Annotated in this window: 217 protein-coding genes, 16 pseudogenes, 1 riboswitch and 4 other annotated features (2 of these 238 running past the window's edge); of the genes and pseudogenes, 170 read left to right on the top strand and 63 right to left on the bottom strand. The window is 34.6% G+C overall.

The features are described from left to right. From EUC40_RS11310 to EUC40_RS27120, 3 genes and pseudogenes are all read left to right on the top strand, one after another. Positions 1 to 1,149 carry the 3' portion of a catalase gene (locus tag EUC40_RS11310; protein ID WP_156575136.1) on the top strand. Its footprint begins 492 nt before the window's first position, so 1,149 of the gene's 1,641 nt are visible here — the last part of the coding sequence; the start codon falls outside the window, past its left edge; its stop codon occupies positions 1,147 to 1,149. A gap of 687 nt (positions 1,150 to 1,836) precedes the next feature. Beyond that, the gene (locus EUC40_RS11315; RefSeq protein WP_156575138.1) at positions 1,837 to 3,426 is read left to right on the top strand and encodes a bifunctional metallophosphatase/5'-nucleotidase; all 1,590 of its coding nucleotides are present in this window, start codon (positions 1,837 to 1,839) and stop codon (positions 3,424 to 3,426) included. Between the two features lie 182 nt (positions 3,427 to 3,608). After that, positions 3,609 to 3,880, top strand: a pseudogene (locus tag EUC40_RS27120) (M15 family metallopeptidase); the annotation flags it as partial. A gap of 198 nt (positions 3,881 to 4,078) precedes the next feature. On the opposite strand, the gene EUC40_RS11325 reads toward EUC40_RS27120, so the two are convergent. Further along, positions 4,079 to 4,498: a DUF1259 domain-containing protein gene (locus EUC40_RS11325; protein ID WP_156575142.1), complete on the bottom strand. Its 420-nt coding sequence runs from the start codon at positions 4,496 to 4,498 to the stop codon at positions 4,079 to 4,081. 618 nt (positions 4,499 to 5,116) lie between these two features. On the opposite strand from EUC40_RS11325, the pseudogene EUC40_RS11330 reads away from it, so the two are divergent. Together EUC40_RS11330 and EUC40_RS11335 are read left to right on the top strand one after the other, a co-directional pair. Next, positions 5,117 to 6,381 (top strand): annotated as a pseudogene (locus EUC40_RS11330) (Y-family DNA polymerase). Further along, the gene (locus EUC40_RS11335; protein WP_156575144.1) at positions 6,378 to 6,719 is read left to right on the top strand and encodes a YolD-like family protein; all 342 of its coding nucleotides are present in this window, start codon (positions 6,378 to 6,380) and stop codon (positions 6,717 to 6,719) included. The pseudogene EUC40_RS11330 and the gene EUC40_RS11335 overlap by 4 nt, the downstream one beginning before the upstream one ends. A gap of 78 nt (positions 6,720 to 6,797) precedes the next feature. Here EUC40_RS11335 and EUC40_RS11340 read toward each other — a convergent pair whose 3' ends face one another. Beyond that, positions 6,798 to 7,931 carry a zinc-dependent alcohol dehydrogenase gene (locus EUC40_RS11340; RefSeq protein WP_000649092.1) on the bottom strand — a complete coding sequence of 378 codons (1,134 nt, stop codon included), beginning with the start codon at positions 7,929 to 7,931 and terminating at the stop codon, positions 6,798 to 6,800. A gap of 259 nt (positions 7,932 to 8,190) precedes the next feature. On the opposite strand from EUC40_RS11340, the gene sasP reads away from it, so the two are divergent. From sasP to EUC40_RS11360, 4 genes are all read left to right on the top strand, one after another. Beyond that, positions 8,191 to 8,403, top strand: a complete 213-nt coding sequence (sasP, locus tag EUC40_RS11345; protein WP_156575146.1) for a small acid-soluble spore protein, SasP family — start codon at positions 8,191 to 8,193, stop codon at positions 8,401 to 8,403. Between the two features lie 313 nt (positions 8,404 to 8,716). Further along, entirely contained in the window at positions 8,717 to 9,169 is a 453-nt protein-coding gene (locus tag EUC40_RS11350; RefSeq protein WP_156575148.1) for a hypothetical protein, read from the top strand. An 851-nt stretch (positions 9,170 to 10,020) separates the two neighbouring features. After that, complete coding sequence (gene ppsA / locus EUC40_RS11355) at positions 10,021 to 12,633, top strand: phosphoenolpyruvate synthase (RefSeq protein ID WP_156575150.1); 2,613 nt, start codon at positions 10,021 to 10,023, stop codon at positions 12,631 to 12,633. 291 nt (positions 12,634 to 12,924) lie between these two features. After that, positions 12,925 to 15,312, top strand: a complete 2,388-nt coding sequence (locus EUC40_RS11360) for an immune inhibitor A domain-containing protein (RefSeq protein ID WP_156575152.1) — start codon at positions 12,925 to 12,927, stop codon at positions 15,310 to 15,312. Between the two features lie 104 nt (positions 15,313 to 15,416). On the opposite strand, the gene EUC40_RS11365 is transcribed toward EUC40_RS11360, so the two are convergent. Further along, a complete protein-coding gene (locus tag EUC40_RS11365) occupies positions 15,417 to 16,034 on the bottom strand; it encodes a TetR/AcrR family transcriptional regulator (protein WP_071711725.1) in 618 nt (205 codons plus the stop codon). A gap of 172 nt (positions 16,035 to 16,206) precedes the next feature. Between EUC40_RS11365 and EUC40_RS11370 the strand changes: the two genes are divergently transcribed. Beyond that, on the top strand, positions 16,207 to 17,388 hold the full coding sequence (locus EUC40_RS11370; protein WP_156575155.1) for a YhgE/Pip domain-containing protein: 1,182 nt from the start codon (positions 16,207 to 16,209) through the stop codon (positions 17,386 to 17,388). 105 nt (positions 17,389 to 17,493) lie between these two features. On the opposite strand, the gene EUC40_RS11375 is transcribed toward EUC40_RS11370, so the two are convergent. Then, entirely contained in the window at positions 17,494 to 18,000 is a 507-nt protein-coding gene (locus tag EUC40_RS11375; protein WP_156575157.1) for a GNAT family N-acetyltransferase, read from the bottom strand. A gap of 301 nt (positions 18,001 to 18,301) precedes the next feature. Between EUC40_RS11375 and EUC40_RS11380 the strand changes: the two genes are divergently transcribed. The 20 genes and pseudogenes from EUC40_RS11380 (at position 18,302) to EUC40_RS11475 (ending at position 36,425) form a co-directional block, all read left to right on the top strand. Further along, positions 18,302 to 18,736 carry a ferritin-like domain-containing protein gene (locus EUC40_RS11380; protein ID WP_071711728.1) on the top strand — a complete coding sequence of 145 codons (435 nt, stop codon included), beginning with the start codon at positions 18,302 to 18,304 and terminating at the stop codon, positions 18,734 to 18,736. Between the two features lie 153 nt (positions 18,737 to 18,889). Further along, a pseudogene (locus EUC40_RS11385) lies at positions 18,890 to 19,359 on the top strand (DUF2691 family protein). Positions 19,360 to 19,526: 167 nt separating this feature from the next. Beyond that, complete coding sequence (locus tag EUC40_RS11390; RefSeq protein WP_156575159.1) at positions 19,527 to 20,042, top strand: GNAT family N-acetyltransferase; 516 nt, start codon at positions 19,527 to 19,529, stop codon at positions 20,040 to 20,042. After that, complete coding sequence (locus tag EUC40_RS11395) at positions 20,043 to 20,924, top strand: aminoglycoside phosphotransferase family protein (RefSeq protein WP_156575161.1); 882 nt, start codon at positions 20,043 to 20,045, stop codon at positions 20,922 to 20,924. 104 nt (positions 20,925 to 21,028) lie between these two features. Beyond that, positions 21,029 to 22,357 carry a YjiH family protein gene (locus EUC40_RS11400; RefSeq protein WP_156575163.1) on the top strand — a complete coding sequence of 443 codons (1,329 nt, stop codon included), beginning with the start codon at positions 21,029 to 21,031 and terminating at the stop codon, positions 22,355 to 22,357. 958 nt (positions 22,358 to 23,315) lie between these two features. Beyond that, a complete protein-coding gene (locus EUC40_RS11405) occupies positions 23,316 to 24,116 on the top strand; it encodes a hypothetical protein (RefSeq protein WP_156575165.1) in 801 nt (266 codons plus the stop codon). Positions 24,117 to 24,343: 227 nt separating this feature from the next. Beyond that, entirely contained in the window at positions 24,344 to 25,123 is a 780-nt protein-coding gene (locus tag EUC40_RS11410; protein ID WP_156575167.1) for a hypothetical protein, read from the top strand. Positions 25,124 to 25,135: 12 nt separating this feature from the next. Then, positions 25,136 to 26,302 carry an AAA family ATPase gene (locus EUC40_RS11415; RefSeq protein ID WP_156575169.1) on the top strand — a complete coding sequence of 389 codons (1,167 nt, stop codon included), beginning with the start codon at positions 25,136 to 25,138 and terminating at the stop codon, positions 26,300 to 26,302. 32 nt (positions 26,303 to 26,334) lie between these two features. Next, positions 26,335 to 27,978: a hypothetical protein gene (locus EUC40_RS11420; protein WP_156575171.1), complete on the top strand. Its 1,644-nt coding sequence runs from the start codon at positions 26,335 to 26,337 to the stop codon at positions 27,976 to 27,978. Positions 27,979 to 28,074: 96 nt separating this feature from the next. Continuing rightward, the gene (locus EUC40_RS11425) at positions 28,075 to 29,034 is read left to right on the top strand and encodes a bacteriophage abortive infection AbiH family protein (RefSeq protein ID WP_156575173.1); all 960 of its coding nucleotides are present in this window, start codon (positions 28,075 to 28,077) and stop codon (positions 29,032 to 29,034) included. Between the two features lie 148 nt (positions 29,035 to 29,182). Beyond that, positions 29,183 to 29,515, top strand: coding sequence for a TetR/AcrR family transcriptional regulator (locus tag EUC40_RS11430; RefSeq protein ID WP_156575175.1), 333 nt, complete (start codon positions 29,183 to 29,185; stop codon positions 29,513 to 29,515). A gap of 155 nt (positions 29,516 to 29,670) precedes the next feature. Then, the gene (locus EUC40_RS11435) at positions 29,671 to 30,015 is read left to right on the top strand and encodes an ArsR/SmtB family transcription factor (RefSeq protein WP_156575178.1); all 345 of its coding nucleotides are present in this window, start codon (positions 29,671 to 29,673) and stop codon (positions 30,013 to 30,015) included. Between the two features lie 12 nt (positions 30,016 to 30,027). Continuing rightward, positions 30,028 to 30,543 (top strand): SRPBCC domain-containing protein, encoded by a 516-nt coding sequence (locus EUC40_RS11440; protein ID WP_156575180.1) that lies wholly within the window; start codon positions 30,028 to 30,030, stop codon positions 30,541 to 30,543. 91 nt (positions 30,544 to 30,634) lie between these two features. Next, positions 30,635 to 31,015, top strand: a complete 381-nt coding sequence (locus EUC40_RS11445; RefSeq protein ID WP_156575182.1) for a VOC family protein — start codon at positions 30,635 to 30,637, stop codon at positions 31,013 to 31,015. A gap of 137 nt (positions 31,016 to 31,152) precedes the next feature. Continuing rightward, entirely contained in the window at positions 31,153 to 31,740 is a 588-nt protein-coding gene (locus EUC40_RS11450; RefSeq protein WP_156575184.1) for a GNAT family N-acetyltransferase, read from the top strand. Positions 31,741 to 32,070: 330 nt separating this feature from the next. Continuing rightward, positions 32,071 to 32,703 carry a YdcF family protein gene (locus tag EUC40_RS11455; protein WP_071711735.1) on the top strand — a complete coding sequence of 211 codons (633 nt, stop codon included), beginning with the start codon at positions 32,071 to 32,073 and terminating at the stop codon, positions 32,701 to 32,703. 154 nt (positions 32,704 to 32,857) lie between these two features. Continuing rightward, a complete protein-coding gene (locus EUC40_RS11460) occupies positions 32,858 to 34,006 on the top strand; it encodes an acyl-CoA dehydrogenase family protein (RefSeq protein WP_156575186.1) in 1,149 nt (382 codons plus the stop codon). Positions 34,007 to 34,170: 164 nt separating this feature from the next. Beyond that, positions 34,171 to 34,848 (top strand): copper homeostasis protein CutC, encoded by a 678-nt coding sequence (locus EUC40_RS11465; RefSeq protein ID WP_156575188.1) that lies wholly within the window; start codon positions 34,171 to 34,173, stop codon positions 34,846 to 34,848. Positions 34,849 to 34,871: 23 nt separating this feature from the next. Then, entirely contained in the window at positions 34,872 to 35,423 is a 552-nt protein-coding gene (gene lepB / locus EUC40_RS11470) for a signal peptidase I (protein ID WP_156575190.1), read from the top strand. 168 nt (positions 35,424 to 35,591) lie between these two features. Then, entirely contained in the window at positions 35,592 to 36,425 is an 834-nt protein-coding gene (locus EUC40_RS11475; protein ID WP_156575192.1) for a DNA alkylation repair protein, read from the top strand. Between the two features lie 603 nt (positions 36,426 to 37,028). Here the strand turns inward: EUC40_RS11475 and EUC40_RS11480 are convergent. Further along, a pseudogene (locus tag EUC40_RS11480) lies at positions 37,029 to 37,337 on the bottom strand (hypothetical protein); the annotation flags it as partial. A gap of 256 nt (positions 37,338 to 37,593) precedes the next feature. On the opposite strand from EUC40_RS11480, the gene EUC40_RS11485 reads away from it, so the two are divergent. From EUC40_RS11485 to pcp, 7 genes and pseudogenes are all read left to right on the top strand, one after another. Next, positions 37,594 to 38,346 (top strand): IclR family transcriptional regulator, encoded by a 753-nt coding sequence (locus EUC40_RS11485; RefSeq protein WP_071711739.1) that lies wholly within the window; start codon positions 37,594 to 37,596, stop codon positions 38,344 to 38,346. Between the two features lie 14 nt (positions 38,347 to 38,360). Beyond that, positions 38,361 to 39,074 carry a 5-oxoprolinase subunit PxpB gene (gene pxpB / locus EUC40_RS11490; RefSeq protein ID WP_156575194.1) on the top strand — a complete coding sequence of 238 codons (714 nt, stop codon included), beginning with the start codon at positions 38,361 to 38,363 and terminating at the stop codon, positions 39,072 to 39,074. Continuing rightward, the gene (locus EUC40_RS11495) at positions 39,065 to 40,054 is read left to right on the top strand and encodes a 5-oxoprolinase subunit C family protein (protein WP_156575196.1); all 990 of its coding nucleotides are present in this window, start codon (positions 39,065 to 39,067) and stop codon (positions 40,052 to 40,054) included. Before pxpB ends, EUC40_RS11495 begins: the two co-directional genes overlap by 10 nt. 18 nt (positions 40,055 to 40,072) lie before the next feature. Beyond that, positions 40,073 to 40,834, top strand: coding sequence for a 5-oxoprolinase subunit PxpA (gene pxpA, locus EUC40_RS11500; protein WP_156575198.1), 762 nt, complete (start codon positions 40,073 to 40,075; stop codon positions 40,832 to 40,834). A 22-nt stretch (positions 40,835 to 40,856) separates the two neighbouring features. Beyond that, positions 40,857 to 41,550, top strand: a pseudogene (locus EUC40_RS11505) (DUF969 domain-containing protein). A gap of 1 nt (position 41,551) precedes the next feature. After that, complete coding sequence (locus EUC40_RS11510) at positions 41,552 to 42,514, top strand: DUF979 domain-containing protein (protein WP_001021656.1); 963 nt, start codon at positions 41,552 to 41,554, stop codon at positions 42,512 to 42,514. 16 nt (positions 42,515 to 42,530) lie between these two features. Continuing rightward, on the top strand, positions 42,531 to 43,178 hold the full coding sequence (pcp, locus tag EUC40_RS11515) for a pyroglutamyl-peptidase I (RefSeq protein WP_156575200.1): 648 nt from the start codon (positions 42,531 to 42,533) through the stop codon (positions 43,176 to 43,178). A 291-nt stretch (positions 43,179 to 43,469) separates the two neighbouring features. On the opposite strand, the gene EUC40_RS11520 is transcribed toward pcp, so the two are convergent. Next, positions 43,470 to 44,957, bottom strand: a complete 1,488-nt coding sequence (locus tag EUC40_RS11520; protein ID WP_156575202.1) for a peptide MFS transporter — start codon at positions 44,955 to 44,957, stop codon at positions 43,470 to 43,472. Between the two features lie 394 nt (positions 44,958 to 45,351). Between EUC40_RS11520 and EUC40_RS11525 the strand changes: the two genes are divergently transcribed. Further along, positions 45,352 to 46,080, top strand: a complete 729-nt coding sequence (locus tag EUC40_RS11525) for an NAD-dependent protein deacylase (RefSeq protein ID WP_156575204.1) — start codon at positions 45,352 to 45,354, stop codon at positions 46,078 to 46,080. A gap of 55 nt (positions 46,081 to 46,135) precedes the next feature. Here EUC40_RS11525 and EUC40_RS11530 read toward each other — a convergent pair whose 3' ends face one another. Next, on the bottom strand, positions 46,136 to 46,717 hold the full coding sequence (locus EUC40_RS11530; RefSeq protein WP_156575206.1) for a hypothetical protein: 582 nt from the start codon (positions 46,715 to 46,717) through the stop codon (positions 46,136 to 46,138). A 289-nt stretch (positions 46,718 to 47,006) separates the two neighbouring features. Between EUC40_RS11530 and EUC40_RS11535 the strand changes: the two genes are divergently transcribed. The 6 genes from EUC40_RS11535 to EUC40_RS11555 all read left to right on the top strand — a co-directional run bounded on the left by EUC40_RS11535 (position 47,007) and on the right by EUC40_RS11555 (position 53,043). Then, entirely contained in the window at positions 47,007 to 49,160 is a 2,154-nt protein-coding gene (locus tag EUC40_RS11535; protein ID WP_156575208.1) for a peptidoglycan D,D-transpeptidase FtsI family protein, read from the top strand. An 82-nt stretch (positions 49,161 to 49,242) separates the two neighbouring features. After that, a complete protein-coding gene (gene lepB / locus EUC40_RS11540; RefSeq protein WP_071711749.1) occupies positions 49,243 to 49,779 on the top strand; it encodes a signal peptidase I in 537 nt (178 codons plus the stop codon). A 101-nt stretch (positions 49,780 to 49,880) separates the two neighbouring features. Further along, positions 49,881 to 50,411 (top strand): NUDIX hydrolase, encoded by a 531-nt coding sequence (locus tag EUC40_RS11545; protein ID WP_156575210.1) that lies wholly within the window; start codon positions 49,881 to 49,883, stop codon positions 50,409 to 50,411. 68 nt (positions 50,412 to 50,479) lie between these two features. Continuing rightward, entirely contained in the window at positions 50,480 to 51,607 is a 1,128-nt protein-coding gene (locus tag EUC40_RS11550) for a hypothetical protein (protein ID WP_156575212.1), read from the top strand. Positions 51,608 to 51,638: 31 nt separating this feature from the next. Continuing rightward, positions 51,639 to 51,794, top strand: a complete 156-nt coding sequence (locus tag EUC40_RS27245; RefSeq protein WP_167520147.1) for an antitoxin VbhA family protein — start codon at positions 51,639 to 51,641, stop codon at positions 51,792 to 51,794. A 391-nt stretch (positions 51,795 to 52,185) separates the two neighbouring features. Then, on the top strand, positions 52,186 to 53,043 hold the full coding sequence (locus tag EUC40_RS11555) for a PhzF family phenazine biosynthesis protein (RefSeq protein WP_156575214.1): 858 nt from the start codon (positions 52,186 to 52,188) through the stop codon (positions 53,041 to 53,043). Between the two features lie 55 nt (positions 53,044 to 53,098). Here the strand turns inward: EUC40_RS11555 and EUC40_RS11560 are convergent, their stop codons facing one another. Then, positions 53,099 to 53,860: a class I SAM-dependent methyltransferase gene (locus EUC40_RS11560; RefSeq protein WP_156575216.1), complete on the bottom strand. Its 762-nt coding sequence runs from the start codon at positions 53,858 to 53,860 to the stop codon at positions 53,099 to 53,101. Between the two features lie 463 nt (positions 53,861 to 54,323). On the opposite strand from EUC40_RS11560, the gene EUC40_RS11565 reads away from it, so the two are divergent. After that, on the top strand, positions 54,324 to 55,304 hold the full coding sequence (locus EUC40_RS11565; RefSeq protein WP_156575219.1) for a hypothetical protein: 981 nt from the start codon (positions 54,324 to 54,326) through the stop codon (positions 55,302 to 55,304). 110 nt (positions 55,305 to 55,414) lie between these two features. On the opposite strand, the gene EUC40_RS11570 is transcribed toward EUC40_RS11565, so the two are convergent. The 3 genes from EUC40_RS11570 to EUC40_RS11580 all read right to left on the bottom strand — a co-directional run bounded on the left by EUC40_RS11570 (position 55,415) and on the right by EUC40_RS11580 (position 58,105). After that, positions 55,415 to 56,185, bottom strand: a complete 771-nt coding sequence (locus EUC40_RS11570; RefSeq protein WP_156575221.1) for a DNA alkylation repair protein — start codon at positions 56,183 to 56,185, stop codon at positions 55,415 to 55,417. Between the two features lie 33 nt (positions 56,186 to 56,218). After that, a complete protein-coding gene (locus EUC40_RS11575; protein ID WP_071711757.1) occupies positions 56,219 to 56,524 on the bottom strand; it encodes an iron-sulfur cluster biosynthesis family protein in 306 nt (101 codons plus the stop codon). Positions 56,525 to 56,638: 114 nt separating this feature from the next. Continuing rightward, positions 56,639 to 58,105, bottom strand: coding sequence for an amino acid permease (locus EUC40_RS11580; protein ID WP_071711758.1), 1,467 nt, complete (start codon positions 58,103 to 58,105; stop codon positions 56,639 to 56,641). A gap of 112 nt (positions 58,106 to 58,217) precedes the next feature. Next, positions 58,218 to 58,410: riboswitch (Lysine riboswitch) on the bottom strand. 353 nt (positions 58,411 to 58,763) lie between these two features. On the opposite strand from EUC40_RS11580, the gene EUC40_RS11585 reads away from it, so the two are divergent. Next, the gene (locus EUC40_RS11585) at positions 58,764 to 59,225 is read left to right on the top strand and encodes a GNAT family N-acetyltransferase (RefSeq protein ID WP_156575224.1); all 462 of its coding nucleotides are present in this window, start codon (positions 58,764 to 58,766) and stop codon (positions 59,223 to 59,225) included. Positions 59,226 to 59,245: 20 nt separating this feature from the next. Here EUC40_RS11585 and EUC40_RS11590 read toward each other — a convergent pair whose 3' ends face one another. Continuing rightward, on the bottom strand, positions 59,246 to 60,139 hold the full coding sequence (locus EUC40_RS11590; protein ID WP_156575226.1) for a sulfite exporter TauE/SafE family protein: 894 nt from the start codon (positions 60,137 to 60,139) through the stop codon (positions 59,246 to 59,248). 207 nt (positions 60,140 to 60,346) lie between these two features. On the opposite strand from EUC40_RS11590, the gene EUC40_RS11595 reads away from it, so the two are divergent. From EUC40_RS11595 to EUC40_RS11620, 6 genes and pseudogenes are all read left to right on the top strand, one after another. Next, positions 60,347 to 61,144, top strand: a complete 798-nt coding sequence (locus EUC40_RS11595; RefSeq protein ID WP_156575228.1) for a VOC family protein — start codon at positions 60,347 to 60,349, stop codon at positions 61,142 to 61,144. Beyond that, positions 61,132 to 61,245: pseudogene (locus EUC40_RS11600) on the top strand (aminoglycoside phosphotransferase family protein); the annotation flags it as partial. The gene EUC40_RS11595 and the pseudogene EUC40_RS11600, both read left to right, overlap by 13 nt. 13 nt (positions 61,246 to 61,258) lie before the next feature. Further along, on the top strand, positions 61,259 to 62,002 hold the full coding sequence (locus EUC40_RS11605; RefSeq protein WP_156575230.1) for a metallophosphoesterase family protein: 744 nt from the start codon (positions 61,259 to 61,261) through the stop codon (positions 62,000 to 62,002). 105 nt (positions 62,003 to 62,107) lie between these two features. Beyond that, on the top strand, positions 62,108 to 62,776 hold the full coding sequence (locus EUC40_RS11610) for a nucleoside/nucleotide kinase family protein (protein ID WP_156575232.1): 669 nt from the start codon (positions 62,108 to 62,110) through the stop codon (positions 62,774 to 62,776). 44 nt (positions 62,777 to 62,820) lie between these two features. Continuing rightward, positions 62,821 to 63,363, top strand: a pseudogene (locus tag EUC40_RS11615) (GrpB family protein). 277 nt (positions 63,364 to 63,640) lie between these two features. Next, positions 63,641 to 64,465, top strand: coding sequence for a DUF2785 domain-containing protein (locus EUC40_RS11620; RefSeq protein ID WP_088081003.1), 825 nt, complete (start codon positions 63,641 to 63,643; stop codon positions 64,463 to 64,465). Positions 64,466 to 64,637: 172 nt separating this feature from the next. Here the strand turns inward: EUC40_RS11620 and EUC40_RS11625 are convergent, their stop codons facing one another. After that, positions 64,638 to 65,513 carry a hypothetical protein gene (locus tag EUC40_RS11625; RefSeq protein WP_156575234.1) on the bottom strand — a complete coding sequence of 292 codons (876 nt, stop codon included), beginning with the start codon at positions 65,511 to 65,513 and terminating at the stop codon, positions 64,638 to 64,640. 218 nt (positions 65,514 to 65,731) lie between these two features. On the opposite strand from EUC40_RS11625, the gene EUC40_RS11630 reads away from it, so the two are divergent. Then, positions 65,732 to 66,046 carry a DUF3892 domain-containing protein gene (locus EUC40_RS11630; protein WP_156575237.1) on the top strand — a complete coding sequence of 105 codons (315 nt, stop codon included), beginning with the start codon at positions 65,732 to 65,734 and terminating at the stop codon, positions 66,044 to 66,046. A 76-nt stretch (positions 66,047 to 66,122) separates the two neighbouring features. Here the strand turns inward: EUC40_RS11630 and EUC40_RS11635 are convergent, their stop codons facing one another. Next, a complete protein-coding gene (locus tag EUC40_RS11635; RefSeq protein ID WP_156575239.1) occupies positions 66,123 to 66,563 on the bottom strand; it encodes a YaiI/YqxD family protein in 441 nt (146 codons plus the stop codon). A gap of 375 nt (positions 66,564 to 66,938) precedes the next feature. Between EUC40_RS11635 and EUC40_RS11640 the strand changes: the two genes are divergently transcribed. Then, complete coding sequence (locus EUC40_RS11640; protein WP_156575241.1) at positions 66,939 to 67,532, top strand: cupin domain-containing protein; 594 nt, start codon at positions 66,939 to 66,941, stop codon at positions 67,530 to 67,532. 303 nt (positions 67,533 to 67,835) lie between these two features. Here the strand turns inward: EUC40_RS11640 and pdxR are convergent, their stop codons facing one another. Then, the gene (pdxR, locus tag EUC40_RS11645) at positions 67,836 to 69,278 is read right to left on the bottom strand and encodes a MocR-like pyridoxine biosynthesis transcription factor PdxR (protein ID WP_156575243.1); all 1,443 of its coding nucleotides are present in this window, start codon (positions 69,276 to 69,278) and stop codon (positions 67,836 to 67,838) included. A gap of 125 nt (positions 69,279 to 69,403) precedes the next feature. Between pdxR and EUC40_RS11650 the strand changes: the two genes are divergently transcribed. Beyond that, positions 69,404 to 70,315, top strand: coding sequence for a DMT family transporter (locus tag EUC40_RS11650; protein ID WP_156575245.1), 912 nt, complete (start codon positions 69,404 to 69,406; stop codon positions 70,313 to 70,315). Positions 70,316 to 70,333: 18 nt separating this feature from the next. Here the strand turns inward: EUC40_RS11650 and EUC40_RS11655 are convergent, their stop codons facing one another. Beyond that, complete coding sequence (locus EUC40_RS11655) at positions 70,334 to 70,801, bottom strand: NUDIX hydrolase (protein ID WP_156575247.1); 468 nt, start codon at positions 70,799 to 70,801, stop codon at positions 70,334 to 70,336. Between the two features lie 96 nt (positions 70,802 to 70,897). Between EUC40_RS11655 and EUC40_RS11660 the strand changes: the two genes are divergently transcribed. From EUC40_RS11660 to EUC40_RS11680, 5 genes are all read left to right on the top strand, one after another. Beyond that, complete coding sequence (locus EUC40_RS11660) at positions 70,898 to 71,305, top strand: DUF3980 domain-containing protein (RefSeq protein WP_156575249.1); 408 nt, start codon at positions 70,898 to 70,900, stop codon at positions 71,303 to 71,305. A gap of 17 nt (positions 71,306 to 71,322) precedes the next feature. Further along, positions 71,323 to 71,793 carry a GNAT family N-acetyltransferase gene (locus EUC40_RS11665; RefSeq protein ID WP_156575252.1) on the top strand — a complete coding sequence of 157 codons (471 nt, stop codon included), beginning with the start codon at positions 71,323 to 71,325 and terminating at the stop codon, positions 71,791 to 71,793. Between the two features lie 154 nt (positions 71,794 to 71,947). After that, positions 71,948 to 72,457, top strand: a complete 510-nt coding sequence (locus EUC40_RS11670) for a nucleoside deaminase (RefSeq protein WP_156575254.1) — start codon at positions 71,948 to 71,950, stop codon at positions 72,455 to 72,457. Between the two features lie 165 nt (positions 72,458 to 72,622). Then, a complete protein-coding gene (locus EUC40_RS11675) occupies positions 72,623 to 73,513 on the top strand; it encodes an AraC family transcriptional regulator (protein ID WP_156575257.1) in 891 nt (296 codons plus the stop codon). A gap of 24 nt (positions 73,514 to 73,537) precedes the next feature. After that, positions 73,538 to 74,479: a serine hydrolase domain-containing protein gene (locus EUC40_RS11680; RefSeq protein ID WP_156575259.1), complete on the top strand. Its 942-nt coding sequence runs from the start codon at positions 73,538 to 73,540 to the stop codon at positions 74,477 to 74,479. A gap of 220 nt (positions 74,480 to 74,699) precedes the next feature. On the opposite strand, the gene EUC40_RS11685 is transcribed toward EUC40_RS11680, so the two are convergent. After that, complete coding sequence (locus EUC40_RS11685) at positions 74,700 to 75,335, bottom strand: CPBP family intramembrane glutamic endopeptidase (protein WP_156575261.1); 636 nt, start codon at positions 75,333 to 75,335, stop codon at positions 74,700 to 74,702. A 345-nt stretch (positions 75,336 to 75,680) separates the two neighbouring features. Here EUC40_RS11685 and EUC40_RS11690 point away from each other — a divergent pair, with 345 nt between their 5' ends. Next, positions 75,681 to 76,718 carry an SDR family oxidoreductase gene (locus tag EUC40_RS11690; RefSeq protein ID WP_156575263.1) on the top strand — a complete coding sequence of 346 codons (1,038 nt, stop codon included), beginning with the start codon at positions 75,681 to 75,683 and terminating at the stop codon, positions 76,716 to 76,718. Between the two features lie 59 nt (positions 76,719 to 76,777). On the opposite strand, the gene EUC40_RS11695 is transcribed toward EUC40_RS11690, so the two are convergent. Further along, entirely contained in the window at positions 76,778 to 77,569 is a 792-nt protein-coding gene (locus tag EUC40_RS11695) for a DUF4240 domain-containing protein (RefSeq protein ID WP_156575265.1), read from the bottom strand. A gap of 191 nt (positions 77,570 to 77,760) precedes the next feature. On the opposite strand from EUC40_RS11695, the gene EUC40_RS11700 reads away from it, so the two are divergent. Further along, entirely contained in the window at positions 77,761 to 78,228 is a 468-nt protein-coding gene (locus EUC40_RS11700) for an NUDIX hydrolase (RefSeq protein WP_156575267.1), read from the top strand. Continuing rightward, positions 78,229 to 78,894 (top strand): alpha/beta hydrolase, encoded by a 666-nt coding sequence (locus tag EUC40_RS11705; protein WP_156575269.1) that lies wholly within the window; start codon positions 78,229 to 78,231, stop codon positions 78,892 to 78,894. A gap of 45 nt (positions 78,895 to 78,939) precedes the next feature. Here the strand turns inward: EUC40_RS11705 and EUC40_RS11710 are convergent, their stop codons facing one another. After that, positions 78,940 to 80,883: an elongation factor G gene (locus tag EUC40_RS11710; protein WP_156575271.1), complete on the bottom strand. Its 1,944-nt coding sequence runs from the start codon at positions 80,881 to 80,883 to the stop codon at positions 78,940 to 78,942. Between the two features lie 264 nt (positions 80,884 to 81,147). On the opposite strand from EUC40_RS11710, the gene EUC40_RS11715 reads away from it, so the two are divergent. The 19 genes and pseudogenes from EUC40_RS11715 to EUC40_RS11800 form a co-directional block, all read left to right on the top strand. Further along, the gene (locus EUC40_RS11715) at positions 81,148 to 81,576 is read left to right on the top strand and encodes a MarR family winged helix-turn-helix transcriptional regulator (RefSeq protein ID WP_000204180.1); all 429 of its coding nucleotides are present in this window, start codon (positions 81,148 to 81,150) and stop codon (positions 81,574 to 81,576) included. 18 nt (positions 81,577 to 81,594) lie between these two features. Then, entirely contained in the window at positions 81,595 to 82,233 is a 639-nt protein-coding gene (locus EUC40_RS11720) for a nitroreductase family protein (RefSeq protein WP_071714177.1), read from the top strand. Positions 82,234 to 82,272: 39 nt separating this feature from the next. Beyond that, a complete protein-coding gene (locus EUC40_RS11725) occupies positions 82,273 to 82,566 on the top strand; it encodes a putative quinol monooxygenase (RefSeq protein WP_071711785.1) in 294 nt (97 codons plus the stop codon). A 211-nt stretch (positions 82,567 to 82,777) separates the two neighbouring features. Beyond that, positions 82,778 to 83,053, top strand: coding sequence for a TIGR04197 family type VII secretion effector (locus tag EUC40_RS11730; RefSeq protein ID WP_071711786.1), 276 nt, complete (start codon positions 82,778 to 82,780; stop codon positions 83,051 to 83,053). 40 nt (positions 83,054 to 83,093) lie between these two features. Next, complete coding sequence (locus tag EUC40_RS11735) at positions 83,094 to 83,456, top strand: DUF3958 family protein (RefSeq protein ID WP_156575273.1); 363 nt, start codon at positions 83,094 to 83,096, stop codon at positions 83,454 to 83,456. Next, a complete protein-coding gene (locus EUC40_RS11740) occupies positions 83,453 to 85,219 on the top strand; it encodes a T7SS effector LXG polymorphic toxin (protein ID WP_156575277.1) in 1,767 nt (588 codons plus the stop codon). The genes EUC40_RS11735 and EUC40_RS11740 overlap by 4 nt, the downstream gene beginning before the upstream one ends. Before the next feature lie 27 nt (positions 85,220 to 85,246). Next, entirely contained in the window at positions 85,247 to 86,494 is a 1,248-nt protein-coding gene (locus EUC40_RS11745) for a PoNi-like cognate immunity protein (RefSeq protein WP_156575279.1), read from the top strand. Positions 86,495 to 86,689: 195 nt separating this feature from the next. Further along, positions 86,690 to 87,457: pseudogene (locus EUC40_RS11750) on the top strand (cytoplasmic protein); the annotation flags it as partial. Positions 87,458 to 87,467: 10 nt separating this feature from the next. Beyond that, the gene (locus tag EUC40_RS11755) at positions 87,468 to 88,184 is read left to right on the top strand and encodes a PoNe immunity protein domain-containing protein (RefSeq protein ID WP_098711495.1); all 717 of its coding nucleotides are present in this window, start codon (positions 87,468 to 87,470) and stop codon (positions 88,182 to 88,184) included. A gap of 166 nt (positions 88,185 to 88,350) precedes the next feature. After that, a pseudogene (locus tag EUC40_RS27605) lies at positions 88,351 to 88,422 on the top strand (CdiA family toxin C-terminal domain-containing protein); the annotation flags it as partial. A 34-nt stretch (positions 88,423 to 88,456) separates the two neighbouring features. Further along, positions 88,457 to 88,847: pseudogene (locus EUC40_RS11760) on the top strand (hypothetical protein). A gap of 319 nt (positions 88,848 to 89,166) precedes the next feature. After that, positions 89,167 to 89,928: pseudogene (locus tag EUC40_RS11765) on the top strand (hypothetical protein); the annotation flags it as partial. 27 nt (positions 89,929 to 89,955) lie between these two features. Further along, positions 89,956 to 91,203, top strand: a complete 1,248-nt coding sequence (locus EUC40_RS11770; protein WP_156575286.1) for a PoNi-like cognate immunity protein — start codon at positions 89,956 to 89,958, stop codon at positions 91,201 to 91,203. A 301-nt stretch (positions 91,204 to 91,504) separates the two neighbouring features. Next, on the top strand, positions 91,505 to 92,437 hold the full coding sequence (locus tag EUC40_RS11775) for an AAA family ATPase (RefSeq protein ID WP_156575287.1): 933 nt from the start codon (positions 91,505 to 91,507) through the stop codon (positions 92,435 to 92,437). After that, a complete protein-coding gene (locus EUC40_RS11780) occupies positions 92,434 to 93,543 on the top strand; it encodes a DUF58 domain-containing protein (RefSeq protein WP_156575290.1) in 1,110 nt (369 codons plus the stop codon). The genes EUC40_RS11775 and EUC40_RS11780 overlap by 4 nt, the downstream gene beginning before the upstream one ends. Before the next feature lie 15 nt (positions 93,544 to 93,558). Beyond that, positions 93,559 to 94,290 carry a signal peptidase II gene (locus EUC40_RS11785; protein ID WP_156575292.1) on the top strand — a complete coding sequence of 244 codons (732 nt, stop codon included), beginning with the start codon at positions 93,559 to 93,561 and terminating at the stop codon, positions 94,288 to 94,290. A gap of 183 nt (positions 94,291 to 94,473) precedes the next feature. Then, on the top strand, positions 94,474 to 94,980 hold the full coding sequence (locus EUC40_RS11790) for a DUF3902 family protein (protein ID WP_156575294.1): 507 nt from the start codon (positions 94,474 to 94,476) through the stop codon (positions 94,978 to 94,980). 258 nt (positions 94,981 to 95,238) lie between these two features. Next, a complete protein-coding gene (locus tag EUC40_RS11795; protein WP_151626952.1) occupies positions 95,239 to 96,405 on the top strand; it encodes a serine hydrolase domain-containing protein in 1,167 nt (388 codons plus the stop codon). A 22-nt stretch (positions 96,406 to 96,427) separates the two neighbouring features. Then, a pseudogene (locus EUC40_RS11800) lies at positions 96,428 to 96,634 on the top strand (DUF3902 family protein); the annotation flags it as partial. Between the two features lie 126 nt (positions 96,635 to 96,760). Here the strand turns inward: EUC40_RS11800 and EUC40_RS11805 are convergent. Continuing rightward, positions 96,761 to 97,336, bottom strand: coding sequence for a DapH/DapD/GlmU-related protein (locus EUC40_RS11805; protein WP_156575296.1), 576 nt, complete (start codon positions 97,334 to 97,336; stop codon positions 96,761 to 96,763). A gap of 123 nt (positions 97,337 to 97,459) precedes the next feature. Here EUC40_RS11805 and EUC40_RS11810 point away from each other — a divergent pair, with 123 nt between their 5' ends. Beyond that, on the top strand, positions 97,460 to 98,344 hold the full coding sequence (locus EUC40_RS11810; RefSeq protein ID WP_156575298.1) for a LysR family transcriptional regulator: 885 nt from the start codon (positions 97,460 to 97,462) through the stop codon (positions 98,342 to 98,344). Positions 98,345 to 98,414: 70 nt separating this feature from the next. Here the strand turns inward: EUC40_RS11810 and EUC40_RS11815 are convergent, their stop codons facing one another. Continuing rightward, the gene (locus EUC40_RS11815) at positions 98,415 to 99,053 is read right to left on the bottom strand and encodes an HD domain-containing protein (RefSeq protein ID WP_156575300.1); all 639 of its coding nucleotides are present in this window, start codon (positions 99,051 to 99,053) and stop codon (positions 98,415 to 98,417) included. Between the two features lie 448 nt (positions 99,054 to 99,501). On the opposite strand from EUC40_RS11815, the gene EUC40_RS11820 reads away from it, so the two are divergent. The 4 genes from EUC40_RS11820 (at position 99,502) to EUC40_RS11835 (ending at position 105,111) form a co-directional block, all read left to right on the top strand. Further along, on the top strand, positions 99,502 to 100,449 hold the full coding sequence (locus EUC40_RS11820) for a LysR family transcriptional regulator (protein ID WP_156575302.1): 948 nt from the start codon (positions 99,502 to 99,504) through the stop codon (positions 100,447 to 100,449). 165 nt (positions 100,450 to 100,614) lie between these two features. After that, positions 100,615 to 102,513, top strand: coding sequence for an asparagine synthase (glutamine-hydrolyzing) (asnB, locus tag EUC40_RS11825; protein WP_156576935.1), 1,899 nt, complete (start codon positions 100,615 to 100,617; stop codon positions 102,511 to 102,513). A 203-nt stretch (positions 102,514 to 102,716) separates the two neighbouring features. Then, positions 102,717 to 104,471, top strand: coding sequence for an adenine deaminase (locus EUC40_RS11830; protein ID WP_156575304.1), 1,755 nt, complete (start codon positions 102,717 to 102,719; stop codon positions 104,469 to 104,471). A 112-nt stretch (positions 104,472 to 104,583) separates the two neighbouring features. Next, positions 104,584 to 105,111 (top strand): hypothetical protein, encoded by a 528-nt coding sequence (locus EUC40_RS11835; protein WP_156575306.1) that lies wholly within the window; start codon positions 104,584 to 104,586, stop codon positions 105,109 to 105,111. 125 nt (positions 105,112 to 105,236) lie between these two features. On the opposite strand, the gene EUC40_RS11840 is transcribed toward EUC40_RS11835, so the two are convergent. After that, complete coding sequence (locus EUC40_RS11840) at positions 105,237 to 106,616, bottom strand: catalase (RefSeq protein WP_156575308.1); 1,380 nt, start codon at positions 106,614 to 106,616, stop codon at positions 105,237 to 105,239. A 270-nt stretch (positions 106,617 to 106,886) separates the two neighbouring features. Here EUC40_RS11840 and EUC40_RS11845 point away from each other — a divergent pair, with 270 nt between their 5' ends. Together EUC40_RS11845 and EUC40_RS11850 are read left to right on the top strand one after the other, a co-directional pair. Beyond that, positions 106,887 to 108,104: an aspartate aminotransferase family protein gene (locus EUC40_RS11845; protein ID WP_156575310.1), complete on the top strand. Its 1,218-nt coding sequence runs from the start codon at positions 106,887 to 106,889 to the stop codon at positions 108,102 to 108,104. Between the two features lie 312 nt (positions 108,105 to 108,416). After that, on the top strand, positions 108,417 to 109,868 hold the full coding sequence (locus tag EUC40_RS11850) for an MFS transporter (RefSeq protein ID WP_156575312.1): 1,452 nt from the start codon (positions 108,417 to 108,419) through the stop codon (positions 109,866 to 109,868). Positions 109,869 to 109,934: 66 nt separating this feature from the next. Here EUC40_RS11850 and EUC40_RS11855 read toward each other — a convergent pair whose 3' ends face one another. From EUC40_RS11855 to EUC40_RS11865, 3 genes are read right to left on the bottom strand one after another with little or no spacing between them, the layout of a single operon-like run. Then, on the bottom strand, positions 109,935 to 111,044 hold the full coding sequence (locus EUC40_RS11855; RefSeq protein ID WP_156575314.1) for a DUF4018 domain-containing protein: 1,110 nt from the start codon (positions 111,042 to 111,044) through the stop codon (positions 109,935 to 109,937). Beyond that, positions 111,019 to 112,182 (bottom strand): DUF58 domain-containing protein, encoded by a 1,164-nt coding sequence (locus EUC40_RS11860; protein ID WP_156575316.1) that lies wholly within the window; start codon positions 112,180 to 112,182, stop codon positions 111,019 to 111,021. The genes EUC40_RS11855 and EUC40_RS11860 overlap by 26 nt, the downstream gene beginning before the upstream one ends. Then, positions 112,179 to 113,108 (bottom strand): AAA family ATPase, encoded by a 930-nt coding sequence (locus tag EUC40_RS11865; RefSeq protein ID WP_156575319.1) that lies wholly within the window; start codon positions 113,106 to 113,108, stop codon positions 112,179 to 112,181. The genes EUC40_RS11860 and EUC40_RS11865 overlap by 4 nt, the downstream gene beginning before the upstream one ends. Positions 113,109 to 113,314: 206 nt before the next feature. Between EUC40_RS11865 and EUC40_RS11870 the strand changes: the two genes are divergently transcribed. Together EUC40_RS11870 and EUC40_RS11875 are read left to right on the top strand one after the other, a co-directional pair. Next, the gene (locus EUC40_RS11870; protein WP_098876284.1) at positions 113,315 to 113,632 is read left to right on the top strand and encodes a PadR family transcriptional regulator; all 318 of its coding nucleotides are present in this window, start codon (positions 113,315 to 113,317) and stop codon (positions 113,630 to 113,632) included. 7 nt (positions 113,633 to 113,639) lie between these two features. After that, positions 113,640 to 114,176: a DUF2812 domain-containing protein gene (locus EUC40_RS11875; protein WP_071711860.1), complete on the top strand. Its 537-nt coding sequence runs from the start codon at positions 113,640 to 113,642 to the stop codon at positions 114,174 to 114,176. A 116-nt stretch (positions 114,177 to 114,292) separates the two neighbouring features. On the opposite strand, the gene EUC40_RS11880 is transcribed toward EUC40_RS11875, so the two are convergent. After that, the gene (locus tag EUC40_RS11880) at positions 114,293 to 114,586 is read right to left on the bottom strand and encodes a hypothetical protein (protein ID WP_156575321.1); all 294 of its coding nucleotides are present in this window, start codon (positions 114,584 to 114,586) and stop codon (positions 114,293 to 114,295) included. Between the two features lie 142 nt (positions 114,587 to 114,728). Then, a complete protein-coding gene (locus EUC40_RS11885) occupies positions 114,729 to 114,977 on the bottom strand; it encodes a hypothetical protein (protein ID WP_000433610.1) in 249 nt (82 codons plus the stop codon). 273 nt (positions 114,978 to 115,250) lie between these two features. Here EUC40_RS11885 and EUC40_RS11890 point away from each other — a divergent pair, with 273 nt between their 5' ends. From EUC40_RS11890 to EUC40_RS11900, 3 genes are read left to right on the top strand one after another with little or no spacing between them, the layout of a single operon-like run. Further along, positions 115,251 to 115,634 carry a VOC family protein gene (locus EUC40_RS11890; protein WP_156575323.1) on the top strand — a complete coding sequence of 128 codons (384 nt, stop codon included), beginning with the start codon at positions 115,251 to 115,253 and terminating at the stop codon, positions 115,632 to 115,634. Between the two features lie 14 nt (positions 115,635 to 115,648). After that, positions 115,649 to 116,191, top strand: a complete 543-nt coding sequence (locus tag EUC40_RS11895) for a GNAT family N-acetyltransferase (RefSeq protein ID WP_156575325.1) — start codon at positions 115,649 to 115,651, stop codon at positions 116,189 to 116,191. After that, the gene (locus tag EUC40_RS11900; protein WP_156575327.1) at positions 116,191 to 116,772 is read left to right on the top strand and encodes a kinase; all 582 of its coding nucleotides are present in this window, start codon (positions 116,191 to 116,193) and stop codon (positions 116,770 to 116,772) included. The genes EUC40_RS11895 and EUC40_RS11900 overlap by 1 nt, the downstream gene beginning before the upstream one ends. A 147-nt stretch (positions 116,773 to 116,919) precedes the next feature. On the opposite strand, the gene EUC40_RS11905 is transcribed toward EUC40_RS11900, so the two are convergent. Next, entirely contained in the window at positions 116,920 to 117,873 is a 954-nt protein-coding gene (locus tag EUC40_RS11905) for a hypothetical protein (RefSeq protein ID WP_156575329.1), read from the bottom strand. A gap of 260 nt (positions 117,874 to 118,133) precedes the next feature. Here EUC40_RS11905 and EUC40_RS11910 point away from each other — a divergent pair, with 260 nt between their 5' ends. Beyond that, positions 118,134 to 118,445, top strand: coding sequence for a hypothetical protein (locus EUC40_RS11910; protein ID WP_156575330.1), 312 nt, complete (start codon positions 118,134 to 118,136; stop codon positions 118,443 to 118,445). A 37-nt stretch (positions 118,446 to 118,482) separates the two neighbouring features. On the opposite strand, the gene EUC40_RS11915 is transcribed toward EUC40_RS11910, so the two are convergent. Together EUC40_RS11915 and EUC40_RS11920 are read right to left on the bottom strand one after the other, a co-directional pair. Next, a complete protein-coding gene (locus EUC40_RS11915) occupies positions 118,483 to 118,698 on the bottom strand; it encodes a helix-turn-helix domain-containing protein (RefSeq protein ID WP_000974633.1) in 216 nt (71 codons plus the stop codon). 10 nt (positions 118,699 to 118,708) lie between these two features. Beyond that, complete coding sequence (locus EUC40_RS11920) at positions 118,709 to 119,191, bottom strand: DUF2975 domain-containing protein (protein ID WP_071711816.1); 483 nt, start codon at positions 119,189 to 119,191, stop codon at positions 118,709 to 118,711. Positions 119,192 to 119,429: 238 nt separating this feature from the next. Between EUC40_RS11920 and EUC40_RS11925 the strand changes: the two genes are divergently transcribed. The 10 genes from EUC40_RS11925 (at position 119,430) to desA (ending at position 132,746) form a co-directional block, all read left to right on the top strand. Next, positions 119,430 to 120,218 (top strand): DeoR/GlpR family DNA-binding transcription regulator, encoded by a 789-nt coding sequence (locus tag EUC40_RS11925; RefSeq protein ID WP_000844587.1) that lies wholly within the window; start codon positions 119,430 to 119,432, stop codon positions 120,216 to 120,218. A gap of 162 nt (positions 120,219 to 120,380) precedes the next feature. Beyond that, a complete protein-coding gene (locus EUC40_RS11930) occupies positions 120,381 to 121,247 on the top strand; it encodes a carbohydrate ABC transporter permease (RefSeq protein ID WP_098541635.1) in 867 nt (288 codons plus the stop codon). A 10-nt stretch (positions 121,248 to 121,257) separates the two neighbouring features. Beyond that, positions 121,258 to 122,076, top strand: coding sequence for a carbohydrate ABC transporter permease (locus tag EUC40_RS11935; protein ID WP_156575332.1), 819 nt, complete (start codon positions 121,258 to 121,260; stop codon positions 122,074 to 122,076). 25 nt (positions 122,077 to 122,101) lie between these two features. After that, the gene (locus EUC40_RS11940) at positions 122,102 to 123,463 is read left to right on the top strand and encodes an extracellular solute-binding protein (RefSeq protein WP_156575334.1); all 1,362 of its coding nucleotides are present in this window, start codon (positions 122,102 to 122,104) and stop codon (positions 123,461 to 123,463) included. A 76-nt stretch (positions 123,464 to 123,539) separates the two neighbouring features. Beyond that, positions 123,540 to 124,967 (top strand): CehA/McbA family metallohydrolase, encoded by a 1,428-nt coding sequence (locus EUC40_RS11945; protein WP_156575336.1) that lies wholly within the window; start codon positions 123,540 to 123,542, stop codon positions 124,965 to 124,967. Next, a complete protein-coding gene (locus EUC40_RS11950; protein WP_156575338.1) occupies positions 124,960 to 125,667 on the top strand; it encodes an HAD family hydrolase in 708 nt (235 codons plus the stop codon). The genes EUC40_RS11945 and EUC40_RS11950 overlap by 8 nt, the downstream gene beginning before the upstream one ends. A 68-nt stretch (positions 125,668 to 125,735) precedes the next feature. Then, positions 125,736 to 126,836, top strand: a complete 1,101-nt coding sequence (locus EUC40_RS11955) for an ABC transporter ATP-binding protein (protein WP_156575340.1) — start codon at positions 125,736 to 125,738, stop codon at positions 126,834 to 126,836. A 224-nt stretch (positions 126,837 to 127,060) separates the two neighbouring features. Beyond that, on the top strand, positions 127,061 to 128,722 hold the full coding sequence (locus tag EUC40_RS11960; protein ID WP_156575342.1) for an alkaline phosphatase: 1,662 nt from the start codon (positions 127,061 to 127,063) through the stop codon (positions 128,720 to 128,722). A 238-nt stretch (positions 128,723 to 128,960) separates the two neighbouring features. After that, a complete protein-coding gene (locus EUC40_RS11965; protein WP_071711818.1) occupies positions 128,961 to 131,348 on the top strand; it encodes an immune inhibitor A domain-containing protein in 2,388 nt (795 codons plus the stop codon). 366 nt (positions 131,349 to 131,714) lie between these two features. Next, entirely contained in the window at positions 131,715 to 132,746 is a 1,032-nt protein-coding gene (gene desA, locus EUC40_RS11970; RefSeq protein WP_156575344.1) for a Delta(5) desaturase DesA, read from the top strand. Between the two features lie 302 nt (positions 132,747 to 133,048). On the opposite strand, the gene EUC40_RS11975 is transcribed toward desA, so the two are convergent. Together EUC40_RS11975 and EUC40_RS11980 are read right to left on the bottom strand one after the other, a co-directional pair. After that, positions 133,049 to 133,396 carry a VOC family protein gene (locus EUC40_RS11975; protein ID WP_156575346.1) on the bottom strand — a complete coding sequence of 116 codons (348 nt, stop codon included), beginning with the start codon at positions 133,394 to 133,396 and terminating at the stop codon, positions 133,049 to 133,051. Positions 133,397 to 133,646: 250 nt separating this feature from the next. Continuing rightward, the gene (locus tag EUC40_RS11980) at positions 133,647 to 135,071 is read right to left on the bottom strand and encodes an amino acid permease (RefSeq protein ID WP_071711820.1); all 1,425 of its coding nucleotides are present in this window, start codon (positions 135,069 to 135,071) and stop codon (positions 133,647 to 133,649) included. A gap of 267 nt (positions 135,072 to 135,338) precedes the next feature. Between EUC40_RS11980 and EUC40_RS11985 the strand changes: the two genes are divergently transcribed. Both EUC40_RS11985 and EUC40_RS11990 read left to right on the top strand, forming a co-directional pair. Beyond that, positions 135,339 to 136,088, top strand: coding sequence for an IclR family transcriptional regulator (locus EUC40_RS11985; RefSeq protein ID WP_156575348.1), 750 nt, complete (start codon positions 135,339 to 135,341; stop codon positions 136,086 to 136,088). Positions 136,089 to 136,139: 51 nt separating this feature from the next. Beyond that, positions 136,140 to 137,804: a M20/M25/M40 family metallo-hydrolase gene (locus EUC40_RS11990; RefSeq protein ID WP_116758525.1), complete on the top strand. Its 1,665-nt coding sequence runs from the start codon at positions 136,140 to 136,142 to the stop codon at positions 137,802 to 137,804. Between the two features lie 273 nt (positions 137,805 to 138,077). On the opposite strand, the gene proC is transcribed toward EUC40_RS11990, so the two are convergent. After that, a complete protein-coding gene (gene proC / locus EUC40_RS11995) occupies positions 138,078 to 138,896 on the bottom strand; it encodes a pyrroline-5-carboxylate reductase (RefSeq protein ID WP_156575350.1) in 819 nt (272 codons plus the stop codon). Positions 138,897 to 139,234: 338 nt separating this feature from the next. Next, positions 139,235 to 139,445 (top strand) — a binding site (T-box leader). Positions 139,446 to 139,590: 145 nt separating this feature from the next. On the opposite strand from proC, the gene proB reads away from it, so the two are divergent. Both proB and EUC40_RS12005 read left to right on the top strand, forming a co-directional pair. Further along, the gene (gene proB / locus EUC40_RS12000) at positions 139,591 to 140,694 is read left to right on the top strand and encodes a glutamate 5-kinase (RefSeq protein WP_156575353.1); all 1,104 of its coding nucleotides are present in this window, start codon (positions 139,591 to 139,593) and stop codon (positions 140,692 to 140,694) included. A gap of 40 nt (positions 140,695 to 140,734) precedes the next feature. Further along, the gene (locus EUC40_RS12005; RefSeq protein WP_001006644.1) at positions 140,735 to 141,982 is read left to right on the top strand and encodes a glutamate-5-semialdehyde dehydrogenase; all 1,248 of its coding nucleotides are present in this window, start codon (positions 140,735 to 140,737) and stop codon (positions 141,980 to 141,982) included. Between the two features lie 49 nt (positions 141,983 to 142,031). On the opposite strand, the gene EUC40_RS12010 is transcribed toward EUC40_RS12005, so the two are convergent. The 3 genes and pseudogenes from EUC40_RS12010 to EUC40_RS12030 all read right to left on the bottom strand — a co-directional run bounded on the left by EUC40_RS12010 (position 142,032) and on the right by EUC40_RS12030 (position 145,511). Continuing rightward, entirely contained in the window at positions 142,032 to 143,225 is a 1,194-nt protein-coding gene (locus EUC40_RS12010; RefSeq protein WP_156576936.1) for a nucleoside transporter C-terminal domain-containing protein, read from the bottom strand. Positions 143,226 to 143,382: 157 nt separating this feature from the next. After that, positions 143,383 to 144,521 (bottom strand): annotated as a pseudogene (locus EUC40_RS12020) (RNA-guided endonuclease InsQ/TnpB family protein). 498 nt (positions 144,522 to 145,019) lie between these two features. After that, on the bottom strand, positions 145,020 to 145,511 hold the full coding sequence (locus EUC40_RS12030; protein ID WP_156575357.1) for a DinB family protein: 492 nt from the start codon (positions 145,509 to 145,511) through the stop codon (positions 145,020 to 145,022). Between the two features lie 299 nt (positions 145,512 to 145,810). Here EUC40_RS12030 and EUC40_RS12035 point away from each other — a divergent pair, with 299 nt between their 5' ends. From EUC40_RS12035 to EUC40_RS12060, 6 genes are all read left to right on the top strand, one after another. Further along, entirely contained in the window at positions 145,811 to 146,854 is a 1,044-nt protein-coding gene (locus EUC40_RS12035) for an ArsR/SmtB family transcription factor (RefSeq protein WP_071711827.1), read from the top strand. 57 nt (positions 146,855 to 146,911) lie between these two features. Next, the gene (locus EUC40_RS12040) at positions 146,912 to 148,126 is read left to right on the top strand and encodes an MFS transporter (RefSeq protein ID WP_156575359.1); all 1,215 of its coding nucleotides are present in this window, start codon (positions 146,912 to 146,914) and stop codon (positions 148,124 to 148,126) included. Between the two features lie 97 nt (positions 148,127 to 148,223). Next, complete coding sequence (gene hmoA, locus EUC40_RS12045; RefSeq protein WP_156575361.1) at positions 148,224 to 148,550, top strand: heme-degrading monooxygenase HmoA; 327 nt, start codon at positions 148,224 to 148,226, stop codon at positions 148,548 to 148,550. Positions 148,551 to 148,608: 58 nt separating this feature from the next. Further along, on the top strand, positions 148,609 to 149,313 hold the full coding sequence (locus EUC40_RS12050; RefSeq protein ID WP_156575363.1) for a nucleotidyltransferase family protein: 705 nt from the start codon (positions 148,609 to 148,611) through the stop codon (positions 149,311 to 149,313). 234 nt (positions 149,314 to 149,547) lie between these two features. Beyond that, positions 149,548 to 149,967, top strand: a complete 420-nt coding sequence (locus EUC40_RS12055) for a VOC family protein (protein ID WP_071711831.1) — start codon at positions 149,548 to 149,550, stop codon at positions 149,965 to 149,967. Positions 149,968 to 150,300: 333 nt separating this feature from the next. Next, positions 150,301 to 151,083, top strand: a complete 783-nt coding sequence (locus EUC40_RS12060) for a class I SAM-dependent methyltransferase (RefSeq protein WP_156575365.1) — start codon at positions 150,301 to 150,303, stop codon at positions 151,081 to 151,083. A gap of 160 nt (positions 151,084 to 151,243) precedes the next feature. Here EUC40_RS12060 and lsrF read toward each other — a convergent pair whose 3' ends face one another. The 4 genes from lsrF to EUC40_RS12080 are packed head-to-tail and all read right to left on the bottom strand — an operon-like array spanning position 151,244 to position 154,933. Further along, positions 151,244 to 152,026, bottom strand: a complete 783-nt coding sequence (lsrF, locus tag EUC40_RS12065) for a 3-hydroxy-5-phosphonooxypentane-2,4-dione thiolase (RefSeq protein WP_000219781.1) — start codon at positions 152,024 to 152,026, stop codon at positions 151,244 to 151,246. A 6-nt stretch (positions 152,027 to 152,032) separates the two neighbouring features. Further along, entirely contained in the window at positions 152,033 to 152,395 is a 363-nt protein-coding gene (locus EUC40_RS12070; RefSeq protein WP_071711834.1) for a cupin domain-containing protein, read from the bottom strand. 25 nt (positions 152,396 to 152,420) lie between these two features. Further along, on the bottom strand, positions 152,421 to 153,983 hold the full coding sequence (gene lsrK, locus EUC40_RS12075; protein WP_156575367.1) for an autoinducer-2 kinase: 1,563 nt from the start codon (positions 153,981 to 153,983) through the stop codon (positions 152,421 to 152,423). Continuing rightward, positions 153,983 to 154,933, bottom strand: a complete 951-nt coding sequence (locus EUC40_RS12080) for a sugar-binding transcriptional regulator (RefSeq protein WP_116758526.1) — start codon at positions 154,931 to 154,933, stop codon at positions 153,983 to 153,985. The genes lsrK and EUC40_RS12080 overlap by 1 nt, the downstream gene beginning before the upstream one ends. A 179-nt stretch (positions 154,934 to 155,112) precedes the next feature. Here EUC40_RS12080 and EUC40_RS12085 point away from each other — a divergent pair, with 179 nt between their 5' ends. Genes EUC40_RS12085 through lsrB form a run of 4 tightly spaced genes read left to right on the top strand, consistent with a single transcriptional unit; the run spans position 155,113 to position 159,570 of the window. Continuing rightward, positions 155,113 to 156,594, top strand: a complete 1,482-nt coding sequence (locus tag EUC40_RS12085) for a sugar ABC transporter ATP-binding protein (RefSeq protein WP_156575370.1) — start codon at positions 155,113 to 155,115, stop codon at positions 156,592 to 156,594. Continuing rightward, entirely contained in the window at positions 156,591 to 157,544 is a 954-nt protein-coding gene (locus tag EUC40_RS12090) for an ABC transporter permease subunit (RefSeq protein WP_156575372.1), read from the top strand. Before EUC40_RS12085 ends, EUC40_RS12090 begins: the two co-directional genes overlap by 4 nt. After that, positions 157,541 to 158,530 (top strand): ABC transporter permease, encoded by a 990-nt coding sequence (locus EUC40_RS12095; protein ID WP_156575374.1) that lies wholly within the window; start codon positions 157,541 to 157,543, stop codon positions 158,528 to 158,530. The genes EUC40_RS12090 and EUC40_RS12095 overlap by 4 nt, the downstream gene beginning before the upstream one ends. Then, positions 158,527 to 159,570 (top strand): autoinducer 2 ABC transporter substrate-binding protein LsrB, encoded by a 1,044-nt coding sequence (lsrB, locus tag EUC40_RS12100; protein WP_156575376.1) that lies wholly within the window; start codon positions 158,527 to 158,529, stop codon positions 159,568 to 159,570. The genes EUC40_RS12095 and lsrB overlap by 4 nt, the downstream gene beginning before the upstream one ends. 44 nt (positions 159,571 to 159,614) lie before the next feature. Here the strand turns inward: lsrB and EUC40_RS12105 are convergent, their stop codons facing one another. After that, positions 159,615 to 161,117, bottom strand: coding sequence for a malate:quinone oxidoreductase (locus EUC40_RS12105; RefSeq protein ID WP_156575378.1), 1,503 nt, complete (start codon positions 161,115 to 161,117; stop codon positions 159,615 to 159,617). Between the two features lie 379 nt (positions 161,118 to 161,496). Between EUC40_RS12105 and EUC40_RS12110 the strand changes: the two genes are divergently transcribed. The 5 genes from EUC40_RS12110 (at position 161,497) to EUC40_RS12130 (ending at position 168,778) form a co-directional block, all read left to right on the top strand. Beyond that, positions 161,497 to 162,543, top strand: coding sequence for a DUF2332 domain-containing protein (locus tag EUC40_RS12110; protein WP_156575380.1), 1,047 nt, complete (start codon positions 161,497 to 161,499; stop codon positions 162,541 to 162,543). 251 nt (positions 162,544 to 162,794) lie between these two features. Continuing rightward, positions 162,795 to 164,534 carry a sigma 54-interacting transcriptional regulator gene (locus tag EUC40_RS12115; RefSeq protein ID WP_156575382.1) on the top strand — a complete coding sequence of 580 codons (1,740 nt, stop codon included), beginning with the start codon at positions 162,795 to 162,797 and terminating at the stop codon, positions 164,532 to 164,534. A 244-nt stretch (positions 164,535 to 164,778) separates the two neighbouring features. Beyond that, positions 164,779 to 166,383: an ATP-dependent acyl-CoA ligase gene (locus EUC40_RS12120; RefSeq protein ID WP_156575384.1), complete on the top strand. Its 1,605-nt coding sequence runs from the start codon at positions 164,779 to 164,781 to the stop codon at positions 166,381 to 166,383. A 44-nt stretch (positions 166,384 to 166,427) separates the two neighbouring features. Beyond that, positions 166,428 to 167,219, top strand: coding sequence for an enoyl-CoA hydratase (locus EUC40_RS12125; RefSeq protein WP_156575387.1), 792 nt, complete (start codon positions 166,428 to 166,430; stop codon positions 167,217 to 167,219). A 122-nt stretch (positions 167,220 to 167,341) separates the two neighbouring features. Continuing rightward, a complete protein-coding gene (locus tag EUC40_RS12130; protein WP_149175685.1) occupies positions 167,342 to 168,778 on the top strand; it encodes a GntP family permease in 1,437 nt (478 codons plus the stop codon). 537 nt (positions 168,779 to 169,315) lie between these two features. Here EUC40_RS12130 and EUC40_RS12135 read toward each other — a convergent pair. Further along, a pseudogene (locus tag EUC40_RS12135) lies at positions 169,316 to 169,462 on the bottom strand (FAD-binding protein); the annotation flags it as partial. Between the two features lie 172 nt (positions 169,463 to 169,634). Further along, a pseudogene (locus tag EUC40_RS12140) lies at positions 169,635 to 170,009 on the bottom strand (GNAT family N-acetyltransferase). Positions 170,010 to 170,178: 169 nt separating this feature from the next. Here EUC40_RS12140 and EUC40_RS12145 point away from each other — a divergent pair. Continuing rightward, positions 170,179 to 170,670, top strand: a complete 492-nt coding sequence (locus EUC40_RS12145) for a nitroreductase (protein WP_156575389.1) — start codon at positions 170,179 to 170,181, stop codon at positions 170,668 to 170,670. Between the two features lie 215 nt (positions 170,671 to 170,885). Next, complete coding sequence (gene entB / locus EUC40_RS12150; protein WP_156575391.1) at positions 170,886 to 172,295, top strand: cell wall-binding protein EntB; 1,410 nt, start codon at positions 170,886 to 170,888, stop codon at positions 172,293 to 172,295. Between the two features lie 51 nt (positions 172,296 to 172,346). On the opposite strand, the gene EUC40_RS12155 is transcribed toward entB, so the two are convergent. Next, the gene (locus EUC40_RS12155; RefSeq protein ID WP_156575393.1) at positions 172,347 to 172,865 is read right to left on the bottom strand and encodes a kinase; all 519 of its coding nucleotides are present in this window, start codon (positions 172,863 to 172,865) and stop codon (positions 172,347 to 172,349) included. 112 nt (positions 172,866 to 172,977) lie between these two features. Between EUC40_RS12155 and EUC40_RS12160 the strand changes: the two genes are divergently transcribed. The 3 genes from EUC40_RS12160 to EUC40_RS12170 are packed head-to-tail and all read left to right on the top strand — an operon-like array spanning position 172,978 to position 174,391. Next, positions 172,978 to 173,286, top strand: coding sequence for a YfzA family protein (locus EUC40_RS12160; protein WP_156575395.1), 309 nt, complete (start codon positions 172,978 to 172,980; stop codon positions 173,284 to 173,286). 9 nt (positions 173,287 to 173,295) lie between these two features. Further along, complete coding sequence (locus tag EUC40_RS12165) at positions 173,296 to 173,832, top strand: GNAT family N-acetyltransferase (protein ID WP_156575397.1); 537 nt, start codon at positions 173,296 to 173,298, stop codon at positions 173,830 to 173,832. 34 nt (positions 173,833 to 173,866) lie between these two features. Next, positions 173,867 to 174,391, top strand: a complete 525-nt coding sequence (locus tag EUC40_RS12170; RefSeq protein ID WP_156575399.1) for a cysteine hydrolase family protein — start codon at positions 173,867 to 173,869, stop codon at positions 174,389 to 174,391. Positions 174,392 to 174,610: 219 nt separating this feature from the next. Here the strand turns inward: EUC40_RS12170 and EUC40_RS12175 are convergent, their stop codons facing one another. Together EUC40_RS12175 and EUC40_RS12180 are read right to left on the bottom strand one after the other, a co-directional pair. After that, on the bottom strand, positions 174,611 to 174,760 hold the full coding sequence (locus tag EUC40_RS12175) for a hypothetical protein (protein ID WP_156575401.1): 150 nt from the start codon (positions 174,758 to 174,760) through the stop codon (positions 174,611 to 174,613). Positions 174,761 to 174,901: 141 nt separating this feature from the next. Further along, positions 174,902 to 176,122 (bottom strand): ATP-grasp domain-containing protein, encoded by a 1,221-nt coding sequence (locus tag EUC40_RS12180; protein WP_156575403.1) that lies wholly within the window; start codon positions 176,120 to 176,122, stop codon positions 174,902 to 174,904. A gap of 130 nt (positions 176,123 to 176,252) precedes the next feature. On the opposite strand from EUC40_RS12180, the gene EUC40_RS12185 reads away from it, so the two are divergent. Then, positions 176,253 to 177,350 (top strand): YheC/YheD family endospore coat-associated protein, encoded by a 1,098-nt coding sequence (locus EUC40_RS12185; RefSeq protein ID WP_156575405.1) that lies wholly within the window; start codon positions 176,253 to 176,255, stop codon positions 177,348 to 177,350. A gap of 272 nt (positions 177,351 to 177,622) precedes the next feature. Beyond that, positions 177,623 to 178,153 (top strand): hypothetical protein, encoded by a 531-nt coding sequence (locus EUC40_RS12190; RefSeq protein ID WP_156575408.1) that lies wholly within the window; start codon positions 177,623 to 177,625, stop codon positions 178,151 to 178,153. Positions 178,154 to 178,403: 250 nt separating this feature from the next. Here the strand turns inward: EUC40_RS12190 and EUC40_RS12195 are convergent, their stop codons facing one another. Beyond that, positions 178,404 to 178,841 carry a YndM family protein gene (locus tag EUC40_RS12195; protein WP_001013092.1) on the bottom strand — a complete coding sequence of 146 codons (438 nt, stop codon included), beginning with the start codon at positions 178,839 to 178,841 and terminating at the stop codon, positions 178,404 to 178,406. A gap of 181 nt (positions 178,842 to 179,022) precedes the next feature. Between EUC40_RS12195 and EUC40_RS12200 the strand changes: the two genes are divergently transcribed. From EUC40_RS12200 to EUC40_RS12240, 9 genes are all read left to right on the top strand, one after another. After that, positions 179,023 to 182,505, top strand: a complete 3,483-nt coding sequence (locus tag EUC40_RS12200) for a DUF4020 domain-containing protein (protein WP_156575410.1) — start codon at positions 179,023 to 179,025, stop codon at positions 182,503 to 182,505. Between the two features lie 107 nt (positions 182,506 to 182,612). Beyond that, positions 182,613 to 182,849: a binding site (T-box leader), on the top strand. A gap of 54 nt (positions 182,850 to 182,903) precedes the next feature. Continuing rightward, positions 182,904 to 183,140: a binding site (T-box leader), on the top strand. A 194-nt stretch (positions 183,141 to 183,334) separates the two neighbouring features. Next, positions 183,335 to 184,411 carry a bifunctional 3-deoxy-7-phosphoheptulonate synthase/chorismate mutase gene (locus EUC40_RS12205; protein WP_001273579.1) on the top strand — a complete coding sequence of 359 codons (1,077 nt, stop codon included), beginning with the start codon at positions 183,335 to 183,337 and terminating at the stop codon, positions 184,409 to 184,411. A 9-nt stretch (positions 184,412 to 184,420) separates the two neighbouring features. Beyond that, positions 184,421 to 184,640, top strand: a binding site (T-box leader). A 53-nt stretch (positions 184,641 to 184,693) separates the two neighbouring features. Further along, positions 184,694 to 185,866 (top strand): chorismate synthase, encoded by a 1,173-nt coding sequence (aroC, locus tag EUC40_RS12210; RefSeq protein WP_156575412.1) that lies wholly within the window; start codon positions 184,694 to 184,696, stop codon positions 185,864 to 185,866. Between the two features lie 18 nt (positions 185,867 to 185,884). After that, the gene (gene hisC / locus EUC40_RS12215; protein ID WP_156575414.1) at positions 185,885 to 186,985 is read left to right on the top strand and encodes a histidinol-phosphate transaminase; all 1,101 of its coding nucleotides are present in this window, start codon (positions 185,885 to 185,887) and stop codon (positions 186,983 to 186,985) included. Beyond that, entirely contained in the window at positions 186,978 to 188,078 is a 1,101-nt protein-coding gene (gene tyrA / locus EUC40_RS12220; protein ID WP_071711867.1) for a prephenate dehydrogenase, read from the top strand. Before hisC ends, tyrA begins: the two co-directional genes overlap by 8 nt. Positions 188,079 to 188,094: 16 nt before the next feature. Beyond that, complete coding sequence (gene aroA / locus EUC40_RS12225; protein WP_156575416.1) at positions 188,095 to 189,384, top strand: 3-phosphoshikimate 1-carboxyvinyltransferase; 1,290 nt, start codon at positions 188,095 to 188,097, stop codon at positions 189,382 to 189,384. A 149-nt stretch (positions 189,385 to 189,533) separates the two neighbouring features. Beyond that, positions 189,534 to 190,691, top strand: coding sequence for a GNAT family N-acetyltransferase (locus EUC40_RS12230; protein WP_156575418.1), 1,158 nt, complete (start codon positions 189,534 to 189,536; stop codon positions 190,689 to 190,691). 230 nt (positions 190,692 to 190,921) lie between these two features. Further along, positions 190,922 to 191,488, top strand: coding sequence for a TetR/AcrR family transcriptional regulator (locus tag EUC40_RS12235; RefSeq protein WP_071711870.1), 567 nt, complete (start codon positions 190,922 to 190,924; stop codon positions 191,486 to 191,488). A gap of 256 nt (positions 191,489 to 191,744) precedes the next feature. Beyond that, positions 191,745 to 194,861: an MMPL family transporter gene (locus EUC40_RS12240; protein ID WP_156575420.1), complete on the top strand. Its 3,117-nt coding sequence runs from the start codon at positions 191,745 to 191,747 to the stop codon at positions 194,859 to 194,861. Between the two features lie 31 nt (positions 194,862 to 194,892). On the opposite strand, the gene EUC40_RS12245 is transcribed toward EUC40_RS12240, so the two are convergent. Then, positions 194,893 to 195,348, bottom strand: a complete 456-nt coding sequence (locus tag EUC40_RS12245) for a stress protein (RefSeq protein ID WP_156575423.1) — start codon at positions 195,346 to 195,348, stop codon at positions 194,893 to 194,895. A gap of 228 nt (positions 195,349 to 195,576) precedes the next feature. On the opposite strand from EUC40_RS12245, the gene EUC40_RS12250 reads away from it, so the two are divergent. Together EUC40_RS12250 and ltaS are read left to right on the top strand one after the other, a co-directional pair. After that, positions 195,577 to 197,202 (top strand): ABC-F family ATP-binding cassette domain-containing protein, encoded by a 1,626-nt coding sequence (locus EUC40_RS12250; protein WP_098266388.1) that lies wholly within the window; start codon positions 195,577 to 195,579, stop codon positions 197,200 to 197,202. Between the two features lie 514 nt (positions 197,203 to 197,716). Beyond that, entirely contained in the window at positions 197,717 to 199,690 is a 1,974-nt protein-coding gene (gene ltaS / locus EUC40_RS12255) for a lipoteichoic acid synthase (RefSeq protein ID WP_156575425.1), read from the top strand. 220 nt (positions 199,691 to 199,910) lie between these two features. Here ltaS and EUC40_RS12260 read toward each other — a convergent pair whose 3' ends face one another. The 3 genes from EUC40_RS12260 to EUC40_RS12270 form a co-directional block, all read right to left on the bottom strand. Then, positions 199,911 to 200,582 carry a TerC family protein gene (locus EUC40_RS12260; RefSeq protein WP_071711875.1) on the bottom strand — a complete coding sequence of 224 codons (672 nt, stop codon included), beginning with the start codon at positions 200,580 to 200,582 and terminating at the stop codon, positions 199,911 to 199,913. Between the two features lie 117 nt (positions 200,583 to 200,699). Next, entirely contained in the window at positions 200,700 to 201,362 is a 663-nt protein-coding gene (locus tag EUC40_RS12265) for a DUF3841 domain-containing protein (protein WP_156575427.1), read from the bottom strand. A 191-nt stretch (positions 201,363 to 201,553) separates the two neighbouring features. Next, positions 201,554 to 202,381 carry a peptidoglycan-N-acetylglucosamine deacetylase gene (locus EUC40_RS12270; protein ID WP_071711880.1) on the bottom strand — a complete coding sequence of 276 codons (828 nt, stop codon included), beginning with the start codon at positions 202,379 to 202,381 and terminating at the stop codon, positions 201,554 to 201,556. Positions 202,382 to 202,597: 216 nt separating this feature from the next. Here EUC40_RS12270 and EUC40_RS12275 point away from each other — a divergent pair, with 216 nt between their 5' ends. The 10 genes and pseudogenes from EUC40_RS12275 to EUC40_RS12320 all read left to right on the top strand — a co-directional run bounded on the left by EUC40_RS12275 (position 202,598) and on the right by EUC40_RS12320 (position 210,589). Further along, complete coding sequence (locus EUC40_RS12275) at positions 202,598 to 202,858, top strand: hypothetical protein (RefSeq protein ID WP_071711881.1); 261 nt, start codon at positions 202,598 to 202,600, stop codon at positions 202,856 to 202,858. A 367-nt stretch (positions 202,859 to 203,225) separates the two neighbouring features. After that, positions 203,226 to 203,909 carry a DNA alkylation repair protein gene (locus tag EUC40_RS12280; protein WP_156575429.1) on the top strand — a complete coding sequence of 228 codons (684 nt, stop codon included), beginning with the start codon at positions 203,226 to 203,228 and terminating at the stop codon, positions 203,907 to 203,909. Positions 203,910 to 203,925: 16 nt separating this feature from the next. After that, positions 203,926 to 204,627 carry a nucleotidyltransferase domain-containing protein gene (locus tag EUC40_RS12285; protein WP_156575431.1) on the top strand — a complete coding sequence of 234 codons (702 nt, stop codon included), beginning with the start codon at positions 203,926 to 203,928 and terminating at the stop codon, positions 204,625 to 204,627. Positions 204,628 to 204,642: 15 nt separating this feature from the next. Further along, positions 204,643 to 205,188 carry a GNAT family N-acetyltransferase gene (locus EUC40_RS12290; RefSeq protein WP_156575434.1) on the top strand — a complete coding sequence of 182 codons (546 nt, stop codon included), beginning with the start codon at positions 204,643 to 204,645 and terminating at the stop codon, positions 205,186 to 205,188. Between the two features lie 33 nt (positions 205,189 to 205,221). Beyond that, positions 205,222 to 205,722, top strand: a complete 501-nt coding sequence (locus EUC40_RS12295; RefSeq protein WP_156575436.1) for a GNAT family N-acetyltransferase — start codon at positions 205,222 to 205,224, stop codon at positions 205,720 to 205,722. A 103-nt stretch (positions 205,723 to 205,825) separates the two neighbouring features. Beyond that, complete coding sequence (locus EUC40_RS12300; protein ID WP_071711886.1) at positions 205,826 to 206,764, top strand: DMT family transporter; 939 nt, start codon at positions 205,826 to 205,828, stop codon at positions 206,762 to 206,764. Between the two features lie 56 nt (positions 206,765 to 206,820). Continuing rightward, entirely contained in the window at positions 206,821 to 207,231 is a 411-nt protein-coding gene (locus EUC40_RS12305) for a GNAT family N-acetyltransferase (protein WP_156575438.1), read from the top strand. A 155-nt stretch (positions 207,232 to 207,386) separates the two neighbouring features. After that, complete coding sequence (locus EUC40_RS12310) at positions 207,387 to 208,523, top strand: DUF418 domain-containing protein (protein ID WP_156575440.1); 1,137 nt, start codon at positions 207,387 to 207,389, stop codon at positions 208,521 to 208,523. A gap of 191 nt (positions 208,524 to 208,714) precedes the next feature. Next, a complete protein-coding gene (locus EUC40_RS12315) occupies positions 208,715 to 209,323 on the top strand; it encodes a hypothetical protein (RefSeq protein ID WP_071711889.1) in 609 nt (202 codons plus the stop codon). 20 nt (positions 209,324 to 209,343) lie between these two features. Then, positions 209,344 to 210,589 (top strand): annotated as a pseudogene (locus tag EUC40_RS12320) (glutathionylspermidine synthase family protein). 59 nt (positions 210,590 to 210,648) lie between these two features. On the opposite strand, the gene EUC40_RS12325 reads toward EUC40_RS12320, so the two are convergent. Next, on the bottom strand, positions 210,649 to 211,098 hold the full coding sequence (locus EUC40_RS12325) for a hypothetical protein (protein ID WP_156575442.1): 450 nt from the start codon (positions 211,096 to 211,098) through the stop codon (positions 210,649 to 210,651). Between the two features lie 173 nt (positions 211,099 to 211,271). On the opposite strand from EUC40_RS12325, the gene EUC40_RS12330 reads away from it, so the two are divergent. From EUC40_RS12330 to EUC40_RS27250, 12 genes are all read left to right on the top strand, one after another. Continuing rightward, complete coding sequence (locus EUC40_RS12330) at positions 211,272 to 212,072, top strand: AAC(3) family N-acetyltransferase (RefSeq protein WP_131800851.1); 801 nt, start codon at positions 211,272 to 211,274, stop codon at positions 212,070 to 212,072. 12 nt (positions 212,073 to 212,084) lie between these two features. Then, complete coding sequence (locus EUC40_RS12335) at positions 212,085 to 212,774, top strand: phosphopantothenoylcysteine decarboxylase domain-containing protein (protein WP_156575444.1); 690 nt, start codon at positions 212,085 to 212,087, stop codon at positions 212,772 to 212,774. Between the two features lie 120 nt (positions 212,775 to 212,894). Next, positions 212,895 to 213,368, top strand: a complete 474-nt coding sequence (locus EUC40_RS12340; protein WP_071711894.1) for a tetratricopeptide repeat protein — start codon at positions 212,895 to 212,897, stop codon at positions 213,366 to 213,368. Positions 213,369 to 213,380: 12 nt separating this feature from the next. Next, positions 213,381 to 214,442, top strand: a complete 1,062-nt coding sequence (locus EUC40_RS12345) for a hypothetical protein (RefSeq protein ID WP_156575446.1) — start codon at positions 213,381 to 213,383, stop codon at positions 214,440 to 214,442. Between the two features lie 131 nt (positions 214,443 to 214,573). Further along, positions 214,574 to 215,083, top strand: coding sequence for a ribonuclease FAU-1 family protein (locus tag EUC40_RS12350; RefSeq protein WP_156575448.1), 510 nt, complete (start codon positions 214,574 to 214,576; stop codon positions 215,081 to 215,083). A gap of 285 nt (positions 215,084 to 215,368) precedes the next feature. Further along, complete coding sequence (locus tag EUC40_RS12355) at positions 215,369 to 215,959, top strand: TetR/AcrR family transcriptional regulator (protein WP_156575450.1); 591 nt, start codon at positions 215,369 to 215,371, stop codon at positions 215,957 to 215,959. Then, the gene (locus EUC40_RS12360) at positions 215,956 to 216,684 is read left to right on the top strand and encodes a hypothetical protein (RefSeq protein WP_156576937.1); all 729 of its coding nucleotides are present in this window, start codon (positions 215,956 to 215,958) and stop codon (positions 216,682 to 216,684) included. Before EUC40_RS12355 ends, EUC40_RS12360 begins: the two co-directional genes overlap by 4 nt. Positions 216,685 to 216,911: 227 nt before the next feature. After that, the gene (locus tag EUC40_RS12365) at positions 216,912 to 217,667 is read left to right on the top strand and encodes an ABC transporter ATP-binding protein (protein ID WP_156575453.1); all 756 of its coding nucleotides are present in this window, start codon (positions 216,912 to 216,914) and stop codon (positions 217,665 to 217,667) included. A gap of 17 nt (positions 217,668 to 217,684) precedes the next feature. Beyond that, complete coding sequence (locus EUC40_RS12370) at positions 217,685 to 218,671, top strand: aliphatic sulfonate ABC transporter substrate-binding protein (RefSeq protein ID WP_156575456.1); 987 nt, start codon at positions 217,685 to 217,687, stop codon at positions 218,669 to 218,671. Between the two features lie 16 nt (positions 218,672 to 218,687). Further along, positions 218,688 to 219,536 (top strand): ABC transporter permease, encoded by an 849-nt coding sequence (locus EUC40_RS12375; RefSeq protein ID WP_156575458.1) that lies wholly within the window; start codon positions 218,688 to 218,690, stop codon positions 219,534 to 219,536. Positions 219,537 to 219,612: 76 nt separating this feature from the next. Beyond that, the gene (gene ssuD, locus EUC40_RS12380) at positions 219,613 to 220,725 is read left to right on the top strand and encodes an FMNH2-dependent alkanesulfonate monooxygenase (RefSeq protein ID WP_156575460.1); all 1,113 of its coding nucleotides are present in this window, start codon (positions 219,613 to 219,615) and stop codon (positions 220,723 to 220,725) included. 144 nt (positions 220,726 to 220,869) lie between these two features. Then, positions 220,870 to 220,962 (top strand): putative holin-like toxin, encoded by a 93-nt coding sequence (locus EUC40_RS27250; protein WP_001290205.1) that lies wholly within the window; start codon positions 220,870 to 220,872, stop codon positions 220,960 to 220,962. Positions 220,963 to 221,190: 228 nt separating this feature from the next. On the opposite strand, the gene EUC40_RS12385 is transcribed toward EUC40_RS27250, so the two are convergent. Then, the gene (locus tag EUC40_RS12385) at positions 221,191 to 222,012 is read right to left on the bottom strand and encodes an HNH endonuclease (RefSeq protein WP_156575462.1); all 822 of its coding nucleotides are present in this window, start codon (positions 222,010 to 222,012) and stop codon (positions 221,191 to 221,193) included. A 149-nt stretch (positions 222,013 to 222,161) separates the two neighbouring features. Here EUC40_RS12385 and EUC40_RS12390 point away from each other — a divergent pair, with 149 nt between their 5' ends. Further along, the gene (locus EUC40_RS12390; RefSeq protein ID WP_156575484.1) at positions 222,162 to 223,247 is read left to right on the top strand and encodes an AI-2E family transporter; all 1,086 of its coding nucleotides are present in this window, start codon (positions 222,162 to 222,164) and stop codon (positions 223,245 to 223,247) included. A gap of 237 nt (positions 223,248 to 223,484) precedes the next feature. Here the strand turns inward: EUC40_RS12390 and EUC40_RS12395 are convergent, their stop codons facing one another. The 7 genes from EUC40_RS12395 to EUC40_RS12425 are packed head-to-tail and all read right to left on the bottom strand — an operon-like array spanning position 223,485 to position 224,643. Next, positions 223,485 to 223,625 (bottom strand): YrzI family small protein, encoded by a 141-nt coding sequence (locus EUC40_RS12395; protein ID WP_071711905.1) that lies wholly within the window; start codon positions 223,623 to 223,625, stop codon positions 223,485 to 223,487. A 27-nt stretch (positions 223,626 to 223,652) separates the two neighbouring features. Further along, positions 223,653 to 223,793 (bottom strand): YrzI family small protein, encoded by a 141-nt coding sequence (locus EUC40_RS12400; protein WP_156575485.1) that lies wholly within the window; start codon positions 223,791 to 223,793, stop codon positions 223,653 to 223,655. Positions 223,794 to 223,819: 26 nt separating this feature from the next. After that, positions 223,820 to 223,963 (bottom strand): YrzI family small protein, encoded by a 144-nt coding sequence (locus tag EUC40_RS12405; RefSeq protein ID WP_156575486.1) that lies wholly within the window; start codon positions 223,961 to 223,963, stop codon positions 223,820 to 223,822. Positions 223,964 to 223,989: 26 nt separating this feature from the next. Continuing rightward, entirely contained in the window at positions 223,990 to 224,133 is a 144-nt protein-coding gene (locus tag EUC40_RS12410) for a YrzI family small protein (protein ID WP_156575487.1), read from the bottom strand. 26 nt (positions 224,134 to 224,159) lie between these two features. Beyond that, positions 224,160 to 224,303 (bottom strand): YrzI family small protein, encoded by a 144-nt coding sequence (locus EUC40_RS12415; protein WP_156575487.1) that lies wholly within the window; start codon positions 224,301 to 224,303, stop codon positions 224,160 to 224,162. A gap of 28 nt (positions 224,304 to 224,331) precedes the next feature. Beyond that, the gene (locus tag EUC40_RS12420; RefSeq protein ID WP_000142706.1) at positions 224,332 to 224,475 is read right to left on the bottom strand and encodes a YrzI family small protein; all 144 of its coding nucleotides are present in this window, start codon (positions 224,473 to 224,475) and stop codon (positions 224,332 to 224,334) included. A gap of 27 nt (positions 224,476 to 224,502) precedes the next feature. Continuing rightward, on the bottom strand, positions 224,503 to 224,643 hold the full coding sequence (locus EUC40_RS12425; protein ID WP_071711909.1) for a YrzI family small protein: 141 nt from the start codon (positions 224,641 to 224,643) through the stop codon (positions 224,503 to 224,505). Between the two features lie 677 nt (positions 224,644 to 225,320). Here EUC40_RS12425 and EUC40_RS12430 point away from each other — a divergent pair. The 5 genes from EUC40_RS12430 (at position 225,321) to EUC40_RS12450 (ending at position 228,390) form a co-directional block, all read left to right on the top strand. Next, the gene (locus EUC40_RS12430) at positions 225,321 to 225,701 is read left to right on the top strand and encodes a GntR family transcriptional regulator (protein ID WP_156575488.1); all 381 of its coding nucleotides are present in this window, start codon (positions 225,321 to 225,323) and stop codon (positions 225,699 to 225,701) included. After that, positions 225,698 to 226,570, top strand: a complete 873-nt coding sequence (locus EUC40_RS12435; protein WP_156575489.1) for an ATP-binding cassette domain-containing protein — start codon at positions 225,698 to 225,700, stop codon at positions 226,568 to 226,570. The genes EUC40_RS12430 and EUC40_RS12435 overlap by 4 nt, the downstream gene beginning before the upstream one ends. Further along, a complete protein-coding gene (locus EUC40_RS12440) occupies positions 226,567 to 227,238 on the top strand; it encodes a DUF4052 family protein (RefSeq protein ID WP_156575490.1) in 672 nt (223 codons plus the stop codon). Before EUC40_RS12435 ends, EUC40_RS12440 begins: the two co-directional genes overlap by 4 nt. Positions 227,239 to 227,277: 39 nt before the next feature. Next, positions 227,278 to 227,757, top strand: a complete 480-nt coding sequence (locus EUC40_RS12445) for a cytochrome c biogenesis protein CcdC (protein ID WP_156575491.1) — start codon at positions 227,278 to 227,280, stop codon at positions 227,755 to 227,757. Positions 227,758 to 227,880: 123 nt separating this feature from the next. Continuing rightward, on the top strand, positions 227,881 to 228,390 hold the full coding sequence (locus EUC40_RS12450; RefSeq protein WP_156575492.1) for a 2'-5' RNA ligase family protein: 510 nt from the start codon (positions 227,881 to 227,883) through the stop codon (positions 228,388 to 228,390). A 14-nt stretch (positions 228,391 to 228,404) separates the two neighbouring features. Here the strand turns inward: EUC40_RS12450 and coaW are convergent, their stop codons facing one another. The 3 genes from coaW to EUC40_RS12465 all read right to left on the bottom strand — a co-directional run. Next, positions 228,405 to 229,226, bottom strand: coding sequence for a type II pantothenate kinase (gene coaW, locus EUC40_RS12455; protein WP_156575493.1), 822 nt, complete (start codon positions 229,224 to 229,226; stop codon positions 228,405 to 228,407). 94 nt (positions 229,227 to 229,320) lie between these two features. Next, entirely contained in the window at positions 229,321 to 229,719 is a 399-nt protein-coding gene (locus EUC40_RS12460) for a 3-hydroxyacyl-ACP dehydratase FabZ family protein (protein WP_156575494.1), read from the bottom strand. 57 nt (positions 229,720 to 229,776) lie between these two features. Beyond that, positions 229,777 to 230,686, bottom strand: partial view of an LL-diaminopimelate aminotransferase gene (locus EUC40_RS12465; protein WP_156575495.1) — the 3' portion only. 290 nt of this gene lie beyond the right edge of the window; only the last 910 of its 1,200 coding nucleotides appear in the window; the start codon falls outside the window, past its right edge — the gene reads right to left on this strand; its stop codon occupies positions 229,777 to 229,779.

The raw sequence follows: 230,686 nt of genomic DNA on the forward strand, positions 1-230,686 counted from the left end.
GCATTTAAGGTTGATCCAGTTTCAAATGTGTCGAATCCTCAGCGGATGTTTGACTTTGTTTCTCGTACCCCAGAGGCAACACATATGATTACATTTTTATTTTCTCCATGGGGTATTCCAGCAACATATCGCCATATGCAGGGATCTGGTGTGAACACTTATAAATGGGTAAATGAAAAAAGCGAAGCTGTATTGGTAAAATATCATTGGGAGCCGAAGCAGGGAATTCGAAATTTAACACAAGAAGATGCAAACAGTATTCAAGCAATGAATGTTAGTCATGCAACACAAGATTTATATGAAGCAATTGAGCGCAAAGATTATCCAGAGTGGGAGCTATTTGTACAAATTATGGAGGATGGTTATCATCCAGAACTCGATTTTGATCCTCTTGATGATACGAAGCTTTGGCCAGAGGAGCAGTTCCCATGGTTACCGGTAGGACGTATGGTTCTTGATCGTAACCCAGTTGATTATCATTCAGAGATTGAACAAGCTGCTTTTGGTACAGGAGTACTTGTTGATGGCATGGACTTCTCAGATGATAAAATGCTACAAGGTCGTACTTTCTCTTATTCAGATACTCAACGTTATCGCGTTGGTGCAAACTATCTGCAATTACCTGTAAATGCACCTAAAGCGCCTGTTCGTACAAATCAACATCGTGGTCAAATGGATATGCGTAATCCGAAAGAGTCTGGAGAAAATCCGCATATTAACTATGAGCCATCTATGCTGGGTGGCTATAAAGATGCAAAACAAGAAAAGCATCATCCACATCAACCAACTTACAATGCGGCTGCTATGAGCGCACCAATCGATCGTCCTAATAATTATGGTCAAGCAGGTCACACATATCGTAGTTTTGAGGAGTGGGAACGAAATGAGTTGGTTAAAAATCTATCTGAAGCACTTGCAGTATGTGATAAAAGAATTCAGAATGCGATGATTGAACACTTCACACAAGCTGATGAGGATTATGGCCGTCGTGTTAAAGAAGGTATTGAAAAGAAAATGAAAGAAGCTAAAACGGAAAACAAACTTCCGGGCCGCGAAGTAAGTAAATCAAAATATGGTCAAGGTTCATTAGCTGCAAACGAAGCAACAAAAGATGCAGTAAAGAAAAGCCATGAATCCGATCCTTATTAATTGAAGTGAGCACAGTAGAATACCTAGAGATTCCGTGAAAATAGTTAGGCAGCCTTCCATATGATTGTTAAAATGTTTTTTTTATATGAGAAGTACTAAATATCATAAGATAGTTCATAAACAAATAAAAAATAAAGTTTCATAAAGATGCTCTTGGATAAATCCAGGAGCATCTTTTTAAATGCGGAGCAGTGCACCACTTTAATCAATTTAAAGAATCGAAATCTTCCATAACGAAATTTTTATTCATTTTTAAATGGTGATATTGAGTTAGGTTTATAAATATCCATTAGTTTCGGATTGAATATTCTTCTTAACAGTTAACATGTATTGATTAGAGTTTTTTAGTCTCTTAGAAGTATTGTTATATTACTATCAAGATAATATTTTGAATAATCCTCAAAACAAAGAAATGTACATTTTCTTGTTTGTGTAGTGAAGTTTCTTAAGTTGAGAGGAGGCCTTTATATCCTAATCCCAAAGTGTAGACTACAGCCTACCAATAATCATCTTCCTCTTGGAATTGTTGTTTTACATCTTCAAATTTTTGAAGAAGGAGTGTTTTGTTTGGAAATGATAAAATCTTATTAATTTTTATAATTAGTAGAATTTTTATAGAAATAATTCTCTTAATATATTAAAATAACATTGTATTATGTCAGATTTTAATTAGGGGAGAGAAATTTTATGTTGAAAAAAATCATTCCAGTTGCTTTAGCAATAAGTACAGTTACTTTTACTAGTGTATTTGCTGCGCCTTCAGCACAAGCAAGTACAGAACCAAACCGCTACATAGATGTGCAAATGCTCGGTATTAACGATTTTCATGGGCAACTAGACACAGTAAAAAAAATTAACAATAAAGATGCAGGGGGAATCGAGTACTTAGGGGCTTATTTACGTGATCGTGAAAAACAAAATCCGAATACATTAAAAGTACATGCTGGCGATGTTGTTGGAGCAAGTACTCCTGTTTCAGCATTATTACAAGACGAACCTACGATTGAATTTCTAAATGATTTGAAATTCGATGTTGGAACTATAGGAAATCATGAATTTGATGAAGGTGTTGAAGAAATGAACCGCCTTATTTATGGTGGATACCATGAGAAAACAGGAAATTTTAAAGGAGCAAAATTCCCATATGTTGCTGCAAATTTCTATAATAAGTCCACCGGGCGTTTATTTTTACCACCATTCACTATAAAAAAGGTACAAGGAGTTCCTGTTGGATTTATTGGAGTTGTAACAACGGATGTTCCTAACCTTGTTATGCCTACTATGCTAAAGAATGTAGAAATTACAGATGAAGTTGAAGCTATTAACAAATCTGTAAAGCAATTAAAAAAACTAGGTGTTAAATCTATCGTTGTTCTTGCGCATAACGGGGGTACAACAGATGGAAATGGCGTAACAAATGGTGATATCGTCCGATTAGCAAATGAGACTGATCCAGAAGTCGATGTTATTTTTGGTGGGCATAGCCACACTTATGTAAATGGAACTGTTAATAATAAACTTGTCGTACAAGCAAATTCTTATGGTATGGCTTTTGCTGATGTTGATGTAAAGATTGATCGTAAAACACAAGATATTGTTGAGAAAAAAGCAGAAATTGTTACAACTTACCATGAAGGTATGGAGCCTGATAAAAAAATAAAGAAGAAGATGGAGAAATATCAAGCAAAAATCGCACCTCTTGTTAATGAAGTTGTAGGTAAGTCTATTGCTCCACTAGATCGCAAACTAAATACGGCTGGTGAATCTACTCTTGGAAATTTAGTTGCTGATGCCCAGCGTGCAACAATGCAATCTCAAATTGCACTTATGAATCCTGGTGGTATTCGTAATGACTTAGATGCTGGTGATATTACATGGGGAGAGATATATGGTATTCAACCATTCGGAAATCAATTAATAAAAGTAAATTTAACAGGTCAAGACATTCGTGATATTTTAAATCAACAATGGCAAAAAGATATAACAAGAATGCTTCAAATTTCGGGGATCCAATACACTTGGGATGCGAACAAGCCTAATGGAGAAAAAGTAACAAGTATTCGCTTAACAAATGGAGAAGAAATTATTCCTTCTAAAACTTACAGCGTCGTTGCTAACGCATTTCTAGCTTCAGGTGGAGATGGATTTGTATCCTTTAAAAACGGTAAAGATGCTGAAACAGGACCAACTGATTTTGAAGCATTAGTAGATTATATAAAAAAATCAAAAGAACCAATTCAGTCTGTTATTGATGGAAGAATTCAAAAAATAAATTAGTTTTTTATTAATCTCAAAAACAACTAGATTACCTGTGCGCTATACTTTTTAGTGTGCAGGTAATCTATTTTTTGTGGATTTGAAATAAATCTTACCGTGGCCAATGGATATACTGTCTAGATACAGAGTGCCGAAAAAAAGTGAAGTAAACAAAAGTCGATATCCTGAACGTACAGGGGGTCTTTTTTGACAAAACGGGACATAGCGAACATCAAATAGGCTTAACGATGGATGTTAAAGATACAAATACTGAATTAGAGTTATGGTGTGCTAAGACGAAGGAAGGGAAGTGGCCGAAAGAAAATACGCATCGTGCAGGATATATCATTTGTTATCCTAAAGAATAGAGAAATGTGACTGGTTATGCGCATGAGCCTTGGCATATTCGCTATATAGGAGAAATTGCTAAAAAATATATAAGGAAAAACTAACTTTAGGGGAATATATGAGATAAGAAAGCCACAGTGAATTGAAAATTTGTATTTTTTGTTTAGGGAATAATATTTTATAAAATAGTAGGGTACTTTATTTTAATAGATTCAAAAACTGCCTATCTAAAAATTTGATAGGCAGTTTTTTTACTTTTTGGCAAAAAGTGAAATGATTTTATTATGTTTACACATATAGAAAATGTAATTATTCCAAACACCAATCATTGCCCCTCATTATTAGCAATAGGATAGCTACTTAAGGATAAAAAAGAATTCGCCAACTTTTGTGCAAAATGTAATGGGGGCTCTACCGATTGGATATGAATATACATAATTAAGGGATTCATGTACAGCCAGTGATTATGTAAAGCACTGACAATAATTCCTTGTTGTATAATTGATTGCATAAATGCAGGAATCTCTTCTTGTAGAACAGCGATTTCGCCTAAATTTAATGCATTACCATTTTGATCCAACGATTCAAAACTTACTCCGACAGGTACTACATTGGTACTCCGTTTTCCTTGAACAAGCACGCTAAAATCGCGGTGAAAAGACACCGAACAACCACCTTGACTTATTTTACTTTTTCCTTTAAGTATTGTAGCAAATTGTTCACAAATGAAATTAAGATTGTGCATAAATTCAATCCCTTTCTCGTACAAAATTATATAATTAGAGATTTGATTGAGAAGATACAGATAAACATTCAATAAATTAAAATTCAAAAAACAGGCCGTAATTTTAATTTATTGAATGTTTATTTTAAAAAAAATACAAGCTATAGTACTTGGCTATTCGGAACTTTATTGGAGGTGATTAATGTATCCGAGTTATTAAACTTACGATTTATGATAGTCTGTTCGAGATGTTATTATAAAAAATTCATAAAGTATGCACTTATATATTTTTAGTTTATGTAGATTAAATAAATATGTATTTAAATTTGAATGATAAAACTAGAAAAACAACGTTGAGAAAATAATCAATAATATTTTGTTTTCTATAAAAAAACACTACTAAAAAATGAGTTCTAAAATACCGTACCTATTCACGAAGAATTTAGTTGTTTCTCCCTGTATCTATTTATATTTTGCGGTATAGAAAACAATTCCTATAAATACAGAGGGAAATTCTTTAAGGTTTTCTTAGAATTTAGTAAAGGTTATTTTAACCAAAATTTTCATAGAAATACCTTTAAAAAGAACAAGAGTTCGTATATAATAAGAACAAACGTTCTTTATTTAGGAGTGATTACCTTGTATGATTATTTTCTTTTACCTAATCGTATTATTCTTTGTGTAGATCTTCGTAGCTTTTATGCGAGCGTATCATGTATTAAAAAAGGACTGGATCCACGTTATACAAAGCTGGCTGTCGTAGGGGATGTGAATCAGAGCGGATCAATTGTATTAGCAGCAACACCGCCATTAAAAGCGTTAGGAATAAAGAAGATGGCCAGATTATACGAAATACCGAAGCGACCAGATATTATTATTGTGAATCCAATTATGCATACGTATATGAAGTGTTCAACTTTCATAACAGGTTTAGCTTTACAATATGTCGCGCCGGAAGATTTTCATCAATATAGTATTGATGAATTTTTCATGGATATGACCGCAAGTATTCATTTGTTTGCGAGTAATCCGCACGAGTTCGCATTAAAGTTCAAACGAGAAATATATGAACGTACACGGATTGAAAGTACGATTGGTATTGGTCCGAATTTATTATTAAGTAAAGTAGCGATGGATGTGGATGCAAAAAAGAATAAAGATGGAATAGCGCAGTGGACGTATGACGATATACCCGAGAAGTTATGGGGCATTAGACCGCTCAGTAAATTTTGGGGTATATCGTATAAAACGGAAATGAAATTGAACCGAAAAGGTATACATACAATAGGGGAGTTAGCGCAGTACCCTTTGAAATATTTAAAGCAGTCGTTCGGTGTAATAGGAGAAGAATTACATTTACACAGTAACGGGATTGATTTTAGCAGAATAGCAGAAAAATACGTTCCTGCAACAACATCTATAGCGAAAAGCCAAATATTATTGCGTGATTATTCGATAGAAGAGTTCATCGTTATTTTATTAGAGCACATAGAAGAAATTTGTTACAGGTTGAGACGAGAAAAGAAATGCGCGCAAACAATTCATTTTTCGGTTGGATATAGCAAGGAATACGGTGGGGGAATAAAAAGGCACATACGTTAAATAGAGCAACAAATTTAACAATGGATATATATAATGTTTGTACATATTTTTTATACGAGAGACATACAGGAGAACCGATTCGATCAATAAGTATCTCGCTAACCAATTTAATAAATGAAGGGGAAGAGCAAATTTCGCTTTTCGATAACATTGTACAAAGAGAAAAAGAAATGAGATTAACGAAAGTTATGGACGAAATTCGAACACGGTTTGGTAAGAACAGTATTTTACGAGGGATTTCCTACACAAGCGTTGCAACAGCAAGATATAGAAACACATTATTAGGAGGGCACAAATCGTGATGAATGCTAACATGCCAAAAGGAAGAGGAATGGTGAAGTGGCAACCGTTTGCTAGTATGCCAGAGCAATTTGCAGTTATTAAAGAAATGATACAGGAACAAACAAAAATCCCGCGTCCAATCTTAACGCAAGATGCAAAAGAAAGGATTGAAAATAAGCTGTTAATTTCATATTTAGGTGAGGAAGAGGTTTTACTTACATATTATAAAGATGGTTATTTATATAAAAATTACATAACAGTAGTGGATATTAATCCATTAATGGAGACGATTACTTGTACGGATGCTTTTCATAATCAAAGAATGTTTAAGTTTGGTGATGTAATGGAGGTTGATTAGAATACTTTTCTATGCAGTAGGTTTATTTTTAGCAGTCTACTGCATAGAAAAATAAAAGGTTCAGTCACATAACAATTTTCAAGGTTTTAAAATAACTTTAATACAATCATCTTCACGATTATTAAAAATTTGATAACCGTAGCTCGCTTCTTCAAGGGGAATTTTGTGTGTAATAATCTCTTTTGGATCAAATTCTTTATTTGTTATTTTTTCAAATAGTTCCGGCATAAAATGAATGACAGGTGCTTGTCCCATTTTAAGATTAATATTTCTAACCCAAAATGCCCCGAGTGGAAATGCATTATAATTACCACCATAAACGCCGGTCATTTGAACCGTTCCATATTTTCTTACGGCTTTCGTAGCTATTTGAATAGGACCGAGAGTTCCACCTTGTAATTTCAATTTTTGTTCCAGAAATTCTAGAGGCGATTTTTTTCCATCCATCCCCACGCAATCAATAACTACATCGGCACCACCATGTGTAATTTCCTTTAAATGTTCTCCCATATCGGGGAATTTTGTAAACTCAAATACCTCAACATTGTTAATCTTTTTTGCATAATTCATCCGATAATCTAAGTAATCTACTGCAATTACACGTTTAGCACCTTGCATCCAAGCAAATTTTTGTGTCATTAATCCAACAGGTCCACAACCAAGGACGATAACAGTATCACCTGGTTTAACTCCTGCGTTTATTACACTCCAATAAGCTGTTGGTAAAACATCTGATAAAAATAGTAGGGATTCATCTTCAAGTTCGCATGATTCCGGTATAACAAATGGAGTGAAATTTCCAAAAGGAACTTTTAAATATTCTGCTTGTCCGCCTGGATGATTACCAAATTTCTCTGTATAACCAAAGTATCCACCAGAATCGTAATGAGGGTTTGAGTTATCACATTGACTTTCCATTTCGTGTTGGCAATAGAAACAATGTCCACAAGAAACGTTGAAGGGGATGACAACACGATCGCCTTTTTTCACTTTAGTGACATCTGGCCCGACTTCTTCAACGATTCCCATTGGTTCATGGCCGATAATGTATCCTTGAGGTAAGGGCATGTTGCCTTGATATAAATGTAAATCAGAACCGCAAATAGCGGTTGAAGTAATTCTTACAATAATATCATCTTTTTTTTCTAATTTTGCATCATCCACTTGTTTAACCTGTACTTGGTTTGGTCCTTGATAGGTTACAGCTTTCATCTCAAATCTCCTTTTGGATTATGTCTCAAAACATACTTTATATGTATCTCTTTGTACAACAGAAATCTTTCTTATGCTCATTAAAATGGGAATACATATAGTGTTGTTATGAAAGTATTTTATAGGAACTTTTTTTCTCATTTCTTTTAACCTTATTTTAAGAAGAAACTCAATATTTATACATAATATAATTCCTATAAAAAGGATAACTATTATTTTATGATTCGTAGCATATTAACAACATCGGAGGTGAAACAATATGGCAAACAATAATAGTGGAAGTCTTAATGAATTATTAGTTCGAGGCGCTGAACAAGCTCTTGATCAAATGAAATATGAAATTGCACAAGAGTTTGGTGTACAACTTGGTGCAGATACAACAGCTCGTTCAAACGGATCTGTTGGTGGTGAAATTACAAAACGTTTAGTAGCAATGGCAGAACAACAACTTGGTGGTAGAGCTAACCGCTAAGTAAATTGGCACAAAATATAGCAAATATGTAAATCAATTTCTTTTGTGTATTCATAAAAATAAAAACCCTTATATTAAACAGATTCTCACTCAAAGATTATTGATAATCTTTGAGTATTTAATTTGTAAACTACTTTCCTAAATAATAAACACGCGGTGTTGGAAAGGTGTTTTCCATGCATAGTAGAAAATCTTTTGCAGGAAAAAGCATACTTGAAAATTTGATTTCAATATTGAAATCAATATCCTTATTTAATCTAATGAACCCATCGGATACTAGGTTAATACGATGTAACGGAAAGGGGGTGAAAAAATGAATGAAGAAAGAAAAGTATATAATAGTCCTTATGGATACACAAATTCTTTTCATCAGTCTTATCCATTGGACTCTTATCCTTTTGTAATGGACAGCCGGAATATTGATATGAGTAGAGGGATAAGGCCACAACAATGGCAACAACCACAACAATGGCAACAACCACAACCACAACAGCCACAACAACCACAACAGTCACAACAAACACAACAGTCACAACAACCACAACAGTCACAACAAACACAACAATATAAGTGTCAATGTGATGGAAGCGAAGCCGTATGTGTATCAATCCCAGTTCCACTTACAGTTGTTCTTTTGGGAACGAAACTCCAAGTTGAATTACCTTGTATTAGAATAACGTCCGAAGAAGATATTACACCAGTATTACAAAAATTGGTGAAAACCCTTGGTGGTTTACTTGGAGGTTCAGGTGGCACGTCGTCTTAAAAGTACAAATTTACTTATTTATTCGGATAATAATAGTTTTCGTTCAAACATGGGTAAGGTAGACTACAATAGCATTAAGCAAATTTTGTGGTATACATCCGCAAGGGGATGGCTCTTACTCATTGTAGCAGTTTTATGCTTCCAAAATACAAGAGGTTTATTTTTAAATTGTGGTTTTGAAAGAAAGCTTAATTGTTTTTTCAGTGAATGAATCTTCAAAAACAGTCTTCTTTTTAATTTCTAGACATTAAAAGTTAAGGATGTTCCACTTTTATATAAAATTGAATATGTGTTCAAAAAGAAACGGATCCAATCTGAAAAAATTTAAATCAAATTGGATCCGTTTCGTTTTATCTTTTGTAGAAGAAGGATTGTTGAGCTGTTTTTAGATGGACTAATAATGTTTTGGTTTTAGGAGAAATTTATGGAAATGTTATAATTCAAATATTACAAAAATTTTATCTGGAAATTATGTTTTATCCCGCTTTAATGGGCAGTAAGACCCCCACCTCAAAATTCAGCGAAAGCAAAGAAGTTAGGTGGGGGTCGGGCTGCCCATAAAAGTCCGATTGGTTCAACTAATAATCAGTGGGGGATGAAGAAAACCCCCACTGATTAAAGTTTCACTTTATTGTAATGTTAAGGTTCGAACTGAGGTTGATTTATAGTTCAAATAACATTATTAAAGAAATGATAAAGGAGCAAACGAAAGCCTCGCGTCCAATTGTAACAGAAGTGATGATCTCTTCCTAACTTAATTATACCACGTAAATAAAGTTCAAAATAGACTGTTTCTTCTCATTTACTACTGCTACAATCAAGAACACATGCAAAATAAGGAGAGATGTTACATGAGTTCTTTCGTTCTCGATTTTCAGGAAATAGAAAAGATGCAGCTTTCGCTCGTTGGTGGAAAAGGATTGAATTTAGGGGCGTTATCAAACATGCAAGGGATAAAAGTGCCAGAAGGTTTTTGTGTTACAACGGTAGGGTATGAAGAGGTCATCGAACAAAATGAAACATTCCAAACTTTGTTGCAGCAGCTAACAAAGTTGAAAAGTGAAGACCGAGCTCAAGTTGGTGAATTTAGCCGGAAGATTAGAGAAGTCATTATGGCAGTAACCATTCCTGTTGATGTTGAGAAAGCAGTTACTCATTATCTCTCACGTTTTGGCGATGAGCATGCTTATGCAGTACGTTCGAGTGCGACTGCTGAAGATTTACCACATGCCTCGTTTGCTGGTCAACAAGATACGTATTTAAATGTGATTGGAAAAGAAGCTATTTTGCAGCATATTAAGAAGTGCTGGGCTTCTTTATTTACAGATCGAGCGGTTATATACCGCATGCAAAACGGCTTTGAGCATAATCAAGTTTCTATAAGTGTAGTCGTTCAAAGAATGATATTCCCGGAGGCTTCGGGCATTTTGTTTACTGCTGATCCGATTACTTCTAACCGGAAAGTGTTATCAATTGATGCCAGTTTTGGACTTGGTGAAGCGTTAGTATCAGGGCTCGTCTCTGCCGATAATTATAAAGTAAAAGAGGGCGAAATCGCCGGAAAGATAATCGCAACTAAAAAAATAGCTATGTATGGACGGAAAGAAGGCGGAATAGAGACGAAGCAACTTGCTTCTAATCAGCAAAATGTTCAAACACTTACGGATCAACAAATTTTACAACTAGCACGTATCGGAAGACAGATTGAAGCTTATTTTGGTTGTCCGCAAGATATTGAATGGTGTTTAGTTGATAATACATTTTATATTGTCCAAAGCAGACCGATAACGACTTTATATCCAATACCAGAAGCAAATGATGAGGAAAATCATGTGTATGTATCGGTTGGTCATCAGCAAATGATGACGGATGCGATGAAGCCACTAGGATTGTCCTTTTTCCTATTAACGACGCATGCGCCTATGCGTAAAGCGGGCGGAAGGCTGTTTGTGGATGCTACACAAAAATTAGCTTCACCTGCTAGCAGAGATTTCTTAATAAACACGTTAGGAAAATCAGATCCACTCGTAAGAGATGCATTAACGACTGTAATCGAGCGAGATAATTTTATTACATTGTTACCAGATGATGAAAAAGGAAAGAGTGGTAGTAAAAGTGTGCCACCTGTAAGCCCGCAACCAGAAATCGAAAAAGACCCGGTACTTGTGATGGATTTAATAAAGAATAATCAAGCATCGATTGAAGAGTTAAAACGAAACATTCAAACGAAATCAGGATCAGCTGTATTTGATTTTATTTTAGAAGATATGAAGCAACAATTACAAAAGATATTATTTAGCCCGCAAAGTACGGCTGTTATTATGGCAGGTATGAATGCTTCAACGTGGATCAATGAAAAGATGGAACAATGGTTAGGTGAAAAAAACGCAGCAGACACACTTTCTCAATCTGTACAAAATAATATTACGTCAGAAATGGGTTTAGCATTAATGGACGTTGCAGATGTGATTCGCCCTTATCCAAAGGTCATTGCATATTTACAACACGTAAAAGATAGTAGCTTTTTAGATGAACTCGTTCAGTTTGAAGGCGGAGAAAAGGCTCGAGATGCGATAAATGATTTTCTGAATAAATATGGAATGAGATGTAGCGGAGAAATCGATATTACGAAAACGCGCTGGAGTGAACAGCCAACTACAATTATCCCTATGATTTTAAATAATATAAGAGACTTTGAATATGGTGCAAGTAAGCGGAAGTTTGAAGTAGGACTGCAGGAAGCTTTCAAAAAAGAAGAAGAATTATTAGATCGATTGCAGCATTTGCCGGATGGAAAACAAAAGGTAGAAGAGACGAAGCGTATGATTCGTAACATCCGGAATTTCATCGGTTACCGTGAATACCCGAAATACGGCATGATTAATCGTTATTTTGTATATAAGCAGGCGTTACTGAAAGAAGCTGAGCAACTTGTGCAAAGCGGTGTCATTCATGAAGTCGATGATATATACTATCTAACTTTTGAAGAACTTCACGAAGTTGTTCGCACGAATAAACTAGATTATGAGCTTATTCATAAGCAAAAAAATGATTACAAATTATATGAAAAACTAACGCCTCCGCGTGTAATGACGTCTGATGGAGAAATCATTACAGGTAAATATAAACGAGAAAACCTCCCAGCTGACGCGATTGTAGGTCTCCCTGTTTCTTCAGGGGTTATAGAGGGAAGAGCTCGCGTTATTTTAAATATGGAAGATGCGGATTTAGAAGAGGGAGATATATTAGTTACTGCTTTTACTGACCCTGGCTGGACACCATTGTTTGTATCAATAAAAGGGTTAGTAACAGAAGTCGGCGGGCTTATGACGCATGGGGCAGTTATTGCACGTGAGTACGGATTGCCGGCAGTCGTTGGAGTAGAGAACGCTACGAAATTAATAAAAGATGGGCAACGAATTCGAGTACATGGAACAGAAGGGTATATTGAAGTGCTGAAGTAGTATTTTAGATAAATAAAGAAATCGTCCACTAAATATAGTGGACGATTTCTTTATGATTTTAATTGAAACGGAAAACCGAAATAAAAAGGAGCATATGACATATAGAGATTTGAATAGTTTTATCAAATTTCATCAATATTTCCTGAAACATTGATGAATCAGAATGTATGTTCATCTAAAATAAAGGATTTTTTCAAAAATATTACAAATTCAGACAATATATTGTTAATTATCTGAATTTTCTATAATATATAAACGTTGTATCGTATTTAATATTGGGGAGGAATAGGGATGAAGAAAAAGCCTTTTAAAGTGCTGTCTACGTTTGCGGCGGCAGCAGTGCTTAGTTGCACATTTGGGTATGGGGGTCAATCTGCTTATGCGGCAACGCCGTCTAATGCAGGAACTTTAAGTCCAATTGATGAAAATTTAATTCAAGAGGAGCGTTTAGCAGATGCGCTCAAGAAACGCGGTGTAATTAGTGAATCTACGTCGAAAGAAGACACATTAAAAGCTGTTGAAAAATACGTAGAGAAGAAAAAAGGAGAAAATGCGGGAAAAGAACCAGCAGCAGGGGATAGTGTTACGAGAGAAGCTGCTGACTTTTTGAAAAAAGTTAAAGATGCAAAAGCAGATGAGAAAGAAAAAGCAGATCAACCTGCTAGTGGCCCAGTAGTGGGACAAGAGCCGATTAAAGGGGGATTAAACGGCAAAGTACCAACTACTTCAGCGAAGCAAAAACAATATAACGGTGATGTTCGTAAAGATAAAGTTCTTGTATTGCTAGTAGAGTTTGCTGACTTTAAGCATAACAATATTGATCAAGTACCAGGTTATATGTATTCAAATGATTTTAATCCAGAACATTATCAAAAAATGTTATTTGGTAATGAGCCATTTACACTCTTTGATGGTTCAAAAGTACCAACATTTAAACAATATTATGAAGAGCAATCTGGTGGTAGTTATACAGTAGATGGCACAGTAACAAAGTGGTTAACAGTTCCTGGTAACGCGGCAGATTATGGCGCAGATGCAGGAGATGGCGGTCATGATAATATGGGACCAAAAGGACCGCGTGATTTTGTAAAAGAGGCATTAAATGCGGCTGTAGAAAGTGGTATTGATTTATCTGAATTTGACGAATACGATCAATATGACAATAATGGTGATGGCAATAAAAATGAACCAGATGGTCTGATTGATCACTTAATGGTCATTCACGCTGGAGTTGGACAAGATGGGGGCGGTGGTAGACTAGGTGATGATGCAATTTGGTCACATCGTTGGCACCTTGGAACACCATATCCAATTGAAGGAACAAAAGCAAAAGTTGATAACTGGGGCGGTAAAATGGCAGCATACGACTACACAATTGAGCCAGAAGACGGAGCGGTTGGTGTATTCGCACATGAATTTGGTCATGATTTAGGTCTTCCGGATGAGTATGATACGAAGTACTCAGGAGCAGGTGAGCCAATTAACTCTTGGTCTGTTATGAGCGGCGGCAGCTGGGCTGGTAAAATTGCAGGAACAACGCCACCGAGTTTCTCTCCGCAAAATAAAGAGTTCTTTCAAAAGAACATGGGTGGAAATTGGGCCAATATTGTAGAGGTTGACTATAATAAATTAAATCGTGGTATTGGCTATGCGACGTACTTAGATCAAAGTGTAACGAAATCAAATCGTCCTGGTCTGATTCGCGTTAACTTACCAGATAAAGAGGTAAAAGGTATTCAGCCTGCATTCGGTAAGAAGTACTACTATAGTACAAAAGGTGATAATCTGCATACAACATTAGAAACGCCAGTGTTTGATTTGACAAACGCAACAAATGCGAAGTTTGATTACAAATCAATGTATGAAATTGAAACGGATTATGACTTCCTTGAAGTACATGCAGTGAAAGAAGATGGTACGAAAACGTTAGTGGATCGAATTGGTGAAAAGAATGTGAAAAATGGTCTAGACACAACAGATGGTAAATGGGTAGATAAGTCTTATGACTTAAGCAAATTCAAAGGTCAAAAAGTAAAATTAGTATTCGAATACATTACAGATGGTGGTTTAGCGCCGACAGGTTTTACTTTTGATAATGCTACATTAACTGTAGATGGAAATGTTGTGTTCTCTGATGATGCAGAAGGCGAAACGAAATTTAAATTAAATGGTTTCGTTGTAGCAAATGGTTTTGATAAGAAGAAGCATAACTACTATTTAGAGTGGAGAAACTATGCTGGTGCTGATCAAGCGTTAAAATATAGCAGTGGTGTACCGTATAATACAGGTCTTCTAGTATGGTATGCAGACTCTAGCTTTACAGATAATTGGGTTGGTTTACATCCAGGTGAAGGTTTCTTAGGAGTTGTTGATTCTCACCCAGAGGCAATTGTTGGAACGCTAAACGGCAAACCAACTGTTAAAAATAGTACACGATTCCAAATCGCAGATGCTGCGTTCTCCTTTAACCAAACGCCAGCATGGAAAGTTGTATCTCCAACACGCGGAACATATGATTACAAAGGGTTACCAGGTGTAACGAAGTTTGATGATTCTAAAGCATATATGAACGACTTAATCCCAGATGCAGGACGTAAAGTACCGAAGCTTGGATTGAAATTTGAAGTGGTTGGACAAGCAGATGATAATTCTGCAGGTGCAGTTCGTTTATATCGTTAATAATGTAGAAGCTGTTGAAAGGGAGTCCTTTCAACAGCTTTTTTTTACAGAAACATAAATTTCAAGTTATTAATAAAATAATAGAAATTACTAAGCAAGCGGGCTTATTTCTTTAAACCAGCCGCATAAAAAGGTCCATGAACTGCGATTGTTGATAAAATACGAGCAATTTCCTCAGGTGTTTCTTTTTGACCACTATTTAACCATTGCTGGATGACACCTATATGAGCGGATGCCATATAAGAAGCTAAGTATTGACTTGGAACAAGTAAATTTTCTTTATTAATGAGAGCACCGTTCGTATCTTCAAATAGTGTTTTCCACATAAACTCTTTCAGTTTTGTTTGGAATGATAAATCTCCTTTTGGGCTAAGTACAGCTTTTATAAAACCACTATTTTCATTTAGAAATTCAAGAATAGAAGTGATAAGTAGAAACGGCATTGTTGGGGAAGGGTTTGATCCAAGATCCGCAATCACTTCTGGAAATTTCTTTTTTGCAATGCTAGACATCTCATGCATAATTTCTTCTTGGCATTTTGTCATTAAATCAAATTTATCTTGATAATGCGTATAAAACGTACCACGATTTATGTTTGCTTTCGTTGTAATATCTTTTACTGTAATAGCGTCAAAACCTTTTTCCTCAATTAATTCCACCAATGCATTTCGTATGGCAGTTTTCGTACGAATGACGCGTAAATCTAAATTACTATCACGCAAGGCGTGTCCCTCCTTTATTTTGTTCAACACATTTATAAATTGTGTCTTATAACCGACACATTCACGATTTTTGATTATTGAATAAGGCTTAACTCAAACATATAATTCAAAATATAAATAAACAACACGTTGTCCGCTTATTGTAACTGAAATTAAAGGAGGAGAAAAGAGAATGGTGAAAAACAAACTGTTATTTTTATCACCAGTTATTGCACTACTTATTGTTTTTATTTTTTCATTAACATTATTCCCGACAGTTCAACCTCAGCCGAAAAACTTGCCAATCGCAATTGTAAATGAAGATCAAGGAGTAGAAATTCCGAATCAAGCGAAAATGAATATGGGGCAAACGATCGTTGATAACATGAAAAAAACAGCGAAATCAGAGGAAGAACCCGCAGTGAAGTGGGTAGAAGTAAAAAATAAAGAAGCCGTTCAAAAGGGGTTAAACAATCAAGAGTATTATGCAGCATTAGTCATCCCGAAAGAATTTAGCGCAAAACAAGCATCATTACGAACACCAAAGCCATCTTCGCCAGAGGTAGAAATATTCATCAATCAAGGGATGAATACAGCAGCATCCACTATGGCAGGGCAGATATTAAATGGTGTAGTTGATAATATAAACAATATGGTTCGTACACAACTATTAGATGGATTGAAAGCGAAAGGGGCTACTTTAACAGCAGACCAAGTTTCAAATTTAGTAACACCTATTACGAAGAAAGTGAAAAATGTAAATGAGGTCGGAAAAAATAGTGCGAATGGTAACTCGCCAATTTCATTATTCCAACCGCTATGGATTGCAAGTTTAGCGAGCGCAGCAATCATCTTTATTGCAATTCGTAAAATGCCAGTCGGCTCACGAAAAGAAAACTTTATATTAAAAGTAAAACAAATCGTAACAGGGGCTATTGCGGCACTTGTAATCGGATTTGGACTAACATGGATTGCGGACGGAATGGTAGGACTAAACATTTCTAACTTCACAGATACGGCACTGTTTTTATCTATTACATCCTTTAGTTTCTTCTTAATGATTTCTGCAGTGCTTTCATTAGTTGGACTAAATGGGATCAGTTTATTCGCTCTCTTACTATTCTTCGGGGCACCGTTATTATCGTTAGCACCTGAAATGTTATCACCATTTTATCAAGATTGGGTTTATTCATGGTTACCAATGCGATTTATGATCGAAGGTCTTAGAGAAATCTTCTTCTTCGGAAAAGGGTTAAGCTGGAATACACCTGTTACTGTTCTCGTTTGGATTGGGATAGTAAGTATGGTTATTATACTAGCAACGGCATTGAAGCGTAGTGCAGTAAAGGAACATAAAACAGAATTACATGCGTAAAAATAAAAACCGTTTCACTAGTAGTGGAACGGTTTTTATGATGGGATTTATATGTTTTTTTGCATAAGAGAATGACCTTTCGTCTTTTCTATAGTATCGAGAGCTCTAAAGATCACGTACGTTCCAAATAATCTCACCGCGCTCGTCGTCCCACGTACTGTGATGCCGCTTAAAACCTATCTTTTCTAGCACACGGAGGGAGGCAACATTCCAAGCGCCTACAGTCGACCAAAGTTTGTGGCGCCCAGTAGCAATTGCAGCGTCTAGCACAACGGATGCTGCCTCAGTCGCGTAACCTTTACCATGAGCACTGCGGAACAGCTCGTATGCAATTTCAGGTTCTTCAAGTGTGGAACGCCCAATAATTAAGCCGCAGTATCCGATGAAATCACCTTCGTTGCGTCTTCGAATAGTGAGAAGGGAAATGCCATTTTCGTCTGCCTTCTTGCGCATTTCGATAAGGCTGCTACGAACGGAGTCAACTGTTGGCATGTCCACACCACGTTCGCCAATTAATTTGCTCAGCCAAACGGAATCGGATTCCTCCCACATACTAAGCTCAAGTCTTTCGGTTTTCAGCTGGAACGCCATAGGTTTAAATAAAGATGGCATAGTGGAACCTCCTAGTTATGTCACTGTATTCATAATAGCTTCGCATCACATTTGGTTGGAAACCTGATGTGATGCGGATTTATAGCAACGGTGTACAAAAAAATAGTGATATTTTATCCGCTATTTGCCGTGCAGTAAAACCCCCACTGATTATAGTTTCACTTTATGAATAAGCAATTCCTTTGCAAAATAGACCATTGTATCAATCTTTATTTTAAATTTACAGTTGTCCTGTTATATACACATGCTCCGACTATTTTAAAATGCATAAAATGTTAAGCGGAATTGTGGAGGGGATACGATGTATAATTTGAATGATTATGATTGGTATAGGCAGAATGATAAGTTGATTAATGATATTGAAAAAGCTATAAACGGGGAGTATAGCGCTATAAACTGCTATGCGAAATTAGCAACCATGGCTCCAAATGGAATGGAACAAAAACAAATTCTTGAAATCCGTAATGATGAAATAAGACATTTTCATCAATTTGTACAAATGTATACGAACTTGACTGGCAGACAGCCGAAACCACAGATTACGGAAGACTGCCCGAATACGTACTTACAAGGATTAGAGTTCGCTATACAAGATGAGCAGAAGACCGTAGATTTTTATTTGGAAATCTCAGATGAAACATCAGATGCATATATGAAAGATTTATTGCGCCGAATAGCTGCAGATGAACAAAATCATGCGGTATGGTTTTTATATTATTTTGTGAAGTCGAAGTGAGTATTGAATGAAATACTTAAATATAAGTAGAAGAAGACCGTTTCACTAGTAGTGGAGCGGTTTTTGTGATGAAATACAAGTTATATATAGTAGCTGAATTTCGTATATAATGTATGAAACAAAAATGAAAACAAATATGTTAGGAGTAAACATATGAAAAGAGGAATCTTTGTAGAAATTCCAAATGAATATGATAATTTACTTTGGAAAGTATTAAAGCCAATTCATATTTCTTCATTTGATTGGTGGGGAGTGAGGAGTCATACTTGGTAGCACGTGGTGGATTGGATGAAGCGTTATTTCCAGAAGAACCAAGTGTAATGGAAGGATCGGATTTGAACAGGTTATTTAAAGACAACGTATAGTATCTTATTTTTGCAGATTTGAAGGCATATTCAAAAGGAGAAGAAGCAATAGATATTGAAACATATGAAGAGTTTAAAGAAAGTAAGTGTGAGGTAGCCGTATTAGTGGTGGATGCTCAGTACATACAAATTTATGCGAAAGATCAAAAAGCGATTGAATTGATGTATGAAAATGCACATGATTTAGGGTTTTACGTGGAATACGTTACAGATGAAAATGACGGTAGAACGCGTTTATCCCGCTTTAATGGGCAGTAAGACCCCCACCTCAAAATTCAGCGGAAGCAAAGAAGTTAGGTGGGGGTCGGGCTACCCATAAAAGGCCGATTGGTGAAGGCTAATAATCAGTGGGGGATGAAGAAAACCCCCACTGATTAAAGTTTCACTTTATCAGTATAGTAGCGCTAGGAAAGGAGAAGGACAATATGGAGAGAACTGCAGTTCAAGAATATACAATTCGACCTGCTACTGAAGAGGAAAGCGATAGCATTATTACTCTATTAAAAGAGGTAGCGCAGTGGCTACAACATAAAGAAGTAGATCAGTGGCAGTACCTTTTAGGGGGAGAAGCTACAGCTGAAATACTAGAAGCTATAAGAGAGAAGTATACATATGTTGTTATGAAAGAAGATGAAATTGTCGGTACGGTTACAGTTTCTCCTAAACAAAATGAATGGGATGAATATATTTTTGGTAAAGAGGAAGTTTCTGATTCGTTGTATATTCATAGATTTGCAGTGAAACGGAAGTATAAGGGGAATGGAATAGGAGAATGGATGTTACGATGGCTAGAAGAGAATGTGCAACATGATAAAGGGTATTTGAAGTTAGATTGTGTAGGGCATAATCGGATATTGAATGATTTTTATAAGAGAAGTGGTTTTGAATATGTTGGAAGTACGGATGGGCTTAGCAAGTTTCAAAAGAAAAGGAGAATGTGAATGCATCCAATTAACGTAAGTTTAGTTGAAAAGTTAATACAGGAACAGTTTCCTGAATGGGCACATTTAGAAGTGAAACCTGTAAAGCTTAGCGGGCATGATAATAGAACGTTTCATCTAGGCGATGAGATGAGTGTAAGGTTACCAAGTGATGCAGCATATGCACCGCAAGTAGAGAAGGAAAACAAATGGCTTCCTCTATTAAGCAAGGAACTTTCTTTACCAATCTCTTCTCCAATTGCGAAAGGAAGTCCTTCTGAAGAATATCCGTGGCCTTGGTCTATTAATAAGTGGATAGAAGGGGAGACAGTTACGAAAGAAAATGTACGTGACTTAAATGAATTTGCGGCGGATTTAGGAGCATTTCTAGTAGCATTGCAATCCGTTGATGCGAGTAACGGACCGATAGCTGGAGCACATAATTTTTACCGAGGTGGGCTCATATCTGTATATGATGAAGAGGCGAGAGGTGCTATCGAAAATAATAAGGACATTTTTGATGAAACAGTATTAAAGCATCTTTGGGATTTAGCACTTCAGTCAACTTGGAAGCGTAAGCCAGTTTGGATTCATGGGGATGTTGCACCAGGGAACTTACTTGTTAAGGATGGAAAGCTTTGTGCCGTAATTGATTTTGGTATTTTAGGAGTAGGGGATCCGGCTTGTGATGCAGCGATGGCTTGGACATTCTTTGATCAGAATAGTCGAGATATATTTAAAGAAAGATTACGTATGGACGAAGAAACGTGGAATAGAGCGAGAGGATGGGCGCTTTGGAAGGCGTTAATTATATATGATGCGAATAAGATTAGTAATAAGATAGTGGCAGAAGAATCGTATCGTGTGATTCAAGTGATTGTGGATGATTATGAGGGGAAATAAAAAGCCTATTTCAAAATAGGCTTTTTCATATGAGTAAATATAAATGGAAAGAAGGAATATAACATTATTATACAGAATATTTAGATAATAGGAGGTGTCGAATTTTGAGTGAAATTGAATTAAAAAGGAATGTAATTAAAACAGGGAGTGAGAAGGGCATCATTCTTCGGTTTATACTCGCTAGTTTAGTAGGGGTGTTTATTTTTTTCGTGCCGGTTACGATAAACGGTGCATCGTCTATTATGATTGATCATATCGTGTCGTGGATTAGAGCTTCGGTTCCGGGAGTAGTACCTTATTACGCACTACTCGTTATGGTAATGGGTGCGATTTATCCGTTTTATACGAAGAAATGGAATGCAACTCTCGTAGATATTTGTTTTTCTATTTTAAAAGTAGTTGGCGTCGTTTTTGGTGTATTATATTGTTTAAAAGTAGGGCCAGCTTGGTTCTTTGCACCAGATGTAGGGCCGTTTTTGTATGAAAAACTAGTAATATCGGTAAGTTTACTCGTTCCGATTGGTTCGGCGTTTTTAGCATTATTAGTCGGATATGGTTTGCTTGAATTTATCGGTACATTTTGCCGTCCGATTATGAGACCATTATGGAAAACACCTGGAAGATCAGCAATTGATGCGGTTGCTTCTTTCGTTGGAAGTTATTCGCTTGCGCTTCTCATTACTAACCGAGTTTATAAAGAAGGAAAATATACGACAAAAGAAGCAGCCATTATCGCTACAGGCTTTTCTACAGTATCCGCAACATTTATGATTATCATCGCAAAAACATTAGACATTATGCATTTATGGAATGTTTATTTTTGGACTACTCTCGTTGTAACATTCATCGTGACCGCTATCACCGTAAGAATCCCACCACTTAGTAGAAAGCCAGATACATACATAACGGAAGAAGGTTTTCCAGAGCCTGTTTATAAGGAAAAAATGTTAGAACGTGCTTGGGAAGATGCATTAGAAGTATCAAAATCTGCACCGAGCGTTATGAAAAATATCGCAGTGAACTTAAAAGACGGTTTCATCATGACGATGGGAATTTTACCATCGATTATGTCAGTAGGGTTACTCGGTATCGTTTTAGCGAAGTTCACACCAATATTTGATTGGATCAGTTACATTTTTTATCCTTTTACATGGGCTTTACAGCTTCCAGAAGCAGAACTAGCTGCTAAAGCGGCATCCGTTGGTATTGCCGAAATGTTTTTACCATCATTATTAGTAGTAAGTGCACCGCTCGTGACAAAGTTTGTTATTGCGGTTGTTTCGGTCTCATCTATTTTGTTTTTCTCCGCTTCAATTCCGTGTATTTTATCGACAGATATTCCGTTAAAAGTATCTGAACTTATTATTCTCTATGTACAAAGAACGATATTAACGTTGCTTATTATTACACCGATTGCTTATTTGTTGCTGTAAAAAGGAAGAGGATTATCAAAGTCATTTTAAATTTATCCCGCTTTAATGGGCAGTAAGACCCCTACCTCAAAATTCAGCGAAAGCAAAGAAGTTAGGTGGGGGATCAACTGCCCATAAAAGTCCGATTGGTTCAACTAATAATCAGTGGGGGATGAAAAAAACCCCCACTGATTAAAGTTTCACTTTATAAAGATAGAGTAACGAAAAGGGGAAAGGTATAAAAAGAATCCTTCTGTAAAAGGAAGGATTCTTTTGTTTAGTATTTTCATCAAGTAAATATATTCTGGATGTTTTATTTGTTTTTCGAATATGACGTAATACTTCTTAAGAAAATTCCTAACCCTGCAAAAAAGAATCCTAAGCATAATAAGCTGCCTGGCGTTCCCCAAGTAATTTGATCTAGCATTTTTATATCCTCCCATTTCTCCCATATTAATTAACCGTAAAACTTTCACCGATTAAAGTTTCACTTTATTATTATATAGTATTTTTTGGTTGTTATCCAGATTTTTCCTTGAAGGGGTACCGTAATTAACAGTACTCGACGGCAAGTAAGAGTAACGCCCTAACGGAGTATTTAACAATATATACCAATAAAGCTGCTAGTGAACTAATAGAAAGTAGAAAAAATAAACAAATTGATACAATTAACAAATAAAAACAACTCTTTTAAATATATTCTGTTATTCAGTATGTTAATAGAATTTAAGGGTTAATTTATGGAAAGAAGAAATTGTGATAGTAAGATTGCTTATTTGTTACTATTAATTATGTTCTAAAGTGACTCCAGTTGATTCTTTCACAAACAACGTATTAGCTAAGAATAAAATTCTCATAATAATTGTAATTAATACTCCAGTATTCATGAATAATAAAGTTGTTTAAATATGGAAGTTCAACATCCAATCGCTTATAATTAAAATAAGTGAACAGATGTTTTGTTTTTTGGAGGGAAAAGATGGCTAACACTAAGCAAAGACTAAACAAAAGAAGAAAAGCTTTAAATGAAATTCAAAATTTAGTAGATAATGCAGCCCATTTATTAATTATTCATTACTCGTGTGAGAGCTTTTATGACATTAAAGATGGTCGAACACCTAGAATTACTTCTATAGCTGTTAGGTATTTTAATACTGGACAAACTGAAACTTTTTCTATCCATAAGGTTGCAGAGAAGAAAGGTTATTTAGCAGAAATTGAAAGTCATTATGATGAACTTGAAAAAATTATGTTAGGTGAATTTTATAAATTTGTTAAAACTCATTTGAACTATAACTGGGTTCATTGGAATATGAGGGATATTAACTATGGATTTCAAGCTATAGACCATAGATTCAGTGTATTAGGTGGAAAACCAACTTCAATACTGGATTCTCAGAAATTTGATTTAGCGAGAAAACTAATGGATATATATGCAGATTATGCAGATCATCCTCGACTTGAAAAATTGATAGAACTAAATAATATTACTAAAAAAGATTTTTTAAGCGGTGCAGAAGAGGCTGAAGCTTTTGAAGAATTAAAGTACGTCGAATTACATCGCTCAACACTTAGAAAAGTGGATATCTTTCACTCAATACTTGAACGAGTGATTGATAAGAGTCTGAAAACCAAAAGTAAATGGCATCATATTTATGGATTTACACCACAAGGAATGTTTGAATCTATAAAGGATCATTGGATATATGCGTTAATTTCCTTAATAGTCGGAGCAGCTTTATCAGCAGTCCTAGGCATCGTATTTTTAGATTTTTTCTAATTTTTTGGAGCGTACGCTAAGAGGTCAAATTGCTTGGGCGATGCGGAAATTTTTCAGAATATCAAGGGAGGTAGAGGTGTTTAATAGAACAGGGATTATTTATGATATGCAAATTCAGAATTAATACATTATCCTGTATTTGAATTTAAGATGAAAGGTACAATATATTATCTATTGAATAATTGGCAAGTTAATGAAAAAACATTTATAAAGGCGGATATATTAATATGGAGAGAAATAAAAGAAAAGATTTATTTTGCTTATATTACATCAATTTTAATAAAGTATTTGAGATAGCAATGTTATTAGATAACCAGATTATTACTGGTGAAGAAACACAAAAAAATAGCAATCATAGTTTGAAATTAGCTGCAAAAATAAAAAATATGTTGGCAATGGTTTTTGAAGGTACTGCAGATATAGGGTATAACTATTCTAAAGGTTCGCAATTAAAAAAAACTGTAGAAATTAAAATGACTAATTCCGTTGTTCTTAAAGATTTAATTGAAGAAGTTAAATTAAGTGATAAAAATATCGAAAATGCAAGAGAAGGAAAATTAATTTTAATTGATGATGTAAATTTGAGTTTAGTAAATGAAGAGGAAACTCGACAAATCAAGTTAGTTAAACAAGGAGTACTAGATAGATTTATTCATGAGGATATTTCCGTAGGTGAAATAATGAAACCGATGCTCAATGATTATTCATATCAACTGACGGGTAACAAAGGTGAAGAAAATTATCTTATTAAAATTCCGGCTAACGCTGATAATGAATTTGAAAACAATTATACTATAGACGATTTACTTTTGGGAAAAGTTACTTTGATTGGTATATATAATGGACTTAAAAGTTCAAATGATTTGAAAAATACATTTACATATCTAAAAGAAAATGAAACGCAAAATGAGGGGATTATAGATAGTCAAACAGGTGAAGAAATTAATGAAATAGAAAAATATCATTATATTGATATCCTTGCAATTACTCAAAAGATTCATATTTAAGAGGTGGAGCATTTGTTATCGTATAAAGTAGATTACTACTGTCAAAAGAATTATAGAAAATATGTTGAACAAAGAAGAGTTGAAGGGATAAAAATTATAACAATACCATTACTAGAAATGAATCAAGGTGGAATGGATGAGCTTTTAACCAAATCAGTAGTCGATATAGATTTGACAAGCGCTATTAGAATTGCCAAAGTAAATGATTCAATAAATTATTTATTAGAAAAAGTTCTATACTCACTTGTGAATCAAGATGTTAACTTTATTATTGAAGAAAAATATTTAAATGATCTATTGAATGTATCTCCGTATTTCGTAGAAGGAAAAAAAGTAGATATGAAAATTAATGAAGATGAGATTATTGAAGGAATAATATCGGAAGATAATAAGAACTTAATAGTTGATGATGAAAAAAAAATTGATGAATTAAAAATTTTTCTAAATGAGCATTTAATCGGTCATCAGGCTTTTAAAGAAAGATTTCTAGAAGAAATTAAAGTGTATAAATATTTTAACAAAGTTATTAAAGATCAGCCTATATATTCAATTTTTTTGTTAGGACCTTCAGGGACAGGGAAAACAGAAATAGGTAGAACATTGCATAAATATTTAGATCCATCAAATAGTTTAGCAAAGATTAATCTAGCGAATTATAAGAGTGAAAGTTCTTTGTCTGGTCTAATAGGGAGCCCTCCTGGTTATATTGGTAGCCAAGAAGAGAGTGATTTAGTTAGAAAAATTAAAAATAGTAATGCAGGATTGTTAATTATAGATGAATTTGAAAAAGCAGATGGATCTATTCATAATTTTTTTCTACAACTTTTAGAAGAAGGAGAATTTGATGACGCTCTTGGTAACATCCATAATCTAAATGGATATATTGTTGTCTTCACTTCAAATTTTAAAAGAAATGAGTTTTTAGAAAAAGTTCCTTCAGAGCTCAGATCTAGATTTAATTTAATAATTGAATGTTCATATTTAAATTTTGAGCAAAGAAAAGCATATTTAGAAAAAATATTTGGAGAATATAGTATACAAGCTGGTTTGGTTCTAAATAAACAAGAATTAGATGAGTTAAGATCAGATATTGAATTTAAAGAGGAGTACAATTTAAGAAAGCTTAAACAAATGGCAAGGAAAGTTTTTTTTGATGCATACAGTGAGAGGTTTAAATGATATTACAAAAATAAGATTAGGGGGAGTGAAATTTGGCTAATTTAGAAAAAATGTATTCTATAAAAAAGGACTATAATGGTGAAAAGAGTTTAATTATAATACCGGTGGGTAAGTTTAATATTTCAAATAGATATCGAATTGGAGATATTACTATTTATCCAATTGGTACAGTTAATACAGAAGAGTTTTTTGAAACAAAGGTAGATTTTGATTTTGCGGAAGTTAAAGAAGACTTTTTAAATTCGGCTTTTATAGTCTTCCCTATAATAATTCAAAAGGAGCATCCTTTTGGCAATTTTACTGTGGAGCAGAAGAATCAATTGTTAAATTCCAATTTCAGTAAGGCAGAAGAAGTATTAAATGTATTTAAGTATATTTACTGTAATTTAGATAAATCATCAGTTTTAACTCAAAAAGCAGGATATATTAACAACATTTACAGTGGGGCATTAATATACTATCCGCATTTAGGTATGTCGGATTATTTAGAAGAAAAATATAAGGTGAATAATGAATTTATTGGAAAGGGATTAATAGTAGAATTAAAAGAGATTAAAGAAATATTAGATAAACACACTGTTATTTTAGATAGAAATTGTGGAGAAGTTGGAAATATCATTAAGCATGCACTACAGCTGTATGCGAATATAGTAGAAGCTAGTAGTTACACTAATAAGTATGTACAAGCTTTAAGTTTGATTGAATATCTTACAAACCCCTTTGAATTTGAAAAAATGCAAAAGTTAAAAGGGCATGTAATAGCATTTTCTGTTGATAATAAGAAATCTTACCATGAGTTGTCTGAACGATTTAAGTTTTTAACAGGATTAAAAGATGAGCAAGGGATAGAAATAGGGATTAGAACCAATATAGTACATAACGGAAAGTTGCTAGAGCAAATGTTGAATAAGCCGTACGAACCAGAATTTATTATAAAAGAGTTACAATATTATATATGTAATTATTTAGAGGCGTGTTTTGAAAGTTATAAAGAGCCTTGGGAAAATTTTAAAGAAAAAAGAGAAAAGAGAAAGAATGAAATAGAACATAATTCGAATAAATTTGAAGGTAAATATGAGGCAGATACATTGGTATTAATAGATTTTGATTTTTTTAATAAAGCATTAAAAGAAGTATATCAAATGTATCCGCAACATTACCAAAATAAGTTTAATATGGAAAGTTTTTTGTATGCTTGTATAGATCAGGTTGGATTAGAGAGACAAGGGTTTAAGATACCGTTTCACTTTATTACAAGTTCAAATGATAAGATTTATAACGATATTCAACCGAAAAATATATTGGATTATGAGCAACTAGGTGTTGATACATCTTTAGCAGAATTTGATATTAATGTATCTCAAATAGAAGGAAATTACCTTGCGAATTTCGAAGATGTTCTTTATCAGTATACATTAGAAAGAAATTATGTCTTAGTTCCATCTAGTAAGTTTGATAATATCATTTTAATTTCTGATAGAAATAATATTTCTATGGATTTTTTTGGAGAAATTGAACAATCAGTTAAACAAATATATTTAGGACGATTAGATAAGCATAGAACAACAGCATATCCAAGTTTTACTTGGTTTGATATACAGATATTATTTATGAGGATATTAGGTATCGAATTATGGGAAGAGGCAAAACCAAATTTTATATTTGAGGTTAATTAAATAATTGTAGAACTAAAAATAAACATAATTAAGAAACTTTGTAGTTTATATATTTGTGGTAAACCTTTATAAAAGTTCAGATTGGAGGTAGTAAATGTGAACAAATTATTTATTATTGGGAATGGCTTTGATATATCTCATGGCTTAAAGACAACATACGATGATTTTCGAAAATATTTAATTTCCGACAGTGAAATTGAAATGGATAGTTTAGTTATTCCTGAATCGATACAAATGCCAGACGGAGAAATTAAATATAATGAACTGGAAATTTTATCTATGTTATTTTTCTTGATTAGTGAAGCTGAATCTAATGCGGAAAAATGGAGTAATGTAGAAGCATCTTTAGCAAAGTTGAATTTTGATGAAGCTTTTGATTGTTATTCTGAAGTTGTAGATAAAGATGGAGATTTGGATTTATGGAAAACATCATACAATAATGAGGATATTGCATCAAATCTTGTCATACCTTCATTAACAGTTCAACAATTATTTTCAAATTGGATTAATACGATAGATATTATTAGCGCGAAAATCAAGGTTGATTTCTTAAAATTAATAGAAAAGGAAGATTTATTTTTAACATTTAATTATACTGATACATTAGAGGGCGTTTACCATGTATCAAAAGAAAAAATTTGCTATATTCATGGGAAACAAAATGAAGAAATTTATTTTGGGCATGGGAATAATGAAGATAAAACAGACTACTATATGAAGAATTATATCGGAGCGGAAAACGGTTTAGTTGAAATTCATGAGCAATTACGTAAGAAGACCGAAATAGCTTTAAAAGATAATATTCATTTTTTTAAAACTTTAACATATTCCAATGTTAGCAAAATATATTCTTACGGGTTTTCATTTAGTGAAGTTGATATGATATATCTAAAAGAGATTTGTAAAAGGATGAATACTCAAAAACTAACATGGTATTTCAATGACTTTGATGAATGGAATCATAATGATTATATTGATATTTTAATAAAATGTGGATTTAAAGGTAATTTTAGTACTTTTAATATTTTGAATAAAGAACTTACAGAAATTAATTAATGAGTAGATGTAGATTAATAAATAGCTTTATTATCTGTTTTCGCAAATATCTATCTCAAATTTTGAGGTAGATATTTTATTTTTGTAAACTTTTATATAATTGTAAAACAGGATTATTGGTATTAAGGGGATATGAAAAAAAGTAAAAATGATTTTAATAGAAGCAATTCAGCTGTTTTCCAATCAAGGATATTTTGCGACTACTATGTCTAAAATAGCAGAGGTAGCAAAAGCGAGGTTTGGTAGTATAGCATATTACTATGAAAGTAAAGGAAAACAATTGTTACTTGTACGTGAATTAGGTGGTTCACCATTAGGACGAATTACTAAGATGATAAATGGACAAATGAAATTTTTTATTCAACAAAGTAGCTCTTTAAGATTAGTACAATATGTAATTGCTCAAAGGGATCAATTTCTCCAAATAATGAGTAAAATACTCATATTATGGGAGGATTCAAAGGAAATCGTTTTTCTGTAATAATCGGTACAATATTAAAGATTATCGATTTGCTTTTCGAATATTCCTTGACAGGAATATTCGAACTTGGATATAATCGATTCAACAAGAAGATAATAGTAGTGATGATATGGATGTGTTATAACCGGAGACCATCGCTTAAAGAGGTGAGTGATATGTCGGGGAAATTTCCGGGCGTGAACATGGCAACGCTGAATGCCTTATCAGAAACGAATCGTATGAATATCGTTGAACTTTTGCGTAACGGTCCTCTAACTGTTGGGGAAATTGCCGACCACTTGGGATTAAGGCAACCACAAACTTCAAAACATTTAAAGGTGCTAAGTGATACTGGGATCGTGGAAGTGCAGGCGGAAGCAAATCGCCGCATTTATAAGTTACGACCTGAGCCTTTCCAAGCACTTGATTGTTGGGTACAGTCATTTAAGCATGTAATGGAAGAGAGATTTGATAATTTAGATACGTATTTGAAAGAATTACAAAATAAGAAAAGGTTTTAAGGAGGAATTAAAATGTCAAACAATACAATGGTATCGAGAGTAGAGAATGGCAAGGTATTAGTACTAGAGCGCGTTTTCGATGCGCCACGTGATCTTGTATTCAGTATGTTTAAAGAAGCAGAACATTTGAAACATTGGTGGGGACCAAAGGGGTGGGAAGTGCCAACATGTACTGTTGATTTCCGTCCTGGAGGTGTTTGGCACTACTGTATGAAATGTGTCGATAAAAGCCAAGGTCAATTCTTTGGTATGGAATCATGGGGTAAAGGAGTTTATAAGGAAATTATTGAGCCGGAGAAAATTGTGTATACTAATTATTTTTCAGATGCTGAAGGCAATGTGAATGATTCTATGCCCGCAAACGAGATGACATTGGAATTCATCGATTTAGGTGGAAAAACAAAGCTAATTAACCGTGCTGAATATGTTAACGAAGAGGCCCTTAAGACTGTTATGGACATGGGCATGCTAGAAGGTATTACTGAAACTTGGGATCGTTTGGATGAGCGATTGGAGTCGCTGAAATAGATTTTTTAAATCATGATTTTATCATTGTTGATAATTAAGTGTAAAAGCATTGCATGTAACGAAAACTTTTGTAAGAGAGAGGTACAAATAAATGATTAATACTGTTGGTCAAATTATGTTGTATGTGAATAACCAAGATGAAGTGAAGGAATTCTGGACAGAAAAAGTGGGGTTTATTGTAATTTCAGAAGAAGATAACGGTCAAGGAATGCGATGGATTGAAATTGCGCCGACTAAAGAAGCTGAAACAAGCATTGTTCTCCATAATAAAGAGCTTATTGCTAAAATGCAGCCTGAGTTAAATCTTGGTACACCTTCTTTAATGTTCTTCTCAAAAGACTTCGATCGTTTATATAGCAATTTAGTAAACAAAAACGTTACAGTTGGAGAAATTGTAACGATGCCTACAGGTAGAATATTTAATTTTGCAGATAGCGAAAATAACTATTTTGCAGTAATGGAAAAGAAGTAAATTTTAATTGAAATTATGAGTGCGATGCTGGACTAAAGGCATCGCATTTTTTGTTTTTATGAAAGTTAATTAATTTTATATAATAATAAAACGATATATAATAATATGTTATAGTAACAACAAAGGGGGGCTTACAAATGGAAATCATTCACGAAAGAGTAAAGTTACGGTTAATGGATAGTAGTGATGTCGAAACTTTGTTTTCGATTGTAGAAGGAAATCGGGATATTTGGGCGTATTTAATCTCTAAAATGGATAGTATTCAAGATATGCAGCAATATGTTCAAAAAGCGATAAAAGGTTACGGAAGGGGTACACAAATTCCTTTCAGTGTAGTCGATCAACAGACGAATATGATTGTAGGTAGTACACGGTTATATAATATTTCAGTAGAAGACAAGACAGTTGAGTTAGGGCAGACGTGGTATCATCCAAGTGTACAACGTACGAGTATAAATACAGAGTGTAAATATATGCTTCTAGAGTATGCTTTTGAAAAACTGCATATGTTGAGGGTGCAAATTAAGACAGATGTACGAAATGAAAAAGCACAACGAGCAATTGAAAGGTTAGGCGCAGTTAAAGAAGGTGTGCTTAGAAATGAAAGAAAGTTGCCGAATGGTCATGTGAGAGATGCGGTTGTGTATAGTATTATCGCGAGTGAATGGCCAAGTATAAAAGAAAAATTGTTAGAAAAATTAGAGTTGTATAAAGAAAAGCTATAATTCGTGTTTTGAAAGGTATATGGTTCGAAATACATGAAAAATATACCTTTTTTCTTACAAAACGCTACTTTATTTTAATTACTTTTGTTTCATCGTTCCCTTCTGATAAAAAATTCGTTACAATGTAGTTGTATGGTAATAAACTTATAAATTGAAAAATGTAATGAAAACCGCAAATGAAAAATGAATTGATAATCCTCAATTTTAAATGAAAACCCTTTTATACATATATAATAAGTAAAATTCCTTCTTTTAAACAAACTCAAACAAAACGATTTGATATAAATGTTTTTTTATAGAAGTATGGATGATGTACGGAGGCAATTACAAATGAAAGAAAATAAGAAAAGTAAAAAAAGACGAATCTTTCAAGTATTTCTACTAATGATTTGTTCTATTATTTTATATGTGAGCTATGCAGCTTATGATATTTGGAGCTATCGTTTTAAAACAGATGCTGGTGTGAACACAGATGCTGGTATCGTACTAGGAGCAGCTTCATGGAACGGAAAACCGTCTCCTGTATTTAAAGAAAGAATTAATCATGCGATTTCTTTATATAAAAACGGAAATATTAAAAAGATTATTTTCACAGGTGGTACAAAGTTTGAGGCAGAACTCGAGGAAGCACGCACTGCGAGAGTGTATGCATTGAAACAAGGTGTAAAAGAAGAGGATATTTTAATAGAAACAAAATCCCTTTTTACTGAAGAAAATTTAAAGAATGCGAAGGAAGTTGGAATAGAGAACGGAATCCGCACATACACGATTGTAAGTGATCCACTTCATATGAAACGTGCAATGAGAATCGCGAAACATATTAACATTGAAGCATATGCTTCACCAACGCCAACATCGGCATATAAAACGTTAGATACAGAAATTCCATTCTTCTTTAAAGAATTGTTCTCGTATATTGGATATGTAACCTCTTTGCCATTAAAGGCATTGAAGGGAGATTAATATAAGAAAAGGTCCTATTCTTATATAGGGATTTTTCTTATCATCCAAAAACATTGTATTTTTATCGGAATAGTGAAACAATAGAGAAGTAGCTTCATATAATCATAATGACAAAATGAACGGTTGATGAATCGAGCATAAAGGAGATTATAGTATGGCACTCTCATTTGTTGAAACAGAAAAACAATCTTTAATTATTGAACAAATAAATAAATTGATTCCAAAGTTCATGGAAAGGGAGCATCAACTAAGTGAATTAGGATCATTTCCGTATGAAAATATAAATGATTTGAAACATATTGGATATACGAAATTAACGTTACCGAAGGAATTTGGTGGAAGCGCGATTTCTTTATATGACTTCGTTTTATTTCAAGAGAAAATTGCAGAAGGCTGTGGAGCTACCGCATTGTCAATTGGATGGCATATCGGTATTGTGAAAGAACTAGCTGAAAATCGCTCTTGGAATAACGAGATGTTCAAATGGTTTTGCGAAGAAGTACGTAACGGTGCCCTCTTTAACCGCGCGGCGACAGAACCGAAAACAGGGAGTCCGACGCGTGGCGGCAAACCAGAAACAGAAGCGATTCAAAAAGGTGATAAGTGGATTATAAATGGAAGAAAAACTTTCACAACGATGGCACCAGTACTTGATTATTTTATTATTTCAGCAAGTATAAAGGGCCGTGAAGAAGTTGGTGAGTTTGTCATTCCAAGAAATACGCAAGGCGTGTCAATTGAAGAAACGTGGGATAGCGTTGCGATGCGAGGAACTGCTAGCCATGATTTAGTCTTACAAAATGTAGAAATAGAAAACCGCTTTTTTACGGATGTAAAAGGCGGAAAAGTGAAGCAAAAGGGTATTGGCTGGTTGCTACATATACCAGCATGTTATTTAGGAATCGCACAATCAGCAAGAAATTATGCAGTTCAGTTTGCGGAATCATACAAGCCAAATAGTTTAAACCATTCAATTAGTTTATTGCCGAATGTTAGAAGATTAGTCGGAGAATTAGAACTTGAGCTTATGCAAGCTCGCGTCTTTTTATATCAAATTGCGAAAAAGTACGATGAAGCAGAAGATAAGCTTTCACTACAAGCAGAGCTAGCAGCAGTGAAATACGCCGTAACGAATGCAGCAATATCCATTGTAGATAAAGCAATGCGCATCGTAGGAGCAAAAAGTTTATCAGAAAAAAATCCACTTCATCGCTATTATTTAAACGTCAGAGCAGGATTACACAATCCACCGATGGATGATGCAACACTGTCTATGTTGGCGGATGCGGCGTTTCGGTCGTGATGAATAAGTAAAAAGGCTGTTCCAAAGCGGAACAGCCTTTTTTATTATTTTAATTCAATAAATCTTTCTTTTCACTCTTCTTTTTATAGTTTTAAAGGAGAAAGCTAGGTTTCTTATTTTTACTAATGTTATAATAAGAAAAAAGCACGAAAAGAGGTTATCTCATGCTAGAGGTTATTGCAACATGTTTAGAAGATGTGAAACGAATTGAACGAGCTGGCGGGAAGCGAGTTGAATTGATTTCATCTTATACAGAAGGTGGTTTAACACCGAGTTATGCTTATATAAAAAAAGCGGTAGAAGCGGTACATATACCGATTCACGTTATGATTCGTCCACATGCGAAGTCTTTTACATATACGGAAGAAGAAATTGAAATGATGAAGGAAGATATTATCATCACGCAGAAGTTAGGGGCAGCTGGTGTTGTATTAGGCGTATTAAATGAACAAAATGAAGTGGATGAAGAGAAACTAGCAGATTTATTATCTGTTGTTGATGGAATAAATGTAACGTATCACCGTGCGATAGATGATACCGAAAATCCAGTGGAAGCGATGAGAACTTTAAAGAAATTTCATAAAGTGACGCACGTTTTAACTTCAGGTGGACAAGGAAATATAGTAGAGAATATTCCGGTTCTTACAGAAATGCAAAAGGTAAGCGATGGTCAAATTCAACTTGTAGCTGGAGCTGGCGTGACGAAAGAAAATATAAAACGATTGCTAGATGAAACTGGAATTTCGCAAGCACATGTCGGTACAGCGGTAAGAGAAGAGAAATCATGTTTTGCTGAAATCGATCCTAATTTAGTACAAGGATTAGTTGAAATAATAAAATAAGTGGTTAAGAAAGAGGAGAAACGATGAAGGAAAATACGAAGAAAGAATTATTCTCATGGGCTAAAACGATAGGATTTACCCTTGTATTAATCGCAATTATTCGTGGTGTTTTATTTACACCGTCATTAGTACAAGGCGAATCGATGATGCCCACATTAGAAAATAACGAACGAGTTCTCGTGAATAAGGTGGGTTATAGCATAAGTGGATTAGATCGCTTTGATATTATCGTATTCCACGGAAAAGAAGGATACGATCTCGTGAAACGAGTAATTGGTGTACCAGGCGATACAGTAGAGTATAAAAATGATGTTTTATATGTAAACGGAAAAGCGATGGAAGAACCGTATTTAAAAGAGTTTAAAGAAAAAGCAGCTGGCCGTGTATTAACTCCAGACTTTACGCTAGAACAAATAACAGGGGAAACGAAAGTGCCAGAAGGCCAAGTGTTTGTTTTAGGAGATAATCGTGAAGTTTCTAAGGACGGTCGTATGTTCGGTTTTATTTCAGAAGATGAGATTGTCGGAAAAGGACAAGCTGTTTTCTGGCCGTTGAAACAAGTAAGAGCGTTATAAAGAAAGAAGTATGGGCGAAATATTCTTCCGGTGGATTTAAATCACATTTTTTGTAACACTGAATGTTCATTTAAGAAAGACAGACAGACAGACAGAGGTCATTTTGATTATTATTTTTCAAAATGGCCTCTGTTTATTTGAAGATAGTATTGCAAGGAGGGAATTTAAATGATAACGAAAGAATCAGAAGTTATCTTAAACAGGAAAGGAGCCAGGAAAGTAAACGAAATTCCTAAAGAGGTCTTACAATTACTACAGCAAGGGAAAATAGAAAGTGTTAATCTAACAGAATGGCTAGCTATAAATCATATTGAACTACTTAAAAATGTCTTACCTTCAATAGGACTCAAGGATGGTTTGGAATGTATAGTAGCTGAATTAGAAAAAAAGAACGTTGAAACAGGGATGAAAGTCATACGAATAACAGGAACTTTATTGGATGAAATTATATTCAAAGAGAATGAAGGAAACAAGGAAGACGTACTGTTAAAATTATCTAAGCATATTTCGGATAGTGTACGATGCTGGGCAGCGTTTATGAATAAAAAATCAAATAACACATTAAAAGATACATTAACGTATATTCAACCTTTTGCGGCAGATCATCATTTTGGTGTTCGGGAAATTGCTTGGATGTCAATTAGAGAAGATCTTTCACAAAATATAGAAGAAAGTGTGGATTTGTTAGTAGAATGGGCAAAAAGTGAAGATGAGAATATTCGCAGGTTCTCTGTAGAGTCTATTCGTCCTCGAGGTGTATGGAGTAAACATATTGAAATATTAAAACAAGAACCTGAAAAAGCACTTCCAATTCTTAATTTACTTAAATCAGATCCATCAAAATATGTACAAGATTCGGTTGGAAACTGGTTAAATGATGCAAGTAAAACGAAACCGGATTGGGTAATGAACCTGTGTGAAGAATGGGCAAAGAATACTGACATAAAATCAACTAGTAGAATTATTAAAAAAGCTAAAAGAACGATTTTGAAAAATAAGTAATATGTAACTAATAGATTTGCTAGTTTTACGAAGAAACAATCAATCATGTAAAAAAAGAATACTTTGAATAACTATGAGAAGAGCATGTATTGATCAATACATGCTCTTTATATTTTCTTTTATATCAGTGTTACTAATGAAAGGTAATTAAATTTTATCCCGCTTTAATGGGCAGTAAGACCCCCACCTCAAAATTCAGCGAAAGCAAAGAAGTTAGGTGGGGGATCAACTGCCCATAAAAGTCCGATTGGTGAAGGCTAATAATCAGTGGGGGATGAAGAACCCCCCACTGATTATTAGCCTTCACTTTATTTCAAATCTAAACTTCCGTATTTTTTTATTGTAACTTTTATTCTAATAGTTTTGTAACAACATGTATTTTGGAAAGTGAACCGTCTCTATTTCTAAAAATAATTTTATATTCACCTTCAGGAAGCCAATCACTCCAATTTATCCCGCTTTAATGGGCAGTAAGACCCCCACCTCAAAATTCAGCGAAAGCAAAGAAGTTAGGTGGGGGATCAACTGCCCATAAAAGTCCGATTGGTTCAACTAATAATCAGTGGCGGATGAAGAAAACCCCCACTGATTAAAGTTTCACTTTATACTAAATTCACTTATCGCTTGTTCCCCAGGTTTTAAAGCTCCGTCAATCATCCAAGCACCTTTAGCATTATATAAAGTATAACTAAAAGGAGAATCACCTGTATTTTGTACAAGAACGCTTAAGTTATCTCCATTAAAATAGTTGAAATTATAAGTGGTTGATCCGAAAAATGCAACGTCTTCGTTAGTTATGGCACGTTGTTCAATTTGAGAGTTTAGCTTAGCATCTTCATTTGTCGCAAATGTCACATTATAACCTATACAAAAAGATAGCATAATAGCAGGAATTACTAGCAGTTTTTTCACAAGAAACACTCCTCGTATTTTATTGTATATATACCCATAATAAACCAAATAGGTTTAAAGGATAATAGTTGAATATAAACATTTACAAATGTATGTAATTATTTACACGCATTTTAAATTACTGACAGAACCTCCTAGGTTATACACTTGAAAAAAATATTGAAAGAATTGAAAGAATATTTTATAATTTTAAATTATATACTTGTTTCGAAAAACGGAATTTAAGTTCCGAAATTCGGAACTTAAAGGAGATAGGATGAGTATAAATAAAACGGCAGTTAAGACAATGGATATTTTGGAGTTATTTTATGAGCATGAAGAGTTAAGTTTAACAGAGATGGTTCAGCTTACGAGTATGCCGAAAACATCTGTTTATCGTTTAATTGGCTCGTTAGAAGAAATGGAGTTTTTACAAAAAAACGAAAAGGGGAAATATCGTTTAGGGGTCGTTTTTTTACGGTTCGGTCAACTTGTTTCACAAAGGCTATCAGTCAGAAATATTGCGATTCCATATATGAAAGAACTTAGAGATAGTTTAGGGCAGGCGGTCAACTTAATCATTCAAGATGGTAATGACGCGATTTATGTTGAAAAGATGGAAGGGGTTCAGCCAGTACGTGTGTATACGGCAGTTGGAAGACGAGCTCCGCTTTATGCTGGTGCTTGCCCGAGAATTTTACTATCGTATTTTTCTGAGGAAGAGAAAAGAAAGTACATAGAGGAAACAGATTTAAAACAGTTTGCAGATGGAACGATTGTGAATAAAGAGCAGTTGCTAGAAGTATTACATATGGCGAAAGTGGAAGGGTATACAATTAGTTATTCTGAACTAGAAAATCATACAGCGGCTATAGCAGCACCAATTTTCGCAAGTGACGGAACGATTGTAGCCGGTATTAGTATTTCAGGTGTAGCAATTGAGTATAGCGAAAGTAGTATTCCTTATTTTATTGCGAAAGTGAAAGAAACCGCATACCGCATTTCAAAAGAACTCGGCTTTTGGGCATAGAAAGAGGGAATGGGATGAAATTTTCTGCATTAGGGGATCAAGCAATTATTGTTACATTTGGTGAAGAAATTAGGATGAATATATACGAGAAAGTGCAACGATTATTTCAAGGGCTGCAGCAACATCCGTTCGCAGGAATGGTTGAATGCGTTCCATCTTTTACTTCGTTAGCCGTTTATTACAACGTATACGAAGTATGGAAGCGAAATGAGAGAAGTGAAAGTCCATATGACTACGTTTGTCAGTATATACAAGAACTGAATACTTCTTTTAAAGAAGAGATGAAACGAGATGTGCAACATATTTCGATACCAGTTTGCTACGGCGGAGAATTTGGACCTGATTTAGAAGAGGTCGCGCATTATCAAGGGTTGCAAGTAGAGGACGTTATTCGAATACATAGTGAAACAACATATTTTGTGTATATGTTAGGATTTACACCGGGATTCCCATATTTAGGGGGGCTATCAAAAGAACTAGAAACACCTAGAAAAGAAACGCCGCGGTTACAAATCGCACCTGGTTCGGTAGGGATTGGCGGAAATCAAACGGGTATTTATCCGCTTGAAACACCGGGCGGATGGAATATTATCGGCCGAACACCGATTTCTTTATTTAATCCGAAAGAAGAAACACCAACATATATTCAAAGTGGTATGTATTTACGATTTATACCGATAACAAAGGAAGAGTACGTATCGCTTGAGGGGGCTAAAGAATGGATGTAGAGGTTTTGCATGCAGGGATGTTTACAACAGTCCAAGATTTAGGGAGATCTCATTATCAACAATACGGTGTACCTGTTGGCGGGGCTATGGATCCAAATGCACTTAGAATGATTAATATGTTAGTCGGTAATAAAGAGAATGAAGCAGGACTCGAAATGACGATCATGGGACCTAAATTGTTAATAAAGAAAACGACGTTGCTCGCGATTGGCGGTGCGGATATGGAACCGTTATTGAATGGAGAACGCATCCCGTTATGGCGTCCTATTTTAGCTGAAGAAGGTAGCATGCTTTGTTTCGCAAAAGCGAAAAGTGGTTGTAGGACATATGTAACTTTTGCAGGTGGTATTCATATTGATCGTACGATGGGAAGTAAAAGTACTTACATACGTGCTGCGATTGGTGGCATAGAAGGAAGAATGCTGAAAAAAGGAGATTATTTTCAAATTGGTACAGGGGCAGACATTGCTAGTCGCTTCATTCAACGTCTACACGATGAAGAGAGAGTCAAAATGAAATGGGCGATTTGTAACGACGCTTTACCAAAATATAAGAAGCATCCCATTCTTCGCGTCATAACAGATTTTGAATATGATCAGTTTACAGAAAGTAGTAAAGGTTCATTTTTTACGAAAGAATATAAAGTGTCCAATTATGCTGATCGCATGGGATATCGGCTTGACGGAGATGTGTTAAATAGAGTCGTTGAAAAAGAGATTTTATCGAGCCCAGTTACATTCGGAACCATTCAAGTTCCAAACGGCGGACAGCCTATTATATTAATGGCAGATAGACAAACGACAGGTGGCTATCCGAGAATTGGAAATGTCATTTCAGTAGATTTACCTCTTCTTGCGCAGTTGAAACCAGGAGACTATGTTTCTTTTGAGAAAATCACGATAGAAGAAGCGGAGCAATTATACATAGAGCAAGAAAAAGATATGAGCCTATTAAAGAAATTCATCGCTTTACGAAGCTGAAATTAGGAGGGAAACATCATGAAGACAATCGATTTAAATTGTGATTTAGGAGAAAGTTTTGGAGCTTATAAAATGGGGAATGATGATGAAATTCTTCCGTTCGTTTCCTCTATAAACGTTGCTTGTGGTTTTCACGCAGGTGATCCGTCTGTTATGCGGCAAACGGTTGAAAAGGCACTTCAGCATAATGTAGCAATCGGGGCACATCCTGGATTTCCTGATTTAATTGGATTTGGGAGAAGAAACATGAACGTTTCAGCAAGTGAAGTATACGATTATGTTTTATATCAAATCGGTGCATTGGACGGATTTGTGAAAGCAGCTGGCGGGAAAATGCAACACGTAAAACCGCACGGCGCGTTATATAATATGGCGGCAACAAATTTAGAAATTGCGGATGCAATTGCAAAGGCAATTTCTCATATAAACCGAGATCTATCACTTTACGGGTTAGCAAATAGCGAGGCGTTTATACAGGCTGCGGAAAAATACAATGTAACGCTCGTACAAGAAGCTTTTGCTGATCGTACATATACGCAAGATGGAACGTTAACGAGTCGTACAGAAGAAAATGCGCTCATAAAAAATGAGGACGAAGCGATAACACAAGTACTTCAAATGGTGAAAGAAGGATATGTAAAAGCAGTGAATGGAGAGAAAGTAGCAGTTCAGGCACAAACAATATGTTTACATGGTGATGGAGAGAAAGCCGTCCAATTTGCGGAAAAAATATACAGAACATTCGAACTTAATGGTATTACTATTTGTGCACCGAAATGAAAAATGAGGGGAAGTGCTAGAAATGATTAAATTAATCGGGATATTACTCGTTGCGGTTGGCTTTTTATTTAGATTAAATACATTGTTAGTAGTTATGGTTGCAGGTATTGTTACGGGGATGGTTTCTGGTTTAAGCTTCTATGATGTCATCAGTATGTTCGGTAAATTTTTCATAGAAAATAGATATGTCTATGCCTATTATATTAACTTTACCGGTAATCGGAATTTTAGAGAGATATGGATTAAAAGAAAGAGCAGAGGCACTTATTACGAAATCAAAAGGAGCAACAACTGGAAGAGTATTAATGTCATATTTTACGATAAGAGAATCATCAGCAGCACTAGGACTTAATATTGGTGGTCATGCGCAAACAGTGAGACCACTCGTTGCACCAATGGCAGAAGGAGCTGCGCAAGGACGATACGGTAAACTTCCTGAAAAATTAAGAGAGAAGATTAAAGCAAACGCAGCTGCTGCAGAAAATACAGCTTGGTTTTTCGGAGAGGATATTTTCATCGCAACTGGTGCCATTTTATTAATGAAAGGATTCTTCGATTCAGTAGGTATGCACGTCGGAGTATGGGATATGGCACTTTGGGGTATTCCAACAGCAATATCCGCACTTATTGTGAGCTGGATTAGGTTTAGAAGGTTTGATAAATATATAGAGAAAACAATGAAGGCAGAAGAAAAAGAAGAGAAGGAGGCAATATAATATGAACATCATCACTATGGATACAATCTACTATGTATTAGGAATAATAGTTGCCTTTATCGCTGTGCGTATTGCATTCGATCGTGAACATCCAAATCGATTCGGTTCTAGCTTGTTTTGGGCATTGTTTGCTGTTACATTTTTATTCGGAAATGTAATCCCTTCGTTTTACGTTGGCTGTATTGTACTCGCTATGGTCGTTTTAGCTTCATTAAATAAAGTAACAAAATCAGAGGAGAAAGAAGTACCAGTACAAGAACGTGTGAAACATGCTGAGAAATTAAAAAATAAAATTTTTATGCCTGCACTGTTAATTCCGATTTTTACAATTATCGGTACATTGACGTTAGGAAAAATCAAATGGGGAAATGTCTCTCTCGTTGATCCAGATAAAGTAACGTTAGTTGCATTAGCGTTAGGAGCACTACTCGCATTCGTTGCGGCGATGCGCATTACAAAAGCAAAAATAACAACGCCTGTTCAAGAAGGAAGCAGATTACTACAGGCTGTCGGCTGGGCAGTTATTTTACCACAAATGTTAGCAGCACTTGGCGGGATTTTCGCGAAGTCTGGCGTTGGACAAGTCGTTTCTGATTTAGTTGGACAAGTGTTACCGACAGAGTATCCGTTCGTTGCTGTAATGGCGTATTGTTTAGGAATGATGCTATTCACAGTTGTAATGGGAAATGCATTCGCAGCGTTTGCCGTTATTACTGGCGGAATTGGTTTACCTTTAATTGTTCAAATGCACGGAGGAAACCCAGCAATTATGGCAGCACTCGGTATGTTTGCTGGATATTGCGGAACACTTATTACGCCAATGGCGGCAAACTTTAATATCGTTCCGGCAATGCTTTTAGAACTGAAAGATAAGAATGCTGTTATTAAGGCGCAAGTACCAATTGCTCTTTCTATTTTCATTATCAATATGTTTATCATGTATGGCCTTGTATATCGTTTCTAATTAGGAGGATAAAACTATGAAAACAGTATTACTAACAGGATTTGATCCGTTTGGCGGAGAAAGTATCAACCCAGCTTGGGAAGTCGCAAAAAGTTTACATGAAAAAACAATCGGAGAATATAAGATTATTAGTAAACAAGTCCCAACTGTCTTTCATAAATCAATAAGCGTATTAAAAGACTATATAGAGGAACTAAAGCCTGAAATGATTATATGTATCGGACAAGCTGGGGGTAGACCAGATGTTACGATAGAGCGAATAGCAATTAATATTGATGATGCAAGAATTGCTGATAATGAAGGAAATCAGCCGGTAGATGTACCAGTTGTAGAAGAAGGACCGGCTGCATATTGGTCGACGTTACCGATGAAAGCAATTGTAAAGAAACTTCGCGAAGAAGGGATACCGGCTTCTGTTTCACAAACAGCAGGTACATTCGTTTGTAATCACATATTTTATGGCCTCATGCATGAACTAGAGCAACATGATCAAAAAATAAAAGGCGGATTTATTCATATTCCATTTTTACCAGAACAAGCGAGTAACTATCCAGGGCAACCGAGTATGTCACTTTCTACTATTAGTAAGGGGATAGAATTGGCAATTGAGGTAACGACGGAAGTGGAAGTAGATATTGTAGCGTGCGGCGGTGCGACGCATTAAGTAAAAAGCATGTTAATTAAAGAGGGCTGATGCAGCCCTCTTTGTATTTTTAATTGAAGATGCATTATAGGATACTAATATATACGGAATTGTAACCAGCACAATGTTTTTATCCGCTCTTTTTAGGGAAAAAAGAGTAAAGATTTAATTAAGTTTTACTTCAAGAATTAGATGGAACTTATTCTATGGACTTTTGGTTATGTTGCAGGTGAAGGATTGCTATGGGTATACAAAAAAGAGTAACCCGTTTGGCTACTCTTTTTTGTATTTGTTTGTTTCAATAAGAGACCGTTATTGAAGTCCCTTCATGAAATTTTGGATTTTTGATGATAATGCAAACAGCAGGATGCTAACTAAAATGGAGATAGCACCAATAACACCAAAGTAAATTGCTTCTGTTGCAGGATTATATAGTTTAACAACTTGGGCATTTATTGCTTGCGCAGACGCAGTTGATAAGAACCATAAGCTCATAGTTTGCGAAGAGAAAGCAGCTGGAGCCAGCTTCGTCGTTATTGATAACCCTGAAGGAGATAAACAAACTTCTCCAATTACAATTAAAAAGAAGCTAAGGACTAACCACATAGGATTCACTAAAGAGTGAGTACCGTTGATTAAAGCCGGAATAATCATAACTAAGAATGAGAAACCTGCAAATAGCAATCCAATAGCGAATTTTTTTGCCGTTGAAGGCTGCTTCTTGCCTAACTTTATCCAAACCCATGCAAAAATCGGGGCAAGCGTTACGATAAAGATTGGACTTAATGATTGGAACCAAGCGGAATGCAATGTAATGCCATTGAACTGTAATTGAGTTCGTTGATCCGCGTATGTCGCTAAGATAATAGCACCTTGTTCTTGGATAGACCAAAATATTGTAGCTGCAATAAAGAGTGGTATATACGCAAGAAGACGAGATTGCTCTACTTTTGTTGTTTTAGGACTACGATACATATAAATGAAATAATAGGCTGGAATAACAATCCCTAAGATACTAATCAGGAATGTAAATCGATTTATAGTTAACAACCCAGTTGGAATTGTAGCCACACCTAGCAATGTTAATACAATCAGACCAACACTGAAATACTTAATAGTCTTTTTTCTTTCCGAATCTGATAATGGATTAGGTACTTTTGTACCGATTAGACCAAGGTTTTTCTGTTTTGTTCCAACAAATACCCCTAACCCAATTGCCATACCAACTGCCGCAACTCCAAAACCAACGTGGAAATTATATTGCTGACCTAATGTTCCGACAACTAAAGGTGCAAGTAAGGCACCTAAGTTAATACCCATGTAGAATATACTAAACCCTGAGTCACGACGCGCATCTGTTTCACTGTATAAACTTCCTACGATGTTCGATATGTTAGGTTTTAACAACCCTGTTCCTAGAATTAAGAAGACCATAGAGATAAATAACGCACTTTTACTACCCGGCAAAGCTAAAATAAGATGGCCAATCATAATTAAAACGCCACCAAAGAATACGGTTTTACTTGGACCAAATAAACGATCCGATATCCATCCGCCGATAATACTAGACATGAACAGTAAGGAACCGTAAATTGCCATTATCGAGGTTGCGGTAGATTGTTCAATTCCTAATCCACCTTTTGCGACCGAATAGTACATATAATACAGCAAAATAGCTCTCATTCCGTAATGAGAAAACCTTTCCCAAAACTCAGTGAAGAATAAAGTGAATAATCCTTTTGGATGCCCAAAAAATCCTGTTTGAGGAATACTTTGAACAAGTTCGTTTTTTTCTTTCATAATGTTAATATTACCCCTTATTAATTTTTAATATTATACAAGTATAACTTAAGAGACTCCCAGTAGTCCATAACTATCTAAGCCCATAGATGAAGAAAAGCAGCCTTCTGGCTGCTTTCTAAATGAATTAAAAAATCGTCATTTGCTTATTAGATACACTTTTCACTGAATCTATCTCTAAAAAATCCAGAATTTATTGTGAGAGTGCTTTAGCTACTAAGAATGCCACGGCCATTACGAACAAGTATTGAACAGTAGTTATCTTTGAAACTTTAATTATGCCCAAAAAAGTTTGGGTTTACATAATGCAACATAGTAAGTAAACCGAATTGTACAACACCTACTGTAAACAACTGGTATAATAAATATAGGAAAATACATAGAGGTGATGTTTGTGCAACAATATGAAGAAGTACGTTCAATTTTAGAAAAAGCGAAGAAAATTACAGTATTAACAGGCGCAGGGGCAAGTACGGAAAGTGGTATACCAGATTTCCGTTCATCAAATGGATTGTATGCTGATGCGAATGTAGAGATGTATTTATCAAGAGGATATTATAACCGAAATCCGAAAGAGTTTTGGAAGCATTATAAAGAAATCTTTCAAATTAATACGTTTCACCAATATAAAGCAAATCGTGGGCATCGCTTTTTAGCAGAGCTAGAAGAACAAGGAAAAGATATAACGATTTTAACGCAAAATATTGACGGTTTGCATCAAGTAGGTGGTAGTAAACATGTTATTGATTTACATGGAACACTGCAAACAGCACATTGTCCGAAGTGTAAAGAGGGATATGATTTGCAGTATATGATCAATCATGAAGTACCACGCTGCGAGAAGTGTAATTTTATTTTAAATCCAGACGTTGTTTTATACGGAGATACACTGCCGCAATATCAAAACGCGATAAAACGTTTATATGAAACAGATGTACTTCTCGTAATGGGAACGTCACTCAAGGTACAGCCAGTCGCTTCATTCCCAGAAATCGCAAAGAGGGAAGTAGGAGCAACAACGATTTTAGTAAATGAAGAATTAACAGGGCAGGAATATAACTTTGATTATGTATTTCAACAAAAGATTGGTGAATTTGTTGAAGGGTTATCTTCAATGGAATAAGGTATTGAAAAAACTGAGGTATTCGCCTCAGTTTTTTATTTAAGTAATCACTGTTTTAAGCCTCATGAAAACATTTTGATAATGTAGTAAACACATCTTTATAATTTATAAAAAGGTGTTTCATAGGTAAAATGGCAGAGTAAGAAGTGATATTTTCTTTAATGAATACACACTCGTCATAAAGTAAGCTAATATGTAGCTGTTGTAAGGGTTCTATTTGGTTTTGCTTCAGGTATAAAACTAAGTCATTATAAAGTTGCGTACTATACTCAGTTACAGAACATTCTAATGAATGCTGACCTACTATGCTAGTCCACCATACTTTAAAACTACATATTAATTCTTTGAAGGATTCTTCATTACATAAATGAGTATTAAAAAGTTTCTCATAAAATATATGATTCTCCTCATAAAAAATTTGCGAATCATATTTGTCGTTAGTAATTTGTTTACGAAGTGTTTGCCATAACTCTTTAAAATTCACTTCGAAATCATTAGAGAAATTGAAAGTTTTTGCTATGTAGGGAAAGTGGAAATTTCCTTTGCTCTCTTTTTGATTGAGGCGAATATTTTGAATATAAATCATAAAGTTTAGACAGTGTGGGGTAGTAATATATATTGTAAATGAATCTGTCATTTTGTTTGCTCCTTCGTAATGTTTTGTATGGATTTATTTCTTAATTATACAAATAAATGTAAAATGATGGAATGAAAAAACAGTGTAATACTCTCTTTCTTTTTGAATACCATTCATGTTATTGCACATTAAGGGAATGGTAATAAATAGGTTGGGAAATTAAAATACTGAAAATTTAATCTTTTATTTCTTTTGTAATTAATATAAAATTCTATATATATCATATAAATAAATTTGATACATAATGAGTTTGTGTAGAAATGTTAATAGAATGAAGCGAGGGAGCGAAATGAGACAGAAAAAGGAGAAGCAGAAACAATCGAAAAAGAAAAAGACTCATATTCCATTTCGATTGAATGTACTATTTTTTATCGTCTTTCTTTTATTTTCAGCTATTATAATTCAATTAGGTAAAGTACAAATCATTGATGGAGAAACGTATAGAAATGAAGTGAATAAGAAAGAAGATGTGACGGTGAGCACGCCTGTTCCTAGAGGAAAAATGTTTGATCGGGAAGGTCATGTGATTGTAAATAATAAACCGTTACGAACCGTTACATATACGAAAATGAAAGGAGTAGATTCGAAAGAAGTTTTACAAGTAGCAAGGGATTTAGCAAAGTTAATTGAAATGCCGCAAGAGGATATGGATAAGTTAACGGAGACTGATAAGAAAGATTTTTGGATGCAGTTAAATGAAAAACGTGCTATGGCAAAAGTTACGAAAGAAGATGAAGGTAACTTTAGAAAGCAGGAAGTAGAAGGGAAAGAATTAGATAAAAAAGTAGAAGAATTGCGCCGAGAAAGAATTACACAAGAAGAATTAAATGAACTTTCAAAAGAGGATATAGAAGTATTAGCAATTAAAAGTAAAATGAATGCGGGATATAAAATGACGCCGCAAATTGTCAAAAAAGATGTGAGTCTAAATGAATATGCAGTCGTAAGTGAAAGATTGGCAAGCTTGCCAGGAGTAGATACGACGGTGGATTGGGAACGTGAATATCCAAATGATAAAATACTCCGTTCTGTCCTTGGTAGTGTTTCTAGTGAAAATGAAGGATTACCAAGGGAGCAACTAGACTACTATTTAGTACGAGATTATAACCGAAATGATCGTATCGGTAAGAGTTATATCGAAAAGCAGTATGAAGATGCGCTGCATGGTACGAAAGAACAGACGAAAAATATTACAGATAAAACCGGAAATATTGTTCGGACTGAAAAAGTGACAAAAGGAAAAAGTGGGCATAATTTAATGTTAACAGTGGATATGGAATTGCAAAAGAAAGTGGAGGAGAGTCTTGATAAAAATTTAAGAGCATTTCATTCTTCAGAACCGATGATGGATCGCGCGTTTGTTGTAATGATGAATCCGAAAAACGGTCAAATTTTATCAATGGCAGGAAAGAAAATTGTAAATAAAGACGGTGGGATGCAAATAGAAGATTTCGCTTTAGGGACGATGACAAGCTCGTATGAGTTAGGATCAACGGTGAAAGGGGCTACGTTATTAGCTGGATATCAAACGGAAGCGATTAAGCCGTATACGCATTTCTTTGATGCACCAATGTACTTTAAAGGGAGTGTCAAGCCGAAGAAATCTTGGAAAGACTTTGGAGATATTGATGATTTAAGAGCTTTACAAGTTTCATCGAACGTTTATATGTTTAATACAGCTTTAAAAATAGCAGGTATTAATTATGTACCACAAAATCCGTTAGATATTAAACAAGAGACATTTAATAAAATGCGCTATTACTTTAGACAATTTGGCCTAGGCGTACCAACTGGTATTGACTTGCCGAATGAATCAATCGGTCAAATAGGTAGAACTGATAATATACCTGGTTTTTTACTTGATTATGCGATTGGACAATATGATACATATACACCGCTTCAACTTGCACAATACATTTCAACGATTGCGAATGGCGGTTACCGAATGAAACCACAAATTGTGCAAGAAGTGAGAGAGCAACCAAATAGACCAGAGGATGTTGGGAAAGTCATTCGGACAATGGAACCAACTATATTAAATCGAGTGGATATGGATATTTCCTATATCAATCACGTAAAAGAAGGATTTAGAAGAGTATTTCAAGAAGCAGACGGAACAGGTACCGCAACATTTAAAGGATTACCGTATAAACCAGCTGGAAAAACAGGAACAGCTGAAACAGTATATGGCGGGGAAAGTGATATTGGAAGAGATGAAAACTATAACCGAAAAAAATGTTATAATTTAACTCTTGCCGGTTATGCACCATATGATGCTGATCCGGAAGTCGCTTTTTCAGTTGTTGTACCATGGGTGAATGATGATAAATCAGGAATTAATTCTGCGATTGGTAAAGAGATTTTAGATGCGTATTTCGAATTGAAAGCGAAAAGGTCGGGTGTAAATCTACCCCCGGTAGAACAGTTGAACAAAGCCCAGTAAAAATAGTATCACTGCACAGACACACATTGTGCAGTGATATATTTTTTGAGTTAAAAAGCGTTTGAATAAGGTGGGAATGAATATGGAAGAGGAGATTAAGAAAAAGGAGATTAAGACAGGCTGGGGGAAGTACATACTATTTATATTTGTCATGGTAATAGCCTACCATTCATTTACGTTATGCAAGGTAGAAGGGAAATCGATGCAGCCAACTCTGTATGAAGAAGACTACGTATTTGTAAATAAAGCAGCAGTACATTTTTCGAATTTACAGCACGGAGAAATTGTCATTATAAAAGAAGAGGATGAATCGAAATATTATGTGAAACGTGTCATAGGGCTTCCTGGTGATGTCATTAACATAACGAACGGAACGGTATATGTAAATGATAAAAAGCAAGAAGAACCATATACAAACAAAGAGTTGTTCAACAACACACAAGTGTTTTACAACTTTCAAAAGACAAAAATTCCACCAAATAAGTTATTTGTAATGGGAGATAATCGTGAAATTAGTAGAGATAGTCGAAATGGTTTAGGGTATATAGAAGAAGATAACATAATTGGCAAAGTAGAATTTGTGTATTATCCTTTTTCAAAAATGAAAATAATAGACTAGTTTAGTATCTTTATGTTCCTCAAAAAACAACCAATGAATAATTAGATGCTTTTACAATGGGAATGAAGTTAACGGTTAAGGAATAGAAAGGAACTGATCGCATGTATAAGTACACAATTTGTTTCATTAGACAAGGGGATAACATACTCCTCTTAAATAGAAATAAAAAGCCGAATATGGGAATGTGGAATGGTGTTGGAGGGAAAATTGAAGATAATGAAACGCCATATGAAGGAATAATTAGAGAAACGCTTGAAGAAACAGGCATAGATCTTCCAAGTGTAACGTTTAAAGGGAATGTGGTTTTTAAAAGTAAGGACGAGCCTCGAGGTAGTGAGGGAATGTATGTATTCCTTGCTGATCTGCCAGATGGAGTACATTTGGACACACCATTAAGTACGGCGGAAGGATTATTAGAATGGAAAGAAATCGATTGGATATTAAATTGTGATAATAGAGGTGTAGTTAGCAATTTACCAAAATACTTACCAATAATATTAACAGAAGATAAAAAATTAGAGCATATATTTACATATGATAACCGGAATATTATTAATTACACAACTGCATTTCTAACGGAAGATGATGTGAACAAGCGATATGTAAAAAAACTACCCTCATACTCTAGTTGATAAAATATTTTAAAGAGCAATCGGTATTTTCGTATCGATTGCTCTTATTCTATACGCGGGGTGATGATATGTTTCAGAAATATAATTCATTGGCCATAATCGTCATATGTACAATGTTTCTTTTTGTAGCTTGTTCTAAAAGTGATACGGAACTGAAAGATATTCAAAGAGCAGATTATCTTGTATCTTATTCAAATGCAATGAAAAACGGTGGTTACATGTATGCATACGATAAAAAAGGAAATGAGATTAGTAAAATAGAAGTAGATGGTCAAAGTATGATGAGTAATGCAAAAGATGAAAAGGGGTACTACTTTTCATCAAGTAGAAATAACAATCATTACGCTATTGATAAGACAGGTAAAATACGTGAGTTAAATAGACCTAAACAATTACAAAATATAAACGCAGGAGCATATTTCATCCATGCAGAGCAAGGGTATGTATATTATGATGTGAATATTGGATTGGTAGACGAAAAGAAGGGATATACAAGTGAACTTGTATATTGGAAAGATAGTGACAAAAGGCAAGAAAGTGTAGAACTGAAGGGAACGATTCAAGGAGCGCATATTATTAAGAATCATATATACGCATTTTCACAAACACTAGACAAAATATATATTTCAGAAATAGACTTGGCCACAAATAAAAAAACAAACGAATTTGAAATTCCTAATGAAAACGTGTATTTTGCACCAACTACTCAAAAAATAATTTTTCAAAAGTATAAAGATAAATTATTACTCGCATTGAGTGATAACGTAAATCAAAAGTTATCAGCTAAATTAATGATGATAAACCCGAAAACGAGAGTAGTAGAAAAAGAAAAGGTACTAGATGACGAGAATATTATACCTGTTCTAGTGCAGGTGATTGATAATAAGGTTTATATTTTAGGCGATGATGAAAAAATAAAAGAATTAGATGAGAATTTAAATATCATACGTACATATTCATTGCAAAGCGATAAAAAAACAAAAATCGCTAGAGAGGATAAAGGGATATGTGATATACAAGTACAGGAGAATAAAATATACATCCTATACAAAGATATGAATTCGAAGAGTAAAACAAAGCAACTTGTAGCTGAAATTGAAGGGTATGATTTATTAACGGGAGCCAGCATGGAAAAGACTACTTTGCAATTAGATAAGAAGTGGGATGATATTACCTTTCTTGCATTAAAAGAGTAAATAAAATGATGTGAAGGGGATAACTCAAATTATGACATTCAAAAGTGAGGAAGAACTAAATGAAGCTATTGCAGAGGCAAAAGCAAGTCTAGCAATAGAGGGCATGAATCTTACAAAAGAAATGGAAAAGATTATTAGAGACAAGTTGGCAGGTAAGATAACGCATGAGCAATTTATCCCGCTTTAATGGGCAGTAAGACCCCCACCTCAAAATTCAGCGAAAGCAAAGAAATTAGGTGAGGGATCAACTGCCCATAAAAGTCCGATTGGTTCAACTAATAATCAGTGGTGGATGAAGAAAACCCCCACTGATTAAAGTTTCACTTTATCGTATTAGCAGATGCGATTGCGAGACGTGAACGTACTTAACAATCTAGAAGGCACCACAAACTTTTGTTACATAAACAGGAAAAAAGAGAGGGTAGATCCAACGCTCTGACTGTAGACAAACTATTTTTGTAGAGTTCAGATACTAAAAAATAGTTTGTCTCTTGCTTTATGGAGAATTTATCCAACAATATATATACGTAGTACGTTTTATGCTACAATTTACTATAAGTGAGGAAGGAAGGTGTCTTATGAAAATATCCGTTTATGTTGCAAGTGCATTTAGCAAGGATCATAAAGGCGGAAATAAAGCAGGAGTGGTATTTATGGAGAATACATTGACCACTACTCAAAAAATGGCAATAGCCAAACAACTGGGCTATGCGGAAACCGCATTTATATCAGAATCTGAAGTTGCTGATTATAAAATTGAGTATTTTACACCAAAAGAGGAAGTTGATTTATGTGGTCATGCCACAATTGGCTCTTTCGCGATACTGATGCATTTAAATAAACTTTTCAAGAATCGCTATACGATTGAAACGAACAGCGGCGTTCTTACTATTACCATAAAAGATGACATCATATTCATGGAACAAAATGAACCGATATTCTATGATGTTATATCTCCAAATGAGTTTATCGACTGCTTTGACATTGAAGATATAGAAAATACATACCCAATTCAAATTGTCTCCACAGGCTTAAAAGATATTTTAATTCCTATAAAAAGCGAAACACAATTACATACACTGCAACCTAATTTTGAAAAAATTAAAGAAATCAGCAAGTATTATAATGTTGTCGGGATGCATCTATATACTTTTAATGACAATCGAATAATATGCAGAAACTTTGCTCCACTATATGACATCAATGAAGAAGCAGCGACTGGAACTTCAAACAGCGCATTAGCTTGCTACCTTTATGAACAGCACTACTTACAAAAAGAAGTCTATGTATTTGAACAAGGTTATTCTTTACACTCGCCTTCCGAAATATTAGTTAAATTAGCAACCAATAGCGAGAATAAAATAGAAAAAGTTTATGTTGGTGGCAAAGGCTATTACTGTGAAACGAAGTGTTTAAATATAGAAAATATTGAGTGAAAATAAAAAAAGAGATGGCAGATCCATCTCTTTTTTATTTTCATATACTCCATGATTAGCTGCGACTCGCCTTAATGATAAAACGGTGTTGTTTCACATCAAAATATCCCTTTTGCAAAATGATCTCATGTATACGATATAATTCCCCATAGTAACCCTCGACAGTAAAATCAGGAATTTGCCACGGAATTGCTTTTAAGTAATAGACGATAGCGCCAATATCATAAAAGCGTTGGAAAGGAAACTCTTCTTTTTCTTCTAAAATAGTAAATCCATTTTCCTTTAGTTCATTACATGCAGTTTCAAGAGACCAATTTGCAAATTCGCTATTTAGCGGTGAGATAAACTGCTCATTAAGTTCAGCACAATCAAGACCGCCAACTTGTTGTGTAAGAAATGTTCCATTTGGAGAAAGGATTCTTTTTACTTCAGAAGCAGCATACGATTCATGTTGATTTAAGATTAAATCAAACTGTCCATCTTGAAATGGTAATGCAGCATCATCGCTCACCTCTACAACTTTAACCCCTAAAGGCTCTAATTTCTTCTGAGCAATTGACATGTTTGGAGCGTAGCCCTCAGTTGCATAAATAGTTGAGGGGAATGGTTGTAACATAGATAAAAACTCTCCGCCGCCAGTACCCATATCTAACATTGATTCTGCACGCTGCATAAGCTGGAAAGCAGTGCTACCGTACGACCACGATAAAGGCTCGCTCTTCATTCGGCCCGTTTCTGAAATGAAAGAAAAGTCCCAACCACTAAAATGTGTATTTGCACTTTTTAATAAAGTTAAAAATAATGGATCACGTTTCATAATTTTGTCCTCCTATTTTTTAATGGATAATATGATGCGAAAAGAAAAAAGGGAGGACCTCTTATTAATGAGAAGCGGTTTTACGTTTCGTGTTCGAATAGATTCATATAAGTTTGCTCCTTGTAAGAATGGTTATTTATATATTCGGGATAATTGAGTAGAAATCCTTTGAACTTAGTTGTGATGTTTTTAATTACTTGGTTTGAGTCGTTTCAGGTACTACGAATTATTACGTGGTTAAAAAATATCTATTAAAATCTAAAATGTCGGTAAAAATGGGGAACCTTAAATTTAGGTTTCCCTTTAATTTATTAAATTATCAATATTAAAATTAACAGAGCCATTAATAAAAGAAATATATATACTGAATATAAAAACTTTTAATTATTTGAAAATATTTTATAATTTAGTATTGTTTATATATGGAATATTTTGTTTGTACGAAAGAGGGGTAAGGGGTTATATGAAAAGAATGAAAAATGTAATGTTGCTAGTGTTGTGTTTCTTATGTTTAAGTGGTTGTAATTATGAAGATGAAGATCAGGTGAAAAAATATGTGAAAAAAAAGCACGGAATCGATGTGGTTGTAACAGATTGGGGCGCTATACATGAAGGGAATATGGGGCATACATACCATACTGTTCAAGCGAAAAATAACAAAAATATTCAATTTAGAGTAGAGGTAGATGGTCTCATCTATTCAAGAATAACAGGCGATGAATACGAATACGGGAAAAAAACATATGAGGAATATAAGAAATTCAAACCAATGCTAGAAGAAATTAAAAAATTAGGTTATGTGGAATCTGAAAATGAAAATGCTCTCCAATATATATTGGATGATAATATAGGGAGAAAACCAACTGATAAGTTATTATTAACTTTAAAAACGAGTGACAAGATAGATTACAGTCAATTTGAATCAACAGAATTAGATCGTTTATATGCTCTATTCCAATTCATTCAGAAGAGTAATAGAAAAATAACAGAACTTGAAATTGAGGATCAAAATGGTGAATCTATAGGCTTCCCTTTTAATAATGTGCAAAAAGCTATAACGAAAGAAGAACTGCTTCTAACAATGAAAAATACTGTAAGCAGTTATTGGACATATTTGATTCAAACTGAAACAAGAGTAGATGAAAGATTAAATGAAATTCAAAATGATCGTTTCGTAATTAAAGATATTACTTGTCCACACCCAGAAGACGGTAATTGTCCAGAGTATAAATTGATTTTAGTTTTCAATGACAGTGAGATTAAATATAAAGATGATTCCTATGTAATAGAGGATTTGAGAAAGGTAGTCACTATTCTTAAAGAAGAACTATATAATAAGGAATTTGACATATTTTTGACGAACAAGGATGGAACAAGTTATTCACTCTGGTTATCATCGGAAGCAATCAAGAAAAGTAATACCGTGGAAGAACTTGTAAAATAAAGGTGTAAAGAAAAATTCAAACCACTTTTTAAGTTTGTTATTTCTTTATTCAAAAAGAAAGAAACGCTTATGCTCCATTTTTGAAGCATAAGCGTTTTTGTTTAAAATACTCAAAAAGAAAAATCCTTTGGTAAAGTACCATTTTTAATCACCGTTCTTAACCCATGTTTTATAATCCAAGGGTTAACAGGATACGGTTTATCACGCAATTGCTGAAACCATTGAAAAACGAATTCTTTATCTTCTTTCGTAATATCGTTAATATGATTAGCTACAGATTTTTGAACATATTTAGAAGGGTCATTCATTAATGGTTCAAGAAGCTGTAAATTGTTCTTAAAATCACCTTTCAAGGCTCCCGTTTTTTTAGCCCAAGGAAGTCTTGGTCTTGTACCTTCTGAAACCAATCTCCTAATGTGGCTGTTTTCATCATGAATCCACTGTTGCAATATATTTAGTGTGTCTTCATGATATGTTTCAAGAAAAGGCCGAATAGCATATTCAGCAGTATTCCGTTTTGTTATTTCATACATGGCGTTGAATGAGGTTTCAAAATTGTTAAGCCCATATTTTTCAACGTATTTTGCGATAGGCATATACATATATCCGTTTGTAAATGTGCCTACTTCTGTTGTATTTTCTGGTCCCAATGTTTTCAGTAATATATGTATTGCTTCATTAAAATCCTTTTGCAAAGCATTGTGTAATTCATCTGCAATTACTTCAATTCGTTGCTTTAACTCTAAATTTTCAACTTTATATGTTACGGAAGCTACAAAGTTTCTTTTAGAGAAATTAGGATCGTATTTACAAATAGAATCAGCCATGTTTTCTGCTAATTCTTCGTTAAATAAAAATTTTAACGGAACATATTTACCCATATTTTCACCTCAGTGGTCAGTTGAAAACAAGTTTTATTTTTTAATCGACAATCCATAAACTAAAGTTTCACTCGGAGTCGTAATACTAAAACCTGTCGTCTTATAATCAAGTTTCACTGTATCACCAGTGTAGTCTTTCGTAAATGAATCCATTTGTACGATAAGATTTGCATCTTCATATACAACATCATCTGCAACATATGTATCCCAAATTAAATCGACATCAACGAAAATGCTACAAGAGTTTGTCATTGTTCCTCTAATGCGAATGATCTTTTTATCTTCACGTTCTAATCTATGTATAGCTGCTATTGCTTCATCAGTAATGCGAATGTTCATGGTATCCCAACCTTTATATATATTTCCTTTATTATTACAAAAACAAGAGCAATAGGGAAGTAAAGAGGTTTGTAATAAAAAACGAGCAAACAAATTTGTTTGCTCGTTTAACGTTTATTTCAATTCACATTTATCAAGTGGAATCACTTTTGTTTTCTTCGTAAATTTATAGCCTAACCATAGTACTAAGAAGAGTGGTAAACCGATGTAAGAAACAAGTACACCGTTCCAATCGATTGCTTCACCCATAAATGCGCCGTAGTTTTGTCCTAAAATAACGATGACACAAAGTGCAAATGCGAAGATTGGTCCGAACGGGAACCATTTTGCTCTATACGGTAAGTCTTTTAAATCTTTACCTTGTGCGATATATGCTTTACGGAAGCGATAATGACTAATTGCAATTCCAACCCATGCGATAAAGCCAGACATTCCTGATGCATTTAATAACCAAATGTATACAACGCCGTCACCGAATAAAGAAGCAATGAAAGCGATACTACCAACGATTGATGTTACAATTAATGCGTTAACAGGTACGCCGCGGCTATCTAATTTACCAAGAAACTTCGGTGCTTTTCCTTGACGAGCTAAATCCCAAAGCATACGAGTTGATGCGTACATACCAGAGTTACCAGCAGATAGTACGGCAGTTAAAATAACAGCGTTCATAACAGAAGCAGCAAAGGCAACGCCCGCTTTTTCAAAAATAAGTGTAAATGGACTTACTGTTACATCACTTGCAGCAAGGCTTTCAGTTGTGTAAGGAATTAATAAACCGATAACGAGAATCGCAAGGATATAGAATAAAAGAATACGCCAGAAAATTGAACGAATTGCTTTCGGAATATTGCGCTCTGGATCAGACGTTTCACCAGCAGCTACCCCAAGTAATTCAGTACCTTGGAATGAGAAACCAGCTGCCATAAATACACCGATAATTGCCATGATACCGCCATTAAATGGTGCATCTGCAACAGTGAAGTTTTTAAAGCCAACAGATTCTCCGCCCATAATGCCGAAAATCATCATAAAACCGACAATTAAAAAGATAATAATTGTAACTACTTTAATAAGTGCGAACCAATATTCAGATTCACCAAACCCTTTAACAGATAAATAGTTTAAAAGGAAAATAATAGCTAAACATAATCCGCTCCAAATAAGAGAAGGGGTATCAGGGAACCAAAATTTCATAATTAATGTTACGGCTGCAAGTTCAGCAGCGATCGTAATCGCCCAGTTATACCAATAGTTCCATCCAAGTGCAAAACCAAGTGATGGATCAACAAATTTTGTTGCATACGTACTAAAAGATCCAGTAACAGGCATGTAAGCTGCGAGTTCAGCTAAGCTTGTCATTAAAAAATAAACCATAATACCAATTGCGGCGTATGCAACTAGTGCACCACCAGGTCCAGCTGTATGGATTACACCACCGCTGGCAAGAAATAGTCCGGTACCAATTGTACCACCGAGAGAAATCATCGTAAGGTGTCTTGATTTTAAACTACGTTTTAATTCACCTTTTCCTTTTGTAGTTTGCGTTTCAGAGGTAGTTTGATTCGTTGCGCTATTCATGTTCAACACTCCTTTTCTTGTAAGATAGGAAGGAGCGGGGGAGAAAAATACAAAAAACCGCCAAAAGAATTAGGCGGAACGTTTCACAAATAACCACCCCATCATACCCTTCCGTTAAGATAGCACCCCACGTTTACACGGTAATTTTGTAAACGTGACAGTTCTGTTCCTTTCGGAGACAGCCCCAGCCCATATTTCCAGAGAAGAAATATAAACTTCGGCAACTTTTCCTTTCAAACGGAGTCGGTGACATTCTCTGTGTCTCGTCCATTTTACTTTTAAAAGTCGCAACCTCTACCTCATCGGACTGATGAGGATTTATATATTGCTAAGATTTTTAATATATCGCAATTGTAATCACTTTCTGAATATATTGCAAGGAATTTTGTTAGGAAAAGTCAAAAAATATCGGTTATTGTTTAGGAAACGCTTGCAAAACTCCACCCGAACCTACTGTTATGTAACAAAAAAATAAAGAAAGAAATTGTTATACAAATGTTTCGCAAAAAATATTGAAAAATCCTTTAAAAATAAAAGAAAATTCTGAAAATATAATTCGACATAACTATCGAATGCGGTGTACGGAAAATAAATAGTGAATATTCTTTATATTTATAGTAAAATTGAAGCATTGTTTAATTGAAAAGGGGAATTTGTGATGAAATTAGAAACGGGAAGACTATATATAGTGCCGTGTACAGAAGAGAAGCTTCGCGTTGCTGAAGAGCAAGGGTATAACAGCGGTCCGCATATTGTAGGACATGTAGAAAATATAAAGAAAGATGCAGCTTTATTACCTTGGGGCGCATGGTATGTCATTCGAAAGGAAGATGATATCGTATTAGGTGATATAGGGTTTAAAGGGAAACCGGATGAGGATCGTACAGTAGAAATTGGTTACGGTTTTGTTGAGAAATATTGGAATAAAGGATATGCTACAGAATCTGTAGGTGAATTAATAAAATGGGCTTTTCAGACAGGAGAAGTAGAAACGATTATTGCAGAGACACTTCTAGATAACTATGGTTCGATCCGTGTGTTAGAAAAATTACATATGAAGAGAGTAGAAACTACAGAAACAATGATCAATTGGAAAATAGAAAAATACCGCTCGAAATAAATCGGGCGGTATTTTTGTACTTAAGGTAGTATTTGTTTTTGATCTGTCGGGTATCCAATTGTCGAATGTTTCGAATGATTACGGACAGCAATAAAAATAGATATAATAACGACAAGACCAACTGCCACGTAAGAAAGCGAAATAATAGTTGGATCCACTTTAAATGTTGTAAGTAGTGTACGTATATTCGTAAAGATAATAAGGCCACCAACTAATACGCCAAGTAAATGAGATGGAACGATGCGTACTAACCATGCAGCAATTGGAGCTGCGACAATGCCGCCAAGCATTAAGGAGAATACCCAAACCCAGCTTACTTGTTCCCAGCCAAGTGAGATGAAAAAGCCGATTGTTGCAGCGAGTGAAACAGGAAATTCACTCGTATCTACAGAACCAATCACTTTTCTAGCTTCATTTCCTCTTGCAAGTAGTACAGGCGTCGTAATTGGCCCCCAGCCACCACCGCCAGTTGAATCGACGAATCCAGCGAATAAGCCAAGCGGAACAAGTTGTTTGGCAGACATACGTTTTTTGGAAGCGACAATTTTCTTTTGAATAAGAAATCGTAATAAAATATAAACCCCTAAAGTGAATAAGAATACGGAAATATACGGTTTAATTACATCGCCAGGTAAATTACTTAAAAAACATGCCCCAATAAATGCGCCAATTGCTCCAGGAAATGTAAGCCTGGAAACGGTATATTTATCAACGTTTCCAAATTTAATGTGAGATGCACCAGAAGCGGCAGTTGTAACGACTTCAGCTAAGTGAACGGAAGCGGAAGCTACAGCCGGTGCGATACCAAACATTAATAATAGTGAAGTAGAGGTTACCCCATACGCCATTCCAAGTGCTCCATCAATCAATTGAGCGAAAAATCCAATAATAGCAAATACAATTAATTTCTGCATAAAAATTCCCCCTGTAATAAATAAATGAAAAAGGCACTTTTCCCATATGAGAAAAGTGCCTTTGGTTTTTCCAATCAGCAATAATGAAATTTGTTTTATTATAATACACATTAATCGTATAAATCAACTAGGTTTTAAAGTTTTTTGAATTGAACGAAAGAAAAATAAAATATACAATAAAAGGATGGAGAGAAAGGGGAGAAAGACATGTTACTATTTGATCATCTCGTTCACGCGGTGCATTGTACACCAGAGGAAGCGGCAAAACAAATACAGGAGCTTGGATTTCATACTGCATTAGGCGGAGAGCATATGAATTGGGGTACTTGGAATAGTTTATGTTATTTTGATTTATCATATATAGAATTTTTAGCTGTTCAGCATGAAGAAAAAGCGAAAGAAGCAGACAATCCATTAGTACAAGAAACAGTGGTGAAATTACAAAATGGGGAAGGAATGCTACAAATCGCAATCCGAACAGATGCCATTGAAGAACTGGCAGATAAGTTGAGTAAGCACGGTTTACATACGATAGGACCATTTGAAGGGAAACGTATGAGACAAGATGGCAGACTTTTAGAATGGAAAATGTTATTTGTTAAGCAAGAAGAGAACGGACCGAAATTACCTTTCTTTATACAGTGGAATGAAACAGATGAAGAAAGAAGACATGATTTACGCAACGTTGGGACAATCGCGGAACATAAAAACAAAGTACAACAAATTGAAACGATTCATTACGCAGTGAAAAATGTTCGAGAAACGGTGTGGAAATGGAAAGAAATAATGGAGCTAACTGCAAGTACAGTTATACAAAATGAAGAATGGAATGCGGAATGTCAAAGTGTATCGTTTGGTGACATTCATGTACAGTTTTGTGAACCAATTGGCGAAGGAGTAGTGCTAAAATGCCTGAAGAATCAAGGCGAACATCCTTTTGCAGTGGAGTTTAAAGGGGAAAATAAACGAGAGCATGAAGTGTTAGGTAGTTTGTACATATATTGAAAGAGAGAGTAAACCGAATTTTAGAAGATTATAATCATTTTTCATCCTATATTCCAAAATGGTATCAATCACAACATGTAGATATAATAAACAATAAATAACGGAGGAATTCATATGGATAAAATAGCAGTAATTTCAGATATACATGGTAATATTCCAGCTTTAGAATCTGTGCTACAAGATATTAAATTAAGAGGAATCGAGCGCATTATTTGTCTTGGAGATTTAGTCGGAAAAGGCCCTCATTCAAGCGAAGCAATTGAAATTATTCGTAAAGAATGTGAAGTAGTCGTAATGGGAAACTGGGATGATTTTATAACAAAACCGACTGAATTTGAAGCGTTAAAATGGCATCAAAAACAACTATCAGAAGAACAAAATGAGTACTTAAGAAGTTTACCATTTTCAATCGAGTTTTATATGAGCGGAAAACTCATTCGTATGTTCCACGCGTCACCTAGAAGTTTATATGAAAGAATTCAACCACACGCTGCAAGAGAAGAGCGTATTAGTATGTTCGAAAACAGTGAGCTCACAGAGAATATAGAAGGGGAAAGAAAACCAGATGTCGTTTGTTATGGTGATGTTCACCAAGCATTCGTTCAAAATTTCAGAGGGAAAACGCTATGTAATGCTGGTAGCGTAGGAAATCCTCTTGAAATTACACAAGCTTCCTATTTAATATTTGAAGGAACATACAATGAAAAAGAAGCCGCAAGCTTTTCTATTCAATTAGTACGTGTACCGTATGATATTGAATTAGCTATTAGGCTAGCAGAAGAAGTAGATATGCCAGAAATTGAAGAATACAAACAAGAATTACGGACTGCTTTATATCGAGGGTTTAAGGGAAAATAAGCCAAACATATTAACGATTCGACAAAGGATAGAGTTATTGACAAAAGGTTACACGAATTGTTACTCGTAATTATGTTATGTAAACTAATTGTGAGGAGGAATATCATGAATCGAAAAGAACGAATCACAGAAATTGCAGAGCACATATTAAAGCTAAACTTAACCCATCCAACAAGAGTTGGAGTAAGTGGTATTACAGCTTCAGGAAAAACAACATTTGCAAACGAGCTAGCGGAAGAAATAAAAGAACGAGGAGTACGAGTAACACACGCTAGCATTGACGATTTTCATAATCCGAGAGCAATTCGATACGCGCAAGGAAAAGAATCTGCAAGAGGGTATTACGAAGATGCACACGATTATACAGCTTTCAAAGAAAGATTATTAAAGCCTTTAGGGCCTAACGGGAATTTACAATATGAAACGATTTCTCATAACTTAATAACGGATATTCCTGTACATAATGAGCCACTAGTGGCCACGCAAAATATGATATTGATAGTAGATGGAACGTTTCTATTGAAAAAAGACATTGCGCATTTATTCGATTACAAAATCTTTGTAGATACAGATTTTGAGATTGCGAGAAAACGTGGTGCAAAGCGCGAGACTGAGGCTTTTGGAAGTTATGAAGAAGCTGAGAAAATGTTTTTAAACAGATATCATGCGGCCTGTAAGATGTATATAGATGTGCATAATCCGAAAGAGTGTGCGGATGTTGTATTTCGGAATAGTGATTTTGAAGATCCGGTAGTTGTATTTAAAGGAATATAAAACCATTTATATATCAAAAAAAATCGTGAAAGGAGATGCTTTGGATGGATAAAAAAGATAATCCGAACGATTGGCCTGTGTGGGCGAATGAGTCAGTTGAGATAGTTAATGCAAATCCTGATTGGCAAGATAAAGGGGGCTGTGAAGAACAGCAACTATATGAACTGCTTGCTCCTCTCGGTATAAGCAAAGTAATACATATAGGAAGTACATCCATACCTGGTTTACCAGCAAAACCTATCATTGATTTAATGGCTGAAATAGACTCATTTGATAGAGTACAACATATTTCAGCGAAATTGGCCAAATATAATTGGCATTATGTAAGCCCAGAATTAGATGAAAGACCTTGGAGAAGGTTCTTTGTGAAAGTTAAGAATAATAGGCGTGTAGCGCACCTGCATTTGATGGTTAAAGGAACTGAGCGATGGGAGCAACAACTTTTATTTCGTAACCGCTTATGAGAAAATCCACAATTAGTTTATGAGTATTCAAATCTTAAACAAGATTTAGCTAAAAGATTTAACCAAGATAGAGAAGCCTACACAAAAGCTAAAACAGAATTTATTAAACAAGTTCTAAAATGATTTAATTTTTAATTGTAATTACGTTTGAATATAAAAGAAAAAACATACTTTATTTTACAACTTAAACTGACATGAAATGCATGTAAACAAAAGTGAGAGACTGCGATGTTCTAATGTATTTCCTTTTATTTATCATGATAAATTATATATAATTGAATCAAGTTCATAGAAAGATAGGTACTAAAACGATTTTAAAAATACACTTGATTTGATGAAAAAAATTAAAGGGAATAAGGCGAAAATATGTTAATAAAGTACAAAGGGGACAGGAAATATAATGAATGAAGTACTAGAACTAAAAGAAGAACTACTACAAATTAAAAATAATAATTATGCTGTACCAGAAGACGTAGATGCATATCCATATGCGCAGTGGATGCTAGATTATATCGGTTCACCTGATGCTGAATTACGTGATGATTTAATTTATAGTACGCTTCACACATGGATTACAAATGATGTATTTAGACAAAAAGAATTACGAGGGTTAATGTTACAAGCAATTAGTCCTGATTATTTATTTTATAAAATTGGTGAAAAGGGAACAGACTCTGTATTTAAACGTGCATTCTCCGTATTAATTCCGCCACTTATTTTATCTGTTCATGAAAGAGAACCACTGTTATCCGAAGAACAACTGTACAGTGTGGCAGAACAAGTGCTGGAGTATGTATATTTAGAAGAAGATGTAAGAGGCTACGTAGAAGGAAAGGGCTGGGCACATTCTACTGCACATGCAGCGGATGCACTCGATGCGTTAGCGCGTACAATACAAAATCGTGAGTTTTCATATGCGATATTAGCTGCTGTTCGTCAGAAGGTTCGATTGAGTGATTACGTATATGTACACTTTGAGGATGAGAGATTAGTAAAACCAATTATGTCATTACGCAACCAAAATCTTTTAACAGAAGAAGAGTGGAGCAACTGGCTACATAGTATAGCAACTGTTGAAGATATCCGACATCCGCAGCATGCTATTTTAGTACAAAATATTAGAACTTTCTTAAGAAGTTTTTATTTCAGAGTTTTAGAGACAGAAGGTAGTACAGCCTTTACAGATGATATATTGGAGACTTTGAAGGGTTTGCGTAGGTATTAAAAAAAGGAATAAATAGTCTATCACTTGATGCCATTATAAATAAGCATTTAAGCAAAGAAAAAGAGTTAAAAAACTATCCTTTCTGTCGGTTTCCTACAAAAAGGATAGTTTTTTAGTTGAATTGAAATGTTAGCCTTAACTATATATGCGCTTATTTGTGATAATGAGTTTATTAAATATGTAATTGCGGATTTTCTTCATATAAATTAGTAACATATTGTTTTAAATTCTTGATGAATAATATAATCTCTTGGCTAGGCATTCTAGCATGTTGAAGGTGAAATATGTTTCCTTTTCCAATTTCTAATTCGGTTGAATTCAAAGTAATAGGGGTATTTCTGAAGATATGCCATGGGAAATACAAGTGTATAAAGGTTTCTCTAAAATATATACCCGATTGACAAATTAATACTCCGTCCGATCCTTTACCTAAATTACCAAGGACAGATGTATCTAAAAAAGCAATGATTTGTTCTTCTTTTGGAACAATGTATCGTGCTCCAATTTCGTTTAACTTTTTTTCGGAAATATGAGTATCTACAAATAAGCCATTATCAGGTTCTAATAATTCATCGTGTGTCTCAAACAAAGAGCAGATTGATTTTATCTCATTTACATTTATAACCGGGTGTATTTCATTTTGTCTTGAATCTTGAAATGAATTTGTAAGAGCTATAAGTAATTCTTTAAATAACAGTGGTGGATAATCACTCCCGTTAATATTAAAACTTTTTTTGGCGTCAAAAGATAAAAAACCATCTTTATCAATTTCAATTTGTTGTACTTCATTTAATTGATTCCATTGCATATTTCCTTTACCTAATAACCAATTTTTCCAGTATAAACCCGAACTTGTAAAGTAAACACCATATTTTCCTGATCCAAATAAATTACAACTTAAAAATGCGATAATTTGATCATCTGTCGGTATAGAAAAACGCTTTTGCGCAATTGACAAGAAATCTTTAGGGATTCTAGTAACATAAAATCTAGATTGCTGATAATGTAAACAAATATTAGTTAAACGATTAATATCTATATTCAACATAATCATTCTCCATTTCATATTTCTTTTCGATATAATAAATTATAATGTTGTCAGGAAAATATTAACACTTAAATTTAGCTTAAATTTAGCGGTAAAGGTTTAAAAAGCATAATCTGGGTTGTTTTTTAGAAGTAGTGTAGACTTTTTGAGTTGGTAAAAAAACACATAAAACCACTACATCCCAACCATACTAATAAAATGTGTTGGAGGTGAGTTAAATGGACAAAAAAGACTTTGAAAAAGTTTATAATGATTACTTACATCAAGGGGAAGAGCAAGTTCAATTTGAAGTAGCTCAGAATGTCGTTTCAGGGGCAGAACAAATAGTTGCCGTTCGTAAAAATGATGACGGGGATTTAATTGCATTTAAAACAAGCGGCGGAAGAGAGTTAGATTATATTACTGCTCTTAACGAAGCAAAATCAGGGAAGTTAGCTCATGTGGACGTATTTCATAAGTATGGTAGGGATATTATACGTAGTGAAGCGGATGGTATAAAGGAAAATAATTTAGACAATTTACCTTCATTTTAAAAGGGTAAACCTCAAGAAGAGAATGTTCATTTGGATATTCTCTTCTTTTCTTTCTCTACAAATAGAAGGTTCATTTCTAAAGTGCAATCACACTTTTAAAGAGTTCTCTAAAGTTCTCTTTATCTTCTGCTGTAAATGGTTTTGGTCCCTTTGTACGCTTGCCGCTTTTTCGAACCATTGCACTTAAATAACGTGTTTGTAATAGTTGGTCAATGTTTTCATTCGTATACTTGTATCCTTTATGATGAAGAACGATACAGCCTTTTGCTAAAGCGAGTGAAGCAAGACCATAATCTTGCGTTACGATTAAATCTTCTTTTGTTGCTAACTGCATAATCCGGTAATCCGCAGCATCTGCTCCAGAATCAACATAAATTGTTTCCACACCTTTTGGCTGCTCTGCATTAGAATAATGAGAAAAGCTAGTAACGAGTGTAACAGGAATTTCTGCCTTCGTAGCTTCAAAAATAATCACATCTTTTACAGGACAAGCATCTGCATCAACGTAAATTTTCATTGGTATCACTCCTATAAATAGGTTCGTGTTGATAATAATGGTAGATTTAGGTTTTGTCAAACGAGTAATGTCTTCCGCAATTTAATACGTATGTATTTTTATAAGATAAACGAATATTTCGAACAAAATAACGAATGTACTATAGATGTTAATAAAGTGGTTATATGTAGTGATTTGAAAATTTCTTAATACGAAAGTATTAGGAAATTTTATTTGAATTTTATTCCGCAGATTGATTTTTCATAGCGTTTATTTGGATAAAATAGTAATAGAATATAAATAAAATGTATTTTAGATTAGAGGATCATTTCATGTTACTGCTCTATGAAATGGTTTCAAAAGATAAGTAAGTCTGAAATTAATCAGGAGGGCCGAATGAGGAGTTTCGATTTATCACAAACAACTATTAATCTATCAAAAAATGATCTTATTTATAAAACGAATGATGATAAGTATTGGGTGTATGAAGTGATTTTTCAATCGCAAGAAGGAATACCACCTCATAGCCATCCGTTTGGAGAAGATTGTGCCGTTGTGTTGTCAGGTCATTTAGATTATTATATTTCAAATGAAAAAATGATTCGTGCATCAAAAGGAGAGATAGTGTTTGGATGGAAGAACCATATACATGGCTATAAAAATAATGAAACGGAACCACTGCATCTATTAATTTTCGTTGCGCCGAATAAAATCGGACTAGAATATTTACCCGATGATGATCCGAAAATTGTGCACGTACCGGAAGAAAAGCGAATGATGAAGCTTTCCGAATATCAAGTAGTACATTCTTCATTTTCCTCTTTTGAAAGAATAAAAATAGATGATGAATATTCAGAAGCATATAATGAGAATGGACTTATGGCGTTTATTGATATTGAAAATAAACAAATGTATTTATTTGAGGGTGAGAATGTGGAGATAAAAACTTCAAATCCCATAGTATTTATTAAGTATACAGCTAGATTGTGAGAATGGAGAGTCGCTTTTCTCTATTTATAATAAATGTGTAGTTAAGAATATGAAAGAGGACTATTAAAGATGGGGCGGAAAGGTGAATTAATCATAATGAGTTACCATTTATAAGAATCATTCTTAGAAGTAGGGAAGAAAGATAGAGAAAAACGAAAAGTTTCGAAAAGAAAGCCCCTGTATCAATCATCAGGAGCTTTCTTATAATTTAATTTTGGAATGAAGCTTCTTTTTATTATTTTTTGCTAACTTATTATCTGGAGTTAATGAATAAAGAAGTTTTAAATGTATTAAAAAGTTATTTTATTTCCCGCAAACCAAAATAGCCTCACGCAAACGAGAAATACCTTCCTCAATTTGATTAATATTCACTTTTCCATAAGATAAACGTATATAACCATCTTTCGCACCGAAAATACTACCGGGCATAAAGGCGATTTCTTGTTTTAAACTTTGCATAATAAGTTGTTTTTCGTTTATCGGTTCTTTTAATTTTCCCCATATGTATATACCGCCGGTCGGGTTTGAAAAAGAGATTTTATCGTGAAGTTGCTCATTTAAGGCGCGAACGATAACGTCTCTTTTTTCTGCTAATTGTTTTCGTAACGGTACGATATGGGATTGAAATGGTACGGTTTCAAAAAACTGCTGCATAAGCCACTGCGGGAATATACTCATACCTAATTCCATTTGGTGCCGTGCATCGGACAATCGCTCTACGACAGACTGCGGAGCAACAAGCCAGCCGACTCGTAAACCTGGTGCAATCATTTTTGATAAGGAATGTACATAAATGACTGTCCCATTTTCATCAATTGATTTTAAAGTAGGGCAAGGTTGTTTCTTTTCTAGCGTAAGTAGACTAGACGGATCATCTTCAACAATCGCAATGCGTAAGTCTGCGCAAAGTGATAATAGTTTTTTTCGGCGATTTGGATGAAGCATCGTTCCCGTAGGATTTTGGAAGTTTGGATTTAAAAAGATCATTTTAATACGATGCTTTTTATATAATTCTTGCACATCGTCTGGATTAATACCGTGTTCATCGACGGGTAACGGGAAAATACGAATACCTGCTGATTGGAATAACGGCAGGGAATAACAGTGTGAAGGACTTTCGAAAGCAACAGCATCACCTGGATTTAATAAACATTGCACGATAAGGTGAAGTGCTTGCTGTGCGCCGGATGTAATCATAATGGATTGTTCAGTCGCTTCCACTTTTAAATATTCCTTCATATATTTTACTACCGCTTGTCTTAATGGGAGATAACCTTGCGGGTGATCATAACTTAATGAATGCGTTAACGGTTGTTCTCTTAAAATCGTTTGTAGTTGATCGTGAGGATAAAGATTGCAACCGAGTTCTCCGTTTGCAAAATCAATAATGTTTTCATTTTGTTGTACTTCTGCCCGAATATGGCGAAGTAACGGTAAGTTTGGTAAAAACGTACCACCTTCTACGAAATTTCTCCAGTTCGGCGTTAATGTTGGAGAAACGCCCCACATATGTGTGCTCACACGTGTACCTTTACCAGTCGTACTTTCTACAATTCCCATAGCACGAAGTTCATTATAAGCAGTCGTTACTGTACTTCGGTTTACATTTAATTGCGTAGCTAATTTCCGTTCTGAAGGTAGGAAGCTTCCTGGAGGAAGTTCTCCGTATGTAATACGTTTTTCAATAAAGTCAACAACTTGCTGATAAATAGGGATTTTACTTTCACTATCTAGCTTCCATTCCATAAAAAACGCCTCCGTATCTTTTCACTACATCAAGTATAGCAAATTGGCTGGGTAAAAAAACAGCCAATTGGACGGTGTTTTATCCAGCCAATTTTATTATGCTAAATATGGAAGGGGAGATTCGGATGAAACGATGGCAAATGGAATGGCTCCTAGTATCAGTTGCATTAGTATGGGGAGCAAATTATACAATTGGAAAGTATGGCGTGGCATATATGTCATCCATTCAATTTAATAGTTTACGATTTTTAGTAGCATCACCGGTATTATTACTTATTACTTTTATGATGGAACGCTCATTACGTATTGAAAGAAAAGATTGGTTACGATTAGTAGCAGTCGGTATCGTTGGAACGACGATGTATCAAACGATGTTTATGCTATCTGTGAAATATACTTCAGCAACGAACGCCTCATTATTAATTGCGATGTCACCTATATTTACAGGGATATTAGCGGTATTACACAAACAAGAACGTTTTTCGATGAAAGTACAAATCGGTTCAATAGTAGCATTTATTGGTGCAGCATTCGTTTTATTAACAGGGCATACAGGAGGAGCTACTTACGAGTATGCTTGGCTCGGTAATATAATTGGATTAATCGCAGCAATTGCGTGGGGATGGTATCCAATATTAGCGCAACCTCTTATTACAAAATACTCCGCAATGAGAGTCACATCATGGTCTACTTTAATTGGAATTGTACCTCTCGTTATATACTGTTTATTCAACATAAACACATTAACATGGCCAGTAGACATGCCAAGCTGGGGCTCACTAGCATATTCAATCGTCTTTGCGACCATCTTTGGGCTAGCAATGTGGTATGTTGGCATTAGTCAAATCGGTTCAACGAAAGTAATGGTTTATATGTATCTTGTACCATTGTTCGCAGTTATCTTTGCGGCAGTAACCATCGGAGAGCAAATCAATATGATGCAACTCGTTGGCGGATTTATTATCTTCATCGGTTTATATGTTGTAAAAAAAGGCGGAATCAAAAAGCCTGCTCTCAATTTGAAAAAAGTAAGTTAACAGTAAAAAGGGTCTCTTTCATATAGAAGGAGATCCTTTTTGTTTTTGCAATAAAAGCGCTTGTTCAACCGCCCATTTTTGATGATCGTGAAGGAGAAGCTCGACAGCAAGTAAAGGAGACATCCACCTTAGAACATGATCCTCCTCACAATTTTCAGTTTGCTTCTGCACCATGTTCGCAATATAAAAGAATCCATCGTTTAAATAATATGTATCTTCCTTTTCCGCATAAAAATATCGCATTGCATTACCGATATACTGCTCAATTTCAATTGCCCATCCTAATTCTTCTAGTAGTTCACGATGTAAGCATTCATCTTTTGTTTCAGTACCTTCCATACCGCCACCTGGTAAAAAGTAGCGTTCTCCTTTTTGGATAATAGCAATTTTTGAAGAAGTTGAGTTAAAAATAATTGCATAACAACTAGGTCGTAATACATATTGCTCAGTAGGCTTTTTATAACCAAAAGTAAGTTTAGATATCATAAAACACGTCACCTCTCTATAAAATACATAAAAGGAATAATAAGGTAAAAATAGAATTGTATAAGTATAATCTTACGAGATTGGAGTGATAACAAAATGATAAATCGAAAGTGTACTCGCTGTAAAGAAATTACAGGTACATTGCACGGTGGTAAAAAAATTAAGGAAGAATTTCTATGTGAGGACTGTTTGCAAAAAGGAATTGCGAGCGGAGAAATCGAATTATCACAAGTGGAGCAAGAACAAACTTCGTATCTTTCTATAAAAATATTAAAAATAATGAGTGTGATTTATTTAATAGGATCTATTTTAATGGCTTTTTCAACTGTTCCATTTATACATAATATGGGGTTTGATGAAATGTCTATTTCAGGATCGGAATTAGGTTTAATAAGTATTGTTATGCTAGGTTCTATATTTCAGTCAGTTCTTGTATTTTGCGGGATATGGGTATTCATCCTTTTAGTAGAAACAGTCATTAAAATTTATGAAAAAATGAAGTGAGTGAGAGGGAGAAACATATGCGAGTAAGAAACATCCAAGGGGAAGATTATGTAAAAATTCATTCTGTTTTAAATGATTGGTGGGGCGGGAGAGATATGACTGCCATGTTACCAAAATTGTTTTTCGTTCACTTTCAAGAAACGAGTTTTATTCTTGAAGAAGAGGGAGAAACGTTAGGTTTCTTATGCGGATTCTTCTCACAAACGCATAAAGAGGAAGCGTACGTTCATTTTATTGGAGTAAATCCGAAGTATAGAAGAAGAGGAATCGCATCGACATTGTATTCTTATTTCTTCGATGTCGCTCGTGCAAACAATCGTAAAGTTGTAAAAGCAATCACATCACCAATTAATAAAAAATCGATATTATTTCATCAAGAAATCGGTTTTCGAATTGAGGCTGGGGATGATGAGATAGAAGGTGTATCGGTACATACAAATTATGATGGGAACGGCGGGAGTAGAGTTTTATTTTTGAAAAATGTGTAGAGAAGTAAGCTTTACCTAAACGCACTAAGTTAAATGTATATCAAAATGTTATCCGTTGCATAAAGAATGGCTGACTTTGTTAGCTTGATAGAAGGTAGTCTGATAGTCGAAAGGAATTTCCGTAACATAATTCATCTAAAAAAGAGGGATCTATATGAATTTTGAGAGGGATAGATATTTTTTACAGATGGCATTGGAAGAAGCAGAAAAGGCATTAAAAGAAAACACATATCCAGTAGGAGCTGTTATTGTTGATGGAAATAATAATGTCATTGCAAGAGGAAGGAATAGAGTGCATCCACAAAAAGATATAACAGCTCACGCAGAGATAGATGCTATTCGCAATGCAGGGGAAGCAATGTTTGATGCAAAAATAAAAAATGAGAAGTTTACTATTTATAGCACGTTAGAACCGTGTCCAATGTGTACAGGTGGTATTTTATTTGCAAAAATACAGAGAGTAGTCTGGTTACTAAATGATGATTTAGGGTTTGGTGGATATAAAAAGATAAAAAATGCTTTAGTTTTCGAAGGGAAATTTAATAAAATCGACATGGTGGAAGAACCATTTGAAGACTTAAAAACAAGACAAAAAGAACTAATGAGACAATGGGAGCTAAATCCCAATAATATTATTAACTTGCGTAAGGCTATAAAAAAATAGTTGTTTCTTTAAATTAAATCGGGATACCGCCACATTACCATCAATTTAAAAAATATAGTGAAATTATATCGATTTAACAATAAAATATGGAAGAATCTATTACTAATAGAAAGCCGTCCTAAAAGTATTCTAGGATGGTTCTTTTTGTTGTGAGGAGTTAGAAGAATGGAGAGTAAACAAAGTAGAAATGAGTATGTAAGACGCATACATAAGGTTCAAGATTATATAGAATCAAACATAGACAGTTCACTATCCATTGAAAAGCTAGCGGATATAGCAGGATTTTCAAAGTTTCATTTTCATAGAATTTTTAAAGGAATAGTAGATGAGCCGTTATCACGATATGTAAATCGATTGAAGTTAGAAAGGGCAACAAACCTTCTTACATATCGATTGGATATGACGATTACGGATATCGCTTACCATTTTGGTTTCACAGATTCAGCGGTTTTCTCCCGAACATTTAAAAATTATTATGGTGTAAGTCCGTCTCAATATCGAAATGACAATAGCAAGAATTGCAAAGACGTAAGAGGAATTCCTCAATACAATGAATGTAAGAAGGTTCGAGGAAATGTTGAAATTGTAACAGCGGACGATATAAACGTCGCATACATAAGACATATCGGTACATATGAAGAGTTAACTATAGCTTTTCCAGAAATGATAGAGAAACTATTTCATTACGCAGCGGAGCAAAACTATCATGTATTTGGGGATACGAAAGTATTAACCATTTACCACGATCATCATGAGTTTACTGAGGACCATCATTTAAGAACAAGTTTATGTATAACAATTCCAGATGAATCCACAGTAGAAACGAACGACATAGGAATAATGGTAATACCTTCAGGCAAGTATGCAGTAGGACATTTTGAAATATTCCAAGATGAATATAAAGGAGCATGGGACTTTATATACGGTGAGTGGCTTCCAAATAGCGGATATAAACCGAGAGATTCGTATCCTTTTGAAATGTATAAAAATGACCCAAGACGGCACCCGGAAAAGAAACATATAGTTGATATATATGTACCTATCGAACCTTTTTAATCATAGGTTAAAGGGGAAAGAATAATGAAAATTGCTGAAAAGTTAGAGGAAATTATAAAAGAAGAATATGAAAATATGAATGGTATGTTAGTAGTGCAGAAAGAGAATGTTATTTTTGAAAAATATTATAACGGACACGGTCCAGATGATACATTTCATATAGCGTCAGTCACAAAAACGGTAATCTCTGCCCTAATTGGGATATGTATAGATAAGGGCTATATAAAAAGCGTTGATCAAAAAGTAATAGAGTTTTTCCCTGAATATAAACTTAAGGCATCTGAAATAACAGTGCGACACCTCCTTACAATGACAGCACCATATCCTTTTACGGATTGGCAGGAACCGTTAGAAGAACTATGTACACAACCAGACTGGGTACAGTATACACTTAATAGAATGGGGAACGGCGGAGAAATCGGATCTTTTAAGTACTCATCTGCAGGAGCGCATGTACTATCAGCAATTATTACGAGCGTAACAGGAAAAAGTGCGCGTGAATTTGCGAATGAATACTTATTTCAGCCACTCGGCATGAGAGAAATTCCAAAATACAATATGAAAGCATTTGGATTCGATGACTTATTCGGAAAAGATGTGAAAGGATGGGTTCATGATCCAAACGGTATTTCGACGGGCGGCTGGGGACTTACGTTAACAGCTAGTGATATGGTTAAGTTTGGATATTTGTATTTGCATCAAGGTATTTATGATGGAAAACAAATACTATCAAAATCATGGATAAAAGAATCAACAGAAATGAACCAAAATCAATATGGTTACTTATGGTGGTTACGAGAAGAGGATGGAATCTTTTCATATTGTGCAATGGGTGATGGCGGGAATATGATTTGTTGTATTCCGAAGCAGGATTTGGTTGTAGTAATTGCTTCTGAAGTTATACCAAATGCACGGGATAGATGGGAATTGATTAAAGGGTGCATACTTCCTTATTTAAAAGATTAATATGGTTATTTTTATAAAAATAAGAATGAAAGGTTTAGTTAAACTTGTTTTGTTCTCCATGATAGAAAAAAGTGTTGTGTTAACAAAGTTATGTAACTAAGATTATAAAACTTCAACACCTATACGATTTTTAAATAATTGCAAGGTGTTGAAGTACTTCATAACCTATTAAAGGTACTTTCAAATAAAAGCGGAAATACCTTTTTTCTTTGCTTTTTAACTATTTTCTAATTTTGTGATGTATAAGATACATCATGCCGAGTATGATTGCTAGTATTATAAATTTAATTAATTCTATTAGGCTGGCATCCCACTTGTTTTGTATTACATCTGTTAAATAAAACACATTAAACATACCATGTAAAATTGCGGGTGATATTACAGAACCGCCATATTCTCTCGTGTACGTTAAAATTATAGATAATATAAATAATAAAGAGAGATAACTTAATATTCCTACAAGCTGAAACTCATAGTTTTTATAAAAGATTGCTATTGGTAAATGCCATGAAGACCAAAGCGAAGCTATAATAATAGCTGTTTGCACGAATGAATATTTTTTTCGTAAATAGTAATGAAAATTCCCTCGCCATATAATCTCTTCTAATAATGCAGATAAAGATCCAACTGTAAGACCAACGAGCAAGAGAAATCCTAATTCATTCCAATGATGATATAAGAACTTTATATCATAAATATAAAAATAAAAATGGAGACATAGCCCTAGAAGTAGTGGAAATAATATGGAGAAAATTAGTGTTTTTATTTTTGGAAGTGAAATTCCAAGTGTATGAACTATTTTTTGTTTCTTATATAATGTTTGATATGAAATAACTGCTAAAAGCGGAACAACCATTGTAAACCCCAAAAAATTACGACCATTTTCTATGTTCAGCAAGATGATATACAAGTGATGTGAGAAAATAAATACATAATGTTGAATGATAAACTATGTGTTTATTAATATTTTTCACCTGCCTAAGTATGTATAAGTGGTTAATCGAATATCCGATATTTTAATTATATATGAAATAGAAATCGACAGAATGAATATTTCCATATTATTGTTTTTAAGATAGAAAAAGTGTCGAAATTACATATATTGAACTTGTAGAAAAAATTAAATTATTCCCCGTAACTTTTCACAACAAAAAATCGTTAAACAAAAGAATAGATTTTTTATCACGAATGGGGGAGAACCATGAAAATTCTAATACTAGGCGGTACACGATTTTTAGGCAGAGCTTTCGTAGAAGAGGCTTTACAGAGAGGGCATGAAGTTACATTATTTAACCGCGGAACAAACAAAGGAATTTTTCCTGAAGTGGAGCAGCTTATCGGTGACAGAAATGGTGATGTATCAAGTTTAGAAAATCGAAAATGGGATGTTGTCGTGGATACATGTGGGTTTTCTCCGCATCACATTAGAAATGTTGGAGAAGTACTTAAAGATAATATTGAACACTATATATTCATCTCAAGCCTTTCCGTATATAAAGATTGGATTCTGCATGACATAAAAGAAGACTATATATTACAACCTGAACCAACGGAAGAGCAAATAAAGGCTGTAGAGAATGGTGAAATATCTCCTTATGAGCATTATGGTGCACTGAAAGTATTATGTGAAAAAGAAGCAGAGAAGTATTGGCCGGGGCGTGTTTTACACGTAAGAGCAGGACTTCTTTCAGGAATGTTTGATTATACAGATCGACTTCCATACTGGATTCAGCGTGTAGCAAAAGGAGGTAAAGTGTTAGTTCCAGGAAGAAAAGACCGTCCAGTGCAGATAGTTGATATAAAAGACGTTGCAAACTGGGGACTAAACATGGCAGAAAACAATAAAGCAGGTATATTCAATGTTACAGGTCCAAATTATGAATTAACGATGGAAGAACTATTAAATACGTGTAAAAAGGTTACGAATAGTGATGCTGAATTTGTTTGGGGCGATGAATCGTTTATGAATGAACATAAAGTGCAGCCTTGGACGGAAATGCCTTTATGGCTTCCAGAAACTTTTGTATTAGAAGGTGAAACGAAGCCGTGGAAAGGTGGATTTTCAATTAGTATTGAAAGTGCTGTTAAAGAAGGGCTTACTTTTAGAAGGTTAGAACATACAGTTACAGATGTGTATGTGTGGATGAAGAGTATGGACGAATGGGAATTAAAAGCTGGTATTTCAGGGGAAAGAGAAAAGATGTTATTGGATAAGTGGTATGAAATAAAGAGAGTTTAAATAAGAATCTTGTGAAAAAAGGACTCTGTTTATTGGTTAAACAGAGTCCTAATATGAATCTACCACTCAATCGGTTCTTCCCCATACATCTCCCATAGCTTAGGAAACATCTTCTTCAAACCTTCTTCGTCATCTTCATTCCAATCTAACTCGATATCAACTTCCTCAAACTCTGCATTTGTTAAGACATGGTATAGTGTAAAGTATGTATCATCTTCATCCCCAGTCTTCTCCATGTATACATCTTGCCCGAAATAAAGAGTAAATTCTTCAATCTCTGGAACATCATACTCACTTAAATTTTCTAATACAGGTATTAACTGTTCTGGATCTTCAATACAAGCTTCGTATGTCTCTTTTCCTTGATATAATAACCATCCACGGAAGTAATCAAAAGTATCATCTGAACAGCCATCCATAATAATATAAGCGGCTGCCCATAAACGGGAGGTATAGGAATCTTTCAAAATACGATGCATATGCGTATCAAAAGCAACAATTTCATGTACTGTACGCTTAGCGAGATGAGAAGTAAGCCATTCTATTTGTTCTTCTTGGTCTTCACCTTTCGTTTTTGCACGACTAAGTAGTTCCCAAAATTCTTCTTCTGTTATCGTTTTTTCTTTTATGTAATCTTCCCCAGGGCATGGGTCTGTATATCCCTTTTTACGTTTGGAAGCAATTAGTTTGTTAGCTTCTTTCATACATTCTTCTTCTGTTTCAAATTCTTTCGCTTTTACACTACCAGCTGTGCCAATCTTTCCGTAAAACACAACGTAGTCTTTTTCTTTCACAACGATTTTCCAAAACTTATTTGATTTCTCAGTTTGCTGGATTAATAACGTTTCCATTCGTACCTCCATCATGTTTTTCTAGTGTGCAATGTGATTGTAACATATGTATATACACTAGTAATGATGAGAGAAATAGTTTGGAAAATTCGAAAATTATTGAATGAAGCGAGTGAATTTAGTAATCTTATTTGTACATACATAATTGTTTTGTAATAATTTGATATTTCGTATATAAGGGGGCATTACGGATGGATCTTACGTTTAAAGTTGAGGAAACATGTTTTAATTACCGCGTCGGAGCAATTTGTAAACATGATAATAAAATACTCATTCTGCAAGGCGATGGTGAAGATTATTGGTACGTACCGGGCGGTCGAGTGAAAATGTTAGAAAATAGTGAAGACGCGTTAAAACGAGAGCTTGCAGAAGAATTAGGTGTTCCTATGAAAGGAAAGAGATTAATATGGTCGGTAGAAAATTTCTTCACACTTTCTGAGCGAAAGTTTCATGAAATTAGTTTCTATTATGAAGTAGAGCTACATGAGTTACCTGCAAATGGAGCGGATCAATATATTTTGGAAGAAGAGGATAGAACGTATTTGTTTAAGTGGGTGCCAGTAGAAGAGTTAGAGGCATATAATTTACAGCCCGCGTTTATAAAAGAAAAAGTAAAGGATATAGCAGTACATACAGAACATATCGTATTACAAGATTAAATGTATTCGGAGGGGAAAACGGTGAAGGGGACTAAAAAAGAGATACATATAAATGACAAAGCAATTCATTATACACATATCGAAAAAGGTTCTAGTACGGTTTGCTTTATGTTCTCAGGTTCAGGGTACAATTACGATAAACCGTTATTTTATTATGCAACGATGTTAATGCTTGAACATAAAATTGATGTCGTACAAATTCATTATTCTTATGATGGACAATTAATGAATAAACCGATGGAAGAAGTAACGAAAGTAATGATGGATGATATTAATCCAGTAATAAATGAAGTGTTGAAAAATGAACAATACAGCAAATCGATGTTTTTAGGGAAATCACTCGGAACAATTCCGATTGCAAATGATGTAATGAAGAGAGAAGAGTTTTTACAGTCAAAAATGATATTAATGACACCATTACTGACGTTTGATACGATTTTTGATTCAATCTTACATAGTCGTCACGAAGGGCTTTTAGTAATTGGGGATAAAGATCACCAATACGATGCAGGTCAAATTGATCAGTTACATAAAACGAATTTACAGATTGAAGTTGTCAAAAATGCAAATCATTCTGTAAATGTTGGGGAATATGAAACCGAAAATTCAATTGAAGCAATAGCGAAAATAATAGAAAAACTTAAAGAAGTTGTTAGGGAAAACTAACTTATCAATACATGCAAAAGAGGTGCGAATTGCACCTCTTTTACTTTAATAAGCCTTCAACACATGAAGCAAATAATCTTTCCGGTTCAGCGGATTATAATCAACACGTTTTCGAGTAGGAAAGGGCTCCTTCAGTTTTGTAAAACCACCTGGTTTTGTTGTAAAGATGCCTTCTCCTTCTGTAAATGAATGGAGCATTCGTTTAAAATTCTCTGTTTTCGCCACAGGTAATGATCCTGTTAATTGGTAAGAATCATTATATAATATAGGCTCTGCAAAAGTTGCTGGAATGGCAGCGAGCTTATACATTGCGGTACTAATTGCCTGCTCCGGTACAGTTAATTCAAACGCATTAACTGGTTCATATACATATGTTGCAGCTTGTTTTAAAGCATCCATTAAAACGAGCGGTGTTAAGTTTCTAAAGTCACTCGCTGTTGTAACAGGACTAGCATAACCAGTATGTGTAAGTGTGACGGAAATGTCCGTAACTTCCCAACCGTATAAACCTTGTTTTAACGTTTGAAATACTGTATCTTCAATTGCTTTATGAAATGCTAAAGGCAATGAACCAAGCTCAACACCTAAGTTATACGTTATGCCAGAGTTAAGTTCACCACGTTCAATTTTAAAGCCAATTGTTGCGTAAAATGGATTCGCTTTTTCACTCATTACTTCCATGCTATTACCTATGCCAAATGGTTTCTCAATACATACAACTCGCGTATTTGAAAAAGTAACCTGCAAATTATATTTCTCATAAAGTGTGGTTTCAATCACTTCTTTTTGCACCTCACCGAAAAGGCGAATGTATAGTTCATTATGAACATCGTCTTTCCACACTTTAATGAGTGGATCTTCTTCACATAGTTCCATAAGTGCAGCGTACAAATCATGAATTCGTTCCGTAGGCACCGCATCAATAGCAGCTTCCATTTGTGGTTCGGCAAAGTGAATGTCTTTTATATAATCCGTTCGTTCACCGATAATATCACCAATTTTTATATCACTTAGTCCCCACACTTTACAAAATTCACCGCTTGGAACGGTAGAAGTTTGAACCGCATCTCCATTATGAAATATGCACATTTTTTTAATCTTTTCCTTATGTGGTAGAGACTTACTCCGCTGTATATCCACATATTTTCTAACGTGTAAGCTACCTGAAAAAAGTCTTACATAAGCAATCTTTTCTCCGGAAGATTCACGTTCAATTTTAAAAACAACACCGGATAATTCTTCATCTTGAGACGAATTATTAGCTGGAAGTAAGGCTGAAATATTTTCAAGTAGTTCAGGTACGCCCATGCCTGTCATGGCTGATCCGAAAAAGACTGGATACACATTTGCTTGCTGTATTTGTTGTTCTAGCTCTTTTCTTAATAATGCGTCCGGTATTATTTCATTATTTACATATGATGTAAGCAATGATTCGTTATATGGCGCTAATCGCTCTATACAATCGTCATATGATTTATATTCAATAATACGAGCTTCCTTTGTTCCTTCGTTTTGGACAGAATAGAAGGGGAATGCTTCATTTGAAAGAATTTCTTTTATTTGTTTCATAACTTTTTCAGTATTTGCACCACTACGATCAATTTTATTAACGAATAAAATAGTAGGTATGTTTAGTTTCTGTAATGTTCGCATTAAAATCTTTGTTTGTGCTTGCACACCTTCAACGGCAGAGATAACTAAAATCGCACCGTCTAAAACGCGGAATGATCGCTCCACTTCAGCGATAAAATCAGCGTGTCCAGGTGTATCAATGACATTTACTTTTATATCATCAATAAAAAAAGAAATGACAGATGCTTTAATCGTAATTCCGCGCTGCCTTTCTAATTCCATTGAGTCAGTTTGAGTACTTCCGCTATCAACTCGGCCAACTTCATTAATCACATTCGTTTCATAAAGAATACGCTCAGTCAAACTCGTCTTGCCAGCGTCTACGTGCGCGACAATCCCTATATTTATTGTTGTCATATATAAATATCCTCATTTCATTTTCCATTTTCATTTCCTCATTTCTATTTGTGTATTGCCGCATTACAATCACTCTCCAGTCATTTAAATTATTACTATTATAATTTAATTTACATTTTTTGTAACGCTACTAAGCGCCTTAATTTGGAAAAATAAAAACGAAAACAAAATGCTTGCATTCTTAATCGATATAGATTATATTAATTGACATATCAACTATTGATACATCAAACGTTTTTGATTTGGATGTAAAGGAGGGTTAATATGACAAGTTCATGCTCAAAAGAAGCGATTATTTTATATAAATTACACTTTCTAAATAAAGAAGTAAGTTCGAAGTTTGAAGGGTGTACGGGTATGAGCCAGTCTCGATTAGAGCTTATACTTCAGTTATATGAAGTAGGTGAAATTAGTCAAAAAGCACTTCAACAAGAAGTGAATATTGATAATGCCGCGATTACGAGGCATTTAAAACAGCTAGAAGCAAACGGAATGATTGTAAGACGGAAAAATCCAGATGATAACAGAATTACGTTAGTTTCTCTTACTGAAGAGGGACGAAATAAAATTCAGGCGTTTCAAGAGGAAAAAGAACGTTTTGCAGCATCTGCATTTAAAGGATTAAGTGAGGAAGAACGCGATAATCTTTTAAATATGTTAAATCACATTCAAGAAAATATAAAAGAATTATAAAAAAGGGAGAATACAACTATGACTAACTCAGTAAAAACAAATGATTTTAACGAAATTTTAACAGGACGTCGTTCAATTCGTAAGTACGACCCTTCAGTGAAAATTAGCAAAGAAGAAATGACAGAAATTCTTACAGAAGCAACACTTGCACCATCATCTGTAAACATGCAACCATGGAGATTTTTAGTGATTGAAAGTGACGAAGCGAAAGCAACACTTGCGCCACTTGCGAAATTCAATCAATCTCAAGTAGAAACATCTTCAGCAATGATCGCTGTATTCGGTGACTTAAACAACTTTGATAACGCAGAAGAAATTTACGGTACAGCAGTAGAGCGTGGTTTAATGCCAGCTGAAGTAAAAGAAGATCAAATGAAAAAACTTTCAGCTTACTTCTCAATGGTTACACCAGAAGTAATGAAAGATACAGTACTAATTGACGGTGGTCTTGTAGCTATGCAATTTATGCTAGCAGCTCGTGCTCACGGCTATGACACTTGCCCAATTGGAGGATTTGAAAAAGACCAAATCGCAGAAGCATTCGGATTAGATAAAGAGCGTCACGTACCAGTAATGTTAATTTCAATCGGAAAAGCTGCTGACAGTGGTTACCAATCAGTACGTCTTCCAGTTGAAAAAGTTGCTGAGTGGAAGTAATTTTAAAAGAAATAAGTGAGATATGAGAGGGGAAACACCATGATTATTATTCACGCAATATTTCAAGTAGATCCAGCGAAACAACAATCATTTTTAGAAGAAATTCAGCCACTTATTCACGGTTCTAGAGAAGAAAGTGGAAATGTATCTTATGACTTATATAAAGATACAGAAAAAGAAAATGTATATACGATGGTAGAAGTATGGAAAGATGAAGCAGCAGTTGCGAGTCATAATACGAGTGAACACTTCACATCTTTCGTTAGTAAAGCACCACAATTTTTAACTGCTCCGCTTAATATAAAAGCTTATAATGGAGAGTTAGTAAAATAATAAGGTAGAAAAAGATGACTTTAGCATATGGCTGAGGTCATCTTTTTTTTATTCGTAGAATCTATTTTCGATACAGTTATGTTGAAATAGAAGATTTGCTCGTATCTTCAGTAACAGTGGTAAATTGCGTGTTAAATTCGAACATTCGGTTTATTGTAATATTCTACCGTGGTATAATTTTATTGTAAATAAATGGTATAGGGGGTAAGTGATGGGAGAATTTCAAAGTAATTTGCATATGGCAACGCAACTTGCAACAAAAATGAGAAATGCTTCAGATAGAATGCAGAGTGCTACTAGTCGCTCTATAAATAAGGCAACGCTTACTACACTATCTGTGAACTTCAAAGCACAAGAAGCAAATCAGCAAAATTTACACATCACGAAACAATTTTGCGATGCTTTTCAACAGACGATTGATAATATCCATTCTGTAGCAAATGAATTTGAGAAAATGGATACCGGACTTCAAAAGACTTTTCAATAATGTAACGGCCTACGTAAAGGGGAAAAGGTAGGGAGAAAAGATGAGTCAAGAACTTGAAACGAGAATCAGTCAATGTAATCAAAAATTACGAAGTATATTTGAAGAACAAAATGAAAACCGAATCGCGCTGCAAAATCAAGAACAAGCTGAGGCTAGTTTCTATGAATGGAAAAATCGAAGTAATCGTTTATTTAGCAGAATACTAGCAACTTGGCATGGTGACAAAGAAGTATTTCACCTGTTCACGAATATGCGGCAAGAGATCAGGCAGTATGAAAGAAAACTTACATTCGAATTAGAGAACGAAAAAGAGACGTTGCTTAAAGAAAAACGGCATCTCAGTGAGAAAGAAAACGACCTTTCCTATGAACAGCAGCAACTACAAAGGGAGGTCAATACATGAGTTTAAACATGTATTTGGGAGAAGTACAAAATCAAACTCAAAGTATGAACGCTATATGTAATGCTACGATTCAAAGTATGGAACAAGCCATTCAATCTATCGATGCCTTTGCGATAGATACAGCATTACAAGGACAAACATACAGTAGTGCAAAAGCCTACCTTGTCCAAACATTTCGGCCATTAGCGCAAGGAATCATATGCTTATGTGAAGAATTAATTCGCCAAAACGAAGCATTTCCAAATGATTTTCAAGCGAAAGTTGCTTCAACAGATGTTATCGAACATGAAATAAGACAACAAATACAGGAAATCAATCAATCCATTGCAAGTATAGAAGCAATCGAAGTACTTACACCAATGCCTGGAGTAGACGCAATTGTTGCGGTCTTAATTGCAATGAGAAAAAAACTAGAAGAAAAACTAGAGCGTTTATATGAATTCAATCATTCGTCCAGCAACAACTACAGCACCGCCCTCCAATTAGCCGCTAGCATCACAGCCGGACTCTCTGAAGTGCAAAGCGGGAAAGGATTTAGTCCTGTGAGTGGTACGTTTAGTACACAAGGGTTGAATATGGATTGGGTGAGTTCTATCCAGGGGATTATAGAAGAAACAGCCCGAAAAAATGATCAGTCAATTAAAGATATAGAAACAAATAACATAATTGAGGAGAAATCTCCGGTTAGAAATGCTTGGGACGATGCGGCAGACAGTATAGTTGGCACGTTTGAAACAGCAAAAAAGATGTGGGAAGCTATTCAAAGAGGATCGGGGAAAGCTATTGGTGATGAAATCGAATCCGCAATAGCTTTAAGTAATATGGACATAGGAACTTTTATTAATGTAACCTATGCACTTTTCCATTTGGATGAAACTGCAAAAAATATGTGGCATGCATTTTCAAATAAAATAAAACGAGATATGATAGAGGGAGATGCAGAGAGTCGTACAGAATTGACTACCTATGGATTAACACAAATAGCTACCACAATATTAGGCGATAGGGCACTAAATAAAGTAGGCCATATCACAAAAGGAGCAAAAGCATCAAGTGGAGTAAGTACATTTGCTAATGCAGTAAAACTAGCAAAAGAATTGAAGCCTACGCTTGAAATTTTACAATCATTTAAGAGAGAGGCCTCCAATGCATTCTCTAGTATTGGTGGAACTGTTGTAACCAAAATACCTCAAGGTGAATTGATAGAAGCTTATTATAAGTTTGCGAAGTCTAAAGATGGTGGTAAGGGTAAACCTAGCAGTAACAAAAATACAACTGTAGATAATTTTGATGCAAAAACAGCTACAAATAAGCAAAAAGGTAATTATGGTGAAATAAAATCTAGTGACAATTTATTGAATAATCAAAGTTTAAAAGAAGCTGGATTTGATTTAAAGCCAGTCGGAAAAAGTGCACCATCAGGCATAAATGATAAAATAGTAAAAGGAATTGATGGATTATACGAAAATACAAATGCAGAATCAAAGATCAAATACGTTATAGATGAAGCTAAATTTGGTAGTTCACAATTAGGAAAAACTAAAGATGGACGACAAATGTCGGATGATTGGTTGACAGGTGTGAAGACTGAAAAAAGTAGAATATTGAAAGCTGTTGATGGAGATAAAAGATTAGCAGATAAGATTACGAAAGCGTTGGAGAGAGATAAGGTAGAAAGAGTATTATCAAAAGTCGATAGTAGTGGAAAGGTTAAAACATTTAAGATAGATGCAAAGGGTAACATCGTTGGAGAATGGCCATAATTTAGAAGCTAGGAGGAATTGAATGGTATGAGAGATTATTTATGTATAGAAGAAAAGTGTAGAGAAGGAATTGAATATAATAAAGAGTTTATAGAGGAAAATAGAGAAGATATTAAAAGTTTAGAAGAAGATACTAAAAATGAAATTCAAAGATATTCTAAAGATAATAAGAGTATTATAGAAGGGACATATCTAGCCAATTTTAGATATGAGATGGAGGATATTAGGGCAAAGTATTCTTTAGGGGAAGATATTAGTGTAATAGAAGAAGATTTTCATAATGCAATTTATGATTTAGAGAATACAGGAAGTAGGGAAATTGGATATTTAAGTCTAATTTGGATGATTTCCTTAGGAATATTATTAGAAACGAATAAAAAGAATATGGAAAGATTAAAAAAGATAGTTGATATAAAAAATATGAACGACGCAGTAATTGATTTCCTCTTATGTGCTAGTGATATTGGGTATACAAAGATGACGAATGTTTATTTTAAAGAAAATCCATATGCAAAAACGAGAGAGATTATAGAACTTGCACAAACAGATAAAAAAGAAGCGTCTAAAAGATTACAAACGTATATGGAGAAAGAATGGTTTAAAGGCCATTATGATTATGAATGGAAAAATGCACATAAAGAACCTGGATATGTAGGGTACTGGAGCTTTGAGACAGCTGCACTAGTAAAGATACTCGAACTTGATGATACGAGTTTAAAAGATAATAACCATCATCCATATGATTTGGCACATTATAAAAATGAAATGAAATTTAAACATATAGACCTAAGTGAATATCACTATGAAGATGAGACAGAAGAAATCGAGGATATAGTAGAAGGAATTGAACATAATCCTGCATTGGAAAACATTATTCCTCCAAAATGGCATTCATTGATCAATGAATTGATACATGATTATAAGAATATGGACGATAGTAGGTTTTATGAAAAATACAAAAAATCGATAGGAATAGGTCAAGTATGGTTTTTACCACAAGAGTATGAAGAAGAAAATGAACAAAAAAATCTATTAGGAAGTTTAATTGTGTTTGCCCTGACGGTGAGAGATTATATATTACAATTGGACTATAAGGAGGATTTAGAAGACTACATTGATAATCTTAAAAATTTCTGGAATGTTTCAGAAACAAAATTAGTTCAATTTATACTAGAGAATGATCAAAATTATTATGCATGGGTACCAAAAGAAGTAAATATCCCAAATATGTATGAAGTGAAGATAGAGAGTGTCGATGTAGAGGAAGTTCTATAATAAGCAAATTAAAACATTGTGTATCATGAGTAACGTTGAAAAACTAATTTATACGGAATTTAATGAATTAAGAGGTTAAAAATAGTGGTAGTTTGGAGAATCCAACTGCCACTATTTTTGTGTTTACGAATGGTTCTGTAAATTAAGTAGAGTATTTCAGAGTATATATATTATGTAGGAGAAGTAAATAAGTTAAAGGCGCTAAATAAAATCGGTCATATCGCAAAGACATCAAGTGGAATAAGTACAATTGCTAATGCAGAAAAACTAGCAAAAGAATTGAAGCCTACCCTTGAAATGTTACAATCATTTAAGAGAAATGCTTCCTATGCATTCTCTAGTGTTAGTGGAACTATTGTAACCAAAATACCTCAAGGCGAATTAATAGAAGCTTATTATAAGTTTGCGAAGTCTAAAGATGGTGGTAAGGATACGGGTAAAACTAGTGAAATAGCTAAAGAATCTGGAAAAGTAGCCCAAACATTAGAAGCAGCTAGAGCACAACAACGTACGGTAATAGAATCAGTAGAAAGTGGCGAAGTAGCTTTAAAAACAACGAAGCGTAAAGGAAATTATGGTGAAATGAAGATGGATGACTTTTTTGAAAGTCAAACATATACTAGAATTAGTGATGATCGTGTATTAACATTAGATCAAAAAATTGTTAAGGGAATAGATGCTGTATATGAAAATTCATCTCCGCCACCTAAGTATGTGATAGCGGAGGCTAAGTATAATACTGCGCAACTTTCAAATACAAAAGATGGAAAGCAAATGAGCGAAACATGGATAGATGGTTCTAGACGTTTGGAATCAACTGTTGGAGAAGAAATGGCAGATAAAATTCGAGAAGAAATGCTTTTGAATCCTGAAAATGTATAAAATATACTAATTAATGTTGATAAGGATGGTAATGTGGTTAAAAGCATTTTGGATTCTTCTGGGAAGAAAATAATTGAGTGAGGAGAATAAAATGAGAGATATTTTAAAAAATGAAGATTATTTCGAGGATTATTTAAATAGACAGAATAATAGAATAGAAAAGTATAAAGAATTAGCAATAAAAGTAAAAAATGAAAGACCAAATGATTTAGGTAGTATTAAAAGAGCTTATGGATATATTGAATCAATTTGTATTGATAAATTTAATTGTTTATATTCAATGGGAAGACCTATGGAAGTACTAAGAGATTTTTACCCCGAAATAATTGAGGCGATGAAAAAGGGGTGGAGTGGTAAATATAGATATATAGATTTATTGTGGGTTCTTTCTATTGGGATAATGCTAGATGTTTCAAAAGATTATATAATTGAATTAGAAAAGTTAGTAGAAAAAGAGAAATTGAATGATTATTTGATTGATTTTTTATTTAGTTATAAAGATGAAAATTGGGAAGGGAATACCACAGAATTTATCTTTGTAGACCCATATAAATCAATTTATCGTGTGGTCAATGCAAAGAATAAAGAAGAATCAGTAAAGGAATTGAAAGAATATTTAGAGGGAAAATGGTATAAGGGGCATAGTGATACAGGCTGGTATGATTCACATGAAAATAAAAATGATATCTACAATGGTTATTGGAGTTACGAAAGCGGAGCAATCGTAAAGATTTTAAAATTAGATGATTCAAGTTTAAAAAATACTTTATACTACCCTTATGATATGGTGCATTATCAAAGGAAATAAATGTCAGAATCCGCAGTGTTCAACTTTTTACACTGTGGATTTTTTAGTTTGTGTTAAAGTAGCTATAAGGGTAATGTTGGTAATGGATCCAGTGAGCTAGAAGTAAGATTGATGCAGAACTAATTAGGAATTATCACTGGATTTTTTTATCTAAATATCCATAATAAATGGATTGAAGTTCAGAGGTTATTTAAATGATGCTGGGGAGATAACTAACTTTTTCCAAACTCTAGACTGATATTATCAAGATACAATATTTATAGGAGGATAAAATGAATAGTGATTTTGAATTTATTGAAGATAAAGAGAAAAATGATGAATTGATGTCAATATATTTTAACTTTATAAACGGTAAGTACTTGGAAAGAGCTTTGAGGTTTTTTTGTAAAAAAAGAGGGGTTTGGACAAGAAATAGTATTCGTTCATTTTCAGTCTGATTTAGATGAATTTGATATGTCACAGCTACCTACACCTTTAGATGATAAGCATGTGTTAGTTGAATTAGATTCTCCAGCTGTTGAGTCTGAACAACAAGTGTATTTGGACTTTGAAACTTTTTATAATTATTTGGAAGAACATGTGAAAAAAGAAGTGGAAAAAAATCCAGAAAGAAATGGATTAATGGATTTATTAGTGCAAGTTAAGCGTAGCTTAAATTTGTAATATCTTATAGCCATTTTACTAGATTCGTAGGGCAGAAAAAGAACTTATTGAAGAACGCGTTTTTATTAGGATTTTATTATATTTCAATAAGGAAGATTGTCTGATATTGAATAAGTAAAGAGGAAGTTATAGATGAAAAAGACTCAACAAAAGAGACTTCACATTTGAGGTCTCTTTTGTTGATTTAAATTGAAATTTATTATTTAAGCGAATTCTTTTTTGTACCTCGTATTTCACATACACATAGGCTTTATTTGCTGTTACATAGTATGTTTTTCAACGTCAAGAAACATTAGACAAAGCAGGACAATATTATTAAATAGCCGGGTCCATTGTAGAAATGTTTGAAGGTATTTCGCTCATAGGCGGATCTAATTTCTTAACTATCGTGGCAGAAGTAGGAACTGGTGGGTTAGCATCACCAATTGTTATTCCATTAGATATAGCAGCAACAGCTACTGGGGCAAGTCTTTTTGTACATGGTGGATTTATTTGGAATAAATCGATTCAAAATACTAAGGATACTATTCAAAAAATCCAGTCTTCTGGTGGAGGTGCGGCTAACGGTAAACCTAGCAGTAACAAAAATACAAATGTAGACAATTTTGATGCAAAAACAGCTACAAATAAGCAAAAAGGTAATTATGGTGAAATAAAATCTAGTGACAATTTATTGAATAATCAAAGTTTAAAAGAAGCTGGATTTGATTTAAAGCCAGTCGGAAAAAGTGCACCAACAGGTATAAATGATAAAATAGTAAAAGGAATTGATGGATTATACGAAAATGCAAATCCAAATTCAAATATTAAATATGTTATTGATGAAGCTAAGTTTGGTAGTTCACAATTGGGGAAAACTAAAGATGGACGACAAATGTCAAATGATTGGTTGAACGGTTCTGAAACTGGAAAAAGTAGAATATTGAAAGCTGTTGATGGAGATGAAGTATTAGCAGAAAAGATTGCGAATGCATTGGAAGATAGTGAAGTTGAAAGAGTATTATCAAAAGTCGATAGTAGTGGAAACGTAAAAACATATAGGTTAGATGAAGAAGGAAACAATATTGGAGAATGGCCATAATTTAGAAGCTAGGAGGAATTAAATAGAATGAGAGATCAATTGTGCATAGAAGAAAAATGTAAAAAAGGAATAGAACTCCATAAAAAGTTTATTGAAGATAATAGAGAGGAGATTAGAAGTTTAGAAGAAGATGAAAAGAATGGTATACAAAGAAAGCCTAAAGATAATATAAGTATTATAGAAGGAAGATATTTAAGGAATTTTATACATGAGATGAACGACATTAGAGCAATGTATTCTTTAGGAGAAGACATTAGCACAATGGAAGTATATTTTTATAATGCAATGGATGATTTAGAGCATACAGGAGCTAGCAAAGTGGGTTATATATATATGCTTTGGATAATTTCTTTAGGAATTTTGTTAGAAACGGATAAAAAGAATATAGAAAGATTAAAAAAGATAGTTGATACAAAAAATATGAATGACGCAGTAATTGATTTCCTCTTATGCGCTAGTGATATTGGATACACAAACATGACGAACAGATATTATAAAGAAAATCCATATGCAAAAACGAGAGAGATTATAGAACTTGCACAAATAGATAAAAAAGAAGCATCTAAAAGATTACAAACGTACATGGAGAAAGAATGGTTTAAAGGTCATTATGATTATGAGTGGAAAAATGCGCATAAAGAACCTGGATATGTAGGATATTGGAGCTTTGAAACGGCAGCGCTTGCGAAAATTTTGGAACTGGATGATATAAGTTTAAAAGATAATAATCATTATCCATATGATTTGGCACATTATAAAAATGAAATGAAATTTAAGCATATAGACCTAAGTGAATATCACTATGAAGATGAGACAGAAGAAATCGAGGATATAGTAGAAGGAATTGAACATAATCCTGCATTGGAAAATATTATTCCGCCAAAATGGCATTTATTGGTCAATGAATTAATACATGATTATGAGAATATGAATGATAGTAGTTTTTATGAAAAATACAAAAAAACGATAGGAATAGGTCAAGTGTGGTTCTTACCACAAGAGTATGAAGAAGAAAATGAGCAAAAAAATCTATTAGGAAGTTTAATTGTGTTTGCCCTGACGGTAAGAGATTATATATTACAATTGGACTATAAAGAAGATTTAGAGGACTACATCGATAATCTTAAAAATTTCTGGAATGTTTCAGAAACAAAGTTAGTTCAATTTATGTTAGAGAATGATCAAAATTATTATGCATGGGTACCAAAAGAAGTAAATATCCCAAATATGTATGAAGTGAAGATAGAGAGTGTCGATGTAGAGGAAGTTCTATAACGAACAAATCGAAATGGTTTTTATTATATGTAATATTAGAATGCATTTTACTAGTTAATTGAAAACAATGCATGCGTGGGAGAAAAAAGGATGTATTGTTACTAAAAATTAGAGGGAAAGAAGGCTGTTGGATTGAGTTAAGCACCTCATTGTCAATATACGACAATAGGTGCTTTTTTGCGTGCAAGGAAGAAAAAATAAAAGATTCATTTTCACTCTATTTCATCTTTGAATTACATGTTATAATTTGGAAAAAGTATATTCTTAATTTTTAGATAATTAAAAGGTGGTAGATTACTATATGAGTACATTAAAGAAAATTACTAATAATATTTCGAAGGTTATTATAGGAAAAGACGAATCGATAGAACTAGCAGCCATTGCTCTAATAGCAAGAGGACACATTTTATTAGAGGATGTACCTGGGACAGGAAAAACAACATTAGCGAAAAGTTTGGCTAAAAGTGTGGACGCTAAATTTCAAAGAATACAATTTACAGCGGATACTTTGCCTGGGGATGTTATTGGCCTTGAATATTTTGATGTGAAGGAATCGGATTTTAAAACGAGGTTAGGTCCTATTTTTGCAAATATCGTATTAGTGGATGAAATTAATCGAGCTGTACCGAGAACACAATCTTCGTTACTTGAGGTTATGGAAGAGCGTACTGTTACAATTGCGAAACAGACACATTCATTACCAGAACCTTTTTTAGTTATAGCAACGCAAAATCCACTCGAATCAGCGGGCACATTTCCTTTACCAGATGCTCAATTAGACCGGTTTTTACTCACAATTCGACAAGGTTATCCTACGAGAGAAGCAGAAAAGGAAATGATGAATCGGTTCCAAATGAATGATCCGTTAGAAACGTTACATTCTATTATTTCAAGTGAAGAAATTATTACGATGCAAAAGCGTGCAAGAGAAGTGTTAGTAGGGAATGATGTACAAGATTATCTTCTTGAAATTATTGAAGCAACTCGTAACCATGAGTTAATTGAAATTGGTGTAAGCCCTCGGGGAACGTTGGCATTTATGAGAGCGATTCAAGCACGGGCTATATTAAATGAAAGAGATTACTGTACGCCAGATGATATAAAACTACTCGCTGCATCCATTTGTGCCCATCGTTTAACGTTAACGATTGAAGGAGAGATGAAAACGACGAAAGAACAAATCATGAAAGAAATTCTTCATACGATTAGTGTGCCAGTGGAGAATGTACGATGAATCAACAACTTGTGTATACACCTTTAGCGGAGCCTTTCGTAATGGGAGTTATGTTAGTTTTAGCCGTTATCTTAAGTGTATTTTCAAGTAATCTACTCTTATTGTCTCTCGTATTTTTGTATGTGATTTTAATAGGTGCTACGCATGTATACATGCGTAAAGTATCTCGTGTTGAATGGGAATACAGTCAAGGGAATTCAAATGTTTTCATAGGTGAAACGAATATGTGCAAAATTAAAATTTCAAACAAGTCGATATTTCCTATTCTTAATATCGTATTTCGATTTAAATGTGAAAATAAGCTAACTTGGAATCATGATGAAATAAACAAAAATCATAGTACAGGTTCAAATTATTATATGAATTTTAATTTAAAAGGAAGAGAGTCTGTTTCATTTGATTTGCAGGCTGTAGCGTTAAAAAGAGGCATCGCGAAATGGGAAGAAGTTGAAATTGTTATTACTGATCTCTTTGGATTCATAACGAACCATATAACATATAAACAAGTCGATACGCCCTCCTATTTAGTTTTACCTGCTGTTCTGAAAATACAAGTACCTGAATTACAAGAGTGGTCACGTGGATTTCGAAAAGCGATGTCATCACCGTTATATGATGAAACGAAAGTAATGGGAGTGAAGTCTTATGAAAATGAAGATTTTCGTTCCATCCACTGGAGTGCAACAGCGAAAACAGGGACGATAACTGCGAAAAAGTACGAGCGAACGCAATCAGATAAATACGCGATTTATCTCAACTTGCAAAACAAAAGTGGTGTTTCTTTGCGAAATGATACAGAGGAACTAATCGAATTAACGGCGGGTATATGTAAACAACTGCTCATGCAAAACTGTTCATTTGAAGTATGGATCAATAGTGTAAAAGATAACGGTTTGCTACATATAAAAAATGGGGATAATCGGAAACACTTGCAAAATGTATTAAAGGTGCTTGCCTCAATATCGGATCAGGATACGCCTGTATCTTCTTCTTATTTTTACACAGCAGGTTTTCGTCGTAAGGAACTGGATGCGGTTCCTTTAATCCTTGGTACTTCACCAAAGAAATATAGTAGAACGAATAAATGGATTGTAATTAAAGAATAAGAAAGGGCTTATGTCATGTTGAATAAAAAGCAGCATACGAAAGTGAAGTTTTGGAGTGTAAAAGTAATAATTATACTTTTCTTTTCGATTAGTGCGATAGCGTTATCGCAAGGTGTTGTACATGTACAAGGCATAGTAAAAGAACGTTTTTTTAGTGAGAAAAAATCTGAGGAAAATTATAAAGAAACAATAAACTATGGAAATATTGAAGAGTATAGGACACCTATTGAAAATAAAAAAGTAGGAGATAAAGGGATAAGAACAACAACGGGTAAAAAAATGAAAGAGTTCGAAAAGGGAAGTTCATGGGGAGTCATATTTTCTGTACTTTCAAATTCATGGATTACTGTAGCTTTTTATGTAGTTATTGCAGTAGTAATTATATATTTTCTTTATAAATCAGTTAGGAAAAAGTTAACGAAATCAGAAATAGAACAAGAAAAACAAACGGTAACAAAAGAAAATACGGTAAGGACCGAAAAGAACGAGAAAGTGAGGCATCAGTTAGAGCAACCATTGCCTACAGATACGATTAGAAAAACGTTAGTTGAATGGGAAAGAACATTACCATTTCATGAACAAAGAAGGTCCTATGAAACGATGCAACAGTGGCTAGAAAGAATTTGTAGAATGAGAGATATTATTCCGTTATATGAGTCTGTTCGATATGGTGAAAAGACGTATACGGATTTAGATGTGGAAGAAATAATGAAGTGGGTAGAGGGAGATGGGAAGGTGGATACATAAATATCCACCTTTTCTTTTTTTATACGGAAATTTGATTAACATGAATCATTTTTATATATGAAACCGTCTTCAAATAAGAAAATGAAATGAACTTTATTTACTTATATTTTATTACGTGTTAACCTATATTTAATTTTTATAAATTATAATTAATTTCAGATTTTTTAAGGGTGTGAAAATGTAATGAAATCGGTATTAAAAAGCATACTTATTTCCTTTGTTTTTTCTGCAATAGGAATGTGTTGGTTGCTGTTCTTATTATTCATAGGGGACGGAGACTGGTTATTATCTTGGATAGGTGTATTAATGGCATATTTATCTTTATATACTTTGATAGATTTATATTGTAAAAATACATACGATAAAAAAATAAGTATATGGCTTATAAAAATAGCAGTTACTAGCTTTAGTTTTGCGGTATTAGGAATCTCATTTTGTATCATACATGAGCTATTAACACCATGGAGTCTTAGTTTAATGGTGTGGTATTGGTTGTTAATGTTAGTATTATTTTTAACGACTATAATATCATTAATCAGTTTAGTAGTTGTTAATCGTAAAAATCACAATTTCACCGGTGGATATAGAATGCTCATACTTCTAAATGTATTTCTTACATTGGGACCAGTTTTATGGCCGCTATTACTTTCTATTATTGGAAATGGTATGAATGCTAGTGCGGGCTCGTAAAAAGGAATTTAGATTAGTTGTGTAAAGAATAGGATGAAAAGTTGATATAGAATTTTAAATGTTTATGAGAACATGTTTACATAAAAAATGAAAACATGTTCTCTTTTTATTTGCATGCATAACTCTTCCTCAGTTTAACCTAATTAAATTTAAACGTAAGTATTTCGTAAGGAATGGATAAGAAAAAAGAGAGGTTTATCGTATAGGATGAAAGTATAGCTTGAATCAATACGATATTAATAGAGGAGAGAAAGCCTTATGAAAACACGTAATCAAATTAAGTTGGCAAGTTTAGCAGTTTTATTAGCGGGTACTACTCTATTCACGCCAGGTTTTACTGTGACTGCAGAGTCAAATCAAAATATTTCTAGTTCGTCACAAGTACATGATCAAAAGAATCGTAATGGCTGGAAACAAGTAATGCAGGAAACAGTACAGCTTGGTGCTGTAGGGATATTAGCTAAGGCGTCTAACAACGGAAAAACTAGTAGTTTTACTGCTGGCGTGGCGGACTTAAGTACAAAGAAACCGGTGAAATCGGATTATCGCTTTCGGATCGGTAGTGTGACGAAGACTTTTACTGCCACGACTGTTCTTCAATTAGTAGGAGAAAATCGCGTACAACTTGACGATCCAATTGAAAAGTGGCTGCCGGGTCTCGTGCAAGGAAATGGGTATGATGGCAATCAAATTACGATACGACAACTTTTGAATCATACGAGTGGTATCGCTGAATACTTAAAGTCAAAAGATGCGGACATAATGAATTCGAAAAAAACGTATTCCGCAGAAGAAATAGTGAAAATAGGCCTTTCTCTGCCTCCAGATTTCTCGCCGGGTAAAGACTGGTTGTATTCAAACACAGGATACGTAATATTGGGGATGCTTATTGAAAAAATAACTGGTAATAGTTATGCGGAAGAAATCGAAAAGCGAATTATTGAACCTTTGGACTTGGCAAATACGTTTTTACCAGGAAATTCACCCGTCATCCCAGGGAAGAATCATGCTCGTGGATATGTGAAAATGGAAGGAACAGGCGAGTTGAAAGACATTACGTATTATAATCCGAGTTTAGCTAATGCAGCTGGAGATATGATTTCTAATGCGGATGATTTAAATAATTTCTTTTCATCTTTACTCGGTGGTAAGTTACTGAAGGAACGTGAGCTAAAAGAAATGCTTACTACAGTTCCTGTAGAAGGAAAAGGGGTTGGTGACGCATACGGTCTTGGAATCTATGAGACTAAACTTCCAAACGGTGTTTCAGTTTGGGGGCATGGAGGAGGAATTCCTGGATTTACAACTTTTGCTGGGGGAGTAATTGGAGGCAAACATACATTGGCTATCAGTCTCAACTCTATAGGTGGGGTCGATATTGTTCCGCAGTTAAATAAAATGATGCAAATTGAATTTAATAAATAGATGAAAAAAATCTGCTATAAGTTGTATCACGCACGAGCTATTAACACGATGGAGTATGGGCATAATGGTTTGGTATTGGTTGCTAATGTTAGTATTCTTTTAAACGACCATAATATCATTAGTTGGTCTCGTATTTGTTAATCGTAAAAATCAGAATTTCACCGGTGGATATAGAATACCTATACTTCTAAATGTACTGCTTACGTTAGTTAAGGCTAGTATTACTTGAAATGGTATGAATGCTAGTGCTGGATGGTAAAAGGGAATAAAGGGTTTGAAACGTTTAAAAGAACATGTTTATAACTAAATATAAACACGTTCTTTTTTAGTGATAAATATAAATATGAATTCACTTTCAATCGTTAGGTATGACTTTCACTATTTTTGCAGGCACTCCTGCAACGACAGTGTTTTCAGGTATGTCTTTTGCAACAACTGCACCTGCAGCAACAACTGAATTGTTCCCTATAGTCACACCAGGAAGTATAGTTGCACTAGATCCGATCCATACATTTTCACCAATTGTAACAGGGGAGGCGTATGTTGTGTTTCTAGTTTTTAAAGTTAGCCCGTGATTAAGTGTGGCAATTGTAACATTCATACCGATCATACAATTATCTCCTATATGAATTCCGCCCCTATCTTGAAAAGAACACCCAGTGTTAAAAAATACGTTTTTTCCAATCGTTATATTTTTACCGAAGTCTGTATGAAACGGCGGAAAGCACATAAAAGATGAATCAATATTGTTTCCTGTCAATTCGCTAAAAAGCGTCACAATTTCTTCTCTGGAATGATAGGATGTATTCAATGACATTGTAATCTTTTGCGCTTCATAGCTACATTGAACTAATAGCTCATGTAATTCTTTATCCTCACCTGAAATAGGATTACCTTCCTTGCAAAAGTTTATAAAGTCTTTTATATCCATTGTTATACTCCTCCTTTAAGGCGTTAATCTTTTCAATGCAATCATAAAATGATACGATTCCAATATCAAATACCTATATTAAATACATTCGTATGCCTGTTAGGTATATATAAGGAGACTATCGTGGAAATTCGAGTGTTACGCTATTTTATTTCTGTAGCAAATGAAGAAAGTATTTCAGCAGCCGCAAAACAGTTACATTTGTCGCAACCTACATTATCAAGGCAACTGAAAGATCTAGAAACGGAATTAGATACAGCTTTATTTATAAGAGGAAATAGAAAAATTTCTTTAACAGAACAGGGAAAGTATTTACTAAAACGGGCGAAGGAAATTGTTGCGTTAGCAGATAAAACCGAAGCAAACTTAAAAGATTCAAAAGAAATAATAAGCGGAGAAGTTTACATTGGTGGCGGTGAGACTGAAGCGATGCACCTTATCGCTAAAACATTAAAAGAATTACTTACAGATTATCCGGGTATTAGGTTTCATTTATATAGCGGAAATGCTGATGATATTAAGAATAAATTAGATAGTGGATTATTAGATTTTGGTGTCGTTATAGAGCCAACAGATAAACAAAAATATGAATATGTACAATTGCCAGCTAAAGATACATGGGGTGTTTTAATGTGTAAAGATAGTCCTTTAGCGGACAAGCAGTTTATTAGCCCAGTAGATTTAATAGATAAGCCATTATTCATTTCACGGCAAACAACTGTTAGCAATGAATTAGCAGGTTGGTTTGGGCAAAATATTGAAAATTTAAATGTCGTTGCAACTTATAATTTGCTTTACAATGCAGCACTTATGGTCGAAGAAGGTATTGGGTATGCATTATGTTTAGATAAACTTATTAATACATCGGGAAACAGTAAACTTTGCTTCAGACCTTTACAACCTAATCTAGAAGCGAATTTAAATATTATTTGGAAGAAAAATCAAGTGTTTTCTAATGCGGCCAATGCATTTTTAAATCAGCTTCGAAAAAACATTAACAAATCATAATTCGAAATACAATGTTAAAACAGAGTGTCATCCTTTAAGGGTGACGCTCTGTTTTTTTATTAAATGATCATTATTCTTTCCAAGGCGAATGTAAAACGCAATCACAGAAGTTAGTATGTTTAAATCCAGGAAGAAGAAGTGAACATACGTCAGCTTTAATGTTACCGAAAGTAGTTTCTGGTTTATGTGCAAATCCTTCAAGGAATGCAGGAAGAATTTTTTGTTTGAAATTGTCACGAGGGAATGCAGTTACAACTTGCTCACGTAATTCCTCAGAAATTTCATCGTATCCATCCCCCATAACGTCATAGCCTACGCCAGAATATATTAATGAAACTTGTGGCTCTTTATGTTCAGCAATACCAATCGTAGTGTGTAAAGCGATTGCATCCCATACAAGTCTAATAGATTCATCATCTATACGATGTTGTTGAAGGAAACTACGTGCAGCATTTGCACCATCTACTTCGAAACGCTTGTCTGGACTGCTGAATTTTTTAGTCAGTCCAAGATCGTGGAATAAAGCACTAACATATAATAATTCTTCATCAAACTTAAGACTAGCTTGTTTTCCTTGAATTGCACCAAATATATACACACGGTTTGAGTGATTCCAAAGTAAATCGTTACCGTATTCACGAAGTATTTCTTGCGCCTCTACTGCTAGTTTGCTATCTGGAATTACGACACCTGCTACTGTTTTTATCATTTAAGTTAGCTCCTTTTCTAATTCGCTGTTTTCGAAAATCATATTTGGCTCATGAGCTTAATTTCATTATAAAAAGTACCGTTTATTTATCAATGTAATGATTTCTATATAAATCATAGATAATATCTATGATTGGTTTTTCATTCTGTCACTTGTAACAATACATGTTGCTTCGAACTTAATGATAGATAACATCTATGATAATTATAGAAACTATAGAATTGATAATGGTAAATGTCAGAGTTAGAATGTATACAATAAAGAAATTGGATTCATCGTAATTAATTTTGAAAAAAATTATGTATATCATAACTTATAAAAGTACCGTAATTTTACTAATAAACTTAAATAAGAGAAATTCTTTTTTTATGAATAAATGAAAAGATGAAGTATATGGAATAGAACAATTACAATAAGTAATTTAACTCATTAAGGAGATAATTTTTATATGGAATTAAGACAATTAGAGTATTTTATAACACTTTGTAAGGAACTGCATTTTACACGAGCGGCAGACAAATTAGGTATTACACAACCTACATTAAGTCATCAAATTAAAGCACTTGAGGATGAAATCGGTATGCCGTTATTTGACCGATTAGGAAAGAAAATTGCTATAACGGATGCCGGATACATTTTAGCAAAGGAATGTAATACAATTTTCAACGCATTACATAATGCAAAAGAACGTATAGGTGAATTGAAAGAGATAAAGGGTGGTAAAATCTCAATTGCTACGTTACCTGGGGAGCTAACAGATTTAACTTCTACTTTATTATTGGATTTTCATAAAAATCATCCTGAGGTAGCAGTGAAAATAATTAGTTCAGATGAAATCTTACCGTTAATTAATGAGAACCAAGTTAATTTTGCTGTAACAATCGTTTCTTCTGATTACATGTTTGAAGATGAGAAGATTACAAAAATCCCATTATATATGGAAGATTTATTTTTAGTAGCAACAAAAAATCATTCATTAACGAATGAAAAGGAAATACAGTTCTCTGAGTTGAACAACTTACCATTGATTTTGTTCCCAGAAAGCCATGAATGTAGAAAGTTATTGAATTATACATGTATTCCGCAGCAAATTTCATTAAATCCTATTATAGAGACATCTAGTATCAATTCGTTGTTTGATTTAGTAAGAAGTGAATTCGGAGTAGCAATTGTGTCAAAAACTTTATTAGATCTTAATGATGAGAGTGATTTGTTAGCAATCCCAATTGTAAATCCAAATATTACACGTGAAGTAAGTCTTATTTTACGTAAAGATAAATTTATCGGATTTGGAACGAGAAACTTTATTGAACTGCTTACAAATGAAATTATAAAGTTAGGTTTTCCTATGTCAGAACAAAGCAAAAAACAAATTCGTGCATTAATTCATGATTAATTTATTTGCCATTAACTATCAACAAATAATAGATGGTATTAATGATTATGATAGAAAAAGCTACATTGCTCTATATTACTGCAGATTTATAATTTAATTAGAGCTTGAAATTTTCGAGCTTACAAAGGATAAAGAGAATTAGCAAAAATGAAAGCAGGTAAAAAAATGTGTGGTTACGTAGGGTGTATGTATAATACTGCAAGAATTTATTCGGAAAGTGAGATTAAACAATTTGAAATTATGACGAGCCTTTTATACCATCGTGGCCCAGACGATGAAGGGTATTTTCGTGATGAACATATACAATTTGGGTTTAGAAGATTAAGTATTATTGATTTAGATGCGGGGCATCAACCGTTAACATATGAAAATGGACGTTATGTACTTATGTTTAACGGTGAAATATATAATTATATAGAATTACGTGAAATGTTAAAGGCAGAAGGGGCAAGTTTTGCTACTGAATCAGATACGGAAGTTATTGTTGCGTTATATGCTAAAGTAAAAGAAGAGTGTGTAAATTATTTCCGTGGCATGTATACTTTTGTTATTTGGGATCGACAAGAGAAAAAATTATTTGGAGCACGCGATCATTTCGGTATTAAGCCACTGTATATTGCAGAGGGAAAAGATGCAATATACTTTGCTTCTGAAAAGAAAAGCATTGTGTATGCAACCAAAAATAATGAGATAGATAGAGCATCTTTACAGCAATATTTCACATACCAATACGCACCAGAACCCAGTACGTTAACAACTTATATTCAAAAAATCGAACCTGGTCATTATTTCGTAAAAGAAGTTGGTAAGTCGATGGAGACGCATTGTTACTGGAAACCGACTTTTAATGTCTCAAATGAAACGAAAGAAGAGCACGTTCAAGCGATTCGCGATGTATTATATGATTCGGTGAAAATACATATGCGTAGTGATGTTCCAGTAGGTGCGTTTTTATCTGGTGGAATTGATTCATCTATTATTGCTTCAATTGCAAAAGAAATGAATCCGAACCTATTAACATTTTCTGTCGGTTTTGAGCATCGTGGATTTAGTGAAGTAGATGTGGCTAAAGAAACTGCTGAAAAGTTAGGGGTGAAAAATTATAGTGTGACTGTAACGCCAAAAGAATTTATGGATGAATTCCCTAAAATAATGTGGCATATGGATGATCCTTTAGCTGACCCAGCAGCAGTACCGTTGTACTTCGTTGCCAAAGAAGCACGTAAATATGTAACTGTCGTACTTTCTGGAGAAGGTTCAGATGAGTTATTTGGCGGATACAATATTTATTGTGAACCAAACTCTTTAAAAATGTTTTCCTATATGCCAGCTTCAGGGAAAAGAGTATTAAAATCTTTAAGTGGGACACTAAAAGAAGGATTTAAAGGAAAAAGCTTTTTAGAACGTGGATGTACACCAATTGAAGAACGTTATTATGGCAATGCGAAAATCTTCCGTGAAGAAGAGAAGATGCATTTCATGAAGTATTACAATGAAAGTATACAATATACGGACGTTACAAAAACGTTGTATAACGAAAGTAAAGACTACGATGATGTTAGTAAAATGCAGTATGTAGATATGCTTACATGGTTACGTGGAGATATCTTATTGAAAGCAGATAAAATGTCTACAGCTCATTCGTTAGAATTACGCGTTCCGTTTTTAGATAAAGAAGTTTTTCGCGTTGCATCTAACATACCAACAGAATTAAAAATTGCAAATGGAACTACGAAAGCAATATTACGTGAAGCAGTACGTGGAATTGTTCCAAATCATGTATTAGATCGTAAAAAACTAGGGTTTCCAGTTCCAATCCGTCACTGGTTAAAAGATGAGATGTATGAATGGACAGTTAACATTATTAAAGAAAGCAAAACAGAACATTTAATCGATAAAAATTACGTATTAAACTTATTAGAATTACATTGCGCAGATAAAGGTGATTATAGCCGTAAAATATGGACAGTACTAGCATTTATGGTATGGCACCAAGTATATGTAGAACATAAATACGATACAAGTGTATTTCAAAGTGCAATTCAATCGTATAGTTTAGTATAAAAATAAAAAGGATGTCAGTTGCATGACATCCTTTTTATTTTGGGGCAAAGAGGTATATTTCGTTTTGAAAATTGTTATTTTTATGAGTATTCCATATAATTAGAGTATAGGGGATATACAGAGGAGTTATGAATGGATAATAATTTAGTTTGTTAATTATTTTTGTTTTAATAAAAAAGTAAATTGATTTGGAGTGAAATACATTGGGACAAAATCAGTTTAGATGGAGTAACAAGCAATTACGAGAGCATGTCGAAGTATTAGATGGCAAGAGAAGTCCGCACATTTTATTAAAGAATGCAACGTATTTAAATTCTTACTTACGAAAATGGACAGTAGCAAATATTTGGATTTATGATGACAGGATTATATACGTAGGGGAGAAGTTACCGGAGCAATTAACGGATTGTGAAGTCATTGATTGCGAAGGAAAATATGTTGTACCTGGTTACATAGAACCGCATGCACATCCATATCAATTATATAACCCAGAGACGCTAGCAAATCATGCGATGCAATTTGGGACAACAACTTTTATTAATGATAATTTAACTTTATTTTTTACATTAAAACGTGAAGAATCATTTCGTTTAGTAGAGGAATTTAAAAAGATTCCAGCAAGTATGTATTGGTGGTGCCGTTTTGATGGACAGACTGAATTGCAAAACGGGGAATCTTTGTTTAATAGTGAAGAAATAATAGAGTGGCTGCAGCATGAAGCGGTTCTTCAAGGCGGAGAGTTAACAGCATGGCCAAAACTATTACATGGCGATGATGAAATGCTAACTTGGGTGCAGGAAACGAAGCGATTACAGAAAAAGGTAGAAGGACATTTCCCAGGTGCATCTGAAGCAACGTTAGCAAAGCTAAAATTATTAGGCACGGATTGCGATCATGAAGCGATGACAGGGCAGGAAGCGTTAAATCGCCTTATGCAAGGCTACACCGTTTCTCTTAGAAATTCTTCCATTAGACCGGATTTAGAAGTTTTATTAAAAGAATTGTTGGAATTAGGTGTGAAACAGTTTGATAGATTCTTTTTTACAACAGACGGTTCGCATCCGTCATTTTATGAAAACGGAATGACGAATCGCTTGATAGAAATAGCGATAGAGCAAGGGGTACCGGTAATAGATGCGTATCAAATGGCCAGTTATAATATTGCCCGATATTATAATATGGAGCATGTGCATGGTTCAATTGCGACAGGTAGATTGGCCAATATGAATATTTTAGAAAGTAAAGAAAACCCAGTACCAATCAGTGCCATTGCAAAGGGACAGTGGGTAAAGCGTGACGGAGTAAACAAAAATGAATCGTTACTTATAGAATGGAGTAACTTTAAAGTAAATCCACTAACATTAGACTGGACCATAGAGAAAGAGGATATGATTTTCCCTAATAAAACGGGTATACACTTATTAAATAACGTTATAACAAAACCATATGTAAGTGAAATTGATTTAAATCATGATGAACTTTCTATTGATCATGATGAATGTTTCTTAATGATGATTGCTCGCGATGGTACTTGGCGAGTAAATACAGTTGTAAAAGGTTTTGCGAAAGAATTAGGGGGTCTTGCTAGTTCTTATTCCGGCACAGGTGATATGATTTTGATTGGAAAGAGTAAAGGTGATATGCTTACAGCTTTTCATAGAGTAAAAGAGCTCGGCGGGGGAATGGTAATAGCTGAAAAGAATGAAGTGTTACATGAAATTGCATTACCGCTACTTGGGATTATGTCAGATGAAAAGATGAGTAATGTAATAAAGAAAGAGAAAAAGATGGTGAACTTACTGCAAGAAAGAGGATATGCTTATGACGATCCAGCATTTACAATTTTATTCTTTTCTGCGACACACTTGCCTTTTATAAGGGTAACGCCTATAGGCTTATATGATGTGAAGAGTAGTAAGGTACTGGCTTCGCCGGTGAATTTGATAAAGCAATATTAAAAGGAAAGGCCCTATAATAGTCTAAATTATAGGGCCTTTTACATTATTAGCATAAGAATATTGTAAGCCTCAAATAATATAGTATCTAAATCATTTGAGGTGATATGTAAATATGAAAAAAATATTTTACATTTTAAGCGTATTTATTTTGTGTGTATCGATACAACACGTTGTACATTCCCAATCAGATGCACCAAGGTTATCTTCGGATTGTCTTGAAGAAAGAAAAATTCGAGATGAAAAGTATGTGAAGAGTATAATGCAGGACATTAAATCTACATTTAATTTAAATATTGATGAACATAGTTTTTGGGAAGTAAGTAAAAGAGATCTGGAGGCTGCCCATTTGATGTATGGTGGAAAGGAAAATGATTCTTATTATAATTCGCTAACTAAAATTTATGATAGTGGTGGATTTAGCGAGCAGCCTAGCTTATTTGTGAGTGCACAAGAAGCATTTTTACTTTATAAAGAAAAAGATAATATCAATGTAATGAAACGTCTAAACCTAGACGTTGAAAAAGGGGAATGGCTCGTTATAAAAACGAAAAAGAAGAAAGGGAAAAAAGTGAAATTCAAGCCGTTGCAATGTGAAAAAGATTATATGAAAAAGAGAAATGAGTACCATAATCTAAAATGAAATAAAGGAAATTTTGAAGGAGAAAAATTTCGTTAATCATTGAAAATGAAGCGATAGAAATCCCTAGTAATTTCGCCATAAAAAAACGTCATTTTTAATGTTTAAAATGACGTTTTTATTTATTCTTAAAGCTTTTGCATCGCACTTTCAATCTTTTTCACCAAATCAGCAGACACTTTATGAAAATACCCTAAAACTACCTTTCTAATATCATCGGATATAACTTTCAAATCACTAGCTAAGTTTTCAGCAAGGTGTTCTTTTTCTATCGTTTGTAACTTGTCATAAAATTCACCAGCCTGCTGAAAATCATTCTGTTTCATTATAGAAGTCCTTCCAAGTTTACCTTCAGCATACCTTCCGTCACCACTTGTAATTTGATTAGAAGGTGTCCAATCTTGTTGCTGATTAATCGTTAATTTACGAAATTCAGGACCAATTCTTCTTCTTTGTGAATCACTGTAAATGTTAGCGCGCCCTTGCAACATTTTATCATCTGATAGTTCTGCACCATCCAGTAAATTAGAAGGGGAGAATGCGACTTTCTCTACTTGTTCCATATAATTTTCAGGATTTTTATTTAATACCATTTTACCGACTGGTATAAGAGGGTACGCTTTTTCATCCCATACTTTTGTATCATCTAAAGGATCATAAGAAAGGTGTGCTTCATCTTTCGGATCCATAAGCTGGACGTATAAACCATACTCCGCTGGTTTACCATTTTCAATTGCATCATATAAATCTTTCCCGCTATAATCAGGATTTTCGGCAGCTAGTTTAATTGCTTCTTTACTAGTAATGTACTGTACACCTTCAAATGGGTACCAATGATACTTTACATACTTTCGATTACCTTCTGCATTTCTCCAAACATATGTATTTACACTATGCCCTGGAATGTGGCGAAGACTTTTGGCCGTACCATTATTAGAGTATAAACGGACAACAAAATGAATAGATTCAGGTGCTTTAGCGACAAAACTCCAAAAACTATTAGGGTCTATTAAGTTATTTTTAGGTGAAGGCGATAATGCTTTAATCGTTTCAGGGAAACGCATCGGATCACGAACAGAAAAAACAGGAATGTGATTGCATAAAAGGTCAAAAATGCCTTCTTTTGTATAAAATTTTGTGGAAAAACCACGCACATTTCTAGAAGTATCCGGTGTTCCTTTCGTACTAACAGCTAATGAAAATCGCACCATAACGGGAACTTTCTCATTAGGGTTTTGTAGGAAATTTAGTTTAGTATGTTTGGACATTGGATAGATCGTTTGAAAATAACCGAACGCACCAAATCCTTTTACATGAACAGGTCTTTCTAAAATTTTTTCGTGAATAAATTCTTGTAATGACTCATGCAGTACACTATCTTGCTCTAGTACGGGTCCACGTGAACCAACTGTTTGAGAGTGAAGTTTAGCTGGTTCAGTAAGTTCTCGATGTTTATTAAAGTCTTCTTCTAATAAATCTTTCCTATGTTTATCATATTTTTCATTCATCGATATAGCCTCCAAATTTTTTCGTCGATTGTTACTAAATATGATTTTATAGTCCCGATTATGTATGACATGCAAAGTTCAAAGCAGTAACATACCGCTAGATGAAAAAAACACATATGTAGTGGACCTGTTGAAATAGAAGAAATTATGGAAAAATGAATATCGGGAAGAAAATTACTATTAAAATTTTAATCTAAAAAATGAATTTATACATGAGTTTATAGAAAATGAACATAAATAAACAGGGAAAATAACTAGGAGGAATTTAAAATGTCGGATTGGTTTCAATTAGATAAAGAATATATGATGTCAACGTATTGTCGTACGCAGGTTGCGATGGAAAGAGGAGAAGGTTGTAAACTATATGATGTGGATGGTAAAGAGTATTTAGATTTATTTTCGGGTGTCGGAGTGAGCGTATTAGGATATAATCACCCTAAAATCGTGCAAACGACAATGGAGCAAGTTACGAAATCGTTGCATCTACCATTTCATTTTTTAAATCCAGTTGCGATTGAGTATGCAAAGAAATTAGTTGAGAATTCTTTAGGAAACGGTAAAGTCTTCTATACAAATTCAGGTACGGAAGCGACAGAAACGACTTTGAAATTAATTGATAAATATAGAGCTATTACGAATGAAGATCGTGACGGAATTGTTGTGTTGAAAAATAGTTTTCACGGGCGTACGTTAGGTGCACTTCATTTTACGAGACAAGAAAATGTATATCAAAACTTTCCGAAGACATCTATTCCTGTATATGAAGTAGAGCGCGAAAATATAGAGCAATTAGAAGAAACAATCATAAATGAAAAGCCTATTGCTATTATGTTAGAGCCTGTATTAGGCAGCGGCGGAATCTATCCTTTATCAAGTGAATATTTGCATAGTGTTCAACATCTTTGTGATACATATAATGTGATTCTTATCGTTGATGAAGTACAGAGTGGTATGGGGAGAACTGGAAAACTATTTGCTTATCAAAATTTTAATGTTACACCTGATATTATTCAAATTGGTAAAGGTGCAGGGGGCGGGATACCGCTTGGAGGAATCATTGTAGGTGAAAAGCTATGTGATGTATTTTCACCAGGAGATCACGGAACAACATTTGCTCATTCATCAATGGGAGCAGCTTTAGGTTTAACGGTATTAAATACATTGATTGAAGATGGTTTAATGCAAGAAGCGTATGAAATGTCACATTATTTCAATGACAAACTGCAAGAAATTCAAAAAGAAAACTCTTATTATGTTCAGGAAGTACGTCATGCTGGGATGATGTTTGGTATTAGTATGAACGATACGAATGAAAACGTGAAGAAATTACAGCTAGAATTAATGGAGAAGGGGATATTAGTCGATGTTACACAAGGGAATATCATCCGTTTACTTCCTCCGTATATAATTACAGAAAAGGAAATTGATGTATTTATTAATGAATTTATATCCGTTATTCATAGTGTGGCAGCGATAGCAAGTGTTTAAAAATTTGGATGAAACTACAAATGTAAAAAGTACCGTATTTTTAATTCATACAGGAAGAAAATGGGGTGAAAAAATAAAATTTTGTATTTAAATAAAAAGCTGAAAAAAGCACTCATACAGCGCTTCTTTCAGCTTTTTAAACTATTAAATTACTTAATAAAGGAAGCATCTCATTGGACAAATAATTAATTATGTGAAACAATAATAACAGATAAGGAGACGTTGTTTTTCCTTAAGTGCTTCGAATTAATTTTATTCAATAAGAGAAGGTGTGCTTAAAGAAGTTAAATTAAAAAGGAGCTGTTTTATTTTATGCAACAAAATAATGATTTAAATTTTGAACCTCAAGACGTTAATATTGTCAATCCTAAACAAGCCAGGAAAGCAGTTATTGCTACTGGTATTGGGAATGCAATGGAGTGGTTTGACTTCGGATTATACGCGTATTTAGCGGTTATTTTAAGTCAATTATTCTTCTCAGGTGTTGATAATAGTGGATTGCAACTTGTACTTACATTCGGTACATTTGCAGCAGCCTTTCTCGTTCGACCAATCGGAGGTGTATTCTTTGGTAGAATAGGAGATAAGTACGGCCGAAAAATCGTGTTAAGTACTACTATTATTTTAATGGCACTTTCTACATTATTCATCGCATTACTACCAACCTATGAACAAATTGGTGTATGGGCACCAATACTACTTTTAGTTGCCAGAATGATTCAAGGCTTCTCTACAGGCGGCGAATATTCAGGTGCAATGGTTTATATCGCAGAATCTTCTCCAGATAAAAAGCGTGGTATACTCGGTAGTGGTCTTGAAATTGGAACACTCTCAGGTTACATTGCTGCATCGGTAATTGTCACCATTTTGACGTTATTGTTAACAGATGAGCAAATGCTCAGCTGGGGATGGCGTATTCCTTTCTTAATAGCTGCACCAATTGGTTTGGTCGGTTTATATTTACGCCGTCATTTAGATGAATCTCCCATCTTTGAAGAGATGGAAAAAGCACAAGAGGAATCTGAAGACAACGAACAATTTTCATTTATGGATATATTAAGATATCACAAAAAAGACTTCTTATTAAGCACAATAATTGTCGCCTTCTTTAATATTACGAACTATATGATTCTTTCGTATATTCCTTCTTATCTAACTCAAGTACTTAAAGTCAAAGAAACAACTGGCTTATTAATTATTTCGATTACGATGGCACTTATGATTCCACTGGCACTTTATTTCGGTAAATTAAGTGATAAAATTGGTAATAAACGCGTCGTGCAAATTGGTTTAATTGGATTAACTGTATTTGCAATTCCAGCATTTTTACTAATAGGTAACGGACATATTGCAGCTATATTTGCGGGTATTTTCGTATTAGGTTTCTTCCTAAGTGTGTATGAAGGAACATTACCTTCGTTATTACCATCACTCTTTTTCACCGATGTACGTTATCGAGCACTTTCAATCTCCTTTAACATTTCAGTATCAATATTCGGTGGAACAACGCCGCTCGTATGTTCATACTTAGTTCATGCAACAGGTAACCCGCTTGCACCGGCATTTTATTTAACAGGTGTAAGTATTATTGGATTAGTCGTATTTAGTGTATTATTTGTCACAACATCAGGACGTGCGCTAAAAGGTTCATATCCTACAGTAGAATCGAAAAAAGAAGCACACCTAATCGCTAAAGAAGACCCTGAAGAAACACTTTGGTGGCATGAAGAGTCATTAGAAATTGAAGCAGGGAAGCATGCTTAAGTTATAAAAGTGACGTAGAAGTAAATATAAGACTCCTATTTTTTAATAGGAGTCTTTTTTATTACATTATTTTTTTCGTTTCTTCAAATCCTTCTGATACTCATAAAGCTTATGAACTTCTTTCTTAAATTCATGCAGAAGTACAGTGTTTTCTTCGTTTGAATAACGAACTGTATTATACGCTTCTATAATAATATGCTTCTCTATATTTACATCCTCTTCATTATTTATTCTCTCTAGCCAAGCCTCAACAGTTTCTCCTCGCTTTCTATTTAAGGGAGGGGATAATTTACTCTCCAATTTGAAAATTTCTTTCCGAATTTCGTTATGTGGTGGTTTGTATCGCTTCATTCGCTTTTGGCTCATACCTTCTTTATCGGTAATGATAGTAGATTCGAAGATAGACATATTTGGTAAACTTAAATGTTTTCGTTTTTTTACTATTTTCCAAACGATGTAAATAGCGATGACTGTACAGACTATGACTGTAATGCTATTTATGAGAGTTGGATCGAAAGAAGGTTGCCCGATTTCATCTTTAATTCGAGTTTTGTTTAAATTTCCTTTATTTGACCAAAAGTCTTCTGTATCTTTTGAAGCAGCCGCCGAGAACAACGGGTTGATAGCGTATCCGAATCCTAAAGCAACTACTTGGACAATATAAGAAAAAATAAGCCGAATATAAGGGAATACCGGAATAAGTAAAGCACTAATTGTTCCAATAGCGATAATAGAAGAAAATCGTAATAACTGTTGATTACGATTTGAACTTGTTTGCCAAAATGTAATCATAATGTGTAAAACTAATACTAACAACTTCCATAACGGTGGAAAAGGGGCATGAAATATAGCTGAAAAGGCAAACCATATAATACCACCTAACGATTTTTGTACCGGATATCCAGGTCCGATTGCGTGTACGATAAAGAAGAAAAGGGGTAACATAATTGTACCGAAAAGAGAAAAAGGTAGAATGAAAGAACAACCAATGATTTGAATAATGAGTAGTATTACAAACCCTGTTGTTTTTTTCTTAATAAATGTATGGATAAGAAATACTCCTACATAGCCTGTTGCTAAAAATATAGCAACAGCAACAAGTTCATCTCTTTCTGTTAATAAAGAAAGGAGGAGGAGCAGAATAAAGTCATTAACGTGATAGAGCAAAGTTTTCAACCGTTTCCACCATCCCTTCGTTATTAATGAGAAACGTAGGTTGCGATAGAACAGGAAGTGAATCCTTTTGCAAACCAATGTATATCATTGTAGACGAGCGTTCTCCTTTTCTTGTTGTATAATGGAGAAATCCTTGTTTCGGAAGTAACGTACTATCATCTGAAATCCGTGCCAATTCTTCCAAAGCCTTCGCGTAATGTGCTTGGCCTTCTTTTAATGTTAAATGCAAAGGACCACCTTCTGCTAATACACTAATGAATAGTTCAAACGGTATTTGATGCTTCGTTGCGTATTGGCAAATGTATGTTGCATATGAAATAAGTTCTTCTATATTCTCTTTCCAACCAAACCCGCGATCAGCAGCTAAAGAAAGACAAATTGTCCAGCTATAATTTTTTACAGGTTCATATTGCTTCGCTTGTAATTCCTGCATTTTAGCAGATGCTTTCCAATGAATAGAGCGGAATGATTCACGTTCATATCGTTTCACACCGATAATAGATGTTTCATCATTGTAAAAAGAAAAATTCGTTCGATAAGAACCATTTAATAGTTGCTGAAGTTCTTGCAAACCTGCTACTTCTTTAGGAGAAGGATACACAATAATTTCAGTCCTTAATTTATCAAAAATAGGTAAATGTACAGTTAATAGATGAAATGGATCTTTTAAGACACATTCGAACTGTTCGATTTGAAATACACCACGCTTCGTTGCGGTTAATGTTAAATCCCATTTTTGCGTCGAATGTGCAGGCTGCGAAAATGGGAAAGAGAATAACGTTTTTGATATTTGTTCAATGCCTTGCTCTTTGTGCGGTATAAGGGATGGATTTAAATGAAAATAACAAACACCATTAACAAGTGGTATATTTGCCCCATTTTTTAAATGAATAAAAAACTGCCCAGATTCATCAGGGAAAAGCCGAGTAGTTTGTTTTTCATTGATAACTTCAAACTTTTTCTCTATGTAAGCGACATATTTATAAATGAAAATCGCGAATAAATAATAGAAGAAAAAGAGAAACATAATGATTCGTTGCGGAAGAAAAAACGTAAATAGTATAGCGCCGGGCACAGTTAATTGAATAATATGAAGTTGAAAAAATAAAGGTACAGTTACAACGCGCTGCCCATTCATGCTTGTTCAATCTCCACTGGTACATCCACTTCTTTTAAAATCCTTTGCATAATTTCATGTTTTGTCGTACGCAGGGCACCTTCCATTGATAAAACGATACGATGATTCCAAACAGAAGGAACTAAAAATTGTATATCTTCAGGCGTGCAATATTCTCTGCCGCGTAAAAATGCTAGGGCTTGAACGGAGCGCACTAAAGCTAAAGTGGCACGTGGGCTTACACCGTTAGCGATGTAATCGTGATTTCTTGTAGCATGGGCAAGTTTAATTATGTAATGTTCTAACGGTTCGGAAACGAATATTTCCTTTACTCGTTTCTGTGCTGCTAAAATATCTTCTAATGAAATGACAGATGTGACACCTTCTAACGGTGTATTATTACGAAAACGTCGCATCATTTGTAGCTCATCTTCTGGAGACGGATAACCAATTGAAATTGTCATTAAAAAGCGATCAAGCTGTGCATCAGGAAGAGGGAACGTTCCTTGTGATTCAATAGGATTTTGCGTCGCAATAACAAAGAACGGTTTCGGAAGAGACGTAGATTGTTTTTCAAGCGTCACTTGTCGTTCTTCCATCGCTTCTAACAAACTAGACTGTGTTCTCGGCATTGCGCGGTTAATTTCATCTGCCAGTAAAATGTTCGTCACGACTGGTCCAAGCCTTAACTCGAATTCGCTCGTTTTCGGATTAAAATATTCAATACCTGTTACATCACTCGGAAGTACATCAGGGGTAAACTGAACGCGCGAAAAATGACCACCAATACTTTTTGAAATTGTTTTCGCCAGTAACGTTTTCCCAGTACCAGGCACGTCTTCAAGTAGTACATGTCCATCAGCAAGTAGTGAAACGAGTAGTAGATCAATAACATTATCCTTGCCAACAAAGACAGACCCAATATTTTCTTTTAATTTATTAATCATATGTAACATTCCTTTCATTATAAAAGAGTTAATATTTCTATATTTTAACAAATTATTCTGAAAATTGGAATGATTTTTCAATTTAAAGAAATAGATATTTAATTATTAAAATGCACTTGCATATTTTGGAATAGGATTATACAATATCGATATACGATGTATCGTGAGTCGATATATCATAAGACGATGTATCGGAGGTAGTTATAATGAATGCGAAAGCACAAAAATATATTCCGTTAACAGAGGCGACATATTACATACTATTGTCACTCGTGAAGCCGTTACATGGCTACGGAATTATGCAAATGGTAGAAGAGATGACAAATGGGGAAGTAAAGCTCGGCCCTGGTACTTTATATGGGAATACGACGAAGTTATTGAAAGAGAAGTTAATTGTTGAAGTTGCCTCTACAGACAGAAAGAAGTGCTATGAGTTAACGCCGTTTGGGAGAGAAGTACTGGAACTGGAGTACAACAGATTACAGCGGTCTGTAAAGAATGGAAATAGTATATTAGGGGAGTGAATGGATGATGGAGATAAAGAAGATATTCAAACCTTTCGCAGTATGGAGCTTAGAAAAAGAAGAAGCGTATCTACGTAAAATGCATCAACAAGGCTGGGCGTTACAAAAGTATAACGTAATGTATACGTTTAAGAAAACTGAGCCGAAAGATGTAGTATATAAAGCAGACTTTAGATTAGAGTATAAAGATTCGAAAGAAAAACAAAAAGAATATATCGAAATATATGAAATGTGTGGCTGGAAACATGTAACGAGTTTTGCGAAATGGAATTATTTTTGTAAAGAAGTAGAAGAGGAAAATGAGTTGCCAGATATATATTCAGAAAAGGAAACGAGGATACAAAAACTTACTGAGTTGTTACAGTTTTTTGTAATTATGTTTGTAACGATAATGCCAGCGCTTTACTTATGTTTTCTTGGACCATCAGAATCTAGAATTCCTTATATATTTAAAGGTATGATAGGATTTGTAGGTTGTATGTATTTATATATATTTATTAATGTATCTTGGAAGATTAAAAAGTTAAAAAATGAAATATTGTAACAAAGAGTGGATTTATTAAAGAAGATGGTTGTATATATTGAATGGAAATCATCTTCTTTAATTTCTATATATCCTCATTTTGTTCATTCTTTTTTATATAATAAAAGACCACCTTTTTAATTCATAGAACTAACAGTTACAAAGATGATACCAGTAACAATACCTAAAAAAATCATAAATGAAGAAGTAATTAATAATAACGAACTAGCAATTAATATCACTTTATTAGATTTTTGTTTTTTATAAAGGAAATAAAGTAAAAGACCACAAATAGTAGAAAGTATCCATATAGCTAAACCGTAAGAAGTCGAGATTTTCTTCCAATCGAAAATCCAAAAGTAAAAGATGACTATGTGACAAGTTAATAGTAGAAATGTAGATGGAAGCACAAACTTTTTATGTAAATTCATTCGTTTCACCTCTCTTATGTAAATTTTACCAGAAGAGTGTAAAGTTTAATATATAATAAGGAAGAAATACGTTTTATATTACTGAATTAAAAAGAAAAACCCCTTATAGAAAAATCTATTTCTATAAGGGGTAGTAATAATTTTAAGAGAAAGACTGATTTTGCGCAGGTTTAATAAATTGTTCTGGATTTTCAACAAGCCCACATACAGCGCATTGGACGCGGTATGTAGGTCCTTGATAAGCCATATGAAAAGCATTCATCGTTTCATTTGTGTATTCTTCTTCTACTTGACCAGTTTGTGGATTTAACTTGACTGGTTTTACCTGTTGCTCAAGAATATTAAAGCGAGTTCGGTTCGTTTTACAACTTGGACAAAGCATTGGTTCCATATGTATACACCTCCATTTGTAGCATTTCTTATAAGTTTTGATTTTATGCAAGTAAAAAAACTTTCTCAATATAAATAGGTGTTTAATGTATTTAAAATTCAGAAAAAATAAAATATAATAAATATAAGAACTGGTTATGTCCAAACCAAATCTCCTGTTTTATGCCAATAAGCTGGGGGCCGAGAAATCGGCCTCATTTTTTTGTGCTTATGGAACAAGGTTATTTGAAAGATTTGTCGAATTTTTAGGGGGATAGATAAAGGGGGATGTAACATGAATTTAAAAATGAAATACATCATTTTATATGTTGAAAAGTTTGAGGAATGTTTAAGCTTCTATAAAGATACTTTACAGTTACCTATAAAAGCAGAGCACGGTACATATATTGAATTTCATACTGGATCAACAATTTTAGCGATGAATACGAGAGAAGATGTAAAGAAATTAACCGGATTACCGCTTACAGAAGGTGAGTTACAGTCTTCTCATTTCGAATTGGGATTCGTTGTTGATAATGTACAAGAAACGATTGAGCAATTTAGAGAACAAGCTATCAAGATTTTAGTTGAACCAATTGTAAAACCGTGGGGGCAAACAATTGCATACATTGCTGATCCAGACGGTAATTATATTGAAATTTGCAGTTCATTAGAATAGAGGGAGAAAAAGAGATGGGATTTCCGAAACTAGAAACAGAACGTTTACTATTAAGAGAACTTACATTATTAGATGCAGAAGCGATGTTCCGTTATTTTTCGAAAGAATCTGTTATACGTTATTTCGGGATGGATTCTTTCGAAAATATTGAGCAAGCGAAAACAACGATTCAAACGTTTAAAAATCGTTATGAAGAGGGAAGCGTGTTTCGTTGGGGGATTGAGAAAAAGGGATCGGGTCAACTAATCGGAACGTGCGGATTTCATTTAATTAACAATCATCATAAACGAGCTGAAATTGGTTATGAATTAGACGATACATATTGGGAAAAGGGATATGCATCTGAAGCACTTCAGGCCATTTTAACTTATGGATTTGAATCGTTACAGCTCATAAGAATTGCTGCTGTTGTATATGTAGAAAATAAAGCTTCTCAAAAATTGTTGAAAAAAGCAGGGTTTCAAGAAGAAGGATTGCTTCGAAAACATATGATTCAAAATGGAGTTGCTCATGATACTATTTTATATTCTTTATTAAAAGAAGAGTGGCAGAAGTAATGAGTATGAACGAACTTATAACTATTATGAAGAAGCATAGGGAAAATCGATTCATTTTAGGTATAGATGGTTTAAGCCGTTCAGGTAAAACGACATTCGTAACACATTTAAAGGAAAATATGAAACAAGAAGGTATTCCGTTTCATATTTTTCATATTGATGATCATATAGTGGAGCGTAATAAACGCTATCATACAGGATTTGAAGAATGGTATGAATACTATTATTTGCAATGGGACATTGCATACTTACGGCAGACATTTTTTCAAAAGTTACAACATGAAACGAAATTGAAATTGCCTTTTTATCACGCTGAAATAGATTCATGTGAAATGAAGAAAGTACAGATTCCTATCGTAGGTGTAATTGTAATTGAAGGAGTTTTTCTGCAACGAAAAGAATGGAGAGATTTCTTTCATTATATGGTGTATTTGGACTGTCCAAGAGAGACAAGGTTTCTACGTGAAAGTGAAGAGACACAGAAAAAACTCTCCAAGTTTGAAAATAGGTATTGGAAAGCGGAGGATTATTATTTGGAAGTTGAATTGCCGAGGGATCGGGCAGATTTAGTCATTCAATGATTAGAAAATAGAAAGGAGAATACAGCATTACTTAGAATTTTTTTAGTAGTGATTGACAGAGGGTTTTCTTTATAAAATAAATTATTATTAAAGACTGTATCTTTCGGTTTAAAGGTACAGTCTTTATTTTTTTGAGCTATCGAATCTTTATTTTCTGTATACTTGAATGCATTCTTTCCCCCATGTATTCAACAGGTTATCCATATGAACCAATTGCCATGGATTAAAGAATGATTGTCCATCTTTATTAAAGAAATAGCCATCGCCTACATGAAAAGAAGCGTGTACTACATTGCTATTTTTATTTTTCCATACAAGGATATCACTAGGTTGCAAAGAATCGATAGAAGCTGATTTTAATCGATAGCTTTTTATTTGTAACCCTTTTAGAAAGCTATTATCATGTACCCATTTCGTAATAATCCATTGCGCCTCAGACATTTCAGCACAAACACTCGCTAGAGTAGCTGCAAGACAATTTGCTCCGTTTGCAATTGAAAAAGTATTAAAATATGAAGCAATATGGGGAAACTTCTCTTTGAATGTTCCAATTTGCTTTTCACTTAATGAAGTTTGATAAACAAATTGTTTTGTTAATAGGATTAGAAATTTATATTGAAATTCTTTATGTAAGTTATCCCAAAGTGATTTTTGCAAACTTATATAGCGCTTTGAACCATATTCAAATGAATATAAAGATACATGTTGTAATGTGGTGGCTTTAATTGAAGCAGATTGGATATCGTTCAGTACAGATTCAATAATATCCCATTCATAAATAGAACCTCTATTTACTTCGAGTTGAATTTGGAAAATGCTTTCGCGTGTTTCTTTGTCCCATTGAGTAATCAAACTAGGATTTGCTACACAAACAAATTGAATGTCTTTATGAATATTCCATACTTGATAGCTATTTCTACTATCAATATTGTTAAAGATGGAGTGGTTAGAAAATTCTTCTTTAGACAATAGTAAAGTATTAGAAGTGAAATGCTTTACTATTGTTCCATATTTGGCAGGGAAAAAGAATAAATCATATTCAGGTAGAAATTGTTCAATCCATTTATTTAGTATATTCGTTTTTATATGTATACTATTCATTAAAAATCACCTCTTGTTTGTATTCTATAATGGTAGTTTAAATGCCTTTTTAATATACAGAAAAAACGATAAAAGCTGTTATTGCATTTGAAAATATGGGTAATTTCATTTTAGAAGATGGTGTCATACAAGCGCAGCAAATGAAGCGGCTAGTTGAGGAGATTTGTGAAAATATAGGTTGCAATCAATTCGGTATTTTAACCAAATTATGGTTATTTGTGCTAATATGAAATCATTGCTAAATAAGAAGGAGGGGTAGGATGAACACCGAAATAGTTCCCAAAAAGAAGTACAGTATAATAAGCTATATATCTTTACTCATCGGCATTTTGTGTTTTCTGTTCGTTTTTATAACACCGACAAGGATAGCGAATGCAGGTAATATAGTGGGAGACTATATTACAGCTGCCCTGACAGTTGCAGGTATCATACTTTCTGTCATTACAATGACGAAAAAGACAGAGAAGAAGGGGATTGCTATCATTTCATTAATACTGTCCTCATCACTCATTATATTTTGGATCATTGCGATTATTTTAATTTTGACTGGTAAAGTTAGTTTTGCGCCGTAATACCGAATAAAAAGAGTCCTTCTATGAAGGACTCTTTTTATTCGGTATCTTCTGGTCGATATTCTAAAATATCCCCAGGTTGGCACTCTAACGCTTTACAAATTGCTTCTAAAGTGGAAAAGCGAATTGCTTTTGCTTTTCCGTTTTTCAAAATAGAAAGGTTAGCCATCGTAATACCTACTTTATCAGTCAGCTCTGTGACACTCATTTTCCGTTTAGCAAGCATTACATCAATATTAATTATTATTGCCATATGTATCACCTCAGACTGTTAAATCGTTTTCTGATTTTATATCTATTGCATCTTGTAAAAGCCTTTGGAGAACGGCAGCAAAGACCGCGATAACCATTGATGCAAGAATCATGATCATGCCAATAATGATAAAGCCTGGAGCGTCATCTCTCTCCGCAATGAGATAAAAGAGTGGCATGCCTAATACGTACAAGACGCTGATTGTCATAGCGCAGTATTTTATATTTTTTAAAGCGCTAACAGATAATTCCGAGAAAGCATTGTTTTTATCAATATAGCTTAACAGTTTAAAAGCTTGATACAGGGCGTAGTAAAAAGGTATGGCCGTTGCATATAAATTGATAAAGACAAGATATTTTATAAATGCAATATCGGGATACAATTCAGCTGCGAAATTCCCAATTTTAGGGACCAAAAATATACACATAGCTAGAACAGGGATTCCGATTAGAATCACAACGGTTTTTAAAAAGAGTGTGGATCCTTGTTTCATAAAAAGCACCTCATTTATTTAATATCTTTTAAATTTAACATGAAATTTATTGTTTAACAATAAATTTTTATTTATTATAATCATGTTTTTATTGTTAAATAAATTTCGAATCAAAATGAATATAATCGTTCCTTATTTCTGTAAATGATGTTATGTTAAAAGTAATGATTAAGACTTTTGTATATTAAGAGTGTTTAGAAAATCAATATTTTGCGTAATTAGACGAGGTGTTAATGAAATGAAATCGTACACACAGTTTGAACGAAGAAAACACATACTAGATGAGTTGGAAAAGTATAATCGAGTGATGGTAAATGATTTAGCGAAAGTACTAAATGTTACAACAGAAACGATACGAAGAGATTTAGATATGTTGCACAAGGAAGGGCAGCTTACGAAAATACATGGTGGGGCAATTAAGAAAAAAGATCAATCATTAGAGTTTCATTTTGATAAACGTCGATCTGAGAATATTGAAGAAAAACGAAAAATTGCAATGGAAGCAAGTAAACTCGTAGAAGATAATGATATTATCGCAATTGAAATTGGAACAACTACAATGCAAATTTTAGATTACATATACGATAGAAAGAATTTGACGATTTTAACAAACTCGATACCGGCTGTGAATAAAATTATTGAGCTGAAAGAACAGTATGATTCCTTTGATTGCAGGTTAATAGTCATAGGGGGAATATTGAATACAAATTCATTAGCACTGTCTGGAGAAATGACGTTAAACTATCTTGATCATTTCACTGTTAATAAGTTATTTGCTTCGTGTGATGGCATTTCATTAGAAAAAGAACTAACATGTTCGTATATTGAAGATGCCCAAATATATAAGCAGTTAAAAAACAATGCAAAACAAGTTGTAATGATGGCTGATGAATCAAAGTTTAATTTAACAAAGTTTTATAAAAGCGGGAGTTTTAGTGATATAGATGCATTATATACGAATGCAAAACTTGATGAAGCTTGGGAAAGTGTGTTAACAAGTAATGGAGTAGAAGTAATAACAGTATAGAAAACAAAAAGAAGGCTATTTCTTAGTAAGTTGAGAAATAGCCTTCTTTTTTGTTTATATGTTGTTTTATTTTGTTAATTTGTTGTTTTTACAATTAGTTAACAAATTAACAACATTGTGTTAATAATGAACTCGTACAATATGAATTAGGGGGTGGCAAGAATGCAAATAAAACTATCAAAAGCTGTGTTCTTTTTAATACCAGTTGGAATACCTCTAATCTTGTTTTGGATTATTCCGAATTTCATTAGTTTAGGTATTAGTTTTACTGATTGGGATTTTATGACGAATGATTTTAACTTTGTTGGCTTAGAAAACTATTTCAATTTATTTACACAAGATTCTTTTATGCAAGCATTGCTCAATACGTTTTATTTCGGAATTGGAACAGTCATTCCGACGATTGCATTAGGCTTAGGGTTCGCATTATTTTTCCGAAAGAAATTCAAAGGTTCTGCGTTGTATCAATTAATGATTTTTTCACCATGGGTAACGCCAACAATAGCTGTATCCATTGTGTGGTCACTCTTATATGAACCTCAATTTGGAGTTATTAATAAAGTGCTAAACTTTTTCGGGATACCTGGTTTGGACTGGCTTCAGAGCAGTAAAACAGCGATGTTAGCAGTCATTATAATGACTGTTTGGAAATTAGTTGGTTGGACGATGATTTTCTATATCGGCGCATTAGAAAAAGTTCCAGATAGTTTATATGAAGCAGCTAGTATTGATGGAGCAAATGCATGGCAGAAATTTAGATATGTAACACTGCCAATGGTTTCATCAACAACTTTCTTCTTAGTTGTCGTTAATACAATTTCTTCAGTGCAGGCTTACGATCAAATAAAAATTTTAACACAAGGTGGACCTAGTGGTTCGACGCGTACGTTACTGTATTTATTCTTCCAACAAGGGTTTGAACAGTTTGATATGGGATCTGCAACAGCAATCGCATTTATCATACTAATCATTACAATTCTACTATCTGTTATAAACAAAATAATAGGTGATAAGTGGGTGAACTATTAAGGTGAATAATTTGAACAAAGGTTCATTAATCATAAAGCATTTCTTTTTAGCTCTATCAAGTATACTATTTGTTTTTCCGTTCATATGGATGGTACTTGGCTCGTTTAAAACATCTAGTGAAGTATTACAAGGAGGCTTTTGGCCTAAAGAATTTCATTGGGAAAATTATCGACAAGTATTAGACATACTACCATTTAACACATATTTATTTAATAGTTTTTATACATCTTTCCTCATTACAATATATGTGCTTGTTTCATCTGCACTGTTTGCTTATATGTTGGCATTTTACAAGTTTAAAGGTAAAAATATTACATTTAGTGTTGTAATGGCAACGTATATGATTCCTGGAGCTGTTTCGTATGTTCCTGTATATGTAATGCTAGGGAAATTTGGTCTGCTTGATTCTCATTTTGGATACATGATTTCTATGGCTGTTAGCGTATTCGGTATTTTCTATTTAAAACAATCGTTCCACAAAGTTGGTTTTGAAATAGTCGAAGCAGCCAAAATTGATGGGGCAAGTGATTGGCGTATTCTTTGGAAGATTATTTTCCCAATGACACGATCATCATTTGTAACACTAGGATTGGTCACGTTTATTGGTAATTATAATAATTACGTCTGGCCAGCTCTTATTTTGAAAGATAATACGCAAAAGTTAATTACGAATGGAATTGCTGATTATTTCATTAATAGTTCCTTAGGAAGAGATTGGTCACACATTATGGTTGCAAGTACAATCGCAACAGTTCCACTCTTAATCGTATTTTTAATTCTACAAAAATGGTTTTTATCTGGTGTTACTGATTCAGGAATAAAGGGGTAATTAAATAGTAAAGGGGATCTGTAGGATGAAAAAACTATTCATGCTTCTAACAGTTATAACATTGTTTGTAAGCGCACTTGCGGGATGTTCAGGCGGAAAAGAAAGTACGGTTAAAGCGAGTAAAGAAGGAGAGAAGGTTGTTGTTCCATTCATTAATGGAGTAGGAGGTTCTCTTGCAGAGCGTGTAGATAAGATTGTAGAAGAATACAATAAAAGCCAGGGCAAATATGTAGTGAAAACGACAAAAGCTGGTAGCTATGATGAGTCTTATCAAAAGCTACAAAGTGGATTTGCAGCAAATAATCAAGAAGCAATTGCATTACTAGGTTCAGATGTCGTTCAAGAATATGCTAAAAAACAGTTAATCGTACCTATAGATGAATATGTTAAAAATGATACTAATTTCAAAAAAGATGATTATGGAAAAGGGTTTATGGAGCAAGCAACAATTAACGATAAGTTGTATGGAATTCCGTTTTACGGTACAACGCAAATTTTTTATTACAATAAAAAAGTATTAGGGGAGAATGGTTTTACAAAAGATGATTTAAAGACGTGGGAAGGTGTAGAAAAAGTAGCAAAAACAGTGGCAAAACGTGGTGAAAATGGAAATGTGTCATATGCAGGCTGGATGCCAATGTGGGGAACTTCCAATTTAATTGATGCGGTTCGCAGTGCTGGCGGAAATGTATTAAGTGAAGATGGTACAAAAGTATTAATTAACGATGACACTTGGGTTACGGTATGGGAGAAATTCCGTACATGGCTTCATGACGATAAAATTATGAAAATACATTCAGGTGGTACTGGATGGGAATATTGGGATAAAACAGTAATTGATTTAGTTGAAGGTAGAACGCTAGGATTTACAGGATCATCTGGTGACCAAGGATTTGTTTTTAAATCATTAGGAAAAGGAATGACAGAAGAAGAACGTCTTAACACATTTGAGGCATTACCTCAGCCTGCTTGGGGTAATAATAAACCAGCGCCAAAACTAGAAACATATTTATTTACATTAACGAGAAATATTGATCCAGAAGTAGCAAAAGGTGCATATGACTTTATGAAGTTTGCGACGAGTACGGAGAAAACGGCTGAATGGTCCATGGCTACGGGATATATTCCTGTTCGTAACAATGTAACAGATTACGGTCCATATGCTGAATTTGTCAAAAAACAACCACAAGCATTAGTTCCATTAGAGCAAGCTAACAATAATGGAGTGGGACCATTTGTAGATCCAACAGGCGGGAAAATCAATGATGCTTTAAATGTAGCGAAAGATAAAGTAGAGATTGAAGGAATTCCAGCGAAAAAAGCATTAGATGAAGCAGCTAAAGTTGCACAAGAAGAGTTAGATAAAGTTTTGAAAAAGAAGAAGTAATATTACATGAGGTGCTTTTGAACGAAGGAAGTGCCTCTAAATGACCCTCATTAAAACGGAAAAAGGTGTGAGAACGATGATCGAAATAACAAGTACGATAACACTTTCTCCATTCGTAAAAAATAAACATTGTTTCCAAATGAGAGAAACTGATATTGAAAATTTCACATTAAAGATTGATCAAGGGGATAGCCGGAAAATCCCGCTTTTATTAATCGTAAGAGATCCTAGCGGTTATGTACGTATACAATATCAAACGCCAGTTGCAACTGAAAAACTAGTCGTTTCGAAAGATGTAAAGTTTTGTTCCGCAGGTTGTAGTGGAGGAGAAATACAGTCAGGTAGTTGGGAATTGGAAGTCATATATATCCCTCATTGTGCAAAGAAAGTAGTGAAATTTACTGGGGCAAAAGTTGACTACACAGTAAATATAGTACTGAACGATCAGTTGGAACGAAAGTATAATAGAGAGCACTTTTGTAAGGAAAATATTTTTATCGATGACGACCGTTTTAATAAGGTAATAAATGAAGAACATCGCTGGTACAAAGGAGAATTTCATGAGCACACAGATTTAACGGATGGCGAGATAGATGATGAACTTGGAATGCAAGTATGTGAGAAACAAGAATTAGATTTTTTATATACGACAGAGCACAATATCGTAATGCCATCGTATGAAAAAGGAAACACATTAATTATACCATCTATGGAACTTACAACTCCGTACGGTCATTACAATATATTCGGGATAAAGGAATACGTTGACTTTACAAAGTATATAGATGAATCATTTAGCGCTGAAAAAATGAACACACTATTTTCATTGATGAAAGAAAAAGGTTATTTATTGAGTGTGAATCACCCATTTATGAAGCCTTGGGCGAACCAAGTGAATATCGATTTAGAACATGTTCATACGATGGAAATTATGTGTGATCCAACCTATAAAAAAAGTAAATCATCCACTTTAGAAGCTTTGCGTTGTTTCGATCAAATGTGGGCAAATGGTCTTAAAATTTGGGGGATAGGTGGAAGCGATTCGCATTTACATCCATCTAAAACATTCCCAGGATCAAAAGATCCATCCATTTACGGTGATCCAGGAACATATGTATTATGTAACGGTTTATCTATGAAAAACTTAAAATCTGCAATCAAAAAGGGAAGAATTTATTTCTCTCGATTTAGAAAATTAGCGATAGACATTCAAAATGAGGGCGAAACGATATATGTCGGTGATGAGGCTAAAGGAAATATTATTTACAGCATTTCTACTGACAAACCGTGTGATTGGAGACTCATAATAAATGGGCAAATGATGGAACAAAAATCTGAGAGCGATGTAACCTTTGTATTCTCTTTAAATGAAGGGGAATACGCTAGGGTTGAGGGATGGGAAGAGGATGAATTAGTAGCGTTTATTAATCCTATTCATAATAAAGTTGAGAATAAAAATATGAAAACATGGAATGAAGTTATAGGGGGAATAAAAGGTGAATAAAGCAATTATTTTTGATAAAGATGGAACATTAATACAGTTAGATTCCGTTTGGTACAAAATTGTGCATCGTGTGTTAGATGATATATTTCAAACGTATCCAAGTGAAAAAAGTAAACGAGATGATTACTTATCGATTATTGGCATGAATGATAACGATTTTGAGAGTACGAGTTTACTAGCTTGTCGCACAAATTACTTTATTGCGGCTGCATGGTATTCGTTGTTAGAAAGTCAACATGTAGATAAAAAGAATTTCATTCATGACGTATGTCTTTTATTCAAAAAGTACTCTACTGCAGATGATCTTATATTTACAGAAGTGGAAGGCGCAAAGGAAACGTTACGATATTTAAAAGAAAATGAATATATTATTGGCGTTGTTACGGCAGACGATGTTGATGCTGCGATTCATTCTTTAAAAATGACTGAGTTATATGATTACGTAGATTTTTTAGGGGCAGATGACGGTGTGAATAGAACAAAACCTGAAAGTGATTTTTATCATATGTTTAAAGAAAAATTTTCTCTAACTGAAGAAGATGTACTTATGGTAGGTGATACATTAACAGACGTTACATTTGCGAGAAATAGTAATATTAAAGTAGTGGGCGTCTTATCCGGAGCGAGTAGGAAAGAAGATCTAGAAGGAAAAGCGGATTATATTTTAGACAGTATGAAGGATATTTCGAAAGTTTTATAAAATAACTGTACACCGAATTTTCTCAATAAGAGTATCTATAAAAACAGCTCAATTTCTAGGAGGATATTATGGCTCAACTATCATTCAAAAACATTTACAAAAAATATGATCATGATGTGACAATCGTAAAAGATTTTAACCTAGAAGTAAATGATGGAGAATTTATCGTTTTGGTTGGCCCTTCAGGGTGTGGGAAATCTACAACATTACGTATGATTGCAGGACTTGAAGAGATTTCAGAGGGCGATTTTTATATTGATGGAAATCGTGTAAATGATGTTACACCGAAAGATAGAGATATTGCAATGGTATTTCAAAATTACGCGCTTTATCCACATATGAGTGTTTATGAAAACATGGCATTTGGATTAAAACTACGAAAGTATAGTAAAGAAGAAATTGACCAGCGTGTACAACATGCAGCGGAAATTCTTGGGCTTGATCAGTATTTAAGTCGAAAGCCAAAAGCACTTTCAGGTGGACAACGCCAACGTGTCGCTTTAGGAAGGGCGATTGTTCGAAATGCGAAGGTATTTTTAATGGACGAGCCTTTATCAAACTTAGATGCGAAGTTGCGTGTTCAAATGCGTGCTGAGATTACAAAATTACACAAGCAGCTGCAAACAACAACTGTGTATGTTACGCACGATCAAATAGAAGCTATGACGATGGCAACCCGCCTTGTTGTGTTAAAAGATGGGATTGTACAACAAGTCGGTACACCGAAAGAAGTGTATGAAAATCCTGAGAATGTATTTGTTGGAGGATTCATTGGCTCTCCTGGAATGAATTTTTTCAAAGGAGTATTAACAGATACCACAGTTATAATTGATAAGTGGAAAATTGAAGTGCCAGAAGAGAAAATGAAGGGCTTGCGAAATAACGGATATGCGAATAAAGAAATTATAATTGGAGTACGTCCGGAAGACTTTTATTACGGAAAAGCAACCGAGGCGTTATCATATAACGCAAAAGTAACGGTATGTATTGATGTAGCAGAATTAATGGGGGCGGAAACATACCTATATTCCAGCCTAAATGGACAATCTTTTGTTGCACGTGTGGATACTTCTTTAGATGTGAAAAGTCAATCAAATATAGATTTAGTTTTGAACATGGACAAAGTTCATTATTTCGACTTAGAAACTGAGAAACGAATTGTTTTATAGAAAATAATTATGGGATTATATTTTTAAAGTTTCTCCAATTAAATGAAAAATAAAAAACGATTATCCTTTCAATTACAGGATAATCGTTTTTTTTATTTTTTAGGAAACAAGTTGTTATTAGCTTCGAGATAATAGGGGATTACTATTATAAACTTACATAAATACGGCGGGAGATTAACGTCTTGTATACATACAATGATGAAATAGTCTATGGAGGGACAGCTATGTCGAATTGTAGTAAAAAGATAATAGGACTCATGATAACCTTAAGCATGTTAGGGACAGGAATAATAATGAAAGATAGTGAGATAAAAGCTGAGACAAAAAAAGGAGAGCACCAGCCGAAAAATGTAATCATGATGGTTATGGACGGAACGAGTTCTTCAGCGACAACATTGGCTCGCTTGTATAAAGGGGCACCGCTCGCGTTAGATGAAATTGTAACAGGGGGTGTTCGCACCTATTCAGCAGAATCAGCTATTACAGACTCAGCCCCAGCAGCTACAGCATTAGCAACAGGGAATAAATCGAATGCAGGATATGTAGGCGTCTTACCTTCTGTTGTGAATTTACCTAGTGTAAAGCCAGTAACAGAAGAGGACTGGATGAGACCAGTTGCCAATGTTTTAGAAGGAGCAAAACGCACTGGACGTGCTACTGGAATTGTTGCTACATCTGAAATTCAGCATGCTACTCCGGCCGGATTTTCAGCACATCATGCGAATCGCAAGCATTTTGAAGTACTTGCAAAGCAGCAAGTATACCAAAATATAGATGTCGTATTAGGTGGGGGAAAAGCATCACTTCTACCTGTAAAAAGTAGTGGGATTCGAAAAGATGGTGAAGATTTAGTAAAAGTGATTCAAAACAAAGGATACGACTTTGTTGAAACGAAAGAAGCATTATTGAACGCTACATCAAATAAAATTTGGGGCTCTTTTTCTCATACTGCACTTGCGTTCGATATGGATCGTGAAGCAACAAACCCAGAGCAACCAACACTTTCTCAAATGACAGAAAAAGCAATTCATACATTATCAAAAGATAAAGATGGATTCTTTTTATTTATAGAAGGAAGTAAACCTGATTGGGCAGCACATGCGAACGACCCAATTGGGATGATTAGTGATGTATTGGCATTTGATGAAGCAGTAGCAAAAGCGTTACAATTTGCTCGAAAAGACGGGAATACGTTGCTCATCGCTGTAGCTGACCATGGTAACAGCGGAATTTCTATTGGCAATATGAATACGACAAAAGAATATAAGACGACCCCGGTAGCAGCTTACATAAACCCACTGAAAAAGGCAAAAATGACACTTGAAGGTGCTACAAATAAACTAAAAAGTGATTTATCAAATGTAGGAGATGTAGCTACATTATATGGTCTGGACAATTTGAAGCAAGAAGAAAAAGAAAAGTTAAAAGCAGCTCGAAAGAAAAATGATGTAGGACCGATACTTACTACATTATTGGCTAACCGTGCAAACATTGGTTTTACGACAGGTGGTCACACAGGTGAAGATGTATTTTTATACTCTTATGGACCTCAAAAACCAAAAGGTTTAGTCCAAAATACGGACATTGCGAAAACAATGGCGAAAGCAATGGGCTTTAGCTTAGAAGAATTAACGAATGAATTATTTGTAGAGAGTAAAGAAGCCTTTGAGAGAATTGGTGCAATTGTAACGATTGACAAAACGGATACAACAAATTGGACCCTCGTAGTAAAACGAAATAAAGAGGAAGCTCAATTATTTGCTAATAAAAATATCATCCGTATCGATGGTAAAGATTATGAATTAGGAAGCGTCGTCGTTGAAAGTAATGGAAAGTTCTATGTACCAGAAGAAGCAATTCATTTATTTATAAAGCATTCTCGTTAAGAAATCGCTAACCATTTATCCTTGATAGGCTAAGTGGTTAGCGATTTTTTGTATTATATCATAAATGCTTTTATATTACACCGTAATAGGTTACTATCTTCTTGTTTCTTTCATATTGCATAAAAAATATTTCTCAACAATTGTGTGTCAATAAAATATTGAATATTCACATTATAACGAATATTATGTTCTTATCGATAAAAAACGATAATTCTCAACAATCGGGGGAGGAAATGCATTGAAAAAGAATAAGAAGTTAAAACCTTTATCAGTATTAGCAACAGCGGCAGTACTAAGTAGTAGTTTTGCTTTCGGAAGTCATGCAGCGTATGCAGAGACACCAACACCATCTCTACCAATAGATGAGCATTTAATACCGGATGAGCGTTTAGCAGAAGCGCTAAAACAACGGGGTGTAATTGATCAATCTGCATCACAAGCTGAGACATCGAAGGCCGTTGAAAAATATGTTGAGAAAAAGAAAGGTGAAAACCCTGGGAAAGAAATTTTGACAGGAGATAGTCTTACGCAAGAAGCTTCTGATTTTATGAAAAAAGTAAAAGATGCAAAAATGAAAGAAAATGAACAGGCGCAGCAACCTGAAGTAGGACCGGTAGCTGGACAAGGTGCAGGATTAAGCACTGGAAAATTAAATGGAAAAGTACCTACTACACCTGCGAAGCAAGAAGAATACAATGGGGAAGTTAGAAAAGATAAAGTACTTGTTTTACTCGTAGAATTTAGTGATTTTAAGCATAATAATATTGATCAAGAACCAGGATACATGTACTCTAAGGACTTTAATCGTGAACATTATCAAAAAATGTTATTTGGTGATGAGCCATTTACATTATTTGATGGATCAAAGATTAACACATTTAAACAATATTATGAAGAACAATCTGGTGGTAGCTACACAGTTGATGGAACTGTAACAGAATGGCTTACTGTTCCAGGGAAGGCTTCAGATTATGGTGCGGACGCGGGGACTGGTCATGATAACAAAGGTCCTTTAGGGCCACGTGATTTTGTGAAAGAAGCATTAAAAGCAGCAGTAGCAAAAGGGATTAATTTAGCAGATTATGACCAATTTGATCAATACGATCAAGATGGTGATGGAAATAAAAATGAACCAGATGGTATTATTGATCATTTAATGGTTGTACATGCTGGCGTGGGTCAAGAAGCCGGCGGTGGTAAATTGAAAGATGATGCGATTTGGTCTCATCGTTCAAAACTTGGATCAAAGCCATATGCAATTGATGGTACAAAATCTTCTGTTTCGAATTGGGGCGGAAAGATGGCTGCATACGATTATACAATCGAGCCTGAAGACGGAGCAGTTGGTGTGTTTGCGCATGAGTATGGTCACGATTTAGGCTTACCGGATGAGTATGATACAAAGTACTCGGGACAAGGTGAACCTGTTGAGTCTTGGTCTCTTATGAGCGGTGGTAGTTGGGCTGGAAAAATTGCAGGGACAGAGCCAACAAGTTTCTCACCACAAAACAAAGAGTTTTTCCAAAAGAATATGAAGGGGAACTGGGCGAATATCCTCGAAGTAGATTATGATAAACTGAGCAAGGGAATCGGCGTTGCAACTTATTTAGATCAAAGTACTACAAAATCAAAACGACCAGGAATTATTCGTGTTAACTTGCCGGACAAAGATATAAAAAATATCGAATCGGCATTTGGTAAGAAATTCTATTACAGTACAAAAGGAAATGACATTCATACAACACTTGAGACACCAGTATTTGACTTAACAAATGCAACGGATGCTAAGTTCGATTATAAAGCATTCTACGAACTTGAAGCGAAGTATGATTTCCTTGATGTAAATGCGATTGCGGAAGATGGAACGAAGACACGTATTGACAGAATGGGCGAAAATGATGTAAAAGGCGGTGCGGATACAACTGATGGTAAGTGGGTTGATAAGTCATATGATTTAAGCAAATTCAAAGGGAAAAAAGTAAAACTGCAATTTGAATATATAACAGATATTGCAGTAGCTTACAAAGGATTTGCATTAGATAATGCTGCTTTAACTGTAGATGGAAAAGTTGTTTTCTCTGATGATGCAGAAGGGCAACCAGCAATGACGTTAAAAGGTTTTACTGTGTCAAATGGATTTGAACAGAAAAAAAATAACTACTATGTAGAGTGGAGAAATTATGCTGGTTCTGACACGGCGTTACAACATGCGCGTGGTCCAGTATTTAATACAGGAATGGTTGTATGGTATGCGGATCAAAGCTTTACAGATAACTGGGTAGGGGTTCATCCAGGCGAAGGATTCCTAGGAGTAGTAGATTCTCATCCAGAGGCAATCGTAGGGACATTAAACGGAAAACCGACTGTGAAGAGCAGTACACGTTATCAAATTGCCGATGCGGCATTCTCGTTTGATCAAACGCCAGCATGGAGAGTAGATTCACCAACTCGCGGTATTTTTGACTATAAAGGATTACCAGGCGTTGCAAAATTTGATGATTCTAAGCAATACATCAACAGCCTAATTCCAGATGCAGGACGTAAGTTGCCGAAATTAGGACTTAAGTTTGAAGTAGTAGGCCAAGCTGAAGACAAGTCTGCAGGTGCTGTTTGGCTTCATCGATAAAATAATATGAAACGAAGAGGAGCTGCTATAAGTCGTTGAAACTGACTTGTAGCAGCTCTATTCTTATTGTGAAAAATAGATTACTATATAAATACAAATTGAAAAAATATCTCTTTACTATTTAAAGAAAAAAGGTACATAGAAGTGAAAAAGCTCTATTTTTTTATGTATTTATTGGAAAAAACTCGAATTTTCTTGGAGAAATGCTCCTTCAATCCTATTAAAAGTGCTATTTTGGACATAAGTAATGAGAAGAAAAAATAGATTTTCATAGTATGTAATATTTTTTATATCTAGACTTAACACCTACTACTAATAGTATGCTATAATATGAACTAGCAACAAAAAGGAAAGGAATTAGAGAAAATGACATTAGAAAATACTAAAAATTTAAAAAAACAAGTTGCTCCGTATGAAAAATCAACGATTAAAAAAAGTGTGTGGCAACTTATTAACACAGTCGTGCCATTTCTTATTTTATGGTACCTTGCTTATAAAAGTTTGTCTGTTTCTTATTGGTTATCATTAGTTCCATCACTGTTAGCAGCTGGGTTTATGACAAGGATTTTCATTATTTTTCATGATTGCACCCATTATTCATTCTTTAAAAGTCGCCGTGCAAATAGAATAGTTGGGACATGTATGGGTGTGTTAACTTTATTCCCGTTTGATCAATGGGGGCATGAGCATGCGATTCATCATGCTACAAGTGGTAATTTGGATAAGCGAGGTACAGGAGATATTTGGACGCTTACAGTGGATGAATATGTAGCTGCGCCATTTAGACTTCGTTTAGCATATCGTTTATATCGCAATCCATTCGTCATGTTTGGATTAGGTCCGATTTATGTTTTCTTGCTTAAAAATAGATTTAATCGAAAAGGTGCTAGACAGAAAGAACGTATGAATACTTATTTGACGAATATTATAATCGTTGCTGTAGTATCTATACTTTGCTGGGCAATTGGATGGCAATCGTTTCTGTTAGTACATGGTACTATATTCTTAATAGCAGGTTCAGTAGGTATTTGGTTGTTTTACGTACAGCACACATTCGAGGATTCTTATTTTGAAGAAGATAAAGAGTGGGAATATGTGAAAGCAGCAGTAGAAGGAAGTTCGTTTTATAAACTTCCAAAAATCTTGCAATTTCTAACTGGTAATATTGGGTTTCATCATGTTCACCATCTAAGCCCAAGAGTACCTAACTATAAGTTAGAAGAGGCACACAACAATACGCTTCCTTTAAAAAATGTACCAACAATTACTCTTGCTACAAGTTTACAATCACTCCGTTTCCGTCTTTGGGATGAGAAAAGTAACAATTTTGTTAGCTTTAAAGATGTCAAAAATATAATTAAAAATAATGTTTCTGTTCGGGTGAAATCGGAACTATAATTTCATCGTATATAAGACTCCCCTTAATCATTTTGATTTAAGGGGAGTTTTTCTTTAAATGTATATGACGGATATTAAGGAGAGGTTGAAATGATCGTATGTATAAAAGATACAATAAATATATTATGTAAACAAAATAGGTCATTCGATTGATGACGATGAGGTAAAATCAGAGTTTACAACGAAGGTAAGACGTTTGAATATAAAAGCCGATTCCTATGGAGTTACGGAATTGGCTTTTGTATTTACTTTGTTGTTGCATGAAAACACCAGTTAGCTTACTAGCAAATAATGATAACTCTCTATTTCTCCCAAAGCTCAATTAGTCGGCCTTCTGGGTCTTTAATCCAAATAAACTTTCCAAATTCACTAACTTCTTCTTTCTTTTCAAGAGGTACACCAATATGGTCAAGATGTTGTATAGTCTCATTTAAATTATGTACTTGGAAATTTAACATCACTTGTTGTTCTGTTGGAAAATAACTATCATTTTCGGTAAAGAAAGAAAAAATAGTTTCACTTCCTAGTTCCGGTTTAATTATAGTCCCATTCCAATTTTCTATGTCGATCTTCAATACATCACTGTACCATTTTTTTACAACATCAATATTTTTAGTTCTCCAAAATATTCCCCCGAAACCTTTTATCATCGTACATAACTCCTGTCTATTTTCAAATTTTTAAGCAATATATATTCAATATATCAAAACAGTAATCGTAAGGGAAATCATTCACTTATAAAAAGTGAAACATTACCATTACTAGCATTGTAGTGTTTTCTATACTATGGAAAATGACATTATCCTTTGCAAAACTTGCCATCCAAGCCGAGGAGTATAGCAATAAAAGACCGCACATGAAGTAAAAGCCATGTGCGGTCTTTTATGTATAGGTATTGCATTACATAGTTTTGCTAATTTTAGTTTCGGTTTTCGCGTTAGTAGCAATCCTTTTCTTAACCTTAAAGTGATAGTAGGTGTAACAAAAGATAATAAATGGTACAGTGCAATAGATTCCTAGTCTTTGATCTGGGATAAAGATAAGACTTATTAAGATAATGCCGTACAATCCAAAACCAAGAATTGGTACAAGGGGATAAAGCGGAGTCTTGAATTTTAAGTCCTCTAATTTTCCGCCCTCAGCTAAATAATGTTTCCGGAAAAAGAATTGAGAAACACAAATCGACATCCAAACAATGATTGTAATGACTCCGGAAATTGAAATAAGCCATAAGTAAACTGTTTCAGCAGCTACAACGCTTGTCAAAAGAGAAAAGCCAGAAATAGCGATCGTCAAGATTAAAGCGTTTAAAGGTATTCCTCGTGATGATAACTTCTTTAAAAAGGCTGGAGCCATTTCGTTTTGGGATAACGACCAAAGCATTCGAGTTGCGGCGTACAATCCTGAATTTGCGACAGAAAGAACAGCAGTAAGAATAACAAAGTTCATAATGTCAGCTGCATACGGAATACCGATATTATCAAAAACAGCAACAAATGGGCTCTTCGTTAATCCTGCTTCTTCCCAAGGAATTAAAGCAACAAGAACAAAGATTGCTAAGACGAAGAAAAACATCGTGCGCCAAATAATATTTCTAATAGAACGAGGTAAAGTCTTTGCTGGATCTTCACTTTCACCTGCTGCGATTCCAACAAGTTCTGTACCTTGGAAGGAATAATTGACTGTAACCATTGTTAAAAGAATAGCGGCAAGTCCATTTGGGAATAAACCACCATGATTTACGAAATTTGATAATAGCGGAGCGGGTTCGTCACCTTTTAAATCAATAAAACCGAACATAGCGGCGCCGCCAAGAATAATAAAAGCGATAATGGCAGATACTTTTATACTTGAAAACCAAAATTCTGTTTCTGCATAACTACGAGCAGATAATGCGTTAATCGTGAATATTGTAACACCAAATATTAAACACCAAACCCAGACAGGAATATCAGGAAACCAGCGCTGCATTGTAATGCCAGCAGTTGTAAATTCAAGCCCAGTCGTGTTCGCCCAGCTTAACCAATACAACCATCCGATTGTAAACCCAGTTGCAGGGTTAATAAATTTGGTTGCATATTCCTGGAAAGAACCTGAAACAGGCATGGCCACAGCAAGCTCACCAAGACATAGCATAACGAGATACATTAATAATCCACCGGCCATAAAGGCAAGTACGGATCCACCAGGTCCAGCTTGACTTATAATATAACCAGATCCGTTAAATAACCCCGTTCCAATCACACCACCGAGTGCAATCATGAATAAATGTCTACTTTTCATCGTACGTTTTAATTCATTGTTTGTATTGTTTACTTGCGTCATTGTTTTCCTCACTTTCGTAGTTGGTAGTATGAAAATCGATGTTTTTCCGTATTATGGAATGTATTCCGTGATGTGAAATCTTGTTATAATTTTCAGATAATTAAAAAGAAATGTCAATATTTTTTTGTTTCCGCTTTCAAAATATTATCGGCGGTATATTTTTATTTTTAGAAAATTGAATAAATGGATTGATTTCACTTTGAATTTTTGTTAAATTGATAGTGAATTGAGCGTACTAACATATTACAAGTCAAGTTGAGGTGAGTTATGGTACAGTCCATTGATCGAGCGATAAGTATTATAAAGTTGTTAAATTCTACGAATGAAAAAGAATATTGGGCTATTTCTGATATAGCGGATAGAACACATCTCCCGGTTAGTACAGTACATAGGTTACTTAACTCTCTAATCGAGCATGGGTTAGTTGCGCAAATTTCAGAAACAAAACAGTACAAAATTGGGCCAATGTGGATGGAAATAGGATTACGTCAATTGGAGAAGGTAGATTACAGATCTGTTGCAAGAGAAGTGATGAAGCGTTTGGCCTTTGAAGTGGAAGAAAGTGTTTATTTGAACATTCCAAACGGAACACATTCTATTATCATTGAAAGAATTGATAGTCCTTTAAAAATTCGAGTTATCGATAACTTAGGGGAACAAATTCCTCTCTCTATTGGCGCTGCAAACAAAACAATGCTTGCCAATATGAAACAGAATGAAATGGAGTCCATTGTAGAACAGCTACTTTCTTCTTTACCAGAACAAAAGCAAATTCTTTTAGATCAAATAGAGCAAATAAGAAATGAAGGATATGCGGTGAGTTATGGTGAAAAAACAGAAGGGACAGCTTCAGTAGCTGCACCTATTATAGGTTTTAATCATAAAGTAGTAGGAGCATTAAGTATTGGATTAATTAGTCATCGCATCAATGATGATCGATTATCTTTTCTTATTCGTAATGTAAAACAAGCAGCCCATGAGATTTCAATAAAAATCGGCAGTACATCAAAACTATAATTTTGATAGCTGTCGTCATTTTTTATTCATATATTGGAATTGATTTTCATAATGCGGAAAAATAGGGGGATTTATATGTCAAAGTGGCAATCAAAAGAGCAATTGGTGCAATTATTAAGTAATCTTGTTGAAATTCCTAGTATTACAGGTTCAGAAGCTGAAGTAATATTGCCAGACTTTGTTGTAGAACAATTATCTGATTTACAATACTTCAAAGAAAATCCGCATCATTTACAAAAAAATCCGACGGGGGATGGACGGTATTTTGTTACAGCGTTAGTAAAGAAAAGTGATAGTACGAAAAATACCGTAATTCTTGTTAGTCATTTTGATGTTGTAGATGTACAAGATTACGGAGTGTGGAAAGAAGATGCATTTAATCCTAAAAAGTTAACGTCTATGTTCTATGCTCATAAAGATGAGCTACCAGATCATGTACGCGAAGATATAGAACAAGGAGATTGGCTATTTGGCAGAGGAACAATGGACATGAAGTGCGGCCTCGCATTACAAATGGCAATGGTTGAGCAAGCTTGTGAAGGAAGATTTGATGGGAATGTTCTTTTATTAGCTGTTCCAGATGAAGAAGTGAACTCGGTAGGGATGAGAGCTGCTGTTCCGAGATTATTAGATTTAGCAAAAGAACATGACTTAGATTATAAAACAGTCCTTAATTCAGAGCCTATGTTTTCAAGGCATCCTGGTGACCAAAATAAGTATATTTATACTGGTTCTATTGGGAAAGTGTTACCTGGTTTCCTATGCTATGGAAAAGAGACACATGTAGGTGAACCTTTTGCAGGCTTAAATGGGAGTTATATGGCTGCATTATTAACCGCAGAATTAGAATTGAACACAGACCTTTGTGATATTGTAGAAGGAGAAGCGAGTCCACCGCCAACTAACTTGCTTCAAAGGGATTTAAAGGAGGATTATTCTGTACAAATTCCGCATCGTGCAGTCACATTATTTAACTTGTTTTTACTAGAACAATCAATGACGGATGTAGTTTCGCTATTACGTCAAAAAGTAACGAAAGTAGCAGAGAAAATCGAAGAGTCGTATGAAAAACATGCATATCGCTTTTCTAAATATAATCCGTTCATACCACCTAATCTCAAAGTAAATGTATTAACGTATGAAGAGCTTATCGCGTATGCAATTGAACAACATGGGAAAGAGAAAATAGATGAAATTCAATCTACTATTATAAAAAATAGAGAAGATAAAGATGATCGTGCGGTAACGATTGATTTAGTAGATAAATTAGCTATATTATGTAAAGAAAAAGCACCGATGATCGTGCAATTCTTTGCACCGCCGTACTACCCAGCTGTAAGTTCGCGCAACAATCCTTTAATTAAAGAAGTAGTTGAAGAAATGGAAAAGTATGCTCACTATAATCATAGCATTACATTTGAAAATCAAAATTATTTCGGTGGAATTTCAGATTTGAGCTATGTCGGTCTGCAGTACCCACTAGATTCAATGAGTTCTCTTGTAGACAATATGCCATTATGGGATAAAGGCTATTCGATTCCACTAAAGGAACTAGAAGAGTTTGATGTTCCAGTATTAAATATGGGACCAGTAGGAAAAGATGCACACCAATGGACAGAGCGTTTGGACGTAAATTACGCATTTGAAACGCTATTAGATATGTTACCGATATGTATTGAAAAATTACTTGTTCCTAATAAAATTAAACAATCATAGTAAGGCCTCTATAAGAGGGGAAGGATTGCAACTGAAAGATTCTGTTGTGTAATTTCTTAAGCCAATATAGGGTGTTCTGTTAGTAATGGGTAAGACATAAAACTAGTAGGCAAAAAGAAGATGTAAGTAGAAATGAACAAAATTATTTTAATATAATAAAAAGTAAAACGGACAAACGTAGTTACTTATGAGTTTGTCCATTTTACTTTTAGTAACAACGGCGGAGTATGTAAACCAAATGTGTATAGAGTCAAAAAGATGTAAGGTTAGTTTTTATTTTTTAGTTGGATTAGATAGTTCAACAGACTTTTGTGTACAACGTTGCATAGCTGAAATGATGGCTGTTCGTAAACCTTTTTCCTCTAATACTGCTACAGCTTCTATAGTCGTTCCGCCAGGAGAACAAACCATATCTTTCAAGGCACCTGGATGTATTCCAGTTTCAAGCACCATTTTTGCAGAGCCTAATACAGCTTGAGCTGCGAATTTATAGGCTTGATTTCTTGGCATACCATCTAGTACAGCAGCATCTGCCATCGCTTCTATAATCATATATACGTAAGCTGGTGAAGAGCCACTTACAGATGTTACAACATCCATTAATTTTTCGCTTACGATCTCTGTTTGACCAAAGCTATTGAATATGTTAAGTACATCCTCTAAATCTTTTTCTGTCACTATTTCATTAGGACATAACGCAGACATTCCTTCACCAACAAGAGCAGGTGTATTAGGCATGACTCGTATAACCTTTACCTTTTTACCAAAGGCATCCTCAGTACTTTTTATGCTTTTTCCGGCAGCAATCGTTACGACTATAGCATCGTCTTTTATTTGCTCTTTCACTTCGTTAATTACTGATGAATACAGGTCAGGTTTGATGGATAAAATCAAAATATCAGCATTTTTAGCTACTTCATTGTTGTCAGTAGTGGTAGTTATTCCATATTGTTCACTAGAAGTCTTTAAATTCGTAGTGTTTAAATCTGAACAAATGATGTTACTTGAAGACACTATATTTTTGTTTAGCATCCCGCCGATGATAGCCATCCCCATATTTCCGCATCCGATGAATCCAATTTGTTTATCCATAATAATTCAATTTTGCTCCTTTTATAATAAATTATATCATTTTGAAATTGTTATCTTAGAATAACAATAACATCTCCATGCAATATAAAGAAACATTCTAAGAGAATATATTCCTTTTTGCAACACCAAAAAATAAAAAATATTATATTCGACATTATGCAAATATATACACTGTAATTTCAGTTTTTATATTTATGAATCTAAGTTAAACTTATATCCAATTGTATTTTCATTCAGTAGGGCAATAATTTCATACAAGTAACTTGCTGCTCTATTTATTTTTAAAATACCTCTTGACACCGAATCAAACTATATCGCATAATATAAAAAAATTAAACCGAAAATCGTTGAAGGGAAATAGTACATATGTCTTCTTGCGAAAGAGAGTGGAATTCACCGGCTGAAAGATTCCTCGTATAGAATATATCGAACCTATCCCTGAGTCTTAAATGAAAGTTTAGGCGTTCGCCTGCGTTATAGGCACCAAGTGGATATCTATGTATATCAATTAAGGTGGTACCGCGGAACAATGACCGTTTCGTCCTTTTTATTTTATTAAGGGCGAAGCGGTCATTTTTATTTTGCCCTTTCATACGAGAGATGCAGTATTGAAGAAGGTAGACATAGCTGCAAGCTGTATGTAGAAAAGTGCAATTTATTAAAAACTTTGATTTTAGACTTTGGGGGTACAAAAATGAAAAAACAACGAATTGTTGTAAAGATTGGGAGTAGTTCCTTGGCAGATAGTCATGGAGGAATTTCTAAAAAACAGATTTCAGATCACGTCGCCGCATTGGCTCGATTGAAAGAAGAAGGGCATGAAGTTTTGTTAATTACATCTGGGGCTGTCGCCGCAGGTTTTTCTGCCCTAGGCTATCCTAGTAGACCTGTAACAATTAAAGGAAAACAGGCTGCAGCAGCGGTCGGACAAAGTTTATTAATGCAGGCGTACACGGAGGAATTCCGTAAATATGGTATCGTTACTGCGCAACTATTGCTGACGAGAAGTGATTTTTCTAGAAAAGAACAATATAGTAACGCTTACGCTACTTTAGGAGAGCTACTAAACCGTTCTGCGCTTCCTATCATCAATGAAAATGATTCCATTTCTTTAGAGGAGCTGACGTTCGGTGATAATGATATGCTGTCAGCTTTAGTAAGCGGACTGGTGTCGGCGGATATGCTTATGATTTTTACGGATGTGAACGGTTTATATGATAAAAATCCTCAGAAGCATGCAGATGCGAAGAAATATTATTTCCTTCCAGAAGTTACGGAAGAAATCGCTTCTCTTGCAGGAGATGCCGGATCAAAACTTGGGACTGGCGGTATGAAATCAAAAATTGATGCGGCAAAGACAGCACTCTCTCTTGGCGCGAGTGTATTTATCGGAACAGGACGTGGACAAGAGAAGTTTGTAGATGTTTTGAAGGGCAAAGGTGATGGAACGTATGTCGGAAATGCTCCTGAAAAAGAAATGAAGATGAACAAGCAATGGATTGCTTTACATTCACTTGTTAGCGGACAAATAGAAGTAGACGCCGGAGCAGCTACAGCTATCATTCAGCAAGGAAAAAGTCTTCTTCCTGCTGGTGTTACGAATGTGTCAGGATTTTTCCAAGTGGGTGAAGTTGTAGAGGTTGTAACGCAACAAGGGCGCGTAATAGGAAAAGGACAATGCACATATAGTGCAGAGGAACTAAGGGAAGTAAAAGGTATGCAAAGCCAAGATATTCAAGCAAGAGGCGACAGAAATAATTATGAAGTCATCCATAGGGACCATTGGGTTTCATTTTAAGATTAGAGATTAATTTGAACTTAAAAAGGAGGAAACAAAAATGAATGAAGTGTTGGCAAAAGGGAAAAAAGCGAAAGAGGTTGCTAGAGAACTTGTGCTTAAATCTACAGATCAAAAAAATGAAGCACTTGCTATGGTTGCTGATCAGTTAATAGCAGAAACAGCTTATATTTTAGAGGAAAACAAACGTGATATTGAAGAAGGGAAGGCGAAAGGATTTACTGATGCGCTTCTTGATCGCCTTATGCTGAATGAACAGCGTATTGTTGATATGACAGAGGGAATTAAGCAGTTGATTGATTTACGTGATCCTATTGGAGAATGTGTAAGTGCATGGGAACGACCAAATGGACTATCTATTCAGGAGATGCGCGTACCACTTGGTGTTGTCGGGATGATTTACGAGGCAAGACCGAATGTGACGGTGGATGCTGCTACAATTTGTTTGAAAACAGGAAACGCAGTAATATTACGCGGTAGTTCTTCTGCTATTCATTCTAATAAAGCAATCGTTGCCGTTATTCACAGGGCGCTCAAACAAACAAGCTTACCTCAAGAAAGCGTACAGCTTATAGAAGATACAACGCGAGATAGCGCAAAGCAGTTGTTTACAATGAATGATTACCTAGACGTTCTCATTCCAAGAGGTGGCAAACAATTAATCGATACTGTTGTGAGAGAAGCGTCTGTTCCAGTACTTGAAACAGGTGCGGGAAATTGTCATATTTTCATTGATGAAACAGCGAATACGCAAATGGCAATTGATATTATTATAAATGCAAAAACGCAGCGTCCATCTGTGTGTAATGCAATTGAAACGATTGTACTTCATGAGAAGTGGGCGCAGCAATATGGTAGCGAGTTGTTTTCTACTTTGAAGGAAAGAGGCGTGGAGCTACGTGGTGATCAAAAAGCAAGTACAATTGATTCATCAATTGTACTTGCTTCAGAGGAAGACTGGGGGACAGAATTTTTATCTCTCACATTGGCAGTTAAAGTAGTTTCTTCTATAGAAGAAGCGATTCATCACATAAATACGTATGGATCTATGCATTCTGAAGCGATTATTACAGAGGACGAGGAAAATGTCAGCAAATTTTTCACTTCTGTTGATGCGGCTGCACTGTATCATAATGCATCAACTCGTTTTACTGATGGATCTGAATTTGGATTTGGAGCAGAAATTGGCATCAGTACACAAAAGTTACACGTAAGGGGACCAATGGGGCTTCCTGCATTAACTTCTACAAAATATGTGATTCGTGGAAATGGGCAAATTCGAAAATAATAATAAAAGACACTCAATTGGCTTGGGTGTCTTTTATTTTAAAAATTATTTACCATACAAATAGTCCAACGAGCATAGCGCTTAATAGGGAAACTGCCATTCCGCTCACAAGAAGCTTCCAAACATTTTTCCCGATGACTGATGATTTTTCGCCGCCAAATAATGAATTGTAAGTTCCATAAATCATACCCACTGTACTAAAGTTAGCAAAAGAAGCTAGAAATGTTGTTGCAACCGCAACCGTATGCGGTTGTAAAGACTTTAAGTTTGATTTTAAATCCATCATTGCCACAAATTCATTCGTAGTTATTTTGATCCCCATTAATTCAGCTACATACATAGCTTCTTTTCCTGATAAACCAAGTAAAAAGGCAAAAGGACTAAAGATAATGGAGAAGATTTTTTGAATTGTTAAACCCGTTACAAAAAATCCTAAAATCCCATTTAAACATGCTGTTAAAGCTACATATCCAATTACCATAGCTAAAATAACGATAACCATATTCATCCCGACTAACATACTGTTTGAAATAGTAGAAAAGAAATCCTTTTTTTCATGTTTGGAAGGTGAATAAACAACATCTTCTTCTTTCGGGACTTCTACAGGGTTTAAAACATTGGCTAAAATTAATGCGTTAATACAGTTTAAAGGAATAGCACTGAAAATATATGTTGCTGGGACCATTGATAAATAAGCACCAAGAATGGATCCGCTAACGCTACTCATACTCATAATTCCAAAAGTCAGCAAACGATTTTCTTTTAACACAGATAATTGATCACGAACAACTGCAAGTGCTTCCGTATTTCCTAAAAACATCATTTGAATGGAAAAGAAGCTTTCTAACTTTGGTAAACGAGAAATCTTTGAAATAACTGCACCTACTTTATCAATAATCCAAGTTAAGATTCCGAAATAAGAAAGAATATCGAAAAAAGTAATAACGAAAATGATAGGAAGTAATGCGCTAAAGAAGAAATCAATGTGTGGACTGTCCATAGCTGAAGGAAATGCAAATCGAATACCTTCATTCGCACATGCTAGTAGCCAACTGAAAAATGACGCAATTTTATTAATGATAATACTGCCGAGCTTCGTCCCTAACATAAACCATGTAATAAAGAGCTCCAATATGATGAGAATAATGATTGGTCTCCATTTTATTTGTTTTTTATTAGGTGAACATAGGAAAACGAATAGTATAACAATGAAAATCCCTAACATATTTAATATGAAATGCATGTCAACAACTGCTACTAAAAATATAGACAAACGTACATTCTTAGAGTATTCCTGCTTCTCTGTGTCCTGTCTCGCCACTCACTCGCTACTACAGTTTGCTGTAACACTCCACAGGCGTAAATTCCGATGTAGCCCACCGTACATATATACAATCTATTTACGTTAGTACTATATATTCTTTTGCTTGTAAAAGGTTAATCGCTGCGTTCAAATCTCTATCCATTACATTACCACATCCACATTCATATACCCGGTCAGATAATTTTAAATCTGCTTTCTTTTGACCACAATATGAGCACAACTTTGATGATGGATAAAATCGGTCTACTTGACGTAATTCAATTCCATATTCCTTACATTTCGTCAAAAGCCATGTTTTAAAAGTATAAAAAGACTGCTTGGCAATTGTTTTAGATAGATGTTTATTCTTCAGCATACCTCTCACATTCAAATCTTCTACTGTAATAAACGTTGGCTTGGTTTTCACCACATTCGTTACAATAGATTTTACATACGCTAGTCGAATATTCGCTAATCGAGCATATAGCTTTTGCACCCTAAGAATATTTTTATCTATATTTGCTTTTTTGTTAGTAACAGAGTGTTCACCTCTCTTTCTTATATTTTCAAATTTACGTGATAAAGAACGTTGTGCACGTCTTAACCGTTTTTTTATCTTTTTTACTTGTATTGTTTTGTTGATGTTTTCATGAGCGATACCATCACTACGTACAGCGAAATCCTTCACACCTAAATCAATCCCTAAACCTGTTGAATGGAGTGTTGGCTTCGCTTTTTGTTCTTTCAATTCGCAAAGCACAGATACAAAATATTTTCCTGCTTTTTTCGATATTGTTCCGCTTTTAACAACTGCACCTTTTGGGATATATCCATACTCTTTTAATCTCATCCATCCAATCGTAGGGATTTTTACTTTATGTCTTTCAACTGCCCAATCCGTTTTATTATTCTTAGGAAAATAACATTTTACATCTTCATTTTTCTTTTTCTTGTAGCGTGGAAACTTAGACAATCCATTAAAAAACTTCTTAAAAGCTTTATCTCCATTCATTATGGCTTATTTTATCGCTTTACTCGACACTTCTTTAATCCACTGGTCGCACTTTTTTGTATGAATGTTGTTTAGCCATTTAGAAATTTCCCCTCGAATTCATATATCTCTTTGTTTTTAGAGAGATATAAATTGTAAACATACATGCACACTCCAATCGTTTGATTAATCTTGATTGTTTGTTCATTTGTCGGTTTAATCTCTATTCGGTATGCTTTTTTCATAGTTCTTTATCCTCCGACTGTTGCTTTTTGTATTTCCTCAATCCATATATCCTATAACTATATACATGAATGTTAGATACCAAATACTGAGCAAGTTCTTCTTGTGGAGACTACCTTTCATTAGTAACACTGATAACTTCAACTTCCATTTTATGAATAAATTCCTTAAACCAGTTGTAACCAAAGCGAACAAACCTATCCTTGTGTGCGATGATGATTGAAACATATCTTAACATGCAGTCATCGAACTTATATTTTAATGCTAATTTCTACGTTTACCTATGTTTTCAATTACTATTGTTTCCTCCTTGAGGCTTATTATTTGTATATAAAAAAGCCTCTATTCTTCCAAATTTGGATTATGATCAGAAGTTATGAAGCGTGTAAATGATGTTAGGGATCCATGTATTTTAATTTGCTAATTGCAGTAATTCCCGAATAATTAGCTATTTTCAATTGTTTTATTGCATGTTAAACGTAAGCAAATTTAAAAATCGTTTATAAATAAGAACGATGAGTTGGCCATGAACCTTGGAGTTTCCGAAGTTGTATAATTTGTCCGGTATGATAAGCGTCGTGTAAAAGGATATTCATATATTGTTGCCAAACTGGTAAAGAAGGACTTAGTTGATCTAGTTCCGCTTCTTGAAGGAATGTTAATGAAGATTGTAAGGCATCATGTACTCGAAGCGTTCGCCTGACGGTTTGTTGCCAAGCGTCATCGTCATTAGGTCCACCTTGGATAAAGGTTTCATCATTATTTTGTGGAGCAACAAATGTATCATCTTCATGTAAGCGGGAAAGTAAGCGCTCTTTAAAAATTAATAAATGGTTTACATTTTCCCAAATTGTATTACTGGCAAAGCCTTCTGGTTTCCAACACGCTTGTTCAGCGGTAAGATTCTTTAACGCTTCCGATATCGGTGGATACCACTCTTCTTCGTAAAAAACTTGTTTGACACCATTTTGTAACATCTCTTTTTTACTCATTCGTATAACCTCCTGCTCATTTTCTTAAGAAATACTTTCTCTTTTCTCATCAATAAACCTTCTCTATAGCTGAACAAGAGAAGGAACAACGTATAATAGATTTTTTACAAAAGAATCTTCATTATTAATACGACATTTAACAATCGATGTTTGCATTGAGTCAGAATGAAAACGATTATAAACCTTTTTCTATTTGTTCTTCGATAAAAGTTTTTGATTTGTAATAAAATTCTAAAAATATAGAAGGTATAATTCGATAAAAATAGAATTTAATACGTAACAAACAAGGAGGAGATAAAATGGAAGTCTTTCACGTAACGAGCAGAAAGAGGGAGACATACAACGTTCAAATGAGATATTCGATACTTTTCGAATGTGCACTTGGCATTGCAGCGATTACTCATAAAAGGTTAATTGATACACTTGAAAAGTCTCAAAGTGATTGGGAAGAGATTAGACAATCATTAACAAAAGAGATGAGAGAGCAATTACAGTTTGTAGAAGAACATAATACGTGGAAAGCGTTGCTTCAGTTGTTGTATGAAGGGGATTTTCAGGATTTATTGCAGTTTAAAGTAAAGGTCGATTCGCTCTCAGAAGAAGATTTGAAGTTTATATGTTTACCGTTTTTAGGGGAGAAGTATGAAGAGAAAAGACGTTTAGCGGCAAGTGGAAACGTAACTTCAATACATGAGCTAATGGAACTGACACAAGACCATCAGTTTTTCTCTACTTATATTCGTTTTATATGTGATGTTGATGTACAAGTGCTGAAATCTCATTTAATCGCTGTTATGACAGGTTGGTATGAGAGCGTTATTAAGAAAGAGGAAGAAGAATTACTTTCTATATTAAAGCGAGACTATGAAGCAAAGAATGAAATGAATAAAAAAATGAAACCAGAAGAGTTTGTCGAGTGGGCCACTGGCGGTGTGAACTATATGCCAGAGCCAAGTGTTCATCACGTACTTCTTATTCCGCAAATGACGTATAGACCGTGGAATATTGAAGCCGATATTGAAGATACGAAGGTGTTTCATTATCCAGTTGCGAGTGAAAGCATTCATCCTGAAGATCCATATGAACCAAATTATTTTTTAGTTCAAAAGCATAAAGCACTTGGGGATGAAGCAAGATTACGCATTGTAAAAATGTTGTTTGAAAAAGAACGTACATTGCAGGAAATGACAGAAAGATTGCAACTAGGTAAATCGACAGTACATCATCATTTGAAACTGTTACGTGCAGCGAAGTTAGTTGATATACATGACGGAAAGTATGTATTAAGGAAGAAAGCAGTTCAGTCGTTAGCGAAAGAATTAGAGGCGTTTCTAGATAGATAATATACAACGAGAATGTACATAAAGGGAGGAATTTAAGAGGAAAGTTGGCGAGCTATAGTGAAGAGTGTATTGAAAAACCGCTCCTTCTTTTATATGTGGATTGGTAGTGCAATTTCAGAATTAGGAGGGGCTTTTGGGACGTTATGTAATTCAATTTTAGTATATGAGTTAACAGGGTCGAAAACAGCATTAAGCAGTATGTGGCTATTATATTTTATTCCGTCTCTCATACTGCAGCTAATATGTGGACCATTTATTGATAAATGGAGCCGGAAGTGGATTATGATTTTCTCTCAATGGGCGCGGGCAACGGTTTTCTTACTACCTTTCATCATGCTAATTAGTAGCAGTATAGAAGTTTGGCACGTGTATGTCGTTCAAATCGTAATTGGGCTCATTACGCCACTTTATACACCTGCTAGTCAAGCAATCACACCAAGCATTGTAAGTATAGAGCACCTCCAAGAAGCAAATGGGTATATTGATGGAATGACTCGTCTTATGATGTTTCTTGGGCCTGTATTAGGTGGAATCGTTATTAAATTTATTGGGCTCAAATTAACGATATTTTTTGTTTGCACTTGTTTATTTATAAGTGGAGGTTTGTTATTTTTTATAAAAGAAACAAGAGTAAAACAAGAACTAAGAAAAACGTGGCTTGAACAGTTTCTTCACGGTTTTACATATTTTTTCACAAAACCAATTATCGTTTGGCTCGGTGTCTTTCTTACTTTCGTTCAATTTGGAGTAGGAGTAACAATGGTCACAAACCTTCCTTATATAAAAGATGAGCTGTCAGCGGGATATGCGGAGTTTGGGTATTTTATGGCCGGTTTCCCGCTTGGCTATGTAGTTGGATCCATACTAGTCGGAAAAGTAACATATAAAAGTCGGCGCATACTTATGCTTGGAGGATTGTTTGTAGGAGGGCTGACATACATTTCACTAGGGCTTAATCAAAGCATTATCATTGCGATATTAATCGAAGTAATAGCGGGTATTTGCATTGCATTTTTCAATATTCATAACACGACGATATGTCAACAATCAGTCCCAAACAATATGATAGGAAAAGTATTTTCAGTGCGATTATTTTTCATACGATCCGCTATGCCGTTAGGTGTGTTATTAGGGGGCATACTGAGTGAAATATGGGGAGTGAGAGCACTATACTTTCTTATAGGATCGATTATATGTGTCACTTCTTTAATCGGGATATTACTTCCGTATTTTAAATTTTTAGATGAGCCGATTGAAGAGAAATCTGCATAATTCTAAAAATTTGAAACTTTATAATTGAAAATAATTATCATAATCAACTATAATAGAAGAATACTAGTATTCGTATAACAAAGAAGGAGTGGAATATATGTTTATTGAAACGAAAACATTTACAGTCAAAGAAGGTACATCAAATATAGTTGTAGAACATTTCACTGGAGAAGGTATTATTGAAAAATTCGAAGGCTTCATCGATTTAAGTGTTCTCGTGAAAAAAGTAAGACGCGGAGACGAAGAAGTAGTCGTTATGATTCGCTGGGAATCTGAAGAATCGTGGAAAAACTGGGAAACAAGTGAAGAACATTTAGCTGGACATAGAGCAAGCCGTGGTAAACCGAAACCAGATCACATCATTAATGTTGAGCATGGGGTTTATTATGTGAAATCATCGAAGGCGGCTTATCAGCAGTCGTAAAATATAAGTAGAGGATACAGCAAACATGTATCCTCTTTTTTAGTGTTGGGGGATGGGAATGATAGAAAGTCTTTTATTTATTACAAATGAAAAACATAAAAAATTAGTGCAAACAATAGTAGCTGAAATCGTATCTAAAGATGAGGTAAATGGATTCATGCTAATTGGATCTGTCGCAAGAGGCGATGCATATCCTGAATCTGATTTAGACTTCTATATACTTTTAGAAGACGGGCAAAAGAAGAAATTTTATTCTGAAATGAGAGAAGATATTTTAGTTGAATATAAGAGTGCAGATTTTAATCAAATTCAATTAAATTTTAAAAACAATCCGATGGAACTATACTCATTTTTAGAAGGGGGAATTTTGTTTGATAAAAGTGGTGAGTTAAAAAAGTTAAAGGAAATAGCTACATATGAATTTGAAAACTATCGTGTTTCTAGCGACAAAGTGAAAGGTATTTCTCATTGGTTGCATAGTTCGTTAATTAAAATTCCATCTGCTTTGAAAGCAAATGATGAGTTAAAGGCTTCATACATAGTTCATACGTCAACTTGGACATTGGTAGAAGGAATATGGGCTATGAATAATAAGCCAGTACCTCCAGCTGGATCTGTTTTGAAGTATATCCAAACGTTATCGAATAGACCGAATCATTTTGACGAGTTGATAAATAAAGTGTTTTTAGCGGATACACGAGAGCGGATCTCTTCAGCAATTTTCTTGATGGAGTGGGTGCTAATGGATTTGGAGAGTAAATAATAAAACGAACATGATTGCCAATTTTAATCGATAAATACATACTCCGTTTCAAGACATTCGCATAATTTCATTCACTGTATTTTAAATGTTTCATTGAAAAATGTTCTAGACGATAAAAAAAGGTATTAGACTATTACAAAATGAACACTTGAATACAACCCCTTTACTATTTGGGTGCTATTAATATGGGGCAATATACTATCGTATAACCCTTGGTTAAAAGGAGCTGGGTGAATGAAGTTGAATCATTTAAATCTATGCGTTGATGATTTATCGGAAGCGAGACATTTCTTCGAAACATTTTTTGATTTTCAATTTTTGGAGCAAAAAGGGAAGGCACTTGTAGTGATGAGTGATGAGAGTGGATTTATACTTGTGCTAAGCGATCCAAAAGCATTTAAGGGGAATAAGGAAGTTATGTATCCTGAAGCTTTTCATATTGGTTTTTTAGTGGATACTTCAAGTGAAGTTGATCAAGCATATAATCGTTTAGTAGCTGGGGGCATTGAAATAGACAAGGAGCCGTATGCAATGAGAGGTAGTAGTTATGGGTTTTATTTTTCAATGTTTAATGGATTGTTAATTGAAGTGTCTTGCCTTGACTATAAAGAAGGTAAGAAAGTTTCAAAACGTAATGATGCTCATCAAGCATAATTGTTTGAAAGTTCTTTTCGTTCTTAATAGGGCGCAAATTTTTCATCGATAGTAAATAAGCGTTCATCGTAAAAATCGGTAGGGCGTTCGAAAGTCATTCGTTTCATGATCATTCCTCCTTTATTTTGTTTTCCTATTTAATTATAACTGAAATGACCATTGTTTTTAAAAAACAACAAATTATTTGAAAAGTAAGGAAAATAAAATATTTATGCGTTAAAATAATAATAGACTACCATTTATTAACTATTAGTAGGTCAATAGGATAAGAGTGTAACTAGTTAAACTTGTTACACTTTAAATGCAACAAGATATTTAGGAGGAATAATCATAATGGATACTACACAACAAAACAGTAATGCATGGGATAAGAAGGTTGAAGAAGGTTCTAGATACACGCAATTTGTAAGTAGCGAGGTTATTGAAAAAAGTAAATTAGGTGAATGGGAAATTACAGTCACCACGGAGAAATCAGTTCCTAGAGAATGGTTTCCAACGTCATTAGAAGGGGTAAAGATACTTTGTTTAGCATCAGGTGGAGGGCAACAAGCGCCTGTATTGGCTGCTGCTGGAGCAGATGTAACAGTTACTGATATATCTAAGAAGCAATTGGAACAAGATGAAAAAGTAGCGGAGCGAGATGGGTTAACTTTAAAAACAGTGCAAGGAGATATGTCAGACCTTAGTGATTTTGAAGATGAATATTTTGATATTGTCGTAAATCCTGTTTCTAATTTGTTTGTAAAAGATGTTCATCTTGTATGGAATGAGATTTCAAGGGTTTTAAAGAATAAAGGTATACTTATTTCTGGGTTTACAAATCCTTTACTATGGATTTTTGATGATAACGAAGAGAGAAAAGGTATTCTTGATGTGAAACATTCAATCCCTTCATCAACATTGGACCATTTGCCAAAGGATGAAGTTCAAGATTATATCAATTCAAATCAAACAATAGAATATGCTCATACGCTAGAAGATCAAATCCAAGGTCAAGTTGCAGCTGGTTTTGTAATAACAGGTTTTTATGAGGATGATTTTGGTGGAACAAGGATATTAGATAAGCATATTAAAACTTTTATTGCGACAAAAGCTATAAAAGTAAAAATGGATTAAAGATTTTGGGTTATTACGTAGGGGATTACATTAGTAACAGTAAAAGTTCAATATATGTCAAAAAGGATGGCACTTGCCATCCTTTTCTTAATGTATTTTGAGCGTCAAATGAAGTTTTACACCTTTTAACTGAACAAAATACATAGTCCGTCTTTTTCCATTAATTTTTTACATCTTCATATAACTGGAGCGCCTCTTTCACATTCAATCTATTTTTCACAATACCATGTATTGCTTGAATCATTGCAGCTGGATGTTCGGATTGCCATATGTTACGGCCCATATCTACGCCGATTGCACCTTCTTGCAGTGCATTGTACGTAATGTTTAATGCGTCTTCGATTGAATCTAGTTTCGGTCCACCGGCGATTACGACTGGGGCAGGGCATGTGCTCGTTATTTTTTCGAATCCTTCGCAGTAGTACGTTTTAATAATGTCAGCACCCATTTCAACACATACACGGGAAGCAAGTGCTAGAAAGCGAGCTTCACGTTTTTGTAATTCTTTTGCGACAGCGGTAATGCCGAGAACTGGCAGACCGTAATCGTGAGCTTCTGAAACTACATTTGCGAGATTTGAAACTGTTTGTGTTTCATAATCGGATCCGACGAAAACAGAAACGCCGACGCCAATTGCATTTTGTTTCACTGCTTCTTTTACAGGTGTAACAATTGTTTCGTTCGCTAAGTCTTTCCCAACGACAGTAGCTCCGCCAGATACACGCATAACCATAGGTGTGCTGCAGTTTTCAGGAATACAAGAGCTAAGTACACCACGCGTTAAAAAGAGAGAGTCCGTGTAAGGAAGTAAGTTTTTAACTGTCTCGAGTGGTTGTTCTAGTCCGTGAATCGGTCCTAAGAAATAGCCATGGTCTATCGCAAGCATAACCGCTCTGCCATCCGGTAAAATTGTATTTAATCGATTTTTAAATCCCCAAGTCATTAGGAATCACTCCTTCGTTAATGTTGGATTTTCCGTTTGTACAGTATCTTTATTTGGTAAATGTGGTGACTTTATAAAAACAGCTTTAAAAGGTTTGTCAGAATGGTTAATAAGGTAGTGAGATTCGTGAGGACGAACTTGCAGGACATCACCTTGCTTAATTGGAATTCTTTCGTTATTTACATAGAAATCTATTTCGCCTTCTAATGCATAGAAGACTTCTTCGCACGTTGTATGATAATGGTTTTGAAACTCTTGCCCAGGTTGAATGACAACAAGGCCTAAATCAATATTCGGTCCTTGTATTAAATATTTTGGCCCGTTATCACCGAAGCGATAGGAGAAATCATTTTCATTCGCTTTTAACATACATTTCACTCCTTTATGTAATGTGTTACAGAGCGCCGGGTGCAATCCACATATGTGAGGTGAGCCCTTTATCGGCTAAAGCGAGCTGACTGTCATACACAGTTTTCCATGTTTCATAGAACTCCTTATAAAGTTCGTGATTTTCAGTGATTGGTTCAAATGTATATTCCCACTGTACAAACTGTTCGGCAGTTTCTTCCATAGATTTATATATTCCAGCGCCAACTCCAGCAGCAATTGCAGTTCCTAACGCAGCTGCTTCTTTCACAACCGGTACTTTTACAGGGATTCCGAGTACGTCTGAAAGAATTTGTGGCCATAGTTTTCCTTTAGCTGCACCACCAGCAAAAACAACTTCAGAAGGGAATGTACCAGTGAGGTTTTCTATTAATTTTAAGTTTCCGAGTGTAACGAAAGCAGCATTTTCTTCAATAGCACGGAACATTTCTTTCTTACCGCATTTTTCTGCGTCTAAACTTAAATTTAAAAAAGAAGGTGCGGCATGACGCCAAGAAATGTAGTTCATAACGTTTGAAAAAGTAGGGATAATGCCATGTGACCCAGCCGGGACGTCTTTCGCTTGTTCTTCTAATAATTCATATGCATCTACACCGAGTTTTTCAGCGAGTTTCTTTTCTTCTTGACAAAAAGCATCTCGAAACCAGCGCATAACAAGACCAGGGAAAAAGGCAATCGTTTCATATTGCCATAAGTCCGGAATGACGTGACAATTTACACGAATTGTTGCATTTGGATCTGTTATTGGCTCTGTAATGTTCACTTCTTGTTGCCAAAAACTCCCCCCGCATATGAATGTTTGATTTGGCTTAACAACTCCAGTTCCGAGTGATGCCATTTGCGCGTCACCGCCGCCAGCGACGACAGGAATTCCTTCCCGTAAACCAGTTAATACGGAACACCCTTTTGTAACAGTACCAATCACAGTGCCAGCTTCATTTACTTTTGGTGAAAAAGGTAAAGTGAGACCGCATTCTTTAGCGACATTGTTATCCCACACTCTATTTTGTAAGTCAAAAATACCGGACGTACATCCGTTGGAAGAATCGATTTGTAGTACGCCGCTTAATTTATACAAAATCCAGTCGTTTAACATCGTAAAAGAATGAATATTGCTATAGACGTTTGGCTCATGTTTTTTAATCCAGAGTAGGCGTGGTAAAGCACCTAATGAAAAGGTTTGCCCAGATTTTGTATATAAATCTTCCTCAAGATGTGAGCGGACTTCTTTTAGTTCGCTAACTTCAGCGGATGCACGCCCATCAACATTTGCACAGGCCCATATTTCTTGCCCGTTTTTATCGTATAAAACGAAACCTTCCCGCATACTTGTAGCGCTAATAGCTTGAATAGAAGAGGGAGATATATTACTTTTTTTCAGAACATCTTTTGTGCATTCTTGTACAAGTTGCCAATTTTCTATTACATCAAAGTTCATAGATCCTGGATAACGAGGGTCAGATTTGTGAATCCATTCTTTTTGACTTACTGCAATTTGATTACCGTGTAAATCAAAAAGAACTGCTCGAATGCTTCCTGTACCAGCATCGAAAGCTAACAAAGTAGACATTAAGAATCACCGTCCTTAAGTAATAAAGAGAGTGCAGTTTCCTCATCAGTAATTAATGTATGAATAAACTTTCCTTTTAAAGCCCCATAAATGGCATCTATCTTTTGAATGCCTCCAGCAACACCAACGACATGATTCATGTTGCGCAAAATAGAGAGAGGCGTGCCAATTAGGCGATTGTGATGCGGAAGCTCTAATAAATTGCCAGTCGTATTATAAAACTGTCCTAAAATATCGCCAACGCCGTTTTGGCTACGAATATATGTCATTTCACGCAGTGTTAATTTTTCTTCTTTCACAATAGTGGCATCTTGAGATAAGCCGCCAATACCGACAACTGCCATTTGAGCAAGTGAAGCGACATGCAGCATATCTTTCACACTTGGTTCTGATAGAATGCTTTGTGCCATTTCGGTTGTAGATGCTAGAAACGGGGTAGGGATAATGTGAAGGTCTCCTTGCATGTATTGTAAATAGTTTTGTTTTCTCGGGAGATAGTGGTTTACTCCGCCTGTTAGCGTTACGATTGAAAGATTAATAGAACTTTCAAAGTGAATGTTTTCTAGCATTTTGCTAATTGTTTCTCCCCAGCCAATGCCGAGTAAATCGCCTTGCTGCAGCTGAGTTTCTAAATATTGTGCAGCAGCTTTTCCGAGAGAAGCGGCATAATCGTCTATTGGAGTAGGAATAATGAAAGCATCTTTTAAATGAAATTTTTTCATTAGGTCACGTTCAATGCTTAAACAGTGTAAACCAGTTCCTTTTATGTGAAATGTCACGATTCCTTCACTGCGTGCTTTATCTAATAAGCGAACGACTTTATTTCTTGAAATATGAAGGAGTGAAGCGATCTCTTGTTGTGTTAATTGATCTTTATAATAGTACCAAGCTACTTTTGTTAATAAATTTTCTTCAAAGTTCAGCTGTGTCATACTCTTCATCCCTTTCAACAATTGACCACTGCTTAAACATATGTGCCGTATATTTTGTTTATTCCAGTTGAAACGATTAATAGTATGGTGAAAAAAGTGTTCTAGATATGAAAAAAGGAATATACAATGCTACAAAACAAGTAGAACAAATAATCATTTTCTAAAAAAATGTCCTGGATAAAGGCAGGTGACATCATGTGGAGAACGTGCCCTTATTACAAGTGAAAAAAATGAGTAAGGCGTTTTCAAATCAGCTTGTACTTAAAGAAGTGAACTTACAAGTAGAGCGTGGTGATATATACGCTTTAGTTGGAGGTAATGGTGCTGGAAAATCAACATTAATGAAAATATTAACGGGGTTATATTCGTATGATAGTGGAGAAATGTATGTAAAAGGTATGAGACAACAGTTTACAAATCCAAAAGAAGCACATAGTAAAGGGATTTACTTAATACCACAAGAACCTCTCATTTTTTCGCATATGACCATTGAAGAAAATATATGTATCGGTCTAAAGGAGAATAGAAAGAAACTAAAGGTAAAAGTTCAGCAATTACTTGACAGTTTAGGTTGGGATATTAACCTGAAGGAGCTAGGAGGATCGCTATCCATTGCACAGCAACAATTAGTAGAAATCGTTAGAGGATTAATAAGAGAAGCCGAGATTCTTATTTTAGATGAGCCAACATCGACATTAACAACTCACGAAATGAAGAGTCTTTTTGTGTTGCTGAAAAGTTTACAAGAAAAAGGAATTGGAATGATATACATTACGCATCGCTTTCCAGAAATCTTTGAAATTGCTAATAAAGTAGCGATATTACGTGATGGAATGATTACAAACCAAGGGGATGTATGTGATTATACATATGACATATTGATGGAGGGACTATTACCAAAAGGGTATAAGCAGAAAGAGAAAAAAGAAGTAGTTCACGAGACAGAAAGGACGAAAAAAATATTAGAAGTGATTAATGTGAGTGGTCACGCATTCGAAAATATATCACTAACTGTACATGCTGGAGAAATTGTAGGTATTGCTGGCATTGTTGGATCAGGTAGAACAGAATTGGCAGAAGTGATATTTGGATTGAAAGCTATACAATCAGGTTCAATTTTATTAAAAGGAAAATCAATCGATACATGTTCTTTACATAAAAGGCTAAGTGAAGGACTAGTTTACGTGCCAGAGGATCGGGCGAGAAATGGGATTTTTTCAATCGCATCTGTGAAAGAAAATATGACAGCAGCATGTTTACAGCAAAATAATCGCTTTTTTATTAATCGAGAAAAAGAAAGCGCTTTAGTCAAATCGTTTATAGAGCAGTTCCGAATTGTTGTACCGAATACGAATGAAGAACTTGCATCTTTATCAGGAGGTAATCAGCAAAAAGTCGTGCTTGCGAAATATCTCGCATGTAATCCGAAAATCATTATTCTAGATGAACCAACACGCGGAATTGATGCGAAAGCAAGGCTTGAAGTGTATGAGACGATAGAAGAAATGAAGAGTGAAGGACTCGCCATAGTATTAATCTCTTCGGATGTAGAGGAAATTGTTCAATTAGCAAACCGTGTATATGTGATGCGAAATGGACAATTTGTTTCACATTTGGAGAAAGAAGAAATAAGTGTGGATGAGGTTACACGCCTTGCATACGGAGGTGTAACAGAATGAAACGTTTATTTAAAATGCACGAAACATCTATCATACTGTTATTACTAATTTATATAGCTGTAGTTGGAATGATAAATCCTAGTTTTGTTCAGTTTAACTCATTATCTTTAGTAATGAAATCAAGTGTTATTTTAGTCGTTTTAGCAATTGGCCAATCTTTCGTCTTATTTACGAAAAATATAGACGTATCAGTTGGCTCGATAATGGGAATAAGCGCGGCGGTTTGCGGAATGATGTTAACGAATGAATATAGTGCATTTTTGTCTATACTTGCCGCTATTTTACTAGGCTCGATTATCGGTTTCATAAACGGGATTGGCGTTGCAAAGTTTCGGGTACCGGCCATTATTATGACGTTAGGTATGCTAGGGGTCATTAGAGGTGCGATGTTAATTTTTACAGGAGGAAAGTGGATTGAAGATATTCCAAATGATTTTAAGCAGCTGTCATCACTCGTTATACTTGGTTTGCCAATCACCGTATGGAGTGTTCTTATTATTTTATTACTACTGTATTTCTTTTTAATGAAAGTGCCGTACGGAAGATACTTCTACGCAGTTGGTGATAATGAAGACGGTGCGAGACTCATTGGGATACCTATAGATAAAGTGAAGATAAATGCGTTTATTATATCAGGTATAAGTGCGGGGATTGCTGGTTGCATATTTGTTATGAATATCGGGTTCGTTCCAAATCAAACAGGTACAGGATTAGAATTACAAGTAATCGCCGCCGCTGTACTAGGAGGAATTCATTTAAAAGGAGGAACAGGATCTATACTTGGAGCCGCATTAGGAGCATTATTTTTAGAAACAATAAGCAGTTCACTCGTCTTTTTAAAGATACCGGCATTTTGGAATAATGCTATTTCAGGTTTTCTATTATTACTTATCATCATATTGGATAGTGTTATGAAAAAGTGGAAATCAGAAAGGAGGATGAATCTATGAAGTATTTTTACAGATGGGAAGGTGTTCTAATCGTATTGCTTCTTATAGAATTCATTCTCTTTAGTTTTCTAAATAGTGATTTCTTAAACGTTAGTAATCTCCTTTTTAGTACGAATGATTTTCTATTTATCGCAATCGCGGCGATACCAATGACTTTCGTTATTGTAACAGGAGGAATTGATGTATCGGTCGGCTCAATAATGGGACTCACTTCGATCTTGATTGGTGTACTTTGGATGAACGGAACACCTATTTTGTTTGCTGTCATAATTGCCCTAATAATTAGTTGCATCGCAGGCGCTTTAAACGGACTCATTATAAAAATGACAGATGTAGAACCACTCGTCGTTACACTCGGAACGATGTTTTTATACGGAGGGATTGCACTCGTAATTTCAGGAGGAGCGGGTGCTTCTGGATACGAAGGAATTAGTGGTTTACCTGATATTTTTGTACAACTGGCAAATGGAAATTTTATAGGAATACCTAACTTATTATGGTTACTTATCGTATTAACATTGATATGTACTACATTGTTTCACAGAACGATATATGGGCTCCACGTTAAACTAACAGGGGCGAATGAAAATGCAGCGAAATACACTGGGATCAAAACGAAAAAAGTAGTTATCATTGCTTACATACTTTCTGGGTTAGGAGGTGGATTAGGGGGAACTTTCTTAACTGCATATTTCGGTTCCGCCCGTGCTGATATTGGAAGTGAAACGATTTTACCAATCATTACAGCAGTCGTATTAGGCGGAACACTAATTACAGGTGGAAAAGGTAGTATTTTTGGTACTGTACTTGCTAGTATTTTCATTGGAATTATGCAGTATGGTCTACAAATGACAGGTTTAACAAATGAACAATCAAATGTAGTAATTGGTATTATCCTTATTCTTTCAGTTATTATGAGACATTTCAAATTACATCTATTCACAATGGGGAAAAGAAGGAATTTGCATAAGGGGGAAATGTCATGAAGAGAAAACTGGGGATTGTATTGATTGTATGTATTTGTTTAATCGGTTTAATTGCTTGCTCTAGTCAAACGGCAGATAAGAAAAAAGCTGATGATGTAAAATTTGCATTTATCCCGAAATTAACAGGAGTTGGTTTCTTCACATCGGGCGGTGAAGGAGCAAAAGAGATGGGGGATAAGTTAGGCGTACAAGTGAAGTATGATGGACCGTCTGAAGCAAGTGTTTCAGGGCAAGTAAAATATATAAATAATTTTATTAATCAAAACTATGATGCGATTATGGTTTCATCTACGTCAGTGGATGGACTATCGCAATCACTGCAACGTGCAAAGAAAAAAGGGATGACGGTGTTAACGTGGGATTCTGATGTGAATCCGAAAGATCGTTCATTTTATATAAGTCAGGGCATCCCAGATCAACTTGCAAACTTATTAATTGAGATGACTTCAAAGCAAATTGGAGATAAAGGAAAAGTAGCATTCTTTTATTCTAGTCCAACAGTAACAGATCAAAATCAATGGGTAACGAAAGCAAAAGAAATTATTAAAAAGAAATATCCGAACTGGGAAATTGTAACGACGCAGTATGGTGAAAATAATGCGCAAAAATCATTATCAGTAGGGGAGAACATACTAAAAACGTATCCTGATATTAACGCAGTCATTTGTCCAGATGCAACAGCACTTCCAGCAATGGCGCAAGCAGCTGAAAACTTAAAAATGGATAAAAAAGTTGCCGTAACTGGATTCTCTACACCAAACGTCATGCGTGATTACGTAAAACGAGGGACAGTACAGCAATTTGGATTATGGGATGTAAAACAACAAGGCGCTCTCGCAACGTATGTTGCAAATGAAATTGTTGTAAAAGGGAAGAAGTTAAAAGTAGGGGATAGCTTCGAAGTAAAAGGTATCGGAAAAGTGAAAGTAGAGCCTAATTCAATTCAAGGATATGATTACGAGGCAGAAGGAAACGGAATTATCGTATTGCCAGAACGAGTTGTATTTACGAAAGATAATATTGATAAGTATAATTTCTAGTAACGAAAAAACGTCCGAATATATCGGACGTTTTTATTTCTTTATTAATTATGAACCGTTTCTTTTTCGTTTAATCCAAGTGTACGTCCTGTGGAAGCGTGTAAATCTTGGAATAGCTTCGGATTTTCAGTGAGTGAAATGCCATAAGAAGGGATCATCTCTTTTATTTTTGACTCCCATTCGAGCATACGGCCTGGGAAACATTTTTCTAATACTTCAAGCATGACGTGAACAGCAGTAGATGCACCTGGAGAAGCGCCAAGTAACGCAGCAATGGAGCCGTCAGCAGCACTGACAACTTCTGTACCGAATTGAAGCGTGCCTTTACCGCCAGCATCAGTATCTTTAATTACTTGCACACGTTGGCCAGCAACTACAATATCCCAATCTTCACTTTTCGCATTCGGAATGAATTCACGTAATTCTTCCATACGTTTTTCATGTGACAGCATAACTTGTTGGATTAAGTATTTTGTTAGTCCCATTTCTTTTACACCAGCTGCTAACATCGTTAAGACGTTATTTGGTTTTACAGAGCCGATTAAATCAAGGTTTGAACCAGTTTTTAAGAATTTAGGTGAGAACCCTGCAAACGGTCCAAACAGTAAAGCTTTTTTATTGTCTATATATCTCGTATCCAGATGAGGAACAGACATTGGCGGAGCGCCAACTTTAGCTTTACCGTATACTTTTGCATGATGTTGCTCAACAACCTTTTGATTTTTACATACCATAAATAGTCCACTTACTGGGAATCCACCGATATGTTTTGATTCGGGAATACCCGTCTTTTGTAGTAGAGGTAGACTACCACCACCGCCTCCAATAAAGACGAATTTTGCAGTATGATGCTCGATTTTTCCACTATTCATATCATGTACTTTTACATCCCACAAACCGTTCTTTGTGCGTTTAATATTTTCAACACTATGTTTGTAGTTTAGCTCGACATTTTTAGTTTTTAAGTAATCAAACAACATGCGCGTTAACGCACCGAAGTTAACGTCTGTTCCAGAATCAATTTTTGTTGCAGCCATCGCTTCACTAGATGCACGGCCATCCATAATGAGTGGAAGCCATTTTTGTAATGTTTCAGGAGCATCAGAATATTCCATTCCTTGGAATAACGGATTTTTTGAAAGCGCTTCAAAACGATTTTTTAGAAACTCTACATTTTTTTCCCCTTGTACTAAACTCATATGGGGTAGTGGCATAATAAAATCTTGTGGATTACGAATTAAATTTCGTTTTACAAGATATGCCCAAAATTGTCTTGAAAGCTGGAACTGCTCATTCACTTTTACAGCCTTACTAATATCTATAGATCCGTCAGATTTTTCGGAAGTATAGTTAAGCTCGCATAGCGCAGAATGCCCCGTACCTGCATTATTCCATTCGTTAGAGCTTTCTTCCCCGGCACTTGCGAGTTTTTCAAAAACTTTAATTTCCCATTCTGGTGCTAATTCTTTCAGCAATGAGCCTAACGTTGCACTCATAATTCCTGCACCGATTAAGATAACGTCTGTTTTTTGCTGCATGTTGCTCATGATAATCTCTCCATCCCCTATATTGGCAAAAAAGAGTAGGTGTTTACTATATCTAAGCCGTAAAATTGAAAACACCGCCTAGGCCCCACCTAGGTGTATACCTTTTTTGTCTCAATTATATAACCATCTCATACTCTATTATAATAATTAATAGACTAAAATATCTAGTGTTATCTGATAATTTTAAACTATTTAACGTTATATTTGCTAAAATTCTTATTTAACAAGCACTTTTCAGTTAATGAATAGATAAAAATTACGGTTTGAAATTATCTCGAAAAAGCTTACATCCCCCTAAGTGGTTTGGAAGGATCCCTTTTTATAGAATTTTATTCCTGTAAATGGTAAGATTATTCAAAAAATAAAAAGGGGGATACCAATGCGTACACAAGAACAAATCGCAAACTTATTTCGAAATTTTTCAATAAAGGAATGTAAAGGGTCAAGTGACTTGTATGAATACTTATCTATAAAAATTGCTGAAGATGATGAAGTGCTTACACTATCTTCCTACGCTCAAATAGGCCAACCAGTTCCAAACTTATTATTAGGCGCAGTACATTATTTATTACTAGCAGGGAAAGAACATTATTTGAAAACGTATTATAGTAGCCTAGTTGAAAATGCTAATATAAATTTAGATCAAGCTTTTGATCATTTTAAAGATTTCTGTAAAATGTACCGAGAGGAAATCATTACTTTATTACAAACGAAACTCGTTCAAACAAATGAAGTAAGACGATGTGCATATTTATATCCAAGTTTCAGCTATATATTTAATAAAGTGAACAAACCTTTAGCGTTAATTGAAATTGGGACAAGTTCTGGATTACAACTATTCTGGGATCAATATAGCTATTCGTACGGAACAGATGAAATATACGGAAATATAAACTCGAATGTACATTTAACTTCTGAAATAAGAGGGGAGAATGTGCCTCATTTATTAAAAGAAAGTCCACCTGTCGCAGAAAGAATCGGACTAGATTTACATGTAAATGATTTACATAGTGACGAAGATTATTTATGGCTACGTGCCCTAATTTGGCCAGAACATAAAGAAAGGCTTGAACTGTTTGACCAAGCAGCATCTTTAGTAAAAAATGAATCTGTTCAACTAATAGAAGGAGACGGTGTAGAGTTATTGCCATCTATTATTGAACGAATAAGTGGAGATGCTGTAATTTGTATTTTCCATACACACGTCGCAAACCAAATACCTGAACAAGAAAAGCGTAAGTTAGAAAAACAAGTGCAAGAAATCGGCGGGGAACGTGATGTATTCCACCTATATAACAACATGTGGGACCGGGATCTTCATATTGATTATTATATTAACGGAAACGAATATCGTGAAACGGTTGGAGAAACAGAAGGGCATGGTAGATGGTTTAGCTGGAGGCTTGGGAATAGGACTTTATGCTAAAGTAAACGTGATAATAATGGTTATTATCACCATTATTCGTAATGAAAACAGTTGATGGAAGGCAATTAGTCAACTGTTTTTTCTTTTTATTAAACACTTCTTAGTATCAAAAAAGAACCCACCGGTGAATTAGCTATTTTATTAATTCAAGAAATTATAACTTCAAACGGAAAAACCAAAGGAAAGTAAATATTAAAAATGAATATATAATACATGCGAAAAAGAGCGCAATTGGATAGGGGGGCTTTCAAATGCATATGACCGAACGAATGAAATTGCAGGTAACTAGTCAGGCTCTTCAGGTAATGAATAACGGAATTGCTGTTATAAGACGTGATGGAATTATCATATATAGTAACAAACTATTCTGTAGCATGTTACATAAAAAAGAAAATGAAATAATAGGTGAGCATATATCAACGATTATTCCTGAACGTAAAAAGCTAGTAGTGAATCAAAATGATAGTTTGTACAGGTATGAATGTAAGAGTGGTAACGAAGTTTTAATTGTGAATGAATCCTGTGTATATCAGGATGGGGCAGAAGACGGATCAATTGCTATTATGGAAAGAAAGGGTAAAAGTATACAGTCTTTGGAAAGTATCATAAGTCGATATGAAAGTGCCTTAAATTTACTGTCTGAGTGCATTCTAGGGGTAAATGAACAAGGGATTGTCAATTTTTTAAGTGGATCGTATGCACAATTTTTAGGAATTGATGATCCGAAGGAAGCGATTGGAAAGCATTGTACAGAGGTTGTTGAGAATACGAGGATGCATATTATTGTAAAGACGGGGCAGATGGAAATTGGGCATATCCAGCGTATAAGTAATCGGAATATAATCGCAACGCGCATACCTATCATTAAGGAAGGAAAGATTATTGGAGCAATTGGTAAAATTATGTTTCATGATATACAACAGTTTAAAGCTTTAGGAGATCAAATTAGTGAGATGGAATCAAAGTTATCTTACTATCAAACTGAATTACAGCGGCTGCAAGAAGGAAGGCTGTCTTTTCAAAGTATTATAGGAGAAAGTGTAAAAATGAAAGAAGTCAAAACGATGGCTTTAAAGGTTTCTAAAAGTCGGTCTACTGTTTTGATGAGGGGAGAGAGTGGTACTGGAAAGGAACTCTTTGCCCATGCAGTACACCGTGCAAGTCCGCGTGCTAGTGGCACATTTATTCGTTTGAATTGTGCTGCGATTCCGAGAGAACTTTTGGAGGCTGAATTGTTCGGATACGAAGAAGGGGCTTTTACAGGAGCGAAAAAAGGTGGTAAGCCTGGGAAGATTGAGTTAGCCGATAAGGGAACTTTGTTTTTAGATGAAATTGGTGATATGTCTTTGGACATGCAGGTGAAGTTGCTTCGTGTATTACAAGAGAAAGAGATTGAAAGAATTGGCGGTACGAAAATTCAAAAGATTGATGTTCGTTTCATTGCGGCAACACATCGAAATCTCCGTGAAATGGTGCAAAGAGGGGAGTTCAGGGAGGATTTATATTATAGGTTGAATGTGTTTGAGATTGACATTCCTCCGTTACGAGAGAGAAAAGAAGATATGATACATATAACGGAATTTTTAATTAAGAAATTGAATGGTGAGCTAGGTAGTAATGTTATTTCATTGGATGAGAGGGTTAGAGATATATTCATGGAGCATGATTGGCCAGGGAATATTAGGGAGCTAGAGAATGTGTTAGAACGAGCGATGAATGTTATAGAAGGAATGATTATTCAAGTACATCATCTTCCTGCCTATTTAAGGAAAAAAGATTTGGAAGAAACGTTATACCATGAAATATTTACGTTGGACCAGGAGAAGCATGAGATGAGTTATTTACTGCAGGCAGAAGTAGAGTCTGCTGAAAAACGTGCGATTACGAGAGCTTTGGAAAAAACAGTTGGAAATGTAAAAGAGGCAGCTGAGCTTTTAGGAATTCATCGGGCCAGCTTATATCGAAAAATAGAAAAATACGAAATGTCATAAAGGAATGTAAAGGGCAAACAGGCCCTTTTTTTGTTTGTGGTAATAAACACTGTCTCTTTTTTGCGACATTTTCTTATAGATACGACATGGTTGCTAATGTTTGTAGCGCAAATGCGACATGTGAGGTTAGAAAAGTAAGGGAGATTACGGAGGAATAAGGGAATAGAGAATGAGTCGATTTTTGGCATGTTTCTTGCTATATAAATAAATAAAAAAGGTTTTAGCAGGAAGGGGATGGAATGCAATGTTGGAAAATCATAGCTTACCGCATTTTATTATGCAAAGTATTGAAAAAACACCAAGTAAAGTGTATTTACAATTTGAAGAACAAAGGGTTACATATGAGGAACTTTATCATCGAATTACAAGAGCCATAGCGGGTTTTTGTGAGCTCGGTATTCAAAAAGGAGACAAGGTTTGTATTATGCTTCATAACACTCCTGAATATCTGGATGTATGGTTTGCTTTATCTTTTATGGGAGCAATTGCAGTGCCTCTGAATGTACATTTAAAAGGAGAAGGTTTGCAGTATATTGTATCTCACTCCGATTGTAAGTTAATTATCGTTGATAAAGAATTTGTTCCTCAAATTTCCTCTTGTTTGACAGTTATACATAGGGACATTCAAATTGTTGCTTACGGAAAAAATGAAAGCGTAGTCATTACGGACGATGGTAAAGAGCGGTTAGTAATCGAATTGAAAGATGTACTACATACAAATAATCATCATCTTCCAACTGAATTTGTTTCCTCCACTTCTATTAACAGTATCCTTTATACCTCTGGAACGACTGGTTTACCTAAAGGGGTCATGTTAAGTCATTCTGCTTATGTAAATTCTGCGCAGTCATTTGCCAACTATATGGTTGGCGCAAGTTCAAAAGATGTTTTATTTACAGCGCTTCCGTTATTTCATATAAACGCTCAGGCTCATACAGTACTCGGAGCTATTTCTTCCAATGCGACGATCGCTCTTGGTAAACGGTTTAGTGCTTCTAGATTTTGGAATGAAATTCGCAGTCATGGTGCAACCATTTTTAATTCTTTAGGATCTATGATTCCTATTCTCTGCAAGCAGGCAGAAAAGGAAAACGATAATGACAATTTAGTAAGGGTAACGGCTTGCGCTGCTACGCCTAAGGAGTTTTGGAAGCCGTTTGAGGAGCGATTTGGCGTTAGGATTGTGGAAGGTTACGGATTAACGGAAACGACGGGTTTTTGTGTAACGAATCCACTTCATGCCAATAAGCCACCTTCTATTGGAAAACCATATTCTTACGTAGAGACGAAGATTGTTAATGAGGATGGAAATGAAGTGCGGACGGGTGAAATTGGAGAGATTTTTATTCGTTCCTTACAGGGACAAGCATTCATGGAAGGTTATTATAAAATGCTTGATAAAACAGAGGAGGCGATGAAGGAGGGATGGTTCCATACAGGAGATCGCGGTTATCTAGATGAGGAAGGTTACTTATATTTTAGCGATAGAATCAAACAGTGTATCCGGAGGCGTGGAGAAAATATCTCCTCTTGGGAAATCGAAAAAGTTGTGAATGATCACCCGAAAGTACTTGAATCCGCGGCCATTGGTGTCCCGTCAGAAGTGGGAGAAGAGGATGTTAAATTATATGTGATTGTAAAGAAAGATGAAACGATGTCCCATGAAGAGGTTATAGATTGGTGTCAAGAACGCATGGCTTATTTTATGGTACCTCGATATGTTCAGTTCAGTGAAACTTTCCCAAAAACTGCGACGGAACGGATTCAAAAGTTCAAGCTGCAGGAGGAAGGAATCGGCAGCGCTTGGGATCGCGAACAGGTCGGTTATGTAATTAAAAGAACGAGTTGATGTGCTAATTTTACCTCATTACATATCGGAAAGAAGGGATTGAATTGGAAAATAAGCGGGTTGTTACATGGTCCAAAGAAAATGGAATCGCGACGATTATCATTGATAATCCACCTGTGAATGTATTAAACGATGCTGTGGTAGAGCAACTGACGATAGCGGTCGATGAAATCGAACGGGATGATGAAGTAATTGTTGTACTTCTAACTGGCGCTGGAGAAAAGGCCTTCGTTGCAGGAGGGGACATAAAATCGTTTCCGGAATGGATTGGGAAAGGGATTGAATATGCGGAGGGAAAATCATTGTGGCTTCAGCATCCGTTAAATAAAATAGAAAGATTGCCGAAGCCTGTAATCGCTGCTATTAATGGATTAGCGCTTGGAGGCGGGTGTGAATTAGCTTTATCGTGTGATTTACGGATTATAGAAGAACACGCCCAAATCGGGCTTCCGGAAGTGAAATTAGGTTTATTTCCAGGTGCGGGAGGAACGCAACGTTTACCACGATTAATTGGAACTGCAAGTGCGAAAGAAATGATGTTTACTGGTGAACCACTCACTGCCGAAGTAGCTTGGCGAGTTGGTTTGGTGAATCATGTTGTTCCGCGTGGCAAAGCGCTGAATCAGGCGAAGGAATTAGCTGTGAAGATGGCTCGGTTTTCCCTTCCTGCATTATCTTTGATGAAGCAATCTATCGATAAGGGAATATCTTCTTCTCTTGAGGAAGGACTAAAAATAGAAGCTGAAAATTTCGGACATGTGTTTCAAACGAGTGATGTAAGAGAGGGGGTGGAGGCCTTTATAGAAAAGAGGGCACCACTCTTTCAGCATAAATAAAAAGCTATAACTATAAATATGCAAAAAAGTAATGCCTGCCTCTGGCAGGCATTACCACAATATATACAAAAAGAAAAGGACACAAAGTTAAAAAATCCATATTATTGAGGGGGATTGGGGTTATGGATTTATTGATTGTATTGTTATCGCTTGGCTTGCTTATTTTTGTGGCTTATCGAGGATTCTCAGTCATTTTATTCGCTCCGTTATGTGCGTTGCTCGCTGTGTTTTTAACAGAACCGGCGAATGTTTTACCATTCTTTTCTAATGTTTTTATGGCGAAGATGGTTGGATTTATAAAATTATATTTTCCTGTATTTTTGCTTGGAGCGATATTCGGTAAAGTGGTAGAAATCACTGGAATAGCAGAAAAAATCGCGAAAATTATTATCCGTTTTATAGGAGTGAAAAGAGCAATTCTTTCCATTGTATTAATGGGAGCGATTCTTACATACAGTGGTGTTAGTTTATTTGTCGCAGTATTTGCGATTTATCCATTTGCGGCGCAATTATTTCGCGAGGCGGATATTCCGAAACGTCTCATTCCAGCAACAATCGCATTCAGCGCATTTACGTTTTCGATGGATTCACTTCCTGGATCGCCCCAAATCCAAAATGTTATTCCAACTACGTTCTTTAAAACAGATATTTATGCCGCTCCTACATTAGGAATTATAGGAGCACTGTTTATCTTTATATGTGGCATGTTGTATTTGGAAAGATGTAGGAAGAAGGCAGCTGCTAAGGGAGAGGGGTACTTCGGAAAAGGTGGTGCTACTTCTGAGATGGCTGCTACAACTAGCGCGCAATTGGTGCAAAATCCGATTGCTTCCAGCGATGTAATTCCAGCTAGTTACTGGATGGCATTTTTACCGCTTGTACTGGTTGGAGTGATGAATAAAGTCTTTACAGAATTCATTCCTGTTTGGTATACAAAGGGATTTGATTTTGCATCCATAGGTTTGAGGGAGTACGGAACAATTGATATGGGACAAGTCGTGGGGATTTGGTCAGTGGAAATGGCACTTCTTATCGGAATATTATCTGCTATATTATTAAACTTCCAAGCGGTAAAAGAACATTTTCAATCAATTACAAGCGTTGGTGTGAGTGGTTCAATCTTAGCAGCTATGAACACTGCAGCTGAGTATGGATTTGGTGCCGTTATAGCTGCGTTACCTGGATTTGTCATGATTCAAAACTATTTAACGGGGACTTTCTCAAATCCTTTAATTAGTGGAGCAGTCATGACGAATATATTGTGCGGGCTGACGGGATCAGGCTCGGGTGGAATGAGTATTACATTAGGTTTAATGGCAGAAAAATATATTGAAGCGGCAGCGAACTTTGATATTCCGTTAGATGTGCTGCATCGTGTAATTGCTATGGCGGCAGGAGGTATGGATACTTTACCTCATAACGGAGCAGTTATAACGTTACTTGCAGTTACAGGATTAACGCACCGGGAAGCTTATAAAGAGATTTTTGGTATTACGATAATTAAGACACTTGCCGTATTCTTCGTTGTTGGAGTGTATATGATGTTTTCTATTGTATAGTAGGGAGGTCAATTAGCTGTTATTAATAACGCAGTCATAATGTCAGATAATGAATAGTGTTAAATACAAACAGCCATCTTTCTATGAGACGATGGTTGTTTGTATGTTTTCAATGAATTTCATACAAAACTCAAATTGTAGATTGAGGTTGAAATATCCCCAACTTTAATTGGTTAAGATGAGTAGGGCTTCCCTGTTAAAATAATAAAGTCGGTAAATTTACTTGTTGCAACAATGCATTTCTTCACATCCATTGCAACAGAACCTATTTTTCTCTTTGATAACAGGTATATCGGGAGTTTACTGATTCATATATCCTTATAAGAACACTTGAAATTTACACGCAACTAAAGGCGGAATATAAGAAAGGTATTATTCGTAGTTATAATTTAGCATTTTTAATGGGGGCTATTATATTTTTTATCGCATTTATTTTTAATGTAAGAAGAGTCTTAATAGATAAGAAAAGAAGTAAAGAAGTAAAGAAGTAAAGAAGTAAAGAAGTAAAGAAGTAAAGGAGTGAAATGTTATATTTCATATTGTTACAGTTCCCTCGTTGTGATCTATTTGTAATTGTTTCATTTCACTTACATCAATTACAATGCCAGCATTACTTACGGATAACGCCTCATAATTATGACGTCCAGAGCGCATACGTATAGGTATGTTATGTAGCCTCGACCAGTAAGTTCAATTTTTTGATTACTCATTTCAATCTTCTCTCCTTTTCACAAAATAACATGTTTTTAATGTGGAAAAGCAGAAAACTTCCCTTTATAAGTAAATGTATAAAGGGAAAGGATTATTCCATTAGAGAAGAAGGCCGTGCTTTATATAAAGCACGGCCTTTCTATAATTATATGTATGTACTTAAAATCTCTCCAGGCAATCCATCAATCTCACAAACTATTTCAGATGCAAAACCGATGTTTAGTAAAATTTTTCGAGAGGGGATATTGTTCGGATCAATAATTGCCTTTAGTACGTTTACATCTGTCTGTTTCGCAATATTCATTAATTTCTTGGCAATTGCACTTCCTTATCTTTGCCCCAGTGCTCCGGCAACAGCATATATCCAATTTCTGCTTCTTTTGCATTTTCCTCATTTACCGTTACATGGTTAAGGAATAGAACGCTCTGTAATTTGCACCATGACTTCTGCGTTTGAAACGAGCTGGAAATATAAGTTGAAATCTGTTGGTTCAAATTTATTGAAATATAGCCTCTTCATAATATTACTCCAAACTAATTTTTAATTATTCTTCAGAAAAGATATATCATAATTTCAATTATAAAAGATTAACAAAGACAATTGTTAATCTTTGGTGGATAGAGTACATACAATTGGTAATTAAGTGGATGTATTATGGTGTAATTACAGAAAAGGGTGAATGATGATTATGAGTTCATTTGAGCAAATGATATATGTCGGTATCATCATGTCTATTGTATTATTCGTATTGATTTTGGGGTCTTTATATTACAATCCTCGTCTTTCGTTAACTGATTATCCGAAAGACATCCAGAAGAGAGTATTTCCGAAAACAATCAATGAAAAAAGGCAAACGATTTACTTTAATGTTGTATACTATACGATTCTCTTTGGTACGCCTTTTATCTCTACATATATATTGCATCAACAAGAAAAATTATTGTATATGGATGCTTATTTACATACTTTTGGCATGTTAATGATTTTCAATTTAGTAGATTTATTAATAATTGATTGGTTTATTTTTTGTTGGATTACCCCGAGATTTGTGGTTATTCCTAGTACGGAAGGTATGAAGGGATATAAAGATTACAAGTTTCATGTAAGAGGGGCTATCGTAGGTACTTTGTTTTTAGCGATTGTAAGTTTATTTTTGGCAGGAATTGCGACAACTATTTAGTGTGAAGACGGACATGAAACGTTTATAGAAGATAAGGAGACTTATAATATATAGAATTAGAAATAAGAATTTGATAGTATTGGAGTAAGAAGTCTTAATAACAGTATATTAAGTCGTATTAATATACCTGTTGCAAATGTTTTGGTATGATATTAAATTTTATTATTTTTACGAAAGCATTTGATAGAATTCAAAAAAATATAATGGAGGCTAATATGAAAAAAGTAATTGGCGCAGCAACAGCAACTGTTTTCGGATTGGGAGCATTTACTACAACTGCTACCGCAGAAACAATCGTAATAGCAGATGTACTCAACGTACGTGAAAAACCGACTACGGAATCAAAAGTTGTCGAAAAAGTAAAAAACGGGGAAGAATTAAAAGTCATAAATACTGAAGATGGCTGGTCAAAAATTGAGTTGAATGGTAAAGAAGTATTTGTAAGCTCAGAGTTTACTAAAGATATTTACCATGTAACAGCAGATTTGTTAAATGTACGTTCTGAATCGAACACGGAATCAGAAATTCTTGGCAGATTGAAAAAAGATGATGTAATTGAATCAACGCATCAAGTAAAAGATGGATGGCTGAAATTTGAGTATAAAGGAAAAACAGCTTATGCAAATGTTTCTTTCTTATCAAGTACAGCACCAGTTGAAAAAAAGGCTGAAGAGAAAACGAAGCAAGTAGCTAAAGTACAAAAAACGGTTAAAGCTAAGGAAGAAGCTAAAACACAGAAGGTAACAAAGGCAAAAGAAACAAAGGCAAAAGAAACAATTAAACCTAAGGAAGAAGTGAAAGTACAAGAAGTAACAAAGTCTAAGGAAGAAGCGAAAGTACAAGAAGTAGTAAAACCTAAGGAAGAAGTGAAAGTACAAGAAGTAGTAAAACCTAAGGAAGAAGTGAAAGTACAAGAAGTAGCAAAGTCTAAGGAAGAAGTGAAAGCACAAGAAATAGCCGAAGCTAAGGAAGAAGCAAAAGCACAAGAAATAGCCAAAGCTAAGGAAGAAGCAAAAGCACGAGAAATAGCAAAGGCGAAAGAAGAAGCAAAAGCGCAAGAAATATCCAAAGCGAAAGAAGAAGCAAAAGCAAGAGAAATAGCCAAAGCTAAGGAAGAAGCGAAAGCACGAGAAATAGCAAAGGCGAAAGAAGAAGCAAAAGCGCAAGAAATATCCAAAGCGAAAGAAGAAGCAAAAGCAAGAGAAATAGCCAAAGCTAAGGAAGAAGCGAAAGCACGAGAAATAGCAAAGGCTAAGGAAGAAGCAAAAGCAAGAGAAGAACTAAAAGCAAAAGAAGAGTCTAAAAATAACACTCAGTCTGCTAAACGTGAATTAACGGTGGTGGCGACAGCATATACGGCTGATCCAAGTGAGAATGGTACATATGGTGGACGTGTTTTAACTGCGATGGGGCATGATTTAACGTCTAATCCGAATATGAGAATTATCGCAGTAGATCCGAAAGTAATCCCATTAGGATCTAAAGTATGGGTAGAAGGTTACGGAGAAGCAATCGCTGGTGATACGGGAAGTGCTATTAAAGGCAATCGTATTGATGTTTTAATGGGTTCAAAAAGTAAAGCGATGAATTGGGGAAGACAAACTGTTAAAGTGAAGATTCTATAATAAATCTAGAATATAACATAATGAAAATAAGACTGACATATTCTGTCGGTCTTATTTTCGTACCATGACATCATTAAGAATCGCATCAAATATATCTTTTTGCGTTAAGTCATCTGTAAAAATAGTTTCCCTAGCAACTTCAATTGTATCGTGCGGATTATACCATTTTTGTAGGGAATCCTCACCAAATTCATTCCGCTTTTCTCTTGTGTTATGTCGTCGAATCGTTTCTTTTAACGATAAATCAAAGTAATATGTATACGCGTTTCCTTCAAAATAATGTATTAATTCTTTCAGCATTTCACCATACCTATGACTGTTTAAAATACCTTCTAAAATAACAAACTTACATTTTCCTTTTCCGTACTTTGTAATTTCAAATAGTAAATCATGTGATAAATTACCCATCGTGTCGTGTACTTTAAGCATATCTCTACGCACGACATCTTGTGAGACTAAAAGTGTACCTTGTCCGAAATGTTCTTGTAGTTCTTTTGCGATTGTTGTCTTGCCACTTGCGGAGTTTCCTCTAAGGATAATTAATGTTGATGTTAGTATAGGATGTGACATAATATATTATTTCCTCCAGTTTCTTTCTGAATTTTATTGTATAGAAAATTTTAACAAATTAAACAAAGAAAGTGTATAATCAATATGTTGGAAATATAAAGGAGGGAGCTAAATGGGAGAGAAATTAAAAAAAGCACAACCTATATGGAAACGAACGTGGTTTCGCTATCTAGGGGCATTTTTAATTGTGCAATTACTATTTATTATTTGTGAAATGACTGCATGGGCACCAAACTTCAGACCTGGCGGAGAATTTTTTAATAGAATATTAAACTCTCAATTTTTCACAGAATGGTTCACACTCTATACAATCCCGCAATTTAATGTATTTACAGTGTTTTTTGCGATTACATTATTACCGTATGCAGTGATAGGTGCAATTAAAGATTTAACATTAAGAAAACATATAAATGAACAATAGAGGTGTTTTATGCTATTTCAAAAAGGAAATGTATCAGTTAGGTACGTAATAGAAGATGATGCACCTATCATTTCCAAATGGTTATCAGATCCAGAAGTCCTGCAGTATTACGAAGGACGAGATAATCCGCAATCTGTAGAACAGGTACTGGATCATTTTATACATAATCCAAATAGCCATGAAAAAAGGTGTTTAATAGAATTTGATACCGTTCCGATTGGTTACATACAAATGTACCCAGTAGATGCTGAATGGAAAGCGTTATATGGGTATGAAGAATCGCATAATGTATGGGGAATGGACCAATTTATCGGAGAACCGGCCTATTGGGGGAAAGGAATTGGAACTAAACTTGTTCAGGCAGCAATTACATATATTATGGAGAATGAGGAAGCAGAAGCAATCGCAATGGATCCTAAAGTAAATAATGAACGTGCGATAAAATGTTACGAAAAATGCGGATTTAAAAAAGTGAGGATTTTAAAGGAACATGAATTGCATGAGGGGAAATTAGAAGATTGCTGGATGATGGAATATAAACAATAATAATAGCTTATATAAACAAAGGGGGATGCGTGAAATGAAAAATGCATTAATCGTAATTGATGTACAAGCAGGTATGTATACAGCAGGAATGCCAGTACATAATGGAGAAAAGTTTTTAGAAACATTACAAGAGCTTATAGGGGAATGCCGTTCAAATGATATTCCGGTTATTTATGTACAGCATAACGGGCCGAAAGACCATCCTTTGGAAAAAGGTACAGATGGCTGGAAAATCCATGCGGCAATTGCTTCACAAGATGGGGACAGTATCGTTGAAAAGACGACGCCAGATTCATTCCATAAAACAAATTTAAACGAAGTATTACGAGAAAAGGGAATTGAGCACGTTATTATTTCAGGCATGCAGACGCAGTACTGTGTGGATACGACTACACGCAGAGCGTTTAGCGAAGGATATAAAGTAACGTTAGTAAGTGATGGACATAGTACATTTGATACTGAAGTGTTACGTGCTGAAGATATTGTGAAGCATCATAACTTAGTATTTGGGGCGTTTGCTGATGTTGTTGCATTAAAAGATTTGAAAGTGGAAGCGTAAGTGGGAAAGCGGCTGCCTGTAAAAGAATGGCCGCTTTTTTTATCCCGCTTTAATGGGCAGTAAGACCCCCACCTCAAAATTCAGCGAAAGCAAAGAAGTTAGGTGGGGATCAACTGCCCATAAAAGTCCGATTGGTGAAGGCTAATAATCAGTGGGGGATGAAGAAACCCCCCACTGATTAAAGTTTCACTTTATTTGAAATCAAGTTGTCGAAGTGAGTCAATAAATCGATTTGATTGATCCTAATGATTGAATGAAAATTACACATATTGTACCAGTCGCATAAATATTTATTAAATCGCTTGAAATTAATAAATAAGTTAACGCAACGTACGGCATTAATGGAAGTTTCGCTGGTGTATATCCCATATAAAAAAGCTCAATTCTCATATAAAAATAGATGAGGGGTGAGCTTTTTATGCTGAATAATGACAGATTATAATAATTAGAGTTATAAGAGATAGGATGTTTAGTATATTTTTAGCTGTTGGTGTATATATGTTGTATTTATTATTTTTGGATTTCAAATGAAATTTCTTTAGCTGCTTCTAAAGCTATTTTTTTAGCTTCTGTTTTAAAATAGGCCGCTGCTATAACGTATCCATATCGATGTCCCATTGATGTAGGTGGTTTTAGAAAAGTTCCTTTTTTAGGTTTTATATAAACTTTCTCTATACCAGGATATCTAGAACTACGGTTTTTCCCTGTAACTCGAATTAGCTTTCCTTTAGATTTAACTGTTAGGTAATGAGCATACACATATTTATGATGTTTTTTATTTAGTGAAGGTTTATTTCCTAACATTAATCGAATAGTTTCTTGTACTAAGTTGATTCCATGCCCAATTTCAATTATGTCATTCATTGCTCCACCTGATATTCTGGGGTTTATCTCAATTAATTTCCAAACATCTTTTATTCTCCGGAGTTCTAGATGACAAGCTCCATTTTTCATATCAAAAGCCTGAATAACAGAATTAACTGCATTGAAAAGACTATTGTATAGTCTTTTGTCTACCTGTCCTAGTAAAGAATAACCAGTTACGATAAAGCGCTCAAAAAGGGTGATTTCTTGTTCAATTACTGCTATAATATGGACCTTTCCATTTTGAACTAAAATTTCGACTAAGTACTGAGGTCCATCTATATATTCTTCAAGTAGAATTTCTTCATTGGGTAACTTCTTCAAAAGACTTTGTATAGATAAAATTAATTGATCTTTATCTTTTACTAATAATACATCTTTTGATCCTGTTGATTTAGGGGATTTCACAATAAGAGGGAATTTTATCTTATTAGTTTTTGTTAAAAAAGATGATAATGATTCTGTTGGATTATAAATTAAATAGTTGAGTGAGATTGGTAAATCTTTCAGTACATTACGAGTTAATATTTTGTTTTCCATATGATGGATAGCTTTAGTAGATACAATATTTGAGCAAAATTTTTCTGATAAACGTGCAGCCACATAAACATAAGGGTCAATAAAACTAAAGATCCCTTTTATGTTTTTGCCTGATTTATTTAATTTTTCAATTGTTGTAATTAAATTATCATAATCATTTATATCAGTGAAAATCATCTGATGTACATCAGGGAATATAGTGCGTTCATTAATAAATTTTGTTTTTTTAGTTAATAAAACAGTAAAGAAATTAAGTTTTTCAGCTGCTTTGATTGCTTCCCTACTTGATCCCGATTTATTTGTTTCAATGAAAACGATAGTATCCATTTTATGTCACCTTAACCTTTATCATTTATCATTTTATAAAACCTCAGATTTATTATTTCTATAGGTAGAGTATTAAAATGAGGTTAAGCTTGTTCTGGTTTTTTCGAAAAATGGTTGAATGCGGGAGAACGTGAATATATATATAATGAATTTGATATTTGTTTTGAAAAAGACCTTTAGAAAGAAGGGAAGAAGAACTGACATGACTATAATTGGTATGCTTCATCATCGGAAAGATCCGAATGACGTAAAGAAAGCATATACTTACGCTGCTGTAGCTAAAGCTGAAGGTGTGGACTTTTTTTATTTTACTTTAGGGAAGGTAAATATAGAAACGGAGAAGATTTTAGGTAAAGCTTATGAAAATGGTAATTGGGTTGAACAAGAATTTTCTTTTCCAGATGTTATTTATAATGCAAGTGTTCATATTAGTGATAAAAATCAGCAAATCTATGATTATCTACATGCAAAAGTTCCTTTTACAAGTCATTCAATTGGAAATAAATTAAGTGTGTATAACAGAATAAATAGAGCAAAAAAATTTAAGCAATATCTTATTCCTTTTTATGAATTAAATGATGTGAATACGTTTTTTGACATGATTAATCGTTATGAAAAACTTATTATTAAACCAATTTCTGGACATCAAGGTAGTGGTATTGTTTTCATTGAAAAAAATGGGATGAATTACAGTATGAATGAGTCAGAACAAATTTCATCTATTAATCAAAAACAATTACGGAGCTTTATATCTGATAAGATTCAGGAGCAAGGATACATAGTTCAACAGTTTATTTCATGTCAAATGAAATCTGGTCATGTTTATGATTTTCGATTGCATGTTCAAAGAAATGGGGAAGGCAGGTGGGTTGTTACTTCTATATTCCCGAGAATAGGTCCATTAGGAAGTATTGTATCAAATATGGCTAAGGGTGGTTATAGTACTTATTTAGATGTTTTTTTAAAAGCGGAGTTTGATGACGATTGGTATAATATGAAAAGGTATTTAGAACGATTTGCAGTAACTTTTTCTAATCATTTTAATTCTTTATTTAAGGATGTATTATTTGATGAGTTAGGAATTGATGTAGGGATTGATAAAGATCAAAAATTGTGGTTATTTGAGGTGAATTGGAGACCAGGGGTACCTAATATATTTAATCTCGAATTAGATGTAGCTAGAAATTTAATTCACTATGCTAGATATTTGGCTGATAAATCTAAATAAGAAAAGGAAAGTAGAAAAATAAAATGAAACCTTTATATACCAATGTTTCTACTAATCTCTCTTTCTATATCTCCTATAAGATTATTCTCCATGCGTCCCGAAATTCAGCGGATGCTGGACTACCGTCGAGTCGACGTACCTCATACGAGCAAAATACCGGAACCTGATCATACATCCTTCATTGTGGACGGGGGCACATATTTATAAAAAAAATACGCTTGTCCAATCCATTATCATTCTCCAGTCATTTAATATTACAAAGGGGGGAGAATATGGAAAACAATGAAAAAATCACGTTTCGATTTGTAAAAAAAGATGGAGAAGAAATGAATTTGGGAAATCTTGCTGATAAACGAAAAATTGTCATTGTCATTAATAATCAGATTACATTTGCACCGAATACAACACAAATTGCCAGTGGGGCCGGACAAAACAGTGCGGCAGGAAGTAATGCAGCAATTGATTCATCGAATACAAGACAGCAACAAACGGTGGGCGCTGGAGGCGAAGCCATAAATAAGGGAATTAGTGGGGACCAGATTGAACCGCATAAAATGAAAAAAGAAACTTCGGAAGAAGAGGAAGAACTTGTAATTATCATCAATAATCAAATCAATAAAACCCGTAAGGAACAGGCTAGTGCTACTCAAGTGGCAAGTGGTGGTGGAGATGACAGTGCAGCTGGAACCAACGCTGCTATCGAAAGTTCTAATACTAAACAGCAACATGCAGTGGGAGGCGGAACGGATAGTTCGGCAGAAAATACAGGTGAAGAAGGCGACCAAATAGAAAAATGTGATTAAAGAAAAGGGCAGAATCTGGATTTTCGGATACAGATTTTGCCCTTTTCTTTAATTAGTTATTACAGTTAAGGTAGTTTTACTCTTGATAAACACTTTTTTAGATGAGTTAGCACAACATGTTCATCAACCTAAGCATTTAATCACACCTCAAAACAAAAGATGTACATTTTCTCTTGGAGACGGCCATTTATTCGTTGTGGGGTATTTGCTTTTTTTAGCTTGATGGCGATGTAGTTCCTTCATCAAAACATTACTTCTTCTTATTTTTATCCAAAACATTTTGTTCTTCCGCAAATTCCGTGCCATATGCAAAGCGGCGATTAATATGAATATTATCGTTGTTGTGCCTTGTGTGTGAATTAGAAAAGCGATGAACGATTACTTCCGATAATGTAAAGACAATTGCAGATAGAATACTGCCCCATGCAATTTGCATATAGTTGTCTAATAAAATATTACCGAAAATCCATACGCTTAAATATGTTAGTAAGAAATCTGACATAATGGCACCATTATTGCCAATTCGCTCTAAAATAATTTTATCAACGAACATATAAGATACAATTGTAACGAAGAGACTGAACGAAATAATTTGAACAAACGTTGCAGGGAAAAACAAAGCGAGTCCAATGCTAAAAGCGATGATGCACGATATAAATTTGATAAGTACTACAGTAAAACCATTCAATATTTACACCTCCGATTTATACATAGTTTTGCAATAAATTCAGGAGTTCATACATTGTAACGAATTTATTTAAATAAAACTTTTTCATGTCGTTGTTTTTGTCTAAATATTATAAAAACAACAAAAAAATGTTATAGTAAAATGAGAGCATATGACATTTTTAGGTAAGGGGGAATCCGGGATGTGGATTACTTCAGAAGTAGAAATTCCAGATGAGTTAATTGATCATCTTGAACATGGGAAGTTAGTGTTATTTGTTGGAGCAGGAGTTTCTATGCAAGGGAAATCAAACTTACCAAATTTTGATGATTTAGTTGATGAAATTGCAAAAAAGTTATACGTTGAAAAACGTGAAATCACTGAACCACATGATTATTATCTTGGTAAAATTGCGAAAACGAAAGACGTACATCAAGTTGCGAGAGATGTTGTTCATATAGAAAAATCAAAACCAAATCCCCTCCATTATGCAATTCCAAGGTTGTTTCCTTTAGATACAGATGTCCGTATTGTGACGACAAACTTTGATCAACATTTTACAACTGTAAGTAAAGAAATGAATAGGGAGATAAATGTTTATTACGCACCAGCTTTACCGACAGGGAGAGCGTTTAAAGGACTGGCATATATACATGGCAATGTAGAACAGGAGAAAGAAGCTTTAATTTTAACAGATGGTGATTTTGGAAGGGCTTACTTAACGGAAGGATGGGCGAGAAGGTTTTTAGTTGATTTATTCTCGAATTATACCGTGTTATTCGTTGGATATAGCCACAATGACCCAGTAATGAAATATTTAGCGACTGGTTTACCACCAAGTACAAGGCGTTATGCATTTGTCGCACAAGGGGAAAATACATACCACTGGGAGCATTTAGGAATCAGACCGATTGTGTATCCAAACAAAGCGAATAATCATCAGTCCCTCGTCAAAGCCGTGAAGCGATGGGCGGAATTAATGGGCGATAATTATATTACAAAAAGAATGCGCATTCGGGATATTGTAACAGTGCCACCATCAGTAGAGCAGGAACAATTATCGTACATAAAGCAGTCAATAAAGAAAATTGAAACAGTTCGTTACTTCGTTGAATTTGCACGAGATTATGAATGGGTGGACTGGCTTGAAGCAGAAGGGAAATTACGAAATTTATTCTTGCTCACATCAAACTATAACGAGGTAGATGAATTACTTGCGGAGTGGTTAGTAGAGCAATTTCTTTTTAGTCATCAAAAGGAACTATTTCAACTTATTTATAAAAATCACTCCAAAATATCCCCATTATTATGGCGAACAATTTGTCGCTATTTAAACGAAATGAAAATAAAGATGGATCCGTTGTTGTTTGCAAGGTGGACACTCCTTTTATTAGAAACAGCTGAAAAAGATAGTAGCTCTATTGAAACTATTTCATATTTACTACAAAAATGTTCTTTTCCTGAGCATAAAGAAATTGCATTATTGTTACTAGCGTTTATTCTAGACGGGAAACTTAAATTAAAGCGTGTAAGAAAGTGGGGAAATGATACGCAAGAATCAATAGAACTCGAGGAATCGAGTCGTATACCAGTGTCTACGTTTTCTCATGTGGAGAAAATTTGGGATGAGAAAATGCGACCGCATATTTCGTATTACGCTGTTCCAATAATGATTATGGGATTAGAGAAGATGCGACTGTTGTCATTAAGACAAACAGCTCTGAAAAAAAGAGATAGGGAAAGTGAAGAGAAAGAATTTCATCAAAATGATCTTGCATTTTTAATTCAAATTGTAAAAGAGTGTTTAACTTATTTATGTGAAAACGATGAGAAAAAAGCGAATTATTATATTACAGAAATGATAGAAACGAATAGTGTACTTCAAAAGCAAATTGCAATTGATGCGATGAATAAAAATATATTCGTTAGTGCAGATGACAAAATGAAATGGTTGTTACATGAAGGGCTTCTTTTAGATTTCACGTATAAACACGAAGTTTTTCAACTTTTAAAAAGGCAGTATACACATTCTTTAGAAGAAACAAAGGAAGAAGTCATTAAAACGGTATTGAAACACCTTACAGAGGAAAGGGCATTTGATGTATGTCTCGTCTTAGATTTATTATTCATATGCGATTCGAACAGTCCATCTACAGCAAAAGGGTATGAGCTAATGAAGCAAAAGCATCCTCACTTTCATTCTGATCGATACAGTGTACAAAAGAAAGAGACTACAGAACAAAGTATTACTTGTAATGTGACTGCGGATGGTTTACTGCAATTAAAAGATGATGAAATTATGAAGCAAGTTCGGCAATTTTCTCAAGATGGTGTTTTCGAGCAACGACATTTTTTAGAGATGTTATCTAAAGCATGTAAATTGAATACAGAGTGGAGTATTTCATTCGCATATCAATTAGTAGGTGTGCATGAAATAAGTAATGAAGTATGGTTTGTTTGTATTAGAGAGTGGCGAAATAACAGGGAGCTGACAAATGAGCAAATCCAAAAAATTATTCCGCTATTGCAGAAATTTGTTAGAAATACAGCTTTCCATTGGTTAATTAGTAGTTTTCTATATGAAATTAGCAATCGATTAGAAGAGTTAGAAGAGAATAGTATACGAGTTGTAAAACGTTTTGCTTTTTCAGTTTTTCCTCAAGTTATGAAAAGTAATACGGATTTTAAGCTTGGAAAACAGGACTTTTACAATGAATCGATTCAGCATCCTGTTGGAAAAATGACAGCTGTATTATTAAAACTGTTATCATATGATCATTTATACGATCGTAATGTGTATGAATATTTATTTTTATTTGAAGAGCAAGTAAGAAATAGTTCAGAACGGACGAACTTTATGTTTGCTCGTTTAATAGCAGATATTACATTTTTATATCATATAGAGAAGCAATGGTGCCGAAAATATTTGTTACCTTACTTAGATTTAAAGAAGGAAAATGAGATTACGAAATATGCGTGGGCAGGTTTATGTTACACGCAAATTAATTTACCGTTATTTACAGAGATGAAGCGATTTATTAAGTATGCGGTAGAACATTTGGAAGTTTTGCATCCGCATACACGAGAAGCTTTCTTGAAGTGGCTTAGCTTTGTATTTATTAAATGCGTACTGTACTGGGAGCAAAAAACAGATTGGTTATACCCGTTACTCATGCAAGGAAACGAAGAGAATAAAATTACGTTTATGCAGCATGTATGCTATTACGTCAAAACATTAAGTGCAAAAGAGCAGCAAAAATTTTGGACGGCTTGGCTCAGTGTATTTTTGCGAGAACGGCCAAAAATGGGAGAAATAACAACGAGAGAATATGTAATGCTTTTACGCATTATTTTATACATGGATGAGATTGTAGAAAAAGGATTAGGTATTATATCTCGTACATTTTTAGATGTGAATGGAAAATGTACGGGGGAGGAAATGAAGCAGTTATTTAGTGAAATACTAGATAAGAATGAAAAGATAAAAGCGCATAAAGAAATGTATGCAAATGTGTTTTTTATTTTACTACAAACATGTCAGGAAGCCGATTTTTTTGAAAGTGAAATCATACAAATTAAAAAACAATTAATCGAGTATGAAGTAGATAAACGTGTATTAAATTTAATAGAAAATGAGATAATTCGTATCGGAATTGTAATGGGGAATTCACAAAAGGAGTTATAGGTTGAAAGTGGAATTTAAAAAAAAAAATAAAAAGTTGTTGACAGTGTTTTGAAAAGCGTTCTATAATACGAATCATACTTATTCAATTTCAAAAACATTTGAATAAACAAAGTGCAATGAAGAGATCACAGTAGTGGTTAGTCTTACTGTAACAGAGAGCTGGTGGTTGGTGTGAACCAGTACAGGGATAATCATGAATTACAGTCTTGGAGCATCTTTTTCGTAGTAAAGATAGTTTTATCTTTATGAAGGAAAAGCGGTCAATTGATCGTTAACAGTGAAGAGAGGTAGACGGAAAGATGGTCTGCAACTAGGGTGGTACCGCGATAAATATCGTCCCTACTGATTTATTCAGTAGGGACTTTTTGTATTTCAGTGGTCCAACTTGAAAATAAAATAGTCATGCGTTGAAAGGAAAAGCAGTAGTTGTTGTTTCCCTGTAACAGAGAGCTGGTGGTTGGTGCGAACCAGTACAAAAACAAGAGCGAATTACAGTCCTAGAGCATCTTTTTCGTAGTAAAGATAGTATTTGTCTTTATGAAGGGAAAGACGGTCAGATGATCGTTAACAATGAAGAGAGGTAGACGAAAGAAGTCTACAACTAGGGTGGTACCGCGATAAATATCGTCCCTACTGATTGGATCAGTAGGGATTTTTTGTACAAAAAAGTGGGGTTTTATCTAGTAGATAGTGTCCTTATAGTAAGTATTCGTTTAAAATAAGAAGAGGTATCGATTCCACTTAAAATTTGTATAATTTATCAGTTCAGAAAATAGAGAATTTTTCATTCTCTTACTATACTTTTAAAACATTAGAGGAGGATTTCCAAATGGCAAATCATGAATTAGATCAATTACGTAAACAGGTAGATGAAATTAACTTACAACTATTACACCTTTTAAACAAACGTGGTGAAATCGTTCAAAAAATTGGGGAGCAAAAGCAAGTACAAGGTACGAAACGTTTTGATCCAGTACGTGAGCGTGAAGTACTTGATATGATCGCAGAGAATAACGAAGGACCATTCGAAACGTCAACAGTTCAACATATTTTCAAAACAATCTTCAAAGCTAGCTTAGAATTACAAGAAGATGATAACCGTAAAGCATTATTAGTATCACGTAAAAAGAAAAAAGAAAACACAATCGTTGATGTAAAAGGTGAATTGATTGGTAACGGAACACAAACGTTCATCATGGGACCTTGTGCGGTAGAAAGTTTAGAGCAAGTTCGCCAAGTAGGGCAAGCTATGAAAGATCAAGGCTTAAAATTAATGCGCGGTGGTGCTTTCAAACCGAGAACATCTCCATACGATTTCCAAGGTTTAGGAGTAGAAGGACTACAAATTTTACGCCAAGTAGCAGATGAATTCGACTTAGCAATCATTAGTGAAATTTTAAATCCGAACGATGTTGAAATGGCATTAGACTACGTTGATGTAATTCAAGTAGGCGCACGTAATATGCAAAACTTCGATTTATTACGAGCTGTAGGTAAAGTTAACAAGCCAGTATTATTAAAACGTGGATTAGCAGCAACAATTGATGAGTTCATTAACGCAGCTGAATACATCATTGCACAAGGTAACGACCAAATTATTCTATGTGAGCGCGGTATCCGCACATACGAAAGAGCAACACGTAACACATTAGACATTTCAGCAGTACCGATTTTAAAGAAAGAAACACATTTACCAGTTATCGTTGACGTAACGCATTCAACTGGACGTAGAGATTTATTATTACCAACAGCGAAAGCGGCACTTGCGATTGGCGCAGATGCAGTAATGGCTGAAGTACACCCAGATCCAGCAGTTGCATTATCAGATTCTGCACAACAAATGGATATTCCGGAATTCCATAGATTCATGGATGAGTTAAAAGGATTCAAAAATAAATTATCTTAATTCCATATTATATATGCGCTGAAGAGGAAACAGTAGTGCTTATCTCACTGTTAAAGAGAGCTGATGGTCGGTGTGAATCAGTACAAAGGTAAGCATGAATTACAGCCTTGGAGCATCTTTTCCGCTAACTTTTGGAGGAAAAGACGGTCAAACGATCGTTAAAGAAGAAGAGAGGTAGACGAAAGAAGTCTACAACTAGGGTGGTACCGCGATAAATATCGTCCCTACTGAGCGCTCAGTAGGGACTTTTTTGTACAAAAAAATAGTAAAGGGGCAAGAGAAATGAGATACATTACAGCTGGAGAATCACATGGTCCGCAGTTAACGGTTATTTTAGAAGGTGTACCTGCAGGGTTAACACTCGCGGCGGAACATATTAATAAAGAATTATTAAGAAGACAAAAAGGGCACGGACGCGGAAGACGTATGCAAATTGAAACGGATACAGTTGAAATTGTAAGTGGTGTTCGTCATGGGATGACACTTGGCTCACCTATTACGTTAATCGTAAAAAATGATGATTTCAAACATTGGACGAAAGTAATGGGTGCAGAGCCAATCTCGGAGCAAGAAAGTAAAGACATGAAACGTACAATTACGAAACCACGTCCAGGACATGCGGATTTAAATGGAGCAATTAAATACGGTCACCGTGATATAAGAAACGTACTAGAGCGCTCATCAGCAAGAGAAACGACAGTTCGTGTAGCTGCTGGAGCAGTTGCGAAGCAAATATTAAAAGAATTAGGTGTAGAAATTGCAGGACACGTGCTTGAAATTGGTGGAGTAAAAGCAAAACATATTTCTAACTTACCAATTGAAGAAATTCAAACAATTACTGAAAACTCACCAGTTCGATGTTTAGATAAAGAAGTAGAACAAGAGATGATGGATGCGATTGATAATGCAAAAAGTAGCGGAGATTCAATTGGCGGTATTGTTGAAGTCATTGCAGAAGGAATGCCGATAGGCGTTGGTAGTTACGTTCATTACGATCGTAAATTAGATGCAAAACTTGCTGGTGCGATTATGAGTATTAATGCATTCAAAGGTGCTGAAATTGGCGTTGGGTTTGAAGCGGCAAGACAGCCAGGAAGTAAAGTGCACGATGAAATATTGTGGGATGAAGAACAAGGATATACGAGAAAAACGAATAATGCAGGTGGTTTAGAAGGCGGTATGACAACGGGAATGCCAATTGTTGTAAGAGGTGTTATGAAGCCAATTCCTACATTATATAAACCGTTAGCAAGCGTGGATATTGATACGAAAGAAGCATTCCAAGCGAGTATTGAAAGATCTGATAGTTGCGCAGTACCAGCAGCAGGTGTAGTTGCTGAATCTGTTGTAGCATGGGAACTTGCACATGCACTAGTCGAACAATTCGGAAAAGATCGTATGGAGTTAATTCAGCAAAACATTACGCAACATAACAAATACGCAAAAGAATTTTAATAAAAAGGTGGTTTTAACATGCAAGTAAAAGATCAACTATCATCATTACAACCATATAAACCAGGTAAATCACCTGAACAAATGAAAGAAGTGTACGGAGATCATGCATTTGTGAAATTAGCATCGAATGAAAATCCATTCGGCTGTTCACCACGTGTGTTAGAAGAGTTGCAAAAGTCTTGGTTGGAACATGCTTTATATCCAGACGGAGGTGCTACAACGCTCCGTCAAACAATCGCAAATAAATTACATGTACAAACGGAACAAGTACTTTGCGGTAGTGGATTAGATGAAGTTATTCAAATAATAAGCCGTGCCGTACTGAAAGCTGGAGATAACATCGTAACGGCAGGGGCAACATTCCCGCAGTACCGTCACCATGCAATTATAGAAGGTTGTGAAGTGAAAGAAGTTCCATTAAAAAACGGTGTATACGATTTAGACGGAATTTCTTCTGTAGTAGATACCAATACAAAAATCGTATGGATTTGTAATCCGAACAATCCTACAGGAACATATGTTAATGAGCTGAAATTAACTCAATTCATTGAAGGTATTAGTGAAAATACGTTAATTGTCATTGATGAAGCGTACTATGAGTATGTAATAGCGGAAGATTTCCCAGAGACATTACCGCTTTTAGAAAAACATAAAAACATTCTTGTGCTTAGAACGTTTTCTAAAGCATACGGATTAGCTTCTTTCCGAGTAGGATATGCAATTGGACAGGAAGAGTTAATCGAGAAATTAAATGTCGTACGTTTACCATTTAACGTATCTTCATTAGCGCAAAAAGCAGCGACGATTGCTTTTAACGATGAAGCATTTATCGAAGAAATTGTACGTGTGAATGCTGAGGGACTACAACAATACGAAAGTTTCTGTAAGGAAAATGAAATTCCATTTTACCAGTCACAAACAAATTTCATCTTCTTGCCAGTTGAAGATGCTGGAGAGATTTATGAAGCTTGTGCACACGCAGGGTTTATTATTCGTCCGTTCCCGAACGGGGTCCGTATTACAGTCGGAAAAAGGGAGCAAAATGAAGGAGTGATTTCAGTGTTAAAACAACACTTTGAAAATAAAAAAAGTAAGTCTCGAGATGAGGCAAATGCGTAAAAAGGTAGTATTAATTGGAACAGGTTTAATAGGAGGCTCTCTCGCATTAGCAATTAAGAAAGAGCACGATGTAACGATAACAGGTTATGATATTTTTCCAGAACAAGTAGAGCGTGCAAAAGAATTACACGTAGTAGATGAAGTAGCAGTAGATTTACAGCATGCATGTGAAGAGGCACATTTAATTGTTTTTGCTTCTCCAGTTGAAGAAACGAAGAAATTATTGCACAAACTAGCGTCATTCCGTTTACGAGAAGATGTAATAGTGACCGATGTTGGCAGTACAAAAGGAACGATTATGAACGAAGCGGAAGCTTTATTTTCAAAGGAAGTTTCTTTTATTGGTGGACATCCAATGGCAGGATCTCATAAAACAGGAGTTGAAAGTGCAAAAGCACATTTATTTGAAAATGCATTTTACATTTTAACACCGATGAAACATGTACAAAATGAACATGTGGAAGAGTTAAAAGGCTGGTTAAAAGGAACAGGATCACATTTTCTCGTTTTAAATACAGAAGAACATGATTATGTAACAGGAATTGTGAGTCATTTTCCGCATCTGATTGCGGCGGGTTTAGTAAAGCAAGTTGAGAAGCATGCAGGTGATAATCCGCTCATTCATCAACTGGCTGCTGGAGGTTTTAAAGACATTACACGTATTGCATCTAGTAGTCCGAAAATGTGGAGTGATATTGTAAAGCAAAATCGTGAGCATTTAATGGTATTATTAAAAGAGTGGATCTCTGAAATGGAAGGTTTATATCATACAGTTTCTACCGGAGATGCAGGCGAGATTCAAAACTATTTTGCAGACGCGAAAGAATACCGTGACTCTTTACCAGTACGAAAGAGAGGGGCAATTCCTGCTTATCACGACTTATACGTCGATGTTTTAGATAAAGTAGGGGCATTGGCTCACATTACGAGTATTTTGGCGCGTGAGGAAATTAGTATTACGAACTTGCAAATATTAGAAGCGCGTGAAGGATTGCTTGGGGTATTACGCATTAGCTTCCAAAGAGAAGAAGATCGTATGAAAGCAAAGCTAGCGCTTGGAGAAGAAAAATACCAAACATATGAAACAATTTAAATGAGAAGGTGAAAACGTGAAGGAAAGAACGATACAACCTGTTAATAACGGATTAAATGGCAACATTACAATTCCAGGTGATAAGTCCATTTCACACCGCGCTGTTATGTTCGGCGCGATTGCAGAAGGAAAAACGACAATTAAAGGTTTCTTGCCCGGTGCAGACTGTTTAAGTACAATTTCTTGCTTTAAAGAAATGGGGGTAGAGATTACGCAAAATGGCGATGAAGTCACTGTAGTTGGTAAAGGGTTAGAAGGTTTACAAGAACCGAAAGCGGTATTAGATGTTGGTAATTCTGGTACAACGATACGATTAATGTCAGGAATTTTGGCAAATACACCATTTTTCTCTTGCGTACAAGGTGATGCGTCTATCGCAAAAAGACCGATGCAACGTGTAACAAATCCATTAAAACAGATGGGTGCCAAAATCGATGGCCGAGAAGAAGGGACGTTTACACCGTTAACAATACGCGGCGGCGATTTAAAAGCAATCGAATATACGTCGCCAGTTGCCAGCGCGCAAGTAAAATCAGCTATTTTACTTGCAGGACTTCGCGCAGAAGGTGTAACAGCTGTTACAGAACCACATATTTCACGCGACCATACAGAAAGAATGCTTGAAGCATTTGGAGTTAAAGTAACTCGCGTGGGGAAAACTGTGAAACTGGCAGGTGGACAAAAGTTAACATCGACAGACGTTCAAGTACCAGGTGACGTATCATCAGCAGCATTTTTCTTAGTAGCAGGCGCAATCATTCCAAATAGTAAACTAGTATTAGAAAATGTAGGGATGAATCCAACTCGTACAGGTATTATTGATGTTCTAGAGAAAATGGGTGCTACGTTTACTGTAGAGTCAATTAACGAAGGAGCTTCAGAACCAGCTGCAAACATAACAATCGAAACATCCTCATTAAAAGGAATCGAAATCGGCGGAGATATTATCCCAAGATTAATCGATGAAATTCCAGTAATCGCATTAGCGGCAACGCAAGCAGAAGGAATTACAGTAATTAAAGATGCGCACGAATTAAAAGTTAAAGAAACAAACCGTATTGATACAGTCGTTGCAGAGTTAACGAAACTAGGAGCTCGCATAGAAGCAACGGATGACGGCATGATTATTTACGGAAAATCAGCTTTAAAAGGCAATACAGTAAATAGTTACGGCGATCACCGCATCGGAATGATGCTTGCAATTGCTGGATGTATCGCAGAAGGAAAAACAACAATTGAAGATGCAGAAGCAGTTGGCGTATCATACCCTACATTCTTCGAAGAACTTCAAACGTTAGCTAAATAAAGTGATGCAGAGCAGATACGGAATGTATCTGCTTTTTTATGTTAGATTGCAGATAAACATATGTTAGGAAGTTTACGTATAATTTCACTTACCGAACTATAATAGTAAGAATTATGGTACAATTCAAACAGGGAATGGAGGAGAATTATATGAGTGTCATACAATTAAAAGAAGATAAGTTCAGAGAAGCATTACGTTTATCAGAATACGCTTTTCAATATAAAGTAGATGAGGAACGATTACAGCAACAACTTACAAAGATGAAGGAAAGTCATGAAATATACGGCATTATGGAAGGGAAAGACTTAGCAGCAAAACTACATCTTATTCCGTTTCATATTTACATAGGTAAAAAAAGATTTAAAATGGGAGGCGTTGCGGGGGTAGCGACGTATCCAGAGTACAGAAGAAGCGGGTATGTAAAAGAATTGCTTCAACATTCACTTCAAACGATGAAAAATGACGGATATACAGTTTCGATGCTACATCCATTTGCCGTTTCATTTTACCGTAAATACGGCTGGGAACTTTGTGCAAATCGATTAGTATGTCATATGACTAAGAGCGATTTAATTATGAAAAAACAAGTGAATGGTACTGTGAAACGTTTTAATAAGGAAAATCATCCAGAAGAAGTAGAGAAAATCTATGAAACATTTGCAGAGCGTTTTTCAGGGATGCTAGTTCGCAGTGAAAAATGGTGGTTGCAAGCAGTCTATCATGATTTTACATTAGCGATTTACTATGATGAAAATAAAACGGCAGCAGGTTACATGTTATATAAAATAGAAAACTATAAAATGACAGTAGAAGAATTTGTTCCATTACATAATGAAGCGAGAAACGGCCTATGGAACTTTATTTGTCAGCATGATTCTATGATAAAAGAACTAGAAATGACTATAAGTGAAAAAGAACCATTGTTATATACATTACAAGAGCCAAGAGTGAAGGCGGAAGTGAAACCATATTTTATGGGCAGGATTGTAGATGTGGAGCAGTTTTTAAAACAATATGAGTTGAACTGGAACAATGTACAGCAAGAAGTGATCTTACATATTACAGATTCATTTGCTCCGTGGAATAATGTTACAGTGAGACTTGCAAATCATGAAATAACAATTGTAGAAGAAGCAATGGATAAAGGAATCAAGCTAGATATAAATGCACTATCTACAATATTGTTTGGCTACAAACGCCCACTAGAACTTAATGAAATAGAATTAATTAGTGGAAGTGAAGAGGAAATACGAGCATTTGAGAATGTAGTACCAGTGCACGAAGCTTTTATTTACGATTTCTTTTAATTTGCATATAGGAAGTCGGGCTATCCCAATGGAATTTCGGGATAGCTTCTTCTAATATTGTCGGCTTTTGTCGGGGAGTCAATATAATTGGAGTTGAGCTGATATAATTTCATTCACAAACAAGGGATAGAAAATCGCAACTATACTTGTCATACCCTTGACTTTTAATCCATCTAATTTATAATTAAAAAACGGAATGAATTTTCATTCCTGAAAATTGAGGTGGAAAAATGGCTAAAAACAAACAAGAAGACATTTTTGATGCTGCAATACAACTTTTTGCAGAGCGGGGTTATGATGGTACAACAATTCCGATGATTGCTGAAAAAGCAAAAGTAGGTGCAGGTACTATTTACCGTTATTTTGAAAATAAAGAGGCACTTGTTAATTCTTTATTTACGAAAAGTGTTTTACAACTATCGGAATTAATTAAAACCGATTTTCCAGTCGATGCAAATATTCGTGAACAGTTTAGCCATACGTATAACCGTTTATTTGAATTTGCGAGACAAAATGCGGATGCTTTCCTTTTTACAAATTCTCATTGTGATAGTTATTTTCTAGATGAACATAGTAATGAAATATTCGAGGACTTTATGGGCTTCTTCATGAACTTAATTGAAGATGGAATCGAAAAAGGTTTTCTTCGTCCATTACCACCAATTGCTTTAATTATCATTGTATACCAACCAATTGAAAAATTAATTAAAGTTATGGAAACAGGGCAATTAGAATATACAGAAGAATTGGTAAAAGAATTGGAAGAAAGTTGTTGGAATGCTATTAGAATCATTTGATTCTATAGCTTTATAAGGACAGGAATGAACATTCATTCCGAGAAAAGTATTAAAAGAATAACAGGAGATGATAAATCTGTACAACTTAAGGAATGAATGTTCATTCCGGAATTCGTAGTTTAATAGAATTAAAAAAGTAATGTAATAGAAAGATAGGAATGAACGTTCATTCCGAAAAAAAGGTATTTCTGAAAGAATAGGAATGAATATTCATTCCGTAACTAACGTGAAATTTTAATAGCAGGAGATGATTCAAATGAGCAAGTTAAAAAGTTGGAGAAGTTTATCTTTACTATTATGGATAGTTATTACCATTACAATGATCGTAACGATGCCTAATATGGATAAATTAGTGAAAGAAAAAGGGCACATTACGATTCCTAATACAGAACAAAGTAGTATTGCTGACAAAATGATAAAAGAAATGGATAAAGACGGGACAGAAAAGTATGATATTATAGCTGTTTTTAATAGTGGTAGTAAAACAGCTTTAACGACTGAGCAAAAAGAAGAAATAACAAAAACAATCAACGCTTTGCAAAATGAAAAAGAACAATTAGGAATTAAAGAAGTTGTTTCACATTTAGATAATAAAGACTTAGAGAAGCAATTAGTTTCTAAAGATAATACGACTATTTTAACGCAAATATCGATAGATAAAAAACATGGTGAAATATCAAAAGTTACAAATAACCTTCATAAAAAAGTGCAAACGAAAGGGGTAAAAACGTACTTAACAGGAAGTGACCTAATAGCGGGTGATTTTCTTAAATCTTCTCAAGAGGGAGTGAAAAAGACGGAAGTTATTTCAATCATTTTCATTCTTGTAGTATTAATCATTGTATTTCGTTCACCTATTGTTCCGATTGTATCTCTACTTACAGTTGGGGTATCGTATTTAGTTTCTATGGGGGTAATTGCTCATCTTGTAGATCAATTCAATTTTCCATTTTCAAACTTTACACAAGTGTTTGTAGTTGTCGTTCTGTTCGGAGTTGGAACAGACTATAACATTTTACTATATACGAGATTTAAAGAGGAATTAAGTAAACAAGAAAATGCATTTTTGGCCACGAAAGAGACTTTTAAATCGGCAGGGAAAACAGTTATATATAGCGGGGTAGCTGTATTAATTGGATTTGCATCACTTATTTTAGCGAATTTTAAATTGTATCAATCAACTTCAGCAGTATCAATTGGGGTTGCAGTATTACTACTTGTATTGACGACATTAAATCCATTTTTTATGGTGCTTTTAGGGAAAGGAATGTTTTATCCCGTTAAAACATTTAAAGGACATGAAGATAGTCGCTTATGGGGATTTTTTGCAAAAAACTCAGTTGCAAGACCATTTGTCGCTTTAATCATTGTATTCGTGATATCGATTCCATTTATTGTGAAATACTCTAACACGCTTAATTATAATGATTTATTTGAAGTCGATAATAAGTATGAGTCAAAGATGGGGATTAACGTAATTGAAGAGCATTTTCCACCTGGTTTTTCTTCACCAAGTACGTTAGTCATTCAATCGAATAACAAGTTAGATGAGGCGAGTTCGCTTCAAACTTTAGATGAACTAACTGATAAGATTTTGAAAGTGAAAGGTGTTTCAGAAGTATATTCACCGACACGTCCAACTGGTGATAGGATTAAAGAACTATATATAAATAAACAAGCGGGAGAACTAAATACAGGTTTAGGAGATGCCAATGGTGGTATCAAGGAAATTAATGATGGATTAACTACTGCGAAAGATAAAATGGGTAGTAAGGACTCAAATAGCCTTGCAAACGTCCAAAAGTTAATTGATGGAACAAACGAAGCGAAAAATGGTGTATCAGCATTAGGAACAGCTTTAAATCAACTATCAAATGGCATAAATGACGGAGCACAAGGTGCGCAGCAAATTGAGAGCGGGTTAACTTCAGTAAATGAAAATATAAATGTTCTATCTAATGCAACGTCGCAGCTACATGCTGGTTATGCGCAGTTAGAGATAGGTTTAAGTTCTTACGATCAATACTTCGGAAGTATTTCTCAAGCGATTGATGGTGCGAAAAAAGGTTATGAGCAAATTGAAATGTTAATGACCAATTTCATTCAAATGAAACCAGAATTAGCAAATGATCCTAACATTCTGCAGACGATAGGTATTGCTAAAGTGGCTCAAAAGCAATTAGGTGGGCTTTCAAATGAGTTAAATCAATTAGCAACGCAGCATAAAGCAGCTATGGGTTCATTTAAAGAAGCGAATCAGTCACTATTGAAAGTAGATAACGGTTTAAAAGAAATGAACAGTGGTGTTACTAAGTTACAAAAAGGCGTTGGTGAGCTGAAAAACGGCTTGAATGAAGGTGCTACAGGTTCAAAACAAATTGCGAATAAATCAGCTGAGTTACAATCTGGTTTAGCGAAAATAAACGATGGGCAAGGGCGGTTATTAACTGGACTAAAAGATTTGCAAGACCAGATGGGGCAATTACAATCTGGTTTATCTAAAAGTACAGAAGGGCTTGGAAAAGTAAGTAACGGCCTGAATGACGCACAGAAATATTTAGGAGAACTGAATGAATCAAAAAGCTCTGAGAAATTCTATATTCCAAAAGAAGTTTTAGAGGGAGAAGATTTCCAAAAAGCTTTGAATACGTACATGTCACATGATAGAAAGACTGCTAAAATGACAATCATTTTAGACGTAAATCCATATTCGAAAGAAGCGATGCCAATTATTCAAGAAATCAATAAAACAATAGAGGGTACTTTAAAGGGAACGGAATTAAATGATGCGAAAACAGCAATCGGAGGGACAACAGCTAGAAATGTTGATTTAAAAGAAGTAACCGGGCAAGATTTCTTGCGTACTGCTACGATTATGTTGATTGGAATTGGGATTGTATTAATCGTGATTACACGTTCATTATTAAACACAATCTTTATTATTGGATCGTTAATATTAGCGTACTTCGCATCACTGGGCATAAGTGAACTAATTAGTACACATGTATTAAACGTTGAATCATTAAGCTGGAATGTTCCATTCTTTAGTTTTATAATGCTTGTCGCTTTAGGAGTGGATTATAGCATTTTCTTAATGATGCGTTATAACGAGTTAGAAGGGGATTCGGTAACGAAAATTGTAACTGCATCTCGTCACATAGGCGGAGTTGTATTATCAGCGGCACTTATTTTAGGGGGGACCTTTGCAGCGTTAATACCTTCAGGTGTATTAACTCTTATACAAGTTGCTTCAGTTGCTGTTATTGGGCTTCTATTATTAGCGCTTATTATTATGCCAATATTATTGCCGGCTTTAATGGGTTTAACAAGTAAGTTGAAGGGCTATACAAAGAAATTGAGTAATAAAAAATAATTGAATCCCCCTTTAAAGGGGGATTTTTTTGTTACTTAATAAACTTGTCCATGACATCTTTATATTTTGCAAATTCTTCATCTTTCATATCGCCATTCATTTGCAAAAGAAAATCGCCTTTTACGTGTGTATGAGAGAATAACATAGGAGCAGAATTTCCTAATTCATCGTAATATTTCTTAACTTTTTCTAGATCTTCTTTTTTAGTTATCTCAAATAAGCGACCACCGTTATCCTCACCAAGTGCTGGTACTATAATACGTTTCCCTTCTTTACGCAAGTTTCCGAACTCTTTTTGAGGTAAATCAGTTGGGTTTTCTGCTTGGAGACCGGCGTTTTTAAACTCAGTGATAATCGAATCGACAGTTACTTTTGTTTCTTTTTTTTCTTGTTTTGATTCAGTAGGTGTTTTTACGTTGTTATTACTACATGCAGTTAAGGAAGTGAGAGATAAACATAATGCTCCAATTATAAATATTTTCTTCAAAATAACTCCTCCTTAAATTGTGAAAATCGCTTCTATATAATGTGGTTTCGTTAAAAACATACATTTTATTCAAGATAGAAGATGGATGAATAGCAATCAACCGTTGCTATTCATCCATCTTCTACTATATAATAGCTATAGTCTACAATAATTGAGTCGTAATATGCGATTTTTTAAGACAATCGGTGAGAAAACGCTGAAATAAGCGGTATTAGTAGGAGGACACAAATGATTACAGTAAGTAACGTTAGTTTGCGTTTTGCGGATCGCAAATTATTTGAAGATGTTAACATAAAATTCACGCCAGGTAACTGCTACGGTTTAATCGGAGCGAACGGTGCTGGTAAATCAACATTTCTAAAGATTTTATCTGGAGAAATCGAACCATCAACAGGTGACATACATATTACGCCAGGTGAGCGTCTAGCAGTATTAAAACAGAACCACTTCGAATATGAAGAGTTCCCAGTATTAGAAACAGTAATTATGGGTCACACGCAACTTTACAAAGTAATGCAAGAAAAAAATGCCATTTACATGAAAGAAGACTTTAGTGATGAAGATGGTATGCGTGCTGCTGAACTTGAAGGTGAATTCGCTGAGCTTAACGGTTGGGAAGCTGAGTCAGAAGCTGCAATCTTACTAAAAGGACTTGGTATTGGTGAAGATCTTCATGATAAGAAATTGTCAGAATTAACTGGGGCAGAAAAAGTAAAAGTATTACTTGCTCAAGCATTATTTGGTAAACCTGACATTCTATTACTAGATGAGCCTACCAACCACTTGGACTTAAAAGCGATTCAATGGTTAGAAAACTTCTTAATGAACTTTGAAAATACAGTAATCGTTGTATCCCATGACCGTCACTTCTTAAATAAAGTATGTACGCACATGGCTGATCTTGATTTCGGTAAAATTCAACTTTATGTTGGTAACTATGACTTCTGGTATGAGTCAAGCCAATTAGCTTTAAAATTAACACAAGATGCTAATAAGAAAAAAGAAGAGAAAGTTAAAGAGTTACAAAACTTCATTGCACGCTTTAGCTCAAACGCATCTAAAGCGAAACAAGCAACTTCTCGTAAAAAATTATTAGATAAAATTACATTAGATGATATTAGACCATCATCACGTCGTTATCCATTCGTTGGCTTTACACCTGAGCGTGAAATAGGAAATGACTTATTAACTGTTGAAGGTCTTTCTAAAACAATTGATGGTGAAAAAGTGTTAGATAATGTGTACTTCACTTTAAATAAAGGTGATAAAGTTGCATTTATCGGTCGTAACGATATTGCGATGACAACATTATTTAAAATCCTTATGGGTGAAATGGAGCCAGATAGCGGTTCATTTAAATGGGGCGTTACAACATCTCAATCTTACTTCCCAAGAGATAACTCTAAATACTTTGAGAACAGTGACTCCAACTTAGTTGATTGGTTACGTCAATTCTCTCCACAAGATGAGTCAGAAAGCTTCTTACGTGGTTTCTTAGGCCGTATGTTATTCTCAGGTGAAGAAGTTAAGAAGAACGTTTCTGTATTATCTGGAGGCGAAAAAGTTCGTTGTATGCTATCTAAAATGATGTTAAGTGGTGCGAACGTAATTACACTTGACGATCCAACGAACCATTTAGACCTTGAGTCTATTACAGCATTAAACAACGGTTTAATCGCGTTCAAAGGTACAATGTTATTCACATCTCATGACCATCAGTTCGTACAAACAATTGCAAACCGCATTATCGAAGTAACGCCAAACGGTGTAATCGATAAAGAGGCTACTTACGATGAGTTCTTAGAAAATGAAGAACTTCAAAAACAAGTAGATGCAATGTACAAAGGTCAATAATATATAATGAAAAAACTCGCTCTTTTTAGAGCGAGTTTTTTTGTCGAGAAGACGTACAATCAATGGGGGGTTAAATGAATAATTATTCAGATATAACATTAATGATCAAAAAAAATTTAATGTACGAAAGGAATGTAATGATTATAAGGATTTAAAGAATTAGTTGAAGTAGGGGGAATATAATTAAATTGCATTATTTTATCATGTGAAAAATGTGCCAAAACTGGAGATAGATTTGTTTGCGAATGAGTTTATAAAGGTATATAGTATGGGATGTCATAATTAGTGGATGAATCCTTGGGAGAAAACAGGAAATGTTACAAATGTATTTCGTTAAATAGAAACCAAGGTCAAAATGTTTAGAAAGAAATAGTTGAATAAATACTAGCTTCAAATTATAATTACTAATATTCTTCATATAGTTAAATAAAAATAATCTATTTGAAGAAGAAAAATTGAATAGAGAGACAGACTTATAATAAATAAGCCTTGGATGATCAAAAGAGGTGGAGAAATGAAACAGTTCTTATTAAAGAGTAAAAGTGTGTTAAGCAATCATTTTGGATTCTTTCTGTTTGCCGTTATATTATTATGGCTCAAAACATATGCAGCGTATGTAACAGAATTTAATTTAGGAATTTCAAACACAATCCAAAAATTCTTGCTGTTTTTTAACCCGCTTAGTTCAGCAGTTCTATTTTTAGGGCTTGCATTATTTGCAAAAGGGAAACGAGCTTACATTTGGGTAATTATTATTAATTTGCTAATGTCCATACTTTTATATGCAAACGTAGTATATTACCGCTTTTTCAGCGACTTTATTACGTTCCCAACATTAACACAATCGAATAACTTTGGAGATTTAGGTGGTAGTATTTTTGCATTGCTACACGTATATGATCCACTATATTTCTTAGATACGATTATTCTAATTGTTTTAGTCGCAACGAAATTTGTAAATCCTAAACCAATCCGTGTTGCGAAGCATAAATTATCTCTAGTATTTGTAGCAGGTATTTTATTCTTTAGTGTTAACTTAGGACTTGCAGAATCTGACCGTCCGGAATTATTAACAAGAACATTCGATCGTAATTATATTGTGAAATATTTAGGCGCGTACAACTTTACAATTTATGATGGTATTCAAAGTGCGAAAGCATCAACAGAACGAGCATTAGCAGATGGTGATAATATGACAGAAGTTAGAAACTATCTCACATCAACTTATGCAAGTCCAAATCCTGAGTATTTCGGTAAAGGAAAAGGAATGAACGTAATTTATATTCATTTAGAGTCATTCCAAAACTTTTTATTAAACTATAAGCTAAATGGTCAAGAGGTTACACCGTTCTTAAACTCATTTACAAAAGATGCGAATACGTTATATTTTGATAACTTCTTCCATCAAACAGGACAAGGTAAAACATCTGATGCAGAGTTCATGTTAGAGAACTCAATGTATGGATTACCGCAAGGATCTGTTTTTACGAATAAAGCTCATAATACGTATCAATCAGCACCAGCTATTTTAGGTCAACAAGGATACACATCAGCAGTGTTCCATGGTAACTACAAAACATTCTGGAACCGTGATGAAATTTATAAATCATTTGGTTTTAATCAATTCTTTGATGCGTCATACTATGATATGAACGAAAAAGATGTAGTAAACTATGGTTTAAAAGATAAACCGTTCTTTAATGAGTCAATTCCATTATTACAAACATTGAAACAACCGTTCTATACGAAGTTCATTACGTTATCTAACCATTTCCCTTATCCGATCGATAAAGCGGAAGCGACGATTGAACCAGCGAATACAGGTGATTCATCAGTAGATACGTATTTCCAAACAGCACGTTATTTAGATGAATCTGTAAAAGGATTCATTGATTACTTGAAACAATCTGGTTTATACGATAACTCAATTATCGTTATGTATGGTGACCATTACGGTATTTCAGATAATCATAGTGCAGCAATGTCTCAAATAATGGGTAAAGAAATGAACTCATTTGAAAATGCTCAATTACAACGTGTACCTTTAATCATTCGCGTACCAGGAGTGAAAGGTGGCGTACAACATCAATATGGTGGAGAAATTGACGTGTTGCCAACGTTATTACACTTACTAGGGACAGATACGAAAAATTATGTCCAATTCGGATCCGATTTATTATCACCAGAGCATAAACAAGTCGTTCCGTTCCGTAACGGTAACTACGTAAGCCCAACGGTTACTGCACTGAACGGTAAATACTATGATACGAAGACTGGAAAACCTGTTGAATTAACAGACGAAATAAAACAAAATGAAATCATGGTTCAAAAATCACTTAAATACTCTGACCAAGTTGTTAATGGAGATTTATTACGATTCTACACACCAGAAGGTTTCACTCCAGTAGATCGTTCGAAGTATAACTATAACCATCGTGACAAAAATAACACGAAAGTTAAGACGACTGAAGACGGGGAAACTAAATAGGTAATAAAAATCCTACTCATTTGAGTAGGATTTTTTATTTGAGAATATATTTATATCGTTCAAAATTTATCCCGCTATTTGCCGGGTAGTAAGACTCCGAGCTTAAAATTCAGCGAAAGCAAAGAAGGTTAAGGTTAGGTTACGTTGCCCGTAAAAGCCTGCTAGGTCAGGAATAAAAAGCAGCGGGGATAAGGAAAACCCAACTGTTTAAAGCTTTACTTTATTTAGAACCATTGTTTACTTTTTGTTTCGCTTTTCCAAAGAACACTACACCCGCAATGATAATAATGATGAATGCCCATTTAATGAAAGGATTACTTTCGAAAAATCCAGCGAACCATTTCTCATCTACAATCATTTTTGCAGCAGTATAAGCTAAAACAGCAGCTCCGATCGTAATGATGACAGGAAAGCGGTCAACCCATTTTAAAATTAATGTACTGCCCCATACGACCACTGGAATAGAAACTAATAACCCGATGATTACTAAAGAAAAGTTACCATGAGCAGCTCCGGCAACAGCGAGAACATTATCAATGCCCATTAGCGCATCAGCAATAATAATGGTTTTAATAGCAGACCAAAATCCTTCTTCTGCCTTAATATCATGATCTTTTCCTTCAGCAATTAATTTATAAGCAATCCATATAAGAAGTACACCACCAATTAGAAGTAATCCTGGTATTTTTAATAACCAAACGACAACTAAGGTGGCAGCAGCTCTTATAGCGATTGCTCCAACCGTTCCCCAAATAATAACTTTCTTTTGTTGATCTTTCGGCAGTCGTCTTGCTGCTAATCCGATTACAATAGCGTTATCTCCAGCCAATACTAAATCGATTACAATAATGGCAAGTAGGGCGGACCAATATTCAGGTGAGAGAAAATCCATACATGTATCACTCCTTAAGAGTAATATGTGCTAAAGTGTTGATAATATAAAAAATAGGATTGAATTTGTATATTCAATCCTATTTTTTGACTATATTTTGATATGTATATATGTGTTTTAATTCCGTATAAGTCGCTTTTGTAGTTTTTTTTGCTTATCTTTTTTCTTTCTTATTTTTCGATTCATCTTATTAATACGGCTTTCTTTTCTGTTATCCCATTTATCACTTCTGGTTTTATTAATCGATTTATCTTCCTTAGCACGAAAACGTCGTACTTTTTTCACGAATGACAGGGGAATTCTACCAATGACACCTTGCTTTTCTAGTGAATCCTCTTTGCCTAGACACCAATCAGGGTGAGATAATAAATAGTCGAAATCGAATATTATCCCGTATTCTTTATCCATATAGGTATACCATTCATCTAATGTACACTTATTTTTTGCATGTAAATATATTGATCCATCATTCATAGCGCAGCACCAATAGTCAAAATAGCTCCATAGTACCCATTCTTTCGGTACATCTAATGTTAAAATTACCATTTTTGAATTTTCTCTACCCCAAGCTTTATGATTTCGGTTTGGATAATTATTTGCTTCCCAGACCCAAATAGGATAGTTACCTTCGTAATGAGGTAATCTTGTTTTAGCAACGCGCACCATCCAATCATATGAATATATAGAGTCTGGATAGATGACTTCTTTATTACCTTCCAAATAACCTAGTTTTTTAAATTGCTTCCAAGCTTCTTCAGTTTGTACTGTATATACGATCATATAACACCTACTTATTTAAACTAGGCTATAGTATAGCATGTGATGTTTCGAAGTTACATTTATTTGATCTTTGCTTGCTAAAAGGGAAGGGACATATATTATTGAAATCGTGTATAGTTTTTTTTATGTGGAAATTTCCAAAACGATAAAAAAGACTCAATAACCTACTAGAGGAAATCAAGTCTTTTTCATTACATACGATTATCATGCCAGAAGTTTAATGGGAAATGTTCGTTCTCATGATAGGCTTCTAATTCATATCCTCTTTCTTTCAGTCCTTTAATAATACCAGGTACTGCTTTAACTGATTGAGGATGAATATCGTGCATTAGAATAACTTCTGTTGGATTTGTAGCATGAGCTAGAACGTTTTCTACAATTTTAGCTGATGCAGCATCAACAGGCATTTTGTTATATTTCCAGTCTAAAGAATCGATTGTCCAATCCCAAACTTTTAAGCCATTCTCAACAACTTTGTTGCGAAGAGCTTCATTTAATCCCGGCATTGAGCCGTAAGATGGACGAGTTAATACAGGTGATTTACCTAGAACGCCAGCGATTAAGCCTTGGTCTTCTTTCATTTCGTCTACGTAATGACCTTCTGTGTAAAGTTTCTTGTAGTTATGAGTCATACTGTGCATCCCAACATAGTGGCCTTCAGCATCTTCACGTTTTACAAGATCAGGGAAAGCTTTTACGTTTGAACCAATTAGGAAGAATGTTGCTTTTGCATCTTCTCTTTTTAACATATCTAAAAGCTCAGCTGTATATTTTCCAGGACCATCGTCAAATGTTAAGTAAGCAACTTTTCTAACTTGCCCATTATAGTGCTTTGGAGCTTCTTTTGGTGCAAGAGAAGTTTGAATTTCACTTACAAGTTGAACTGATTTTGCTTCATCCTCTGTACTTGCTAGAGCGGTATGTACTGATCCAAAAGCGGCCTCGTAAGTAAGTAATACCCCAGCGCAAATCAACATAGCTCTTTTCACTAAAGTTGTCATTCGAATTCCATTGTGCATAATTTTCCTTCTCTCTATAAAAGTTCTACTCTACTATATTAGCAATTATAGGTAGGGAAATGCAAAAAAACTTTTTTACAAGTGTAAGAAAGTTTGTCCAAAAGTATGCAAGATTTTATAATAATGATGTTTTGAGTAAATGGGACAAAAAATGGATAATTCTAATCCTTAATAGGAAACACTACAAAGGATATTTAATTTTAGGAGGTGCTTTAATTGAAGTATAAAAAAATACTTTCTATTTGTATGACAAGCATATTTACAGTAGGATTGCTATTTGGATGTAATACAGCTCCAAAGGATGAACAGGAACCAGATCCAACGGAGGAACCTTCTGAGCAAAGAGAACAGGATAAGAATAAACAGCAAAATCCTTCTAATGAAAAAAATAATGAGTTAAATAAAAAGGATGAACAGGAGCCAGATCCAACTGAAGAGCCTTCCGAGGAAAGAAAAGAGAAAAAAGAAAATGAGTAATTATGGATTTGTAAAATTTACAGCATAAAAATGAAAAATAGAAGTAAGTAACTTTAAATTATAAAAGCCATTTCCTATATTTAAGGTAAGTGGCTATTATATATTTTAAGCATTTCTTTTGAAATGATACTCTTATTAATAGATTTTATTATATCCATAGGTCCAACGATATAGATTGGGACAAATGATATGGTATCGCTTAGGAGTGAGATGGTTATGGGCAAAAAGATGAAAAATTTTTTGGGGGACATTTATAAAATTTCACATACCGTAATTTAAAAATAAATATAGGAAAATCAAAAAATAATGTAGAATATATCGTACATGCATATATGAAGTCAACATAAAACAAAAATGAGGTGGATATATGTTACTTGAAGAAGTAATGCAACAACTAGAAGAATGTGGGACAGAGCAAACGCGTAAGACGTATAAAAACCATGGGGCGAAAGAGCCTTTATTTGGAGTTAGCTTTGCGAATTTAAAATTGTTAAAAAAGAAGATAAAAAAAGATCATGATTTAGCAATTTCATTATGGGAAACAAAAAATATGGACGCTATGACTTTGGCGACGATGGTTTTAGATCCGAAGAAGCTTACGACGGAGCAGCTAAATGAATGGGTTGAAGAAGTAGATTATTATTGTTTAATGGATGTTTTGATGACGGCTATATGTACATCGCCAATTGCAATAGAAAGAATGGAAGAATGGACAAAATCTGATGATGAATGGATCGGAAGAGCAGGCTGGTCCTTATTAGCAAATATAGCGATTAAAAATAAAACGTTACATGATGGTTTCTTCTTACCATATTTAGAAGAAATTAAAACGCATATACATAATGAAAAAAATCGAAAAAAAGAAGCGATGAATAGTGCTTTAATCGCGATAGGAATTCGCAATGAAGACTTAGAGCGACAAGCGATTGAAATTGCACGTGAAATTGGAAAAGTACAGGTTGATCACGGCGCAACGTCATGTAAAACACCCGACGCAGAACCTTATATAAAAAAGGCGAGAGAAAGAGCTGAAAAAAAGAAAGTGAAATGAGAAAAGGGGAAAGGCTATGAAACCAATTGAAGCGGCACTAAGCATAATTACATCACAATTCCCGAATTGTGATGTAGCTTTACTCGGAGGAAGTGTTGCGCGAGGAGAAGCGACTAAAACATCTGACCTTGATATTGTAATAATAGACGATAGTTTGTCATCTTGTTATAGAGAATCCTTCTATAGTAATGGTTGGCCTGTTGAAGTATTCGTACATAATTTTGAAACGTATAAAATCTTTTTTAAAATGGATTGCGATCGAGGGAGACCTTCGTTACCACAATTAGTTTCAGAGGGAATTTCATTAAAAGGGGAAAATGAAATTGTTGAGAAATTAAAAAGAGAAGCGAATGATTTACTAAATAAAGGACCTGCTAAATGGACCGAGGAAACGATGAGGCAAAAACGTTATTTTATTACAGATGCTTTAGATGATTTTATAGGTGCAACAAAAAGAGAAGAAGAATTATTTATCGCTAATTTATTAGCGGATCTTGTACATGAATATGTATTAAGAGTAAATGGTATGTGGCTCGGAAATTCAAAATGGTTTATAAGGGTACTAAGAAGATATGATGAACAATACGCAGACCAATTTGTAGCGTCTTTTGATCATTTTTATACAACGGGAGAGAAAAGAAAATTAATTACTTTTGTAGAAAAAACGTTAGAACAGTATGGAGGAAGAGTCTTCGAAGGATTTTCTATTGGGAAATAAAAAGGGGATAGTAAAATGAATGTACCATTCGTTCAATTAAGAGAATTAACATTAGATGATATAGAAGATCGATATCAATGGTCATTAGATAAAGAAGTGACAAAGCATTTAGTCGTACCAGATCAGTATCCTCCGTTCACGCGTGAAGATACGAAAAAATGGATTGAAGCTTGTATAAGTCGAGCGAATGGTTATGAACAAAGAGCTATCGTTACTGAGAGCGGCATACATATTGGATGGGTAGACCTTAAGAACTTTGATAATACAAATAAAAATGCAGAACTAGGAATTGCGATTGGAGATAAAGACTATTGGGGGAAAGGATTTGGAATGGCAGCTCTAAACAGCATGTTACTAATAGGATTCTCTCAGTTCGAATTGGAGAAAATTTGGTTACGTGTAGATGAGGACAATACACAAGCTAGAAAGAGTTATGAAAATGCTGGATTTGTATGCGAAGGGTTAATGAGAAATGATCGATTGCGCCAGGGGAAGTTCATTCATCGCTATCGTTACAGTATATTAAAAGAAGAGTATGAACCAAAAGTTAATAGCCTATAAAAATATTATGTAAATTAAAAAGGGGAAGATAAAATGATTCGATTACTTACAAAAGTGGATGCAAAACAATATTGGGAGTTACGTTTACAAGCACTGCAAGTAAATCCAGAAGCATTTGTAACGACTTATGAAGAAGCGGTGCGTCAAGAAAAACCTCTGGAACGCGTTGCTAGTAATCTTTCATCTAACAGTAGTTTTACATTTGGCGCTTTTAATAATGAAAATCGTTTAGTAGGAGTTGTTACGTTATTAACAGAAGAAAAGGAAGCCTATAAGCATAAAGGACATATCGTTGCGATGTATGTAGATACTGATAATCGAAGAAGTGGTCTTGCGCGTGATTTAATACGTAAAGCTATTGAAAGGGCAAGAGAAATGAAGTTAGAGCAATTGAATTTAGGCGTGGTATCAACGAACGAACCAGCCAAACGATTATATGAATCAATGGAATTTAAAACGTACGGTATAGAAAAAAATGCTTTAAAGATAAATGGTGTTTATAGTGACGATCAATATATGGTACTGTTTCTTTAAGAGGAGAAGTTTATTATATTACATCTAATTTTAAAAATGTGAATTTTAATTATATTCATTTTTTTGTATAGTATTAAGAAGAAACTAAACAAGGGGTTTTATAATGAAAGCTATTGCAGTAGGAATTTTGGCATCATTTTTCTTTGCCTTTACCTTCGTGTTAAACCGGGCAATGGACTTAGAGGGCGGAAGCTGGATTTGGAGTGCGTCATTACGGTATTATTTTATGGTTCCAATGCTTTTACTTATTGTCATGTATAGGGGGAACTTAAAGCAACTCTTGCAATATATGAGAAACAATCCGAAAGAATGGTTAGTATGGAGTATTATTGGATTTGGCCTCTTTTATGCACCGCTTAGTTTTGCTGGTGCATTCGGCCCTGGTTGGCTTGTTGCATCAACATGGCAAATAACGATCGTCGCTGGTATTTTATTAACACCCTTTTTTGCGGTAGACCCATTACATAAAAAACTTCCAATGAAGGAATTAGTAATGTCAGGCATTATTTTATGTGGTGTTGTGCTTATGCAAGTAGAACATGCTTCTTCATTAGGCATTCGTGAAACCATTTTATGTGTCGTTCCTGTACTTATTGCAGCGTTTGCGTATCCTCTTGGAAATCGAAAAATGATGCAAGTTTGTAAAGGGGAGTTAGATGTATTCCAGCGAGTTCTCGGTATGACATTAGCAAGTTTACCATTTTGGTTTATTCTATCTGGTTACGAAGTATCAACAGGTGGATTACCATCAAGTAGCCAAGTGTTTCAATGTTTTATTGTAGCGGTTAGTTCAGGTTTAATCGCGACAGTACTATTTTTCTTTGCGACAGATCTTGTGAAAGATAATCCGCAAAAACTAGCAACAGTGGAAGCGACGCAGTCTGGTGAAGTTTTATTTGCGCTAGTAGGAGAGCTCATCTTGCTATCTGCTCCAATTCCATCATCTTTATCTTGGATTGGTATGAGTCTCGTAATTGTTGGCATGATATTACATAGTTATGTGGCTGTAGTTGTAAAAAAAGAAGAAAAGATAACAGCGTAATGAGATTAGCTCTTTTTATAAAGAGCTAGTCTTTTTTCATAGAAAGGGATGGAAGTATGAATTTGCAGAGTGTCGAACAGATTGAAAGCGAACCATTTTTAAATATACTACAGTATGCAGTCGGTCCAAGTGAAACAAGCTTAAAGAAAGCAGTAGTATTTTATCAAAGCGATAAAGGTAGATTATATAAATATGAAGAAAAGGCTTGTATAGGTATTGCAATAATCGGAGCAAATAAAGCGAGAATATGCCACATAGCAGTTGCTCCACAATATCGTCATAAGGGAATTGCATTGCGAATGATAAGGAAAATAATAGTCATGCATCAATTGACTTATGTAGAAGCAGAGACAGATAAAGAGGCCGTAGAATTTTATAAGAAAATTGGTTTTCAGGTTAAAAGTTTAGGAGAAAAATATCCGGGGATAGAAAGATTTCATTTGTGCTTTAAAAATAAAACATATTGAAATAATCTTAGAATATAATATCCGGAATAGGAATTGAAGAGATAGGTCGTTTTTTATTTAACTGTTCTAATTTTAATAGAAGATATTTATTAGTTTTTGACAAAAATTTAAGCACGCTTGGAATGCTTATTTGATGTTAAGAAAGGAAGTAAAATATGAGTAGATCGATAAATGATGGAACAATTGAAAAAAAGCGTGCAGTCTCATTGGATTTAGCAAGGGGTACTATGCTACTGTTAATCGTACTTGCTCATGCACCGCTTTACTTGTATGCTACAGATCCTGGAATTATGCACAGGGTGGAAAGCGGTAGTTTTTTTGATCAAATTGTAAATCTTTTTGGTATATTCATAATTGATAACCGTGCAAGAGCAATGTTTGCCGTATTATTAGGCTACGGTTTGGCTCTAGCACTTGAAGGACAAATATCCAAAGGGAAAAATGAAAATCATGCTGTAAAAATAGTGAGAAGACGCTCTTGGTATTTAATACTGTTTGGGATTGTCTTAGCGGGGATTCTTGTTAGTCCACTATTAAAGAGTAAAATGAAAACATTAATTCGAACGTTTATAATTATCGCTATATTGTATATCATTTTTATTCCAATAATATGGGGATTTAATATGCAATCAATAGGCGATTATGGTTTTTCACCAGATGTTTCAGCAAAAGATACGTATTTTAGTACTACAATGTTTAGATTACTTTTCTTTCCAGTTATACCTGTTCTCATTCACTTTATGTTTCCAATTCTTCCTTCTGTAATTCTTGGCGTGTGGATTGCTAGATATCAGTTATTAATAAAACCAGAGAAACATTTAAAAAAATTATATTCTATAACAAGTATAGGATTAGCAATTTCCTTAATAGGTGCTTTGCCTCTATCTTTTATAGGGACTGTATGGTACCCCAGTGTATTTACAGCTGGAATGATAAATGGAATCCATATTTTAACTGGAATTGCTGGAGGGTTAGCATATGCAACGGGTTTCGGGATAATAGGAAGTAGATTGAAAAATCTAGGGTACTGTAGCCTTTCATTAATTGCTTTAGGAAAGCGCTCATTAACATTTTTTGTTTTGAATGAGGCACTACTTGTTATATTTTTATCACCAGTAGCATTTGATTTAGGAGGGTATGTAAGTAACACTCTTGCTGCATTGATAGCTATTAGTATTTGGATACTGTCTGTCATATTAGCTACAATAGTGGAAAAAAATAATCTTAATGGACCATTAGAGATTTTATTGAGACGTTTAGTATATAAAAATAAAAGACGACCTGAGTACTAGGTCGTCTTTTACTGTATTTAAGTCTATAGATAGGTAATCAGGCTATAATAATATTTCGTTTTCATTTAGAGAATAAAAACATAAAAATATGCAAATGTACATATTGTGTATAGTTTGAAAAAAATGCGATTTACATTATATAATAAAGGTAACTGGAAAATTATAGATAAAAGAAATTAGGTGTATAACACATGAGAATGGATAAAAGTAAATTTATGAAAGTCGCTGCTTCAATCGGTGTGTCATCTTTTTTATTAACGGGTTGTGGTGATTATGAAGAAGAAACTGCACAGAAAGAAAGTACGGCTGTAAAAACAGATGATGCGAAGCAAGGGAATGAACAAGGAACATTAAATTGTGACGATAAATCTCCAACAATGGAAAATGTAGAGAAAGATGAGTTATGCAAGGAAAATAACCCTTCATTTTCATCGTATCATGAAAGCTCACATTTACCGATACTTCCATTCGTAGCAGGATATTTATTAGCAAGCAGAACTTCAAATATGAACTATACAGCAAAGCCAAATGTAATGAAGAAGCCGTATACAAACAATGTTATTCCTTATCGTGAAAAAGATGAGAGGAGAACTGGTGGCAGTGGTGGAGGAGGCTATTATGGCGGCACTAACAGTAACAATAATTCTTCGAATAAAGTTGATTTGAATAAGCAACCACCAAATACAACAAATAAAGTGACGCCAGATACAAGTACGTCAAAATCATCTACGACACAAACGCCAAAAGTAAATTCTGGTTCAAGTGGAATTGGGAATGCAAAAGCGCCAGCCGGATCCTAAAATGAAAGGATAATGGAGTCATGTATACAGAACAAGAACAGAAAGAGTATATGAAAGTATGGTTTTCACTCGCAGAAGAGGCTGGTCGAAATGGCTTTACTTGGCCGAGTCTGTTAGAGAAGGAAGAATGGAATCAATATATGGCAACAGGAATGTATCGTATGCCGGTAAACACATATATTGCTATTTCAAAAGCGACAGAAGAAATTATGTATGTGTTATATAGAACGTATCAATTTATTGTAAATACGACAGAAGATTTTCAAAAACTTGGATTTCCGCCCGAAACGTGGGAAATTGCGAGAATGAAACATACTGGGTTGTTTTCATATTTTACAAGGTTTGATTTTATCGTAAATGGTGATGATGTTAAATTAATAGAAGTAAATTGTGACACACCAACAGGGTACTTAGAGCCGTCTGTCGCAAATGAAGTGTTATGCCGTTATCATGATGTGAATCATCCCAATCATATTGAAGAGCATATTGTGCAGGCGTGGGAACAAATTAAGCATGACTATAATATAGGGCCTGCAGAGACGATATATTTTACTAGTTACGATTGGCACGATGAAGACCGTCAAACAGTTCAATTTTTAAGAAGTTATTGCTCAAATCACCCTACGGAATATGTGGGAATTCAAGATATCGTCGTTGCAGATGATGGTATATATACGCCGAGCGGAGAAAAAATCCAATATTTATATAGACTGTATCCCATTGAATATTTAGTTTCAGATGTCGATAAAAATGGAAAAAGAATTGGACTTCAGTTTTTAGATCATATAGCGCAAGGAAGAGTCAAAATTATTAATCCACCGGCTGCTTTTCTTATGCAAAATAAAAGTGTACTTGCATTAATTTGGCAACTTTTCGAAGAGGAAGTTTTCTTTGAGAAAGAAGAGCGAGAAATCATTAAGAACTACTTTCTACCAACATATTTTACAAATAAACCATTTTTAGAAAGAAATGAATCGTATGTTTCCAAACCTTTATACGGCCGGGAAGGTGGCGGAGTATCTATACGATAATGAGGAACTATTAGCTGAAGATAAAACGGAGTATTATTTTGAACAACGGAAAATATACCAGCAATACATAGAAATGCCTGACTACACCATTGATACATGGGATGGCCCATACACTGGTAAACTATTAATTGGTTCACACTGTATTAGCGGGAGAGCTGCGGGGTTATTTTTACGTGTAGGTGAGAAAATAACGGGAAACTTATCAATGTTTACGGGGCTTACAATCGAAGGATAAAGTAAACAAAGAGCTCATCATTTGTGATGAGCTCTTTGTTTATGTATAAAAAAGCTTTTTTATTGTTGTGATGTAAAACCTTCATCTTTCTTCATTTCAAAGATCTTCTTTCCGTCGCCATCTACAATTTTAATAGAGTTTCTAAGTTTTGGTACACCAATATACAGTACAGGATTTTCATCTTTTCCTTTACCTTTTTCAATATGTAATACGATAACAGAGGTGCCTTTTTCGTCTTTTACTTCTTGTACTGTAATTTTATCGTTTTTATATTCTTTTCCAAATGCTAAATAAACCATTCTTTGTCCTTCGCTAATACTACCATTCGAGTAATGAACCATAGTTGGGTCTTCTTGTGCTTTTTTATATAAATTTGATGGGCCATATCCACCTTCATTATATCTTGATTTTTCTAATACCCAATAACTTTCATAGTCATCTTGAATCGAAACACATGCACTTAAGGAAATGAGCCCAAATAGTAGAATAGAGAATAAAAATTTATTCATTTGTTCACCTTCTTTTAATATTGTAAACACAATTAAACTATATCTCACATGATAATATTACCATTTTTATAGATATGAAAAATGATTAAGTTAAAAATTGAGAAAAATATGATAATATATTTATGTATAAGTTTAAATTTTAATATATAGCTAGTGGGGGAACCGTTATGAAAATAAATGAAATAGTAGCGAATACACAATTTCCGAATACAATTGAATCTATTACAAAAGATTTAAAGGCATTAGGAGTCAAAAAAGGAATGACAATTATCGTTCATTCTTCATTAAGTTCGATTGGATGGATATCTGGTGGCGCGGTTGCGGTAGTAGAAGCGTTAATGAAGGTTGTTACAAAAGAAGGAACGCTTATTATGCCTACGCAATCGTCAGATTTATCCGATCCGAAACATTGGTCAAGACCACCTGTACCTGAAGAGTGGTGGCAGATTATCCGTGATAACGTCCCGGCATTTGATCCACGTATAACACCAACAAGGGGCATGGGGGAAATAGTTGAATGTTTCCGTACATATCCGAATGTAGTGCGCAGTAATCATCCATTAGGAAGTTTTGCTGCATGGGGAAAACATGCAGAGGAAATAGTCAGGGATCATTCGCTATCAATGAGCTTTGGAGAAGAATCCCCATTAAGAAAAATATACGATTTAGATGGACACATATTATTAATTGGCGTTGGTTATGATTCTAATACGTCTGTACATATATCTGAAGTACGTTCTGGTGCACGTGAGTTAATACAAGTAGGAGCACCAATTTTAGAAAACGGGGAAAGGTTATGGAAAGAGTTTGTTGATATGAATTACGATTCTGATACGTTTGTAGAAATTGGTGTACAGTTTGAGCAAAAAGGAACTGTAACAAATGGAAAAATAGGCAACGCAACGTGTCGTATTATGAAGCAACGTGATATAGTTGACTTTGGAACAGAGTGGTTTCGTAAGAAAAATCAGTAAGGGATGGTTACAATGAAGGGGAAAAAAGTATTAATTACGAGCGGTGGTTGTTTAGAAAAATGGGACCAAGTACGCGGACATACAAATATGGCAAAAGGAACAATCGGAAGAATAATCGCGGAAGAACTTATAGCAAAAGGGGCACATGTTATATACTTACACGGTTATTTTGCTGAGAAACCAAGCGATGTACATAGAGGATTAGAATTACACCCATTTGAAGGAATAGTTGATTTACAAGATAAAATGAAAAGTATCATTACGCATGAAAAAGTCGATGCGGTCATTATGGCAGCGGCTGGATCAGATTGGGTTGTGGACAAGATTTGCGATCAAGATGGGAATGTTCTTGGTATGAATGGGAAAATTTCAAGTGATATAGCGCCGATTATACATTTTAAAAAGGCGCCGAAAGTATTAAAACAAATTAAAGAGTGGGATCCAGAAACAGTACTCGTTGGTTTTAAACTTGAAAGTGATCTAAATGAGGAAGAACTGTTTGAAAGAGCAAAAAATAGAATGAAAGAAGCAAAGGCGAATGTAATGATTGCAAATTCACCACATTCTTTATATTCGCGCGGGGCTGTGCACTATATAATTGGTCAAGATGGTAACGGTAAGTTATGTAATGGGAAAGATGAAACAGCGAAAGAAATTGTCAAAAGCTTAGAGATATTATGTAGTCGTATTACTGCTTTGTAAAATTTAATTTTTAGATAAGAATAAATCTGCATAGTATATAAATGAGCGAGACTTTAATCGAATGTGAAGCGTAAACCAATCAAGATCTATACAGAGAATAATTGGTGAGGAGTGGGTTCTATGGAACATTTATTAAAGCAAGCTATTAAACTTCGGGACGAAAAGAAATATGCGCAGTCCAGAGAGATACTTATAGGATTAACACATTTTACAAGGGATGCAGAAGTGCTTTATCAATGTGCTTGGATACATGATGTAATGGGTCTTGAAATAGATGCTGTGCCGTATTATGAGCAGGCAATTGCAAACGGCCTTGAAGGAGAATCACTTTGCGGTGCTTATATTGGTCTTGGCAGTACATATCGTTGTATAGGTGAATATGAAAAGGCAATTACAGTGTTAGAAGCTGGGGTTAAGAAATTTCCAGAGAACGATCCAATGAAAGTGTTTTTATCATTAGCCAAATATAACGTAAACGATCACGAATCCGCAATGAAGTTATTACTAGAAACTGTCATAAAAGTAGAAGAGGTAAAAGAATTTGAACGTGCCATTTCATTTTATAAAGACCGTTTAAATGAGGTTTTTAAATAGAGGAGTGACCGTATGAACGTATCCATATCGCGAAAGCGAAAAGGAATTTGGATGGGGCTCGTATCTTTCATTATGTTATCAAACTATTTATTGTATGCCCTTCCAATAGTACCAGCCGCACCGAAAGAAGTAGTGCTTGGTTCATTATTAGATTGTATGTTTGTAATTCCAGTCATCACGTATTTCTTAATTATTCGAAAGAGATATTCATTAACGTATATATGTCCCGTTGTAATAGCTGGTTATATATTTGCCAGGTTTATTATTCCAAGTGACTATTTACAAGATTTTTCATACGTTTCTTATATTATTGTTGCAGGAGAAATTGCATTTGTATGCTTAGAATTATTCCTTCTGTATAAAATTGTTAGAATGTTCCCTAACATAGTAAAAAGATATAAAGAATATAAAAGAGAGTGTTTTTCATTTTCTTATGCGATTGATGCAGCGTTTGACGCTACTATGAAAAGGGGAAAATTAGTAGATGTCATTGTAACAGAGTGTAAGTTAATCTATTATGCATTTTTATCGTGGCGTGTAAAAGTACCAGAAGATGAATCTGCGTACTCATATCATAAAAAGACTGGTGCTATAGGTGTTTATATTATGATTATCCATGCAACAGCAATTGAAAGTATCGGTTTTCATTATTTGCTTCATCAATGGAATCCAGTGGTAGCTTGGATTTTACTCATATTAAACATATATGCAATGATTTATTTTATAGCTGAAATACAAGCGATGCGTAAAAATCCAATTGTTGTAACAGAAGAACAAATAATCATTCAAATTGGATTAGGAAAGAAAGTTGAATTGCCATTTACACAAATTGATGATATTGCGTTCTACAAAGGAAAGTCCTTAAAAGCAAAAGAAGAAAAAGAGGTATTGGATGCAACTGTTATGGAGTTCATAAAAGAACATGCTACTTTTGAAATAACACTAAAAGAGCCAGTGAAAGCACAATTATTATATGGATTTTCTAAAACAGTAAGTCGTGTTCACTTAAATGTTGATGAAGAACGGAAATTTTATGATGCGGTTACTGAAAGATTAAAACATATGAATGGTTGATAGTGAAAAACTCCTTCTAAATAAGAAGGAGTTTTATTGTGTAATTGTAGACGACATTATATAAAGACTTCTTTATCACTATATAAATCGATATAATTAAGACTAGAATTAGCATAAGGGGAAACAAAATAATGAATAAATTACAAACAGCAAAAAGTGAAATTATAGAAAGAAAAATTCGGTATGACTCGACAATAGTAGATCACAATTGCTTAATACTTGAAAAGAAATCGCAGAGCATCATTTTATTTCATGAGGTGCAATATTCATTTACGATGACTACACATGATTCGAGTTTAACAATACCGAAAGGAAGTTACACCATTGCATACTATTGGGAAAATCTTCCGTACAATTTATACATATGGAGAGATAAGAATGGAATGTATTTAGGCTCTTATTTTAATGTTGTAAAAAATACGCAAATAACAGACGAACTAGTGTCATTTGAAGACTTAATTATTGATATTTTGGTACTTCCAAGCGGAGAATACTTTATTTTAGATGAAGATGAATTACCGGAGCCTTTAGAGAATTTTGAGGGTGGTTATGTGGCTGAAGCTCTTTATATATTAAAGGAAATAATTCAAAAATCGCTTCCTCAAATGATTGAAGAGACAGAAATGGTGCGGCTAAAATAAAGTGTAATCGATTTGAAAAGAAAATATGTATTTAATGAAATTGAGTAGTCTTAAGTTATATGAACTAACTTTTTTGATAAATCTAAAGTTAGAATCATATTTCTTGGGGTTACTCTTTTTTGTAGGGATTTAGTAAGTAAAGAAATTACAATACATTTACGAATTTGTATGCTTAGTTTTGAAACTGATTTTACATTTTTATTAAAAAAGATTGACTGAATCAAGTTCAGTCGTTTATGATTGAATCAGATTCAGTCGTGAAGAAAACATACTAGGAGATGACCTATGAAAAGAATATCAAAAGAACCAGATATAAGAAGGCAAGAGTTAATGGATATTGGCTTTGAACTATATATGAAAAATGGTATGAAAGGATTTGGCATAAAAGATGTTGTGAATCATGCTGGTGTAGCAACGGGCTTATTTTATTATTACTTCAAGTCTAAAGAGAATTTTGTTGATGAAGTATTAAATGATTTTATTGTGAAAAATATGGAATTAATTGAAGAAATACTTATTTCTAATGAACGGTCTGTCATGCAAAAGATGAAAGCTTCTCTAAATATATTTTGGACATTTATCGAAAAATTAGCACCTTATAAAAATGTGAGTTCGTTTCAGACGGAACAACATTTTCAACTGGAACAGAAATTATTTACACGAATGCAGCCATTAATTCGACAAGTAATCGAAGAAGGGGTGAAAACTGGGGTTTTTAATACTGATAACTCATTATTAGCATCAGGATTTATTTTATACGGTCTTAGCAGTATTGCTCATTCAGAGATGAATTTGAATCTAGATACAAAGCAAGAAATGATTAATTTAGTATTAAATACACTACGATACGATCAAAGCGAAGGAGAATGTATATGAAAATTATTATCGCTGGAAATAATATTTCGAATGAACAACTTACAAAGTGGAAAAGAGAGCGTATTAAAAAAGTTTTAAATACATTAGGACATAAAGAACCAGAATTAAATGATACAGACGTTATGATCAAAAAACTAACGGAACTAAAGTTAAATTATTCATACAATGAAATGTATGCTAAGTTAAAATCTAAACTTAAATTAAGTGAAATGGGTATGCGTATTTGTACTGTTTTATCTGGCGATAGACGAAAGTTTTCAAAAACAAGTATATATTTAGACGGGATTACAGCAGAAGAAGCGATAAATGGAATTGATAGTTTTATGCTTGAACAATCACGTGAAAATGATCAAGTGAATTTATCAGCTTGTCCTGATCACTATGTACTAAGACCCTTGGGGGAAAATGAATTAGAGGTTATCGAAACTACTGGTAATTCTCCGTTTCCGGTTCAATTTTTTATTGCTTATGGTGACGAAACGGGATTGAAGACGCCTAGAGATAAGTCCTATCAATACCAATCAACAGGTGTTGCACGTATGAAAGACGGTACTACTATTGGTGGAGTTCGACATCAATTCAAAGATACAGATACTGGAATAGAAGTAAGTCTAGTTGTAGAGTTTCCAGCACTTTGTCCTAATAGCCTTATTAAATCGCATCAAATGCATTTGGCATGTGAGTTTTCTTATTGGCTACAGTGGATTAAGGACCGTAAAAAATAGTTTTCAAATAAACAACAGTCAAGATGTTCAAACAAATCATATGTATGTTTTAATAAAACCTAGTTGACTTATCGGAAATATTTGTATAATATGTACTTAATTCCATAACGTATTGCTGATTGGAGAAACCAAAGGCATTTTATCAATAGATAAAATGCCTTTGGTTTTTTTATTGCATAAATACTGAATCTGTTCATTCAGATGAATCATTTCAAGGAGGGGGAAAAGTGACTGTTTCAATTGATGGGGTATCAAAATATTTTTCGAAACAAACTGGTACTGTTCAAGTATTAGAAGATATTAATTTCCAATTAGAAAAAGGGGATTTTGTTACAGTAATCGGTCCGAGTGGTTGCGGAAAAAGTACACTATTAAAAATTATTGCGGGTTTAGACAGCGATTTTGAAGGTGAAGTCATTATTGATGGGGAGCACATAACAAAACCGAGTAAGAAGCAAGGGTTTATATTTCAAGAACACCGTCTGTTTCCATGGTTAACAGTCGAAGAGAATATTGCAGCTGATTTGTCATTAAAAGATAAGTATGTGAAGGATAAGGTAAAGGAATGGGTTGAAATTGTTCGGTTAGACGGTTTTGAAAAATCATATCCGAAAGAAATATCAGGCGGGATGTCACAACGTGTTGCGATTGCAAGAGCGTTGTTAAGGGATCCGAATGTATTATTGCTTGATGAACCATTTGGGGCAGTTGATGCGTTTACCCGGAGTCATTTGCAAGAAGTACTGCTCAACATTTGGGAACAAAAGAAGACGACAATGATATTCGTTACACATGATATAGACGAAGCCATATATCTTTCGAGCCGAATTGTCATTATGAGTGCAAAGCCTGGAAAAATACATAAAGTGATTGAAAATAATTTACCTTATCCGCGTAGTAAAACTTCAGAGTCATTCCAAGAGATTCGTAAGAAGGTATTACAGCAGTTTGAGCATGGGGGATTGATTCAAACAAGTATATAGGGAAAGAGTGATTATATATGTATAAAAAATTCAAAGGTCTTTCTTTTGCTTTAGCTATATCTTTATTTTTATTCGGATGCGAAAAGAGCACAGCAAGTAGTAAGAAGGAAGATGTAACAGTACAAATTGGTATACAGCAAGGATTAAGTCCACTATTACTCGCGCAGAAAAAAGGATGGTTTGAAGAAGAGTTTAAAAAAGAAGGCGTTAAAGTGAAGTGGACAGAATTCCAAAGCGGTCCTCCTTATTTTGAGGCTATCGCATCAAACCGATTAGATTTTGGTGAAGTTGGAAATTCTCCAGTCATTTCAGCGCAAGCAGCAGGTATTGGATTTACCGAGATTGCCAATACAAGTTACGCGAGAAAAGGAACTGGAATTCTCGTTCAAAAAGATAGCAAGATTACGAGTGTAAAAGATTTGAAAGGTAAAAAAATAGCGGTAGCAAAAGGAAGTAGCGCATTTAATTTATTATATCGAGCGCTAGATAAAGAGGGTATCGATGCAAAAGATGTAAATGTCATCCAGTTACAACCAGATGAAGCGCAGCCTGCATTCGAATCAGGATCAGTAGATGCATGGGCAATTTGGGATCCTTTCATATCGTTACATACGGTAAATAAAGGAGCGAAGGTAATTGCAGATGGTGAACTATTAAATGTTTCTTCCCCGGAATTTTTAATTGCGAGAACAAAATTTGCGAAAGAGCATCCGGAATTAGTTGAGAAATTCCTCAAAGTTTATGAAAAAGCACGCGTATGGCAAGATGAAAATTTAGATGAAGCGATAAAAATATATACTTCTGCAAAGAAAATAGATGCAGAGATTGTAAAAGAAGTGTTTAATCACGACAAACCTATTTTAGTTCCAGTTACGAAGGAAATAATAGCGGAACAGCAAAAGACAGCAGATTTTCAATATAAGCTCGGTTCTATCAAGAAAGAAATTAAAACAGATAAAGTTGTAAATAATTCTTTCGTAGAAAAAGCGTTAAAGGCGAAGTGAAAAGAGGTTTTGTAAATTGGAAAATACGAAGGCTGTTGTGAAAAGGGCGAGTATAACGATTGGCAAAAGCAATGTGAAAAAAGTGCGAAAGACAAATGTAAAAGTGTTAGTAAGAGCGATCACTATACCAATTATCGTATTAATAATTTGGCAGTTAGCCGGCATATTCGATCTAGTTTCTAAAACAGTATTACCAACGCCATTGGATATATTTCTAGCTTTTCAAGAACTTATAAAAACAGGAGAGTTATTCGGTCATTTAAGTATTAGTGTATTCAGGGCTGCGGCTGGTTTCTTTATTGGCGGGAGCTTAGGAATTATTTTAGGAACGATTGTTGGATTTTCAACGAGAAGTGAGCAATATTTAGATCCCTCAGTACAGATGTTAAGAACTGTACCTCATTTAGCTGTTGCACCGCTTTTCGTATTATGGTTCGGATTTGGCGAAACATCGAAAGTGTTATTAATTGCAGACGGGGCATTCTTCCCTTTATACGTAAATGCATTTTTAGGTATTAGAGGTGTAGATTCAAAGTTATATGATGTTGCGAGAGTGTTAGAGTTTAATAAACGAAAATTAATTACGAAATTAATTTTGCCTGCGGCATTACCGAATTTATTACTTGGAGCACGTTTGTCTTTAGGCGTTGCATGGGTCAGTTTAGTAGTAGCAGAACTTATGGGATCTACAGAAGGTATTGGTTATATGATTATGGATGCAAGGCAATTTTCAAATACAGATATCGTATTTGTTGGAATTATTATTTTTGCATTCGTTGGGAAGTTTTCTGATTCCCTCGTACGTTTACTAGAAGTGAAATTTTTAAGATGGCGAGATAATTTTAAAGGAGAAAAAGGGAATTAATATTTAAATTATTAGGGGTAATTTATATAGAGTGTTTTAGTTGACGTTTCAAAACAATTAAGGGGTGTGTAAAGGTATGGAATTATTATGGTTTATTCCGGCGTATGGAGATGGTCGATATTTAGGAACGACTAAACGAGGAAGAGCAGCTGAGTATGGTTATTATAAACAAGTTGCACAGGCAGCCGATTATTTAGGATATACAGGTGTGTTACTTCCAACTGGTCAAGGATGTGAAGACCCTTGGGTGTTAGCATCAGCTCTTGCTGCTGAAACAGAGAAGTTAAAATTTTTAGTAGCGGTTAGACCAGGACTTATGTCACCAACAGTTGCAGCGAGGATGGCTTCTACATTTGATAGAATTTCAGACGGCAGACTTCTTATTAATGTAGTAGCTGGAGGAGATCCGGTTGAATTGCAAGGTGATGGATTATATCTTGAGCATGATGAAAGATATGAAGCAGCGGATGAATTTTTAAAAGTATGGAAATCGACATTGCAAGGTGAAACGATATCTTTAGATGGAAAACATATTAAAGTTACAGATAGTAAAGTTGTGTTCCCGCCAGTTCAAACACCGTATCCTCCTATATATTTCGGTGGATCATCATCTGCTGGAAAGGAAGTTGCAGCAGAACATAGTGATGTATATTTAACGTGGGGCGAGCCACCAAAGCAAGTAAAAGAGAAAATAGAAGAAGTAAGAAAACTGGCAGAAGAGAAGGGGCGTACAGTACGATTCGGCATTAGGTTACACGTAATCGTAAGAGAAACAGAAGATGAAGCATGGGAAGAGGCTGAGAGGTTAATTCAATATGTAGATAACGAAACAATTGAACTTGCTCAAAAAACATTTGCAAGATATGATTCAGTTGGTCAAAAACGGATGACCCATTTAAATAAGGGCACAAGGGAGTCATTAGAGATAAGTCCTAACTTATGGGCTGGTATTGGTCTTGTAAGAGGTGGGGCAGGCACTGCGCTTGTAGGAGATCCGTATACAGTAGCGAAAAGGATAAAAGAATATGAGGCGTTAGGAATTGATACATTTGTTTTATCAGGATATCCACATTTAGAAGAAGCGTATGAAGTGGCGGAATTATTATTTCCATTATTGAAAGGCGAGAAGAAACAAGAAAATAAAATCGTTGGTGAAATGATAGCTGATGCATATGCATTAAAAAAATAGTGAGAAATAAAAAACTCGCAAGTTATTAAGCTTGCGGGTTTTCGTCGTAAACAATTAATAAATATGGTAAAATTAAGAGGTAACTTATGGTACAGTTGGTTGTTCAATTATCACTTCTCCAAAGTAGGAGGGGGGTGATAATACATGAGTGAAATTACGTTGTTACTGCAAGGTGGACTGTTTCTCGTTGCATTGTTAACGTTTATTGTCGTCTTAATTGACAAGCTCAAAAAATAACAACCCACCTATGCCTATAGAATGTGGGTTGTTTTGTTTGTAAGAAACAAATAGGATAAATGAACAATCCAATCTGCTAAGTTACGTGGACTAGTGTGTAGCCGCACACTAGTCTTTTTTATTTATATACAATTTATAATTAGATTATGTGATTGTATTGTTCTTTTCATAATCATTATAACATAGTGTCTTTTCATCAAGAAAGGAGACCGTATGTTCTGATTCCGATTATATAGAAGGAGTTTTTTCTTTAAATAGCTCATCCATATACTGTTTTAAACTTTGGACATAAAATTCCTGCCTATTTACGTTATTTACACCGACAATTGGTGATGGAAGTTCATATCGTTTTTCTGATAAATGAACGACAACGTCAAAGATATCAAATAGACGAATGAAACAAAATAGGCCGTCTTTATCGCTTAATAAAATAAAATAATGGTTTTCACTATTTGTATTTAATGTATTCCATAGTGAACTTTTACTTAAGTCACGAACAATGCTCTTTTCTTTTAATTCCATAAAATCGGAATTTGATAGAATGTTAGAGATATCAATTGCATCGGGATCTTCAAAGTAACCATCAACTGTTTGTACACCAAAAGTATAGGCCATTTTTAATACACTCATTTTGTACTTGCGGTTATCTAAAAGTAATTCACGTTGAATAGAGCTAGCTACTTTCGTTACACGTTCTTCTTTCCAAATTTCATTATGAAGTGAAATATCGTGCTTTTTACATAGTTTCATAATTAATGCATTAGAATAAAGTATTTCGTCACTTACTTCAACAACATCAGTCTCAGCTGCCGCAAGTTCCTCGCCGTGTTCATTTGTATAGAGAGGGGAGTCGATTTGTTTTTTCATTTGCTCAATCTTATATTGACTTAATTTATGCCTAATTAAAGGGCGATCAATATTTGTTGTCATTTGTTCATGACAAGTATCACAAATTGAGTTTGTGAAATAATATCCACATAATATTTCTGGGATGACATATTGTTCACTAAGTTCTTTCGTATCTTTTCTGCAAATGATGCATTGTGTCATATTTATCACCTTTACCTGCAAATTTGTATGTAATCTCATTGTAGTGTATTTATAGGTATTTTGGAATATTGTACAGGAAAATATTATGTGAAATTCATGTTTATTTTGGTACAATAAAGAGAAGTGCTAGTTTAAAGGAGGCCGTTTTTTTGAAATCGAAAGTGCACTTTTGGACATTAGAAGTGCTGATGGTTGTAGGAATCATATTTATTTGCACAAAAATATCGTTTCTATTTCAACCAATTGGTATCTTCATATCAACATTATTTTTCCCAATTTTAATCGCGTTATTTTTATACTTTGTATTTAACCCTGTATTAGTCTTTTTGGAGAATAAAAAAGTTCCTAGAAATTTAGCGATTTTACTACTATATCTTTTTATTATCACGTTAGCTGGGGTTGCTATTGGAGTAGTCGTCCCAACCATCTCACAACAGTTAATGGATTTAGTAAAAAATATGCCAACTTACATAAAAGAGGGGAAAATATACATACAAGAGTTATCCCATCATAGATTGTTTGAATGGATATCTACACAAAATTACGTTTCCATTGAAACAATTGAAAAAAATGCGATTGCATCTTTAAAGGAAATACCAAACACAATTACGTCGAGTGCAACGGCTGTATTTGGAATAATTACGAATGTTGCGTTAGTTATATTTACAGTACCGTTCATATTATTTTATATGTTTAAAGATGGACATGCCTTTCCAAAAAAAGCAGTTAGTCTATTACCTGAGTCTTACCGAGAAGAAGGACTTCGTATTATTAAGGAAACGAATGAAACATTATCTGCGTATATTCAAGGGCAATCGCTCGTTTGTATATTTGTAGGTGCTTTTACTTTTATCGGTTATTTAATTATCGGTTTACCGTACGCTTTCGTTTTAGGGATTATTGCAGCATTTACAAATATTATTCCGAACTTAGGTCCATTCATCGGTGCAGCACCAGCTGTAATTGTAGGTTTGTTCGTATCTCCAATGCAAGCGTTGTACGTAATAATTATCGTAACAATTGTACAGCAGTTTGAAAGTAACATTATTTCACCACGTATAATGAGTTCAAAATTAAATATCCACCCGTTAACAATTATTATATTAATTTTAGGGGTAGGTAACTTCGCAGGAATTATCGGAATGATTTTAGCAGTGCCAGTTTACGCAGTAACAAAAACGGTTGTTTCGAACTTAGTGAGATTGTTCAAGACGAAACGAAATAATCGAAAATAGTATATGTTGAGAAAGATACACCATTTTTTAAGTGGTGTATCTATTTTGTTTAAAAATATTTAAAAGTGTATGAATGAGGTGTTATTATATATTTTTTATATATCAAATGTAGCAGGAAACTCATGTGACATATGCTTTATAAAGCTATGTGGAGTCTCTCTGAACTATCCAAATCATTTCTTTACACCGTGCTATCAACATCACAATCGACTCCTTTCAATTTATATATTTAAACGATTAAAGGTGAGTGTAGTACTTACTTCTACGATCACGAATTTCATCAATAATTTGTTTATATTGTTGTTCTCGTTTTAATTCATTTTGAGATATCGTTTCTTTTTGAATCGTAATAGTTAAAAAGAAAAGGTGAAACTTCATATGTGAATTCCTCCTTTCAAATCGGAATTACAGATGACTACAGTAATGGCTTTGTCTTTCTTTTACATTATCCATAGCCTGATTAATTTGTCGTTCATGTAGCATGTTAGACTCAGAAGATTTATTTTTTTGAATGATAATGGTTAAAAAGAATACTTTAAATTTCATTGGATTTTTGCCCCTTTATAAGTGATTTAGAAAAGACGATTGTAAAAAGAAGATTGAACCTCTTTAACTTCGTCCATAGCATTTTGAACGTGTTGTTCATGTATAATCTCTTTCTGTGAAAGCTTACGTTTTTGAATAGTAATAGTTAAAAAGAATGCTTTAAATTTCATTAGAATGTTGCTCCTTTAGGATTTATTTAGAAAAGACGGTTGTAAAGGGAAGATTGAACCTCTTTAACTTCGTCCATAGTATTTTGAACGTGTTGTTCATGTATAATCTCTTTCTGTGAAAGCTTACGTTTTTGAATAGTAATAGTTAAAAAGAATGCTTTAAATTTCATTAGAATGTTGCTCCTTTAGGATTTATTTAGAAAAGACGGTTGTAAAGGGAAGATTGAACCTCTTTAACTTCGTCCATAGTATTTTGAACGTGTTGTTCATGTATAATCTCTTTTTGTGAAAGCTTACGTTTTTGAATAGTAATAGTTAAAAAGAATGCTTTAAATTTCATTAGGTTATTGCCCCTTTAAAATATATTTTTAACACATTTGTGTATAGTATGAACTTTTAATGTCCGTTATTTTATCCATAGTGTGTTTTAATTGTTGGTTACGAATGATTTCATCTTCAGATAATGTTTTTTTCTGAAGTGCAGTCGTAAAAAAGAAAATATGAAAAGTCATAAATGAATTCCTCCTTTCGAAAAGGAATTACAGGTGATCACAATACAGCACTTGGCGCTCCTTAACATCATTCATAGCATTTTCAATCTGCTCATTATGAAAAATTTCAGCTTTGGAAATTGTATTTCTTTGAATCGTAATACTTAAAAACAATACGCTAATAGTCATCGAATGTTGCTCCTTTCTTTAAAAAATAATGTAAGAGACTAAAAAATCGCACAAAAAAGCCACAGGAAGATATAGTTCTCCTATGGCCAGGCGTGAAAAAGCCACAGGAAAGTATACGACCTCCTGTGGCGAATTTATGAATTAATTGAAATAAAGTACGATTTTCAATTCTCCGTTAGGGTGGTCGAATTCATATTTAATTGTCCAGAAAACACAGGTGCAGTTAACGCTAAAGTTAATGCATGTAATTGTAATTTCATCATTTCCTTCGACCTCCTTTTAGAATATTTTTCTTACGTTAGTAAGTATATACAATTAATGGATAATTGTAAACATAAAAATTGAAAATTTTTAATTTTGATTAAAATGCGTATGTTTTAAAGGGATTTGACGAGAAGTATTGTATTTAACGAAATAGCGATAAAAATGGGGATGCTAAATGAAATATATGCATCTTAATGTGTTTGTTATGCTAACAATTTTTTATTTATGACTACTTGTTCTAAAGGAGAAAGAATAAAAGACATATCTGATGTTGAAACTACAAGTTTTTTAAGGTAATCATTTTTAAACGAATGATTACCTTTTTTGTATAAGAAATTTATGGAAAACCAAAGTTCTATGTGATATGGTTAATTACATAAGTAATGAACATATGAACCTAAGGTGGTGAAATTGTGAAACCTACTCTGGAGCAAAACAAATTAATATACATACAAATTGCAGAAACCATTGAATCTGATATTTTAAAAGACATATTGCTTGAAGAAGAACAAGTTCCATCAACAAATCAATTTGCGAAGATGTTACAAATAAATCCAGCTACTGCAGCTAAAGGGGTAAATGTATTAGTGGATGAAGGGATTTTATATAAAAAGAGAGGGATCGGGATGTTTGTTGCAAAGGGAGCGAAAGAAGTTGTACTAAAAAAAAGACAAAACACTTTTATGACCGAATATTTACCTAAAGTGTGGGAAGAAGCGAAAGTGCTAGAAATATCAAAAGATGAATTGATGGATATGATTCAAAAAGTTACGAAGGAGGGGAAAGAGGGATGATTACACTTGAAACGTTAGAGTTAACGAAAAAATATAAAAAGAAAATAGCTGTAAATGAAGTAACGATTTCTTTGGAAGAGTATAAAATATATGGTTTGCTTGGAAGGAACGGAGCAGGGAAAACGACTTTATTAAACTTACTGGCAGGACAAATTATTTCGAGTAGTGGAAGCGTATCTGTATTTGGTGAAAGTGTATTTGAAAATAGTAAAGCCATGCAAAGTATTTGTTTTGTTAGAGTAAAAGAAGAAGCTCATTTAAGTTATAAAGTAAAAGAAATTTTTAAGATGTGTAGCATGTTTTATAAAAATTGGGATGGAGCTTATGCTGAAGAACTGGCAAATAAATTTCAGCTGAATATGACAGAGAAATACCATAAACTATCCCATGGTATGCAAACAGTCGTAGGAATTATTCAAGGGCTAGCAAGTAGAGCACCAATTACTATTTTTGATGAACCAACTACAGGTTTAGACGCAGCACACCGTGAATTATTTTATTGTCTACTACTAGAAGATTACGGTGAGCATCCACGAACAATTATATTGTCAACACATTTAGTAGAAGAAGTAACTCATGTTATTGAAGATGTGATAATCATCAAAGAAGGAAGATTAGTTGTTCAATCCTCGGTGGAAGATTTATTACAACAAGGTCATATTATTTCAGGGCAAAAAGATAAAGTGGACGAGTTCTCAATCAATAAAAAAGCGTTAGAACGAGAAGTTTATGGAAATAAGGGCATTACTGTCATATGGGAAGAATTGTCTAATGAAGATTATGACTCTATTGAAAAATTAGGATTAGTAGTTGATGGAATAACATTACAAAAACTATTTATACACATAACTGGCGGTGAATTGAAATGACGATATTAATGAAGCAGTTAAAGTTACATATAAAATTTCACTATAAAGCAATATTAATATTTTGGATGGTAGCTTTACTCATTAAAGGAACTATGAATGCAGCTCATTTATATGGAATAGAAATTGGCTATATTCCTGAATTTATCACTAATCCTTCAATAGCGATTATGGTGTTTATCGTAGGGAGTGTTTTCATTATTCAAGATGATTTATTTCGTTTAGCTGTTTCATTTGGTGTAACGAGAATACAATATTTTTTCGGAGCCATTTGTTACATTGTAATGCAATCCGCATTGTTTTCATTTCTTCAAGTATTGCTTTTACAAGATTTAAAATATAATGTAGTACATGTTAACTTTTGGGAGCAATCGATACAACAGTTTACTTTACAACTTTTATTTTATGTTACGACAGCATGTTTCTTTCAACTAGTAGTCGTGTTTAAGCAAAGATTTAAGTGGATTGGTCTTATGATTGGTGGGACGCTTTTCTTATCAATGAATAGTGTACTTTATGGAGAAGCCGGGATAACAGGTTTAATATTTACAAACGATGCATCTTTAATAGACATTCCTTATTTTACTGTTATTTCAATCGGATTAACTATTCTTTATATCGTAACTAGTAGCATATTTATTCGTAAAGTTTCATTTGAACAAACAGTTTGAAATATTGATAGATTATTATTTTAGAGAGAAGGAAAGTATATGGGAGACACTTCTTCACTAATAACTGTCTTTTTATGTATTGCACTACTAATATTTTGGCGTCGTTATCGCTCTATGTATAAGCCAATAAAGGGCACAGGAAAACGTATTTTGTGGCCATTACTATTTTTAACTCCAGGTATTGTATGGTTTTTTGGTCCCGTACATCCAGCTATCTTACAAGTAATATTAGCAGCGTTAATTGGGGTTCTTTTCGCTATACCACTTATAGTTCTAACAAATTATGAGCGAAGAGATGATGGGAATATTTATACGAAAAAAAGTGCAGCTTTTTTAATTACTTTTATTGCACTTATTATTTTAAGATACGGTTCAAGACAATATATTGTTGATTTAGATCAACAAACGATCGGTTTATTATTTTACGTTGTTGCTGTATCATATATCATTCCGTGGAGAATTACGTGTTATATTAAGTTCAGGAAAGTTTGGCGGGAAAATAATACTCATGCTATGTAAGAAAAAACGTCTCTTTCGAGAAGTTTTTTTCTTTTTATATGTAATTGAAATCATTTGTTGAAGTGCAAGCTGACATACAATATTATAAATATAAAAAATTGAGGGGAAGTAGGGTGGATATAAATGCGTACAATTTTACTTTTTCTAAATAACATACCCATCAATGAGATAGAGAACATTAGACAAAAACATGATCCTTTATTTGGATTAATTCCACCGCATATAACGATCGTATTTCCATTTAAGAGTAATATTTCAAATGATGAATTAAAATCTCATATTTTGAATTTATCAAAAGAGGTAGGCAAAATTGAAATTGAGGTTGCAAATCGTACCACTAGTGTAGGAAACTATTTATTTTTGGAAGTGAAGAAAGGGAAAGAACAAATAGAAGAACTACATGATATCCTGTATACAGGACCTTTATTACAATTTTTGAATGAAGACATTCCGTACATACCACATATAACAGTCGGCAGAAAGACAAGTGCCGAGTTAGCTGCTGGAGTAGTTAAGGATATGCCTAGTTTTCATAAGAAGTTAAATTGTGTGATTGATAGAATTAGTGTAGAACGAATCGGAGAGAACGGGGAATCCATTATTGAATTTGAAGTGCCATTACAAAAAAGCTGACAAAAGTCAGCTTTTTAATTTTGTACATGAAGTAAAGTACCAATCGCACCGCTGTAACCATCATCTTGTAGGAAGACTGGTATTTTATTTTGATATTCTGTGTAACTACGAATAATATTTTGAAGGTGTACGTTATGACATAAAGTCGAACCGATATAGATAATATGTCCCATGTCTTTCGTTTCGGCAAATTGGAGGCTTAATGCGGTAACGACTTCACCTACAAGCCCTTGAACGGTTGCGATTATATCTGACTTACTAAAATTCGAGTTTGTATTGGTTGCTTTCCCAAAGTTACTAGCTGTTAAGTTAGTATCAATAGGGGAGAGAATATTACCGTAAATATCTCCGACTGTAATGTCTAAATCTTTTCTAGAACCTATTTTTGTCAAAGGGATTACATCCTCAAACTGATCTATATTTGTTAATAGTTTTGAAAGTCCCATAATTGTACCACCGCCAACTCCAGTTCCACCGGCGCGAATATATTGGTCATTATAAACGTAATGGATGGAAGTACCTGTACCGATATTTGTTAAAATAAAGTTGTTTATAGAATGTTTTTCTTTCTTTAATATGTATCGGACACCAGCAAGAGTAGCTTCAAATTCGTTCAGTTCAACTACTTTATATGACTCTGAAAGTAGTTGTTGTAATTGTTTTGCTTTTCCACCCGTAATACATATTTGTTTCATTCCATTGATGTTCTTAAGCCAATCAATAATTTTATCTTGTTCAAGTGAATAAAATTTTTCAAAAGCTAATTGTTTGTTTTCGTCAAAATAAGCAATTTTCGTTAATGTGCCTCCAGCATCGATACCGACTATACTTTCCATTTTCCTACTCCCAACTATGTAATATGTTTATCCTGTTAATTTCGATCAGACCGGTTGGCGGGGGATAGATAACCCGGACCGAATTAAAAGTCACTTATTCTGCTTGATATATTAATAGCTTTTCTATAGTTACAATTAGCTGATTATTAACCGTTGCAGTACCTTTACCGAGAATAAAACCTCGGCGATTGCGAGTTAGCTCATAATGCAAATCAAGTTTATCAGCGGGATATGCTTTTCCATGGAATGCAACTCCATCTAAAGAGGAGAGAAAGCCTAATCCTTCAGAATCGCTTGTATGTACAAATGCACTAAGCTGAGCCAGTGCTTCCACAATTAACATATGAGGCATATGTTTTTGATTATCATTTATAAACCATTCGTTATTTGTAATGAGTTTGTATCCTGTAACGGATTCACCTTGTTTTATGTTTGTTACTTTATCAATCACTAAAAAAGGATAACGATGGGGAAGTGTATCTTTAACATACATATGAAAGTACCTCCAATGAATAAATACCCCTGCTACAGTTAAGCAGGGGAGTTACCATTAATTTTTAACTAATTCATTTACTTTTTCAAGAGAAAAAATGCCGCTATTTCTAATGTTTTCAACAACTTGTTGTAACACTTCTTTATCTTGAACGAGTGCAATACGTACAAAGCCTTCACCGTGAGGTCCAAATGCATGACCTGGCGTAACAACGACATTCGCACGATCCATTAATGCATAAGCAAATTCTATAGAAGTCCAGCCTTTTGGAATTTCGGCCCAGACGAACATACTACCAGCTGGTTTATCGACATTCCACCCAAATGTACGGAATCCATCGACTAAAGTATCTCTACGTTCTTGGTAAATACCGCGGTTTTTTTCACAAAATGCAGCGCCATTTCTAAGGGCAGTGCATGCTGCTTTTTGAATTGGTAAAAACACACCGTAGTCTGTATTTGATTTAAACTGTGTAAGTGCACCAACAATTTCTTCATTTCCAATCATGTACCCAATACGGCTACCTGCTAAACTATAACTTTTTGATAAAGAGTTAATTTCAACGCCAACTTCCTTTGCGCCAGGGACTGATAGAAAGCTTATTGGCTTATTTCCATCGAAATAAAATTCAGCATAAGCAAAGTCATGGACAACAATAATATTATGCTTTTTCGCGAACGCGATGACCTCTTTAAAGAAATCTTCGTGAGCCATTGCTGGAACTGGATTTCCTGGGAAGTTTAAAATCATCATCTTTGCTTTATCGGCGATTTCTTCCGGGATGTCTTGTAAGTTAGGTAGGAAATCATTGTCTTTCGTTAAAGGCATGTAGTAAGATGTTGCTCCAGCCATTTGAATTCCTGTTTCATAAGCTGTATATCCTGGATCAGGAACTAATATAATATCTCCCGGATTCGCATAAACCATAGGTAAATGAACGAGTCCGTCCTGTGAACCCATTAATAAT

Source organism: Bacillus luti, from assembly GCF_009739945.1.
In the GTDB taxonomy this organism is placed as follows: domain Bacteria; phylum Bacillota; class Bacilli; order Bacillales; family Bacillaceae_G; genus Bacillus_A; species Bacillus_A luti.

Bases quoted from the DNA above. Each gene is read 5' to 3' on its own strand.
- EUC40_RS11315 (WP_156575138.1), top strand. From the start codon at position 1,837: ATGTTGAAAAAAATCATTCCAGTTGCTTTAGCAATAAGTACAGTTACT.
- EUC40_RS11325 (WP_156575142.1), bottom strand. From the start codon at position 4,498: ATGCACAATCTTAATTTCATTTGTGAACAATTTGCTACAATACTTAAA.
- EUC40_RS11340 (WP_000649092.1), bottom strand. From the start codon at position 7,931: ATGAAAGCTGTAACCTATCAAGGACCAAACCAAGTACAGGTTAAACAA.
- sasP (WP_156575146.1), top strand. From the start codon at position 8,191: ATGGCAAACAATAATAGTGGAAGTCTTAATGAATTATTAGTTCGAGGC.
- EUC40_RS11350 (WP_156575148.1), top strand. From the start codon at position 8,717: ATGAATGAAGAAAGAAAAGTATATAATAGTCCTTATGGATACACAAAT.
- ppsA (WP_156575150.1), top strand. From the start codon at position 10,021: ATGAGTTCTTTCGTTCTCGATTTTCAGGAAATAGAAAAGATGCAGCTT.
- EUC40_RS11360 (WP_156575152.1), top strand. From the start codon at position 12,925: ATGAAGAAAAAGCCTTTTAAAGTGCTGTCTACGTTTGCGGCGGCAGCA.
- EUC40_RS11370 (WP_156575155.1), top strand. From the start codon at position 16,207: ATGGTGAAAAACAAACTGTTATTTTTATCACCAGTTATTGCACTACTT.
- EUC40_RS11375 (WP_156575157.1), bottom strand. From the start codon at position 18,000: ATGCCATCTTTATTTAAACCTATGGCGTTCCAGCTGAAAACCGAAAGA.
- EUC40_RS11380 (WP_071711728.1), top strand. From the start codon at position 18,302: ATGTATAATTTGAATGATTATGATTGGTATAGGCAGAATGATAAGTTG.
- EUC40_RS11390 (WP_156575159.1), top strand. From the start codon at position 19,527: ATGGAGAGAACTGCAGTTCAAGAATATACAATTCGACCTGCTACTGAA.
- EUC40_RS11395 (WP_156575161.1), top strand. From the start codon at position 20,043: ATGCATCCAATTAACGTAAGTTTAGTTGAAAAGTTAATACAGGAACAG.
- EUC40_RS11405 (WP_156575165.1), top strand. From the start codon at position 23,316: ATGGCTAACACTAAGCAAAGACTAAACAAAAGAAGAAAAGCTTTAAAT.
- EUC40_RS11410 (WP_156575167.1), top strand. From the start codon at position 24,344: ATGGAGAGAAATAAAAGAAAAGATTTATTTTGCTTATATTACATCAAT.
- EUC40_RS11430 (WP_156575175.1), top strand. From the start codon at position 29,183: ATGATTTTAATAGAAGCAATTCAGCTGTTTTCCAATCAAGGATATTTT.
- EUC40_RS11435 (WP_156575178.1), top strand. From the start codon at position 29,671: ATGTCGGGGAAATTTCCGGGCGTGAACATGGCAACGCTGAATGCCTTA.
- EUC40_RS11440 (WP_156575180.1), top strand. From the start codon at position 30,028: ATGTCAAACAATACAATGGTATCGAGAGTAGAGAATGGCAAGGTATTA.
- EUC40_RS11445 (WP_156575182.1), top strand. From the start codon at position 30,635: ATGATTAATACTGTTGGTCAAATTATGTTGTATGTGAATAACCAAGAT.
- EUC40_RS11450 (WP_156575184.1), top strand. From the start codon at position 31,153: ATGGAAATCATTCACGAAAGAGTAAAGTTACGGTTAATGGATAGTAGT.
- EUC40_RS11455 (WP_071711735.1), top strand. From the start codon at position 32,071: ATGAAAGAAAATAAGAAAAGTAAAAAAAGACGAATCTTTCAAGTATTT.
- EUC40_RS11460 (WP_156575186.1), top strand. From the start codon at position 32,858: ATGGCACTCTCATTTGTTGAAACAGAAAAACAATCTTTAATTATTGAA.
- EUC40_RS11465 (WP_156575188.1), top strand. From the start codon at position 34,171: ATGCTAGAGGTTATTGCAACATGTTTAGAAGATGTGAAACGAATTGAA.
- lepB (WP_156575190.1), top strand. From the start codon at position 34,872: ATGAAGGAAAATACGAAGAAAGAATTATTCTCATGGGCTAAAACGATA.
- EUC40_RS11475 (WP_156575192.1), top strand. From the start codon at position 35,592: ATGATAACGAAAGAATCAGAAGTTATCTTAAACAGGAAAGGAGCCAGG.
- EUC40_RS11485 (WP_071711739.1), top strand. From the start codon at position 37,594: ATGAGTATAAATAAAACGGCAGTTAAGACAATGGATATTTTGGAGTTA.
- pxpB (WP_156575194.1), top strand. From the start codon at position 38,361: ATGAAATTTTCTGCATTAGGGGATCAAGCAATTATTGTTACATTTGGT.
- EUC40_RS11495 (WP_156575196.1), top strand. From the start codon at position 39,065: ATGGATGTAGAGGTTTTGCATGCAGGGATGTTTACAACAGTCCAAGAT.
- pxpA (WP_156575198.1), top strand. From the start codon at position 40,073: ATGAAGACAATCGATTTAAATTGTGATTTAGGAGAAAGTTTTGGAGCT.
- EUC40_RS11510 (WP_001021656.1), top strand. From the start codon at position 41,552: ATGAACATCATCACTATGGATACAATCTACTATGTATTAGGAATAATA.
- pcp (WP_156575200.1), top strand. From the start codon at position 42,531: ATGAAAACAGTATTACTAACAGGATTTGATCCGTTTGGCGGAGAAAGT.
- EUC40_RS11520 (WP_156575202.1), bottom strand. From the start codon at position 44,957: ATGAAAGAAAAAAACGAACTTGTTCAAAGTATTCCTCAAACAGGATTT.
- EUC40_RS11530 (WP_156575206.1), bottom strand. From the start codon at position 46,717: ATGACAGATTCATTTACAATATATATTACTACCCCACACTGTCTAAAC.
- EUC40_RS11535 (WP_156575208.1), top strand. From the start codon at position 47,007: ATGAGACAGAAAAAGGAGAAGCAGAAACAATCGAAAAAGAAAAAGACT.
- lepB (WP_071711749.1), top strand. From the start codon at position 49,243: ATGGAAGAGGAGATTAAGAAAAAGGAGATTAAGACAGGCTGGGGGAAG.
- EUC40_RS11545 (WP_156575210.1), top strand. From the start codon at position 49,881: ATGTATAAGTACACAATTTGTTTCATTAGACAAGGGGATAACATACTC.
- EUC40_RS11550 (WP_156575212.1), top strand. From the start codon at position 50,480: ATGTTTCAGAAATATAATTCATTGGCCATAATCGTCATATGTACAATG.
- EUC40_RS27245 (WP_167520147.1), top strand. From the start codon at position 51,639: ATGACATTCAAAAGTGAGGAAGAACTAAATGAAGCTATTGCAGAGGCA.
- EUC40_RS11555 (WP_156575214.1), top strand. From the start codon at position 52,186: ATGAAAATATCCGTTTATGTTGCAAGTGCATTTAGCAAGGATCATAAA.
- EUC40_RS11560 (WP_156575216.1), bottom strand. From the start codon at position 53,860: ATGAAACGTGATCCATTATTTTTAACTTTATTAAAAAGTGCAAATACA.
- EUC40_RS11565 (WP_156575219.1), top strand. From the start codon at position 54,324: ATGAAAAGAATGAAAAATGTAATGTTGCTAGTGTTGTGTTTCTTATGT.
- EUC40_RS11570 (WP_156575221.1), bottom strand. From the start codon at position 56,185: ATGGGTAAATATGTTCCGTTAAAATTTTTATTTAACGAAGAATTAGCA.
- EUC40_RS11575 (WP_071711757.1), bottom strand. From the start codon at position 56,524: ATGAACATTCGCATTACTGATGAAGCAATAGCAGCTATACATAGATTA.
- EUC40_RS11580 (WP_071711758.1), bottom strand. From the start codon at position 58,105: ATGAATAGCGCAACGAATCAAACTACCTCTGAAACGCAAACTACAAAA.
- EUC40_RS11585 (WP_156575224.1), top strand. From the start codon at position 58,764: ATGAAATTAGAAACGGGAAGACTATATATAGTGCCGTGTACAGAAGAG.
- EUC40_RS11590 (WP_156575226.1), bottom strand. From the start codon at position 60,139: ATGCAGAAATTAATTGTATTTGCTATTATTGGATTTTTCGCTCAATTG.
- EUC40_RS11595 (WP_156575228.1), top strand. From the start codon at position 60,347: ATGTTACTATTTGATCATCTCGTTCACGCGGTGCATTGTACACCAGAG.
- EUC40_RS11605 (WP_156575230.1), top strand. From the start codon at position 61,259: ATGGATAAAATAGCAGTAATTTCAGATATACATGGTAATATTCCAGCT.
- EUC40_RS11610 (WP_156575232.1), top strand. From the start codon at position 62,108: ATGAATCGAAAAGAACGAATCACAGAAATTGCAGAGCACATATTAAAG.
- EUC40_RS11620 (WP_088081003.1), top strand. From the start codon at position 63,641: ATGAATGAAGTACTAGAACTAAAAGAAGAACTACTACAAATTAAAAAT.
- EUC40_RS11625 (WP_156575234.1), bottom strand. From the start codon at position 65,513: ATGTTGAATATAGATATTAATCGTTTAACTAATATTTGTTTACATTAT.
- EUC40_RS11630 (WP_156575237.1), top strand. From the start codon at position 65,732: ATGGACAAAAAAGACTTTGAAAAAGTTTATAATGATTACTTACATCAA.
- EUC40_RS11635 (WP_156575239.1), bottom strand. From the start codon at position 66,563: ATGAAAATTTACGTTGATGCAGATGCTTGTCCTGTAAAAGATGTGATT.
- EUC40_RS11640 (WP_156575241.1), top strand. From the start codon at position 66,939: ATGAGGAGTTTCGATTTATCACAAACAACTATTAATCTATCAAAAAAT.
- pdxR (WP_156575243.1), bottom strand. From the start codon at position 69,278: ATGGAATGGAAGCTAGATAGTGAAAGTAAAATCCCTATTTATCAGCAA.
- EUC40_RS11650 (WP_156575245.1), top strand. From the start codon at position 69,404: ATGAAACGATGGCAAATGGAATGGCTCCTAGTATCAGTTGCATTAGTA.
- EUC40_RS11655 (WP_156575247.1), bottom strand. From the start codon at position 70,801: ATGATATCTAAACTTACTTTTGGTTATAAAAAGCCTACTGAGCAATAT.
- EUC40_RS11660 (WP_156575249.1), top strand. From the start codon at position 70,898: ATGATAAATCGAAAGTGTACTCGCTGTAAAGAAATTACAGGTACATTG.
- EUC40_RS11665 (WP_156575252.1), top strand. From the start codon at position 71,323: ATGCGAGTAAGAAACATCCAAGGGGAAGATTATGTAAAAATTCATTCT.
- EUC40_RS11670 (WP_156575254.1), top strand. From the start codon at position 71,948: ATGAATTTTGAGAGGGATAGATATTTTTTACAGATGGCATTGGAAGAA.
- EUC40_RS11675 (WP_156575257.1), top strand. From the start codon at position 72,623: ATGGAGAGTAAACAAAGTAGAAATGAGTATGTAAGACGCATACATAAG.
- EUC40_RS11680 (WP_156575259.1), top strand. From the start codon at position 73,538: ATGAAAATTGCTGAAAAGTTAGAGGAAATTATAAAAGAAGAATATGAA.
- EUC40_RS11685 (WP_156575261.1), bottom strand. From the start codon at position 75,335: ATGGTTGTTCCGCTTTTAGCAGTTATTTCATATCAAACATTATATAAG.
- EUC40_RS11690 (WP_156575263.1), top strand. From the start codon at position 75,681: ATGAAAATTCTAATACTAGGCGGTACACGATTTTTAGGCAGAGCTTTC.
- EUC40_RS11695 (WP_156575265.1), bottom strand. From the start codon at position 77,569: ATGGAAACGTTATTAATCCAGCAAACTGAGAAATCAAATAAGTTTTGG.
- EUC40_RS11700 (WP_156575267.1), top strand. From the start codon at position 77,761: ATGGATCTTACGTTTAAAGTTGAGGAAACATGTTTTAATTACCGCGTC.
- EUC40_RS11705 (WP_156575269.1), top strand. From the start codon at position 78,229: ATGTATTCGGAGGGGAAAACGGTGAAGGGGACTAAAAAAGAGATACAT.
- EUC40_RS11710 (WP_156575271.1), bottom strand. From the start codon at position 80,883: ATGACAACAATAAATATAGGGATTGTCGCGCACGTAGACGCTGGCAAG.
- EUC40_RS11715 (WP_000204180.1), top strand. From the start codon at position 81,148: ATGACAAGTTCATGCTCAAAAGAAGCGATTATTTTATATAAATTACAC.
- EUC40_RS11720 (WP_071714177.1), top strand. From the start codon at position 81,595: ATGACTAACTCAGTAAAAACAAATGATTTTAACGAAATTTTAACAGGA.
- EUC40_RS11725 (WP_071711785.1), top strand. From the start codon at position 82,273: ATGATTATTATTCACGCAATATTTCAAGTAGATCCAGCGAAACAACAA.
- EUC40_RS11730 (WP_071711786.1), top strand. From the start codon at position 82,778: ATGGGAGAATTTCAAAGTAATTTGCATATGGCAACGCAACTTGCAACA.
- EUC40_RS11735 (WP_156575273.1), top strand. From the start codon at position 83,094: ATGAGTCAAGAACTTGAAACGAGAATCAGTCAATGTAATCAAAAATTA.
- EUC40_RS11740 (WP_156575277.1), top strand. From the start codon at position 83,453: ATGAGTTTAAACATGTATTTGGGAGAAGTACAAAATCAAACTCAAAGT.
- EUC40_RS11745 (WP_156575279.1), top strand. From the start codon at position 85,247: ATGAGAGATTATTTATGTATAGAAGAAAAGTGTAGAGAAGGAATTGAA.
- EUC40_RS11755 (WP_098711495.1), top strand. From the start codon at position 87,468: ATGAGAGATATTTTAAAAAATGAAGATTATTTCGAGGATTATTTAAAT.
- EUC40_RS11770 (WP_156575286.1), top strand. From the start codon at position 89,956: ATGAGAGATCAATTGTGCATAGAAGAAAAATGTAAAAAAGGAATAGAA.
- EUC40_RS11775 (WP_156575287.1), top strand. From the start codon at position 91,505: ATGAGTACATTAAAGAAAATTACTAATAATATTTCGAAGGTTATTATA.
- EUC40_RS11780 (WP_156575290.1), top strand. From the start codon at position 92,434: ATGAATCAACAACTTGTGTATACACCTTTAGCGGAGCCTTTCGTAATG.
- EUC40_RS11785 (WP_156575292.1), top strand. From the start codon at position 93,559: ATGTTGAATAAAAAGCAGCATACGAAAGTGAAGTTTTGGAGTGTAAAA.
- EUC40_RS11790 (WP_156575294.1), top strand. From the start codon at position 94,474: ATGAAATCGGTATTAAAAAGCATACTTATTTCCTTTGTTTTTTCTGCA.
- EUC40_RS11795 (WP_151626952.1), top strand. From the start codon at position 95,239: ATGAAAACACGTAATCAAATTAAGTTGGCAAGTTTAGCAGTTTTATTA.
- EUC40_RS11805 (WP_156575296.1), bottom strand. From the start codon at position 97,336: ATGGATATAAAAGACTTTATAAACTTTTGCAAGGAAGGTAATCCTATT.
- EUC40_RS11815 (WP_156575300.1), bottom strand. From the start codon at position 99,053: ATGATAAAAACAGTAGCAGGTGTCGTAATTCCAGATAGCAAACTAGCA.
- EUC40_RS11820 (WP_156575302.1), top strand. From the start codon at position 99,502: ATGGAATTAAGACAATTAGAGTATTTTATAACACTTTGTAAGGAACTG.
- asnB (WP_156576935.1), top strand. From the start codon at position 100,615: ATGTGTGGTTACGTAGGGTGTATGTATAATACTGCAAGAATTTATTCG.
- EUC40_RS11835 (WP_156575306.1), top strand. From the start codon at position 104,584: ATGAAAAAAATATTTTACATTTTAAGCGTATTTATTTTGTGTGTATCG.
- EUC40_RS11840 (WP_156575308.1), bottom strand. From the start codon at position 106,616: ATGAATGAAAAATATGATAAACATAGGAAAGATTTATTAGAAGAAGAC.
- EUC40_RS11845 (WP_156575310.1), top strand. From the start codon at position 106,887: ATGTCGGATTGGTTTCAATTAGATAAAGAATATATGATGTCAACGTAT.
- EUC40_RS11850 (WP_156575312.1), top strand. From the start codon at position 108,417: ATGCAACAAAATAATGATTTAAATTTTGAACCTCAAGACGTTAATATT.
- EUC40_RS11860 (WP_156575316.1), bottom strand. From the start codon at position 112,182: ATGAATGGGCAGCGCGTTGTAACTGTACCTTTATTTTTTCAACTTCAT.
- EUC40_RS11865 (WP_156575319.1), bottom strand. From the start codon at position 113,108: ATGATTAATAAATTAAAAGAAAATATTGGGTCTGTCTTTGTTGGCAAG.
- EUC40_RS11870 (WP_098876284.1), top strand. From the start codon at position 113,315: ATGAATGCGAAAGCACAAAAATATATTCCGTTAACAGAGGCGACATAT.
- EUC40_RS11875 (WP_071711860.1), top strand. From the start codon at position 113,640: ATGGAGATAAAGAAGATATTCAAACCTTTCGCAGTATGGAGCTTAGAA.
- EUC40_RS11880 (WP_156575321.1), bottom strand. From the start codon at position 114,586: ATGAATTTACATAAAAAGTTTGTGCTTCCATCTACATTTCTACTATTA.
- EUC40_RS11885 (WP_000433610.1), bottom strand. From the start codon at position 114,977: ATGGAACCAATGCTTTGTCCAAGTTGTAAAACGAACCGAACTCGCTTT.
- EUC40_RS11890 (WP_156575323.1), top strand. From the start codon at position 115,251: ATGAATTTAAAAATGAAATACATCATTTTATATGTTGAAAAGTTTGAG.
- EUC40_RS11895 (WP_156575325.1), top strand. From the start codon at position 115,649: ATGGGATTTCCGAAACTAGAAACAGAACGTTTACTATTAAGAGAACTT.
- EUC40_RS11900 (WP_156575327.1), top strand. From the start codon at position 116,191: ATGAGTATGAACGAACTTATAACTATTATGAAGAAGCATAGGGAAAAT.
- EUC40_RS11905 (WP_156575329.1), bottom strand. From the start codon at position 117,873: ATGAATAGTATACATATAAAAACGAATATACTAAATAAATGGATTGAA.
- EUC40_RS11910 (WP_156575330.1), top strand. From the start codon at position 118,134: ATGAACACCGAAATAGTTCCCAAAAAGAAGTACAGTATAATAAGCTAT.
- EUC40_RS11915 (WP_000974633.1), bottom strand. From the start codon at position 118,698: ATGGCAATAATAATTAATATTGATGTAATGCTTGCTAAACGGAAAATG.
- EUC40_RS11920 (WP_071711816.1), bottom strand. From the start codon at position 119,191: ATGAAACAAGGATCCACACTCTTTTTAAAAACCGTTGTGATTCTAATC.
- EUC40_RS11925 (WP_000844587.1), top strand. From the start codon at position 119,430: ATGAAATCGTACACACAGTTTGAACGAAGAAAACACATACTAGATGAG.
- EUC40_RS11930 (WP_098541635.1), top strand. From the start codon at position 120,381: ATGCAAATAAAACTATCAAAAGCTGTGTTCTTTTTAATACCAGTTGGA.
- EUC40_RS11940 (WP_156575334.1), top strand. From the start codon at position 122,102: ATGAAAAAACTATTCATGCTTCTAACAGTTATAACATTGTTTGTAAGC.
- EUC40_RS11945 (WP_156575336.1), top strand. From the start codon at position 123,540: ATGATCGAAATAACAAGTACGATAACACTTTCTCCATTCGTAAAAAAT.
- EUC40_RS11955 (WP_156575340.1), top strand. From the start codon at position 125,736: ATGGCTCAACTATCATTCAAAAACATTTACAAAAAATATGATCATGAT.
- EUC40_RS11960 (WP_156575342.1), top strand. From the start codon at position 127,061: ATGTCGAATTGTAGTAAAAAGATAATAGGACTCATGATAACCTTAAGC.
- desA (WP_156575344.1), top strand. From the start codon at position 131,715: ATGACATTAGAAAATACTAAAAATTTAAAAAAACAAGTTGCTCCGTAT.
- EUC40_RS11975 (WP_156575346.1), bottom strand. From the start codon at position 133,396: ATGATAAAAGGTTTCGGGGGAATATTTTGGAGAACTAAAAATATTGAT.
- EUC40_RS11980 (WP_071711820.1), bottom strand. From the start codon at position 135,071: ATGACGCAAGTAAACAATACAAACAATGAATTAAAACGTACGATGAAA.
- EUC40_RS11985 (WP_156575348.1), top strand. From the start codon at position 135,339: ATGGTACAGTCCATTGATCGAGCGATAAGTATTATAAAGTTGTTAAAT.
- EUC40_RS11990 (WP_116758525.1), top strand. From the start codon at position 136,140: ATGCGGAAAAATAGGGGGATTTATATGTCAAAGTGGCAATCAAAAGAG.
- proC (WP_156575350.1), bottom strand. From the start codon at position 138,896: ATGGATAAACAAATTGGATTCATCGGATGCGGAAATATGGGGATGGCT.
- proB (WP_156575353.1), top strand. From the start codon at position 139,591: ATGAAAAAACAACGAATTGTTGTAAAGATTGGGAGTAGTTCCTTGGCA.
- EUC40_RS12005 (WP_001006644.1), top strand. From the start codon at position 140,735: ATGAATGAAGTGTTGGCAAAAGGGAAAAAAGCGAAAGAGGTTGCTAGA.
- EUC40_RS12010 (WP_156576936.1), bottom strand. From the start codon at position 143,225: ATGCATTTCATATTAAATATGTTAGGGATTTTCATTGTTATACTATTC.
- EUC40_RS12030 (WP_156575357.1), bottom strand. From the start codon at position 145,511: ATGAGTAAAAAAGAGATGTTACAAAATGGTGTCAAACAAGTTTTTTAC.
- EUC40_RS12035 (WP_071711827.1), top strand. From the start codon at position 145,811: ATGGAAGTCTTTCACGTAACGAGCAGAAAGAGGGAGACATACAACGTT.
- hmoA (WP_156575361.1), top strand. From the start codon at position 148,224: ATGTTTATTGAAACGAAAACATTTACAGTCAAAGAAGGTACATCAAAT.
- EUC40_RS12050 (WP_156575363.1), top strand. From the start codon at position 148,609: ATGATAGAAAGTCTTTTATTTATTACAAATGAAAAACATAAAAAATTA.
- EUC40_RS12055 (WP_071711831.1), top strand. From the start codon at position 149,548: ATGAAGTTGAATCATTTAAATCTATGCGTTGATGATTTATCGGAAGCG.
- EUC40_RS12060 (WP_156575365.1), top strand. From the start codon at position 150,301: ATGGATACTACACAACAAAACAGTAATGCATGGGATAAGAAGGTTGAA.
- lsrF (WP_000219781.1), bottom strand. From the start codon at position 152,026: ATGACTTGGGGATTTAAAAATCGATTAAATACAATTTTACCGGATGGC.
- EUC40_RS12070 (WP_071711834.1), bottom strand. From the start codon at position 152,395: ATGTTAAAAGCGAATGAAAATGATTTCTCCTATCGCTTCGGTGATAAC.
- lsrK (WP_156575367.1), bottom strand. From the start codon at position 153,983: ATGTCTACTTTGTTAGCTTTCGATGCTGGTACAGGAAGCATTCGAGCA.
- EUC40_RS12090 (WP_156575372.1), top strand. From the start codon at position 156,591: ATGAAACGTTTATTTAAAATGCACGAAACATCTATCATACTGTTATTA.
- EUC40_RS12095 (WP_156575374.1), top strand. From the start codon at position 157,541: ATGAAGTATTTTTACAGATGGGAAGGTGTTCTAATCGTATTGCTTCTT.
- lsrB (WP_156575376.1), top strand. From the start codon at position 158,527: ATGAAGAGAAAACTGGGGATTGTATTGATTGTATGTATTTGTTTAATC.
- EUC40_RS12105 (WP_156575378.1), bottom strand. From the start codon at position 161,117: ATGAGCAACATGCAGCAAAAAACAGACGTTATCTTAATCGGTGCAGGA.
- EUC40_RS12110 (WP_156575380.1), top strand. From the start codon at position 161,497: ATGCGTACACAAGAACAAATCGCAAACTTATTTCGAAATTTTTCAATA.
- EUC40_RS12115 (WP_156575382.1), top strand. From the start codon at position 162,795: ATGCATATGACCGAACGAATGAAATTGCAGGTAACTAGTCAGGCTCTT.
- EUC40_RS12120 (WP_156575384.1), top strand. From the start codon at position 164,779: ATGTTGGAAAATCATAGCTTACCGCATTTTATTATGCAAAGTATTGAA.
- EUC40_RS12130 (WP_149175685.1), top strand. From the start codon at position 167,342: ATGGATTTATTGATTGTATTGTTATCGCTTGGCTTGCTTATTTTTGTG.
- EUC40_RS12145 (WP_156575389.1), top strand. From the start codon at position 170,179: ATGAGTTCATTTGAGCAAATGATATATGTCGGTATCATCATGTCTATT.
- entB (WP_156575391.1), top strand. From the start codon at position 170,886: ATGAAAAAAGTAATTGGCGCAGCAACAGCAACTGTTTTCGGATTGGGA.
- EUC40_RS12155 (WP_156575393.1), bottom strand. From the start codon at position 172,865: ATGTCACATCCTATACTAACATCAACATTAATTATCCTTAGAGGAAAC.
- EUC40_RS12160 (WP_156575395.1), top strand. From the start codon at position 172,978: ATGGGAGAGAAATTAAAAAAAGCACAACCTATATGGAAACGAACGTGG.
- EUC40_RS12165 (WP_156575397.1), top strand. From the start codon at position 173,296: ATGCTATTTCAAAAAGGAAATGTATCAGTTAGGTACGTAATAGAAGAT.
- EUC40_RS12170 (WP_156575399.1), top strand. From the start codon at position 173,867: ATGAAAAATGCATTAATCGTAATTGATGTACAAGCAGGTATGTATACA.
- EUC40_RS12175 (WP_156575401.1), bottom strand. From the start codon at position 174,760: ATGGGATATACACCAGCGAAACTTCCATTAATGCCGTACGTTGCGTTA.
- EUC40_RS12180 (WP_156575403.1), bottom strand. From the start codon at position 176,122: ATGGATACTATCGTTTTCATTGAAACAAATAAATCGGGATCAAGTAGG.
- EUC40_RS12190 (WP_156575408.1), top strand. From the start codon at position 177,623: ATGGAAAACAATGAAAAAATCACGTTTCGATTTGTAAAAAAAGATGGA.
- EUC40_RS12200 (WP_156575410.1), top strand. From the start codon at position 179,023: ATGTGGATTACTTCAGAAGTAGAAATTCCAGATGAGTTAATTGATCAT.
- EUC40_RS12205 (WP_001273579.1), top strand. From the start codon at position 183,335: ATGGCAAATCATGAATTAGATCAATTACGTAAACAGGTAGATGAAATT.
- aroC (WP_156575412.1), top strand. From the start codon at position 184,694: ATGAGATACATTACAGCTGGAGAATCACATGGTCCGCAGTTAACGGTT.
- hisC (WP_156575414.1), top strand. From the start codon at position 185,885: ATGCAAGTAAAAGATCAACTATCATCATTACAACCATATAAACCAGGT.
- tyrA (WP_071711867.1), top strand. From the start codon at position 186,978: ATGCGTAAAAAGGTAGTATTAATTGGAACAGGTTTAATAGGAGGCTCT.
- EUC40_RS12230 (WP_156575418.1), top strand. From the start codon at position 189,534: ATGAGTGTCATACAATTAAAAGAAGATAAGTTCAGAGAAGCATTACGT.
- EUC40_RS12235 (WP_071711870.1), top strand. From the start codon at position 190,922: ATGGCTAAAAACAAACAAGAAGACATTTTTGATGCTGCAATACAACTT.
- EUC40_RS12240 (WP_156575420.1), top strand. From the start codon at position 191,745: ATGAGCAAGTTAAAAAGTTGGAGAAGTTTATCTTTACTATTATGGATA.
- EUC40_RS12250 (WP_098266388.1), top strand. From the start codon at position 195,577: ATGATTACAGTAAGTAACGTTAGTTTGCGTTTTGCGGATCGCAAATTA.
- ltaS (WP_156575425.1), top strand. From the start codon at position 197,717: ATGAAACAGTTCTTATTAAAGAGTAAAAGTGTGTTAAGCAATCATTTT.
- EUC40_RS12260 (WP_071711875.1), bottom strand. From the start codon at position 200,582: ATGGATTTTCTCTCACCTGAATATTGGTCCGCCCTACTTGCCATTATT.
- EUC40_RS12265 (WP_156575427.1), bottom strand. From the start codon at position 201,362: ATGATCGTATATACAGTACAAACTGAAGAAGCTTGGAAGCAATTTAAA.
- EUC40_RS12270 (WP_071711880.1), bottom strand. From the start codon at position 202,381: ATGCACAATGGAATTCGAATGACAACTTTAGTGAAAAGAGCTATGTTG.
- EUC40_RS12280 (WP_156575429.1), top strand. From the start codon at position 203,226: ATGTTACTTGAAGAAGTAATGCAACAACTAGAAGAATGTGGGACAGAG.
- EUC40_RS12285 (WP_156575431.1), top strand. From the start codon at position 203,926: ATGAAACCAATTGAAGCGGCACTAAGCATAATTACATCACAATTCCCG.
- EUC40_RS12290 (WP_156575434.1), top strand. From the start codon at position 204,643: ATGAATGTACCATTCGTTCAATTAAGAGAATTAACATTAGATGATATA.
- EUC40_RS12295 (WP_156575436.1), top strand. From the start codon at position 205,222: ATGATTCGATTACTTACAAAAGTGGATGCAAAACAATATTGGGAGTTA.
- EUC40_RS12300 (WP_071711886.1), top strand. From the start codon at position 205,826: ATGAAAGCTATTGCAGTAGGAATTTTGGCATCATTTTTCTTTGCCTTT.
- EUC40_RS12305 (WP_156575438.1), top strand. From the start codon at position 206,821: ATGAATTTGCAGAGTGTCGAACAGATTGAAAGCGAACCATTTTTAAAT.
- EUC40_RS12310 (WP_156575440.1), top strand. From the start codon at position 207,387: ATGAGTAGATCGATAAATGATGGAACAATTGAAAAAAAGCGTGCAGTC.
- EUC40_RS12315 (WP_071711889.1), top strand. From the start codon at position 208,715: ATGAGAATGGATAAAAGTAAATTTATGAAAGTCGCTGCTTCAATCGGT.
- EUC40_RS12325 (WP_156575442.1), bottom strand. From the start codon at position 211,098: ATGAATAAATTTTTATTCTCTATTCTACTATTTGGGCTCATTTCCTTA.
- EUC40_RS12335 (WP_156575444.1), top strand. From the start codon at position 212,085: ATGAAGGGGAAAAAAGTATTAATTACGAGCGGTGGTTGTTTAGAAAAA.
- EUC40_RS12340 (WP_071711894.1), top strand. From the start codon at position 212,895: ATGGAACATTTATTAAAGCAAGCTATTAAACTTCGGGACGAAAAGAAA.
- EUC40_RS12345 (WP_156575446.1), top strand. From the start codon at position 213,381: ATGAACGTATCCATATCGCGAAAGCGAAAAGGAATTTGGATGGGGCTC.
- EUC40_RS12350 (WP_156575448.1), top strand. From the start codon at position 214,574: ATGAATAAATTACAAACAGCAAAAAGTGAAATTATAGAAAGAAAAATT.
- EUC40_RS12355 (WP_156575450.1), top strand. From the start codon at position 215,369: ATGAAAAGAATATCAAAAGAACCAGATATAAGAAGGCAAGAGTTAATG.
- EUC40_RS12360 (WP_156576937.1), top strand. From the start codon at position 215,956: ATGAAAATTATTATCGCTGGAAATAATATTTCGAATGAACAACTTACA.
- EUC40_RS12370 (WP_156575456.1), top strand. From the start codon at position 217,685: ATGTATAAAAAATTCAAAGGTCTTTCTTTTGCTTTAGCTATATCTTTA.
- ssuD (WP_156575460.1), top strand. From the start codon at position 219,613: ATGGAATTATTATGGTTTATTCCGGCGTATGGAGATGGTCGATATTTA.
- EUC40_RS27250 (WP_001290205.1), top strand. From the start codon at position 220,870: ATGAGTGAAATTACGTTGTTACTGCAAGGTGGACTGTTTCTCGTTGCA.
- EUC40_RS12385 (WP_156575462.1), bottom strand. From the start codon at position 222,012: ATGACACAATGCATCATTTGCAGAAAAGATACGAAAGAACTTAGTGAA.
- EUC40_RS12395 (WP_071711905.1), bottom strand. From the start codon at position 223,625: ATGAAGTTTCACCTTTTCTTTTTAACTATTACGATTCAAAAAGAAACG.
- EUC40_RS12400 (WP_156575485.1), bottom strand. From the start codon at position 223,793: ATGAAATTTAAAGTATTCTTTTTAACCATTATCATTCAAAAAAATAAA.
- EUC40_RS12405 (WP_156575486.1), bottom strand. From the start codon at position 223,963: ATGAAATTTAAAGCATTCTTTTTAACTATTACTATTCAAAAACGTAAG.
- EUC40_RS12410 (WP_156575487.1), bottom strand. From the start codon at position 224,133: ATGAAATTTAAAGCATTCTTTTTAACTATTACTATTCAAAAACGTAAG.
- EUC40_RS12415 (WP_156575487.1), bottom strand. From the start codon at position 224,303: ATGAAATTTAAAGCATTCTTTTTAACTATTACTATTCAAAAACGTAAG.
- EUC40_RS12420 (WP_000142706.1), bottom strand. From the start codon at position 224,475: ATGACTTTTCATATTTTCTTTTTTACGACTGCACTTCAGAAAAAAACA.
- EUC40_RS12425 (WP_071711909.1), bottom strand. From the start codon at position 224,643: ATGACTATTAGCGTATTGTTTTTAAGTATTACGATTCAAAGAAATACA.
- EUC40_RS12435 (WP_156575489.1), top strand. From the start codon at position 225,698: ATGATTACACTTGAAACGTTAGAGTTAACGAAAAAATATAAAAAGAAA.
- EUC40_RS12440 (WP_156575490.1), top strand. From the start codon at position 226,567: ATGACGATATTAATGAAGCAGTTAAAGTTACATATAAAATTTCACTAT.
- EUC40_RS12445 (WP_156575491.1), top strand. From the start codon at position 227,278: ATGGGAGACACTTCTTCACTAATAACTGTCTTTTTATGTATTGCACTA.
- EUC40_RS12450 (WP_156575492.1), top strand. From the start codon at position 227,881: ATGCGTACAATTTTACTTTTTCTAAATAACATACCCATCAATGAGATA.
- coaW (WP_156575493.1), bottom strand. From the start codon at position 229,226: ATGGAAAGTATAGTCGGTATCGATGCTGGAGGCACATTAACGAAAATT.
- EUC40_RS12460 (WP_156575494.1), bottom strand. From the start codon at position 229,719: ATGTATGTTAAAGATACACTTCCCCATCGTTATCCTTTTTTAGTGATT.